The organism is Rickettsia endosymbiont of Pantilius tunicatus (assembly GCF_964291875.1).
Classification (GTDB): domain Bacteria; phylum Pseudomonadota; class Alphaproteobacteria; order Rickettsiales; family Rickettsiaceae; genus Rickettsia.
In genome coordinates this window covers 172,279-402,964 of the sequence record NZ_OZ198175.1, presented here as the reverse complement: position 1 = coordinate 402,964, position 230,686 = coordinate 172,279, and the positions used below count along the sequence as shown (strand labels likewise).

Here is a 230,686-nt window from a genome sequence, read left to right as displayed (position 1 = left end):
TCAACCACGTTTTAATATATTACTTAGACGAGATAACTCAGCCAGCTATATAAAACTACGATTAGAACATGACTTCCCTACATTAGAAAAATGCTATCTTAACAGTTCAATAAAAGATAATAGATTACTAGGACCTTTTACTTCTGGGTATCAACTAGATTCAATAATTGCAGAGTTACAAAAAATTTTTAAGCTACGAACTTGCATCGATAGCGATTTTGCCCTTAGAAAGCGTCCATGTTTAGAATATGAAATTGGCAAATGCTTTGCTCCTTGCACAGGTAATATTTCTAAAGAAGATTATGCCGAGTTGATAGAGCAGATTAACGATTTTTTATCAAGTAATATAGAAAAATTACTAGGAAAATTAGTGCTCAAAATGAAAGCTCTAAGCGATGATTCTCATTTTGAAAAAGCAGCTTTGATTAGAGATAGAATTAATCTTATAAAATTATCTAAATTACGTATCGGAAAACAGTATGAAAGGGTAATAGATGCGGATGTAATTGTGATTAGAGAGGATAGTCGATTCCAGATTAAAGTTATACTCTATAGAGGAGGACAAAAATGGGGGGGAGCAAACCTATGCTCCTATTTGTAATCAAACAAGCACTAAGTCAGCAGTTCTAGAATCATTTATTGGTCAATTTTATCAAACAAGAAAACCAGCTAAAGAAATAATAATTAACGTGCCAATACAAAATTCTGAAGTAATTATTAATTCTCTTAAAAAACTATATGATATAAAAACTAAATTTGTAATTCCAAAAAGAGGAAGTAAAGCCCAGATATTAAGGGATTTACTTCCTACCGAATGAAGAAACAATTTTATTAATTAAAGATTCGATATTAATAGCCGATTGAGTATATTTTATTTCCTCATTAGGCGTTAAATCATCGTTATCATTTCCTGGTACGATTGCAATATATTTACCTCCGAGTAGACCACTAGTAACTACTTGAGCTTTTGAGTCTTTAGGTATTTTAACATTCTCATTGACATTTAAATATACAGTAGCAAAATAGCTGGTTGGATCTAAAAAAATCTTTTTAACATTTCCGATTTTTATACCTGAAATCATCACATCACTTCCGACTGATATCCCTTCAGCACTTTGAAAGCTGGCAGTGAGCTGATAGCCTTTGGCGTTAGTCATAGAACTGCCAGTTTTATAAGCAAAAATTAAGAATAGGAAAACAATAATTAATACTGCAAAACCGATAATTGTTTCAATAATATTTTGTTTCATTGTTTTTTATACTAAATAGTTAATTTATGGTTGCCATCTGCTATATCTAGCATTTGACGATTTAGACGATTTTTGGCTTATTTTATTACTTTCTTGCCAAGAAAAAAGCTTAATATTTCTTGGTACTTCATTTACTAAATGATGCAACCATGCATGCCAACTTGGTGAAATTTTTGTTGGTTCGTCAGCATTTTTATAAATAACAGATCTTTTAGGACGCCCTAAATAGTCAAGCTTCTTACTTTCGTAATATTGGTTTAGTAACTCATCTTCTCCTACTTTTTTATGAAAAAAAGTAATAAAAAACTTATTTATCCATGACATTTTAAAATTTCTATAGCAGTTTGTCTTCCTTGTACTGCAAGTTTATCAGCAGCAATATTACCGCTATTACTTGCATGTCCTTTCACCCATTTCCAAATGATAGTATGTTTGCTTAATTCTTCGTACAAATTTTGCCATAAATCAGCATTTTTAACGGGTTCATTGTTGCTTTTACACCAGTTGTTTTTTATCCAATTATGGATCCAAACGGTAATACCTTGCTGCAAATACTTACTATCAGTATAAATTTCCACATGATAAGGTTTTTTTAGAATTTTTAGTGCTTCAAGAGCTGCTGTAATTTCCATACGGTTATTAGTAGTCTCAAGCTCATGCCCAAATATTTCCTTATTCACCTCATTAAATTGAAGTAATGCTCCCCATCCTCCTGGACCTGGATTGCCAGAACAGGCACCATCAGTATATATAACTACTTTCGATATATCTTCTTTCAATATTTTAACTAGGTTTAATAGGTTTAGATTTGGGAGAGTTACGGAATTTATCTAGCATAATAACATTTTTTGACAGTAAAGCTTCATCAATTTTATCATTATTTTCTTTTTCCAGAATTTGCTTTTCTATTTTCAATATTTCAGCTGTATTATTATTTTGAATATTTAATTGCTGATTAAAAGTAAAACTATAGCTATTGCTTGAATCAACAAAACTAATAAGGGCATCAAATGGTATATAGATTGTTTCCTTAATACCGCTAAAACTCAACATTACAGAAAATCCGGTATCTTTTACTATTATATTCTCAAATTGATTCTGAAGTACTATTGTTATTTCTTTCGGATATGCTTGTCTAACTTTTAAAGGCAAAATGACAGCTGGATGATCGGTCTTATATGATATATATATCAATTGATCCCAATATAAATTTTCATGCTGAATCCTTGCCAAAACCTTTTTTATAAATTCCAGCATAGATTCATTTAAAAATTTTTTATATTCGATATTCATATATAGAAGAAATAAATAATATAAGTAAGTAGACGAAGTTTTATTTGGAAAAGAGCCAGGCGTTTTGAAGCTTTTACTAGCTACATATACTTAATACGTGAGATTAAAAGCAAAAAACAACATTCAGCGTATTTCAAATAAAACGAGTATATTTGAGGGTTTTTCTGTTGCCCGGCAAACCCCCAAGCCGCGTAAGGTTATGCTACAGCTAAAGCTGGAGCTCTTACAAAACGATTATCGTTTGCGTTTCTTTGTTTTGACCCGTAAGGCAAAAGCCTGCGGCGGAATCATCCCGAGTAAAAGCAATTTTTTTTAGGCACGTCGATCCTATTTCGCCCCCTCAAAATACTACTTGTGTTTTAAAAATTGCTCTTTCATTTTATCAGGGATTCGTGATGCTCACGTATTAAGTATACGCTCCGCTCACTCACCCATCAAAATAAAATTCAATTTTTAAAATACAAGCAGTATTTGCATCATATTATTATACGAAGATCAATTTCAAAAAGAGCAAGGCGTCCACAAGATGAGGAACGGAGCGTATACTTAATACGTGAGTACCGGAGTACTTGTAGGACAACGTAGCCAATTTTTGAAATTCATCGAGTATGAGTATTGGTGGAGGCGTCGGGTACTGCCCCCGAGTCCGCAACCTCTATTCTAAATTACGTTTATTACTATAGCTATATTAGCACTTACTATTATCGCTTAATTTGATTAATTTGTAAAGGTTTTTAGATTTATGTTTTAAATATATTCAATAATAAATATTATTTATATACTTGTATACTTATAATAAATATTACTTAAATTAAAAAATCTTCTATGCTACCAAATCTTGGAATTATTGCCGGTAAAGGTTCATTGCCTTCTTTAATAGCAGGTAACTATAGAAAACAGGGTGGTAATTGTTATATAGCTGCGATAGAGGGCGAAGCTGATATAGAATTAATTAAGGACTTCGAGTATCAACCTCTTAAAATCGGTATGGTTGGAGCAGCTATTAAGTATTTTACACAACACAACGTAAAAAATATTATTTTTATAGGCGGAGTCGATAGACCAAATTTTAAAAACTTAGCTGTAGATTCAATAGGCGGTTTATTACTTCTGAAAATGATCAGCCAGAAAATTCGTGGGGATGATAATTTATTAAGAATAGTAGCTAGGTTTTTTGAGAGTTATGGCTTTAAGGTAATTTCAAGTAGTGAGATATACCAAAATCAACAATGTGATTCTAATATTATAACTGATACTATCCCTACAAGTTCTGATAAAAAAGATATTGAATTTGGAGTAAAATTACTGAATCATTTAAGTAAATTTGATATTGGTCAGTCGGTTATAGTTGAAGATGGTTATGTACTTGGCATAGAAGCGGCCGAGGGAACAGATAATTTAATAGCTAGATGTACAGACTTACGTAAAAAATCTCATGGGGGAGTGCTTATTAAGCTTTCAAAAATAGGACAGGATAATAGGCTAGATTTGCCTACTATCGGCATTAATACTATAAAAAATCTTGCTAAATATAATTACAAAGGCGTCGCAATTCAAAAAAACCAAGTAATTATAGCTGAAGAAGAGAAAACTATAAAACTCGCTAATGAACATAAAATTTTTATAACAAAATGTTAGCAATAGGCATTACCGGTAGCTATGCATCGGGCAAAACTTTTATTTTGGATTATTTAGCAGAAAAAGGATATAAAACTTTTTGTGCCGATAGATGTATAAAAGAATTATATCAGGACTTAAAAATACAAGCTGTTATTTTAAAATTATTGCCGGAGCTTGAAACTTTTAACATTGGAAAGATTAGTACTTTAATCTATAACAATGATCTTGCACGTGAGAAATTACAAAATTTTATCTATCCACTGCTAATAGATAAGCTAATTCAATTTAAACAGGAAAATGCAAACTCCAAATTTGGGTTTGCTGAAATACCGCTATTATACGAAGCTAAATTTGATAAATATTTCGATTTTGTCGTGACAGTACATTGCTCTGAAGAAATAAGAATACAAAGGGCAACAACTAGATCTTCTTTTGATATGGAAATCTATAATAAGATTAAAGAAATTCAGCTTTCGCAAGAGAGCAAAATAGCAAAAGCAGATTTTGCTATAAATAGTGGCGTTGATATGTTAGACTTGAACAAACAAATAAATAACCTAATAACAAATTTAGAATGTCGAGTTTAAGAGAAATAATTTTGGATACGGAAACTACAGGTCTTGATCCAAAAGGTGGTCACCGAATTGTTGAGATCGGTGCTATTGAAATGGTAAATAAGGTACTAACCGGCAGACATTTTCATTTCTATCTTAATCCAGAGCGAGACATGCCGTTTGAGGCTTATAGAATTCACGGCATTTCCGGTGAGTTTTTAAAAGATAAGCCACTATTTCATACTATTGCAGATGATTTTTTAGAGTTCATTGCCGATAGTAAACTTGTTATTCATAATGCACCTTTCGATGTTAAATTTTTAAATCATGAATTATTATTATTAAAAAGAGCTGAAATTAAACTTCTAGAGCTTGAACATGCTATTGATACCTTAGTGATGGCTAGGAGTATGTTTCCTGGATCAAAATATAGCCTTGATGCTTTATGTAAAAGATTTAAGGTAGATAATTCCGGTAGGCAACTTCATGGTGCTCTTAAAGATGCAGCTTTACTTGCTGAGGTATATGTAGAACTAACCGGCGGTAGGCAGTCAGCTTTTAAGATACTTGATAAAGCTGCTAAAATAAATAACTTATGCTATAATCGCTTAGATTCTCAAGCACATAAGAATATTCCCGTTATTAAACCAACAAAAGAAGAATTACAAAAACATAAGGAATTCTTGAGCAAGATTTTAAAACCGGCTTCGTAAAGCGTCATTGCGAGACGATGCATAGCATCGACGTGGCAATCTCAGGAATTTTATACTATTGCATGAGATTGCGTACGTACAAGTTACTACGTAATTTCCTCGCAATGACGATTATTAACATTCCTAAAACCCAATTATGAAAACAAACATCACTGTACTAATAACCTTTATAATACTTGTCTCTTTAGGTTTTTGGCAGCTTAACCGCTTAAAAGAAAAGAAAATATTTTTAGCATCGATGCAAGAAAATCTTACCTCCCCTGCAATTGATTTTGCTGAAATTCATGACAACTTACCTTATCAAAAAATAAAACTTCATGGGCATTTTTTACCTGATAAAGATATATATTTATATGGTAGGCGTTCAATGTCGAGCGAGAAAGATGGTTATTATTTAGTAACACCATTTGAAACTAATGATAATAAGGTTATTTTAGTAGCACGAGGTTGGTTTAGCAACCGCAATAAAAATATTATTACACAAGCAACCAATGACCAACCCCATGAGCTTATCGGCGTTACTATGCCGTCCGAAAAAACCCGCAGCTACTTGCCGGCTAACGACATTAAAAACAACGTTTGGTTAACCCTAGACTTACAAGAAGCATCTAAAGTTTTAGGATTAAATCTTGAGAATTTTTATCTTATTGAAGAAAGCAAGGACATAAGTAATTTAGATATTTTACTACCACTTTCAATAAATCATCTAGCAGCCATTAGAAACGATCATTTAGAATATGCTCTTACTTGGTTTGGACTTGCTGCATCTTTAATTGTAATTTATAGGATTTATAGGCGCTCTCTGTCATTCACACGCAAAAACAAATGAACAACCTACAACAACAAGCATCTGATCCTGATTATTCTGTGTGGGTGTCGGCGTCTGCCGGCACAGGTAAAACCAAAATCTTAACTGATAGGTTTTTGCGGTTATTAATTAAAGGAGTAAATTTTCAAAACATTTTGTGCCTTACTTTTACTAATGCAGCCAGCGTAGAGATGCAGCTAAGAATTAGCAACAAACTCAAAACTTTTTCTCTTTGCGATTCTCAAAAACTAGAAGAAGAACTTTTCTCAATGAGCGGTCAGAAGCCACTTGCCTTAGAACTGGAAAATGCAAAAAATCTATATAGTAAATTACTCAACAATAATGAACCTCTAAATATCTACACCATTCATGCATTTTGTCAAAAAATCCTTAAAACTTTCCCTGTAGAAGCTGGTATAACACCAGAATTTCAGATTCTTGAAGAGACGAAATTACATGATATTTTTCTACAAATACGAAATGAAATTTATTTAAGTGATGAGCATAATGATTTAATTAAAATTTTATTAAATCGTTTTCATGAAATAACTTTGCAGGATATTTTTAGTGAGATTATTGACCAAAAAATTAAATTTAAAAAATTATTCTCTTATAAAACTATTCCGGCAGAAATAAATAATAAGCGACTAGCACTATCCGAGCTAAATAATATCTATGATAAGGTAAAAAATTTATTTGCAGATTACGATTTAGAAATAGAGCCAAAAGAACTATTTTTTACTAAAGATGGAAAAAAACGTAAAAGCCTTTTATCAAAAGAGCTAACCCAGAAACATCCTAAATTGCTGTTAGAGCTAGAGAAGCTAACATCTCAAATTTATAAATTAGACGAAGAATATCGCATAGAAGAGCTAGAATATCATACTAATTTACTTTCTAAACTTGCTTATATTTTACTAGAAAAATATGAAAAATTTAAAGAAGAAAATAACTTGCTTGATTATGATGATTTAATTTACCATACTGAAAAATTATTCCAGAATAAGGCTATACATGAGTGGTTATTGCATAAGCTTGAAAGCGAGATTGATCATATACTTGTCGACGAAGCACAAGATACGAGCCGTGAACAATGGAATATAATCACCACTCTAATAACCGAGTTTAATAGACCTGATAGTAGTATTTTTATCGTTGGGGATGACAAGCAATCTATATATAGCTTTCAAGGTGCTAATCTTACGAATTTTAATTTAGTGAATGAAAAATTACAAACGAATCTCGCTAAAGCAAATAAAAAATTTAAGAATATTACGCTTGAATATTCTTATAGATCAAGCGGCGAAATTTTACAATTTACTCATCAAGTTTTTAAATATATAAAAGCTCATTACCCTACTTTTTTTTTGTCCGATAATCCGGTAATTTCTGCATTTCGTACACATACTGGTTCTGTAACGATTTGGTCTTTGATGACAAGCGAAAAACAAGAAGAACTTTTTTGGGCATTGCCACAAGATTATGCCAATGCTCTTTCGTCAGCTAATTTACTTGTAGAAAAAATTGTTAGCTTTATAAAGGAAAAAATAGCTAGCAAAGAAATTCTGCCCTCGACCGGTAACCCTATATCTGAAAAAGATTTTATGATTTTGGTAAGAAAGCGAGATGAATTTAGCAATAATTTGATAAAAGAGCTTAACAAAGCTGAACTTAAAGTTGAGGCAAGCGATAAAGTAAATCTTAAAGAGCATTTGCCGATAATGGATTTAATTTCGGTAGCTAAATTTGTACTTTTACCTTACGATGACTTAAATCTTGCAGCATTACTTAAATCACCGATTATCGGCATTAGCGAACGACAATTATATGAACTTTTGATGAATAAAAACGATGAAAGTTTGTGGGAAAATCTATCCTCGCATTTGGATATATATAATAGGCTTACTTCTTTTATTGAGCTTTATCAAAATTCCACTCTCGATAATTTTTTTAATTTAATCGTGAATACTCTAGATTTACATATTGATGATATGGTAAATGAGCTGCTAACACTAAGCAGTAATTACGCAAATGATATGGATAATTCGCTGCAAAGCTTTGTAGCCTGGTTTGAGAATAACGATATTTGGATTAAACGTGATATGGAGCATTCTGATAAAATAGGAGTGATGACAGTACATGGCTCTAAAGGCTTGGAAGCCCCAATTGTTATATTATGCGACTCCACTACCCTACCTATAAGCAGTAGTAAATTTATTTGGCATGATAATGGGGGAATAGAGCATTTGGAAAACGCAGCTAATAAAGAGGAATTTATAGGAAACACGGAACGCAGCACCGCAGCGTACACTTTAGTACGTGAGGATGTGAGTACCGGATTGACGCATAAATTACCTTTAGAAGCAAGTTATACAAGTGGTCGAATGTTCTTTTCTGCTAATACTGCTGACACTCCTGAATTTTTACAAAAAATGAAAGACGCAGAAAAGTTAAAGGATTTACAAGAATATATAAGACTGCTCTACGTTGCAATGACTAGGGCTAAAGATCATTTAATTATATGTGGTTTTAGTAACAAATCAAATATTCCTGAAAACTGCTGGTATAACATAACTAAAAATTTATTCAATTAATAGTTGCTTTATTAACATGATATGCTATAAGACGTGCATACAACTTATAGTAGTATACTATGTGGAAATTTTTTGAGAATAAAGCAAGAATTAAGATAGATGAATTTAAACAATTACCGCCGCTACATAAAGCAGTTTTGGAAAGTAATATCTCAAATTTAAGGATATATTTACATAGGAAATGCGACATAAACGAGCAAGATATTTACGGCAAAACAGCACTGCATTATGCTTATGCAAAAAGAAATCTGGATATAATAAAGATATTGCTAAAATGTCCAGAAATAAAAATATGTATAAAAGATAATGATGGTTATACTCCAGTGGATTTAATTTGTTCAACCATAAGTTCATACGTTGTATCATTATTGGAAAATAAAATAGATGAGGTAGCTAAACTTGGTGAAACACCTCATTGCGAGAATGGTTAATATGCTATATAAGAGGTGATTGCTGCATTGATTAACTTTTTTCGTTATGGCAAAAAGGCATTGTTGCATGGCTTCGATGTCATTCCCACGTAGATCGCTTTTTCCGTCATTGCAAAGAGCGAAGTGACACGACAATCTTAGAAATGTTATATTGCTTTATGATATTGCTACGCAGTCTTCGACTGTCCGTAAGGTATTGTTGCGTAGACTTATTAATAGTAATTAAAGCATTAATATTTTAAATTATTACTAATATTTTAAATAGGGGAATTAAATAAGTCAAATATGAAGTCTAAAAAGACTTAGAGCCTGTCTTGAAAAGATATAAGAAATAATTTATATTGTCAAAAAATAATAAAGTAGGAATATGTATCCCAGTGATATAGTGGAAGAAGAAAGGATACATTTAGCTCCATTTGTTAGTCCTTGCAAGATAGGACGGTCACGTAAACATAATATAAGAGATATAATTAATGGCATTCGTTACGTAATGAGGAGTGGTTGTCAGTGACGATTATTACCTAAAGATTTTCCCCCATGGCAAACAGTATATGACTATTATTTACGTTGGCGTAAGAATGGTAGATGGCAAGAAATACATGATAGATTAGTCCAAAAAGTAAGGGAGAAAGAAAGTAAGAAATCCACTCCTACTGTAGGGATTATAGATAGTCAGTCTGTTAAGACTACCCAAAAAGGGGAGCTAGAGGATATGATGCAGGCAAGAAGATTAAGGGTAGGAAACGCCATATAGTTACAGATACACTTGGTTTAGTATTATCATGTGAAGTACATTCAGCAGGTATACAAGACAGAGATGGTACTAAAAATGTAATAATCAAGGCAAAAGCAAAATATCCTAGTATTATCAAATTTTTTGCAGATAGTGGTTATGCTGGAGCATTACAAATTTGGTGTTTTTTAACTGTAAGAGCATTACTGACAATTTCTCGTAAAATTGTTGATCAAGTGGGGTTTAAAGTGATTCCCAAGCGTTGGATAGTTGAACGTACTTTTGGCTGACTCAATAATTTTCGTCGTATGAGTAAAGACTATGAGCATAACTATAAAACTTCTGAACATATTATTTATATCAATATGATTACACTTATGCTTAAAACATTGACTAAACCTTAATTTCAAGACAGGCTCTAAGCTTGCTAAATTATTCCTACTCGGCTGTGCTAACGCCGCAATCCTTACTGCTATGCCACAAAATGCGATAGCTCAAGACGTAAAATTAAAAGTTCCACTTAAAAATTTTATAGAACAAAAAGGGGATTTTAATAAATTAACCGATGCCGAAAGATTACACCATACCCGAGAGTACTTAAAACATGAAAGCTTAAATGTGCAACAAATAAGGAAATTAAAGGAAATTGAGGTAAAATTAGAAAAAGACCCCCAAAATATACCTAATTCTGGAACTAAACAGCAAGTTAGTTTAATCACAGAACGTGCAGATAATATTATTAGAATAGGTATTATGAATGACGAAGATATTTCTAATGCATTATCTAAAACTAAAAATACAAAATTATCAAAGTTAAAAGAAGCAGATCAGGAATCTAGGCATCAAGAAATATTACAAAACATTAAGAATCCTATTGAGAAGTTAGGTTATATTCATACAGCTCAGCAAAATATGTCTGATGATTGTAAGAAAAAAATTATTACTGATTTTTTTTGATGATGTTTTCAAAGAAGAAAGTGTCAATAAAAAAATTAAATGGAACACTTACTTTTTGGAAGTAATATTACTAATCCAAATATTAGAAAAGAAGAATATAAAGCTGATTTTTCAAAAGCTGGTAACAGTGATTTATTAGCAGTTATAAAATTGAGTGCAACTTCAGAACAGAAAAATATCTTACTTACAGGTTTTGAAGATTATGTTAAAAAGAATTTTGTAGATGTAAATTTAAAGGACTCTACAGATTCATTAAAAACTGTAACACCTTTAGCAAATTCCTTAATATTAGAAGCATATGCTCAAGCAATGACTGATATTAAAACTAAAAATATGAGTCTTGAAGAAGCAAATACTTTATTAAAAAGCAAAGAGTTAATTGATAGAAATTTAGAGGAAAAAGAATTTCGAACATTAGTAAAAGGCTTTAATGTTAAAGTCTACAATGAACTTATGGGCATTATTATTGATAAAACAAAAGATGCAAAATTAAGGCAAGACATAAAAGATAATCAAAAACTAGTAGGCTTGGGTGAACAAAAAAAGAATGATGAGAAAAAAAATGAGGATATAACAGGGGTAAATGAAAATGTTCAAGTACCACAAAATGGTAATGGAGCACCACCACCGCCTCCGCTTCCTAATACTGCTGAAAAAACTGTAAATACTGTCAAACATACAAATATTGAAGCGTTAAAAGGTAGCTTAAGAAACTTTTTATACGAAAAAGGGCAAGAACTAATAAAATTTGAAGAAAGTAATAAAAAGTCAGTAATACCAAAAGAAAATAATCCAGTGGTGGAAAAAAATAATGTTGTTGGGGTTAAAAATAACTTAACAGCAGAAGGAAAAATTTACCAAGCTTATCATAGCTTAAAAAATCCTAATAAACAAACTGACAAACAGAATAAATTGATATCTGCAGAAGAAGATTTGAAATCTGCAATAAGAATTGCTGCTACTGAAATTTTTGCAGAGAATAATCAAGATTCAACTCCTAAACAGATTGTTGAATTATTTACTAATAACTCGGTTAATAAGGATGTAGTAAAAGATAATGCACAAAATGTTTATGATAAACTCAAAGAAGATTCACACATAAAAGACATACTAGCAAATGCTAAAAACAAAAATATAGGTAGTGAAGCGTTTTTTGATAATCTTTTTATAGAAAGAAAAGAAGAAGCGTTAGAGCGTATGGGATTTTTTAATAAAACTCATACAACACAAGATCCTTTAAATGCAGGTTCAGAAATAAATGTTAAAGTACAAATAGGAGATGAGATATTTGCTAAAAATTTAACAAACTATGTAACATCTGAGAAAAATAATGATCTTAGAAAAGCTGAATTAAAAGGTAAAAAACAAACTGTAGACAGAATTAATTTTGTATCTACCCATGCCACAATTTTTGATGAAAGAGATACACAAGGGAAGATAGTAGAAAATGCAGTAAATAAAGAAGTAAAAAAGATAATTAACGATTTTGAAAAAATTCCAACAACAGATAAAATAGATCTATTACTTAATAGGAATAATGTAAATGAAAGTATTTCAAAAGCAACTGAGCATACTCGCAATGCTTTACAGACAAAATTAACAGGGTGGATTAATGATAATGCCATTCAATTACAAATACAAAGTAATTTTAATCAACATGTGAACAGAAATGATCTAGATAAATCAACTGCTGCAGCTGATGATGAATTAACAATAAATTACTTTGAAGAACTATCGCAGCAAAAAAGCAGATACTTAAAACACAGAAAATAACAGGTAACATTACTTCAAGAATTCAAGAAAAAGATGTCACTAACGATATACTCAAGGCAATAAATGATTTGATGTTAGAGAAGAAGAATTAACTTTCTGATTATTATAATTCTGCATAAAATGATGATTGCCATTGTGTGTATATTTAGGAAGCAAATTATGTGAACTATGACTAATAGAACTAGTGTTCTTGTGATGGTAATTTGTAGATAGAGTATGATTAAAATGCGTAGTAGTTGAGTTTACAATAGCAGAACCATTATTATGTATTCTTGTATTATTTGTATTAGTTTTGATATTGCTTAGTGCAGCCGTAACCGTCACCATGCCAGTTGTTGTATTAAACATGATGTATCCTTTTTGTTAACCTTAATAAATGATGTTAATAGACTCAGAATCTAAAAATAAGTAGTACTCAAAGATTAGGTAAGACAAAAAATAGAGGATAAAAATAGCAGGTTATTTTAGCTATCCCTTTTTTGGAGAAAAATTAATATATTCGTAAGTAAGTATTTATGAATTACACTATGGCACTGTTAACAAAATAGCTTTAATTGATAATGAAAGATGGTTCTAATCGATTAGATAAGAGTATTAAATTGAATATTGAAGAAGTAAGTTAGTCTGATATTAAGAGCGGGATGTATAAGGTTAATTCAGAATTGACGGACACCACTGGTGAGAATTTTTTCTAAGCTATTCATAATACGTTTCTCGCAATATACCATAATATCTGCATGTCTTTTGATATATTCGCTACTGCTCCAGTATATTTAAATACTTTATCTCTTGTTTTCTTGATCGTGCCATAACTGTTACCTTGATAATTTAACATATCTTGCTCCTCCTCTCTCTTGAACACCGCTATAATATAGCTCTGCTAAATATTTTTCATAAAATGTAAAAATTATTTCTCCTCTTTTTTTTAATGCTCTGTTATAATTATTCCAGTTGTAAACTCTTTATAGCTTTGACATATAGTAAAACACGTTGAATTATGTACACTTGTGGTTAAGTGCTTTGTCAATTCAATACTTTATCGAGTTCGTAGCTAATTTTTTTTCTTATCCACAAAACAATACCTCCCGTGGCTTGGAAACTAGAGCAGTTTTTTTTATTGTCATCCCATAACTTGATCACGGAGTTTTGTGTTGCAGACCATATCCTGAGATACCGCAATCAAGTTGCGGTATGACAAAATATTGGATCATGTGGTCAAGCCACGAGATGACACATAAATAGCACCAATAATATAACAATAAATTTAAATGATAAATTCTATCAGGATAGGGACTAGAAAAAGTAAGCTTGCTTTAACACAAACTAAACTAGTTATTGAGCAAATCAAACAGCATTTTCCTAATATTAATTGTGAGATAGTAGAAATCACTACTAGCAGTGATTTGATCCAAAATAAACCTTTATATGATATAGGCGGTAAGGCTTTATTCTTGAAAGAAATAGAGCAGGCTTTGCTTGATAAAAAAATTGATTTAGCTGTTCATTCTTTGAAAGATGTTCCAGGAATAATACCTGAAGATTTGAGCATTGAAGCTGTTTTAGAGCGGGAAGATTCAAGAGATGTGTTTGTTTGTCTAACACATAAATCCATAGAAGAGCTGCCAAAAAATGCCGTAATAGGGACTTCATCAGTACGCCGAAAATTATGTGTACAAAGAATAAGACCGGATTTAGAAATAGTAATGTTTAGAGGCAATGTTGACTCGAGAATCAACAAGCTAATTAATAAGGAAGTTGACGCAACAATCCTTGCATATGCCGGCTTAAAAAGGCTTAATGCATTTAATCCGGAATATTGTCATTTGATAGAGCATTCACAGATGTTGCCATGTATAGGACAAGGAGTTATTGCGATTGAAATACGAAAAGACAATCATGCTATGATTGAGATATGCAAACAAATTAACCACCTACCGACTTTTGAACTAATAAAACCGGAAAGAGCACTTTTAGAATATTTAGATGCAAATTGTCGCACGCCTATAGGTGCTTATTCGAAATATTTAGATAATGGTGATATACAAACCGATTTTATGCTCGGTAACCTTGATGGTAGTAAAATAGCTTTCCATACCGAAATATCTAACACAAGAATCTCAAAAGAAGCAGGTATAAAAGCTGCTAAAGTGATGTTGTTCTCATTATCTCAATAATCCTCATTATATGAATGTTTAATGGAAGATTCTTCGCCGGCTAAGTTATATTCTTGGTGTTCAGCTTCATTTATAAAACTTGGGGTTAAATCATGCGATGAAATATCTACAGTATTATAATAAACTATATGTTCATTTATTTTTTGTATAGTTTCATTACTTACTAGTTCCGGTTTAGTTTCTAGAAAACCTTTAAAATTATCTAACTCACTTAAATGTTTATCAAAAAACCTAGAATTTTCAGGTGTTATCGATAATTGCCAATCTAAAAACTCTTGGATATCTTTAGCATTAATATTGTGAATAAATTTCATGTAAAATTTATTTTTTTACATGCTGTTACAAGTTGTAATAGAGCTTTTAATTCAGGCTTATTGTCAGGTACTGAATCTATTAAACTCTTTCCGTTGTATATTACAGCCTTTGGAAATAAAGGACCTTTTGCACTAATATCTGCATCACCATGCTGTATTAGTACTTTCACCATTTCTATATGACCTCGCTCAGTAGCTACGTGGATAGGAGTATAACCCATAAAATTTTTTGACTCTACCAACGCTCCATATTGTAGGAGAAGCTTCACTTTATCAATATCTATTTTATCAATAGAGTGTTCATATAGTATTAAATGTAATACAGTATTTTTACTAATTTTATCTGAAATATTAGGGTCAGCACCATTTTTAAGTAGAAGCTCTATTATTTCATAAGAAAGCATATAATAAAACCTTAATAAAAGAGTTTTACCATACCTATCTTCAATGTTAATATTAATACCTTGTTCAAAAGCTTTTTCCAAAATAAGCTTCAATTTATCTTGTTCATTTTCTTTATATCTTTTAACTGCTTTAAATAAAATTTCTAGTGTAATAGGTGAAGTTGAATTTAAAATATCCTCTAAATCGTCAATGGGGTGTAGTGGCTTAAGTGGAGTAAGATGATATATTATTATCTTCTATACAGTTTACTAACATTCCATTTTTTGACATACAACACCTATATTTATTACATAAGCTATTGATACATTATCAACTATTAATTATCAAGTTAATACTTTAAAGTTTTTTTAAGAAAGATAATAAAACTTAATTGTTAATTGACTTTTTTAGGGAGTTAAGTATAAATTTTAACTGAAGCAGTTAGAAACTGCTTTGGGGTGTCGAAACTTCTTGTTACATGGTGGGTATCTACCATTAAATGATACCATCCTCGGCTTTATTAAGGTCGGGGGGTCAATAGTTATGTCCAGGGTTTAAGGTGCATACCTTAAACCTAAAGGCTATTGTAAACTGTTGTAACGGTTTTCTTACCTCCCGATGATTGTGTTCGAGAAGTCAAGAGAATATTTTATATTGGTTTTGCCAAGGTCGTTTGTTTTTAACAATGTTATTGACAATTATTACTATTTTTCTCATTACTGCAGTAAGAGCTAATTTTTTAGCTTTTCCCTTTTCTACAAGTCTTTTATAAAAAGGTTTAACTGCGGGATTACATCTTACAGATGTAACAGCAGCCATATATAATGCCGCCCGTACCGTTTTCCTACCACCTTTAGTTTTTGCTTTAGAGCCTGTCTTGAAATTAAGGTTTATAGTAAATTAAGTTGAGGTTTGAGTATAGGGATGATATATATAAAGGAAAATGCCAAGATCATATAGTCAAGATTTTAGAAAAAGAGTTATAGGATATGTAGAAAGAGGTAATAGCTGCAATAGCACTGCGATAAGATTTGAAATAGCAGCAAACACAGTAAGGAATTGGTATAAGAGATATAAGTCCGAAGGACATTATTTAGCAAGAAGAATAGGAGGCAAAAAAGGACGGGTAACAAGTCAAGATGTTGAGTTGTACGTGAGTTCTAATCCTAATTTCACATTATTAGAAATGGGTACGTATTTTAATATGAGTTCTGTGGGTGCGTATTATTGGTTAAAGCAACTAGGTTTTAGCTATAAAAAAAAGACTTTTCCTACTTGGAAGCAAGTCAAGAAAAGCGAGATAAGTACCAAGAGGTCATAAAAGATACACCAATAGAACATCTTGTATATATTGATGAAAGTGGTATTGAGATAAATATCTGCAAAGATAGAGGATGGGGCAAAAAAAGCGAAAAACTTATTGGTAAAAAAAGCGGTAAATATTACAACAGAACAAATATCATAGCTGGTTATGTTAATAAAGAGTGTATAGCACCGATGATATTTAATGGAACATGTAATAGACAATTATTTGAAAGTTGGGTTGGAGAATTTTTAATAAAAGAGCTAAAACCTGGACAAGTTGTAGTGATGGATAACGCTGCTTTCCATAAGTCTCAAAGGACCAAAGAACTAATAGAATCAGTAGGTTGTAGGATAATATTCTTACCACCTTACTCCCCTGATCTAAATCCAATAGAGAAATTTTGGGTCAATATGAAGCGATGGATTAAAGCTACAATTACTCAATTTGATCAATTATATAATGCTTTAATTCAATTCTTTAATACGCAAACTTCAACTTAATTTACCATAGTCAATGTTTTAAGCATAAGTGTAATCATATTGATATAAATAATATGTTCAGAAGTTTTATAGTTATGCTCATAGTCTTTACTCATACGACGAAAATTATTGAGTCAGCCAAAAGTACGTTCAACTATCCAACGCTTGGGAATCACTTTAAACCCCACTTGATCAACAATTTTACGAGAAATTGTCAGTAATGCTCTTACAGTTAAAAAACACCAAATTTGTAATGCTCCAGCATAACCACTATCTGCAAAAAATTTGATAATACTAGGATATTTTGCTTTTGCCTTGATTATTACATTTTTAGTACCATCTCTGTCTTGTATACCTGCTGAATGTACTTCACATGATAATACTAAACCAAGTGTATCTGTAACTATATGGCGTTTCCTACCCTTAATCTTCTTGCCTGCATCATATCCTCTAGCTCCCCTTTTTGGGTAGTCTTAACAGACTGACTATCTATAATCCCTACAGTAGGAGTGGATTTCTTACTTTCTTTCTCCCTTACTTTTTGGACTAATCTATCATGTATTTCTTGCCATCTACCATTCTTACGCCAACGTAAATAATAGTCATATACTGTTTGCCATGGGGGAAAATCTTTAGGTAATAATCGTCACTGACAACCACTCCTCATTACGTAACGAATGCCATTAATTATATCTCTTATATTATGTTTACGTGACCGTCCTATCTTGCAAGGACTAACAAATGGAGCTAAATGTATCCTTTCTTCTTCCACTATATCACTGGGATACATATTCCTACTTTATTATTTTTTGACAATATAAATTATTTCTTATATCTTTTCAAGACAGGCTCTTAAATCTTGTTTTACCGCTTTCCTTACAGTGAGGTGCTACTCCTACTAAAGAAGCAATTTGTTTACAATTTAAATTACCAAGCTCTGGCAACTCTGTAATTAAGGTTATTGCTATAATCGAGCCAATATCCGGGATAGTAATAAGTAAATTATATATTTCTTTATAACTTTCTATATTTAAAATATGATATAATATAAGCTTTTCCACTTCTTCTTTTTGATCATTAAGTAAATTAATAACACTATTTATACTATTAATTATTTTTTGATTAGTAACTCTACGTAAGCGATTGCGTTCAGATACTATCATAGTAATTAGTTGGTTACGTCTAGCTGTAAGCTCTTTTAATTCTTTTTCTATTTCATTCGCCACTTTTCTAGATTCAGGATTCATTTTTTCTGCAAATAATGCTAACATTTGTGCATCAATAGTATCGGTTTTGGTAAACTTACCTCTCATAGTTCTAAACGCTGATGTAAAATAAGGATTAACTACTGAGACTAAATATCCAGCTTTTTGTAAAGTATTTGCTGCTTCATATTCAAGTCTTCCGGTAGCTTCAATTACAATTTTAGCAATATTATAATCCGCTATATATTCGACTAGCTCATTAATTCCTTTTTGGTTGTTATCAAAAACTTTATATTTATTCAACGGGTGTAACCATATATCTAAAGTATCCTCAGATACATCTATACCTATAAAAATATTCTTTGTCATATTTTCTCTCCTGTTCTATGTACGAGCTAAGGGGTTATTCACGATCAACCATTAAGATCAAGTGAATAACCCCTTGCTCTATTGATTGTTCGGAACCAAAGGAAGTAAGGAGTAACATATCGGGGCACGGTTCATTAATTATAATTATATTAATAACCTGACCACCATCGTTACCTCCTTACAATATCTAAAACTATGCATCATTTTAGATACTTATTAAATACATAAACCACCATAAAATATTTTATGGTGGTTAAGCTTAATTTAATAAGTTTAAATTTAGGGCAAGTCCATGACTAACCAAGATCAATTAATAAAAAATTCCGTTCTTTTACTAGAACCTCCTTATAATTCCAGAAGCGAAAAACTTAAAACAAGAATTGTAGCTTATTGCAAAAAATATAATTTAGGCATACCTGAAACTATTGAATTGCAAAATCCTTATGATCATAAAAGTTTAAATAAGCTAGTAGTGCAGGTAAGAGATAGTTCTATTAAGCCGGTTATAGTCATAATTCAAAAGCTTTCAATAATTCGTCTATAAATAAAATACTTTGAGCTGTGCTAGGTACGCTTAGTACTTTAAAGCTTATTAAAGTTAAAGCTTATTATGAAATAAATAAGAAAATAGTATTAGAGACTATAAAAGAAGATAATAATTTTATACATAAAGCTACAATTTTTGCTAAGAAATATGGATATAATGAATGGCAACCACTGGAATATCTAACTGAAAATCTTGAAGAGTAAAAAAGATTTAAAATAAAGACTGATGACAAGGTAAAAGTGAAATAATTGCTTAATCAATAGCAAATTACTTTTGTAATTTGCTATTAGAGATAATTTAATATATTTCACTAAATTCCGTTGATCGAATGCTACTGATGCGATGATAACTATAAACCCTTACTCTTTCTCCGCATTCTTTCTAGCAGATGGGGATAGCATGACATTTAGCTCCTTTAATGCCTTATCCTCAACGTAATTCGGGGCATTCATTAGTAAATCTTCAGCTTGCTGATTTAATGGGAAAGCAATTATCTCTCTTATATTAGTAGCTTCTGCAAGTAACATAACGATTCGGTCGATGCCTGGAGCTATACCACCGTGCGGTGGTGCACCAAATTTAAACGCTCTAATCATGCCACCAAATCTTTTATCTACTTCCTCTTCACTATAACCGGCTATGGCAAATGCCTTATACATTATTTCCGGTTTATGATTTCTAACAGCACCACTAGAAAGTTCTATACCATTACAAACAATATCATACTGATACGCAGTAAGCTCAAGTAGTTCTTCCGTTGTTTTTGCATTCTCAAGAGCTTCTATCCCCCCTTGCGGCATAGAAAACGGATTATGACTAAAATCAATTTTACCGGTTTCCCCGTTTAATTCATAGAATGGGAAATCAGTAATCCAGCAAAATTTAAAGCAATTTTTTTCAAGTAAATCTAACTCGTCGGCAAGCTTAATTCTCACCTTACCGGCAAGTTTTGCTGCTTTATCTTTTTTGTCGCTTGCGAAAAATACTGCATCACCATTGCTAATACTAGCAGCAGCTTTTAAATTTTCTAACTGCTCTTTAGTTAAAAACTTTGCTACCGGTCCTTTTGCTTCACCGCTTTCGCTAAATTGAATATAACCAAGCCCACCAGCTCCTTCTGATATTGCAAATTCTATCATTTTATCAAAAAAACTACGAGGTTGACCGGCAGCACTTGGAGCAGGGATTGCTCGCACAATACTACCTTTTTTGATATTTTCTCTAAAAATAGTAAAATCGGAATCTTTAAATATTTCTGTTACATCGGCAATAATAATAGGATTACGCAAATCAGGCTTATCAGAGCCATATTTTAACATAGACTCATTATATGGAATACGGATAAAAGGTGCTTCTGATACTTTCTTATCTGTAAATTTAGTAAATAACTCATACATGACTGGCTCGATTGTGCAGAATATATCTTCTTGTGTGACAAACGACATCTCAATATCTAGCTGGTAAAACTCGCCTGGTGATCTATCGGCTCTTGCATCTTCATCACGAAAACATGGGGCGATTTGGAAATAGCGGTCAAACCCTGATACCATCAACAGCTGTTTGAATTGTTGCGGTGCTTGCGGTAATGCATAGAACTTGCCTGGATGCATCCTACTAGGTACTAAGAAATCTCTAGCCCCTTCGGGCGAGTTAGCAGTTAGAATAGGCGTTTGGAACTCGGTAAATCCTCTTGCGGTCATTAAATGACGAATGTAAGAAATAATTTGAGAACGAAACATAATATTATTATGCAGCTTTTCACGTCTTAAATCTAAAAAGCGATGCTTAAGTCTTGAATCTTCTGGTGCATCTTTTTCCGTATTAATCACAAATGGCAGAGTATCAGCAGCTGATTCAATAATAAACTCACCAGCTAAAACTTCTATATGACCAGTTGGAAGCGTATTATTAATAGTCTCTTCTGATCTTGCTACTACTTTTCCAATTACTGTAACAACTGACTCATAACGTAAACGGCTAGCATCTTCCATAAGCTGTGGATTTTGATCAGTAAAGACTATTTGCGTTATACCATAATGATCACGTAAATCTATAAAAACTAGATTGCCATGATCTCTTCTTCTATGTACCCAACCAGATAGTTTTACTTCAGCTCCAACATCGGAAATTTTTAATTCGTTACAATTATGAGTTCTATATTTATGCATCTTAATTTTTCTTTTTAAATCAACTCACTATAATCAAAATAGCTAAATCCTGCAATAAAATTATCTAGGATGCAAAAGTAATATTTAGGAATTTTAAGAAGTTTTTTAGTTCTTGACGAGCAACTATATGTGAACTATTAAATGCTCGGTCATAATTTGCGACTTTTAAATCAAGTAGAGTTAAGCCTTGTAGAAATAACTCCCTATATATCACACGCTCACTAAAACCTTCAGTAAGTTTAAAATTGATTCTTTTAGCAAGCTTATTTAAGACATTACTAACACGTCTCTTATTTAGAGCATCAAGGTTACTTAAACGATTCCGCAAAATTATCCAATCTATACTTCCTCTATCACGGCTAGCACGCTGTATTTTCTGTTCCCACACCATTTGACTATAAATTGACGGGCTAATAATTTCATCTTTATTATCAACTTTTGCTATTACGTCTAAATCTAAAAAGCTATCATTTATCGGTGTAATAATTGTATCAGCATAAGAATGAGCAAGCCTTGATAAGGCAGTATGGTTACCTGGCGTATCGATTACTATATAATCAGCATCCATATTGTCTTTTAATATCTGCTCAAAACTATTTGCCTGTTCTTCTTCAGAACTTTCTTTGACATGGAAATGCCTTGGTACTAATATTGGTTTGTCAGGATTTTGCTCATTATATAAATCTCGATTTTTTAGGTAATTAGTTAAAGAACTTTGGCGAGAATCAGTATCTATACTTACTACTGAATATTTTTGATAAAGTAGTGCCACTATTAAATGGATAGAGCAGGTTGTTTTACCTGCCCCTCCTTTTTCATTACCTATAACAAATATATAAGGCTTACTGTTCATAATTTTCCTTTATAAATTTCTCAAGTAGCCTTACACCATAACCTACAGCACCTTTCGGACCGAGCGATGAAGATTTGTTGCTATTTGCAACACCTGCTATATCTAAATGTGCCCATTCTACTCCCTCTTGAATGAAGCGTTTAATAAAATGAGCAGCGGTAGAACTTCCGGCAGCTCCTGGCACATTACCGATATTTGCCATATCAGCTATGTCGGAGTTAATCATTGCGTCATAATCCTCATGAAGCGGCATTCTCCATAATTTTTCATTTACTTCCTCACCAGCTTTTATTAGTTTATCAGCAAGCTCATCATTATTGGAAAAACAACCAGCATATGTAGGACCTAAAGACACGACTATAGCACCAGTTAAAGTAGCAACGTCAATCACGCATTTAGGTTTGAATTTCTCTTGTGCATACCAAACGGCATCAGCAAGAACTAAACGCCCCTCTGCATCGGTATTTAAAACTTCGGCAGTTTGCCCTGACATAGTAGTTACAACATCACCAGGACGTTGTGCATTACCTGACGGCATATTTTCAACAAGTCCTACAACACCTACGATATTTACCGGCAATTCTTGACTAGCAACCGCAATCATAGCACCAACTACTGCGGCAGAACCACACATGTCATATCTCATTAAATGCATATTACTCGATGGCTTTAGAGATATGCCGCCAGTATCAAAAATCACTCCTTTGCCAACCAAAGCAATATAAGGAGCATCTTTATTTGCACCTTGATATTCCATTACCACTAGTTTTGATTCATTTTGTGAACCTTGACCAACTCCAAGAAGAGCACCCATGCCAAGATTTTTCATTTCTCTTTCACCAAGAATAGAAACATCAACATTTAATTCTTCAAGTGTATCTGCTATTCTTTCAGCATACATTTGCGGAGTTTTAATATTTGATGGCTCGTTACTAACATCTCTTGTGAAAAAGACTCCTTCAGCAATTAATTTTTTAACTTCAAACAACTTTGCTGCTTCTACGTTATTATCTGTAGAAATTTCAAATGACTCTACAACAAACTTATCTGCTTCCTTTAAAGTTGTTCTATATTTATCGAATCTGTAGGAAGCAAGTAATGCACCGCTAGCAATTAAAGATGCAACAAGAGATGATGTAAAACTGCTTATCCTATTCTTAACTTTTAAGCCAATAGTAGTGATTTTAGCATTAGTAACATTCTGTAATATTTTACCGCCTAACTCTTCAATCTTAACTTCGGTTAGTTTTTCTTCGCTTCCAAGTCCTGCTAATATTAAATATTTTACTTCCCCTGATTTGACAACGGAGGGAATAATTTTGATTTGTCCATATTTACCAGTAAATTGTAATTTATTGGCAATGGTTTTGGATATCAAACCATGATGTTGTTGGTCAAGGTTTATTAGGTCACTATCAAGTTTTAATTTGTCATCAATAAACACTATTAATGAGTGAGTGTTTAATGATTCTTCGTCAGTAAAATTTACATTTAACATATTTGTTTTTCCTTATTAACATTTTCCTAGATAATTCTATTTATCTTATGAAACTTTGGCAAGTATTATAATTATCATTGTTAAATTTGTGGCAAAAACTGATTGAAATAATTTAACGTTTTTTATATTTTTTTGCCTCGTAATAATTAAAACTAAGTAATTTAATGCTGAATCTAGAAGCTAAAACCTTTTTACACATTAAAAATAGATATAAAGAAATAAAAGAATTTGAAGAAAAAGTTGAGTTAGTTAATACTGAAACAGTCAAAATAAAAGATAACAACCCTGTATCTTTACCATGTAGTCAACCACCTATTATCCTAGAACCTGAAGAAGTTAAAGTTACTACCGGTTCCTGATGATATTATAAAAATTTCGATAGAAACAGCGGTTGCAAGTCCTAATAATACTATAAACCCACTAGTAAATCTAATGATGCTGAAAGCGTTACATGATGGAATATATCGAGTACAGCAAGAAATGGCTGAATTTTAGGCTATAGAAAAAGATATAGAAATTCAAAAAACAATACCTCCACAGTATGACTCCATGGGACAACCTATATAGTAAAACACGTTGAATTATATCATTTCAAAAGGGCTAGAGAAACTTAAGTAATTACCGCTTATAACTACTTCGTAATTCATAATAACCGGTTGGTTTATTTTTCCATGCCCTATCCCTTCAGCTCTATAAGTCTCAATATTTGGAATATGATTTAAACAGAAACTTTTTATAGCCAATTCTATATTTTCATCTCCCTCAGTAAAATCACCAAAAATTATCGCTTCTATTCCATCAGATATGCCAGCATTCTTTAGCTGCACCAAATTACGATGAATTGCATAACCTTTTTCGTTAATGTCTTCAAGTAACAATATATTGTTTGTTTTTAAATTAATAGAAGTACCTATTAACTTACTAAAAACTGTTAAATTGCCACCTAATATTTTTCCCTCTATAGGATTATCACTAATTTTATTTATTGGCGAAAGAGCGATCTTACTATCTTCACCTTTCAGAACGTTTAGTATAGAATTAATATCTTGATTTACAGGATATAGAAACGAAGTTAAGACCGAACCGTGAATAGTTGGAATATCATAATGACCATTTAAAAGTAGATGCAATACTGTAATATCACTGTAACCTATCAGGATTTTATCACCTTTTTTCTGTATATTAAAGCAATCTTCTACAATCTCACTACAGCCATATCCACCACGAAAAGCCCAAATTATCTTAACTCGCTCATTTTCCATAGCCTCTTTAAACATTCTAAGTCTTTCAGCTTTCGGAGCAACAAAAAATGGTAGCTCATCCCCTACCAATATCTTATCATCTACTAAGGTTTTAAAACCTTGCAAATTTAGCATTTTAATTGATTTAGCTAATCTATCTTGTGCATCAGGACAACCTGACGCCGGTGCTATAATTGATATAAAATCTTGTTGTTTATTAAAAATAATTTTTTCATGTTTTTTATACCGTTCCTAGCTCTGATGTATGTCCTATAATTTTTAAACCTCTATCTTCATATAAACATTCCTCTTCATTAAAAAAATGATTTTCTTCTTCAAACTCCTTTGCAACTATTTCAGCATCACTATAAACTTCATCAGTAATAACATTAATAATTAAATCAACTTCATCATCATTTAATAATTTAGCTCCTTTATTAGTTTCCAGTATTCTATTTACTTGCTTTTCATGAACATCATTCATAGCAGTATTTTTCTTAATATATAACCTACCAGGTACTAAGTCTAAAGCTTGTGTAATTTGGCTTGAAGATTCCCCGCCAATAACTACTATGCTTTTTCATTTCTATGGCTGCACCTAAATATCCTTTAAATACACTTGGCTTTCCAAATACAAAATTCTCAAATTTTACTTTTTCCTCTGCTTCATTACCTAATATGCTTTTTACTCCTTTTAAAAAAGCTTTACTAACTAAATCAATATCACTATTTTTTTCATGTACTGGAAATTTTACTTTATCAGAAACAGCCTTAGGATCATATTGACCGGTTCTAGGTCCATTTGTCACTAAAAGCATCATACTTTTTAATTTTACAATTTGAGCTAATTGCTCACCAAATTTATAAGCTTCTTCTTGGGTATAAAATTTTATCTTCCCATTTGAATCAGGAGCATCACCTGATAAACAGGTGAATATATAGCCATTAGAAGAATCAGGAACTAACTTTTTATCAGCTAAATCTTTATACTCCTTTATACAATCCTCTTTTGTAAGAGTATAAGGTATGCCTGTAGTTTCTATTAACTTAACTTTTGCTTCTTGAATTTGTTTGATTTGCTCTTGATTTAAAGCATAAGATGGTAACACTATATTATCTAGAATCTTTAAATTTTCTGTTACTTCATTTATTAATTGATGACCACTCCAAATAAATTTATTAGTGCCTTTGTTAGAGTTTAAAATAGTAAATGCTTTAATACCATCAAGCCCTGCACCTACAACAATTACCTGATTTGGATATTTTTCTATCTGATTAGAATCTAGCTTATCGATTTCCAAATTAACTGTATCAATCTGTAAGTTTTCCTTTTGATATTGTTGTTTTAAAGCCTCAGTAATTGCTAAAACATTATCGTTATCACCTTTATATTGAGTGCTAAGTAATGCTATAAGTAAAATTGTTTTCATATTTGTTTGTTTTTTATTGTTTCATTTTCGTCCCGTGGCGGCATTGTTGCATGGATACTAAATCGTCTGAGCTACGCAACTGCAAGGAGCGTGGCAATCCAGAAAAAACAATAAAAAATGCTATAAGTTAGCATTGATGACATTGTACAATGATATCACAGCATAAAAACAAAAGTCGTCTTTCCTTGCTCATCATTTTCTGCCCAGATTTTTCCGCCATGCAGCTCTATTACCTTTTTACATAAGGCAAGCCCCATTCCTCTACCGCCTGCAGGTGAGCGGGTTTTTGAGCTTACAACGAACACGCCGAATATAGTTTGTAGTTCCTCTTTTGGAACGCCTATTCCATCATCTTTAATAGTAAATAAAATATTATTTTCCTGCTTTTGTAAATCAATTTTTATTATACCATCATTACAATAGCTAATAGCGTTAATTATCAAATTATCGAATGTATGGCTAATATAATGAAGATCACATTTAAATATTATATTTTCTTCAATCTCAGATATAAATTCTAACTTCTTATTATTTAAGTATAGTTTTTTACATATTTTAATTCGCTCATGCAATAGCTCACTTAAATTTATGTTGTCTTTATTTAATTCATAACCAAGACTAGATAATTTTGAAAAATCTAAAATATTACTTATCAGACTATTTAATCTAATAGAACTTTTAGCTATTATCTCTACTGCATTACGGCGTTGATCATCGCTAAATCTATCGTAATTAGCCCATAAAGTTTCACCAAGGCTAATAATACCGGTTAACGGCGTATTTATTTCATGGTTTATATTACGTAAAAACTCATGTTTTAGATCAAGCAATTTTTCAAGCTCTTGCTCTCTAAAACTAACCCTATCCCCTAAATGAGTATTTTTTAGGTTAACTAATCTTTCTTGTTCTTGCCTCGGTCTTAAGAAAACAATTAACAAACCACTAAATAAAGTAATGAAATATATCACTTTGAACTGAAAACAATCTATACTAACTAAAAGCTTCTCATCCATAAAATATTTATAAAACTCTATGCTGGCAAATACTCCAATAATAGTCATAAGCAAGGTGGTATGCCATCTAAATAATGTCGCAATTATTAGCAGGTTAATTATTGAACTCATTAATTGTAATTGATAGAAGTTGCTTGATAAAACAAGCAAACTACTAAAAAATATCAATATCCCGAAATTAGCAACAAACCAGAATAATGATATGATATATTTCTTCTGGAATTTCAAAGGCCATAACGGATAGGTGATGAGTATTGCAGAAGTTACAAGCGTGCAGTGATAAATGATATTATATATATTTAGATGGTTCATTATCCTGCTGTTAGGCGTAAGATATAAGGATGAAAAAATAGAGATTAAAATAAATATCCCAACATAGCTATAAGTGATTTCCTGGCGTGGTAATGTATTATTCCAATATATTAAAGGATTAAAATTCTTGATTAAGCGGAATAAACCCAAGAATCTTCTTCTTCGCTCTTGCTTTATCAGTCTTACGCTTAGAGGCTCTTTTAACGAACCAAAGCCGCCTGGCTGTTTTAAAATATAATGACTACCAAGGAAAAAGATTAAGTTTATGATTGCAGCCGGTAAGATCGGATAAATCCCTATAATCTGCCTTAAAGAAAATAATTGCCATGCTATGATTGTTAATAATGCTGCTACCGCACCGATAAAAAAGGTTTTAGCAGTTGATTTAAAGCCATATATTAAGAGAATCAACGGCAAGGTAATTATAGGTAAATAGATGCTGGTAAGTAATAAAAATATATTAATTAGGTCTTTCGTATAAAGTGAGATAACGAACCCTATTAAACCTATGATGATTGCAGTTATGTAGCTATATCGCAGTGAGGTTTTTTTATAAATATCATACGTCAAGTTTACTGTCGCAGCGTTAATATAAGAGTTAGTACTTGAGATTATCATTGCCATAATAACGCCGACTATTAAGCCTTTAAATCCTATGTAGCTTTTAGTAATCTGAAAAAATAATTGACTAATATCGACAGTATTTTGGGAAAACAATAATATCGCAATCCAAATGAATAAAACAGATAAACAAAGGCAAATAATCGCTGAAATAAAAAAGGTTCTTGATATCTGGTGTATGTCCTTTGCCATCAATATTCTTTGAAAAATCGAAGGACCAAGTGACGGAATGGCAAAATATATAAAGATATTTAAGGATATCCAAAATTTAGGGTTCGTATAATTAAATACCATACCTAAATCGGTAAGACGATGCTGCACATTTGAGTCGATAGAAATAGTAGGATCACTAAAAACATTCCACACTATAATCCCTATTACCGGAATAACGGCACTATAGGTAAAAAACTGTACGGCTTCGGTAAAAGTAACCGATTTAACGCCACCGAAAGCCGAATAGCTTATTACGAAAGTTGCTAAACACAAATCCACATAAAAATTTGAAATGCCAAAAAATAACTCTAGCACTAAACTAGCTATATGAAACTGAATAGCAATCCTGCCTATAGCCATTAATATGCTAACAATAGAGGTAAGATTCCGAACTTTATTGCCGTAAGCCTCTCCCATTATTTCGGCTACTGACCTACTGCCTAAAAAACGCTCGAAACGAGGAGCAAGGAAATAGGCAATTAATAACCAACTAACAACACTACCAAGTATGCTAGGAAGCAGGTAAAACAACCCGTCAGTATATATTCGTGAATTATTGATTAGGAAAGTACTAGTACCGATCCAAGTAGCAATTAAGGTTGCGACTATTGTACCGGTTGAGAAATTTCTTTTTCCGATCGCATATTCCCGAATATTTTTTATATTTTTAATATCCAAAAATCCAACGATTAAGTTAATCGCTAAAAAACTGGCAAAAATAAGAATGTCTATATTTGGCATAGAATTAAGTTAATTTTCTATGCGATAATAATCACAAAAAGTAAAACAAACAATAACTTTGTGCTATTAAAGAATAAAGTAAATATTGGAGGTAGTTTTATTAGTTATAAAGTCGGTATCACTCCGGTATAAGCGTTGTTGCATAGATTGAAAAGAACCATGCGGTAGTAACCATGGCTTGAGAACTACATCATGAAAAACAACTAAAAATATCAATAATATTGATATTTTTAAGTAGACCTCGTGAATAAATCATGAGATAACAGGGAAAAATTGATTCATGCAGGCGAAGCCTTACTCATACAAGTTAATATTATTAACTCCCAAACTACTCATCATTTCTCTTTCAAATTGTTGTATAACAATTAAACAGGAAGCAAAATCTAATGTTTGATCTGCATAAGTCGTAGGTTCATCATTTTTAGCATTTACTGATTTCTGAAGCATTTTATTGCAAATAGCCTGTTTTGTACCATTAAGATTATTATCAAATAAAGGTGGTCTATGCTCTAATAATTCTTTAAAAAAAGGTGCTATTTTGCTTTGTGTCATTTACCCTATTATTATGTACCAAACTTATCAGTATCTTTTCATTTTCTTGTTTTTTAGATGGATTTAAATAAGACTTGAAAATTTTATTTTGTAAAATATCAAATCTGTAATTAGCCAACCATTCTAATGCACTGCTGCCAGCTCCCTTACCACTCCAATCTTTTATATAAAAATCAAACTTTCTATTTTTATCATAATTTTGCAAAAGAGAAGTTAAATTATTATTGCCCAGTTCTAATAACCAATGTAAAAATGGAGAAACATAAGTATTTGAAGTACTTAAATCCTTTTCTAATATATCTTTAATATTTATTTTATCTTCATGCTTAAATATTTGTTCAATTATTTCATAACATTTTGTTATAGCATTTTTAACAATAGAATTATCTATTTTTTGGATTCTAGAATTACTAATTAAACAACCTATTTTGCTAATTACATTATCTACATATTCACTGAATATTTCTGAAGATGAATTACTAGCAACTTCTATAATATTTTTAAAAGCTACTAAATGATTTTCACTTTTTAATATAATATTATATGTATTTAAGTGATTTATTTGTATGCCTAAGGGAATTAAAATTTTAGCTAATTCTGTTTTTTGTTCTATATTTAAATGCCCCACTTCCATTGCCACATCAAAAACATTACGTGGAAGTTTTTTCTCTTCCTCTATCAGTTCAGGATATTTATTTAATAAATCTTTAAGCTCCTCTGAAGCACCACCCCAAGCAAGCCATATTGCTGTGCTATTATTGTTATCATCTCTTCCATCCCAAATTGAATTATTATAATTCTGCATTTTACTATATACAGCTTTAATACAATTTTTTAATATATTTACTCTATCTTTCAATTGTTGTTGAGAAGCGGAAGTTAAAGATAATATAAAATTCATAAAACATAACGCTTCTAAAACGTTAACATTATTTGCTCTACAAGGAGTTTGGTTACCATTAAAATTTAATGTAAAAATCATATTTTCTCTGTCATTTACATTATCTTTTGTTAATTCTCTAACTACTTCAACAAATTTAAACTCTCGTATAAGTTGAAAAATTGCGGTCATAAAAACTCCAAGATTTATATTAATAAAATACAGAGAGATATAACAAACTGTCAATATATTCTTGAAAAATCCTCTATAGTTTCATCGCATAATAACCCTAGCGTCTTAGCCATATCGATACTTTCTTTTATCTGTATTTGAAACTCTCCAGCATCCTCTTTATTTTTATATAAATTTAAAATATTACACAAAGACTCTTTGAACTCATCAGATAAACTTTTATTTATTTCAGATGTAGAAGTCAAGATTTGATCTTACAGACACTATAAAAATTATATCTGAATATCTGATAAATTATGACTGTCAGATGAGTATTCAAGATATAAGATTTCATTGTTCTTTTCAATAGCTAATTTCTTACTATCCTTAAAAGTTTGCATAGGCGTTTTACCATAACAATATTTTCCTGAATGTGGTCGCTCATTATTGAAATGCTCTAACCAAATATCAAGATCTAATTGTAAATCATCAAGATCAGTATAAATCTTTTTCCGCATAGCTGTATCAAAGAATTCTTGTGTCATAGTTTTATTAAAACGTTCACACATACCATTTGTTTGAGGAGAATATGCTTTAGTAATAGTATGTTCTATACCTTCGATACTTAGAAATAATTCAAAAGCATGATGCTCTATATTTCCCTTATATTCTGACCCGCGATCTGTCAGAATACGAAGTATTGTATGCCTTGAGTTTCATACCATGGTAACACGCGGTCATTAAGCATATCAGCAGCAGTTAAAGCTGTTTTATCAGTATATAGTTTAGCATCAGCTACTCTGCTATAGCTATCAATAAATACCTGAGAATAAACCTTACCTATACCCTTAAAATTTCCTACATAATATGTATCTTGGCATCCTAGATAACCTGGATGCTGTGTCTCAATCTCGCCATGGGCTTCTTTTTCGCTACGTCGTTTCTCTAGTACTTGTAACTGAGATTCAGTAAGTACAATACCATCCTGAGCCATCCTTGCTTCTAATGCTTTAAGCCTTTTATTGATATTGTTTAAATCATTACGTAACCAAATTGATCTCACTCCTCCAGGTGATACAAGTATACCGCTCTTCTTAAGCTCATTTGATACTCTTAGCTGACCATATGCTGGATATTCTATTGCCATATCCATTACTGCCTTCTCTATCGCTGGATCAACTCTATTGGCTATTATTGGCTTTCTTCGACTAATTTCATACAACGCTTCTTCACCACCAGTTTCATACAGTTCTTTAAATCTGTAATAACTATCTCTGCTATAGCCCATCGCTTTACATGCTGATGATATGCTACCAAGACTCTTAGCGAGTTCTAGTAATCCTAATTTTGGCTTTATTATTTTTTGATTTAAGTTCATTTCTTATCTCCATTTAATAATTAATTTATTTTACTAAATGTAAGATAAAATCTCAACTATTGCAGATTATAATAGTCGGCTCAATGAAATTATTATTAGTCTTACCACCACAAATTAACTTAGCTCCTCTATTTTTAGCATCAGCAAGCAATTTTTGGATTTCTCTATAGCAGCTGCATTAATTAGTGGACCTACGCCAGAATTTTTATCAAATCCATCACCTGCTTTAAGCTTGATAAATTTAGGTATAAGAATTTCAATAAATTTATCGTATATAGATTCTTCGATAAATATTCTATTAGGGGAAGTACAAGACTGTCCGCTATTTCTGGTTTTAGAAATAACCAAATCATCCGCAACTTTTTCTAAATCATTATCAGCTGTTATAATGAAAGGAGCATTACCACCAAGCTCTAGAGATAAACGCTTTACAGTATTTGCAGAATTTTGATATAGGATTTTGCCAATATTCGTAGAACCGGTAAATGATAATTTACGCAGCCTAAAATCCTCACAAAAAGCCTTACCGATAACATTAGAATCACCAGTAATAACATTAAATACTCCTCCAGGTAATCCGGCATCTGTAGCTAATTTTGCAAGCACTAATGCCGAAAGCGGCGTAAGGCTTGATGGCTTTAATATAACGCTGCAACCGGCTGCTATTGCAGGAACTACCTTGCGAGTAATCATAGCATTTGGAAAATTCCACGGTGTTATAGCAGCAGCTGGACCAACAGGCTCATAATGCGTAACTATTTTATGATTTTTATTATTACCAGGCTTTACGATAGAATGAATATTATGAATAGCATATGTATACCAATCAATAAAAGATACACCATAGAGGATCTCTTTTTTTGACTCAGCAAGTATTTTTCCTTGCTCTAACGTTAATATTTGACTTAGCTCATCAATATTTTCAATCACTAAAGCATGCCATTTTCGAAGAGTCGCTATCCTTTCTTCAAAAGAACTTTGTGACCATACAGGAAAAGTTTGCACAGTATTATCTATTGCAGAATTAATTTCTGATAATTCCAAATTCGGCACTGTCGCAATTTCTTTTAAAGTTGAAGGATTAATAACCGAGATTTGCTTTGAAGCAGTGATAAACTTTCCGTTTACATAATTCTTGCCGGTAATATTTTTAAGTAAATTTAATATCCCTCACTAATATTAATATTTAATCTTAAAATTATCTAATAATACTAGCAAGGGAAATGTTAACAATTAAGCAACGTATTATGATGCTCCAATAACCTCTACCTCATGATCTTCCGTTCCAATATTAAAAGGTTGTCCATTCATATGAAATTCATTTTTTTCACTAATACTAACTTCACTTCCAATAAATACATCACCAGCTTTTACTCGTGTTATCAATTTTAGCTCCTCCGTAATTACTTCAAAAGTAATTACTTTTTGCTCAATATTATCTATATATTGCTGAAGTTGGTACATCCCTTTAGGATCATTTAGGCTAACATGAGTAAATCCTCCATGCGTAGCGACTTGTTCAAAAAACTCTTGGTTATAACACTGACCGAAGCCTACAGTATACATATTGAATTGAGGATTTTTTATTACTTCACTTGTAACATCTATAACATCCTTTTCAGTAATATTACTGCTAGTTCCCTCATCCTTTCCGTCAGTAAATACTATAAGGGTAGAAGACTCATCAATTTTTTCTTTAAGATTCTAAAGCTTCTTTAATAGTACCATACAATTTTGTACAACCATTTGCCTTTAAATTATTGATATAAACTTTAATATCTTCAATATTATTTTCCTGATTTGAAAATGATCGTACTGTACTTTCATCATTAAAAACTACTATATTAATTTGCCAATTAGGAATTTCAGCTAATTTATCTAATATTTTTAATATATTATTTTTGTAAACGCTAAAATCTTTTTCCATACTACCCCTAATATCAATTAACAAACTAATATTATGAGCATAATCATTTTCTTTATCTAAAACTTTTGAATTTTTTGGGGCAAATAAAATAGGGAATTTTCCTTCTTCATTCCAAATAAAACCATTAAATATCGGTAATAAATATTTCAACAAATACTGTTTATCAATAATAAATCCATCCCTTAAGTCAAAAGCAATAATAGGAGCTTTACCGTCAGAAATATAAGCTTGCACGCTTTGTGCTATTGCACCATTATTCATAACAAAATTTAAAGAATTTTCTTCATTAGAACTAATTTGCGTTATTAACTGAGAAAAATCAGTAGGAGGATATATAGCTTTTTGAAAAGGAGTTGTATCTTCTTCATTTACTAAAATTTTTGATAAAGATTTTTCATCCGTTATAGTAGCTTGTAATAATTTAAGTGTTGCTTGCTTTATATCTTTTTTTTATCGGATTTTTAAAACTGAGCTTCCCTTTACTTACTAATAATTTTTCATCAAATTCAATTATTAATTTATCTAAAATATTATCAATATTATTTTTTTGTATAAATTTAGGAGATACGAGCTTATTTAATAATTTACTTATATCTTTATCTAATATATCAGTATCATACGTGTATTCTTCCAATTTCTCTATATCATTTTTTTCGCTATTAAATAAAGCATGTACAACATTTTTCTTTAATACTTCCTTATCATCCAATAAATTACGTAGATGTTCTAAATTTTCAGTACTAACTTTAAAAATAACTTTGCTATCAGTTACTGTTTCTATTTCTATTCCTTTTGCTCCTAAAGCTCTTAAAAAAATCTGCCATTTTTGTTCTGGCATCTTATGTTGTATAGGTATAATTCCTCTTAATATAATGGAATAAAACTTATAATTTTATCCAAAAAATAAAGCAAGAAGAATTATTAAAATTAACTATTTCTTATTAAATTTCTTGACTATTTTGTAATTTTCAATATGTTCTAGCACTAATTAGTAAAATGAATAAATTCGGATAAAAATTAACTGAAGTAACAGATTTTATTTCAGAAAGAAAAGTAGAGAAGATAATCGAAGTACCATTGCAAAGATTAATATATGTAATAAATATTACCTCATGTAAAAACTTAGAAAAAATCATCACTACTATTTCAAATCATGATTTACCACAAGTGATACAAAATATTTCTATTGAAAAAAAATACCCGGATACTTAATTTATTTCACAATACGGGTTATATTGAAGATTATATGCCTCGTGTTGAAATGTTAGGTATTGATGATGTGTATTGTTCTAAAGCAATACTGGTTTAGTTAATATAAATAGCGAATTACTTCTGTAATTTGCTATTTATGGTGCTTATTTTAGCATCAGGTGGGCGGATATAAAGCGGTTCTATAGCACTGTTTAACTCCGCACTGTTTGCAAGCAAACTTGCTACATATCTACAAATAATAAAAGCTTTGACTCTGGCAAAACGTGGCAGAATTATTATATTTGGCAGATTTTTAACTTGAGTATATATAAATTCAAGACCACTACCGCAACAAACTATATTCCCTTTCTCATTCTTAAGCAGCTCTATAGCATAATCAAAATCTATTAACAGCGGCTCATTTGCTTTACCTGATTTATCAAAAATTTTTAGATAAAGCTGACTACGATAGGCATTTAAAAATACATATATTTTATCGTAATCTTTAACCTGCCCTATAGCTCTAAAATAAGCATGCTCAAAATTACTAACCGCTATACCTTTAATATTTTCTTTGGCAAATAATATACCCTTAGCACAAGCAAGCCCTATTCTAATACCAGTAAAACTACCAGGACCATTTGTTACCGCTAGATAATCCAGCTCATCATACGAACAGTGAGAAGCTTTCATTACTTGTTCTATCATCGGCATTAGATTTTCTGCCTGCATAGACGGATGTAATTCTTCAGCATATGCTAGGATATTATCGTTATATGAAAGTGCGACCGATGCCGTATTATTTGCCGTATCAAATGCTAAAATTTTCATGAATTATAATGACTGAATCTATAACCCAGTAGAACCGAAACCGCCACTACCTCTTGCAGTCTTTTCAAGAGTTTCGCTTTCTTTCCATGATATACGCTCATATTTTGATATTATCATTTGAGCAATTCTCATACCTTTTTCTATAACAAAATCATCTTTGCCTAAATTAATAAGAATAACTTTTATCTCACCACGATAATCAGCATCAATAGTACCAGGGGAATTAGCAACTGTAATACCATTTTTTGCAGCAAGACCCGAACGTGGTCTTATCTGTGCTTCAAATAATTCCGGTAGTGCAATAGCGATACCAGTTGGAACTAGCTGTATCTCACCTGTTTTTATAGTTATAGGTTGCTCGTTTGCTGCCGTTAAATCCATACCTGCACTGTGATCTGTAGCGTATTCGGGCAATTTACCGAAAAAATTATCTAATTTCTTAATTTTAACTTGTGTTATAGTCATGTTACTTTATATCAAATTTATCGTTAATAATCTTATTTTCAACTGCATTAATTAAGGAGTCAGCAAAATTATCAGTTAATATTTTACTTGCCATACCAAGCTTCTTTTTAATCCATGGTTGTTTAGCACAAAGATATTGAAATTTGATATTATCACCAAATTTAGCTTCCATAGTACTATACATATCGCCAAGGTCATCAATTAAACCATAATCAAGAGCTGTTCGCCCTGCCCAAAATTCGCCATTAAATAAAATATCGTCTTGCTGAGTTAATTTACCGACTCTTCTTGTTTTTACATAATCAACAAAATGTTCATAAACTTGCTTTTGTAGATCTTTAATGATTTTTACATCCTCTTTATTAATAGGTTTGAAAGGATCTAAAACTGCTTTATTTTTCCCCTCTGTATAAACTCTTCTTTCTATTCCAAGCTTATTAATTGCTTCATGGAAGCCAAAACTACTTGAGACTACACCGATACTACCTATAATCGAACTATGCAAGGCATATATTTGATCACCAGCACAAGCCAGCCAATAGCCGCCCGATGCTGCCATATCTTCTATAAAGCTATAAATTTTGATTTTGTGCTCTTTAGCAAGCGTGCGAATACGTTTTGCAATAAGTTCCGATTGTACAGGTGACCCGCCTGGGGAGTTGATAATAAGGCACAAGGCTTTTAACTTTTTTATTTTAAAAGCTTTTTCTATTAGCTCATTTAGTGACTCTAAAGTAAGCCCTGACTGCACAGTACTAACTTTACCTATAACGCCGTTTAAACGTAAAACGGCAACTACTTCTTTAGAATCACCAAAGATCGAAGCAAATAATTGCTCTAATTTACTTATCTGAGGTTTAGCTATTATTGGTTCAAACTCTGCATTTGCAATAGTTGATTTATTTACTTCGTTCATTATCTTGCTCATTATTATCTTTTGGTGCTTCTTCAGCAGGTGCTTCTAAAGGATTTATTAGATCTTTTACTGTTCCTTTTTTTATAGGCTGCAAAGGCTTTGCTGGTTTATTCAGAGATTGTCCATTATAGCTATTTTTAGGTTCTGGATGATTTCCTGGTATAGCAGATAAAATAGTTTCTCTAATTTTTTCATCATACCAATTAGTATTACCTATAAAACTAGTTACTATTTTACCATTTGGATCTATTAATATGCTTGTAGGTAAACTAATTACTCCTAAAGCCTTAAATAGCTGATTTCTATAATCTTGATAAATTGGTAAATATCTTATCTGGTAACTTTTATAATACTCCATAATAACTTTTACATCTTGATAATCTTCTGAAACCGGAATCACTGAGAAAGGCAGCTTCCTAAAATCTTTCTGTAATGTATCAAGATCTGGCATCTCTTTTACACAATTAGCACTCCAAGTAGCCCAAAATACTAATAATATAGTTTTTCCCTCGAACTGATCAAGAGAATATTGATTTTTTTCTTCATCAAAAAAAATTATATCATCAGGAACATTTGAGCCATTCTTAGGATTTGCATAAATTTTAGGAGTAAAGACTGTTATTAATAATAAAAATACTGTAATGGTAAAAAAATATTTATTATAATTACTTAAACCCATAAAATAATTTATTATTGTAATGAAAAAATTTGATTTTGTTGTACTTTTACTTTTATACACTATGTTATGTAGCTGCGGCATAAAAAAACCTTTAGAACCACCGGTGAATGTCATTCCCGCAAAAGCAGGAATCCAGGAAAAAGCGGGATAAACTAAATTTTTTAGTTTTAAAAACTTATTATATACTGGATTCCCGCCTATGCGAGAATAACACTAATACCTCTTCAATGTCGTACCTTGTAATACTAAGTCAAAACAAAATGATTTCAGATGTTGTTGAGACTCAACCAAAGCAGGATTAATCTCACCACATTCATTGCTACATATATTTTTATTAGATAAGTCTAAACGTGTATCTAATGTTTTAAGATCTGCATGCTCTACCCTTATATTGACACTTTTTAAATTACCAGCAGATTTATAAGGTAACATGCTGACAAAGTAATATTCCCCTTTATTATTAGTAGTAGCAGTGCCGCTACCAGTGAAGCTAGAATCCTTTTTACCGGTAAATCTCCTTTTATCAACACGTGTTTTTAAAGGTTCATAAGGATATTTACCACCGCTACCTGCTTGCCATAAATAAACTTTAGCATCTGCAACTGGCACACAATTTTGATCCAGTACTATTCCTTTAATTATGATTTTTTCACCATAAAACCTAGATATCTGTCCTGTTTTACGTAATAAATTATTGGTAGGCTCAAAAACTTTTGGTTCATAATCATTAAATATATTTCTTGTAATTTTACAACGATTAAGCTTATTAGGATAGCCTTTGGAAGCTGCAAATATATTTAATGTCCAGAAACATAAAAAACAAAATATAAACTTTTTCACTTTTCACCACTTTATTTTTTGTTATCTTTCGTCATTACGAGATGATGCGTAGCATCGATGCGGCAATCTTAGGAATTTTATATTTCTTTCATGAGATTGCTTCGTCGCTACTCTCCTCGCAAGGCATTGCCCGCGTGGATCGGAAAACGCCCTAAGGTAGTCATACCGTGGCTTGGGAACTAGATCCAGAAAATAATAAAAAATACTGATTTTATTATTTTTAACTGGTTCTAGTTCATAAATCACGGGATGACAGGGGAGAATGATCCACGTAGGCAATGCCACCTCGCAATGACGACTTCCGATTTATACTATAATCAAATTAAAACAATTATTCATATTAATCAAATTATTTTTATTCTCATTTGATTATTAAATAATTGATTGTTATAGTAAATTTAATTGTAATAATAATATTATTAGTATGCAAAAACTTCTATCTTTAATAATTGTAGCTTTAGTACTTTATAACATAGCAAAGTTAAAACTCTCTTCTGATGATAATGCTACGATTGTAGAACAAGCAAGCGTAAATAACTCTACTAATGACGAAAATCAAGTTAGTATTAATAACGACCCTCCTGTCTCTTTAAATGGCAATTTATTTGAACGAACAATTTCCAAAATAGTAATTAATGCTCTTAAAACTGAGGAAGGTAAAGCGTTTTTTGAAAATATTTTGCAGCCGCTAAATAAACCTATAGATACTAAAGATTATACCATTCCTGTACATAAAGACTTAATAACTTCTCTATTTAAAATTAATACTATCGGTACTGGTAATGTTGGACCTGCTTCTTGTGGTCATGTAGTTACAGTATTTTACCAAATATCGGATATGAGTAATAATTTAATATCAGAAGATACTAAAACTTTTACCATAGGTTCAGGTGCTGTAATGCCTGGTCTTGATAACGTAATAGTAGGGATGAATGTAGGGCAAGCAAGAGAAGCTATTATTCCTGCTAAATACGCTGCTAGTGTCGGTGCTAATAATGATAATGCCGACAGTGCATATAGAGTTAATGTCATGCTTAAATCTATATTGCCACAAAATTTTATTAAAAGTAATGAAGTTAAAATTTATGATAATGAAATAGCTTATCGTATTCCTTTATTATGCGGTGAAAAAATAGCTTTTAATGCTAAGATTACTCGCCTTGCAAATGGCGAAGTGTTATATGACTCAAAAACTAAGGGGCAAAAAGTTGATATGAAAATTGGTGATATTACCTATCCTCTAATTTTTTCTTATGCTTTGCAAGGTAAAGTACCAGTAGGTACTCGAACTGTTATTGCTAAAGGACAGACTTTTAAGGCATTAGGTTCTAATATAAATAAGATAATTTCACAGGAATCATTACCTTTAAATGAATATCTAATGCTTGAAATTAATGATTTTAAATAATAAATATGAAACAACGTAAAATATCTGATATTAAAAAACAAAAAAATTATATTTTATTATCTGTGCTTGTCATTATGATAATAATTGTATATCTTGTAGCTTTAATAAAATTTGCAGGGTGAATTTTATAATTATTAAAGATACAAAATTTAATTGATATGTGAGAACGTTAAAAATTTTATAAACAAAAATTTGTTTTAAACTTTATTTAAGCTGGGAGTTTAATATGCAAACGAATCAAAAGAATAAAAATATTATTATATTGGCAAGTTTAATATTTTTATTAATAGCAGGAATAGTTTTTTTTATTTCAGCAAATAAAAATTCTAACAATAATGATGAGATATTAGAAATAAAAATAGTTATAAAGGATCATAAATTTGTTCCAGACATAGTAGAAGTGCCAAAATCTACTAAAATAAAGCTAGTTATTCATAATGAAGATGATACTGTAGAAGAATTTGAAAGTCATGATTTACATCGGGAAAAAATCGTGATGCCACATGATTCTATAAAAATTATACTTGCTCCTTTAAAGCCGGGAAAATATGATTTTTTTGGAGATTTTCACCAAGATACAGCACAAGGGTTTTTAATTGTTAAGGATTAAGTAAAAATATGTTTAAAATTGCTTTAATAGTATTTCGTGAATGTTTAGAAATATCTTTGTTAGTTGGTATAATACTTGCAGTAACAAAGCATATAGAAAAATCACGTATTTATATTATTGCTGGTGGAATGCTTGGGGTAGTATCCGCTTCAATTTTTGCCTTTTTTACTCGTAAGTTATCTTTATCTTTCGGCGGTATGGGGGATGAATTATTCGACTCCGGAATTATGATATTAATCACTATTTTACTTAGCTGGACAATAATATGGATGCAAGGCTATGGAACAAAAGTAAAGCAGCATATAAACAATATCTCAACAAAAATTCATGAAGGTAATTCCAGCTATTTAATGTTAGTTTTTTTAGTTGCTAGCACTATATTACGAGAAGGTGCAGAAATTATTATTTTAGTATATAGTATTTCATCAGTAGAAACGATAACAAGTAGTCATTATATACAAGGCTTAATCATAGGTGCTACAAGCGGCTTTCTACTCGGTCTAATAATATATTTCGGTTTAATTAAAATAGCTAATCAAAAATATATTTTTAAAATCTCTACTATATTATTAATGTTGATCGCAGGTGGTTTTGCAGCGAGTGCGGCAGGAATTTTAACCTCATCTGGTTTAGTTATGTTCTTATCTGATCAAGTTTGGGATAGCTCTTGGTTAGTAGCAGATAGAAGTATGATAGGTAAAATTTTACATATTGTTACTGGTTATATTGCAAGACCTAATGGTTTACAAGTACTTGCTTACTTTACCACTATATTATTAATAAATATTTTTATACAAGTGCGACTAAGGTACTCTAAAAATACCTTAGCACCATTACCAAAAGAAAATACACAACAAATAAGTTAAGAAATATCAAAATATGTTTAAACTTTTATCAGAAATTGGTCCAGTAGTAGCATTCTTTGCAGGATTTTTTTATGGTGGCGGTATACAAAGTGCTACCCTTTATATGCTTATTACTTCTGTTATTTGTATTACCCTTTGTTATATTATAGACAAAAAAGTGTCGAAGCTTTCCATTATTTCTACAGCTGTATTACTTGTTTCGGGTATTATAACTTTAATTAGTGGTGATTCAATGTATATAAAAATCAAGCCAACTATATTATATGTTATTTTTGGAATAATTTTCCTTACAAGCGGTATAAAGAAAAATCCTTTTATTAAATACGCTTTAGAAAGCATAATCCGCCTTAAAGAAGAAAGCTGGATAACTTTAAGCTATAGAACAGCAACTTTTTTCTTTGTCATGGCTATAGTTAACGAAATAGTTTGGCGTAATTTCTCAGATGAAACATGGGTTAAGTTTAAAGTATTCGGCGTAGTGCCGATTACTTTTGTATTCATTTTACTTCAACTGCCTCTGCTATTGAAAAATAAGTTGCCCGATAGTAAAATATAGTTATATATACCGCAAATACGAATTCCGAAATTTGGCTTGCCAAATCTTGAAGTATTAAAGGTATACTTGTCCACCAACTTTTCATTTATTAGTAATACTATGTTAAGAATTTTAGTTTTCATAGCTCTAGCCTTTAATCTTTCAGGCTGTCTGCCTGCTATCTTTACCGCAGCAACTACTACTGGTATTGTTGCTTCAAAAGATCAGCCAATATCTGGAACATTAAATGATTCAAGAATTTCAGCTGGTATTAAAGCTGGTCTAGTAAAAAATAATTTTAAAGAGTTAGGTGCTAAAATCAAAGTTGAAGTGTCTGAAGGTAGAGTACTGTTAACAGGAAATATTCAGAAAGAGGAAGATGCGTTAAAGGCATTAGAGATTGCTTGGAATCAAAAAGGCGTAACTGAAGTAATTAATGAGTTAAAGGTAAGTAAAAATAGTAATCACTTCGATTTAGCACAATATACTAGAGATAGTATGATAACAGCACAGATTAAAGCTAAAAATCTAGTCAGAAAAGATATTAAATTTGCTAATTATACTGTTTTAACAGTAGATAACGTGGTTTATTTATTTGGAGTTGCAAGGTCAGAAGAAGAGCTAGAAAACTTTGCTGATCTTGCCTCAAAAATAAAAGGTGTTGAAAAAGTTGTGTGTTATGCTAAAATAGCAGATAATTTAAATAGTAATACTGATAGTGATGATGAATCGTAAGTATAGTTTACTAATTTTATTAATATTTTATTGTTTTTTCTTAAGTGGTTGTAATAATTCAAAAAAGCTACCATGTTCTCGTAAGCATTCACATAAAGAACTCTCAAAAGACGATCCTCATAATTTAGTATATAAGGGATATTATAAGGTTGGTAACCAATATAAAATAAAGGGTAAAACTTATAAACCTAATGCTCCAAAAAGCTTTACTGAAACAGGCTACGCTTCTTGGTACGGTGGAGGTGGTGACAAATTCCATGGTAAAAAAACTGCTAATGGGGATATGTTTAATAAAAATTTATTAACAGCTGCTCATAAAACTCTTCCTCTTCCATGTTTAGTTAAAGTCACTAACAAAGCTAACAATAAATCAGTAATTTTAATGGTTAATGATCGTGGACCTTTTAAGCCAAATCGTATAATAGATGTATCCGCAAAAGCAGCAGAAGTTTTATCCTTTAAAAAGCAAGGTTTAGCTAAAGTAAAAATAGAATATTTACATGCTGAAACAGAAAAGTTTTTGAAAAATGTAAATAAACCTTCTAATAAAACCTTGGCTAAAAGCTCTAAAAAACCTTCTTCCACTAAGGAAGCAAACAATAAATGTAGTATTAACTGTCATATAAAACTGGTTAATTTAAAATATAAGCTAGCCGTAAATTAGATTATTTGTTGCGTGGCAGCAAAATCATGAGCCAAACTAAATTCAGCATAAAAAAATAATAAAGTGCAAAGGTTAGCCAAATTAATTAGTAATGCAGGAGTTTGTTCTAGGCGAGATGCCGAAAAACTAATTCTTGACGGACAAGTAAAAGTAGACGGCATTACAGTTACGTCGCCCGCTACAAATGTTAATATTGACAATCAAATTGAGGTATCAGGTTCATTAATTACCTCTTCTCAAAAATCAAGGCTATGGATTTACTACAAGCCTGTTGGTTTAATTACTACTCATAAAGATCCACTATCTCGTAAAACTGTATTCGAACAATTAACTGGGTTACCGCGTGTCATTTCGATAGGTAGGTTAGATCTAAATAGCGAGGGTTTATTATTACTAACAATAATGGCGATTTAGCTCGGCAGTTTGAGTTACCCTCAAGCAAGTTAAAACGAGTATATCATGTTAGAGCTTATGGAAATCCTGATCCTCTATTAAAAAGTAATTATAAAAACTTAGAAATTGACGGAATATTTTATAATCCGCAATCAATAAAGTTGATTAAAAAGAGCTCTAGAGCTCTTTCTAAATTCGCTTATAGAGAGAAATTTGCAGGAAACACGGAACGCAGCACCGCAGCGTACAAAAAAGTACGTGAGGATGCGAGTACCGGATTGACGCACAAATTACCTTTAGAAGTAGAGTTTAGGAAGAGCTCTAGTAATGCTTGGTTTGAGGTGGTCTTATTTGAGGGCAAAAATCGGGAAATTAGAAGAATATTCGAGCATTTTGGATTAAAAGTTAATAAGCTAATTAGAACTGAGTATGGTGATTTTAAACTAGATAATCTTAAGCCGAGTGAATATCGAGAAGTAACTAAAAAATTATACAAGTGTTAAAAATAATAACAGGTAAATTTCAAAACCAAAAAATACCTATTGCTAAAAATATAAAATACCGTCCCTCTACCGGTAAACTCAGGGAAGCAATATTTAGTATATTAACTTCCGGTGAGTTTATAGGTAATAAATTATTTAATGAAAATATTAAGGTGCTGGATTTATTTGCCGGTAGCGGTAGCCTTGCTTTTGAGAGTCTATCAAGGGGAGCAGGTTTTGCTACTTTAATTGATATTGATGCATTTTCATTAAAAATAGCAGAAGAATTTGCCAAAACCTTAAATATTCATGACAAAGTTAATTTCGTCAATATTAACGCCTTAAATCTGCCAAAAGCAAATACAGCTTTTGATCTCATCTTCGTTGATCCCCCTTATCATAATAAGATAGTACAGAAAGTAATGAAGCTGCTTATAAAAAATAACTGGCTCAATACAGGTGCTATAATAGTCGTTGAAATGGCTAAAACAGATGATTATAACTTAAACGAAAATATTGAAATATTGCGTGAAAAACTATATGGAAATACTAAATTATTGGTTTTGAAATATATCCATCATCTAGTTTCTTGATTAATATTATTACCTCTCTTATATCGCTCCTAAAAATAATATTAAATTAAGTTTCAAATTCAACTTAAAAATTAACTCACCTTATATTTAACTTAACACAAATAGTTAATAGAATATTGATAAATTAATAATTATTTATTAAAATACATCAAAAATTTTAATAAAGTATTAACATGAAAGCAAAAGTTAACTTATTACCAGCTAAAGAACTATATTCTATAATTGAAGGAAATTTAGAATCAATAATACAAGATATATATCCACTAGAATATGATAAACAAAAAGAGGCTATTAAACATATTGCAGAGCAAATATCAAGCAACGACTCAATTCAAACAAAAGACAATTACCCAGAAATAGATGAAGAAATTACAGAAATTAATCAATTACTAGCAGAACAAAAGAAAAGGCAAGTTTTTAACCAAGAAGAGCAAAAAAAAATAAGTAAACAAACTACAGAATTGATAGAAAGTGAAATTCTAGAAAATATAGGTTCAAGTACTGAATTAGAGAAAAAGTATTTTAATAGATTAAATCAAATTACTTCTATTGAAGAAAAAAAAGCTTTAATTAATGAGTATAAAACCTCTCTTCAAGATCTTAACAAACAAAACTTTCAAAACTTACAAAAGCAGCAAAGTAATTTAAGAGGAAGAAAAGAGGTAACTATAGTAAATTAAGTTGAGGTTTGAGTATAGGGATGATATATATAAAGGAAAATGCCAAGATCATATAGTCAAGATTTTAGAAAAAGAGTTATAGGATATGTAGAAAGAGGTAATAGCTGCAATAGCACTGCGATAAGATTTGAAATAGCAGCAAACACAGTAAGGAATTGGTATAAGAGATATAAGTCCGAAGGACATTATTTAGCAAGAAGAATAGGAGGCAAAAAAGGACGGGTAACAAGTCAAGATGTTGAGTTGTACGTGAGTTCTAATCCTAATTTCACATTATTAGAAATGGGTACGTATTTTAATATGAGTTCTGTGGGTGCGTATTATTGGTTAAAGCAACTAGGTTTTAGCTATAAAAAAAAGACTTTTCCTACTTGGAAGCAAGTCAAGAAAAGCGAGATAAGTACCAAGAGGTCATAAAAGATACACCAATAGAACATCTTGTATATATTGATGAAAGTGGTATTGAGATAAATATCTGCAAAGATAGAGGATGGGGCAAAAAAAGCGAAAAACTTATTGGTAAAAAAAGCGGTAAATATTACAACAGAACAAATATCATAGCTGGTTATGTTAATAAAGAGTGTATAGCACCGATGATATTTAATGGAACATGTAATAGACAATTATTTGAAAGTTGGGTTGGAGAATTTTTAATAAAAGAGCTAAAACCTGGACAAGTTGTAGTGATGGATAACGCTGCTTTCCATAAGTCTCAAAGGACCAAAGAACTAATAGAATCAGTAGGTTGTAGGATAATATTCTTACCACCTTACTCCCCTGATCTAAATCCAATAGAGAAATTTTGGACCAATATGAAGCGATGGATTAAAGCTACAATTACTCAATTTGATCAATTATATAATGCTTTAATTCAATTCTTTAATACGCAAACTTCAACTTAATTTACCATAGTGACAAAAGAAGAAATAGAACCTTATTTAAGTAATTATGACTTACTATGTACCTTAGCAGAGCATAGTCATATGACTGATGATGATGGAGTTTCTTTGGTAAAAAAGCTATTTGAAGCAGCTCGTAATTTTTATCCTGATAAGCCTTTACAAGGATTGAAAGATTTAATGGATATACCAGACGAAAAATCAGTGGATTTATTAAAAGATAATATTTTAAAACTGCTTAGTGACAAACAAATTAGCTTTATTGATATAAATTACATAGAAAGCAGAGAATTATATAAAATAAATGAGATAGATATAAAATCTAATTTTAAACTTATAGAATGCGTTATTGCAGGTATCTGTCCTTTAACTTTAAGAAAGCTTATTGAGCTTGGCAAAATAGATAATTTTGATAAAAAAGAGTTAGAACTAATAGCTGCATTCTTTGAAAGAGATACCAAAAATTTAAGTAACTATCAAGGAATTAAAATATCTAATGAATTAAGTAAGATATTATTGGGATTGTATGAAAGTCAAGATAATACAATATATGAACTCATAGAATTTATATTAGATGATCTTATACAATTTATAAACGTTACAGAGTTAGGAAAAGAGATTTTTCCTATAGCTACATTTTTTGATAAAAATGATATCATACGAACATTAATGGAAGAAAAAATAGATTTCTATTCTAGATCTGTAGATAATAAAGTAATAGTTAATTTTGATGAAGACATATTCAGATATCTAATAAATCTTGAAGAGTTTGATATTAACGCAGAAGATGAAAATGGTAATACACTTTTACATGCAGCTATTGATCAGGGAAAAACTGAGGTAGTTAAATTCCTAACTTCTTATAATAATCTTGAAGTTAATACAAAAGATTTAGGAGGAAATTCTCCCTTACATCAAGCTATTAAGAGTAATAACCCTGAGATAGTTAAAATGTTACTTTCCTGTGAAAATATTAATGTCAATGAAAAAGATAAATATGGAGATACTACTTTACGTAAAGCTATACGTAGTTACAACCATAAGATAATTGAAATGCTACTTCTTCATGAAAAGATTGATGTAAATGAAAAAGATAAGCAGGGAGATACTCCTTTACATGGAGCGGTTAAGAGTAATAGACCTGAGATAGTTAAAATGCTACTTCTTCGTAAAGAAACTGATGTAAATGAAAAAGATAACCAAGGAAAGACTCCTTTACATAAAGCCGTTGATAACGATAAGCCTGAGATAGTTAAAGTGCTACTTTCTCGTGAAGATATTAAAATTAATGAATTAAACAAAGGTAAAGAAACCGCTTTATCGATAGCTTTTTCTAATGAAAAAACTAATATAGTTAAAATGCTACTTTCTCATAAAAACATGGATACTAAGCAAAAAGAAATATTTAGTTTTCTAGAAATTTCTAGAGAAGATGAAGTTAAAACTCCTATAAATGATGAAGTATCAATTTTAGGAGCATCAGAAGCAGAAAGTTACGGTGAATCACTATGGTAAATTAAGTTGAAGTTTGCGTATTAAAGAATTGAATTAAAGCATTATATAATTGATCAAATTGAGTAATTGTAGCTTTAATCCATCGCTTCATATTGACCCAAAATTTCTCTATTGGATTTAGATCAGGGGAGTAAGGTGGTAAGAATATTATCCTACAACCTACTGATTCTATTAGTTCTTTGGTCCTTTGAGACTTATGGAAAGCAGCGTTATCCATCACTACAACTTGTCCAGGTTTTAGCTCTTTTATTAAAAATTCTCCAACCCAACTTTCAAATAATTGTCTATTACATGTTCCATTAAATATCATCGGTGCTATACACTCTTTATTAACATAACCAGCTATGATATTTGTTCTGTTGTAATATTTACCGCTTTTTTTACCAATAAGTTTTTCGCTTTTTTTGCCCCATCCTCTATCTTTGCAGATATTTATCTCAATACCACTTTCATCAATATATACAAGATGTTCTATTGGTGTATCTTTTATGACCTCTTGGTACTTATCTCGCTTTTCTTGACTTGCTTCCAAGTAGGAAAAGTCTTTTTTTTATAGCTAAAACCTAGTTGCTTTAACCAATAATACGCACCCACAGAACTCATATTAAAATACGTACCCATTTCTAATAATGTGAAATTAGGATTAGAACTCACGTACAACTCAACATCTTGACTTGTTACCCGTCCTTTTTTGCCTCCTATTCTTCTTGCTAAATAATGTCCTTCGGACTTATATCTCTTATACCAATTCCTTACTGTGTTTGCTGCTATTTCAAATCTTATCGCAGTGCTATTGCAGCTATTACCTCTTTCTACATATCCTATAACTCTTTTTCTAAAATCTTGACTATATGATCTTGGCATTTTCCTTTATATATATCATCCCTATACTCAAACCTCAACTTAATTTACTATATATAATAAGGATGCTTCTTCTTACAGCTTATAATTAAATTCAACTGCATTAACCCCAATCTTTATAATACGAGTGAATACAGGATAAGGTTTTTTAAAATCTTATCCTATACTAGCGTTTATAAATTCTTAAATTGAAATTATTTTCTTAATTGACTATATTATTTTTACTTGATGAGAAATAATATGACCAAAGAGAAAAAGCATTATATTTGTTCTAATTGTGGGAACACTAGTCCCAAATGGTCGGGGCAATGCTTTGATTGTGGGGTATGGGGTAGTATTGTTGAAGAGAAAGTAATTTCAAATAAGAATATTGCCAAAATAGGAAGTAAGCAAGATTTTGAAAAATTATCTAATAATGTAACTGACCAGGTACGTATTTCTACGCCAATAGGTGAGTTAGATAGGGTACTAGGTGGTGGGCTTGTGCTTGGTTCTGCAATATTAATAGGTGGCGATCCTGGTATTGGGAAATCCACTTTATTATTACAGCTGGTTGCTGGCAGTTTTGCTTCAAAAATAAAATGTTTATATATAACAGGTGAAGAATCGCTTGATCAGATAAAGCTAAGAGCTTTGAGGTTAGATTTAGTTAATGATAAAACAAATATTTTAGCTGCTAATAATTTAGAAGATATTATAGCAAGCCTTGAGGCTAATAAAGGCAATATCGATTTAGTGGTTATCGACTCTATTCAAACAATTGCAACACGGGAATTATCTTTCCCCCCTGGTACTGTTTCCCAAATTCGTACATGTGCTCATGAGCTTGTTAATTATGCTAAACAAAATAACATAATTATTTTACTTAGCTGTCATGTAACCAAAGATGGGCAGCTAGCTGGTCCTAAATTACTAGAGCATTTAGTTGATACTGTGCTATATTTCGAAGGTGATCATAATAACCATTTCCGTATTTTACGCTCTTATAAAAATCGTTTTGGCGGAGTAGGAGAAATAGGAGTGTTTGAGATGAGCAGTAGCGGGCTTATTGAGGTAACAAACCCATCTGAATTATTTTTGATGAAGCGAGAGCAGAATGTTATAGGTACTGCAATTTTTGCTGGAATTGAAGGTTCAAGACCGCTACTTATGGAAGTGCAGGCTTTAATAGTGCCATCAAATATGGTAACGCCTAGACGCTCTGCTGTCGGCTGGGATGTTAACAGGCTATCAATGATACTTGCAGTATTAAGTAGCAGAATAGGACTAAATCTTGCCAGTTACGAAGTATATTTAAGTATCGCAGGCGGTCTTAAAATAAATGAACCTGCATCAGATTTAGCGGTAGCAGCTAGCCTTATTTCCGCAGCCACAAATAAGCCTCTACCAGAACATAGCGTATTTTTCGGTGAAATAAGCCTATCAGGTGAAATAAGAAAAACTGCCAAAGCAGAAGCACGAATAAAAGAAGCCAAAAAACTTGGGTTTAATAAAATTATTTGTTCTAAATCAGAAAATTTAAGTTACGATTTTATATCTTCAGTAGCTCACTTGAAAGACTTAAAAGAGATAATAAAATGAGTGTAGTTTATAAGGTGGAAAATTTGGAAGATGCACGAGATTTTTTATCTTCTGCACAAGGTGAGTATATATTAACAAACCCAAAAAGCAGTGTAAAATATTATGGTATGTTAGTAGTTGATCATATGCTTAAAACTTTACAAAAAGAATTTCCTGAAAAAGTCATAGATCTTATTGCCGATATTGATGATGACCATGCGGCTTTATTTACTGCAATCAAACTAAATTATAAAAATATAGTATATACTGGTAACTCGGACGAGGCGAAGAAACAGCTGTATCTGTCATCCCGCGAGCTTGTAGCGGGATCTTATAACCTGTAATAAAAGACCCCGTGGCAAGCTACGGGGTGACATTAAGTAATAAAAAAACTATGAATATAAAAGATATAGGAGTAATAATTGCCAAAAAACCATTAAAGGAAAATACGTTTATCATTACAGTTTTTACTAAAAATCATGGTTTATACTCAGGTGTGGCAAAAGAATCTTCTAAGTGTCATTGTCAATTAGAAAGGGACCAGTAAATTACGTCAAAAAGGGACCACTATATTTAAAAATTTTTATGCCATATTACCTCCAGATTTATAGTTATTAATACGATAACTTTTACCTTTTATGTTTAGTATATGAGCATGATGTACCACTCGATCAATAATTGCATGAGTTAATACTTCATCAGCAAATATTTCATTCCATTTTTCAAAATCCTTGTTTGTGGTAATAATGGTAGATTTATTTTCATATCGTTTAGCAATAATATTAAAAAAGTCTTCTACTGAATGTTTTGGCAATTGCTTAAACCCGAGCTCATCAAGAATTAATAAATCAAACGATAGGAGTAATTTAACCTTTTTGTGATAACTATTATCTGCTCTTGCAATATGTAAATTATAAAGCATATCCGATACCGTAGTAAAATATACAGAGTATTCTCGTGTTAAAGCTTTTAATGCTAGCCCAATGGCAAGATGAGTTTTCCCAGTTCCTGAATCACCTATGAATATTACATTTCCCTTAGTATTAATATAATCACAAGTTGATAAATCACTTATTACTTTGGCATCAACACTTGGTTGGAAATTAAAATCAAAGTCTTCTAAATTTTTAGTTACCGGTAATTTAGCAGCACTTTTACGGCGACGGTAATTATTATCCTTACGGTTAGATTTTTCATCTTCACATAATAGTGATAGAAATTCTTTAAATCCTAGTTTATTATTTTGAGCATAAATAATCCTTTCATTTAAACTATTGACTATACCTGATAATCTAAAGCTTCGTAGGTCATTAAATAAGTTCTGCATTATTACCTCCAAACTCTGGTAATGGTAAGTTTACTGCATTACTATTTAAAATATTCTTAATTTTAGAGTAAGAACTTATACCATAATGTAGTGCTCTATGACAGGCTTTATCTATTAAGTCATCATTGTAAACCTTACGTAAAGAAATGATGCCTCTGGCACAACGTTGCCAATCATTCACTCTTGTTTGTTGTAATGATTCTAATAATAAACTGCAATTATTCCCTATCTGCTGCATTTGTTGTTGATAATGTTCACTATATTCTATAAAACCTGGGCATAGACGTTTGTGTTTGGCATAATGAGACGGATTAGTGGTAAATATCCCCTTGCCCTCTGTTCTAACATGTCTTGCTATTAAATCATTTTGTATAGAAAATATTTGAACAAGTTTTGGGGACAATTGTACCATTACATCACTGTATATATATTTTGCTGGTACAGAGTAATAATTATTATCTATGGTAATATGACAATCTTTTGCTACTTTTCGATTATGCCAAGATGACAAATCAAAAGTTTCTAATGGTAAAGGAATTAAACTACTTCTTTCCTCTTGCTCAAACAGTTCTCTAGGTATTCTCTTAGTAGTACCATGTATTCGGCTATTGACCTTATTTAACCAATTTGCAAGACCATGTGTTAATTCTTCATATCTATCAAATTTACGACCAGCAAAAAAATTATTTTTAACGTATTTTATTCCCGACTCAACTTTGCCTTTTTCTTGCGGTTGATAAACTCGACAAGGAGAAAGTAAAATTCCATAATGATCGGCTAAGCACTTATATTCCTTCTGATATACTGGCTCATAAAAATTGGCATCTACCACTCCAGCTTTAAGATTATCAAGTTTTATTACTTTTGGACTACCAGCAAAATAATTAAATGCATTGATATGACATTGAATCCATGTTTGACAACTTTGATCAAACACTACTTCATAATAATCAAGGCGACTATAGCTTAAACGCATATTAAATACATATGCTTTAACTCTACGCCCCTTAGAATTATACTGTAAGCCTATGTCACCAAAATCTACTTGTGCTTCCTCTCCTGCTAAAGTATGAAAACGAATGCAACTGTTATCCTTAATTTTATATTTTTTGATATAACGGGTCAAAGAAGTATAACTGCTTGTATAACCTTGATTTTTTAACTCCTCAAAAATTCTTATGTAACTTAGATTTTTTTCTAATAACTCAATTATTTTTTCGTGCCAAAAATCCAAAACTGAAGATCGTTCATAGATTGCTGGGGATTCTGTACCAGCCTCTACATAGCGGTTTATTATTTTTCGTACTGTTTTGCGGTCTGTTCTTGTTAGTTTGGCAATATTCCTTTGACTATTGCCTTGTTTATAAAGGGTGATAATTGTTGTATACATATTTATTCTTATCATTGTATCACTAGATATTTACTTGCTTAATTATCTAGTGAATATTGCACATTAACCTTATTAGGTCACACCAACTTCTCTGGTCCCTTTTTCGTGCAATTTACTGGTCCCTTTTATTTTAGCAATGACATAAGAAAAGCAAGTTTATATATCAAGGAGGTAATGTAGTAGATTTTTTATGGCAAGCAAGACTTCATGAGCATATCGGAATTGCCAAATGTGAACTGGTCAAATCTTACACTGGTCATTTTATTATAAACAAAGCTAAGCTGTATGCTTTTAATTCTGTTATATCGTTAATTAAAGAGTTATTTCATGAAAGAGAAGAACATTATAATTTTTTCTCACTGCTAATAAACTATCTGGATAATCTAGCAAAGCATTTTTGTTTTCGTGATTATATTAATTTTGAGCTGGCACTGCTTGCTGAAATGGGTTATGAACTTGATTTCACTAAATGCGGCGTTAGCAATACTACACAAGATTTAGCTTATCTATCACCTAAATCAGGCAGAGCTGTATCATATGATGTAGGAGCACCTTATAAAGAGAAATTATTACCTTTGCCAAAATTTTTGCTATCTGACAATGACAAAATTAACTCAGAAGAAAAAAGGCAAGCTTTAAGTTTAACAAGTTACTTCTTTAATAGATACTTGTTCCATAATCATAGACAGCCTGAGATAAGACAAATGTTTGTAGAATATATACTTGAAAAAGATGCTATTACTGCTTAGGAGTTACTTGCGTGGATCAAAAAACGTTCTCGGTGTCATCCCGTGGCTTGACCACGGGATCCAGAAAAAAGTAAAAAGTACTAATAATTTTAGTATTTTAAGTTGGATCCCGCGATCAAGTCGCGGGATGACAACTGGAAAACCGATCCACGCGGGCAATACCATCACAGGGTGACAGCAAATAAATTAACGTACTCTACCAGTTGCTGGGCTTTTTTGAAGTGAATCACTAACTACTGCTCCAAAATCCTTTACACTTGTAGCAAGCTTACCATTGGCTATGGCAGAATTTATAACTGCACTAACAGTAACCTTTATTACTTCACATACAGCAAGTACAACTCCCCACGCAGCTTTCAGAACCTTATTTTCACCTATAGAACCGTGTAACTTTTCTTGTGCTCTTTCTGCTTGATCAGTTACAAATTTTTGTAACTTACCAATAGGGGTATTTTTTTCTAAATGTTCAGCTAAATTTTTTATAGGTGACGAGATAATTTCATCAATATTATTTTTAACATTTTCAGTATGATTTTTGAATTCTTCACTAATAATATTGAAATCTTTCATAGCATTTAAAAGAGCTTTATTTGTTGGATCTTTACTTATTGCTTTCTTTAAGCTCTCTATTATTTTATCAAAATTATTATTAACCTCCGTTAATTTTATTCCGATATTGTTAAATTTTATTTCTTCTTTATTTTGTTTTTCGGGTTCTTGTCCCCCTATAGTAATTTCTTTTGCCATTTTTTTACTCCAAAATTATTTACTTAAAGATAATTAAGATTTCAGAAATGTCAATAATACTCTTTATAAACTTTTTGACTTTAATAACAAAATATTTGTACTAAGTAGCGGGGCAAATACATTTTTGACTTCATTTAATAATGCTTTATTGCTTATATCTTTATTTAACTCCTTACGCACTATATCAAATATCTCTCCTAAGCTTTTTTCCTCTGCCATATATTTAAATATGTATTTAGTATTAGCTAATATCGACATTGAGATATTAACATTATTTAATACGCCATTATTAATAGTAAAATTAATAACATTACTTATTGTTGAAGCATTAGATTCTAGATACTCATAAATTTGTTTAGCAAAATTAGTGATATTATAGAAATAAGGCACATTATCAAGATTATCAAGTGATGCTACACTGTCTTTTTGATTTGATACATAAAAGGAGTGTTTATTAATATTACCAGTAAGTATTTCACAAATTGTTTCTTGAGTTACTTTATCCATTTTCTTAATTTTTTGCAGAAGAGACGAATCTTTTACGTAATTTTCTGGTTTTAATAAAACTTTCTCTATCGGATCAAGATAATCAACAAAATTTAAATTGGCATTTTCTACAAATTTATATAATTCAGGAATAGAATAAGTTTTATCTTGTTTATGCAAAAACGTGTCATAAACTTCAGCTTCACTCAAATTTTTATAATTTGGAAATAACTCCCAACCTCTTTTATGCCAATTAGTAGCAGGCAAATTACCTAAAATTAGTTTTCCGTTTATTACCTCTTCAGCACGGCTTCTAGCCTCTTTATTCACCATTTTCATTAAATCTTGAATCTGATAAACACCGGTACGACCATATTTTGCTTATACCATCAAGCCCATACCACCTTCTGGCTTTAAAGAATCCTTTAAATTTTTTAATCCTATATCGGGATTTGCTAAATGATTAAGTGCATCAGTACAATTTATATAATCAAATTTTCCAAGCTCTAAATTAGGTATATTTAATATAGAGTCATTAACCCATTTGATACTTTTAAGACCACGTATTTCAGCACGTTTTTGTACTACTTCCATACTAGATCTGTTTAAATCCAAATATATTATCTCAGCATTTTTATTTTTCAGCTGATCTGCAAGATAAATAGCCGAATCACCTGCATTACCACCCACTATTAGACATCTAAAACCATTATCAAAATTTTCTTTACCTTTATATAAAAAATGATTTAACTCTCCTAGAAACTCACCGCAAACAGTAAGCAAACGTTCTTTTTCTTGATTTGGATCTCTAAATGGATGGGGATAATTTTGATGATGCTCTTCGACTTTGGCTAAATTTTTTGAAATTTTTGTAGAAGCATCTTTTATTTTTTTAAAATTGCTTATAAACATCATTTTTAAGTTATTATTACATCTTTTATAATTAACTGAATAGTATAATTATTTTGCCAATTATTTGTCTTTAATGTTCCTAATACTGAAATATTATGTGCTTTAGGACTAAGTAATACCTCTTCAAATGAAGTACCTAACGAATTAAAAGCAATAGCTTGTAATGCTTTACTACTAGAACTTTTCTTATTCGGAGCAAACAAGCATCTGATATGCTTACTTCCTACTATATCCGCTTTTAATACAAATAAATTATCAAATTTAAATATAGGTTCATAATTACCCTGACCAAAAGGCTCTAAAGCACTTAATTCTTCCATTAAAGGTAAATGGACGCTACTAAGACTTAAGTCAAGATCATATTCTGCTTGCTTATAGTTTTCTAATTTATTTAGACTAATTCTAAAAGCGTTATTTAAAAATTCTTGTAATTCTTGTATTTTTTCGGCAGCTACTGTAAAACCTGCTGCCATGGCGTGCCCCCCGCCTGCAACTAGTAAATCTTTGACCTTAGCATTGATAATCTCAGCACCAAAATCAATACCTAAAATAGAACGACATGATGCTTTACCGATTCCGTCATTTAAGGCTATAACTGCTACCGGCTTATCAAACTTCTCTTTAAGTCTCCCTGCAACAATACCTATAACACCAGGATGCCACCCTTCTTTAACAATAAATAATAAACTATCATCTTGCTGCGTCTTAGCCATTTCCATTGCTTCTTCTATCATCAACATTTCAATGACTTTACGCTCATTATTATGCTTCTCAAGCTCTTCAGCTAATTTAAAAGCTTCATTAGAGCAATCGGTAGATAATAGATTAGCACCTAAACTTGATTTTCCCACCCTACCGCCAGCATTAATACGCGGACCTAAAATAAAACCTAAATGATAATACTTTGGGACTTCATTAAGCCCTGCCATATCATATAATGTTTTAATACCGATATTTTGCCTTTGATGCATTATTTTTAAACCGCTCGATACAAAAGCACGATTTAATCCAATAAGCTTTACCATATCGCACACAGTACCAAGAGCCACTAAATCCAAATACTTCATCAAATTAGGCGGAAGAATCTTTTCAAAATAATTCTGCTTCTTTAAATCTGATAATATCCCAGTTGCAAATAAAAAAGCAACCCCTACAGCTGCAAGATGTTTACATTCACTTGTCTCATCAACACGATTCGGATTTACTATAGCTACCGCTTCAGGTAATATTTCAGTAGCTATATGATGATCAATAACGATTACGTCAAGCCCTGCATCCTTTGCATATTTTAAAGCTTCATGAGCCATCGCACCGCAATCAACTGTTATTAATAATTCAGTGCCATTATCTTTAATTTTTTGCATAGCAGAAGGAGTAGGACCATACCCCTCAGCTATACGATCAGGGACATAAATATCACAAATAATATTTAAATCTTTGAAAACATTTTTAAGTAATGCTGACGAAGTAGCACCATCAACATCATAATCAGCAAATATACATATTTTTTGCTTACTTAAGATAGCTTTAATAGCTCTATCCACTGCCTTTTGCATATCAAGTAAATGGAAAGGATCAGGAAGCAAGTTTTTGATTTTTGGCATTAAAAAATCTTCTGCTTTAGCTATATCATCAATCCTTAAAGATATCATTCTAGCAAGCAAATCACTGATTTTAAAACTACGGCATAATTTTACAACTATCTCCTCGTTAACGCTTCTCCGCTGCCATATTTTACCATTTATAGATGCTTGCGATTTCATTAATTACCTAAATTGTTTAAACATTTTCATATGATGCATTTTTAGGTAATTACACAACAAAAATCATCATTTTTACCCATACAATCAAACGTGCCACAATCACTTTTCTTTTCTGAATCTAAAATTTTTGTTTGACTATTATTATCACTATCCTTGCTCTCTTTTAATGAATCTGTATTAGTAGAGATACTAATTATTTCTAAATCTATATTATTGTGGTTGTCTTTTTTCTCTTCTATTTCATTTAACAGAATTGATTCACTACTATCTAAACTATTATTAGAATGCGTTTTTTCTATTTTTACCTTTCCAATTAACACGTTAGACATTCTACCTTGACAATCATATGTATATATTGTTATATTATCTTTATCCATACTTTACCTTTTGTAGATTTGATTTGTTCCATTTTTACATACTTTTAGAACTAAAATTTTGACTCATTCCAGCTAAAATTAAATAGCTTTCTTCTTCTATGTCTAAATAATACGATTTATTTATATTTGGATAATTATCTACTTACTATAAGCTTTGACATTTACTTTACCGTCTTCATCTATAAATCCAGCATTTTTGCAGCCTGTTTTTTCTTCTATAATTTGAACAAACTACTGATAACTGTTTTATCGTACTATTATCTAATTCAAAGCCAAGCTTTTCAGCTTTAAATTTTAGTTTTGCAATTTACTCTTTGCTTATCTTATTCTGAGAGTCTTCCAATATTTTACGTTTCCCCATATGAAACCCCTATATATCTGAAAGTTTTTTAGCCTCATCATTTGCAATTAAAGCCTCGATAAATTCGTCTAACTGTCCGTTAATTACTTCATCTATTTTATAAAGAGTAAGATTTATTCGATGATCCGATACACGTCCTTGTGGGAAATTATAAGTACGTATACGCTCCGAACGATCCCCAGATCCTATTTGCTCACGTCTATTATCTGCTCTTTCTTGATCTTTTTTCCTACGTTCTTCTTCATATATTCTAGCACGTAAGATCTTTAATGCTTTAGCTTTATTTTTATGTTGGGATTTTTCATCTTGCAGTGCTACAGTAATACCGGTAGGTATATGTGTTATTCGAACAGCAGAATCAGTTGTATTAACGTGCTGTCCTCCTGCTCCTGAAGCTCTATAAGTATCAATTCTTAAATCTTTTTCCTCAAGCTTAATATCAACATCTTCTACTTCAGGAAGTACAGCAACAGTAGCAGCCGAAGTATGAATACGCCCCTGTGATTCAGTTTCCGGAACACGTTGTACTCTATGGACTCCTGATTCAAATTTAAGCTTAGAGAATACATCTTTACCTCTTATAGATGCCGAAACCCCTTTATATCCACCTATGCCTGTCTCATCAATAGATAATATTTCAAAACGCCACCCTTTTAACTCTGCATATCTCTGATACATATTAAACAGCTTAGCCGCAAAAAGCGCTGCCTCTTCACCACCTGTTCCTGCTCTAATTTCAATAATAGCACTTTTACTATCCGCTTCATCTTTTGGCAATAATGCTATTTTTACCGAACGCTCAAGACCTGGTAATGAATCTTCAAGATTGCGTATTTCTTCCTCAATCATTTCTAGAGTTGCTTTATCTAAACTAGGATCTTGCTTAAAATTATTAGCCTCTTCAAGTTCAGCTTTAGCTTTATTATACTCTCTAATTTTTTGAACAATATCTTCAAGGTCAGCATATTCCTTGGAAGCTTTAACAAATTCTTCCCCTCCTATTCCTGAAGATAGTTTTTCACTTAAATCCTCATACTTACTTAAAATTTTTGTCAGATTATCCGAAAAACTTGAAATATTCATATTATTTAATTTGTGATTTATTGTGAGATTGCTTATTATTTAATAAAGCATAGGTAGACGAAGATCAACTTCAAAAAGAGCAAAGAGTCCATAAGACGAGGAGCGGAGCGTACGCTTGGTACGTGAGCTACCTGCGTGCTTATAGGACGACGTAGCCAATTTTTGAAGTTTATCGAGTATACAACAACATTAGAGCAGGGCTTTCTATAAACCTCTTAAACGCAGCTAAGAATTCTGCTCCAACTGCTCCATCTACTACTCTGTGGTCAGCAGAAAGAGTTACGTCCATAATTGTTGCTATACTTATTTGATCATTTTTGACTAAAGCACGTTTTGAGCTACTGCCAACACCCATTATACAACTTTGTGGCGGGTTAATTATAGCATTGAAATTTTTAATACCATACATACCAAGATTTGAAATAGTAAACCCTCCGCCTTGGAATTCTTCAGGAGTTAATTTATTTTCTCTAGCTTTCTTGATTAGCCCTTTCATTTCACTAGATAGCTCTATAATATTTTTCTGGTTAGCATTTCTAATTATCGGAGTAACAAGTCCATTTTCAATTGCTACCGCTACTGAAATATCAACATTATTGTAATATCTAATAGCATCATCCCCCCACGATGCATTAGCACTCGGCACTTCCTGCAAAGCCTTAGCAACAGCTAGGATAATAAAGTCATTAACTGATATTTTTGCGGATTTATCATCACCAAAAGACCTATTAATATCTTCTCTTATATCTATTAACTTATCAACGTTACATTCTATTGATAAATAAAAATGTGGAACTGTTTGTTTTGACTCAAGAAGACGCTTAGCTATAATTTTACGTATATTATTATTAGGCACTAAACGATATTCTTCAGGATTTCTACTGACTATTTTATTGCTTAAGGCTTTTGATCCACCTTTATACGATAACACATCTTGTTTGATTATTCTGCCATGCGGTCCACTACCTTTGATATCTTCAAGTCTTACATTTTGAATTTTTGCGAGTCTCTTAGCTAACGGCGAAACAAACACCTTGAGATTGTTTTGATCTAAAGCGATCGGTACATTTTCTTCTTTAACAGTTTGAGAAGTTGTAGTTTCAACAGATTTTGATATTTCTTCTTTTTTAGATGAGTTAATGCTATTTTTCGCTATAAATTCTTTAATTCCGGATAATTCTTCTCCCTCTTCGGTTAATACTGCAATTAACGAATTCACAGGGACGTTTTGGCTACCTTGAGGAATGATTATTTTAGCAAGAGTGCCTTCATCTACCGCCTCCACCTCCATAGTTGCTTTATCAGTTTCGATTTCAGCGATTACTTCCCCGGGATTGATTTTATCCCCTTCTTTTTTTAACCACCTTGCTAAATTCCCTTCCGTCATAGTTGGAGATAAAGCAGGCATTAAAAGTTTGATTGGCATAATTTATTATAGTTTGATTTTTTTATTGTTGTCTTCTTTGCTTAGTATTTGTCATACCGCAACTTGATTGCGGTATCTTGTATCACAATCCGTGTCTTAAGATCCCGTGGACAAGCCACAGGATGACAGTATTACACCCCCATCACACTTTATTGTCAGGACTAACTATCATTATCATTTGTTTGCCTTCCATTTTAGCTTGCTGATCGATCTTAGCAAGCCCCTCTAATCCTACTTCTATACGTTTAAATAATTCCTCACCAACATCCTTATGAAGAATTTCTCTACCTTTAAACCATAAAGAGATTTTTACTTTATCACCATCTTTTAGAAATTCTTTTATTTTCCTTAGTTTAGTTTCAAAGTCACCTATACTAATATTAGGTTTGAATTTCATTTCTTTAAGTACGACTATTTTTTGCTTTTTACGTGCTTCATGCAAACGCTTTTTGCTTTCGTACTTAAATTTACCGAAATCTAAAATTTTACATACAGGAGGCTCAGCATTAGGCGATATCTCAACCAAATCAAGACCGACTCTTTCAGCCATGTCAAGTGCTTGCCTAATATTTACGATGCCATACATTTCACCATTTTCGCCTACTAAACGAACCTCTCTAGCTCTGATTTCTCTATTAGCTTTAGGAAAATTATTTTTAGAAATAAAACTACTCCGTCTTATGTTGTTTTATATTGCATTTAACTTATTTTACTCTAAATTACAAGTAAATAAAATATTTTATCTTTATTTTTATATATTCTATTAAAAAAATGGGAAAGATATAATTAAGCAAATACCAAATACTAATACAGCGACAATACCAAATATTGTTAGACAAACTCTAGTTAATTTTGCAACTTTTTCCTTTATTTTTAAATTTTGTAATTCTATCTCATGCTTATGAGCTTGCTCTTTTTGTGCCATATTTACTAATTTTTCCAAAGTACCTGGATAAATATTTTCATATTCGGTAACTGTATCAATTGGCGGCAATATATGCTCAAACTTTTTACGATAAAAATTTTTATCTATTTCATTAGAATTAAAATTCTTAGCATAGCCTTTGTTTAATCTATTATTTTTTGTAAAAAAACTTTTAGTCTCTTTCATATTCTCTTATTATTTTTTGAAACGTACATGCTAAATTATCTCTTACTACCTCAAAATAGTCAAACAATGCTACTTCTTTCTTTTGCTCTATATTGTTGCTTGTTTTGAATATAGTCTTTAATTCATTAAAAATCACTTTTATAAAGCTTTGTTTCATTATTATATTAAATGTGAATTTATAAAATCTTTCTCAGGTATTAGCGGTTCGCCTCTAAAATTTATAGCATTATTGAATTTATTGCAACAAGTTATAAAATTTTTATCACATCCTGATATAATTTTTACTTCTCTAGCATCCTTAGCATAATCAGGTATAACATCTTCTAATATAAACAAATTACCGAAGTTGCTTAAAACTTTACTACTAAAATTATTATCACAAAATATAATTTGACCATCGTTATAATAGCCATTTTCTTTATCTTAATTTTCTATTCTTAAACTTTCTTTTAGAATTTCTTTAATCTTGTATACTCCGCTATATAAGCTCTTATTTATTTTGCATTTACTATCACCAAAACTCACTCTACATGTTTTGCTATATCTATTAATTATAGTTTGGTTATATTTTATTGTTTCAGGCTTTAAATGCATTTTAAAGTTCAAATCGTATTTTATATATAAAGTGCAATAATATCTAATAAAATGCTCAAAAACACCATTATTATATATTGTTATTTTAACAACAGCATTATTTAAATTCATTTCTGCCGTAATGCCTTTTTCTTCAAAAACACCCTCAATAATTACTTGATTTTGTGCTGAATCATTGAATTCTGCTTCTTTTAAATCTAAACCAGAATTAGGTAAAAAAATTATCTCTTCATTTTTTATAATGTGATCGCTGTTTGTTAAGTTTAGCTCTTCACCGCTAGCTAACTCGATTTGAAAACAATAAACAAAATTCTCTAGATTCGTAATTAACTCTTTAATTAAAATACTCATAATGCTACCTATGTTATAAATTTTAGTGCATCTTTAAATATCAATTTTGGATTTGAGAAGGGTTAGTATATAAGTAAATAGTTTTTGGTATATCTTGGTTATATTCAGTACTATAATAAGAATATTCTTTAATTAGCCTAATATTTTTATTAAAATTGAAAGGTTCTTTTGTAATATTTATCGCCCTAAAATTCCCTAATTGTATATCTCTAGTAAATTCTTCTTTTAGTGAATCGTTAGTTATTAAAGCGTATTTAAAATTTGGTAAAACTGTGTCTAAAAATTTTTGAATTTTAGCATTTGGCCAATGTATAAAAACGTCTTTAACTATTAATAAATCCCCTGATAGTAAATTTAGGTCTTCAATTTTATCAAAATCATCTATTTTATAAAACCTTACATTATCCTTAGCAAATAACTTTTTGTTATTCTCTATAACACTTTTTACTACATCAAGACCTATATAAACTTTATCGTTTGGAATATCTATTAATTCCATTATTTGGAAGTCCCCACAACCGTAATCAACAATAGTATGAAATTTTGGATCATAGAAATATTCTTGTAAAATTTTTCTATATTCCTCTGTATATTCTTTATAAGAACCAGTTCCAGAACCTTTTTGCCATATTTGATTATCATATATATGCGTAAAAATTTTTTCATCATTTCTATCTAGGACTAAATCTGCTCCTTGTACTTCTTCTGGATTTTGTAAAATAACTAACATAATAAAATATACAAATAATATTGAATTTAAAAAACTTACTCATAACAACATACTATTAACTATAAAATGCTATCATACAAAATGTGAACTAAAACTCAAATATTATATACTAATTACCTCTCTTATTTCTATGTCGTATAGTTTTATAGAACCATCTTTGCAATAAGAATACTCAAAGCTATCTACACTAAATCTAACTGCTACATCGAAAACAAAATCTGCTGTAAAAACTTCATCCTGATTTAGGGGGTTTGGTAAAGTTATAGCTCCATCATTATAATCTATTATTCCCATAGTTCTGACATTATTAATATACAACATAACGCTATTACTAACAGGCTTAGTAATTACTCTTTCATATGGTAAAATAGGATCAGCATATATTTTCTTTAGCTGAAATTTATTTAAGTTACCATTCCCTTTGGCAATAATGCCATCCGTTACTTTATAATCAGCAAAATCCCTAAATCTAAAAGCAAAATTACTACCACGTCTTGCTTTGAAGAAACTATTAAATTGCTCAAATTCAGCCGTACTTAGTTTAGCATCTTTAATTAAATATTTCTGACAAACATTTTTGTGATCTAAACGCCTTACTTCCCTACCGGATTTAGTGGTAACGCAAGAGGTAGCAAATTCAGGCTTTCCAATTGCAAAACTCTCGATAAATTCCGGTATACGGATATCATGAAAATTCATAAAACACCTAAATTACTATTCAAAAAGCACTAAATCATTTTTTATCAAAGAACGAAAATCTTCGTTCATATCTATATTCCATCTTTTTATATCTATATGTATTGACATATCAGACTCGTCTAGTGCTTCCTTAATTTCAAACAACACTTCATAATTAATATTATCCATAATACAAAGGTCAAGATCGGAAAATTTTTTTGCCTTACCCTTAACTCTTGAACCGTAAACATAAAATTTATAAGGATATTTCTTAAGTATAGAACGTAATATTAATAAATCCTGCTTTTCAATCTGAATCACTATATTTCTCCAAATTATTTATAAGCTCACTTAAAGCATTAGAAAAATTATCAAAATTATTAATTACTAACTCTAGATTCTTTTCATTATAAGTATGCACAGTAATATTACGAATCTCTATAAACTTAAACCATCTTGTTGGATCAGAGATTAAACCCGCAACTGCTGCTTCACGAACTATTTCCCTTAAGGTATAAGGGCTTTTTCCAGCTTTTTTACAAAAGCGTTTCTTTGTTTTCAAAGCTAGTTCATAACAAAATTCAAAAGCTTTTATACTTCCTGCTTTATTTGCTCAGTATCTAAATGTTTACGAAATTCTTCAAATTTATTTCTAGCCTTTAATAAGTTACTTATATCTAATCCTGCAACTAAACAACCCTCAGCTATAAGCTGAGGGGTTATAAAGTGGAATCGATTAGAAATCGATCATCATTCACAGGTTCACCTTCCTGTTCATCAATATAGTGCTGTATCATTTCATCAGTTATATTACCTGAACTGACTGCCATATAGCCCCTAGCCCACAAATGATTGCCCCAAAATTGTTTTCGTAAATGAGTAAATTCTTGCAATAAAATTCTTGAGCTAATGCCTTTTAAATACTGTACTAACTTGCTAAGAGATATTTGCGGCTTATATGAGATAAACATATGTACGTGATCACATGATATTTTCCCTGAAATTATATGTACTTCATGTTCCATACAAATCTGCCTCAGTAAATCTCTAGTCCTTTCCGATACTTTGCCTATCAATATTCTCTTCCTATATTTTGGTATCCATATAAGATACACTTTTAAATCATACTGACTATGACTATTCTTTCTATAACTTCTCATATTTCTTGATATAAATTCATTGCTAAAGCAATTTCATTATATCTTCCCTTCGCCTAAAGGCGAGGGATTTTTGATCCCCGAAGGGGGACATTAAATGCATTTTATCCTCCTAATTAGTTAATTCAATTGGATTTGGTGACAGGCACAAGGAGCGACGCCTATAATAATAGGCGAAAAGGTGAGTAACGAAGCACCAATTGCAATTCAATTGACTATTATTTTTTGTTTTAATAATGTTTGATAATTCATTACTAATTTGTTACTCACTAAATCTTTACTGGTTTGAAATTCAATTTTATTTGCTTTTATTCCTGCAACATTTTCAAATGAATAATGCTTTATTTTATCTTCTATTGCACTTGCGAGCTTTAATGCCATATTACGATTCTTATCATTAGTAAAAATACATATTTCAAACTCCAACTGCACTATATTTTGTACTTTAGTTGATATATCATTAACATTTAATATATTAATAAGTAAAAATGGATATTTTGCATCCTGAACTATTGAAAAATATATTTTATTAACTTTAGTTTTTATATCATTATCGTTTATAAGTAATTTATACAAACTTAATTGAAAATTATAGATAAAATCATGATACATATATTTCCAGTGCTATAATATTTAAAAATTTGCTTTTTTCTTCAACATTAATAATTCGTTTAATCTCAAATTCTCGTTCTTTAAATAAAATACGCATTTTGGTTGTGATATTTTTGATAAATCTTATTTTAAATAAAAAATATCCTTCCGTTATTACATGCCCAAAGCTCACATTCTCTAATGCCAAAAATTTATTATCACATAAAGGTATAATTTCAGCATAAACGACAAGCTTTTCTATCCATCTATCTTCTTCCATAGGCTCTAGCGTAATATTTTCCAAGAACTTAATCTGATGCCTAAAATTTCTTATAACTGTTTTTTGCATGTTCCAACCCCTTACATTCTTATATTTCTGTATGGCAGATATAAATTTTTCACCTCTTTAGAAAGACCTATGCAATTTTGTGCTTGCCGGTCATACATCTCAGCAATATGCAGCATAATCCCGTGCTTTATGGCATGCGGAATATTATCTTTATCGTAACCGCTTATATATTCAACAGTAAGATCTTCATTATTTAAGGATTTAGTCAAAGCTAAAATATTCTGATCTATTATATGGTCATCTAGAGTTAGTTCATTTTCCTGATCTTTGAATTTTTTTGTTACTTTTAATATCCTAAATACAGGATTATATTTTAATAAAAACTCTCTTTTGCCATAAATATTGCAAACAAATTTTATTTGTTTAGATATGAAATTCAGCTTAGTAAAATTTTCAGCTGCTGTTATCGCTGCGTCAATCAAACCTAAAATCAAATCATCATCATAGTTTGCTTCCACCCGCATGTAATTTTTGACCTGCTCTAAACCCCATACTTCTTGCGGAAATATTTCTATAATCTGAAAATTGTTTTTTTGAACATAATGTATTTACCTGTGCATACTTTCTTAATTGAATATGTAGTTTTAATTAGATAGACGAAGTTTTATTTGGAAAAGAGCAAGGCGTCTTGAAGCTGATAACCGCAGCGTATATTTAATACGTGAGGATTATCAGCAAAAGACAACGTAGCCAATTTTTCAAATAAAACGAGTATATTTAATTAAAAACTCCTATCTTTATAGCCTCAGGGTTAACTACATCTCCACCCACTCTTTTTACAGCGTAAAACTTAACAAAAGGCTTTTCGGTGTAGGGATCACGCATGATATTAATACCTCTTCTATCTACTATTTTGTAACCTGATTTAAAGTCACCTATTGCAATAGCTGCTGTATCTTTATCAACTGGTTTCATGTTGGAGCTACAAACCACAGTAATACCGAATATAGTTTGCTTAAAGGACTCGGAAAGAGATTGCTGCCAGATAAAACGCCCTTGATTATCTTTAAGTTTCTGCACTTCTGATAGGGTAGCCCTGTTCATTAGCAGCGTGGCATTGGCTAAATATTCCTCTTTGAGAGAATTTATAAAATCTAATAAGTTATCTGCTGTAATTTTATTACCCATTTTAACTTTTTCGATTTTATCATGATCAGGTGACAAGATACCTCTCGGTTTTTTTACTCCATCACCATTTATAAAAGCATCATTTTCCGCTTTAACAAAGCTATCACGTAATCTTTCACTTAGCCAAGTCTCTATTTTAATAGTTGCATCATCAAGTAAAGATTGGCTAGCTTTCGGCTGAGCATATAACTCATGAACAAATATTCGCTGTTGCTTTAATTTTGCTGCATTTGTTTCGTCTCTTGCTTCTACTTCACCAATCCAGCCACTATTAAATTTGTCGTCTTCACTTATTATATCAAGGGCATTTGTAGAGATTGTTTCAATTGAAGCGAGTTGCCTCATAGGTGATCTAGCATTTACTTCCGTAATGATACTATTATACAAGGTTTGTAATATTAAAAATCCACCTGTTTCAGCACCGCTATTTAAAGATGATTTTTGGGTAAAGCTATTTTCTTCACCTTTACGTACATAATTAATAAAAGCTGTTTTTTGTTCTTGATCTTCAATGTTTATGTTACTAGGTCTTTCTAAGATATTTTGGATATTATGGACTTTTTCTTGTAATTCACTAATTTGGTTCGAATACTCCGTATTATTCTCGACTTCTTGCCCTTTAGTGATATATAAAATCTTAGCACTTTGATTAGCAGGAAAAGTAACAATACTTATTTCTAACAGATCAGCTTCGGTAATTACTCTTTGTTTTGCATCATTAAAAACCGAGTTTTTTATATAAAATCCGATAGATAAACCATCTATTGCACCCTGCTTTATTAACTCTATCGCTTCACGACCAGCTTTAACCTTATTATTTATTACTGCCTCCATTTTTAAACCGTGATCATCTTCCATAAGATGACTAATAATGCCGATTGGTTTTTTACTATCATGCTGCCAAAGAAATTTTATATTCTGGTGAATGACATTTGCAAAAGCCCCTTTAACTATTAAATCATTATGATGATCAGCGATATTATAGACACTTGCATAGCCATTAATTACTACTTCACTATTAGTTGAGGATTTTATTTCTATGTTGTCAAAAGTTTGATTGCTGTAGATTATTTTTTCATATGTTTTTTACCTATTCTTCGTTGTCACTCTGCGGCTTGTATCTGCTAGGTCTACTAAAAGTTGCAGTTCTGAAGCTAAAAATACTATAACTGAAAAAATGCTAGCACTAAGAGAGGATATAAAATTTGACTAACAGATAAAGCTCCTCTATTATCTTGATCAATATATAATCACAAATAGAATTCTAGTTATGAACAAAAATATAAAACTATTTTTTGCAGCAATTTTTATTGTATTCAGTATAGGAAATAACATTATCTTGGCTGAAGATTATCCCAAAAGTGAACAAGAACAGAAATGGGATGAAGTAGGTTCAATAGCTGGAGAAGAAGGGCTAGTTTTTAGACCAGGCAGAGTTAAAAATGAATCTACTAAAGCAGCTGGTTGTTCAATTAATAAATATCTATGGCAAGCATCAATAAATACTGTAAGTTTTATTCCTCTTGCATCAGCTGACTCAAATGGTGGCGTTATAATTACAGAATGGTATAGCCCTCCCGCCACCCCCAATTTTCGTTTTAAAATAAACATATTTATTAAGGAGGATGTGATACATCCTGATGCAATTGAAGTAAAAGTATTTGAAGAAGTGCTGAAGAATAAACAATGGGTAATGAATGAAAATACTTCGAATCTTGCTATCACACTTGAAGACAAAATTTTAAGAAGAGCAAGGGAAATATATATTAGTAGTACGAAATAATTGAAAAACATGAGTATTGAACAAAAATGGCAACAGATTTGGCAAGAAGAAAAAGCCTTTGAAGTATCAAACGAAAGCAGCAAACTTAAATATTACGTTTTAGAGATGCTACCTTACCCATCCGGTAAAATTCACGTAGGTCACGTACGTAATTATTCTATAGGTGACGTGGTTGCCAGATTTATGACAATGCAAGGCTTTAACGTACTTCATCCTATGGGCTGGGACTCTTTCGGCTTGCCGGCAGAAAATGCAGCAATAAAAAATAATTCTCATCCAAAAGAATGGACTTATTCGAATATCGAAAATATGAAAAAGCAGCTGAAATCGATGGGCTTTTCCTATGATTGGTCTAGAGAGATAAATAGTTGCGACCCTGATTATTATAAACATGAGCAAAAATTCTTCTTAGAGCTTTATGAAAGAAATCTTGCTTATCAAAAAGAATCGCTTGTTAATTGGGATCCGGTTGATAATACTGTACTTGCAAACGAGCAGGTTGTTGACGGACGTGGTTGGCGTTCAGGTGCAATAGTTGAAAAACGTTATTTAAAGCAATGGTTTTTAAAAATCACGAATTATGCTGAAGAGTTACTAAATGAGATTCCTAGCTTAACCGAATGGTCTGAAGCAGTCCGCTCTATGCAAGAAAAATGGATCGGTAAATCTATAGGTGCTAACTTTCATTTCAAAATTAAGGATAATGAAGATGCCATAGAGGTATTTTCGACTAAACCGGAAACTATATTTGGAGCTAGCTTTGTAGGCATTGCTTTTAATCATCCAATAATAGAGGAGTTAGTTTCCAAAACTCCTGCAATAGAAAATTTTATCGCTAAATGCTCTAATATAACCGGCTCTGCTGAGCTTGATAAAGCTGAGAAAGAGGGAATATTTACCGGTCTTTACGTCATTCATCCTTTTGACTCAAATATAACTTTACCTGTTGTTATTACTAATTTCGTGTTGATGGATTACGGCACAGGAGCAGTTTTTGGTTGCCCTGCTCATGATCAACGTGACCATGAATTAGCTGTTAAAATGAATTTACCTATAAAGCAGGTAATTGAAACAGACACTGATGTGCAGGAAGCTGCATATACTGAAGATGGTATTTTAGTTAACTCAGGTTTTTTAGACGGCTTAACTAATAATGAAGCTAAGCAAAGAATTATAGAAGAATTTGAGAAATTAGGCATAGGCAAACGCACAATAAATTATCGCCTGAAGGATTGGGGGATCTCAAGGCAACGTTTTTGGGGCTGTCCTATCCCTATAATTCATTGTGATTCTTGTGGTTTAGTACCTGTACCTGATTCGGATTTACCAGTTACTCTACCTGATGACGTGAAATTTGATGGTCACGGCAACCCTTTAGACAATCACCCAACTTGGAAACATGTTAACTGCCTGAAATGTAGCAAGCCTGCTATTCGTGAAACTGATACTTTTGATACGTTTTTCGAATCTTCTTGGTATTTCACAAGATATTGTAATAGCCAGGCTCTAGAAATGACCGATAAAAAAGCTTGCGATTATTGGTTGCCAGTTGATAAATATATTGGCGGCATTGAACACGCCGTAATGCATTTACTATATGCAAGATTTTTTACTAAGGTAATGAACGAGCAGGATTATGTTAGTGTCCGTGAACCTTTTAAAGGGTTATTCACGCAAGGCATGGTATTGCATGCTACTTATAAAGACGAGCATAATAATTGGCTATATCCTGAAGAAGTAATTAAAAAAGGTAATGAATTTTTCCATAAAGACAATGGTGGTTTAGTTACACAAGGTCGCATCGAGAAAATGAGTAAATCCAAAAAGAACCTCATTGATCTTGAAACTATGCAACAACAATATGGTGCAGATGCGATAAGATTTTTTGTATTATCTGACAGTCCACCGGAAAAAGATTTAGAATGGTCAGCAAGCAGTATTGAGGGGTGTGCACGTTTTATCAATAAACTTGAGCAAATGCAAGAAGCGATAATAAAGCTTTCAGATAATAATAATACTAATAAAGAGTTAAAGAGGTTGATTCATTTTACCATCAAACATGTTGCTGAGGATATAAAACATTTTGCTTTAAATAGAGCAATAGCACGTATGCGTGAGCTTTTTAATGCTATATCGAGTGAGATTAATAAAGAAGAAGTTGACGTGCAAAACGCAAAGCATGGCTTTAATGTATTAATTCAGCTGTTAAATCCTTTCATCCCACATATTACAGAAGAAATTTGGCAAAAGCTTGGTCACAAAACATTTCTATACAATGCAGTATTTCCTACTTTTGATGAATCGATGTTAGAGCTAGACACATATGTTATGGCAGTTCAGGTTAATGGTAAGCTTCGTGATACTTATGAGTTCAATACATCCGCAAATGAAGATGAAATAAAGCAAATTACTATTGCTTTACCGAAAATCCAAAAATTTTTAGAAAACAAAGAACCTAAAAAAATTATCCTTGTTCCTAAAAAGATCATAAATATCATTTGTTGAAGATTCTCATCACGCAATTTATCATCCCGTGACTTGATCACGGGATCTTGTCTCACAATCTGTGTTCTAAGATCCCGTGGACAAACCACCATGGAATGACATCTTATAATAACCTAACAAATTGTCATATTTTACCTAAATATTAAACTATCCATAAACATTGTGACAAAAATGTTATAAAAAAATGTTGCTTTCTTTTAAATTCGGCATTAACGTATATATTTATGTCAACATTTTAGGGTAAGTCACAATGTCATCAATCGATGTTTTAATAGTAGACGATGAAGAAGATATACGGGATCTCTGTGCGGCAATTTTGAAAGACGAAGGTTTTAGTCCTAAAGTTGCAGCTAATAGTACACAAGCTCTTAAAATACTTGCTGAAAAGCCGGTATCTGCGGTAGTACTTGATATTTGGCTTCAAGGAAGCGAAATGGATGGTCTTGGTATCCTAGAAGTGATTAAAAAACGCTATCCTTTAATGCCAGTAATAATTATTAGTGGTCATGGTACAATAGAGACAGCAGTAAATGCTATAAAAATGGGTGCTTACGACTATTTAGAAAAACCTTTTAATAATGATAAATTAGTTATTTTGCTTAAAAGAGCTTGTGAAGTCACGAAACTAAAGCGTGAGAATATAGATTTAAAATCAAAAGTTATAGATAAGACTGAGCTAGTAGGTAACTCCACTGTTACTTTAAAATATAAAGCAGAAATAGATAAAGCGGCAAGCTCCAGCAGCCGTATTATGATTCATGGTAAAGTAGGCAGTGGTAAAGAGTTAACAGCAAGGTTAATTCATAAAAAATCAAAGAGATTTAATAATCCATTCATTATTTTCAGCCCTACCTGCATGACTTTAGAAAAAATTAATCAAGAGTTATTCGGTGAAGCAGAAAAGCAAGAAAGTAATAATAACAGTAACAAACGACCTACTATTTTAGAGTTTGCTAATAACGGCACTTTATATATAGATGAAGTTAGCAATATCCCAGTTCCAATTCAAATAAAATTATTAAAGTTTTTAAAAGATCATACTATTAAAAAACCTTGTGGGAAAGTTGTCAAAGTTGACATAAAAATCATCACCGGCACTTCTAAAAATATTCAAGAAGAAGTTAATAATGGTAGGTTTTTAGAAGATTTATATTATCGCCTAAATGTATCGTCATTAAAAGTACCATCATTATTTGACAGAAAAGAAGATATACCGCTGTTAGTTAAATATTTTGTTAAACAACTTTCAAAATTTTCAGGTTTAAAAGAACGTGTTTTTGCTGATGAAACTATAGCTGCATTACAATCTTACGAGTGGCCAGGTAATATTAGACAGTTACGCAATGTTGTTGAGTGGACTTTAATTATGAATCCTATCACCTCAGGAAATAATGAAATCATTAAACCCTATATGATACCCTCAGAGATTCTAGCAAACAGCGTTAATTTAACTAAACTTGAAGATAGCTTTGATATGCTATCTATGCCCCTTAGAGAAGCTAGAGAAGTTTTTGAACGCCAATATCTATCAGCACAAATGAGCAGGTTTAACAATAATATCTCAAAAACATCTTCATTTGTCGGTATGGAGCGATCAGCTTTGCATCGTAAATTAAAATTATTAAGCTTGCATATACCTCCAACTGGAAGAATCAATGAGGAGGAATATGAAGAAGCAAACGTTTAAAACTATAATTATTTTTACTATTTCTTTATCCTTGACTAATTGCTCTGAACCTACACGTGATACGAATGGTTTACTAACTGATAACCAAAGTACTGTAATTAGGAATTACATAATGTCACAAAATGCTAAAAACCTTAAAGTTAACCTTAAAGGACAATTTGGCTCAAATCTAAGAGGATTAAAACTAATTGGAGTAAAGTTAATAGATGAAGATTTGTCAGAGGTAGATTTAACTTCATGCGAAATATTACGTGCTGATTTTACTGGAGCTAATTTACAAAAAGCTATCTTAACAAATGCTATCATACAAGAAAGTAATTTTGCAAATGGGACAATACAAAATGTTTCAGGATATAACTCTGATTTCCAAGGCTCAATTTTTAATAATATTACTCTGCAAGATATAAATTTTGTTCAGGCAAATTTTAGTAATACTGCTTTTAGCAAGACTAATATTAAAAATGTAAATTTTGAAAATGCTAGGCTTGAAAATGTATTATGGAATAATGATACTATTGATGGAGTTAATTTTCAAAAAGCCATTCTTAAAAACAATAGTTTAAAAAATACTAATATAGAAAATTCAATATTTTATGGTGCAGATTTAGAAGGAAGCATCATAAATAGTACTAATTTTACTAATAATTATTTTGAATCTAGCGACTTAAGTAGAGCGAAATTAACTGCCGTAATAATTAAGGATTCTAATTTTACACAAAGTATATTTAATGAGATAAATTTTAATAATGTGCAGGCTAATAACTCTATTTTTTCTTATACTACTTTTCAAGGTTCAACCCTGCAAAATATCAGTATAGTTAAATGCGATTTACAAAGTAGTGTAATTAGCGGCTCTACTTTAGCTCAGTTTAAAGTAGATACTAGCTTATTAAATAATGTAAGCCTAAATGATATTAAATTTAACAATTTATCGATAAAAAATAGTAATGCTAATTTTGCAAGACTTAATAAAATGGCTGGAGTAAATATTACTTTTAATAACTTAAGCTGGACTAATAACGTCTTTAGCAATAACGATGTCAAGCAGTTCACAGTAATTAATACCGATTTAAATAATAGTGAATTATCAAACTCGAATATAAGCAATAGTCAGTTCAACAATGTAAATTTTTCTAAAACATTAATGCAAAACGTAAATTTTTCGGATGTGAAAATTACTTCAGGAAATTTAAATCAGATAGCTTTAATAGGGTCTAATTTAACAAATATTACATTTAACAATTCTTCTTTTTATAATTCACAAATAAATAATACTCACTATACGAATTCGACTTTTGTTAATACTAACTTTGCAAGCAACATCATTTTAAATAGTGAAGACTTCAGTAAATTTCCCTCAAACACAGTAATTACTTCTGTAAAAGATTTGCAAAAAACTACTAATCTAGCAAATATGAATTTAGCAAATTTTGATTTAAGTAATTTAATATTTAATACAGTTAATTTTTCTGGTGCTATTTTCAAAAACGCTAATTTAACAAATACAGCAATTCAAAACTCTAATATAGAGAAAGCCGATTTTTCTAATGCAATAGTTAGTAAAACAGATTTTTCAAACTCTATATTAACGGATAGCATATTCAAGTCGGCTAAAATTGATCAAGCTAATTTCACTGGTAGCAACTTAACTAATGCCGACTTTACCGAGGCAGAAATTAAAAATGTTAACTTTAATAAAGTTACAACTACTGGAGTAAAGGGGATAGATAATTCTAATTGATAGAATCAAAAAATCAGAATTTTATCCAAAGAGTTAACAATATCGATAGAAAGAAGTATTTAACTATTAAAAAACTTTTTAATTTTCAACTTATCTTCTCTAGATAAATCAGGTTTAAACCTATATATGTCTTTTTTATTTGGGCTTTCGGGTTTGTATTTAAATTCACCTTTAGTGGTTTTAACTTTAACTATTTGATCTAAATAATTTTGAAACCTTTAGGCAAGCTAATCTCAATGAGTTTATCGCCATTTCTAAGCCCTACTTACTATATTTCTCCTATATTTTGCACTTCATATTTTAAATCATTATCTGAGCTATTAGAAGAATCTAAATCACTAGAACAATCTGATTCAATAAAATCATTAAGCTTATCTCTTAATTCCATATCCAAATATTTATTATCAGTTAATTCATCGATAATTTTTTCTAGATTTGAATTATTTCTTATTATTTCTTTTAAACGTTGTTTTTCAGGATTCTCAATCATACTCTTTAGATAATTTTGAAAATCATAATTGCTATCTTCAAAAAGATTTTTTGTAAATTCTATAGTAGAATGTTTTGCTTTATTCATAAATTGAAATTCTACTTCTGTAATAACTTTTAGTAATTCCTCTGCTAAAGATTCTTCAAATTTATTTTGATAAATATTTTTTATGCTATCATAGTATGCAGATAAATTATTACTTAGTTTTAAACTACCAGTACCTGGTATATATTTCGAATGAGATACATCATTTTTGAAAGTAGTTATTAATATTTCTTTTAAATAAAGATCATTTTTAACTATTTCTAAATTTTGTATATCATTAATGTCCAAATCCTCTAAGCTAAAAATTTTATGTGCTAATTCAGATGATTTAATCATCTTTTCAAAATAGTTACCATACTTATTTTCTGGAAAATTACATCTTTCTCCATATTCCAATAATAATTTAGCAATATCTAAATTATTATTTTTACCAGCTAAATCTAATGGTGCTTGAGCAGAAAGAATCTCTTGACTTGTACTTCCGACTAAATCATTTTCTTTTGCTGCTAATAGAAACTTCACCATTTTCAAATGTCCTTTAAGTGCAGCAATACCGATAGCAGTACAATTTGTTTCTGGATCAACCCAATCTATATCAATTAAAATTTCAGGTTTAATAGCAATTAGATTATTCACAGCTTCTATATCCCCTTTACTTGCCGCAACAAATAATGGTCTTGATAGCTCAGTACTCATTACAGTTGTATTTCCCATAATTTTAGTTCTATATAGTTAATATAATAATATCTTTATTATAAATTTTACTAATTGCAAGTATAAATTAGTTTTTTAATCTAAATTATTATCTGCTGCCATCAATTTATAAGCTTCCGTATCCTCAAGCCATTGAGCATTTTCTATTAAATATTGTTCTTGAAATTCGGCAAGTTTTGGATCAGATTCACCTGATAAATTCTTGAGCCCATCAAACAAATACCTAAAAAGCCGATTTTATTCTTTTCGCAATATTCCTTAACATCTTTTAAATGATCTTTTCGATCATCAACAAATACAATAAAGTTAGCTTGTAAATCTTTAGAAAATTTTGCTAAAGTACCACTTTTTGAATGGTTACCGGTTATAAATATTCCCTTATAAAAAACAGCGTCATCTTTTTTAGTTGAACCAGAATTTGTTAGTTTTTCATTACCAGAAAATTCTATACCTAAACTTTTCAATTCTTTATATCGCCAATCTTCTACAGAATCAATATTACCAGACTGCCCTGTATTAATCTGGGTAATAGCATAAACAGAATAATCATTTTTTAAAGTATTTAAAACCTGCACCCATTCTTCATCAATCAGCATCACTTTCCGCTGCAAACGCCAATTACTGATAATCTCTTCAAAATTATCATAATTATTTTTGTTTGCCTTGATCCTATCAATCATTTGATTATATGGCGGTTTTCTAAAAGTAACTGATTGCGGCGTTATAATAGTATCGTCCACATCTAAAAATATTGATGCTTCAGCGGGTGTGGTTTTTAATAATTCAAGTATTTCTAAAGCTGAGCTAGCAGTTGGAAATTTGGGGGTATGATTGGGCATATAATATTCAGAAATAAAATAAATAGTTTTGTAATACGAAGATCAACTTCAAAAAGAGCAAGGCGTCCACAAGACGAGGAACGGAGCGTACACTTAGTACGTGAGTACCGGAGTACTTGTAGGACAACGTAGCCAATTTTTGAAGTTCATCGAGTATTACTCCCCTTGAGCCAAACTATAACCAGCCACACCATCAAACTCAAAAAGATTTTCTACTTTAATAAAATCGATATTTGCTTTGCTTAATGTCTCAAGTAATTTTGTTATATCTAAATGTTTAAGCTCTGACTCATCTTTAGCCATAAAACGACAACACCAATGATCGGATATGGTCTCAAATCTTGTATCACGAGACCATAATTTTAGTCCTTTGGAAGAGATTGTTTTCAGCTCAAAATTAGCGATATCAAGCTTGTTTATCTTATCTGCTATATCATGAGCAGAAGCGACATTCATGTTTACAAATACATCCGTGCCGACTAATTTTTTTACCTCTTTAGTGTCAATTTCATAATTAGTATTACTTTCTTGTTTTTTAGTAACCAACGGATAATCTGCTTTAGGTAATTTTTCTGGCTTCTGACCTAATCTTTTTACTACTTCCTCGGCAAATTCTTTTGTGCCGACCTTTTTAGTAGAATGGTCTTTGTTATATATATCTGCCGTATGTATGCCATCTTCTATAGTCTTCTTCCAAGCATTCTCGATTATAGTTGCGATATCACCCTGCCCTATATGCACCAGCATCATTATAGCGGAATTTAACAACCCTGACGGATTAGCAATATTCTTACCTGCGATATCGGGAGCACTGCCGTGTACTGCTTCAAACATTGCATAATGCTGACCGATGTTCGCAGAACTGGCAAGCCCTACAGAACCGGAAGTTTCGGCAACAACGTCGGAAATAATATCACCGTAGAGATTAGATGTTACTATTACGTCAAATATTTCCGGCTTAGTTGCTAGCCTTGCCGTACCGATATCAACAATATAATGCTCATTTTTAATTTGCGGATATTCTTTAGCAATTTCGTTAAATACTTTATGAAAAATCCCGTCAGAAAATTTCATGATGTTATCCTTACTTAAGCAAGTAACTTTTTTACGATTATTTTTTACTGCATATTCAAAGGCGTATCTAATAATTTTCTCACAACCCGTACGGCTAATAAGCTTAACCGACTCATACATATTATGCGTCTGACGGTATTCTATACCAGCATATAAATCTTCCTCATTCTCACGTATGATAGTTAGGTTTAGATTTGGATGCTGAGTTTTAGTAAAAGGATGAAACGAAACAGACGGACGAATATTGGCAAAAAGCTGTAATGTTTTACGAATCGTAACATTTAGGCTTTTATATCCTCCTCCTTGCGGGGTAGTAATCGGAGCTTTAAGTATAATTCCCGTACGTTCTATCGATGCCCAGCTTTCTTCGCTTATACCTGAACTATAGTGCTTTACATAGAGTTTTTCCCCTACTTCTATAGTCTCTAAGCGGACTCGTGCTTCAGCTTTACGTAATATATAAAGCACAGCTTCCATTATTTCAGGACCTATCCCGTCCCCGTATGCAATTGTAATCGGTATGAATTCTGCCATATTGATACTTATTAATAGTTATAGTTGATTTGGACTTCTTTTAATCTCTCATTCAATATAAAAGTTACTTCAGAAGTTATATTTAAATTATCTTTTGCATATAAAATTTGAGCACTTGGAATGACTAAATTAACGCTATATTTTTCTGCAAGCTCACTAATTATTGTAATCGTTAATTCATGAATTTTACTCATAGCTTCGGCATGAGCTTGTTCAAGTCTTGCTTTTTTACTCTGAATTTCTTTTTTTACTTCAGTAACCTTTTCATAAAATTCGCTTACTTTCTTTTCAAATTCATCTTCGCTTAAAGAAGAACGTTCTTTCATCACGTTTTCTTCCATAGGCTTAAATTCTGCTTCTTTTGCGTTAATATCTTCTTGAATTTTTTGATTAATTTTTTCAACTTTATTACGCAAATTTTTTATAGCCATTGATCCTTCTAAAATCGATTGAACATCAACAATAGCCACTCTAACTTTAAAATTATCTTCTTTATTTGGCAACTCTGCTTGAGCAAAATATGAAAAACTTATTATTAAAAGCAACCCTAATAATCTATACTGCACGATATAACTCTGTTTATTTGTTGGTTAGAAGATTGTGCACATGCCATCCCGTGGCTTGTCCACGTGATGACACTACTGTACATAAAAGCTCTATTAATCAAGAATAAATAACATACTATGATTTGTCTAGTCTGAATGTTCCCCTAACATTGGTACATCCTGCTGCCATCCTGTATATTCTTCATCAAATTTATAATCTTCTTGATCATCACCCATACTAACATCCTCATCACTATCACTACTCTCAAGTTTTGGTTCTGTCAAAGGTTCTTCCAAATCAACATCAACCCCATGAATTTTATTAAGCTCAATTAAAGCGTCAAAAGCAATCTTAAAACTCGTATCTTGTGGCTCTATTAATACAGCTTTCATTCCAGCTTTTTTTGCAGCTTCCACGTTGTGTGGTGTATCTTCAATTAATAATACATTTGCCGGATCTGTTACTCCTGCTTTTTGCATAGCTTCTTCTATATGCTTCTGTTTGTCACAAACGGGATGAACCATATAATATTTCTTCAAAGCTGCCGGTAAATAAGACACTATATGTAGCTTTTCCACATCTTCTTTAAGTATTTTTGTCATAGCATATTTCACGGCTTGCGGATAATCGTTAAATGATACTAGTACCACTTCATATTCAGATGACCAAGCTTTTTTTATTAAAGTAACTAATCTTTCTTTATTCCTCCAACCTAAAGACGGATTTCTTAAAAATTCATCTGTATATTGTATTATTAGCTCATCGGTGATAGACATCCCCAATTTATGGGCTATCATTAATTTCTCACCAAGGTAATTATGCAAACTCTTTAAAAATATTGTTCCGTCAACATCAAGACATAATATTTTTTTTCTTCATAAATGGAATTGTAAAAGTTAATATATATTGTTCTTTAAATTGAATTCACGAGTTTTACAAGAAGTTTATTCCATTTTTTGCTATTTTGGTATATAATGCAGAAAACTATTGTAAACTTGTGAGAATTTTTAAAGATGACATCTATTCGTAATATAGCAATTATTGCCCACGTTGATCATGGGAAAACCACGCTTGTTGATAATATGCTTAAACAAAGCGGCACTTTTAGAGCTAACCAACAAGTAGCAGAGCGTGCTATGGACTCTAACGACCTTGAGCGTGAACGTGGGATTACCATACTTGCCAAATGTACCGCCCTTATGTGGGGTGATGTACGTATCAATATAGTAGACACACCAGGACACGCTGACTTTGGCGGTGAAGTAGAACGCATACTTAGTATGGTTGACGGCGTTGTATTACTTGTTGATGCATCAGAAGGACCAATGCCACAAACAAAATTTGTGCTATCTAAAGCTCTAAAGCTTGGTTTAAAACCTATCGTTGTTATTAATAAGATTGATAGAGATGATCAAAGGATCAACAAAGTTATTGATGAAGTATATGAGCTATTTGTAGCATTAGAAGCAAATGATGATCAGCTTAATTTCATAGATAAAATAGTTTATGCTTCAGGTAGAGCAGGAAGAGCTTCCTTAAATTTTGACGAGAGTATAAATCCTTTAGACAATCTAGCAGATGATTTAGCACCGCTATTTGACCTAATAGTAAAGCATGTACATGCTCCTATAGCTGATGCTAAAGCACCTTTTTCTATGCTTGTTACTACTAGAGAATTTAATCCTTTCTTCGGTAGAATTTTAACTGGTAGAGTACAAAGCGGTAGCGTTAAGGTTAACCAAAATATTAAAGTACTAAACCGTGAAAATAAAGTACTTGAAAATGGACGAATCACTAAAATATTAGCCTTTAGAGGACTCGAGAGAATTGCTATAGATGAGGCTACAGCTGGTGATATTATCGCTATTGCTGGTGCTGAAAATGCTAACGTTGCCGATACAATATGTGCACCTGAAGTAACTGAAGCCCTGCCATCACTACCAATTGATCCACCAACTCTATCTATGACCTTTAGCGTTAATGACTCACCACTTGCAGGTAAAGAGGGCACAAAAGTCACATCGAGTTTAATCGGTAGCAGATTAATGCGTGAACTTGAAAGTAACGTAGCACTTAAAGTGACCGAAGCAGCCGGATCAAATGCTTTCCAAGTTGCAGGACGTGGGGAATTACAACTTGGTATCTTAATCGAGACTATGCGACGTGAGGGTTTTGAATTATCAATTAGTAGACCGGAAGTATTATTCCAAACAGGCGAAAACGGCAATAAACAAGAACCTATGGAAGAAATTCAAGTTGACGTTGATGACGATTATGTTGGTGTGGTCGTAAGCTCCTTATCACTTAGAAAATGCGAAATGACTGATATGAGACCATCAGGCGGCGGCAAAAGCCGCGTTACTTTTATCGGTCCATCAAGAGGTTTGATCGGTTATCACAGCCAATTTTTAACTGAAACTCGTGGTACCGGTATCATGAACCGTATTTTCCATGGTTATACTGATTATAAAGGCACTATTGAAGGAAGAACTAAGGGCGTGCTTATCTCTAACGGCGATGGTGAGGCAGTTGCTTACGCTCTATGGAATCTGGAAGATAGGGGAAAAATGTTTATCAATCCAAGCGACAAAGTATATAGAGGGATGATTATTGGTGAACATAGCCGTGATAACGATTTAGAGGTGAACCCGCTTAAGGCTAAACAGCTAAGTAACGTTAGAGCATCCGGTAAAGATGAGGCTATTAAATTAACCCCACCAATGCTTTTAACCTTAGAGCAAGCAATCAGCTATATACAGGACGATGAGCGAGTTGAAGTAACACCGAAATCTATCCGATTACGTAAAGCTCTACTTGATCCTAATGATCGTAAGAGAGCTGGAAAGTAAGGAATTATTTTTGCATAAGCTGCTTCATTGCAAGGAGATTCGTAGAAGAGGGCAGAGGCAATCTCAGGATTTTTAAGATTGCCACGCTCCTTGCATTCGTTCACAATGAGAATTTGACATGCATACAGCAACTCTACGCCTTATCAGGTAGAAAACCGCCTATTTGAGAATTCCATAAAGTCTTATATAATCCGTTATGATCAAGTAGCTCATCATGGTTGCCGTCTTCAATAATTCTACCTTTATCGAAAACTATAATCCTATCCATATGCAAAAGCGTTGGTGAACACTCCACGGGGCAAGCCCCGTGGTATCTGTGTCGACCTATAGGTCGAGTACAAGCTGTGCTTGCCCCATATCCTCCTGCCCCTGATGCTCTATATATCGTTTTATTATATGCTCATTAATTCCAACAGTTGACACGAAATATCCATCTGACCAGACTCCATCAATACCCCAATAAGCCTTCCTTATATATTCAAATTTCTTTTTTAATAATCTACCAGTTATAGATTTTATTGTCCTCACCACATCACTAACTCTCACCTTTGGTGGTATAGATAGATGCATGTGAATATGATCTATATCATGATTTATCGTCAATAGTTTTATCTCAGGTATATTTCCCCACACCTGCTTAAGTATTGCTTCAAAATACCCAAAACTCCCAGCATTGAATATTTTCCGCCTATATTTACTCACTAACACCAAATGATACTCACATTGGTAAGCACAGTGACCTTGTTTTCTAATCTGCATACATCACCATAGCAGAAAGATATGGGGAGCACTACATCCACGGGGCAAGCCCCGTGGTTTTTATGTGCGTATAAACGATGGGCAATTACTATCGTTGTTTTTCCTTGCATTAAATTCCATAGGCTTCTCTGAATATATTCTTCCGTAACAGAATCTAATTGCGAAGTGGCTTCATCTAAAATCAAAATCGGAGCATTTTTTAATATTGCTCTTGCGATTGCTATTCTCTGTCTCTGTCCGCCTGATAGCTTAATACCTCTCTCTCCCACTAACGACTCATAGCCAAGCGGTAATTTTTCAATAAACTCATGTGCATAAGCTTTTTTAGCAGCTATTATTACTTCTTCATCTGAAGCATCAGGCTTGCCATACCTAATATTTTCCATTAAGCTGCGGTGGAATAAAGAAGTATCTTGCGGTATCACTGCTATACTACCACGTAGCGACTCTTGTGTTACCTCTTTAATATCTTGGTCATCAATATAAATATTTCCATCTTTTATGTTGTACATTCTAAGAATTAAATTAACAAAAGTTGTTTTACCGCTTCCGGAATAACCGACCAACCCCACTTTTTCACCTGACTTAATCATTACCGATTTATTTTGAAATAAAGGAGTAGTGTTTTTATAATGAAAATGTACTTTGTCAAAAACTACCTTTCCTTCCTTAATTATTAAATCTTTAGCATTAGGTTTGTCAGTTATTTCAAGCGGGGTTAAAGCAATATCAAGTCCTTGCCTCGTTTCGCCTACTGCCCTAGAAAATTTTAAAATATCACGAGATAAAGACCATAACATATCTATAATAGAAATATTAAGAGTTATAAGTAGAGCAAAGTCGCCGGTAGTAACAATTCCCTGCTTAAAGCCTGATATTAAAAGAATGAAACCAATTATCTGATAGACAACAAATAATACTCCTTGAAAAGCAAACATATATAAAAACCACCAATCACGTTTTTGGCTAGCCTCTACATATTCATTAAGTTGACCATTTAATCTTTTTGACACTATCTTTTTTGAAGCAAATAAATGTACACTGATAATATTACTCAGTATATCAACAATATAACCCACTAATTTTGAACGTATTTGGGAGGATTCTGCCGATAATTCTTTAGCACGCTTAGCAAAACAAACAGCACTGATTGTAAAAATCACTACCCAAATGCCTAATAAAATCCCAAATTTATAACTTATTGTAGAGACCGTAAAAACAGCTATTACTATTGCTATAAAATTGCAAAAAAATTGATTTATTATTGCATATAGTAAATCAGGTATATTACCCATTACGTCTTTTACTTTATTAGCAAGATTACCGGCAAAATGATTCTGAAATAAATTTTGCGAATGTTGCATCATTTTCTCCATCAGAATATCAGCTATATAACGCTGCATAGGCGAATATAATTTAATGCCGATATAATCTAGAAACCGCCACATAATAATTATAACTAAAGACATGCCAAGATAAAAAATCATCAATCCCGATAACTCACTTACTATATTTTCAGCATTTAGTAATGGGATTTTATCAAGCATCAGTTTTAATATATATGGGCGAAGGCTCATATCAATCGCCCAAATAATAGCAACAGTAAACTGCCCGAATATCCACCATTTAAAGGGCTTACAGGCTTCAAAGATAAATTTGAATATAATATTGTTTTTCATATTGTTTTAATAAGGGCAGGATAGGTAAATAGTAATAAGTGAGATAGGTTTAGAGCGAAGTGAACTATCATAGAGCATAATATTTTATTGGTTTTATAGTATGCATAGCCATAGAAAAATCCGCAAGTGCTACTTAGAATTACATATGTCAAACCACCTTGAAAATGTGCAGTTCCAAATATTAAAGATGCTATAACTAATGCTAACATTTGTTGTTTCGGTAAAAGATTTTGCAGCGTTCTTTGCAAAAAACCTCTAAAAAATACTTCTTCACTAAAACAGATAAAAAACAAATTATTAATCATCCATATCAGTAATATATCAGGGAGTTTAGGCTCAAATAAAACATAACCGCTTATTAATACTAGAGTTATAATTATTGCTATACATGACAATAGCGAAAATAATGTATATCTAACTGCCCCATCACTTTTTGACCTCTCTAAAATAGGTAAATCACTCATAGCAAAAATTATTAATGCCGGCATTACCTTATCAAAATTTAAATACATAGACCACCATCGTTACCTCCTTACAATATCTAAAACTATGCATCATTTTAGATACTTATTAAATACATAGAAAATGGTATGGAAGATTTAGACAATTGTAAATTACTAATCGCAATTACATTAAAAATCCAGGAACTTTATGAAGGGCAAACGCCGCAAAACAAACTGAGATAGATATAAATAATAATGTTCTTATTACTTTATTTAACTGTGGAAAATGAAAATAGACGTAAGTGATAGCGGTAAAGACAGCTAACGCACCAACTCCTATAATGTTTATTATACCATGATAAAAGGCTGATAAGATCGTAACGCCTATAACCGAATATGTGACTCGTTTACTAGAGTAGAATAAGGAAATTATTATTGCTGTGATAAGTAAAATATAAGTTGTATTTAGAGCTTGCATGATAATATATTTAATGAATTAAAAATTGTATTTTACTGTTACGTAGATCAAAAAACACTTTCGGTGTCATGCCCGCTTAAGGCTTGCTTGCGTGGATCGAAAAACATCCTATATGTCATTATTTGATTTTCAACAACCTAACACTATGCCTACCGCCTTCGAATTTAGTGACTAAAAATTTATCTATAATATTAAATACCTCTCCTTGATCTAAGGTTTTTGCACCTAATACCAAAATATTGGCATCGTTATGAGCTTTAGCACTCTCAGCACTTGACACATTACCACATAAAGCTGCTCTTATTTCTGAACTACGATTAGCAGCAATCGACATACCAATACCTGTATCACCGATTAAAATACCAATGCGAGCGAGCTTTTCAATAATATTATTCACTACTTTTTTAGCATAATCGGGATAGTCAACGGATTGTGTATTATGAGTTCCGCAATCATAAACACTCAAAGATTTTTTTTGTAGATAATCGATAATTTTGGATTTAAGTTCATAACCGGAGTGATCACTTGCTATAACAATATCGTAAGTTTTCATAATTAATTTTTTTAATGGAAAATGAATGATAAGAATTATATAATAAGTATAGTTTATTGACTAACACAATATAATAATCTTATTAAATATATGAAATACCCTGTTGCACTAAGTAGTCTAATATTCTTTTGTTTAGCTGCTTGCGTTGATCAACCTCCTGCCCCAATCGAGTATAAAGAAAGAGGAATTACCCTTAGTAATTCTGGTAATGTTATTGATAATGATGAGGGGATAATAACTAGTAGTACTATAGAAGAAGCTCCTAAATCAGAAGCAAGCGGCTCTTTAGAAGAGCCTGCAATAGAAACTACCGAAGATGATAATGATGTTGTTGAGATCCCGACCACAAAACATGATGAGGAAATAACAAAGTCAATTTTTGAGAAACCTCTGAACGGCGAAATTGTCACCGAATTTAAAGCTGGTAAGAATAAAGGCATAGATATTGCTGTTTTAGAAAAAAGTAGTGTTAATTCTATAGGCTCAGGAACTGTTATATTCTCAGGAAATAATGCACAATTTGGTAATTTAGTAATCGTTAAATTAGACAAAGAAGATCTAGAAGTAGCTTATGCAGGCTTAAAAGATTTATCAGTTAAAAAAGGTGATAAGGTTACTAAAACTAGTATAATCGGGCATGTAGAAGATAAGCTGTATCTTGCTATGCGTAAAGGTAAAGTAGCAGTCGATCCTACTAAGTACATTGAATTTTAATATGGAACTTATTACCTTAACTAAATATGGTGAACCGCAGAATGTAGCAATTAGGAGAAGCGTACAAGCCAAAAATATAAGTATTCGAATTACGCATAAAGGAGCTGAGCTTGTATTACCTCTTAAGGTAAAAGCTAAAAAGGGTTATAATTTTTTGCTAAGTAAAGAACATTGGGTTAGACAAAAATTACGCCGTAATGTAACTAAATCTGTCAATGAAGAAAATAAGATTTCTATTTTAGGAAAAGATTATCAAATAATTCATACTGATTCACCTGAAAATCAGGTAAAATTACAAAATGATGCATTAGAAGTATATTGCAGCAGGGTACTTAAGAAAATCAGCATTGAAGTATTTTTGAAAAAGAAATTATTATCAGAGATAAAAGCTATAGTAGAAACCATTTCCAAAAAGCATAATTTAATTTATTCTAATATTAGAATAATGGAAAATGTAACTACAAAATGGGGCAGCTGTTGCAGTCGAGGCAACCTTTCTTTCAACTGGCGAATAGTCTTTGCTCCTTACGAAGTTCTAAAATATTTAGTAGCTCACGAGATGGCACATTTAAAAGAAATGAACCATAGCAAAAATTTTTGGCAGCTAGTTGAGGATATTTATCCCGAGTACCAACCGGCTAAATTATGGCTCAAAAGAAACGGCAGAAATTTATATAGTTATTTGTCATAACTTGTCATCCCGTGATGGCATTGTTGCATGGATCATTTTTCTCTGTCATCCCGTGATTTATACACAGAATCCAGTTAAAAATACTAATAATATTAGTATTTTTTATTATTTTTTGGATATCGTGGACAAGCAACTAGATGACACCAAGGGTGCTTTCCGATCCACGCAGGCAATGCCACCACAGAGTGACAACTATACACTTATAAAACAAAAAACACAGAGGAATAAATGAATAACGCAACAAAAAGAGTAGTAGTTCCGGTACTTGAAGAGATTTTATATGAGCCTATAAAGGTATTAGATCACGGTTTTATTAGAGTGATAGACTATATGGGTGATGATAGTGCCATAGTACAAGCTGCTAGAGTGTCATATGGCAAAGGTACAAAACAGTTAAACCAAGATAAAGGGTTGATTAATTATTTGCTACGTCACTATCATACTACGCCTTTTGAGATGTGTGATATTAAGTTTCATATTAAATTACCGATCTTTATTGCAAGACAATGGATTAGGCATAGAACAGCAAGTGTTAATGAATATTCAGCTAGATACTCCATTCTAGGCAATGAGTTTTATTTACCTGAGCCGCAAAATATCGCCCCACAATCTAGTACTAACAAACAATGTCGAGAGAGCGATAGCCTACCAAAAGAAGTAGCTGAAAAAGTCCTTAACATATTAGAAGAAGATGCCCGTAACTGCTATAAGCACTATACGGAGCTAATGAATACAGATGAAGAAGGTAACGTTATAGATGAGAATAATACCGGTATAGCTAGAGAGCTTGCCCGTATGAATTTGACCTTAAATTATTACACTGAGTGGTATTGGAAAATCAATTTACATAATTTGCTTCACTTCTTAAGGCTACGTGCTGATCCGCACGCTCAATATGAAATTAGAGTTTATGCCGAAAAGATGCTTGATATAGTCAAAGCTTGGGTACCCTTTACTTATGAGGCTTTTGAAGAATATCGTATGCAGGGAGCAAATATTTCTCGCAAAGGTTTGGAAGTAATTAAGAAGATGATAAACGGCGAAAAAGTTATTCATGAAACTAGCGGAATGACTAAAAGGGAATGGGAAGAGCTAATGAAAGTTCTCAAATAGTAAATATTTATTAACTATTTCTTGATAAATAATTAATTTTTCTTTATAATACCTCTTTTATTAATTAGGAGAGGTTTATGATGAGAAAAAAAAATTAATTTTAACTTTAAGCATTTGTTCTATTATTTCTTTTAATAGCTATGCTTTTAATGAGTCGTCTACTGTGGATAAGGTTCAAAGTACAAAAACACAATAAACAAATAAAATCTCTCCTATTAACATGCAAAATCTTCACAAGCTAGCAATATCATTAAAAGACGAGAATTTCTCCAATAAAATATTAGCATATTCTGACTATTTCATAGGTAAACCTTATGATACAGAAATAGGCACAAATTTAATTATTTGGGATAAGAATAGAGATAAGAATGAGCTAATTAATCTAGAAACTTTTGACTGCTTTAGCTATATAGAAATGGTTATAGCATTAGCAGAAATAAAAGAACCAAATGCGGATTCTGAAAAATTTAAAGAACAGTTAGCAGAAGCTTTAGCAAAAATTATGTTTCTTTCTGACGACATATCATATGTTAATAGAAATCATTTCATGGATGAATGGTTAAAGAATAATAGTAAATATTTTACAATGGAAAATGTATTTACAAAGCTTCCATATGCTAAAGTTAAAACTGCGATGATTAATAAAGCAGGTTTACTTGAAACACAACTTAATAATTACATTAAAGATAATGTATCTAAAGACGAATGTTTTTCATTTGGTGAAAAATATAATCAGATAAAATCCATCAAACCTTTTAAATCTGATATTAGTTATATAAGCTTTACAGATTTCTTAGATCATAAGCAGAAACTGACAAAGCAATTTGCAGGAAAAATATATCTTATGGTTATGACAATGGATAACCCCAAATTACTTGAATTAACAAAATCAGAACATAATATAGCTCACGTTGGATTTGTATTTACCAAAAATGACAAGCTTTATTTCAGACATGCAACTCCAGTAGGTTCTAAAGAAATTGTTGAAGTTACATTAGAAGAATATGCAACCGATAAAAAAGAAAGCAAAATCTTTACAGGCTTCACTTTATTTAGTTTAGAGCAAAAAGATAAACCTTCTAATAAGTAAAAATCAACTTGGATAAAGAGCAAGAAGCATCCAGATTTTTAACCACAGCGTATGTTTTAGTACGTGAGAATCAAAAATGAGAAGCATTATTGCCATTTTAAAAAAAATGAGTATATATATGCTCAATGAAATATTTTATAGCCAATCTATATAACTTTAAAAGAGGTTAACATTATGAAAATTTTAAGAATAATTTTATTAGGTTACTTATTAACTGTTGTAAGTACATCATACGGTTCATTACCAACTACTCGTACCATTTATATAACATCCGATGATGGACCACTACCAGGCACAAAAAATCTAATTAATTTTATGCTAAAAACTAAAACTCCTATTACGCTGTTTATGGTGGGATTACATTATGATAATGCAAAACAAGATGTAAGGAATTTTATAAATCATGCTAGAAAATCTCCTCTTATTGATGTAGGAAATCATAGCTATACTCATGCACACAATCATTACAGATACTTTTATCATCATTGCTCGGATGTAATTCAAGATTTAAAGAAAAATAATATTACTCTAGGTCTAAAGGGTGACCATATTATTACGAGATTACCTGGGAGAGATGTATAGCTTAATGCGATAAGATAGTGACTTAGAGTATGAGTTAGATTATACTAAATGAAAAACTTATGGCAAAGGCATATTCATACGATTTAAGAATACGAGTAATAAAAAGTTTAACAGATGGTAAAACAATAAAAGAGACTTCTGAGATATACTCTATTAGTAGGAAGACTATAATAGAATGGAAAAAATTAAAGAAACAAACCGGCGATATCAAAGCAAAAAGTGGTTATCATACAGGACATCGTAGAATAATAAGAGACATAGAAGGATTTAAAAAATTTATAGAATTAAATTTTGATAAAACCACCATGGAACTAGCTAACAACTGGAGTCAAAAAGTATCTGCAAGTACGATATCAAGATTGCTTAATAAATTAGGTTATAGTTATAAAAAAAACTTTTCTTCATCCCAAAAGAGATGTTGGTCTAAGGAATGAGTTTATATTGAAACTAAAAACTATAGACAAACAAGATTTAGTATTTATCGATGAATCTGGGATAGAAGATAATAGCTGTAGAGAACACGGGTGGAGCATTATCGGTCAAAGATGTTATGGTGAAAGGGTCTATCAACATAAATCACGGATTAGTATGATTGCTGGGGTGTCTGCCAAAGATATTATTGTCCCAATAATATTTGATGGGACATGTAATAAGGACATTTTTGAAACTTATGTACAAGAGATATTGATCAAAGAGTTAAAGCCTGGTCAGATAGTAGTAATGGATAATATTAATTTTCATAAAAGTACAAAAGTGAAAACGTTAATTGAATCTGTTGGTTGCAGTATTTTATTTTTACCAACTTACTCTCCTGATTTAAATCCTATTGAGCATTACTGGTTTAAAATCAAGAACGAAATAAGAAAAACTGTTTCTAATTTTGAGCACTTTTTTGATGCGGTTTACTATGCTCTTAAAAAAGTCACTACCTTATCGCATTAAGCTATATCTAAATCATTAACTGATGCTCCATCTAAAGCAAAATTTGTCTGATTAACTACATATTTAGAACCATAATGCTCAGTGATTAAAGCTGCCCAACTATCAGCTGGCGTAGAAAAACTATCGCCAAAAGTAAAAACATTTGAAAATGTTTGAGGAGGAGTAGCTAATGCATTACCGCTAGTAATTAATGTGCTGCTTGCGACAAGTGTCATTAACAGCTTTTTAACTTTATTTTTCATAAAAAATTAACCTTAAATTGTTAAAACTGGCACAGTTTAACACAAATATAATATAAAGTAAATTAATTAATTACTAATTTACTTTTGATATATTAACGAAATTAATTTTTTATTTTAAATTCTGGAATTGTTACTTAAGATGGTGATAAAATGCTTATAAATTAGCATTTTTTATTTGAATTACTTTGCAATCCTTAGGCTCAGCTAAAAAATTATTTTAATCAATTTAGTAAATTTGACCATTCAGGATCAGATGCATCACCAGGGGTTTTAATTTCTCGCTCGTTATGACCGGTTAAGTCAATTGCATAAATTCTATTTTTGCCGGAAGATTTTCCGTTTGATGACCAACCTTTAGCAAACATAATAACCCGTCCATTAGGTGACCAACAAGGGCTTTCAACTAAATAACCACTTGCTATTATTCTCTCGCCATTTTCATCATCTTGTAAATCAGGTTTAATAACTCCAATAGTAAATCCTGCACCCCTGGTAATTTTGGTAAATGCTATATAATCACCTCTTGGTGACCAACTAGGTGCGGCATAAGCACCTCCACCAAAGCTAATACGTCGAACATCACTACCATCAGAATTCATTATATATAATTGACGGGTACCATTTCTATCAGAATTAAAAACAATTCTGCGTCCGTCCGGTGAATAGCTTGGAGAGGTATTAATTCCAAGACCATCAGTTAGTTTATGAAGCCTTTTAGTTGCAAGATCAATTTCATAAATATGGGTTGAACCATTCTTAGCTATAGACATTACGGCTTTTCTGCCATCAGGGGCAAATCTTGGAGCAAAAGATATTCCAGCAAAATCGCCAACTATACTTTCTTTGCCTGTTTTTAAATCCTTTTCATAAACAAGAGTTCGTCTTTTAGTAGCATAGGAAACATAAAAAATCTTATCTACTGAACCAGAAAATCTTGGAGTTAGAACTAGCGATTTACCATCGGTAATATATCGGTTATTAGCCCCATCATAATCCATTAAAGCAATTCTTTTTACCTTTTTTAAATCAGGACCACTTTCAGCTACATATATTATTTTACTATCAAAATAACCAGTATCACCTGTGATTTTTTCATAGATTTTATCAGCAATTTTATGGGCTGCTCTTCGCCATAAATTTTCAGGTAGTTCAAGTACTTCACCACCAAGCTGTTTTTCAAGCAATGTATCCCATAATATAAAACTAATTCTAAGCTTACCATTTTCAAGCTTTTTTACTGCCCCATTAACTAATAAACTAGCATTAATTTGACGCCATGCAGCAAAAAGCGGTTTATACCCAATGCCAGTTTTTTCTTCTATAAAAGAAGCAGAAGAAATAGGATGAAACAACCCACAAAGTTTTAAATCGTTAGATATAACTTTCACTATTTCATGACCTACTGTATTATCCGAAGCAGAATCAGCCTCAAAATTGTTCACTGCTATAGGAGTAGGATCAGCCTTTCCATGCTCGATATTTATTGTCTCAAGAGCATAGCTATTGAAATGAAATAATAGTATTATAAAAGATATAATGTTTTTCACTAAATTACTCCGTATGATTTTTTTGTGGCATACACTATTGTCATCCCGCAGCTCGACCGCGGTATCTTAGGATACAATCGTGACACAAGATCCCGCTACAAGAACGGGAGATGACAGGTTATAAGCGACTAGGGTCGAAGTTAAAATTAATTTCTTTCCAATGATTAAATCTTGCAGGGTCAAGATTTTCGATAGGGCTTGCTTTCCATACTGCCCTAACTGCACTATCTGCTAGTGCTTCACAAACACTTGCTGAAATATTAGGGCAAATTTTTTCTTTAACTTTTGCTTGCTCTACATTGCCTGCTTTATCTAATGTAATACTGAGAATTATTTTTACCTTGTTATTACCTCTAGCACCTGCCGGAATATTATTCCAGTGTCTTTCAATCTGACGCTTTATTAGTGAGCTTTCGCTATCAGAAAGGGGTAATCCTTCCGTATAAACTCCTTTAGCTTCTTTCTTATTATCAACCTGCTCTGACCTTTTGTGCTTATTTGATTTAACATTATCACCTTCTGAAGATTGTTCCAAGTTCTTTAATAAAGAATCAAGCTCACCTGTTTTAGGTTCTTGCTTTTTTTTCTCTTTAGGTTTCTCTATCGGTTTTTTTTCTTCTTTCTTTTCTTCAATTTTTTTTGCTTCTGCTACTTGTTTTTTTTTCTCTTCTTTAGGCTTTTCTTCTTTAATTTCTTCTTTTTTGTCAGGTAAATTTTCTTCTGGCTTTGGTCCGATGATAGGTTTATTTTCTTCTATTTTAGGCTTTTCCTCTACCTGCTTAGTCTCAGGTTCTTTTGCTTTTTCCTCTTTAGGTAAATCTTTAGGCTTCTCTTCTTTAGGTTTAGTCTGCTCTGATTTTTTAGCATCTTCATTCTCTACTGGAGCTTCTTTTTGCTTTGTTTGCGTTATGATATTAGGTTTGTCACTAACAGGTAGCATTTCAAAAGTTATTGTTTGCTCTTCAGGTAATTTTTCAAAAAGAGATGGCATACCAAATAGAAAAAAATATAAAAGAAGTAAGTGTAGTGCAATAGAGCAGCTAAGGAAAACTGTGAAATTATCCTTATTGTTTGTATCGTTACTTTTCATTATTTTTAATATTTGAAATAAGAGCTACACGAGAAAATCCAGCTGCATGAATTTCTGATACTATTTCTACCACTTCACCATAAGAAACGTTTTTATCACCTCTTACAAAAATTCTAGCGTCCTTTTTCTCTTTAGTGATATTTACAAGCTTATCAGTTAAATGCTTTCTTTCAATTGGCGTTTCAAGCAGGAAAACTTCACCTTTATTGTTGATGGTAACGACTAGAGGCTCATCCTGCCCTAAAATTGGGCTTAAATTTGTTTCAGGTAAATCGACATTTACGCCTGAAACTAACATCGGGGAAGTAATCATAAAAATAATTAGTAACACAAGCATCACATCAACAAGCGGCGTAACGTTGATTTCACTAACTACAGCTCTTTTACTTTTTCTATTACTTCCGGCAAGCTTAATAGCCATTACATCTTCTCCTGGTCGATTGCCTTAGAAAGTATAGAGTTCAACTCGCTAATAAAATCCTCAATTTTATTATTGATCAGAGTAATACGGGAAATAAGATAATTGTAGAAAATCACCGCAGGGATAGCTGCAAATAAGCCTATTGCAGTTGCAAGTAACGCTTCAGCAATACCAGGGGCTACTACTGCAAGCGAGGTATTTTTAGAAGTAGCGATCGACTGAAAACTATGCATAATTCCCCAAACAGTACCAAATAGCCCGATAAAAGGACTACTAGAGCCGACAGTTGCTAGAAAGCTTAAGTTTTTCTCAAGTTTTTCGATTTCTCTGTTTTGAGCAAGATACATAGAATTTGTAATACGCTCTTTATGATTATTTTTTAATAACTCAGGAAGACCTTTAGTATTTATGCTTTTGCACTCATCCATAGCTGAGACGAATATTAAAGCTAACGGATTATTAACTGATCTTTTTATGCTATCATATAGCTGCTCTAAAACACCACCTGACCAAAAAGTATTTTCAAATGCTCGCATTTTTCTTTGCACTTGCATTAGCTTAAATACTTTATCCAAAATAATAGCCCACGACCAAATAGAAGCAATAAGCAGCATTAGCATAACTGACTTACCAATAATATCAGATGAACTTATTAAAGAAAAAATCGATAAATGATCTTGCACAGCGACTTCTAAACCATCGCTAATATTAGTATCTGCACTCATTGAATATATATTATTTAATTATCCTGAACTTAAAATAATATATCGTTATTTTAATTTTGTCATTAGGTTAAATAAAAATTTTTGAGTTTCCGCAGGACTAAGATACAAAAATATTGTATAAATTAGAAATTGGATTTATAATTTGTACAATAATTAATATTAGCAAATTTATATTATGTTTGATCGTGATATAACCGATTATATAAAATATTCGGCAAAATATTATCCAGTAGTTACTGTTACAGGTCCTCGTCAATCCGGTAAAACTACTTTAGTAAAAATGATTTTTTCAGATAAACCCTATGTCTCACTTGAGGATATAGATATAAGAGAGTTTGCCCAAAATGATCCTAGAGGTTTTTTATCTACTTATAGTCAAGGTGCAATTATTGATGAAGTACAATATTGCCCTAATTTATTTTCATATATACAAACAAAAGTGGATAATGACCAAATTGCCGGACAATTTATTTTAACGGGTTCACAGAATTTTTTATTACTTGAAAGCATCTCACAATCCTTAGCAGGTAGAGCAGCTATAGTTTATTTACTTCCTCTTAGCTATAATGAAATAAGTAAAAAACTACCTGTTATAGGCAATCCTATAAATTTTGTATTCAAAGGCTTTTACCCTAAGCTTTATACCAAAGATTTATCACCTACAATATGGTATAGAAACTATATCAGAACCTATATAGAAAGGGATGTAAGACAAATTAAAAATATCAGTGATATTTCAACATTCCAAACTTTTTTAAAAATCTGTGCCACTCGTATAGGACAATTAGTAAACTTCTCATCTATAGCTACTGAATGCAGCGTTAGCTATAATACTGTAAAGTCGTGGCTTTCTTTATTACAAACAAGCTTTATAATATATTTAGTTAAACCACATCATAAAAATTATAATAAACGCTTAGTTAAGCAAGAAAAGTTATATTTTTACGATACGGTCTTGCTTGTACTTTGCTTGGACTAGAATCAATAGAGCAGCTAGAAAAATATTATGCTAAAGGAGGTCTATTTGGAAATATGATAGTAGTTGAACTACTTAAAAATCGTCTTAATAAAGGCAAAGAAGAAGGAATATATTTTTGGCGAGATAGTCATGGTCATGAACTCGATATATTAATTGAAAGTGATAAGCTAACTCCAATTGAAGTTAAGGCAAGTAAAACTATCATTCAAGAATTTTTCAAGGGAATTAACTATTGGAGCAGCTTAGCAAATCAAGAAAAAGGTTATTTAGTATATGCAGGTGATACGGAGCAAATAAGAGGAAATATAGAAGTTTTACCTTGGAATAAAATTAACAAAATCATCTCTTAAACTTTATATCAAATTTATTACCCAGAACAATAATTGTACAAATTAGAAATTGGATTTATAATTTGTACAATAACTTTCAACTAGTCTTACTTAAAATCATATCAACCTTATTATCCAAAATACCAATTTTACTATACAAGATAGCAGTAAAGTTGATAACAATCCCGTAAGCCATAGGACAATAAACCACTGCCATCTATTCAAACGGGAAGTCATTTTGAGATATAAATTTTTAATATATTGGATGATGTGAAGATTTGCCACGGAATATATAATAACAATAAAAAGTGTAACCAAGTATAACGGGCAAGAATATTCCAGCCCCGACTAATAACAAAGATTGTGACTGCGATACTGCCGCTGCATTTGCAAGCGTCACTTTATAAGGCACTATAAACGGCCATATACTTATAGCAAGTCCTAAATATCCTAATAAAAACAAAGAAATAGTATATATAAATGGAGCTACTTCTTTTTTATCTCTTACAGCTTTAATTAACCTAATAAATATTATAGCTGTTAAAATAGGAACAACAGACAAGTAGTAAATATTTGGTATACTAAACCAACGATAACGTATTTGATCATTTAAGAAAGGCACCCAGAGACTTACTAACCCCATAAAAAGAGCTACATAAAACAAAATATATACAGTAGATTTATATGCCCAATCTTGCGTTTCTTTTTCGGTTTTCATGATAAGCCACGTACCACCTAAAAGAGCATAACCGAATATCAACGCTATTCCCGTCATCACTGAAAAAGGAGTAAGAAAATCAAAAGCACTCCCTGCAAATTTTCGTCCCTCTACTTCTATACCTTGCACAAACGTGCCAAGCATTAAACCTTGACAAAAAGCAGCAAGCATAGAACCAAAATGAAAAGCATAATCCCAAATATAACGATGACCTATATGAGCTTTAAACCGAAATTCAAAAGCCACACCTCGAAATATTAGCCCAAGCAACATTAAAATAATGGGAATATATAAAGCTGGCATTAATAAGGAATATGCAAGAGGGAAAGCAGCAAACAAACCACCACCGCCAAGCACTAACCAAGTTTCATTACCATCCCAAAAAGGAGCAATGGAATTGATCATCTTATGACGACAATCATCAGTTGGAGCAAACGGGAATAATATACCAATTCCTAAATCGAAACCGTCTAACAAGACATATAAACAAATAGCAGTCGCTATAAGCCCGCCCCAAACAAGCGGTAAATCTATATAAGCAGAGAAATCAAACATAAGATTTTTATTTTTATAATATGTTATTTATTTAGATATATCAATATAATGATGAGTTTTAGTAAAATTAATAAATAAAAATTTACTATTTTTTTATAAAAAACTCTTTTACTTTTTCAATTTTTTATTAATATCTAAGCATTAATATACTTAGGAATAAAAATGCCAAAAAAATGTTCACAAATATTTGACGAATTCTTGCAAATAATACATAACAATATAATTGGAGAAGATAGAGCTATAGTAGATCTATTAAATATTTTAGATACAGAGCTAGCTAATGACCTTATTAGTGCTGCTTTTTTAAAACATTTTGAATTTATGCAGCCAGAACAGTGGCAGAGATACCCATTAAATATAGTTAGTACTGATATTATTGATGAACTTGAAGAAAATATTATTCATAAATGTGTTAGATACGATAAAATTGATTTTCTAAAGCATATTCCATCTATTGGCTTTAATCTTGTAATACAAAACAAGAATGGAGATACTCCCCTTCATCTTGCCTATAAAAAACTAATATATGCCCAAAGTTATCCAGCTTTTACAAAGGCTAAAAATACTCTTTTAAATATAGTTAATTTTAAAAATAAAGATGAAATATCATCGCAATTTATGGAAGTGTTTATTAATTTAGAACATATTTTTAAGCCTATTATAGATTTTAACTATAATGTTGCAACTTTTAATCATTTTATGCATCATAAGCATTCATTACCAATTTTACCTGATATAAATATACCTATTAATAACTTCAAGCCTTTACTACCTCGTATAACTTTACCTAGAGATGTAAATGAAACTGCTTCAGTTATATCTCTAGCACCTCTTGGACGCAAGCGTAAAACAAGCACAGAACCGGAAGATAATGCAAAAAAACACAAAACTATGATTTCAAAAAATTCTGAGGATAGTACTGATATTTTATATTCATCTATTGCAAATAATAGATTAGATAAAAACCTAAACCCTATACACAACAAAATAACTACTGATTTAGAGAAGTTATCTTTTATAATTTCTAATGCAAATAACGATGCTATAAATACAGATGAAGTAGAATTAATTGGGAATAAATTTACTTAATGTAGCAAACTTTTTTAATTGCTTCTATTACGTCCTTTTCGCTTGGTAGAGCTAGCTTTTCTAGATTCACGGCATAAGGAAGCGGTACGTCTTTACCGCTTACGATCTCCACTGGTGCATCTAAATAATCAAATGCTTCTTTCATAATAATAGCTGCAATGCTTGCACCGATACCGGCAAAAAACCACCCCTCTTCAACCACAACTAAACGACCGGTTTTTTTTACCGACTCTATTATTGTATCCGTATCAAGCGGTTTGATAGTGCGTAAATCTATAACTTCACAATTAATATTATCGTTTTGTAAGATATTTGCAGCATCTAATGCAGGTTTCACCTGAATCGAGAATGTCACTATAGTAACGCTATCACCCTCTTTTAAGATTTTTGCCTTACCAAAAGGAATAGGCTCAACATTTTCAGAAATGTCAAAACTGTGACCATATAAAATCTCATTTTCTAAGAAAATAACAGGATTATCGTCTCTAATAGCTGTAATCATCAGCCCTTTATGATCTTCAGCACTATAAGGAGCTATTACTTTTAGTCCCGGGATATGAGCATAACAAGCTGCGTAATTTTGACTGTGTTGAGCAGCTACTCTACTTGCTGCTCCGTTTGGACCTCTAAATACTATCGGACATCTGACTTGTCCGCCTGACATGTAGTGCGTTTTAGCAGCCGAGTTAACTATGTGATCCATCGCTTGCATAGCAAAGTTAAAGGTCATAAACTCAACGATCGGACGAAGCCCTGCAAATGCTGCTCCAACACCAAGACCAGCAAAACCATATTCCGTTATTGGTGTATCGATTACCCTTTTAGGACCAAACTGCTCAAGTAATCCTTGCGTTACTTTATAAGCTCCTTGATACTCAGCGACTTCTTCACCCATGACGAAAACTTTATCGTCTCTTATCATCTCTTCTTGCATTGCATCACGCAATGCTTCTCGTACAGTAGTTATTTGCATCTTTCTTTTTAGTTAATTAATATCAAAAATAAGATAGAACACACGACGATCAACTTCAAAAAGAGCAAGGTGTTCACAAGACGAGGAACGCAGCGTATACTTAATACGTGAGTACCGCAGTACTTGTAGAACAACGTAGCCAATTTTTGAAGTTCATCGAGTGTATATATTAGTATACAACTCTTCCTCATCAGGTAGTGGGGAATTTTCTGAAAACTCTACCGCTTCTTTAATAATCTCTTTAACTGATTGCTCTATTTCTTTTAAATCAGCTTCACTTGCATAATTATTTTCTAATATTATCTTGCGTATCTCAGTAATAGGATCACGCTCTTTATACGTCTCTACTTCTTCTTTACTGCGGTATTTTGCGGGATCAGACATTGAATGCCCACGATAACGGTAGGTTTTCACCTCTAATATCAAAGGCATACTATTTTCTCTAACATATTCCGCTGCCTGCTTAACACCGTTATACATTTCTTCAAAATCCATGCCGTTTAATTGAAATCCTTTAATCCCGAACGATTCGCCCTTTTTATAAAGATCACGCATAAAGGTTGAACGAGCAACCGAAGTACCCATAGAATATTCATTATTTTCAATAATATAAACTATCGGTAAGACCCATAAAGCAGCCATATTAAAAGCTTCATACACCTGTCCTTGATTAACCGCACCATCACCTAAGAAAGTAAAGCAAATATTGTTCGTGCCATTATATTTCTCAGCAAAAGCAAGCCCTGTACCTATCGGCACTTGAGCTCCTACTATACCGTGTCCGCCGTAAAACTTATTCGGCACGTCAAATAAATGCATCGACCCGCCTTTGCCTTTTGAGCAACCTGTAGCACGCCCCATAAGCTCAGCTAACACATATTTTGGCTCGGTGCCTGCTAGAATAATATGAGCATGATCACGATAGCTAGTAATAGTACTGTCTTCTTTCTGCTTAATCATATCTACGGCAGAAATTACTGCCTCCTGTCCGATATATAAATGGCAAAAACCACCTATTTCACCCATACCATATAACTGACCGCATTTTTCTTCAAAACGCCTAAGTAACAGCATATCTTTGAAAGCTTTTAAACTTTCTTCTTTGTTCGGTTTATATTTTTGGGATTTAATTTCCACTAATTTCTCCTTATAATCTTAAACGTCATTGCGAGGAGGCGAAGCCGACGCGGCAATCTCATGAAACATCCTGAGATTGCTTCGTCGAAACTGATAGTTTCTCCTCGCAATGACTACACACTACAATTTTTTCAAGTTCACAAAATATGGCACATGATCAGAAGGTGGTGTCCAGTCTCTTGCTTCTGACAATAAATGTATGGAAAATAATTCATCTTTTAAATTATTACTAACCCAAATATGATCAAGCCGCCTACCTCTGTTAGATTTTTTCCAATCTACGTTTCTATAGCTCCACCAAGTATAAAACTTTTCATCAAGTGGCACAAAATGCCTACTACTATCAATAAACTCTAACGAATTTTGCAATTCTACTAATAAAGAACGCTCAATATCAGTATGACTAATAACATTTTGCAGCTGCTTGCTAGACCATACATCATGCGGGTGTGGGGCAATATTTAAATCACCTGCAATTATAATCTTATCATTTTTACTACGGTTATTAGTTAACCAATCTTGCATTAACCTTATATATTCTAACTTATGCTTAAACTTTGAATTTAGCTCTATGTCAGGTATATCACCCCCAGCAGGAACATAAAAATTATGTATCTCAATATCATTAACAGTAGCTGCTATATGCCTTTTATCGCCGTTATATAGCTCAAGTGAAAAAACATTTTGCAGTGGAAGTTTTGAGATAATAGCAACGCCGTTATATGATTTCTGCCCCGAATATATTACATATTCATAACCTATATTTTTGATTACTTCAAGAGGAAATAACGGATCATCTACTTTTGTCTCTTGCAATAAAATAATATCAGGTTGATGTTCATATGCCAATCTTTTTAATAAATCAATACGCAAACGCAACGAATTAATGTTCCACGTAACTATCTTCATTTAGTTTTTGTCATCTCTTATAGCTGCATTTACTATTGCATCTCTGAAATAAATTATTCCAATTTGATTTAAAGGATTTTTCATATCAATTTTATCTTGCATGTCTTCAGGAATTTTTACCATAGTGTTACTGAGTATAGCAAAATAAAGATTATTGGGCAAAATATATCCCATTTCGCTTTGCACTCCTAAAGCTTTACCAGAAAAATGAATCATTGTATGTTTAGAATCAAGATCAGTAATATAGATACCATACCCCATGTAAGTCTTACGTCCGTCTATTTCTTTTGCAGGAAAATACTTAGTAGTCATAAGCTTATATGACTTTGTAGAAAGAATTTTGCCGCTATTTAATGCTCTATACCACTTAATAAGGTCACTTGGAGTTGATATAATCCCACCATCAGCACAAGGAAGTGCTACAAAATCAGCAGTTACAGGGTTAAATATAGGTTTATTACTATTATTTGAGGTTATAAAATATCTTACCGGATAATTAGAACTAATAACATTTCTTTGAATTCTAGCCGCTTCACTATATGAAGCAAAACTGGTAGATTTCATATTTAATGGTCTAAAAAATTCATCTTGAAAAAAGTTGCACAAATCTTTTTTAGTTATTTTCTCAATAATCATATCAAGTATAACAAAATTAGTATTACTATATTTAAACTTTTTTCCTATAGGTACTTCTAAAGGCTTAGACGCAACATATTGTAATATTTTTTTACGTGCATCTTTTCTAGTCATATTTAAATCTAGTTTTACAAAACCAAAATATTCAGTAATACCACTACTATGGGTTAATAAATTATGAATCCGATATTTTATATGCCCAATCAGGTACTTTACCTTGCCACATTTCCAAATCAATATATTTATATATCTTGTCATTGACGTTTAATAATTTTTGCTCTTGTAACCTTAAGATTCCTGCGGCAGTTATGGGTTTCGTAGCAGAAGCAATAGGCATCATTTCATTTGCTTTTAACTGCTCACCATTTAAAGCGAAAATGCCTTTAGCTCCTGTTAGGAGTTGTTTATAATCATCGGCAAACATAAAAACAGCATTTACAAACCTATTGCTTATATATTCTTTTTCTGCTTCACTAATTCTTTGCTGAATATCTGCAAAACTATCAGCACAATTAACTATTAAAATAACCAATAATAAAATATACCTACGAAACATAATAACTTTAACTCTATACAAACTGAAACTTAAATTCTCTTAAAATAAGAAGGCAACTTTGCTTCTAAATTAATTTCTTTGCCAAAAATTTTTTCAGATAATACTATATTACTAGCATGCAAAAACATATATTTACTATACGGCATTAATTTTTCATTTCCATATTTATTATCACCAAATATTGGACAACCTAATAATTTAGCATGCAACCTTAATTGATGCATTCTACCCGTAATCGGATTAAATTCAACCAAAAATAAGTTATTGGCAAATGATTTAAGTAATTTATAATAAGTAATGGCAAGTTTACCATTATTGTCCTCTATATCAGTAATTTTTGATATACTGCCCTTACTTTTTTCTATCTTAGTTTTAACTTCTCCTGTATTTTTAGTTGGCTTTCCGTAGGTTACAGCGAGATAGGTCTTTTTAACCAATTTTTCTTTAAAAGCATCATGAAGCTTTACACTACTTACATAATTTTTAGCAATTAAAAGCAAGCCGCTCGTTTCTTTATCTAATCTATGTACTAACTTAAAATCAGCTCCTTGACTGTTTAAATATTTTAACGCAGAATCAACCGATAAATTAATTTTACTACCACCTTGCGTTGCAAGCCCTGCTGGCTTATTAATCGCTATTATATTATCATCCTCATATATTAAATATTCAGTGGTAATTTTCTTTGCTAATGTAATTTCAGCATCAGTAAAAACTAGTTTAGTTGGTTGAGCTATAGGTAAATTAAACTTATCATGGATAAAAATTTCATCACCCTCCACTACTCTTAAACTCGCTTCTGCTTTTTTAGAATTAACAATTATTTGCTTTTGACGCAATGCTTTCTCTATCACTCCTTGAGTCAAAAGAGGATATAGACGTCTTAAATATTTATCTAACCTTGAGGCGATAGGGCTGTTTACAGTAATGATCATTAAGAATTTTTTATTAGAGAATAACACCAAATCAGCATAGATAAAAGCACTATAGCAAAAAATTGATGCATAGAAGCTGCTATTATAGGAACGTAATATAAAAGTGTAATTACACCAGTGGATAATTGTAACAATAAAGCGATAGTCAAATAGAATGCTACTTTATTTAATTTCGGATGTTTAACTTTTAATAAACAAATAATTAAGGTTACGATGATTACAGACAGACTATAAGCACCTAGACGGTGCACAAATTGGACAAAAACCGGATCATACCAATTTTTGAAACTTAAAAAATTGTCCTTTATTTCTATAGGAATAAAATTGCCACCCATCAATGGAAAGCTATTATATATTAGCCCTGCATCAAGCCCTGCAACTAAAGCACCTAAAAAAATCTGCACATATATTATAGCAAGACTGGCAAGACAGAATATAAGGGGTAATTTTAAATTTGTTTGTGATGGAATTAATAAAATATCGCAGTAATTTTTGACTAATTTGTAAAAAAGCAAATAATAAATAATTACGGCAATAATTAGATGAAAAGCAAGACGAAAATGGCTAACAGACGGATGATTAACTAAACCGCTTTTAACCATATACCATCCCATAAAACCTTGCATGCAGAATAACAGCAAGACAATTATATAAGGTAATATATCACGATTTTTTATGACCCCTTTAAAATAAAAATACATTAAAGGTAATACATATATTAAACCTGTAGCCCTACCAAGCAGGCGATGCACAAACTCTAATAGATAGATGAATTTAAACTCTGATAAAGTCATCCCGTAATTAACTGCATTATACTCAGGGAATAGCTGATATTTAGCAAACTCGGCTTGCCAAGCACCAAGACTAAAAGGTGGTAATATACCTGTTACCGGACGCCACTCAACTATCGATAAACCAGAACCAGTAAGCCTTGTTATCCCCCCTACAATAATCATCGCCACGACCATTATACAGCAAGTTAATAGCCATTTTGTGACTCTATTGATGTCATTCCTGCGTAGGTAAGAGTCTAGAAACAAATTTGAGAACATAGATTATAGAGATTTTTGAATTAAATATAAAGCTGTTGCTGTGTGAATCAGCTCTGTCATCCCGTGGCTTCCACGGGATTCAGCTCTTTGTCATTCCCGCGTGGATAGAAAAACGCCCTAAGGTAGTCATACCGTGGCTTGTCCACGGTATCCAGAAAATAATAAAAAATACTAATTTTATTAGTATTTTTAACTAGATCCCGTGAATAAATCACGGGATGACAGGGGAGAATGATCCACGCGGGCAATGCCCCCGTGGCTTATCAACGGGATGACACACTACCTACTAATCCTTGCTATACAATCCTTTCAGTGATTTCTTTTAATTTTTCTATTCACTCAATAAGATAAAGCAACTGCTCTTTGCTAATCTTATAATTTTTGTCATATCTTGCTTTAACATATGCTTCTTTTAGTAGCTCAAAACATTTTTTTTGCCCAGGAGTTGCTATAGGAAAAACTTGTAATAACTCACTGCTATAATTTTCTGCTTTGCTTCCTAACTTTTTTATATCATGTAATTTTGGTTTATAATTAGAAAAAACTAATAAAATAGTATTATAAAAACTTTCAGTAGCTTGATGAAGATAAAAAGCACTTTTGTTCAATTCTCCTCTTTCAAATGGATATTTACAATCTATCAGAAACCCGCACCCTTCTCTAAACCACTGTTCAAAATAATCTTGAGCTATTTCTTTCATCTCGCTCCAAGGTAAATCTTTAGCCTCACTTAAAATATATTCACCACTATCATACAAAAGAATGCCTTCTTTTTTAATATCGGTATAGAAATAACGTCCTTTTTCTAACTGTCTATTTATTTCTTCTATTGATTCAAGAATTATAGATATCCGTGAATCATACGGAATAATTTGTTTAGGGTTTATTACTCCTGTCTTTATTAATCTTTTATATATATTATCTTCTAAATTTAAAGTAGCATGACCTTTATACTTACCTTTTTTCAAAATAATCAAAATATCTGTATCGCTATGATAGCCATTAGGTAGATCACGTACCCAATCACCTCGTGCAAAAGAGCCATACAAGATAATCATAGCGATTTTATCTTGTGCGAGTTTTAAAATTTGCTGCACTATAAAATTTAGCCTGCCCCTAATATGTAAAGAGCGTTCAGGTAGTTCGGTTTTCATTGAAATATTTATTTTCTATAGCCAAGGTGGTGTTACCTGCTTCTTATGTAATTCCTGCATAGGCATATATGTATCAACTTAAGGATCGGTGTCATCCCGTGGCGGCATTGCCCGCGTGGATCAGTTTTCCAGTTGTCATCCCATTTTTTATAATATTTGAAGTTTCTCCAATATATAAGGTTCCATTATGCTGGCTTGCTAATATATATATAATATTGTTTCATTATATTATTAAAGTTAAAAGCTCGATTTCTCTCGCTTTATGCTGGATACCGTGGACAAGCCACGGTATGACAGAGAAAAAACTGATCCACGCGGGCAATGCCCCACAGGCTTACTACCTTAGGATGATACACATCTCCTCGCAATGACGTATATTACCCCTCACCGCCCCCACTATTCTCTACAACAGAATTCTCTTTACTAGCCGCAGGGCGGTTCTTATTCGATTTTCTATTACGATATCTGCGTTTTGTCTTTTTTGGTAGCGGTTTCTCTTCTACTACTACACCATCATCCGTAATCTCTACTTCTTCTTTTACAACACTTATTACCTGATCTTTTGCTTCTTTTACTTCAGGCGTTTTCTTCTTTTCTTCACTGACAACATTATTATTGGCAGTTTTCCATTTATGCTTATTTTTACGTAGCTGCTGTTCTTTTTTAGGCTCTTCTTCAGTATAATCAGCACTATGATTTTGAATTACCGGCTTACCAGCATTAAGGTTATTATTATTTCTTTTCAACAATTTTACTTTCTCGATTGAATAACTATCAGAAGTAGCATTAGGATCAGAATAAAAATTAAGCCTTATATTATATTTCTCTTCAATAGATTTTATTTCCTGACGTTTATTATTAAGTAGGTAAATGACTGAAGAAACGTTAGCAAAAACATTTATTACGTCAATTTTATCTTCAAAAATTTCATTTTCGATAGTACGTAAGATTAGCATAGCATTAGATTCATCAGCTCTAACAACACCTTTACCATTACAATGAGAACAAATTGAAGAATTAGTTTCTAGGAAAGAAGAACGTAATCTCTGCCTTGACAATTCAAGCAATCCAAACTGACTTATATTACCGGTTTGTATACGCGCACGATCACGACTTAAGAATTCTTTAAAAGATCTTTCAATAATTTTACGATTTTTTGTTTCATCCATATCAATGAAATCAACAACTATTAAACCTGATAAATCTCTAAGCTTAACTTGCCTTGCTATTTCTTTTGCTGCTTCTAAATTAGTTTTTAGTGCTGTTTCTTCAATATTTTTCTCAGAAGTTGATCTACCTGAGTTTACATCTATAGAAATAAGAGCTTCAGTTGGATTAATAACAATATATCCTCCTGAAGGCAAAGTTACCACAGGCTGGTATAGCTTAATTAACTGTTCCTCTACTTGAAACTTAGTAAATATAGGGGTTTTACTTTTATGCTCTTTAAGCTTTGATGCTTCTGACGGCAATAAGTCCTGCATAAATTTTGCAGCATCTTCATATGCTTCTTGCCCCTGAATTATGACCTCTTTAACATTATGATCACACATATCACGTATAGTTTTACGTATTATGCTGTCTTCTTCATGAATAAAGCATGGAGCTGGAAATTTAACAGTACTCTTACGGATTTTATTCCATAACCTTGATAAATAGCTATAATCTTTTTTCAGGTCTAAAGTACTGCAACCTCTACCTGCTGTCCTAATAATTACGCTATAAGGACTCTTGTCACCATTTACTACCTTGTTTAAAATATTCTTAAGCCTTTTTCTTTCATCACCATTTGATATTTTACGAGATATACCATTTTGTGCTGCTTTATTAGGCATTAAAACACAATATTTACCCGCTAAAGATACATAAGTAGTAAAAGCTGCACATTTATTTCCACGTTCCTCTTTAGTAACCTGAACTAATAATATTTGGTTTTTTCTTATTACGTCCTGTACTTTATATTGCTTATATTGCGGAACATTTTCTTCCTTATCGCTTTGGATAATTTCAATATCATCAGCTGCTTCTAAATTAAGCTCTGACTGAAATTTACTCTCTACTAACTCCTCTATTGCTTTTAGATCGATTTCCTCACCATCAATTAATGGGTCATATGAAGTAGCTACTGGTGTTTCATCTTCATCATCAATGACAATATTAGGTGGCACTATCTCAGGAAATACGTTAATTGGAAAATTTTTCTCTGACGCAGGTAAATTGTAATAATTAGGATGTATTTCGCCAAAAGGCAAAAAGCCGCTTTTATCCATACCATATTCTATGAACACAGCTTGTAAAGATGGCTCTATTCTTGTTACTTTTGCTAAATAAATATTACCTTTATTTTGTTGTTTTCTTGTTGTTTGAAATTCAATATCTTCTATATTATTGCTTTGTCCCAATAAAACTACTCTTGTTTCATTTGAGAAATTAGCATCAATTATTATTTTTTTATTCATTAATCTCGCTCACTAACTCGAAGAATAAATAATTAATATAACACCTTAAGCATATCTTGTATTAATCTATTTAAATAAGTACCTATCTTTCTTTGGATTCTGTGCATAACCATAGGTAAATTAAGTAGCGAATTATATTATTATTTTTCTTACATTAAATTATTTATCATATATAAAAACTACATTAGATATTTATTTTATATATCTAATGCTATATAAGCTCATCATACTAAAATATTAACTATAAATATCTTAATGAAATTACAAATCTCTTTAATTATTTAGAATAACTATCTATACTAAATTTTGTGTATCTAAAATAGTTTTAACCTTTGTATCGTATCTTGATACAGTAAACTTATTAACTATGAGTTATATACCATGTATGTATGTTTAGCAAACACTTAATTTATGACTTTAAAAAACGATTATAGGACAATATTATTTTCACTTTTGGGAATATTTATTTTTTTTTGTATTAACGCTACAAATTTTTACACTTCTAAGATTTTCTTACTTATAAATAAAGGTTTAGGTGGGGAAGAGATAAATAACATCAATCAAACTAAATTTCTAGGCTCAATAATTGCTGCTTTTGCTTTAACCCAGCTAATTAATAAATTAAGTAATAAAGTAATTATTATTACTAGCTTAATATTACTCATTCTTTGTACCATTAACTTAGTTTTGCTAGATGATTTTACTTTCATTAAAATTAACTTTATTATAATCAACGCAGGAATATTTGCATATTTCACCTCAACAGTACTAGAGATTATTGAAACTTCCGGTGAGAAGAAATATCTTTTCTTAGCTTGTGTAATATTATTATGGGCATGTGGAAATTTAATAATAAACCTAATAAGTCAATTCATCAACCCAACAAATAATACTATAATAATTGGTGCTTTATTATACTGTATTAATATTTTAACTGAGTTTCTACATTCTAATCCCACTATCCACACTTTGAAATTGGACTCAAAATTTTCATCTTTGATAAAAAATGTGGAGTTACAGATATTAACAGGATTTGTAGTATCTTATGTTACCTTAGATATATTTTGGTATTATGAAGCATTTGCTTTAAAAAAAGAATTAGCATTAATTAACCTATCACTAATATTGAAATATATTTTTATGGGAATATTATTTTCTATAATACCTATTTGTTATATAATAAATAAAGTAAATAAATATTTAGCTAATTTCGTATTAACTTTAATCCTACTTATATGCTTTATTTTACTATCACTACATGGTGGGAATAAAAACTTAAACATATTATATATTATATTGATTGGAAGTTGTTTAGGATCGATTTTTATCTGCAATATTTTAATATTGATTGATAAATTTAAAGGATATGAATTTAGAACAGCATTATTTTCATATTTTTCTATGTGTAGTGTAGGTATTTACGCCGGTGCTTTATCTTCTAGCGTTCCGTATGGCACAGTTAATGGCAGTGATTTCCTATTTTCTATTTCTGCCGTAGTTGGTAGCTTCGTCGTTTATCATGCTTGGTATCTTATTAGCTACAGATTATATAATATGCCTACAAAATGAAAAACTCCTTAAATAAAAGAGACATCTCAATATTAATCGGTAATGCACTCGATCATTTTGATACCGCACTTTACGGATTTCTTGCTCCACTTCTTGCCGGCATTTTCTTTCCGAATCACGATAAAATAGTAGCGTTAATTTTAACTTATAGCGTTCTTGCTACTTCCTTATTTACTCGCCCTATAGGTTCTTACTTCTTTGGAGCTATTGCTAAAAAATACGGCGGGGTTTTTGCATTATCTCACTCTTTAATCGGCGTTGCTTTAACCACTGCTTTAATAGGATTGATACCCTCACATGCTCAAATAGGGTGGCTTGCACCGCTGTTATTAGTCATAATCAGGACTATGCAGGGTATATATTCTGAAGGAGAATGTGCGATTGCTAAGCTATTTATTTTAGAGAATAAGGGAGAAAAAAAGGCATTTAAAGCTTCTTATCTTTATAATACCTCTACCATATTTGGGATTATCTTTGCATCCTTTATCAGTACTATAGTTTTAAATGCAGATTATAACAAATACTGGCGAATATGCTTTATATTTGGCGGACTTACTGCACTTGCCGGTTATTTTTTAAGGAAGAGCGAGGCGGTTATTCTGTCATCCCGTGGCTTGGGAACTAGATCCAGTAAATCAACAGATAATAATGCAGTAGCTGGTTTTATGGATCTAGTTCCCAAGCCACGGGATGACACTAGGATAACACCTATTTTTCCTCGCAATGACGTAATAAATGACCTACTCACAATATGGAATAATAAACTAAATATCATACGAATCAGCTTTGCCGTAGGCTTTTCATACATGACCTACATAGTACCTTTTGTCTTTATGAATAGCTTTATTCCTCTAATTACTGATATTTCACTAGAAACAATAATGAGGTTTAATACGGAATTTCTGATTTTTGACATGGTTATGATTCCGATAATTGGGGGTCTGACCAAAAAATTCCATTACCTTAAAATATTAAGAGGTACTCTTATATTAATGATTTTAAGTTTAATCCCTCTATGGTGGTTTTTAAACAACTCATCAATATGGTATGTTAATTTTGTCCGTATATTTATTATATTAGTCGGAGTTAGCTTTCTTGCACCATTAAATTGCTGGCTAAATGATCTGCTTAAAACTACCGATAAATATATGCTAGTTGGTATCGGCAGTAGTATAGGCTCTTCGCTGATTGGGCGGCTTGCCCCATCTACCTGCTTAATGCTTTGGCATATCACAAATAGCAGTATATCGATTGCGATTTATATAACCGTGATATCGCTTATAGCTTTGTGGTGTGTTAAGCCAAAAGTGAACTAAGATATTCGTCAGGCGTCATACCTATAATTTTCGTTAGCTCATCATAACAATCATTATGGACAAGATTGCTAAATTTAGTTTTGTCGTGATCGACCAACGGAGCATATAAGTGAGCATTTTCTTTTATAAAAGAAATACCTTTTTTAAACTCATTTTTATTGTTAATACGATATTTTTTTGCTATTTCATCAAATATAAAACTATTTATGTCTTGCATTCTATAGTTAGAAATACCAAAACTACCCGCAAGTAAACCATAAGTAATATCATTCTTTTTATATTCGATAATTTCTTTAATGTCATGTAACAACAAATCCCTAATATTCGTATTTAAGTTTTGTTTATATGTGTCATTCTTTAACATAATTAATATCCTTTTTATATTTTGTATACAATATAAGTACTATTAAAAATATAAAAAGTAAATTAGTTTTCTACTATGAATAAAAATATTTATAGAGCTTTCACAAAATAATAATAATTTTAATCTACGAGTTAATTGCAACTTTTTTATTACAAAAATAACGCTTTTTAAACTAATGTTTATTAATTACTTATATTTTTTAATAAAATATGTTCTGATTAATTAATGAGAATTAAAATATTATTTAAAATATGTCTAAAGCTGTAATTAGTGAAAAAGCTGAACCTAGAGAGCTAAAAGCACTTTTTATAGTAGGGCTTGATATGAGACCTAATCCTAAAATTTTAGAGATATATGATCAAGAAAATTGTTTGGTTATAGGAAGATGGAAAGAGCCCTATTAAAATAACAGATGTAGAGGAGTTACTAGATAAACATAATTTACGAATAAGCCCCAATACCAGAATCGATATTTGTGCACATGGTCGTAGAGTAGAAGAAGAGCATACTCTAAATTTAGAAAATAATAAGATTAAAACAAAAGATTTTTTACAGCAATTACAAAACCTTTCCCCTCAAAATCCTTTGTATATTCATATTTGGGCATGCCATGGAGGAACAGCAAATAAAGATGTCGAAATTTTAAATCCAGGAAGTATAATAGTAACCCATATAGAATCTAAATATATTGCTCTTAATATAACTGAAGATTTTTCCCTTTTAACTTCTATTACAAGATATATGAGAGAAGATAATTTATCTCCTCACTTACAATATCTTTATGATCAACTTGAAAATTATCAAGCTACTACCTTTAACCAGATAGAAGATAATGGTCACATTATGAAATTTAAATCTATTCGTAATTTAGAACCTGATTCTAGTGCCAATATAATTTTAAATTCTTTGCAACAAAAAAACATAAGCGAAGAATTAATAAAAAAGTTACAAAATTATCAAGCCTTAGAAGCAAAGCGTTTTCATGAGGTGTTGAAGGATTATGTATCTTTCACAGATATAGAACAATTCCAGAATCATATTAGTAATATTTCAGAGCCTGTCTTGAAAAGATATAAGAAATAATTTATATTGTCAAAAAATAATAAAGTAGGAATATGTATCCCAGTGATATAGTGGAAGAAGAAAGGATACATTTAGCTCCATTTGTTGGTCCTTGCAAGATAGGACGGTCACGTAAACATAATATAAGAGATATAATTAATGGCATTCGTTACGTAATGAGGAGTGGTTGTCAGTGGCGATTATTACCTAAAGATTTTCCCCCATGGCAAACAGTATATGACTATTATTTACGTTGGCGTAAGAATGGTAGATGGCAAGAAATACATGATAGATTAGTCCAAAAAGTAAGGGAGAAAGAAAGTAAGAAATCCACTCCTACTGTAGGGATTATAGATAGTCAGTCTGTTAAGACTACCCAAAAAGGGGAGCTAGAGGATATGATGCAGGCAAGAAGATTAAGGGTAGGAAACGCCATATATGGTAAATTAAGTTGAAGTTTGCGTATTAAAGAATTGAATTAAAGCATTATATAATTGATCAAATTGAGTAATTTTAGCTTTAATCCATCGCTTCATATTGGCCCAAAATTTCTCTATTGGATTTAGATCAGAGGAGTAAGGTGGTAAGAATATTATCCTACAACCTACTGATTCTATTAGTTCTTTGGTCCTTTGAGACTTATGGAAAGCAGCGTTATCCATCACTACAACTTGTCCAGGTTTTAGCTCTTTTATTAAAAATTCTCCAACCCAACTTTCAAATAATTGTCTATTACATGTTCCATTAAATATCATCGGTGCTATACACTCTTTATTAACATAACCAGCTATGATATTTGTTCTGTTGTAATATTTACCGCTTTTTTTACCAATAAGTTTTTCGCTTTTTTTGCCCCATCCTCTATCTTTGCAGATATTTATCTCAATACCACTTTCATCAATATATACAAGATGTTCTATTGGTGTATCTTTTATGACCTCTTGGTACTTATCTCGCTTTTCTTGACTTGCTTCCAAGTAGGAAAAGTCTTTTTTTTATAGCTAAAACCTAGTTGCTTTAACCAATAATACGCACCCACAGAACTCATATTAAAATACGTACCCATTTCTAATAATGTGAAATTAGGATTAGAACTCACGTACAACTCAACATCTTGACTTGTTACCCGTCCTTTTTTGCCTCCTATTCTTCTTGCTAAATAATGTCCTTCGGACTTATATCTCTTATACCAATTCCTTACTGTGTTTGCTGCTATTTCAAATCTTATCGCAGTGCTATTGCAGCTATTACCTCTTTCTACATATCCTATAACTCTTTTTCTAAAATCTTGACTATATGATCTTGGCATTTTCCTTTATATATATCATCCCTATACTCAAACCTCAACTTAATTTACTATAGTATTATCATGTGAAGTACATTCAGCAGGTATACAAGACAGAGATGGTACTAAAAATGTAATAATCAAGGCAAAAGCAAAATATCCTAGTATTATCAAATTTTTTGCAGATAGTGGTTATGCTGGAGCATCACAAATTTGGTGTTTTTTAACTGTAAGAGCATTACTGACAATTTCTCGTAAAATTGTTGATCAAGTGGGGTTTAAAGTGATTCCCAAGCGTTGGATAGTTGAACGTACTTTTGGCTGACTCAATAATTTTCGTCGTATGAGTAAAGACTATGAGCATAACTATAAAACTTCTGAACATATTATTTATATCAATATGATTACACTTATGCTTAAAAAATTGACTAAACCTTAATTTCAAGACAGGCTCTAAGACTTAGATGTAAAAAATTATATTACCGGTACAGTAATGAACTTAATTACTGTGACTACTTACAAAGATATGAAAGTTAACGATGAAGTGGCAGATATTCGAGATAATATATTAAATAATTTAAATCCTGAACTAGTAAATCATAGTATTTTAAATATTACGCCTTTATATGTTGCCGTTCATAATAATAAATTAGAAATAACTGAAGCTTTACTTGCTAAAAGGAGCAAATCCTAATGAAGTTGATAAGAATGGCTGTTCTCTTTTATATATCGCATGTGATAAAAATTTTCCAGAAATAGCCAATTTATTATTAGAGAAAGGAGTTAATCCTAACATCTCAGATAACTCTAATCGTACGCCCTTAATGGAGGCATGCTTTAATAACTCTTTAGACTTAGTAGACGCATTACTTACCAAAGGAGCAAATCCTAATACTGTGAGTAAAGATAAACTGACACCATTAGTTATAGCTTGTTCTAAAAATTTTGAAAGAATAGTGTTGCATTTATTAAAAAACAATGCTGATCCTAATGTAGTAGATCATAACAGAATTATACCTTTGCTTGCTGCTTATAAGAACCGTTCTACAAGAATAATGGAATTTTTGTTAGAAAAAGAATAAATGGTAGCGAGGGAGGGATTTGAACCCCCGACACACGGATTATGATTCCGTCGCTCTAACCAACTGAGCTACCCCGCCAAGGATGTGTTTTTTTGTGAATTTTGTTGTAAGCGTAATGTTTACTATTTTGAGTTGATCGGAAAGCTTGTTCGGTATCGTCTAGTTAGCTTGTACATTGTATGGCCCAGAGAATGCCCTACATGTCATGCCTGCGTAAGCAGGAATCTAGTCAACTATATACTACCCCTAGTTGCTCGCACTTGCGAGATCTTATATTATAAACTGCGTCCTAAGATACCGCAATTAAGTTAGCTAGTATGACAAATACTGGATTCCCGCTTACGCGGGAATGACAATCAAATAACAAATTAACGTTTAGAGAACTGTGTTTTCTTACGTGCTTTATGTTGCCCGTATTTCTTACGCTCTACTACTCTAGAATCACGTGTTAAGAAGCCACCTTTACGTAAAACAGCATGAAAGTCTGGAGCTGACTGTGCTAGTGCTTTAGATATACCATGCAATATAGCACCTTTCTGTCCTGAAATACCACCGCCCCTAACTGTACAAACTATATCATACTGATTATTAGTTTTCGTTAAAGTAAAAGGTTGCAATATAGTTTTGACTTGCGTTTCAGAAGCAAAATATTGATCTAAACTTTTTTTATTAACAATTACTTGCCCTTTTCCTGGTTTAAGCCAAACTCGTGCTATAGCGTTTTTTCTTTTACCAGTAGCATAGAATCTACCTGAATTATCCATTTTCTCTTTAGGAGTTTTGACTGTTTGTTTGTCAGCAATTAAAGCTTCCTTATTTAGCGACTTTTCTACTTTGTCTGTTTTAATCTTTAACGTTGTCATAGTTGATTACTTCTTATTTTTTGGATTTTGGCTTGCAAAATCATAAACTACAGGCTGCTGCCCTGCGTGCGGATGTTCACTATTTGCATAAATATATAGATTGCTCATTTGCTTAGCACCTAAAGCATTTCTTGTAATCATTCTTTTAACTGCCATTTTAATGACTCGCTCTGGGTGTTTACCACTTAAGATTTTACCTGCAGTAGTATCCTTAATACCGCCTGGAAATCCGGTATGTCTATAATATATCTTTCCGTCTTTAGGATTTGCTTTTTTACCGGTTAATGTTACATGCTCTGCATTGATTATGATTATATTATCACCACAATCCATATGAGGAGTAAAACTAGGTTTATGTTTACCACGAAGCATATTAGCAACTCTACTTGCGAGTCTCCCAAGTACAACATTTTTTGCGTCTATAACCCACCATTTTTTTTCAATTTCCGATGGTTTTGCAGAATAAGTTTTCACAACAATATCTTTTTAATTAAAATTTTTGAAATAAAGATCTAAAGCCATATTTAATAGCATTAATACCAGTAGTTTGTCAAGTTATATTTAGTACTATTTACTTCCGAATATTATTTTTCTATCAGTAGAAAAATATAATTTTTTATTAACAGTTAAACCATAATAATGGATATTATTAATGATTTTAGTAATATTTGGCACTGCACTTAAGTGATCATTATTATCTAAATCAAAGCTATACAAAACACCACTCATAGAAATAATATCTAAGCTGCGGCTGCCGTTATTCTCTGCTATAAAAGGTACTAAGAAAGTAGCAGCTTTTAGTTTTTTGGAATCTTTTCCATCATTTAAATCAGCTACAAATTTTACTAAGCCTGTTTCAGGATTAAAAGAAGCTACCTGCCTTGCATTATTTGTGACAAATAAACTATTACCAATTAAGGATGTTGATTGGATATCCTCAGCATTTACTTGCCAAATAGCTGTTCCTGTATCGAGATTTAATTTTATAAGCTTACCAAGCCCTGTTGCTATATATAAATTATTATTGTCATAAATAGGAGCACATAAAATACTAGCTTCTTCAAAATTTGGTATAGCTACATGATCGAAACTTGCAAATTCAAAATTCCATTTTACTTCACCATTTTTTGTATTTAATGCAAGTATTTGTCCAGAATTATAAGTTATTATTACACTATCTTTATGTACTATCGGTGTCATGAAATAGCTTGCTGATAGAACTTCAGCTAAACTTTCATGCTCCCAAATATTTTTTAAAGTTTCAGCGTTTAAAGCAGTTGTTTGATTGCTGATTGTTTGGACTAAAACCGTGCTATCATTTAGCATAACCGGTTTTGTTCGGATAATATCAGGAAGCTGCTTTCTAATTATTTCATAACCTGTTTTTGCATCCAGTACTACTAATACTCTTGAGCCATATGTTACATATAACTTATCGTTAAAATGTAGAATGCCACCACCAATATAATTATCTTTTTTATTTCGACTTAAATTATAAGACCAAATAATTTTATTTTTCTCTATAGAGAATGCTGAAACATTTGACCTAATATCTAATGCATAAATCATATCACCTACAAAAACAGGCTCTGTAATAGTTTTATTTTTAACAAAATTATATTGTCTGTTTTTTAACATATTTGGATTAAATGCATATATGTTTGCACTGTTTCCTAAATATATTGGTTCATTAGATTGCAGAGATAATTTAGGAGTTAATTCAACTATATTTTTTACTCTTTTTGGACCAAGTGCATTACATGCACTCAAAATAATGAGCGGTAATAATAAACTTACTATTTTTTTGATCATATTTCTCCTTTAATTCTATTATTTAGCTCTATCTAAGCCTGCAAGCAAAGCTTTTGCCTGATCTTTTATTAAATCTGAAGTGCTGTTTGATGCTACTAAAATTGTTAAATTCTTTTCTGCTTCTGCCAACATATTGCTCTTAATATCCCAAATAGCTTTCATAATATTTGCTGTAGCCCAAAAAGACTTATTTTCATTATCAAAATAATTTAAATATTTCACTAATTTTTCTTTGTCAGCAATATCTAGCTTTTCATCATCAATAACAAGACTACACCATGCAATACGAGCATATGAAGTAACGATTTCTGAATATTCCTTATTTTCAATAATCTTACTGAGTAAATCTTTGACCTCTGAATTTTGTTGCCCTGAAAGTTTTATAGCAACTTGCTCCAGTAAAGCAATCTCTTTTATCTTAGTATCACTAATGTTAACTAAATTTTCTAAGGTACTAATAGCAAGCTCCTTATTACCTTGCAGAGCTTCTAAACTAACTGCTTTAACAAAAATATCACCATTTTTTTGGTTATTTTCAATTTGCTTATTTTTATTGTTATTATTAATGACCATTATAGTAATAGCTATTAAGGCAATAATTATTACTATAGGTAAAAGTCTTTTAAAAAAAATTAGCCTTTTTTCTTCGTTTTGATCATTTAATACTTCGTCTAAAATATCGGTCATATTATTTAATTTGATTTATTTTTACAGCCAAATTTAAGCTTAGCATCTTCTGCCATTTTTTTAGATGCAGCTGTTCTATTACTTGGAAATTCCTTATTCAGCTTATCAAGCATATTGCAAGCTTCTGTAGTCTTCTTTAATTCACCAAGTGAAAGTGCTAGCTTTAATAGACCATCAGAGGATTTTGCTCCTTTTGGCGACTCTTTATAACCTTTTAAATAATTAACAGCAGCATTGTTATAATCTTTTTGTTTAAAAAAGCATTCTCCATACCAAAAATAAGCATTACTAATCATTGCACTTTTAGGATATTTTTGAATAAAGTTTTTGAATTTATTTTTAGCATCATCAATCTTATTATCTTTGTAAGAAGCAAGAGCTAAATCATAAGCTTGTTTATCAGGTGCAACATCTTTATTAGGTGCAGGAGCAATTTTTACTTCCTCTACATCATTAGGCATATCTTTAAGCAGGCTTACGTCAAAGACATCAGGAATATTTTGATGTTCTGTTTCTGAGGCTTCAGCATTTTCGCTTAGTTGTGGAATATTAGAATTTTTACTTAATATATCAACTTTATGCTGTAAAACTTCAATTTTACCAATTAATCTTCTAATTTCTTGCTCTTGCTCATCTAATCTACTTTCAAAATCATTACTTGCTGCATATTTTAAAGGTTGTCCCTTTATAGTGCCACTTTCTGCAAACGTTAATAATGAAAATAAAAGAGTAAATATTAAAATAACTAGCTTCATATTATTTTTTTATTTTTACAATAATGTTTCTTATAATACTGAAAATTTTCCAACATTCCACATATTTTTAAAAATCTTATAATAAACTATCATATACCGCAGATACTTCAAGAGTTGAAAATCAAATAAGTGGTGAGGCAGCTAGGCATACAATAGTACGTGAGCACAGGCGAATCCCGAAATTTGGCTTATCAAATCTTGAAATATCTGCGATATATTTTATATTTGGATGCTGCCGTCATAAGCAAAAGTCAGGGTAATAGTAGTTCCTTCATTTATTTTACTTTGCAGATCAAATTTACCATTCATAAGCTCAACTAACTTTTTGGTAAGCGGCAGCCCAAGCCCCGTACCTTCATATTTGCGGCTAAGTTCACTATCAATCTGCCCAAATGTTGACAAAGTTTTTGGGATATCTTTTTCTTCAATACCAATACCAGTATCTATAACTTTTATATATACTAATTTAGCTAGCTCATCTTTTTCTATTGTAATAGTAACGCTCCCACCGGCGTTTGTAAATTTTACAGCATTTGATAAAAGATTTAAAAATACTTGCTTAAGTCTCTTTGGATCTGCCTTTATAACAATATGCTCTTTCGGTGACTTATTAACTAATTCTACTCCAGCTTGATCAGCACGAGGCTTAACAAGTATAAGTGATGAGCTAACTAATTTATTTAAATCGAGATCAATACTATCTACTTTTAGCTTATCGGCAGAAGCTTTAGAAAGATCCAAAATATCGTTAATCATGCTAAGTAGATGCTTACCGGCATCATTAATATCTTTAATGTAATTTCTACTTTTTTCCGGATCTTTTTCTGACATTAAAATTTCAGAAAAGCCTATTATAGCGTTAAGAGGAGTTCGTAACTCATGACTAATATTGGCAAAGAATTTTGTATTTGAGGAACTAGTCTTTTCTACCTTTATTATTTCAGCTTTTAAATTTCTATTTGTTACTAACTGCTCTTCGATAATATGCCTAGCATAATTAGTATTACTAACAATTATAGTACAAAATATTATAAAAATAATAATAAAAGTTATGAAAACTTTTTGCTCAAGAGATATTATATTTTGCCATTGATTAGTAATATCAGTATTAATCTCAAGTATTGCATCTACTGGAAAATTATTTAAATCACTACCTATAATAGGTATATAGCTAGTAATAAAAGAGGCTTTTTTTTCTGTTAAATCATTTTCATTCTGAATTATAACTTTAGGAAATAATATATGACTTGTAATACCTTCAAGAGCACCTAACAAAGGTGCTTTTGCAGAAAAAGATCTAAAAAAATATTTATCAATTTTTGCGGTGAATATTTTAACTAAACTGTCATCTGGATAATTATCCACACTATACATATTTAGCATATTACTGGTAATAAATTTATTACCGTTAAGATCATATAGAGATATGTTAATATCAAGATTAGTAAACCAATCAGCAGTAATAGTAACAAAATTAATAAATTCTTGATCTTGTAATAATTTTAAATAGCCAAATTTATGTAATTTATTGATTACATTTTCATGAGGATTCCAAATATTATGAGTATAAAGACAAGCAATTTTAGTATTTTGTAAAGCTACCTGTTTTACTACCATCTCTTTTATCATAAAATAACGATAGAACATCATATTTATGACAATATTAAGAAATAATGCAACAAATGATAATCTGACTATATATTTATTATGGTTCATTATCACCTTATTTTTCTGTATACTCGTTTTATTTGAAAAATTGGCGTCGTTGTTTTTTGCTTTTAATCCTCACCTATGTTAAATACGCTGCGGTTAAAAGCTTCAAAACTCCTACTCTTTTCCGAAAAAACTTCATCTACTCAACTCTTCATTTTGTAGTAGTGTAATATCTCACTTCATTGCGAGGATATTCATAGAATCGATGCAGCAACCTCAAAAATCCTGTACTATTTCATAAGATTGTCACGTCGCTTTGCTCCTTGCAATGGCGGTTTAAGTATCCCTTATTTAACTTCACCTTTTGTCTCTAAATTCTTATTAATAATCAACCCTGTAATTACATCATAAGCACGAGCAAATTGGTAATCTTTTTTGTATAATTCAGATAATTCGTTATCTTCTTGTTTGTTATTTTTCTCTTTTGTTTCTTTTTTACTATCTTTATTTTTAGATGAATTATCTTTTTCGACATCATTCTTTAAATAATTTTTTAAAGAACTTTCAGAAAAACGTTTATCTATTTTTTTAACCTCTGGATATTCTACTTTCGCCGGCTCAATTATAATATCAGGCTCTATACCTTCCGCTTGGATAGAACGACCACTTGGTGTATAATATCTAGCGATAGTAAGTTTTACAGCGGCTCTTTGATTAATTTGAGTTAAAGATTGCACTGAACCTTTACCAAAAGATTTAGTTCCAAGTATTATCGCCCTTTTATGATCTTGCAACGCTCCTGCTACTATTTCCGATGCTGAAGCAGAATTACCGTTTATCAAAATTATCATAGGAACTTTTGGAGCTTTTAGTGAAAACTTGTTTGCTTTAGTCTCACTCTCACTTGTTGCAGTTCTACCTTTTGTACTTACTATTATACCAGAATCAATAAAATAATCACTAACAGCAATTGCTTGATCAAGAATACCACCTGCGTTATTACGTAAATCAAGAATAATACCTTTAATATCATCTTTACTATCGGTTTTTAATTTTTTTATTGCTGTTTTTAATTCAGAAATTGTTGATTCATTAAAAGTAATTATACGTATATACGCAATATTACCTTTTTCTAAATGAGCTTTTATTGGTTTTATTTTTACTGTCTCACGAACTAGTTCTATTTCTTGCGGCTTTGACTCTTCCTCTTTTATTACTAATAATTTTACTTTAGTGCCAGGCGTCCCCCGCATTTCCTTTACAGCTTTGTTAGGACCAAGTGTAGATACCAACTCGTCATTTACTCCAACTATGTAATCCCCTCCTTTTAGACCTGCTTTAAAAGCAGGTAAATCATCAATAGGCGATATTATTTTTATGGCCCCGCTATCATACATTATTTCAACACCGATTCCGCCAAACTCACCTTTAGTAAAAGTAAAGATATCTTCTAAATCTGCATCAGTATAATAACTTGAGTGAGGATCAAGCGAATTTAACATGCCGTTAATTGCTTCATCTATCATTTTTTGTTTGTTAGGAATTTGTACATAATCCTTTTCAATACGCTCAAATACTTCTTGAAATTGCTTATAAGCTTCTTCGTTTGTTATTTTATTTTCAGGCTCTTTTGTTTCTTCTTTAGTAGCGGCAAATACAGAAACAAAATTTATAGTAAAAAATAATGCTATAATTAAACGTAAATACATAATACTCCGTATGTGTTTATTAGTTTTTAGTGTCATCCCGTCATTGCAAAGGGATGCGACGCATCGACAAAACAATCTTAGGGAACTTTTACTGCTGCTTCGTGAGATTGGTTTGTCGTTTCGCTCCTCGCAATGACGCTTATTTTAAATATCCAGCTCGTTAATAATCTTATCCATTTTAACTAAAGCCTGTTCATAAATAAATTGAAATCTTTTTTCCGGCTTTTTACCCATTAAATCATCTACTATTTTATCAACATTCTGAAAATCTTCTAAAGTAACTTTTAGAAGTGATCTTTTTTCTGGATGCATGGTAGTTTCTTTTAACTGCATAGGCATCATTTCACCGAGTCCTTTAAATCTACCAACTTCAATCTTAGCTTTACTACTCTTGGATAATTTATCTGTTAGCTTGGCTTTTTCCTCTTCATCATTTGCATAATAAGTTTTATTAGACTGCGTTAAGCGATAAAGTGGTGGTTTTGCTAAATATAAATGTCCATCTTCTACTAATTTTGGCATTCTTAAAAAGAAGAAAGTCATTAATAATGAAGCTATGTGAGCACCATCAACGTCGGCGTCAGTCATAATAATTATTTTCTCATAACGCAAGTTTTCTTTTTTATAATTCTTCAAACTACCGCAAGCAAGAGCTATTTCTAAATCTTGTATAACTTGATTATTAACTATCTTTTCAAGCGTAGAGCTTGCGACATTTAAAACTTTTCCCCATAACGGCAATACTGCTTGCGTTTCTCTATTACGTGCTTGTTTAGCCGAACCACCTGCCGAATCACCTTCTACGATAAACAATTCTGTACCTTCTGGTGAAGTTCTCGTGCAGTCAGCAAGCTTACCAGGCAAACGTAATTTTTGCGTAGCATTTTTACGAGAAATAGTTTTTTCATTTTTCCTATTTACTCTAAACTCAGCAATAGCTATGAAATGCTCAAGCAAGTTATTAGCTATAGTTTTGTCACTACTAAGAAAATGGTCAAAATGATCTTTTATAATATTTTCAGTAGGTTTGCTTACACCTTGAGATACTAATTTTTCTTTAGTTTGTCCTTGAAAAGTAGGCTCAGCTATAAAAATAGATAGTACAACACTTGCAGTTTCTAAAATATCTTCAATAGTTAAATTAGCAGTTTTTTTATTCCCAACCATTTCACCATATGCTTTAAGTCCACGTAGTAAAGCAGACTTAAGACCTTGTTCATGCGTTCCACCTAGAGGCGTTGGGACTGTATTACAATAAGATTGAATAAATGCTGAGTTATCATTATTTTGCCAACAAATTGCCCATTCAAGCTTTATGCCATCTTGTTCCGATTCAACATTCCCAGAAAAGATTTCCGGTGTAATTAAATCATCTGGGGTTATCTTTGAGCTTAAATAATCTTTTAGACCATTTGGGAAGTTTATTAATGCTTTCTTAGGTACATCGCTAGATACTTCAATTTCACACTCCCATTCTATAGTAACACCTCGATACAAATAAGCTTTCGATCTTGCCAGCTCATAAACTTTTTTAGGATTAAAATGTAGCTTTTCGCCAAAAATTTCTGGATCAGGGATGAAATTTATTGATGTACCTTTTAGCCTTTTAGGTGCTTCTTCACATATTAATTCAGTTAATTTTTCACCTTTTGCATAGCTTTGCTTATATAATTTCCCCTGCTTATATACCTTAATTTCTAGATGCTCTGCTAAGGCGTTAACTACTGATACCCCAACCCCATGCAATCCCCCAGCAGTTTGATAAACATTACTTGAAAATTTACCGCCAGAGTGAAGCGTAGTTAAAATAACTTCTAATGCTGATTTGTTAGGGAATTTTGGATGATTATCAATAGGAATTCCACGACCATTATCCGATATGGTTATACTGTGATCCTGATGCATTTTTATTGTGATAATACTTGCAAAACCAGCGACAGCCTCATCCATAGAATTATCAAGTACTTCAGAGACTAAATGATGCATAGCATTTAAGTCTGTACCACCAATATACATACCAGGTCTTTTACGGACAGGTTCAAGCCCCTCTAATACTTCAATATCTTTTGCACTATATGTATTGTTAACTATCTTAGGTTTTTTTTCTTTGTTGAAGCTAAATAGATCGCTCATAAGTTAGAATTACGATTAAAAAAGAATTTTTTATACTTCTTTAAATTAAACTATTTAGTATAGAAAAGCAATTATGGTTTGAAGAAAATATATAATTAATAATAATGTAAGACGAGAATTAGTAACCCTTAGCTTTGGTCAGCATACAAGCTATATTAGTGTTTCCACGTGCTAGGGCGATATCTAAGGGATATTGACATTCAGAGTTTAAAGTAGAAATTTCGATACCGCGTATTACTAAAAACTTTGCTAAATAGTAGTTATCCTTATAAACGGCAGCGGTAAGTAATGTATCACCTTTATTATTTTTTTCTTGAAGTATAGGGTAAACGTCAAGTAAAACACGTAATTTTGAGAGGTTATTTTTGTCGATAGCTCTAAAAGAATTATCTATCGCACTACAATAAGATAAGGTAGCGGTAATATCTTTTTTCTTATTTAGGTCGTTGTCATATTTAACCAAACTTTCTACAGCCTTTCTTCTATCTGCATTTGCTATCCATTCTTCTTTTTTCTGGAATAGCTTAATATATGAATATATATCCATCTGATCTAAAGTAGCCTGCTCGGTTAACTTACCAAGTACAATATCATCATTAGGCAATAATAACATTTGGCTTTCATCTTTAGCAAATTTCGTTACTGATTCCGTTAGCTCTGTATTAACGATATTATCTTGCTTCTTAACAACTACATTTGAAGAACTTACGGGAGCACTTGTATTTTGTTGTTGTATTTGCTTTTGATTAGCTGGAGGCGAATTGTTAGTAGTATTATTAGGACCTTGATTTTGATTTGCCGATAACACTTCAACAGGCTTTAATGGAGTATTCCAATCTTGCTTTTTTGGCGAATTTACATCGGCAGTAAATGTTTCTTTCGAATTATCAGTTTTGGGTGAAGAATCGGTTGTATTTGGTATTGTTGCAGGCGGAACTACAGGCTGTACCGCCGGTATAGGCGTATTACTAGGTGCAGTTGGTGCTGTCGGTTGATTAACTGTAGGTACAGGCGTATTAGGCGTAGATGGTGTTGCCGGTACAGGTGCAGGAGTCGTTACTGGCGGTGTTACTATATCATTTGCTGTAGGCGTAGGCTGATTAACTACAGGAACAGGAGTAGCTGGCATTACTGTTGGTGTAGGAGCTACCACTTGAGGAGGGGGCGGTGCAGTTACATTATCCTGCTGTTCATTCGCCTCTGGCGGAGGAGTAAGCTTTATATATTGATTCGTAGGCGGTAGACTAATAGGTTGATATACTTGTGTACGTGGTGCAGGTGGTACTACATAACTACCTGGACGAAGAGGTGGATTAGATATAAGAGATCCAGCCACTTTAAGCTCCGGCTGTGTTTCTTCATTATTTGCAGCATTAGGCAAAGGCGTACTATTTGCTTCTTTGTTATTAGAAGATGCCACATCTTTCGTATCATCATGAGAAGCTAAATTCGTATTAGCTTGATGGCTCTGATTGCTTGCACTAGGTAATGTTGCACTACCCATATCTATAAAAGGCTCAGATGCTTCTTTTTCACTATTCGTATCACTATGTGAAGCTAAATTCGTATTAGTTTGATGGTTCTGATTGCTTGCACTAGGTAATGTTGCACTACCCATATCTATAAAAGGTTCAGATGCTTCTTTCTCGCTAGAAGATACTGCATCTTTCGTATCATCATGAGAAGCTAAATTCGTATTAGCTTGATGGCTCTGATTACTTGCACTAGGTAATGTTGCACTACCCATGTCTATAAAAGGCTCAGATGCTTCTTTCTCGTTAGAAGATGCCACATCTTTCGTATCATCATGAGAAGCTAAATTCGTATTAGCTTGATGGCTCTGATTGCTTGCACTAGGTAATGAGATGTCATTTTTGTTAGGTTCTTGTGACTTATCTTGTTGTGCTTCCGGTTTAGACAATGGAGCTTTTTTTGGTGATTTATGGAAAAACTGTTTAATCTTGTCGAAAAAAGACATAGATGATCCAGAGTCAGAAGTAGACTGCTCATCTTTGCTTTTTATATCAGAATTTTGTGATGGCATAGGTAATGGCGGTGGTGCAGCAGCATAGCTTTGCAACGTGACTAGGGATAGACTTATAAAAAATAATATCCTGCATAATTTATTTAACATATATTTCCCTATTAAATAGTTATTTGAGTTTATCATCTTGTAGCAGCTTTGACCTTGCGTGGATCAATTTTCCCGTCATTGCGAGGAAAAACTGTAAGTTTTGACACGAAACAATCTCAAGATGTTTAACAAGATTGCCGCGTCGAAACTATGTTTCTCCTCGCAATGACACTTAACCCAACACTCTCTACTTCCTACTATTCTGCACTAATTTTTTTATTTCACTCTCTACTAATTCTTTTACAAGCGAAGGTAGGTTTTTATCAAGCCATGTTTTAAGCTCCGGCTTTAACATTTCGATTACTAATTCTTCAAGAGCATTTTTAGATGAAACATTATTATCTAAATTTTTATCTTTAATAGTTGAGGTAAAATTTTTTAAAATATCATTTACTTTTTCGGCAGACTTAGTCGATATTAGCTCTTCTTCATCTTGGTCTATAATTTCTGTTAACTCAAGTATATCTTCGTCTTCATTGCTTAAATTTTTACGCTCGTTAATTACTCCTTTAACAGATTTTAGAATGTCTTCTATCGACATATCCTGGCTTTTCTTGCTTTCCTTACCCACTTAGAAACCTATAAACATTTTCTTTTTAATAGTCTTAAATTCCTCTTCAGGACTAAAATATTTTACTTTAAGTTTTAAACTTTGAGCAGTTAACTCACCAGTTAATGATTTCATCTGATATGCACTAAGTATAGAAGCTTTATAAGCATCAACACGTGTTATTTTTGCATCATAGAGCTTTTCTTCAGCACTTAAAACGTCTAACATTGTTTTAGAACCTACTATTTCCTCTTGTACTGTACCATCATAAGATATCTGAGCTGCCGCTACTCCTTGATCTGCTGCAATAATACGAGATTTTGCTGCTTCAAAACCCTCCCATATACTTATAACATAAGCCTGTACTTGTCTTATTGCACCATCAAGCTGTATTGCACTACTTCTTGTTTGATTTTTAGCCGATCTAATTTTTGAATATTGAGCTCCTCCATTTGGATAAATAGGAACATTAACAGATAAGATAGTAGTAACATTTTTGGTATTTATCTGCGGAGTTTCTAAATTTTGTGGATTATAGTTAGTTCTACCGGATTGTAACTGCACATTTACTTGCGGCAATAATTTTCCTTTTTCTACTAACTCTTGTGCTTTTGCAGAAGTTACACTATGTCTTGCCGAATCAATATCAGGATTTAAATTAACAGCTCTTTTTGTTAGTTCATCTAATGAATTTGGTAATCCTTGAGGTAAAATAGGCATAGCTATGTCAGTAGGTTCTATACCGAATACTCTAATAAAATTTGCTTTTTTTGCTTGGAAATCAGCATAAGCGGTTAGCTTATTCGTCTCTGCTGCTGCAAGCCCTGCTCTTGCAGTTGCTATATCTATTTCTGTTGCTTCACCAAGCCTTAATTTTTCTTCTACAGTATTTACTTGTTGAATATTAGTACGAACTCTACTTTCTGAAATATCATATTTCTTTTTACTTTCAAAATAATCAAGATAAGCAGTGATTAAGTCTAATAACACTTTTTGCTCACTAGAATAATATTGACCACGTGATGCTCTAAAAGCTGCTTGTGCAGATTTAAGAGCAGCAACATCTGAACCACCATTAAATAAAGATTGTTGAATTGTTAATGTTCCTTGATTATTGTCTATTTCCGGTGGGTTACCAGCTAATTGAGCAAATCTTTTATTAGTATATTTAGTCTTGTTGTTTTGCCTGTTAACTTGCAAACTCGCACTAGGCATAAATCCTGAAAAAGCTTGGGGAAATTGCTCAATAGCATTAACAAATTTAACTCTTGCAGTCTTCAAATCATTGTTATTTTTGTACCCTTCTGTTAAAGCTTCTTGCAAATCTATTGCAATAGCAGGAGAAGTTAGTAATAATGAGAAAATAAATATAGTTAACTTACGCATAAATTTTTTAAATGAGTTGGTAATATGGTAGTAAGATTAGTTTAATCTTTCAAGAATATAGCTATTCTTGAGTTAGATAATATAACATTATGTAACAATGTTAGCACGTAATATAACAAAAATTAATCCTAAGGGCAATGATAACTATTTTATATTTCATTTTTCTACACAAAGCGTTACAATTAATTAACAATTGATAATAAATAACATATATGCCTAAAACTCTAATAGATTTTTCTCAGTTTGTTGGTTTAAGTAAAGAACAAGAAACAGAGTTATTAAACCTTTTAAAAAGACTAAATAGTTTTTCTGGTTCTTTAAAAACTAATACAAAAGACTTAGAAGCTAATACTCTTATTATTTTAAAAAGCTCCTTAAAAGAATTAGCACAAACTGAAAATTTAGATTTGGAGAAGATAGAAAAACTTTTTGACAAAACAGTAAAAACATCTCTTAGTGAATTATCAAAAGCTTTAGATAAAACTTATCAAGACCAGCTAAAGACAAAAGATATATTTTTATTTGATGGAATTATCGTAGAAAAATGCTTAAGTGTTTTAAAGCAGATTCTAGAATTTCAAAAAGAATTAGATGAAGTTTATCCTGGTGCTTCTAAGAAAATTATAACATCGTTGGAGAATATATTAGTTGCTGTAATTGCAACTCAACTACCTATTCTTTCAACATTTATAAAAGCAAGCGGTATACTTGAAAAAGTCAATAATCTTATCGATCATGAAAAACTATTGCCAAAAATAACAAAATGGCATAACGATATTAAAAATATGAGGCAAGAAATAAAGGATAATAAAAACCTTAAGGATGTTTATAAAAAAGCTGAACAAGTTGCCGAAATTTCAGAAATATCCAACGAACCTATTAAGAAAATTACTGAGGTAGCAAAAAACCCTAATAATCAATCCTCGTTAGATTATGTGATAGAAGCTAACAAAGCCATACCAAAATTGAAAAAGCACCTCCTGAAGAGATAAAAACTGACAAACTACATTCTATCAAAAATACTATTAATGATAGATTGAATAGCACAAAAACAGAATTACTAAAAGCAGCAAATCCTGAAACTTCTTTTGCTGATAAAATAACTTCTTTATTTAAAGCAGCAGAAGCAGCTACCAAAATTGCAAGAGATGTGAAAAAATAGCAGGACTAATACCAGGGGGACAAAAATTAGAAAGCGTTATAAGCGGGATAATAACAACTAACCTAATACCTAAGCCGATTTTAGCAATAGCTAAATTAGCTCCTGAGGTAGCAGAGTTAGTTAAAGTAGGTAAGGCAATAGTTACAGTGCTTTCCAAATCACAAAACTTAAATCAAACACAAGGCAGGTCAAAAAGTGCTTAATACTCATATTTTAATTGCTATAGGATGTTTAGTAGTATTAGTACTATACTTAATATATAAAACAGCAGCACGTAAAAAAAATATTACGGCTTCTGGAGAAAATAATTCTGAGGAAACTTTTGCTCTTAATAACAAAAATCAGGATAATAAAAAACTCACCTTACAAGAACGAATAGAATTATCTTGGAAATTTCTTTATGATATTACAGAGACTATTCTCAATAAATTTACTAAAGACGATATAACTTTAGTGAATAAATGCGGTCGTGTTTTACTTGAAAATGGAGCACGTTATGAACATATAGTTGATCTGGCAATCCCTCGTGCCAAATCCCATACTCAATCTGTAGAGCAAGAGCAAACTAAAGGCAAAAAAACTTTAGGAGTGTAATTTTTCTACCTTGAAAAAAGCAGATACTCGATATATAAACTACCTCTAGAAACAAAGCTTCCGAAGAGATCTATTCTATCTACTCTTCATTTATTAGCGATATACAATCCTTGTAAATATTTTTTTAAAAGATATTATTAGAAAGTTATAGTTAAAAATAATTGCAATTAATGAGCAAATTGAAACAAGGAACATTTATCACTTTTGAAGGAGGGGAAGGAATTGGCAAATCCACCCAATGCCAAATGTTATACGAATATCTAAAATCTCAAAATATTCCCGTAATTCTGACCCGTGAAGTTGGTGGAACTAACGTAGCAGAAAAGATGCGTGAGATCCTAGTACATACCGATTTACTGCCGATGTCTGAACTTTTGCAAGCTATGGCAGCACGTTATGACCATATGGTAAAAAAAATTATACCTGCTTTGCAGGCAGGAAATATAGTAATATGCGACCGGTTTATTGACTCAACAGCCTGCTATCAAGGATTAGAGCTAGAAAACGGTATAGAACTCGTATATAATCTGCACAAAGATTTAATGCCGCCTCTTATGCCAGACATTACCTTTTTTATTGATGTAGAATCTTCTATTGCAATTGAGCGGGTAAATTCACGGAATATGAGCAATAAATTTGACGTAAGGGGGCTAGATTTTTACAATAAAATTTATGATTGCTTCAAGGAGTTAAGTAAAAAATTTCCTGAGAGGATAGTAACAATTAAGGCTTCTGATCTTGATCCTGAACAAGTACACGAATTAATAAAAAAACACTTAAATTTAATATGAATAATACCTACTATATTACCACTCCCATATATTATGTTAATGATGTCCCGCATATTGGGCATGCTTATACTAGCGTTGCAAGTGACGTAATCGCTCGCTTTATGCGTCTTAGCGGTCATGAAGTCATGTTTTTAACAGGTACTGATGAACATGGGCAGAAAGTAGAAAAAGCGGCTATCAATAAAAATATCGATCCGCAAAAATTTACTGATCAGACGTCCCAAAGCTTCCGTCATCTTATGACTGCTATGCATATTTCAAATGATGATTTTATCAGAACAACAGAAGAAAGACATAAAGAAGCAGTAGCTATATTTTGGCAAAAATTACTAGATAACGGCTCTATTTATGAGGGTTTTTATGAGGGATGGTATGCTGTACGTGATGAAGCTTTTTATGATGAATCCGAGCTAACACCAGATAAATTAGCACCAACCGATGCACCTGTAGAATGGGTTAAAGAGCCTAGCTATTTCTTTAACCTCTCAAAATGGCAAGATAAATTGCTTGAGTTTTACGAAGCAAACCCTGATTTTATCAGACCTATATCAAGACGTAACGAGGTCATTAGCTTTGTTAAGTCAGGTCTAAAAGATTTATCAGTGTCACGCACCACTTTTAACTGGGGTATCAAAGTCCCAAATGACGATAAGCATGTGATTTATGTTTGGCTTGATGCACTTGCTAATTATATCTCAGCCCTTGGCTATCCTGATCAAAATAGCAATTACGGCAAGTTTTGGCCAGCAAATTTACAGGTAGTCGGCAAAGATATTCTACGTTTCCATGCAGTTTATTGGCCAGCTTTCTTAATGGTTGCTGAAATTTCGCTGCCTAAAACGATTATGGCACATGGTTGGTGGACTAATGAGGGGCAAAAAATTTCTAAATCACTTGGAAATACTATTGATCCGATTAAGCTGATAGAAGAATTTGGCATTGATCAGGTTAGATATTTTTTAATGCGTGAGGTAACATTTGGAGCGGATGGTAATTTTTCTCGCAGTAATTTAATTACCCGTATTAATAGCGAACTATCGAATAAGATTGGTAATTTATTGCAACGTACTACTTCTTTTGTTTATAAAAATAATGATGGCAAAGTGCCGGCAATCATGCAAGATGCAATCAATAAAATGTACGAATTACCACTCTTAAAAACAGCGATTAAATTTGCTGAGCAAAATATTTTATTGATGGGAAAAACCGAAATTAACAAGATTCTTGATAATATTATTAATTTAGCCGAAGAAGCAAATATTTATATTGATAGCGAAGCTCCTTGGAATTTGAAAAAAACCGATCCCGAGAAAATGCTAGAGGTATTATATGCTCTGCTAGAAACTCTGCGTTATATCGCTATAATGCTTCAACCTTTTATGCCAAGCTCCGCCAGTAAAATGCTTGATCAGCTAGGGGTAAACAAGGAAGAGCGTTTATTTAAGCATTTATCAGTTAAGTTTGCTTTGACACCAGATAGCAATATTTTAGAACCGGTTATAGTATTTCCAAAAATCATCGATGTCATCCTCGCGTAAGGCTTGCTTGCGTGGATCGGAAAATGTCCTATATGTCATTCTTAGCTAAAAGCAGGAATCCAGGAAAAAAAGCATAAATACAGCAAATTTTTAAAATTAAAAACGTAGGTTATTTTGCTTTATACTAGATTCCTGCTTTTAGCTAAGAATGACATCGGAATCACGCAACAATGCCTCCCGTGGTGACAAGTTTGGAGGTGATCCACGCAACAATACCTACGCGGGAATGACATATACCTATCTTTCACTTATTAAAAACACATATGCTAATAGATTCACATTGCCACCTTAATTTACTAAAAGATGTAGAAATAGACAACATAATCAAACAAGCTATAGAAAATAATGTGCAGTACCTACAAACTATTTGCACTAAACTTGATGACTTACCGGTTATTTTAGAAATAGCTGAAAAATATGAAAATGTTTTTGCATCTGTCGGTGTACATCCTTGTGAGGTGAATAGTCATTGCGAAGCACTACAAGTGCTGAAGCAATCTCAAGAAATTTTAATGAGATTGCCACGTCAAGGCTTCGCCTTTCCTCGCAATGACGCTGCCACAATTATAGAACTTACTAATCACCCCAAAATCATTGGAATAGGTGAAACTGGACTTGATTACTATCACGAGCCTTATGATAAAAAACTACAAAAAGATTCCTTATTACATCATATAGAAGCCGCTGCTACAACAAAGTTACCGCTTATTGTTCATACAAGAGAAGCAGACAATGACACTATAGATATTTTAACCTCGGAAATGCGTAATAATAAATTTCCTGGGTTAATACATTGCTTTACTTCCTCAAAAAAGCTAGCGGAAAAAATGCTAGATATCGGTTTATATATTTCAATGTCAGGTATTATAACTTTTAAAAATGCAACAGATTTACAGGAAATAGTCAAATATGTGCCACTTGACAGGTTACTGATTGAAACCGATGCACCTTATCTAGCCCCTACCCCTATGCGTGGCAAACAAAACGAACCGGCTTTTGTTAGATATGTTGCCGAGAAAGTAGCCGAACTTAAAAATATCACCTCCAAAGAAGTAGCAAATGTTACTACTAATAACTTCAAAACATTATTTTCTAAATTTACAAATTACCTAAATTCTAGTGATTAATAATTAGAAGTTGAAAATTTTTATTAACTAATATATTATTTTTAGTAGTATATTAATATAATTAATTTCAGTAATTATTATGGAATTTAATCGTAAAAATGCAATTATCAGTTTTTAGAAGAACGTGCGGAACAAAAATTCACTCCTTATGACATAGCTAAATGGCTTGTAGCAAATTACCCTGAAGAAGCTGAACGCAAAGCTACTACAAGTAAGAATAAGCAAATAATAAAAGCAAGAACTTTAGAAGAAAAAATTAAGGAAGTTACAAAGGCTTATGCAGCTGAAATTAGTAGAGGTAGGTTTGATGAGTGGATATCGAAACCTAACATCAAAATAGATTCAGAGCCTCGAGTAAGTTTGTATTACACTAAAAACCCTAGTCACCTAATTAATGACGAAGAAGTAACAAACCTTAAGAATAAAGTAAATAAAGACAATAGAATCACTGAAGAAAAAGCGTATGAGATACTTAAGTCATATCTTGATGTATTAGGTATCCATAATATACGTATTAATCATACTTTCTCTTCAAATAAGCATGGAGTCGGAGGAAATATATGGTTACATCCTGACTGGGTAGGGATGGAAGTTCTTAACAAAAACTGGAGTACATTAATTAAAAAGATTGTGCTAAATATTATGCAGGAAAACAAGCAAGATTATGGTCTTTTGAAGTTAAAAGGGAAATAAACCGTAGTAACGTAAGAGAGTCTTTTTTTTTAGGCTTTATCAAACTCCTCATGGGCTCATTACGGTTATTTGGTTGCACCTATACTAGACGAAACTAAAGCTGACACTAAGAATGAGCTAGAAATGTTATGCACTAGACACGGGATAGGTTTTATTTTATTAAATGTAGACTTCCCTGAAGATAGTAAAAAATTAATTCCTGCCAGAGAAAGATCTGAAATAGATTGGAATATGGCTAATAGGTTGGCAGAAGAAAATAAGAATTTTGAAAATTATTTAAATAAAGTAGATATATTTTGTCAAAAACCTACAAAAGAAGTTCTAGAAAGAATATGGTATAATATTAATAAACTTAAAGAAATCCCAACAAAAACTAAAAAGAAAAAATAACTAAAATACTTTCTTATTAGTAGTGGATAATTATTAAAAAAGAATTCATCATTGCCAGGATATGCATAGCTAAGGCGTGGCAATCTAGAAAAAATAATAAAAAATACTGTAATTTAGTATTTTTTATACTTCCTTGCTTCATCAATTATTTCATAATTTCCTCACAATGACAGATAAAACTATAGTCAATTCTATTGAATTTTGTGATAGGCTTGAGGGTAGATCCTATAATAATAGGCAAGATGAAGAGCTACATGCGTTCAAATCAGTTTACTATACATTGTACTTAAAAGCTTATAAAATCAGATTGACTTATTTAAAGTTTTGCCTAGAATCATTTTGGAGCAGCTAAAGGCTGTTCTTGGGTGTCGAAACCTTACGCCAATATGGTTGTATCTACCATAAACGATACGTCCTCAACTTTATTATGGTTGGGGGGATAATAGCGTATGTCCAGGGTTTAAGGTTTAGACCTTAAACCTAAAGGCTATTATAGACTGTTATTGGCGGTTTTTCGAACTCCCCGATGATTGTGTTCGAGAAGTCAAGAGAATATTTTATATTGGTTTTGCCAAGGTCGTTTGTTTTTAACAATGTTATTGACAATTATTACTATTTTTCTCATTACTGCAGTAAGAGCTAATTTTTTAGCTTTTCCCTTTTCTACAAGTCTTTTATAAAAAGGTTTAACTGCGGGATTACTGACTAACGAATATTAGAATTCCCTATGACGAATATTAAAATTACCTATTTTTGAGTAAAAAATATTGTCTAGTGTATTATATTATTATCCTCCAATTTTATAGTTAATTTTTTTTCTTTTGCTGTAGCGATTCTATAACTTTCAGTATTCAGTTCAAGAATTGAAGAATGGTGAACCAATCTGTCAATGGCTGCTGATGTAGTCATTTCGTCTTTAAAAATGGAATTCCATTTTGCAAAAACTAAATTGCTAGTAATTAATACACTACGCATCTCATAACGTTCAGCTAATAAGGTAAATAAAACATCAGTTTCCTCACGATTATATGGTACATATGATATATCATCAATTATCAATATTTCAAAATAATCGAATTTTTTAATAATTTGCTTAAGTTTTAAACTAAGCTTTGCTTCTAGTAATTGTTGAACCAAATTAGCTGCTGTTGTATATAATACACGCCTACCGGCAAGACACCACTCACGTGCTAAACCTATACTAAGATGACTTTTGCCAGTACCAGGATTACCAAAAATAAGTATATTTTCATAGCGATCCATAAATTCTCCTTGTGCAAGATATTGGATCTTAGTTGACGATAATCCTGGGATACGCTTAATATCAAAGTTGCTTAATAACTTATCTCGAGAGAGTTTTGCTTGCTTTAGCAATCTGGCGATACGTTGCTGATGTCTATGTTCTAACTCACGTATGGCTAACTCTTGTAGATAATCTATATATGTTTTCTTTTCTTGCTCAAAGCTTTCTGCAACTGATTTATAGCATGATGCAAAAGTAGGTAAACAAAGGTTCTTGAGTAAATTATTTAGCGGTTGCGGAGTTATTATCTTTTTACTCATGCGACCTCCATTGTTTTAAAGCAATGTAATTGATCATATTCGGACAGTACTGGTTGATTAATTTTTACTGAACAAACAGTTTTAGTCTGACTATTTAGTAAATCTGTAATATGATCAATTATTGGTTCAATCTTCTCTTCTACTAGCATTTCTAATGCAGCAACTACATTCAATTCTCCATACATTTTTGCTAATTGTAATATTTTAAGATATATTTTATGCCCCTTATATGGATATATAGATATCAGCTGGTCATATACCTGACGAAATATAGCACGTGGAAATAAAGCTTCATAATATTGATATTGGGCAAATGCTCCAGGTTTACGTACTAAACTATCAATGATATGTCTATAATCAATAACATAGCCATTGCTGATTCTAAACATTTTTTGTAAACATTTGTTACCATAGTAAAGCTCTATTTCTTCAGAATAAATATAAGCTTTTAAAGTATAACCTATTAAGCGACTAGGCACAGAATAAGCTACAGATAAAATACTAACTGTACTGCTTGGGTTAACACGTACTGATAATATTGTAGGTGCATTCCATTTCCTGATTGGTAACTCTTTTAAATAAACTAATTCTTCAGCTAATTTTTCTTTTCTACAGCTATTGCGCTTTTCTTTAATTTGTGTAAGGAATAATTCATAAGCTTTTAAATCAACAAAATTACGTGATCCACGTAATAGCAAATGTTGATTCACTGCTTGCTTAAATGTATCATGACTTTTTTCAACAGAACCATTTTCATGACTGACACCGGGATTATTTCGCGATGGTGCAACATCGTAATAACCAAGCAATTCTTGCCATTTTTCTGTAAATTGTCTACTATTACCACATTGCTTGGTAGCTGCACTTAAATTATCTGTACGATGCTCTGGTAAAACTCCACCTAACTCCCATACAGCTTTTTCAAACCCTGATGCTAATGTATCAAAACTTTCACTATGGCATATGCTGAAAGTTTCCCAACATGAATAAGGCAATATAAAATGAAATAGTAAATGAGAATATGGTTTCCCATCAATACAAATACCTAATTGATTCATATTGGTCCAATCAGACTGGCTTTGTTTGCCAGGAAGAATATTTTGTAAAAAGATGACTGGCTTATCCTTACCATGTTCAGCTCTCCATTGTTTCAACCTTTTCTGCAAACAGCGTAATTGCTTTCCATTATAATTTCCATGATACTTTTCTGTCAAATATGCTAATATGGTAGTTGCTTGCAACTCCGGTGCTGATCCTAGCATTGATTCTATTTCATCCCAGTGCTTAACAAATGGATCCTTACGTGTCCTATATTTACGTACTGTTCGTAATTCGCTTGGATACTTATTAACACCTAAATATTTACGTGCTGTTTTTACACTCATACCTGCTTTTGCAGCAGAAATTATCTGATTATATTTTTTGATCTTTTGCATTAAAATACCTACTTGTTTATTTGTACATGTCATCAGTAATTCTCGAATAATAAATAAATCTTAAAAAGAAATTTTTATTCGATATTACTGTCCATAGTTACTTCTTTTTTATAGGTAATTTTAATGTTCGTTGAGGGTATTTCTAATATTCGTTAGTCAATTACATCTTACAGATGTAACAGCAGCCATATATAATGCCGCCCGTACCGTTTTCCTACCACCTTTAGTTTTTGCTTTAAATCTTGTTTTACCGCTTTCCTTACAGTGAGGTGCTACTCCTACTAAAGAAGCAATTTGTTTACAATTTAAATTACCAAGCTCTGGCAACTCTGTAATTAAGGTTATTGCTATAATCGAGCCAATATCCGGGATAGTAATAAGTAAATTATATATTTCTTTATAACTTTCTATATTTAAAATATGATATAATATAAGCTTTTCCACTTCTTCTTTTTGATCATTAAGTAAATTAATAACACTATTTATACTATTAATTATTTTTTGATTAGTAACTCTACGTAAGCGATTGCGTTCAGATACTATCATAGTAATTAGTTGGTTACGTCTAGCTGTAAGCTCTTTTAATTCTTTTTCTATTTCATTCGCCACTTTTCTAGATTCAGGATTCATTTTTTCTGCAAATAATGCTAACATTTGTGCATCAATAGTATCGGTTTTGGTAAACTTACCTCTCATAGTTCTAAACGCTGATGTAAAATAAGGATTAACTACTGAGACTAAATATCCAACTTTTTGTAAAGTATTTGCTGCTTCATATTCAAGTCTTCCGGTAGCTTCAATTACAATTTTAGCAATATTATAATCCGCTATATATTCGACTAGCTCATTAATTCCTTTTTGGTTGTTATCAAAAACTTTATATTTATTCAACGGGTGTAACCATATATCTAAAGTATCCTCAGATACATCTATACCTATAAAAATATTCTTTGTCATGTTTTCTCTCCTGTTCTATGTACGAGCTAAGGGGTTATTCACGATCAACCATTAAGATCAAGTGAATAACCCCTTGCTCTATTGATTGTTCGGAACCAAAGGAAGTAAGGAGTAACATATCGGGGCACGGTTCATTAATTATAATTATATTAATAACCTGACCACCATCGTTACCTCCTTACAATATCTAAAACTATGCATCATTTTAGATACTTATTAAATACATAAACCACCATAAAATATTTTGTGGTGGTTAATTACTTGAATAATTTAAGTTTAAAGGAGATTAAACCGTTATGAACAATATTGTAGAAAAAAGAATAGCTCTTATTGAACCATATTTAGATTTTATTATTAAAAGCGAAGAATTATTGCGGGGAATCTATCCCAATGGCATAGATAGGGATTTAATGATAGAGTTTATCTTAGCTAAGAAACCCTATAAATCTTATGCTTATTATACTCTAATTCGTAGTTTATTCAAATCGCCATGCAATAAAATTATACTTATAATTGATAAGCAACCTTTAAAATCTTTCCTGGGTTTATTCCGCTCTATTATCCTTGGTGCTTTATCATATCTCAAGCTAATTAAAATTTTTATCTATGATGAAAATGATTTCGCTTTAGATATAAAAGTCTTAAAAAGAGATGAGAATTACTTTTGGTCTTATAAAATCAATTACTTTAAAAAGCTGATTAATTGGGAGTGACTAGTTTTGCCCACGTGGATCGAAAAATACCCTGTATGTCATTCCCGCTTAAGGCTTGCCCGCGTGGCTTCGATGCCATTCCGTTGATCGCAGGAATCTAGTATAAATCGAGCTTTTAATTTTAAAAATTTGCTACTTTTATGTTTATTTTTCTGGATTCCTGCTTTTAGCTAAGAATGACATTAAGGGTATTTTTCGATCTACGCAACAATGCCTATGCGGGAATGACAAGGAGCTAAATCCCGTGAACAGATGGACAGGGAAAAACTAATCCACGCAACAAAGCCCACTCGCAATGACAATTTGGTATTCACACAAGCAATGCCTTCTCGCTTTTGCGGGAATTACATTAAACCTTATTTAGTCTCTTTTATCTTTTGAGTTTCAACTTGCTGAGCTTCTTGCTCTTGCTGTTTTTTATATTCTTCTGCTTTTTCTTCAATATAATTAAAAAAGAAATAAGTAAACGTTAAAAAACTAGTTAAAATAATTGCAAGAGTTATTAATATTGCTTTGAGTTGTTTGCGTGAATCTTCTGCTCTTAGTCGTTTCTCTTCTTCATCAATTTCAGATTCAGATAATAATATTTGTTCTTCTGTTGTATTTTCCATGTTATAACTCACAATATGATTTAGTTTCTTTAGTAACATAGAAATCAATTCTGTGATTTAAATTAACTCCGCTGCTACTTAACGTATAAATAGATTTATGTTAATGACGGAGCTTAAACATCATTATTTTAAATAAATTAAGGTACATAATCCTTTTCTTTTAAAAGTAGTATTATAAAAGAAAATTTTAATTTTTTATACTCTTCATTTATTAGGGATATATAGGGAATACATAAACAAGTCAATAATTAAACTATTAAATTATAAATATTTTATTAGTAAATTGATTATTTTACACTATAGTAAATTAAGTTGAGGTTTGAGTATAGGGATGATATATATAAAGGAAAATGCCAAGATCATATAGTCAAGATTTTAGAAAAAGAGTTATAGGATATGTAGAAAGAGGTAATAGCTGCAATAGCACTGCGATAAGATTTGAAATAGCAGCAAACACAGTAAGGAATTGGTATAAGAGATATAAGTCCGAAGGACATTATTTAGCAAGAAGAATAGGAGGCAAAAAAGGACGGGTAACAAGTCAAGATGTTGAGTTGTACGTGAGTTCTAATCCTAATTTCACATTATTAGAAATGGGTACGTATTTTAATATGAGTTCTGTGGGTGCGTATTATTGGTTAAAGCAACTAGGTTTTAGCTATAAAAAAAAGACTTTTCCTACTTGGAAGCAAGTCAAGAAAAGCGAGATAAGTACCAAGAGGTCATAAAAGATACACCAATAGAACATCTTGTATATATTGATGAAAGTGGTATTGAGATAAATATCTGCAAAGATAGAGGATGGGGCAAAAAAAGCGAAAAACTTATTGGTAAAAAAAGCGGTAAATATTACAACAGAACAAATATCATAGCTGGTTATGTTAATAAAGAGTGTATAGCACCGATGATATTTAATGGAACATGTAATAGACAATTATTTGAAAGTTGGGTTGGAGAATTTTTAATAAAAGAGCTAAAACCTGGACAAGTTGTAGTGATGGATAACGCTGCTTTCCATAAGTCTCAAAGGACCAAAGAACTAATAGAATCAGTAGGTTGTAGGATAATATTCTTACCACCTTACTCCCCTGATCTAAATCCAATAGAGAAATTTTGGACCAATATGAAGCGATGGATTAAAGCTAAAATTACTCAATTTGATCAATTATATAATGCTTTAATTCAATTCTTTAATACGCAAACTTCAACTTAATTTACCATATTCAATATTGATTTCCTAACAATTCTGGAATATCAGAAATATAAGCAGAATGATTAAAATAGTTTTCATTTCCACTTACGTCACTATTACTAATATTTTCACAATGTGAAAGAGGCGAAGCAGCTAATAATACTGCATCATCAAAACAAGTAGGCAAATTTTTTCCTAAATAATTCTCAATAAAATTATTAGCTGTATATTCTAATATTGAATATTTTTCTGGTTCAGATTCAATAATTTTTTTACACTCTCTACTTCCCAGTTTATAACCTATCAATGTCAATAATATAGAACTATATTCATCTTTTTGCTGATTAAAAAAGCCTATCTCATAAACCTTAGCAAGAACATAATAAGCTTCAACATCTTTGCTCATAATATCAGTCTTAAGACTTTCTAATATTTTATTAACCCCTCCTTCAAAAGATAAAATATTTACTATAAAGCTATTTGCAAAATTTTCATAATTTATCATAGACGAATCTAAAGTGGCATAAGAAGAGCTTTAAACAAGATTTTAGCTTGCTGTATGTTGTTGTGAGGCTTTAATTTATACGATTTATGCATTAAATTATTAAGTACTTCTAAATTACTACATCTAGTCATTTCAAGTTTCTCCCATCTTTATTACTAATTCTTTTATTTCAGTCATCCTTGATTTATTGGCGACTAAAAGACCATGTATAGTATTGATAACCATGACATTATCAAGCCCTATTACTGTTGTTACTTTACTATTAGAACTAATGAAAGAATTAGTAGTACTACTAATTCTTTCATTTCCCTCGCAGTAATTATCTTTTATATTTTGTTGTTTTAATTGCAATAAAGAAGCCCAGCTGCCAAGGTCATTCCAAGTAAAATTTGCCTTGACCATAGCCATTTGCGAAATATATTCCATTATAGCATAATCTATTGAAATAGATTCAGCTTCGTTATATATAGGCGAGTTTATTACTATATTATTTTCGGTTTTTATAGCACTATCATATGCTTCAGCTGCAATTTTAAATAATTGAGGTTGCAAACTCATTGATAAACTTAAGAAAAAACTAATATCATATATAGAAATTCCTGAATTCCAAAAATATTCATTACTATCACAATATCTTTCTGCTTCCTTAAATTCAGGTTTTTCAATAAAATTGTCAACTTGGTAAATATTTTCTGCAATCGAAAGTCCTGATTTTATATAGCCATATTCGGTATTTACGTTATTTATTGGAATACCGATAATACAAATCCCATATTGCTCAACATAACATAAAGCTTTATTTATGGTGTTAAAATAATTCTCCTCATCCTCTATATGATGATCTGCCGGTAGCAATACTAACCTATCAAACCCTTGTGCCTTAGCTGACAGAGCCGTAATAATTGCACAAATTGCTGTATTTTTCTGTTCCGGTTCGGTAATGAGTTCAAATTCTATTCCTATATCTGCTACTTGCTTTTTAGTAATTTCTTCATATTGGTTCAAGGTAATTATTGTAGGTTTCCCTAAAGATTTATTTCTGATTAAAGTTTGCTGTAATAAAGTTAAATCACCTAATATTTTCTTAAATTGCTTTGGTTTATCACTAGCAGATAAAGGCCATAATCTTTTACCACTACCACCTGCCATAATAACCGGCTTTATTTTCATATGATTTCAACTATTAATTGAGTAAATAATGAGAGGCTTTATAGATGGCCTTAAATAATAAGTCAAGTTTTTTGACAGATTTTGCAATAAAAAGTGCTTCTTCCTGAGTGTTTTGTCTTAATTATGCTACTAGAGCAGCCTAGGCACTCTTGCCCCTCTCTTGCATAAACCATAAGTTGTTGAGTAAAATAACCTGGTTTATTATCACCATTAACAAAATCTTTAAGAGTAGTTCCGCCAGCAATTATAGCTTTAGATAGAACATTCTTAACTGCTGCGATTAAATTCTTTATCTCATTATCATTTAAATCTTTACCTAATTTATCAGGATGAATTTTAGCTAAATGAAGACTTTCAGAAGCATAAATATTGCCAACCCCAACGACAATTCTATTATCCATGAGTAAATTTTTTATTGGTACTTTTTTATTCACCAGCTTACTCTTTAAATATTGAAGCTCAAATGAATCAGATAAAGGCTCTAATGCTAGATTAACAAAAAAATCTTTTTCCAAAAGCTCAGTATGCAAGCTATAAATCATCCCAAATCTTCTAGTATCGTTAAAAATCAGTTTTTCATTATTACTTAAGTTAAAAACTACATGATCATGTTTTTTGACTTCATAATTATTTTGTTGCAAAGTAAACCTACCACTCATACCTAAATGAATTATCAAAGAATGATTATTATCAAAGTCGATTATTAAATATTTAGCACGACGCCTTACATTTACTATATTTGTATTTGTGATTTGGTCAGCTAAATCAGCAGATAATTTATAACGCAAGTTATCTCTTTTAAACTCCACTTTCTTTATAACAAGCCCTATTAATTTACTTTCTAGGGAGTTTTTTAAAGTTTCTACTTCTGGAAGTTCCGGCATTTTTACTATTATTTTAATAATTTTATGTTTATACTATATCAGATAATTATAAATTATACATATGGAAACTACTTATTCTACTGATGATACCGAAAGCAGAAAAGGTTTTGAATCTGCTTTTGGTATATGGAAAGATATGAAATTAGATAGTTTAGAATATCAAGCTAAATTACGGGATGAATAGATACTCGATGAACTTGAAAATAACATATATATTACTAATAAATAAAGAGTTGGATAGACGAAGTTTTATTTGGAAAAGAGCAAGGCGGCTTGAAGCTGATAACCGCAGCGTATTATCAGCAAAAGACAGCATATTAGTCAATTCAGCCTCATTTTGTGACAGGCATAAGGAGCGAAGCTTATAATAATAAGCGAGTCGACGAACAACGAAGCACAAGATGAGGATCAATTGACTAGAGCCAATTTTTCAAATAAAACGAGTATAATCATGAACCAAACAAATTTTGGATTTAAGAAAATAGAAGCAAACGAAAAACAATCGCTTGTAAATAGCGTTTTTTCTAACGTTGCTGATAAATATGACTTAATGAATGACCTTATGAGCTTTGGAATGCATCGCTTATGGAAAGATCAGTTTATTAGACAAATTCCTAATCTTAACTCTAATGTGTTAGATGTCGCTAGCGGTAGCGGCGATATTGCTTTAAAGCTTGCTAAAAAATCGAAAGACCGAGGTAATAATATCTCTTTAACTTTAAGTGATATTAATGAAGAGATGCTAAGGCAGGCTAAGAAAAAATCAATTGATCTAAACCTATTTCAGAACCTTAAATTTACTGTAGCAAGTGCCGAAGAATTGCCATTTCCTGATAATAGCTTTGACTATTATACCATTGCATTTGGGATTCGAAACGTTCCTGATATTAATAAAGCTCTAAAAGAAGCTTATAGGGTTTTAAAACCGATGGGTAAGTTTGTCTGCCTTGAATTTTCTAAAGTAAAAGAAAGTTTGTTACACGATTTCTACAAATTTTATTCATTTAATGTTATTCCTAAAATCGGTCAAGTAATTACTGGTAACAAAGAAGCTTATGATTATTTAGTTGAGAGTATAGACTTATTCCCATCACAAGATGAGTTTAGAATAATGATTAAAGAAGCAGGCTTTGAAGAGGTTAATTACAAAAATTTAAGTGGAGGCATTGTTGCTATCCACAGTGCATATAAGTTATGATTTGTAATTTTTTTAATTTACTACGTATTTTCTATATCATTAGCAAAAAGCAAATTTTGACTAATACACACGATGTGAAAATTCCAAGCAATTTTAAATTTATTGGTTATGTATTAGCATTATTTTTTGCTCCATTCTCATTATTAAAAAAATCAAAAGAAGATTACGGCAAACGTTTAATAGACTCTTTAAATAGCCTTGGACCGATTTATATAAAATTCGGGCAGACGCTTTCCACTAGAGCCGATTTAGTAGGAACGCAAATAGCATATTACTTAAGATTGTTGCAGGATAAATTACCACCATTTGATAGTAAGGTGGCAAGAGGGATAGTAACGTCATTGCGAGAAGACATTTATGTCGACGAAGCAATCTCAGCAAATAAACAAAAGATTGCCACGCAGTCTACGACTGCTCACAATGACGCTATCCCTTTCTTACACTTCAACGACACACCCATAGCTGCTGCGTCAATCTCGCAGGTACATAAGGCACAACTTGCAACAGGTGAGTATGTAGCAGTTAAAATATTGCGTCCTGATATTCATAAAAAATATAACAGGGATATTAAGCTATTATATTTCCTTGCAAAGATTGCCTCAAAATTCTCTAAAGCCAAAAGGCTAAAACCGATTAAAGTAGTTGATAAATTTCATGAAACTATGAAATTTGAGCTTGATTTACGCCTCGAGGCTGCTGCTGCTTCAGAGCTTGCTGATAATATGCGTAAAGATCATAACGTAATAATTCCTAAAATATATTGGGATTTAACATCAGAAAATATACTAACTACACAGTGGTTAGATGGCACTTCTATATATGATACTTCGATATTGAAAGAAATGGGTTTAGAGCCAGCAAAAATAGCTCAAGACTTTGCCGTAATGTTCTTTAACCAAGCTTATAGAGACGGCTTTTTCCATGCTGATTTACACCCAGGAAATATCTTGGTAGATAAGCAAGGTAAGCTAATTTTGCTTGATTTTGGTATTATGGGCAGACTTAAGGAAAAAGATCGCTTAGCTGTTGCCGAAAGCTTATTCGGCTTTTTAAATCGCAATTATAAATTAGTTGCTAAAGTACATTTAAGAGCCGATTACGTCCCCACAGATACCAATTTAGATTTATTTGCCCAAAGTTGTAGAGCTGTTACCGAACCAGTCGTGGGTGCACCTACTAAAAATATTTCCGTTGGTAAGTTACTTGCTCATCTATTTAAAATTACTGAGGATTTTGGTATGGAAGTGCAGCCGAATTTATTACTATTGCAAAAAACTTTAATAATGGTCGAAGGTATAGGCAGACAATTAGATGAGAATGTTAATATGTGGCAACTTGCTGAACCTTGGATTAAAAAATGGGCTGTCAAAAACTTAAGCCCTGAAGCAAAACTGCTAAGATTAATAAAGCATTATCTAGAAGAATTATATGATAAAATGGAAAAATTATAATAAAAAACTATTGTAATATAACCATACCCTTAAAGATTAACAGAAATTAAAAAGTAAAATTTTGTAAACCTTTAGATAATTATAGTAAACTAATATTAACTAAATTATATAAAGGTTTTAATATGTCTAAGAGCCAGGATCAGGAATCCATTGATAAAATAAAACAGCAGCTTGATGAAGAATATCAGAATCTTACTTATTTAGAAGCAGGTTGGGCAGCTCTTGGAATCGAAACCGGTAATAAAACATATGATGAATTAAATAAACAATATTTAGACCTTAATAAAGGTAATTTAGGTATAATGCAAACAGTTACTCAGGCGGTTAGCGATGGTGCTAGTGCCTTACAATTCACGTGGGAAGCTGCTCAAGTTTTGCCTGATCTTATAACAGAATTTAATAACTTAAAAGCTGCCAAGAATGCTGCTGATAGTGCCAGTTCTATTGAAGCGGGTAGCAAAATGGTACAAGATGCAGAATCGCTTGTAAAAAAATGTGCTAATATTTTACATTCAGAAACAATATCAAATAATTCTAAAGAAGCTATTTTGGAATCTACTATTATTCCCTATGTTCTTACGCCTATTTTAAATAAACGACTTGGTAAAATTACTAAGAATTTTCAAACTTCCGAAACAGAAAAAATAAATGTACTGGATGGCATAAGTCCTAAATTTATCAGAGAGTTATCTACAGTTGGAGTAGATATAATATCTAAAGCTTTAGAAAATGACCTAAATCCAAAAGTGCAAGAAATATATAAAAATATTAAACAAAAAAATGAATCATCTCAAGCTAATATACTACAAAATATACGTGAGATTATTACTTCAAATCAAGTAAGCACTGTTCTTAAAAAAGATTTAGTAAATTTCTTAAAAAACCCTGATAATCAAAAAGAAATAGCTCAGTTTGCCGAAAACATCCTAAATAACAAAGTACAAAAAATTGCTAAACCTGAATTAATTACAAATACAGTAGCATTATTTGCAAATTCTAGTGAAGCATTGGTACAAAATGCTCCGTTAGCTATAGATGCTTTAAATAAATTCAAGGAAAATAAACGCTGGTCTGACATTAATCTAAATATGGAAGGACTGAGCGTAGAAGATAAAAAAATGTTATTGGAAGCACACAAGCCTGAAGTAGCGAAATTAGTTAAAAATGCTAAATCTATTTTAGATAATTTATCCTCTGTTTTAGAAAAAGAATTGCCAAAATATTTAGAGAATAATCAAGAAAATATATTAGATGTTTTAAAGCATCCTATAGTGACGAAAAAATAGCATCATCAGGACAAGATCCAGAATTTATACATAAAGTAGCAAAGGCTTCAATGCCTTTTTTACAAGATGCTATGCCATCAATTACTAAACTTGCTAATCTTACTCTTTCCGATAGTGATAAAGTTGCCGATATAATGCAAAAAGCCGCATTAATTAAGTCACTTCCAAAAGAAGAAAAAAAAGCAGAAGTACAAGCATTACTTAGCACCTTAATACAAATTAAAAATGATAACCCAGAAATAAATAAGATAATTGAGAAAGATATTCCTAAACTATTAACAGATTATGCAGATAAATTAGGACCTGTTGTACAAGAATTTTTAGATAAAAAACCAATAGGACAAAAATTAAAACTAGAAGGTAAAAAATTAGTAGAACTAGCCGGTAAACATGCACCTGAATTAATTAAAATTGCTGATAAGATCAATAAACGTGAATATGGCGGAGTTATAGTACCGGCATTTAAGTTGTTAGCAGACCCAAAAGTTCTAGGATTAGCAGCAAAAAGTATAGTTAATTTAGGAACAAGTACGCTTAGTAAAAAACCAGTAGGACGACATACAAATAAAGTGTTAGAAGAAAGACAACAAGTATCTGAAAAAAATATCAGACGATAAGTAATTATTACACTATTAAAGTAAAAATACTCATAAAAATAAGAAAGTTCTTGTTATAATTTCACTAAAATTATATTGTAAATTCAAAGTCTCATTATGAAATTGCAAGGATGATAGACAGAGATTATTATTTAGAACATATCAAAGACTCCTTTGAAATATTCCCTATTTGTGCCATTCTTGGTCCAAGGCAATGCGGCAAAACTACTTTAGCTCATTCTTATATCAAGCAGCTTGATAGTGATATAAAGAGTTACTTTTTTGACTTAGAAGATCCATCCCATCTAGATCAGCTTAAAAACCCTAAAGCAACTCTAGATGCACTAGATGGATTAATAGTTATTGATGAGATTCAAAGGCAACCGGAACTTTTCCCTTATTTACGTGTTCTTGCTGACTATTCGAACAAAAAATTCTTAATTTTAGGCAGTGCATCAGGTGAATTACTTAGACAATCCTCAGAATCATTAGCAGGTCGCATTGAATATACAGAACTTACACCTTTTAATTTAACAGAAATAGATAGCGTCAAAGAATTATGGCTAAGAGGCGGATTTCCAAAATCATATTTAGCAAAAAATCATGATTTAAGCCTTAGATGGCGTAACAGCTACATTACTAGCTTTATTGAGCGTGACTTACCTGCTCTTGGAATATCCCTTAATCCGCATCTAATGAGGCAATTATGGATGATGCTTGCCCATAATCATGGACAGTTACTAAATTATAGCGAACTTGGAAGATCGCTTGGATTAACTGATATGACTATCAGACGTTATACTGAAATATTAGAGCAAACTTTCATGATTAGATTATTAAAACCTTGGCATGAAAATATTTCAAAACGTCAAGTTAAAGCACCGAAAGTTTATATACGAGATAGTGGGATATTACATGCGTTACTAGGAGTTAACGAAAATGATTGGTATGTTCACCCTAAACGAGGCTTATCATTTGAAGGATTTGTAATAGAGGAATTAATACGTAAATTTAAAATAGATGCAGAATATTTCTTTTGGCGAACTCAAACAGGAGCAGAATTGGATTTATTAGTTATTAAGAATGGTAAAAAATACGGCTTTGAAGTAAAAAATTCTGACGCTCCCAACATTACAAAATCAATACACACTGTTCTTGCTGACTTACAATTAGAACATTTATATATCATAACTAGTGGCAATAACACCTATAAAAAAGCCGAAAAAATAACTATATTTGGAATAGAGAACTTATCTGATTTGCAGCTTGTTTAAGCTCGTTTTTTTCAAACTCTTGAATTAAAATATCAGCTGGTATATGTAATTCTTTGTGTAACTTTCTAATCATAGGTAGAGTTAATGTTCTTTTTTTGTTAAGAATTTCTGATACTCTACTTCTAGAACCTATGCTTTTTTCTAAATCCTTACGAGAAAGCCCTAACTGCTCTAATCTAGAGTTTATAGCTTCAATAGGATCAGGAATGTCTATTTTATGATGCTTATTCTCATAATCTTCTATTAGCAAAGATAATATTTCTAACTTCTCTGCTTCTGCTGAGTTTACAGGTGCAAATAATAGCTTGTCAATTTCTCTCAAAATTTCATTATATTCTTCTTCTGTTTTTATGATATGTAATTCCACTTAAACCTCTTTAGCATTGATTCTATCGTATAGCAAAAAGCAATAAGGTTTAGACATTAATTTATAGCTTAATGCGATAAGGTAGTGACTTTTTCAAGAGCATAGTAAACCGCATCAAAAAAGTGCTCAAAATTATAAACAGTTTTTCTTATTTCGTTCTTGATTTTAAACCAGTAATGCTCAATAGGATTTAAATCAGGAGAGTAAGTTGGTAAAAATAAAATACTACAACCAACAGATTTAATTAACGTTTTCACTTTTGTACTTTTATGAAAATTAATATTATCCATTACTACTATCTGACCAGGCTTTAACTCTTTGATCAATATCTCTTGTACATAAGTTTCAAAAATGTCCTTATTACATGTCCCATCAAATATTATTGGGGCAATAATATCTTTGGCAGACACCCCAGCAATCATACTAATCCGTGATTTATATTGATAGACCCTTTCACCATAACATCTTTGACCGATAATGCTCCACCCGTGTTCTCTACAGCTATTATCTTCTATCCCAGATTCATCGATAAATACTAAATCTTGTTTGTCTATAGTTTTTAGTTTCAATATAAACTCATTCCTTAGACCAACATCTCTTTTGGGATGAAGAAAAGTTTTTTTTATAACTATAACCTAATTTATTAAGCAATCTTGATATCGTACTTGCAGATACTTTTTGACTCCAGTTGTTAGCTAGTTCCATGGTGGTTTTATCAAAATTTAATTCTATAAATTTTTTAAATCCTTCTATGTCTCTTATTATTCTACGATGTCCTGTATGATAACCACTTTTTGCTTTGATATCGCCGGTTTGTTTCTTTAATTTTTTCCATTCTATTATAGTCTTCCTACTAATAGAGTATATCTCAGAAGTCTCTTTTATTGTTTTACCATCTGTTAAACTTTTTATTACTCGTATTCTTAAATCGTATGAATATGCCTTTGCCATAAGTTTTTCATTTAGTATAATCTAACTCATACTCTAAGTCACTATCTTATCGCATTAAGCTATACTAAAAGCGGAATGGAAGTAGATTTTATTATCGGGAAAGGCGAGGCAGCTATAGAAGTTAAAATTAGCTCTTCTGTGCATAAAAAAGAATTAAATATGGTAAATTAAGTTGAAGTTTGCGTATTAAAGAATTGAATTAAAGCATTATATAATTGATCAAATTGAGTAATTTTAGCTTTAATCCATCGCTTCATATTGGCCCAAAATTTCTCTATTGGATTTAGATCAGGGGAGTAAGGTGGTAAGAATATTATCCTACAACCTACTGATTCTATTAGTTCTTTGGTCCTTTGAGACTTATGGAAAGCAGCGTTATCCATCACTACAACTTGTCCAGGTTTTAGCTCTTTTATTAAAAATTCTCCAACCCAACTTTCAAATAATTGTCTATTACATGTTCCATTAAATATCATCGGTGCTATACACTCTTTATTAACATAACCAGCTATGATATTTGTTCTGTTGTAATATTTACCGCTTTTTTTACCAATAAGTTTTTCGCTTTTTTTGCCCCATCCTCTATCTTTGCAGATATTTATCTCAATACCACTTTCATCAATATATACAAGATGTTCTATTGGTGTATCTTTTATGACCTCTTGGTACTTATCTCGCTTTTCTTGACTTGCTTCCAAGTAGGAAAAGTCTTTTTTTTATAGCTAAAACCTAGTTGCTTTAACCAATAATACGCACCCACAGAACTCATATTAAAATACGTACCCATTTCTAATAATGTGAAATTAGGATTAGAACTCACGTACAACTCAACATCTTGACTTGTTACCCGTCCTTTTTTGCCTCCTATTCTTCTTGCTAAATAATGTCCTTCGGACTTATATCTCTTATACCAATTCCTTACTGTGTTTGCTGCTATTTCAAATCTTATCGCAGTGCTATTGCAGCTATTACCTCTTTCTACATATCCTATAACTCTTTTTCTAAAATCTTGACTATATGATCTTGGCATTTTCCTTTATATATATCATCCCTATACTCAAACCTCAACTTAATTTACTATAGTATTATAGAATTTACAAAAGAATATAATCCTAAACACTCTATTGTAGTTAGCCTTGAAGAAAATAAACGTGTTATAAAATTCGATGATCAAAAAGTCATAATATATCCTGTAGAGGAATTTTTATCAGATTTATGGAACGGTTTATTGTTTTAAGAAATTAGCGTCATTGCGAGGATAGGCAAAACCCAGGGCGGAGGCAATCTCTTGAAGCAAGGCTCCAGAGATTGCTTCGTCGAAACTTACAGTTTCTCCTCGCAATGACGTTATACGTAAGGGTTCTTAGTTTTTATGTAGATGAATCTAATAGGAACACCAGGCATATCGAAAGCTTCACGCATATTATTTACTAAATATCTTGTGTAACTATCGGTAATTTTTTCTGGATTATTAGAAAATAATTTGAATGTAGGCGGTCTAGTTTTTGTTTGCGTCATATATTTTACACGCACTCGCTTACCACCTTTTTGCAAAGGCAATGGATGTGCTTCGGTAGTAAAATTAAGCCACTCATTTAATTTGCTGGTAGTGATTTTTTTATTCCAAGTTTTATAAATCTTAATACAGCTATCCAGTACATCGGCTATATTTTGTTTATTTTTTGCTGAGATAAATAAGGCAGGAACGCCTTTAATCTGCGGCAGGTGATTATTTATCTGATAATAAAACTCTTCTTTAAATGCTTCTTTCTCGGATTCTTTAACTAAATCCCATTTATTGACCACTATACCAATGCTTCGCCCTTCGTTTGCTACATGGCTTGCAATATTTAAATCCTGCTGCTTCAAAGGCGATAAGGCATCAATCATTAAAATCACAGTATTAGCAAATTTGATGCTATTAATAGCGTCTGATGCTGATAATTTTTCTAAAGATTCTGTAATAGTAGCTTTTTTACGAAGTCCTGCCGTATCAATCAGTTTGATATGATTACCTTTATATTGCCAATCAATTTCAATTGATTCACGAGTAATTCCTACTTCCGGTCCGGTTAGTAACCTTTCATCATTAATTAAAGCATTTATAAAAGTAGATTTTCCGGCGTTAGGTCTACCGCTTACTACTATTTGCAGACAATCCCCTTTAATTGGGTCATGTATTTCTGCCTCTTCTGAATTTTCTTCGGGTAGTTTGGCAATAATTTCATCATATAAATCAATCATTCCTGTGCCATGTTCGGCAGAGATAGCAACCATACTATCAAACCCAAGCTTGTAATATTCCTTATCAAAATCAAAAGCCTTTTCGCATTTGTTAATTACTAATACCGCCGGCTTATTATATTTTCTAACAAAATCGCTAAGTAATTTATCATCAGGCAATATTCCGCTTCTACCGTCCACCATAAAACAAATTAAATCTGCTTCATTTATCGCTTTAGTAGTTTGCTCCATTAGTCTTTTACCAAAACTATCAGGATTTTCTTCAAGCCCTGGCGTGTCAATAAGCGAAAACTCAAACGAACCGATTCTACCATCCGTATATTTCCTATCTCTAGTAACACCTGGCAGATCATGAACAATAGCTTTTTTACGTGTGCTTAAGCGATTAAAGAGCGTTGATTTACCAACATTTGGACGCCCTACTAAGGCAATAATCTTTTTGGCAATAATTTTTTTAGTCATTATGTTTATACAATATAAATATGAAAAGCAGACGAAGATCAATTTCAAAAAGAGCAAGGAGTCTAAAGCCCTCGGAGCGAAGCGTACATGCAAGTAACGTGAGCACCGGAGAACTTATAAGACGACGTAGCCAATTTTTTCATCGAGTAGACGGTAACATTATTTTTATATATGCTTTCTTGTGCATATCTTCGAAAAACTTCTGAGCTTTTTGAGAAATCTTTTTATTTGTTAGAAAATTTACCACGTAATTATTTTCATCTTCGCTAATATTTAAGATTTTCTTAGTACATACCTGTACTATCTCAAACTCATTATATTTTTCAAAAACATTACTTGCTTGATTAGGACTCAAATCTTTTACTATAGTTTGCTTGGTTTCTTCTATTTTACTAAGCTTATCAGTAACCACTGTCATTGTTGCGAAATTATCATAAAGAGATTTTTTAACATCTGAACAGTTCTTTAACTTACTTTTTAAATTATTCATCTGTGCAAAAGTTTTATCACTTTTATCTTTAGAGGTAAAAACCTGCATTGAAACTTCTACTTCTTTTTGATCGCTAGATAAAATTGCTACATCTATTTCTTTATTACTTACTTGTACTGATCTTGATAAACCTGATAAAACATTCATCTTAATTAGTTCAGACTTAATTTGGGAAATAAAGCTATTAGTATTAACTGATCTACTTTTTAAATATTGAAGAAGAGAGCCATGAGGCATTTTGTTACGATCTTCAATAGATTTTATAGCATTATCTATTTCTTCTTGTGAAATTTCTTTATCACCATAATATTGGAAAAGTAAAGATTCATCAATCAAGCTTTTTATAGCTATATCACTTAACTGCTTATCCTGAGCAGGCGTTACCTCCTCAACATTATTTAATGCCATGATCATTTTTTTTCTAGCACGAAACTCATTAAGAGTAATCGGTTCATTATTTACAAGTGCCACTATATTTGATGTGTCAGCACATGCTGTATTAGAAATAAAAAAAATAGTAATTATTAATAATAATTTTTTCATATTTAACTCTGTAATATTAATACAATTTAGTAGACGAAGTTTTATTTGGAAAAGAGGAATCGGTCTTGAAGCTGATAACCGGAGCGTACATATAGTACGTGAGGATTATCAGCAAAAGACTTTGTCGCCAATTTTTCAAATAAAACGAGTATACTACATATTTAGGACTCTTAAACCAATGGAAATATTAAGCGAGGATTTAGTTTTTTTAATTCCTCTACTTTCATCAGATAAATAATCAGAATAAATCTTAGTTGCGATTCTAACACAATCTTTAGCATATGTCACTCTAATAGTTCTAGTCAATAAATCTGCTGAACCTTTTGAAAGATCAATACGTCCACCAATTCCAATAGACCAATTATCTGTCAATTGGTAATTAACATTTCCATAAAATTGTCTTGCTCGATTATTTGAAAGTTGCATCTCTTCTGCTCTATAATACTTTTTAAGATTTGTAAGCTGAATAAGACTACCAGTCAAACTTATCCTACCATAATATAAATTAGCTCCTACCTCATCACGTATAGGCTTAAAATATCTATTTTTTCGAAAATCATAAAATAATTCTAAATTATTAGAAATATTTCCTGAAATTTTACCAACATTTTCAGTATCACTTGCTTTTTGATATACACTATATCTAGTATTAAGAGACTGACCTAAAAACAATCTTAAATAATTTTGTTCTTTAGCAAAACTAGCGTTTAAACCATAATTTAATCTATTACCGAAGTCATGGCAATCAATACCGCTATAACGATTGGATAAGAAGAGATTTTTTCCTGATAGCTCATATTTCATAGGGTCAATTATAACAAACTTCATATCTTTACTGGTTAATTTACGCCCTATAGTAAAAGAAACTATCGGCTCAATAAGTACATTTATTGTTTTTGTTATAGCACCTGCGAATGGATAACGCCATAAAGTTTGAAATTCCGGTATATTACGTTGAAGCGATTTAGCTGCTCTTGTTCTTTCAAAATAAGCCTGTCTTGTTATATAAAAATCTCCTCTATCCCGAGCAACAAACTCAAAAATTTGTCCCGAAGAAGTTATAAGATTATGAATATAGGATAATTGTAAAGAAGTTCTAGTAAGCTGCTTTCCTATCCTTTCTTTATACATTAAAGTGTTATTTTCGATAACGATATGCCTACTTTCGTCATCATTTAAACTTATTACATTTTTTGTAGTGATTTTTGGTAATACTAGTGGATAGTTAGATCTGCTATCATTACTACCTAACCCTTGCGAAGTTAAAGCTTCTATCTGAAAATAATCCGCCTTGTGAATCTTATTTAAAAATACTCTAGAAGTTAGGTATGAAGCATAGTTATTATAATAATTTTTTAAATAAGCTTTATCAGACGTACGCTCTGCTTTAAAACCATAATTATAAACTTGATCACTACTGAAAAAATTGCCATTTACAATATAATGATAGGAAGAGATTTTTTTATCCTTTATTTTATCTCCGTTTTTTTCCAAAAGGTAAGGCAGTCTACCATAACTACCATCAAAACTTATATTATCGGTATTATTTAGTCTATAACGCCCTTCTAGCTCAAAAATTGGGTCTTTATTAAAAACTCTTGGAGTTAATGTAAAATCCATGTTAGGCTTTGCCCGTAAATATAGAGGCACTCCAAATCTTCCATTCTTCACATCTGGCACTAGTAGCCCTGAGGAAGCAGGAGCTGACGGAGTTGGATGGAAAAAATATGGTAAGTAAAAAACTGGTATACCATATACCTCGAAAAATACATTTTTATAAACTATTTTATGCTCTGCAGAATGAATATCAGTATTTTTAGCAGAAATCTGCCAGAGAGGATTTCCACTACAAGCAACTTCGCAGGGAGTAAACTTGGCATAATGAAGACGTATATTATTTTCATCTATTCTTTCAGCAAGCTTAGCAACTAAAAGACTATTATTATTAAAAAGCATAATAAACTTAGACACTACACCTTGTTTAAATTCATTTTTTAAGATTGCTTTATCACCTAATGTAATTCTATTGTCTTTATCTTTAACTCTTACATTACCCTCTACCCACAAAATATCATTATTTACATCATAAAGTAAATTATCTGCTGTTAATAAATGCTCATCCGTAAGAATTTTTAAATTACTTTTAGCATAAATTAATCCCTCATTTTCATTATATTCTACAAAATCAGCAATTAAATTATTAATTTTAACGCCACTGCTTTTTGTCAAGCTACTCGCAAAACTAAAAAAAGAAGATATTACGATAATAAATAGAAATATTACCCGTAGCATTTATCATTAACCAAATATTTAAATAGTAGGAAATAATAGCAAGCTATTATTAATATAGCAAATAATAAAAATTTTGCTTGCTCTTTTGATTATTGGAGGGTTATTCTATTGGGATGATAAACGTCATTGCGAGGAGCGAAGCTTTGCTGCAATCTCGTATAAACCTCCCGAGATGGCTTCGTCGAAACTTGCAGTTTCTTCTCGCAATGACGGGTAGCACCCACCTTTAGCCAAAAACCAAATATTAATAAAATGCTAGATAATTTTACTTCCAGTCAAACTACTAAAGAATTTTCCGTTAGTGAGCTTTCTAACAAAATTAAAGAATTATTAGAAAATAATTTTGGTTATATTAAAGTAAAAGGCGAGATTTCTGGCTTAAAAATAGCAAGCTCAGGGCATGCTTACTTTAATCTAAAAGAAAATACTGCTATTTTAGCTTGTACTTGTTGGCGTCCTATTCTTGCTAAAATTAAGTTTCCATTAAATGACGGGATGGAAGTAGTAATTAGTGGCAAGCTTTCGAGCTATGCAGGCAATTCACGTTATCAACTATCAGTCGAGAATTTACAGCCCGCAGGAATCGGAGCTATGATACAAATTCTAAACGAACGTAAAGCACGTTTAGAAAAAGAGGGATTATTTAATAAAATACGTAAACCTATACCATTTTTACCTAATAAAATAGGCGTTATAACTTCAATAACTGGTGCTGTTATACAAGATATAATTCACCGAATTCGTGAACGTTTTCCAACTCATGTAATAATATGGTCCGTTAGTGTACAAGGCGAAAATTCCGGTAATGAGATTGCTGAAGCCATAGAGGGTTTTAACAAGCTAGAAGAAACAAATAAGCCAGATGTTATAATAGTTGCAAGAGGCGGCGGTTCTATCGAAGATCTTTGGTCGTTTAATGATGAAGTACTAGTGCGTGCTACTTACAACTCCAAAATTCCTATTATCTCAGCTGTAGGTCATGAGGTGGATTATACTTTAATAGATTTAGCAGCCGATAAAAGAGCCCCTACCCCAACTGCTGCCGCTGAATTTGCTGTACCTGTGCGGTCTATTTTAAATAGTACTCTGCAATCTTATGAAAAAGTATTAGTAACTAATACCAAACAATTAGTTAAAAATCATGAACAAGCTATTACAAATTATGATAAAATAAATAGGTATCTTGTCCATTATATGAATCATAAACAACAATTACTAGATGAAACGGGATTTAATCTATTAGACTCCTTACCATGCCTAATTAGTTTAAAAGAAACAAAGCTTAAATTATTTTCAAAAGAAAGAATCCATCCTCATAAAATCATTACTTATAAGACACTCGAATTAACACATAAAGCCGCTTATATCGTAAAATCGGCAAATAATACTTTGAAAAACTTTGAGTATAAATTAGAATTAAATAGTCTGTTACTATTAAGCTTAGACTATCATAATGTACTAAAACGTGGCTTTGCTATAGTTAAAGGGGAATCAGGTAATTTTGTATCTTCTAAAACTACTACTGAAAAAGTTTTAAATATACAATTTTTTGATGGGAATATTAAAGCAGTTCGTGATTAATTTTATTTTAAGGTGTGTGCAGAAATGAAAATTTTCAAACTTTTTATTTTTATACTAATTATTTTAAAAAGTTTTTATTCCTTAAGCAATTCAATATCTAAACAAGAAGCAGCTTTAGAATGCGAGAACTTACCTGATAAAAAAACTTTAATCACTGCTTGGTATATAAATGAGCCTTACCAATACTGGATGGTTACTTCAAACGGTACTGCTAATGTTTCTGGTATGGATATTGAATTAATTAATGCTCTTGCTGCAAAAATAGGAATTAATATCGAGTACCACCAAGATAATTGGTATCAAGATCAGTTAGATATTCAAAGTGGTAATGCTGACATGACTTCAGGTGCTACTTATACTGATGAGAGAAGCAATTACGCTTATTTTTCGAAGCCATATCGTATGGAAAAGTTCTCTTTATTTATCATTGAGCCATTAGCTAAAAAACTAAATTTTCAAAATAGCGATGAATTAATGGCACAAATACGCTTATTTAATCTTCAGCTTGGAATAGTAAAAGGTACGATATATGGGGAACAAAAATTCACAAATTTTTTATTTGACTATAAAAACCAAGATATAATTAAAATATATCAAAATAATATAGAACTAATAAATGGGATGGTAAAAAAAGAAATCGATGGTTTTATTAGTGATAAGATAGTCGGTTCAGTTAATATTTTAAGCAAACCTACAGATAGAAAAATAGTAGAAGTTCCTTTAAATATTAAAACCCCGTTACATTTTATGTTCAGTAAAAAAACCGTATCTTTAAATGTAGTTGAACAATTTAATTTTGCTATAGATGATTTTCTCGCAAGTAACGAATACAAAAAAATTGTTAAAACTTACATTTATCATATTTTACTGCCAAGATCTATCGACTCACATTGGTGTCATATAATAGGATTACTTGGCAGCCTTGCTTTTGCTTTTTCTGGGATTATTATAGGTATAAAAAATAATAGCACCTTATTTGGTACATTTTTATTGGCAATATTGCCATCTGTTAGCAGCTGTATAATGCTTGATTTAATAATAAATCACGATACAGGGCATTTAAATCTATATTTTACCCCATCTTATTTTTACTATATATTTACAGTGGTGCTACTTGGTTTTATCGCTGTTAAATTATTTAGTTACTATAATAAACAAATTACTGAAGATAGTTATTTAGAAAATTCTTTAAACAACACGATCGCAGTTTGTGATGCATTTGGACAAGCAGCTTTTATAATCATTGGTGTTGCAATGGTTATTATTCAGAAGATTGAACCTCTAAATTTTTGGGGTCCATTATTTGCATTTCTTACTTCTAACGGCGGAATTATAATTAGAGATTTTATTATTGGGGAAAATTCTGTAAAAAGAGTACCGAAAGGTCTTAGTATTGAAATAACGCTAATATGGGCTTTAGTCTTTAGTATATTGCTAGATATGTATGGTGCTAATCCAAACTATGATACGATAAAATATTCTATGATTATAATAATTGTCAGTGCATTTATTACCCATCTTTTACTTTATCATTTTGGTTTCCGTGAGTGGCGATTTCGCAATAAGGAAGTAACAACTAACGAAGCAGAAAGTGGTACAGAAAAATAAAGTATACTTCTTACATAACTTATTTTATAAAGAAAAACTAAGTTTTGCACGAGAGGTTTAATGAAAATTGCTACTTGGAATATTAATTCCATAAAAATGCGGATTAATATATTGCGTGATTTTTTAGCAAACGAAAATCCAGATATTTTATTATTACAAGAACTAAAATGCAAAAGTGATAAATTTCCTTTCGAGGAGTTATCTGATCTACCTTATAATTTTTATGTTCATGGGCAGAAATCATACAATGGTGTTGCTATTCTTTCAAAATTTCCTGCTGATGAAATAGTTAAAGATTTTCCAAATAATCACTGTTCTGATCAAGCAAGATTTATAGAAGCAAGAATCTCATTACCTATCGGATTTTGTAATATAATTTCTTTATATGCTCCTAATGGTTCAATGGTGGGTAGCGATAAATTTACGGCAAAACTAGCATTCTATGATAGTCTTCTTAATTATTTATCAAGTAAAAAATCTTTTGACGAAAAAACCATTATAGGTGGTGATTTTAATATTGCACCATTTGATATTGATGTATATTCACCAGTAGCACTTGCAAATACTACCTGCTTTACGGAAATTGAACAAAAGAAAATGCGAACTATTTTAAATTCTGGATTTGAAGATTGTTACAGATTCCTGCACCCAAAGAAACAAGAATTCTCATGGTGGGATTATAGAGCCGGATGTTTTGAACAAAACAAAGGTATGAGAATAGATATGATCCTTTGTAGCAATAATAGCATTGACTATCTGGAAAATTGCTATATGGATTATAATTTGAGGACCAAGGAAAAGCCCTCAGATCACATACCGGTAATTGCTAATTTTAAAATTTAACAAATGCTTCCATCAATTGCTAAACATGCAGCGAGTCATCAAATCCATCCTTTGAAAAAGCATGGGCAGAATTTTATTTTTGATAGTAGCTTATGCGATAAGATTGTGCGAGCTAGTGGACTTGAAGAAAATAGTAATGTTCTAGAAATAGGACCAGGCACAGGCGGGCTTACTAGGTCAATATTACATAAAAATCCAAAATTTTTAACTGTTATTGAAACAGATGAAAGATGCATCCCATTACTTAACGAGATTAAGGCACATCGCCCTAATCTAAATATCATTAAACAGGATGCTCTTAAACTTAATTTAAATGATTTAAACCTTGGTAAACTTACTATCATTTCTAACCTACCATATCATATAGGAACTGAACTAGTAATCAGATGGTTAAAAGAAGCAAGCCTTGTTACTAGCATGACATTGATGTTACAAAAAGAAGTGGTAGAGAGGATTTGTGCTAAGCCTTCCACTAAAGTATACGGGAGATTATCGGTAATATGTAGCTTAATTGCGAAAGCGGATAAATGCTTTGACGTAGCACCTACCGCCTTTTATCCACCTCCTAAAGTATATTCAGCATTAGTTAAAATAACTCCTTTAGAAAATATACCTTCTAGCGATTTAATAAGTAAAGTTGAATTGATAACTAAAATGGCTTTTGCAGGACGCCGAAAAATGATTAAATCATCGCTAAAAAATCTTGCCCCTAACATATCTGAATTTTTAGCTAAATTATATATAAGTGATAATTGCCGAGCAGAAAACCTTACTCCTAACGATTATTTATCCTTAGCTAGCTTGATATAATTGAGGCTTGTACGTCATTCCCGTGTGAGGCTTGCTTGCGTAGTTTCGATGTCATTCTTAGCTAAAAGCAGAACTCCAGTATAAAGCGAGATAACCTAAGCTTTTATTTTTAAAAACTTATTGTATTTAGGCTTTTTAATTACTGAATCATGGGGACGAGCCACAGGATTACAGGATAATATATTTGTAACAATCTAAATTTGCTTGTATAAAAAAATTCAAAGGTTTAGTGTAATTTAGCTTGAAAGCTGTTATAGCTTTGTTATAATCATAATTACAAAACAAAAAAGGTTTATAAAAATGAAAAATTTATTGAAAATTATATTAATTCTAGCTTTTTCAGTACCAGTATTTGCTTCTTCAACAACAACTCAACAATGGTCTGATCCTGCTTCTGTTACAGCAGATACTATTAAAGGAATGACACCTGACGCCGTAAATGGTTGGTTAGCAAGCTTAACAGCTGATCAATATGGTAAGTTATCATCAGATGTACAAAACTGGATGAATACCGGCTTAACAATGGATCAATATAATATGCTAAAACCTGAAGTTCAAGCATTAGTAACAAAGCCTGCTTCTATGTAATTAATAATTCTTTTAGATTTATTAAAGTTAAATTTTAGATAGGTTTAGAGTGGTTTTATATTTACTCTAAACCTATTTTTATACTTTCTTCTCCAAAAACTTCCGCAAACAAAAATACAAAAAATAATAAAAAATTCTTATATTTTACTGTAAAAAGAAGTAATATCATCTATTTTGATATTTTTAGATCCTATGATAATTGTATGAGACTATTTATTACCGTAATAATCATGGAAATTTTAGCTGGAGCAGAAGTAGATTTATTTGTTCCAAGTTTTCCGGATATACAAGATACATTTAATCTTTCACCTTTTATGACAGAGTTACTACTTGGCGTGAATCTAATCGCTTATTGTATTACCTCGCTTATAGTTGGTAATTTAGGAGACAGATACGGACGAAAACCAATAATCATACTTGGATTAATAATTTTTAATCTTGGTAGTTTATTTTGTGTATTTTCCAATAATTACGAAAGAATATTATTTGGCAGGTTTTTGCAAGGTACTGGAATATCAGCTGTTGCGGTTTTAGTATATGTAGTACTTGCTGATATTTATTCCGTGCAGGAACAACAAAGATTAATGGGGATTCTAAATGGTACTATTTCGCTTTCTATGGCAACCGCCCCTGTTATAGGTAGTTATGTTAATTTATTTTGGGGATGGCATGCTAATTTTATTTTATTATTTATTTTAGGGCTTATTAGCTTAGGTTTGGGAATAGTTTTTATTCCAAAAGGACAAGCTAATAGTAAAGTACAAATTTCCTTAAAAGAATATTATCCTATTTTCAAATCACCAAAAGCCATATATTATATACTTACCCTGGTGTTTCTTGCACAAGGATATTGGATATTTATTGGAATTGCCCCTATTCTATATATGCAAGATTTAGGAGTTAGTTTAGAATATTTTGGGTTATATCAAGGATCAATTGCAGCTTTATTTTCAATTATGAGCTTTACTAGCGGTTATTGCTTTAAAAAATTTGGTGTTAAACATTGCTTTTACTTTGGCATTATATGTGTAGTATTGTTTTTACTTGGAAGTATTACATTAGCTACATTTAATTTAAATGATCCACTAATAATAACAGCTGTGACGCTTTTATTATCACTTGGCATAATATATCCTATCAATATATTATGGTCAATGATGCTAGAAGCAATCCCAGATGGCAAAGCCCGTATGACTGCTATTTTTACCTCGGCAAGATTAATTCTAACTGCTCTAGGATTACAATTAGTAGGCTGGTTATATAATGGTACTTTTGCACCTCTTGGAATCACCATATGTGTTATTACGGCATTTGGTTTAATAACGTTACCTAAATTATTTAAATATGATAAGGTTTTTGAGATTTCTGATAGTAGGTAGTTCTGTCATACCTTGGTTTGACCATGGTATCCAGAAATACAAACTGCAATACTAATAATTTTATGGATACCATGGTCAAACCAAGGTATGACAACAAAGAAAAATGACCAATAATAACTTTATCTTTACAGTGGCTTTTAGATATTTTAAAGCCAAAAAAAATGAAAAATTTGTTTCTATAATTTCAGGATTTTCTTTGCTTGGAGTAATGATCGGCGTTGCGGCATTAATAGTCGTTATGTCGGTTATGAATGGCTTTCATACAGAACTAACTAGAAATATTATCGGTTTAAACGGCGATATAGTCATAAGTCCTCAAACTAGTAGTATTGATAATTACGAAGAAATCAAAGCTAAATTACTACAGCAAGATTACATAAAACATGTGGATATTATTGCTAATGGTCAAGCTTTAGCACTAGGCAAAAATAATAATAGTGGTACCTTTATTAAAGGTATTGATTTAAACGATTTAAAATTAAAAAATGAAATTTTTAAAAATATTAATTTTGGTAGTTTTGATAATTTCCACGGTAAGAATGTAATAGCACTTGGACAAGGTTTAGCTGCTAATTTAGGTGTGACAGTTAACGATAAAGTTAAACTAATCTCACCAAATTCTATTTCCACTGCTTTTGGCAGCGTACCTAGATCAAAAGAGTTTAAAGTTATAGCAGTTTTTAATAGCGGTATGTATGATTATGATTCAGCAACCATATTAATGCCGCTTGAAGCAGCACAAAATTTTCTATCTCTTGGTAATAACATAAACTTAATTGAAGTTAATACCCTACACCCTGATAAAGCTCTTGCATATTCATATAAAGTGCAACAACTATTACTAGAAAAAAATTTACAAATATTTAGCTGGCAAACTTTGAACTCAAAATTTTTAAGTGCTTTAGCTGTTGAGCGTACAGCTATGTTTACTATCCTTTCTTTAATAATTACAGTTGCTGCCTTTAACATTATCTCAAGCTTATTTATGCTAGTGAAAGATAAAACTTCCGATATAGCAATTTTAAGAACAATGGGAGCAAGCACAAATCAGATAATGCTAATTTTTATCTATAATGGCATGTTTATTGGTTTGCTTGGTACTATACTTGGTTTAATTCTTGGTATTACTTTTTCTTATAATATCGGAACTATTAAAAACTTTTTAGAAAATATAACCGGTACTAAGATTTTTGAAGCAGCAGTTTATTATCTTTATAGTCTACCATCAGAAGTAAGAAGTCAGGATATTATCTTAATCGCTTCTTTATCTATAATATTATGCTTCTTAGCAACAATTTATCCCTCTTATAAAGCTTCAAAATTAAATCCTGTGGATGCCTTAAGATATGAGTAATAAAATCCTAACTTTAAAAAATGTCTCTAAACATTATAGGCAAGGCAACTCTATTATTAGAGTATTAGATGACCTTAATTTAAATATCAATGAGGGCGAGCTAATTGCTGTAATTGGCTCTTCTGGTAGTGGTAAATCGACTTTACTACATATTGCTGGTTTGCTTGATAAACCAACTAACGGCGAAGTTATTATTGCAAATAACCAGTATAAAACAAACCATCTAATTCGTCTTAATTATTTGGGTTTCATTTATCAGCAACATCATTTATTAAAAGATTTTACTGCAATTGAAAACGTTACTATGCCTCGTCTTATTAATGGCTCTAACCAAAAAGAAGCAATAGAGGCAGCAAAAAGTATATTAGATAGTTTGGGTCTTGGCAAAAAGCTATATAATATGCCAGGTGAGTTATCAGGCGGGGAGCAACAACGTGTTGCAATAGCACGCAGCTTAATTAATAAGCCAAAAATTATCTTAGCAGACGAGCCTACAGGTAACTTAGATCCTAAAACTACCAATGAAGTATTTAACTTATTTTTAAAAGTAGCCAAGGAACAAAATACAGCTGTTGTAATGGTAACGCATAATCATGAATTAGCACATAGAATGGATAAATTATACAGGTTAAAGCATGGAGCATTAAATATGTCTTGATTTAATTTCTTAAAATAAGGATAATAATAATTAACTCTTTTATTAATAAAGGTTAATGATGGCTGAACCTATCATATTTACTCTTTTACTTGGTAGTAATGACCAAATATTAGAAAAAATACGTAAAGAACCAGTTTTAGACTCGCCAACAATTGTCTCACTTCAGACTAGTAAAGAATCACGCATATCAGATAAAGAGCGTATTTTTGCCGAAATACTGAAAGAATCCAGGGAACAAAATAAAAACCCTATTTTTAATGTCCAGCTTAATAACAATAACGTAAAACCCATTTTCAAATCACAAGATTTAATTAATCTACAAAATTTAAATATTAAGAGTACTATTACTTTTGAACATTATACTTCATTAGCAGGAAACCCTGAGTTAGCTGCTTATTGGAAAGAGATTCTTGCAAAAACTAATCATGTATTTTTTGCAAATGAACAAGATAGAGAACTTGCTATAAATGAAAATGCACTAAATAGAGATAAAGCTACTACTATAACAGATACAAATTCAGTGTTATCGGTTTTTAATAATCTTGCTGATGATAAAAAAGTTAATAAATTACTTTCCGGTGCTATACCTGACAAAGCAGAATTAGATAAGCTAATAAAAACAACTAAAAATCAAAGAGGAAGAGTAACTGTAAAAACTTGGCCCTTATCCTTAGATCAGGCAACAAATCTTATAATAGCTAAATTTGGTATTACTTCTGATGATCAAATTTATGGTCTTAAACTTGAAATTACCGAAATTTTAAAAGATCCAAATAATGCTGCTGAAAATCTAAAAAAATACGTATCTCAAATATCACGGCAATTTCAAAAAGATTTAGGAAAACCTGAAGTAAATCCTATAGATTTTAATTTCGATAGAGAGCAAGTTATGAAAAATATTCCTGATGGTACACAAAAAGAACCAACTATATCATATGAGCCTAAAGAATCAGAACAACCAGGATTTTTTAGAAGAGTCTTTAACTATTTTAAAAGTGTTATAACTAGTTACCTTGGTAAAAAAGAGGAAACTCAAACTTTTCAACCACAACCTACAACAAAAACAGAACCAGAGTTAATTGAATTACCAAAGGAGCAAAAACAACAACCGGCTTTAGCAGCAATAAAGCAACAAACTACACAACAAATTAATACTAATTCTTCACAAAAAGATTGGGAAAAAATTGGAATGACAGATCAAGCTTATAAAGCCATGATGTTAAATAACATCCCTGCTGTTACTTCTAATACTACCCAATATGATCCTTTTCGTATTCCTCTCGAAGTTAGAGATATTAACGATGTAAAAAAACCTAACCACTGGTATGAAAATCATCAAATCCAGTATATTTTGGAGGCATCTTTGGATAAAAATAATTTTTCTGTCCATGCTCCCATATCTTTAAATCAAAATATTGATCCAAGCTTATTGCCTACTGACCAAATTCCTGAAAATGTTTTGAAAAATGCCATTTCTCAAGTAACGGATGGAAAGAAGAAAGCCGCTGTTATTCCTATTGAAATGGGTTATGGTCATTGGACAGGACTAGTAGCTACATATGATGAAAAAGATAAGCAAGTAATACTAACCTTTAATGACTCACTTGGCAACTCAATTGATTATGATGGTAAAAAATTACCGAAATTAATAGATAAAGCCTTAGACAACCTCCCTAATAAACCAATTATAATTGATGAAAAAATTAAGCAGCAGGATAATAATTTTGATTGTGGAGTTTTTACTGTAGATAATCTTATCAAAATCGCCAAGGGACAACAGATTCTTAAAACAAATGCACAAGAACTTCGAAATCAACATGCAGAGATTTTAACTCAAGCTATGACCAAACAACAAGCTCAGGGGATTGGACAACAAATGCAAAAGGATCCTAAGGTACCGAATAATAAATACCAAAACATGATTAAAAGCCAAAATACGAGTAAGAATAAAGAAAGAACTCTTTAATTATAACTTTTAAAACTAAAAGCTTGATTTTTACCCTGTTTCTGCTTATGCAGGAGCGAAATATAATACTAATATATGCGACTCGGACAAACACGAAGTTTAATTTGAAAAAGGCTAATCTCTGTGGATATTTCAAAGGAAATTAACTAATTTATCAAAATGAGGAACAGTTATGGCAAACCCAGATCAAAAATCACAAGAGCATACACAAAAAACTAATTCTAATCCTTTACAAGAACCTTGGAAAAAAAATTGGAATGACTGAACAAGATTATAAAGCTATGATGGCAGATAGTAATCCTAGAACACAAACTGCTCCTGCACATCAAAATCAACCTACACAACATAATACTGCTCAAATAAGCAATGATATAGCAAATATAACAAAGCCCAATTATTTATATAATGAAGATGATATAAAAAAATATTAGATGCAAATATAGATAAGAATAAGTTCTCAATATTTCATCATGCTTCTTTAGAAGAACCAGAAATATTAAAAGATACTCTACGTGCTGCAACAGAAAATTTAATTATAGATAACAAACCAGCAATTATACCTCTTAATACAGGACACGAACATTGGTTAATTTTAGTTGCTAAACAAGATGAAAAAGGTAATGTGAAATTTATTTATAATGACCCTAACGGTAATCCGATAGGAGATCGTCCAAAAGTAACGCAATACATTAATGAAGTTTATCCTAATGCAAAAATAGAAGATCTAAAAACTCGCCAACAAACAAATGCTTATGATTGTGGAGTTTTCATATGCGACAGTGCTATTAAATTGGCTAATAATAAGCCAATTCTTACAACTAAAGAAGCCGAAAATAAAGGGCAAGAACTTCGAAATCAACATGCAAATATGTTAATGAATAAACAACCTAATAAATTTCAAAATCTTGTTGCTAGTCAAAAAACAAGTAATATTCGTACATATGGACGTTAATTACAAACGTAACCAATTTTTGAAATTTCACCATATTTTAATTTTAATGGATTTTTAATTTGATAGTTATATTTTATTAATGTACATAATTAATAATTGACATTATATATATGATATTTAGTACATTAAAATTTTTTATTATATAATAATGAAAGCTTTACATAGTAACCTCGATAAAAAGGGCAGATTATTAATTCCATATCAAATTAGAAACTCCATGAAACTAAAGCCAGGTGATGCTTTTATTGTTAATAGCCTTAATGATGAATTACATCTTGTTAGTTTGAATAAAACAGTAAAAAAAGCTCAAGTAATTTTTAAACAACATGGTTCAGGTTCAAAGTCATTTGTTGACGAATTTTTAGAACAAAAGTACCAAGATGCAAATAAAGAAAACTCTAAATTTTAATTTACAACACAAGAAACAAGCTATAAATTGATTAATGTAAGTGACCTACACGCCTGTAAAATGGCGTAACCAAAATTTCAAATAAAATGAGCATGCAAAAAAGATTAGGCAAAATGCTTAATTCCTAATATAATTACTTATAGTTAATTTTATAATTTAACATCAAATGACCACTATATTTGTGATTATTATTATAATAATGATCGCCTTATCTGCATTATTTGCTGCTACCGAAACTGCTATTACTGCTTCTTCCCCCGGGAAGATTCATAAACTTAAGGTTGCTGGCGACAAACGTGCTAAGACTGTTTTACAGGTTTTGAAGAAAAAAGAAAAAGTAATTGGAACCTTACTAATCGGTAATAGTTTAATTAATACTGTTTGTACTACTATTGCGACTACTTTATTTATTAGCTTTCTTGGTGATAATGGTCCTTTAGTTGCTTCTGCCGTTATGGCTTTTATAATTATTGTTTTTGCTGAAGTAGTTCCTAAAGCTATAGCTGTTGCCAAAGCTGAGCAATTAGCCCTTAAAATGGCTTCAACAATTGTAGTTTTTCTAAAGCTTTTTAAACCTATTAATATTGCTCTTGATTACATCACAAAAATATTCTGCTTTATATTTCGTATTAACTTAAATCCTCAAATATCCGGTACTGAAGAAGTTAGAGGCGTGATTGAGCATTACCATCAAGAGGGCGACGTATATAAAACCGATCGTAATATGCTTGGCGGAATTTTAGATATACGTAATATGACGGTATCGGAAATTATGACTCATAGGAGTAATATTATAGCTATTAATATTGATCTACCTAGCGAAGTAATAATTAAAACTTTATTATCAAGCTCGCATACACGCATACCTTTATGGAAAGATAATCGAGATAATATAATCGGTATTTTGAATTTAAAAGATTTACTAAAATCACTTTATGAGCACAATAACGATCAAAAGAAGATTAATATTAATGAGCTTCTGACGCCTCCATGGTTTATTCCTGAAAATGCACTTGTTGTAGATCAGCTAAATGCTTTCAGAGAGCGTAATAACCATTTTGCTTGTGTTGTCGATGAATATGGGGATTTGCAAGGCATCATTACTCTTGAAGATGTTATAGAGGAAATAGTTGGACCTATTACCGATGAACATGATAGGCATAGTGATGAAATTATTAAAAAATCTGATACTGAATATGTTATAAAAGGTACCACGACTATTAGAGATGTTAATCGAGAACTTGATTGGAACTTACCGGATAATGATGCAAATACTATAGCAGGGTTAATAATCCATAAAATTGCTAGAATTCCAAATCGAGGGGAAGTAATTGAACTATTTAACTTTAAAATAATAATTTTAAAGAAAATCGCTAATAAAATCGATAGCCTAAGAATTATCATATTACCTACCATAGAGGAAATATCAGACAGTGAGTGAAATTGGTAATTTTTTCCTCATTGCTATTATGTGCTTAAGTGGTTTGTCCTGTGTCATCCCGTGGCTTGTCCACGGGATCCAGAAAAACAACTTAAAACCTAACAATATTTTTAAATGGATCCTGCGGTCAAGCCGCAGGATGACAATTAAAAAACTAGATTCCCGCTTTTGCGGGAATGACATACTCACTTTCTACACCACCATCCTCTGCACTTTGCTTGCTTTTCTTACTTTAGTTTATGCCTTTATTACTTCAGATTTTTCACTACAAAATGTTTTCTTAAACTCCAGCACATTAAAGCCGTTAATATATAAAATAGCCGGTAGTTGGTCGAGCCATGAGGGTTCAATATTATTATGGTTTACTTTATTACAAATCGTTAGTTGCTGTTATATCTTCCTAATTAAAAACCAAGAAGATAAAAAATTACCTATTATTATTTTGTCAGTTATCCAACTACTTTTTAGCAGCTTTATTTATTTTACTTCTAATCCATTTAATACATTTTCCTTTATTCCTAAAGAAGGGTTAGGGTTAAATCCGATGCTACAAGATATCGCTTTAAGCATCCACCCTCCTCTACTTTATTTAGGCTATGTCAGCTATGTCGTACCTTTTACTATTGTTTGTGCAATGTTAGTGTCATCCCGCTCCTCTATGTCATTCCCGCAAAAGCGGGAATCTAGTTCTTTTGCAAATTATTTACTGGATTCCCGCTTTTGCGGGAATGACATAAGCCTCCTTAAAACATTCTCCAATATCGGTATTTTATTTACTACAATCGGTATAGCTCTTGGTTCGTGGTGGGCGTATAGAGAACTCGGTTGGGGAGGATTTTGGTTCTTCGATCCTGTTGAAAATATTTCGCTATTTCCATGGCTATCCGGCATAATACTGCACCATTCTATAGTAGTCACAACAAAAACTGGACGTATGCAAAACTGGACAATTATTTTATCGATTGTAACTTTTTTATTAGTAGTATTCAGTACTTTTTTAGTCCGATCCGGCTTTATTACTTCAATTCACTCCTTTGCATTCTCACCTGAGAGAGGTGTATATTTACTGGCAATATTTTTGATTATGGGTATTAGTGCTTTGGGGGTGTATATCCGTACTATGTCATTCCCGCAAAAGCGGGAATCCAGTTCTTCTTTGGTAGATTATTTTCTAAATTCCTACTTTTGCGGGAATGACATACGAGAGCAAGCTATAACCATAGGTAACATCCTTTTCACCTTAAGCCTTATTGTATTAATATCCGCCACGCTTTATCCTTTAGCTTATTCTTTATTTGACGTTAAACCTATTATTATCGATGAGAGATTCTTTATTAATAATTTTCTTATTTTCGTTATACCTATTCTTTTCACTATCGGGTTATTTACTACTAAAAGCTCAATTAAGAAACATATTATTATCTTAATATTATCTTTGATAATAACATATTTAATATCGCTCAAGGTAAACTTTAAGGTCATATCTGTTTTAACCACAACTGCATCTATCTTCTTAATGCTGCATAATATTTTATATTTTTTAGTCAAAACCAATTATTTCAGACAATCTTTAAAAGCAAGCACCGCTAGCATGATCCTTGGGCATTTCGGCTTTGCACTTATCGCTTTTAGTATTACTATGAATGCATTATTGCAAAGTGAAATGGACTTTACCGGAAGCGTTGGCACAAGTACAAAATTTAATGAGTTTAAAGTAACTTTGCAAAATGTTAAGTTCGCTCAAGGTAAAAATTATTATAGACAAATCGCTGAATTTTGGCTTGAGGATAATAACCATAATATAACCATACTAAAACCGGAAAATAGGCTTTATATAGTTGAGAAAGGCTTGTCACAAGAAAGCGATATATATTCTTATTTACTATACGATCTTTACGCAGTATTAAGTAATATAGACGGCGATATAATTCACGCTAAGATATATTATAAACCGATGATGAGCTTTATTTGGTTTGGGGTATTCATTACTGTTAGCGGTTTCTTAATTGGATTAATTAGAAAAATATAGTATAATAATTTTAGTAAAATAAAGTAATAATTATGTATAAAGTTAACCCTAGAGTAGATTTAGCGTTTAAAAAAATCTTTGGAGTGGAAGAGAATAAGGATTTGTTGATATCGCTTATTAATTCAATAGTTAGTGAAAAAGATCAAATTGTAGAAGTAACGCTACTTAATCCATATAATCCAAAGAATTTTGCAGCAGATAAGTTATCTATTCTTGATGTCAAAGCTAAAAGTGAAAGCGGTAAAATGTTTAATATCGAAATACAGGTGACCGACGAAGCTGACTATGATAAAAGAGCCTTATATTATTGGTCTAAATTATATGCAGAACAATTAAAAGCCGGTGATGACTATTCGAAGCTAAATAAAACAATAGGTATTCATATACTAAATTTTACTAGTATTCCGAATACTGAAAACTATCATAGTGCCTTTGAGTTAAGAGATAGAGTACCCGGTTTAGTATATTTTGAAGATATAGAGTTGCATACAATAGAGCTAAATAAATTTACTAATGCTTCTGAAGAGTTAGCAGATATAGTAAAAAAAGTAAAAGACTCTCTTGATATATGGCTAGCTTTTTTAACTCGCCATGATTTATTAAACAAAGATAAGCTACCAAAAAAACTAGATAATAAAGTTTTAAAGAAAGCCTTAATGGTACTTGAGGTTATGAATTTTAATGAGGGGAAGAGCAAAAAGCTTATGAGGATAGCTTAAAATGGCTTATGATCGAAGCTAATACTATTAAAAAAGCTAAAGAGGAAAGTAAGGCTGAAAGAAGTATAGAAATAGCAAAGAAAATGCTTATTAGAGGAAAACCATTAGACGAAATTATTGAATTTACTGACTTAACGAAAGAAGAAATAGAAAAACTGAAAAGAGAAATAACAGACTCTAATAAATAAATTGTATTTCATATGAATTTTACTGTTAAAATGGCTTAAAATTGAAGATAGTACCATAAAAAGAGCTCAAGAAAAAGGTGAGTATGATAAAGCAGCAAGTATATATAAAAAATTTATCTATCAAAGAAATTGCTGAATTTACTGACTTAAAAAAAACTTAAAAATCACTAATGCAAAATATAGAAAAAATAAATAAAGAAGAAGCAAAAAAATTATTAATAGAATTAGCTGATAAAATAGCACAATATAACCATGCTTATTACATAGAAGATAAGCCACTAGTTTCAGATGCCGAATATGATCAGCTATTTAACATCAATCTAAAATTAGAGCAAAAATTTCCTCACCTAATCCTAAAAAACAGTCCTAGCAAAAAAGTAGGTGCTAAAGTCGAAAATAAATTTGCTAAGATTACTCATAATACGCCGATGCTATCGCTTAGTAATGTATTTGATGAAGAGGATGTTAAGGATTTTGTAGATCGTATTAAAAACTTTTTACGGCTTAATGATTTTTCTCCTATATTTTGTGAGCCTAAAATAGATGGACTATCATTTGCTGCTACTTATAAAAATGGTATTCTAGTAACTGCCGCTACTAGAGGCGATGGCTATATAGGTGAGGATATAACAGCAAATATTAAAACAATCAAAAACTTTCCTCACAAAATTAACAATGCTCCGGAACTTTTAGAAGTACGGGGGGAAATTTACATTGAAAAAAACGACTTTATAAGTTTAAACCAAGAACAGGAACAGCAAGGCAAAGATAAGTTTGCTAATCCTCGTAATGCTGCTGCCGGCTCACTTCGTCAGCTTGATCCTACTATTACCGCTAAAAGACCGCTCAAATATTTTGTTTATGCTATAGGCTCTGCAAAAGAGGAACTAGCAAACTCTCAAGATCAGCTACTTGTGAAATTAAAAGAATTCGGCTTTAACGTTAATGAAATAGGTAAACTTGCAAGCTCCGAAGAAGAGATATTTGACTTTTATGAATATTTAAAAATAAACAGAGAAAATTTACCCTATGAAATTGACGGGGTAGTATATAAGTTAAATGATTTTGCTTTGCAAGATAGAATGGGTTTCATTGCTAGATCTCCAAGGTTCGCTACCGCTCACAAATTCCCCGCTATAATAGGACAAACTAAACTACTTTCGATCACAGTACAAGTAGGCAGAACCGGCACTTTAACGCCGGTAGCAGAGCTTGAGCCTATAGAAATCGGCGGAGTCATAGTTAGTAGAGCAACGTTACATAATTACCAAGAGATAGCACGAAAAGACGTTCGGGTCAGTGATTATGTATTTTTGCAGCGTGCAGGCGATGTAATTCCACAAATTACCGGAGTTGATCTTGCTAAACGTTCTGCTGATGCCACAACATTCGATCCCCCTTTATTTTGCCCTTCTTGCAATTCTAAATTACATTATGTTCCTGAAGATATTATAATACGTTGCGATAATGGACTTAATTGTCCTGCTCAGAATTATGAGCGTATACGTCATTTCGTATCAAAAAACGCTATGGATATTGAAGGACTTGGGCGTAAGCAAGTTGAATTTTTAATTGATAAAGGCTTAATTAGTAACCCTTATGACATATTCTTTTTGAAAGAAAAAAACGAAGCTAACTTAACTAAGCTAGAGAACATGGATGGATGGGGTAAAAAATCCGTAGAAAATCTTTTCAACAATATTGAAAAATCAAAAAATGTTAGTCTGCCGAGATTTATATATGCCTTAGGTATTAGGCATATTGGCGAGCAAAACGCTAAACTACTTGCTAGAGAATTTAGCAGCTATGATAATTTTATAACTCAAATGGAGTTATTAAAAGAAAATGATTCTGAAATTTATCAAAAATTAAACAATCTTGATGGTATCGGCGACAAAATGTTAGTAGATATTATTGATTTTTTTGATGTTAAGGAAAATATTGAGCTTATCAAAAATCTAAGTGAAGTATTAAATATTGAAGATTATAAAGAGACTAGGGAACAAAGTAGCTTAACAGGAAAAATAGTGGTATTTACCGGCAGCCTGCCAACTTTATCACGGGCTGAAGCAAAAGCAACTGCCGAAAAGCTTGGAGCTAAAGTTGCAGCTAGCGTATCCTCAAATACGGATTTAGTAATAGCAGGTGAAGACGCTGGCAGTAAACTCAAAAAAGCCAAAGAGCTTGGTATTAAAATTATTGATGAAGCAGAATGGCTTACACTCGTAAAAGATACTTAGGTTGTATAAAGATTTATACTTAAAAAAGTTTTTTAAAACAGGGATTGTTATTATTTCAAAAAAATTTGATAATTTGCCACAAACTAGATACAATTATATCAGTAGGATATAGGATAAATTCCAAGAAAGGTATAGCTTTTATAAAATAGGCTACTAACCTACTTAAAGAATATATTATTAAAGGCTATAATATTAATTATAATAAAATCACTCAAAAAAGATTAGATCAACTTCATCAAACAATAGAACTCAATCATTATTATAGTTGAATAAAATTCATATACTGTATATAGTACTCCATTTTCCATAAATGGTTTGCAAAATGCCTATATTCAGAAGTAATAGTACATTAAACAAAAATTATAAAAATATAACAAAAGGAGATTTTTCATCAATTAATAAAAGTGATATACATAAACTTGATCAATATGGTAATAGCATATTACATATCGCTGCAAAAAAAAGGTAATGTTCAGTTAGTTGATTACCTAATTAAATTAGGTGCTAATATCCAGCTTACGAATTATGAATCTCAGACTGCTTTAGATATTGTGAATAGCAAAATTCTAAAAAATAACAAAATGCAAAATGAATATGCTGAAATTGCTCAGTTATTAATTGATCATACCAATGATAATAATACCTTATTGCATACACCCCAAGAGAATCCACCTATAATAGAAATTATAGCTATAGACCATAGAACAAACACACATTATACTGTTTCTACAAACCAAGATGTAATGAAGATAAAGTATGCTCAAGAATATAAAAAGACTCACAATATGACATCCTCTGTCAATAAAGCAAATAATACTCCCAAAATCAAACCACAAGTACCACCAAAACCTACAAAATTATTACAAAAAACTTTCAACGATAGTACAACCTCACCTAAAAGTAAAAAGCACTTTAATTATAAAGCAGAATGGAATGAGATTGAGGAATTGCTAAAATCTTGTACAACGTTTTTAAATGATAATAATATGTAGAAGTCAAGATTTGATCTTACAGACACTATAAAAATTATATCTGAATATCTGATAAATTATGACTGTCAGATGAGTATTCAAGATATAAGATTTCATTGTTCTTTTCAATAGCTAATTTCTTACTATCCTTAAAAGTTTGCATAGGCGTTTTACCATAACAATATTTTCCTGAATGTGGTCGCTCATTATTGAAATGCTCTAACCAAATATCAAGATCTAATTGTAAATCATCAAGATCAGTGTAGATCCTTTTCCGCATAGCTGTATCAAAGAATTCTTGTGTCATAGTTTTATTAAAACGTTCACACATACCATTTGTTTGAGGAGAATATGCTTTAGTAATAGTATGTTCTATACCTTCGATACTTAGAAATAATTCAAAAGCATGATTCTCTATATTTCCCTTATATTCTGACCCGCGATCTGTCAGAATACGAAGTATTGTATGCCTTGAGTTTCATACCATGGTAACACGCGGTCATTAAGCATATCAGCAGCAGTTAAAGCTGTTTTATCAGTATATATGGTAAATTAAGTTGAAGTTTGCGTATTAAAGAATTGAATTAAAGCATTATATAATTGATCAAATTGAGTAATTGTAGCTTTAATCCATCGCTTCATATTGGCCCAAAATTTCTCTATTGGATTTAGATCAGGGGAGTAAGGTGGTAAGAATATTATCCTACAACCTACTGATTCTATTAGTTCTTTGGTCCTTTGAGACTTATGGAAAGCAGCGTTATCCATCACTACAACTTGTCCAGGTTTTAGCTCTTTTATTAAAAATTCTCCAACCCAACTTTCAAATAATTGTCTATTACATGTTCCATTAAATATCATCGGTGCTATACACTCTTTATTAACATAACCAGCTATGATATTTGTTCTGTTGTAATATTTACCGCTTTTTTTACCAATAAGTTTTTCGCTTTTTTTGCCCCATCCTCTATCTTTGCAGATATTTATCTCAATACCACTTTCATCAATATATACAAGATGTTCTATTGGTGTATCTTTTATGACCTCTTGGTACTTATCTCGCTTTTCTTGACTTGCTTCCAAGTAGGAAAAGTCTTTTTTTTATAGCTAAAACCTAGTTGCTTTAACCAATAATACGCACCCACAGAACTCATATTAAAATACGTACCCATTTCTAATAATGTGAAATTAGGATTAGAACTCACGTACAACTCAACATCTTGACTTGTTACCCGTCCTTTTTTGCCTCCTATTCTTCTTGCTAAATAATGTCCTTCGGACTTATATCTCTTATACCAATTCCTTACTGTGTTTGCTGCTATTTCAAATCTTATCGCAGTGCTATTGCAGCTATTACCTCTTTCTACATATCCTATAACTCTTTTTCTAAAATCTTGACTATATGATCTTGGCATTTTCCTTTATATATATCATCCCTATACTCAAACCTCAACTTAATTTACTATAGTTTAGCATCAGCTACTCTGCTATAGCTATCAATAAATACCTGAGAATAAACCTTACCTATACCCTTAAAATTTCCTACATAATATGTATCTTGGCATCCTAGATAACCTGGATGCTGTGTCTCAATCTCGCCATGGGCTTCTTTTTCGCTACGTCGTTTCTCTAGTACTTGTAACTGAGATTCAGTAAGTATAGCTTAATGCGATAAGATAGTGACTTAGAGTATGAGTTAGATTATACTAAATGAAAAACTTATGGCAAAGGCATATTCATACGATTTAAGAATACGAGTAATAAAAAGTTTAACAGATGGTAAAACAATAAAAGAGACTTCTGAGATATACTCTATTAGTAGGAAGACTATAATAGAATGGAAAAAATTAAAGAAACAAACCGGCGATATCAAAGCAAAAAGTGGTTATCATACAGGACATCGTAGAATAATAAGAGACATAGAGGGATTTAAAAAATTTATAGAATTAAATTTTGATAAAACCACCATGGAACTAGCTAACAACTGGAGTCAAAAAGTATCTGCAAGTACGATATCAAGATTGCTTAATAAATTAGGTTATAGTTATAAAAAAAACTTTTCTTCATCCCAAAAGAGATGTTGGTCTAAGGAATGAGTTTATATTGAAACTAAAAACTATAGACAAACAAGATTTAGTATTTATCGATGAATCTGGGATAGAAGATAATAGCTGTAGAGAACACGGGTGGAGCATTATCGGTCAAAGATGTTATGGTGAAAGGGTCTATCAATATAAATCACGGATTAGTATGATTGCTGGGGTGTCTGCCAAAGATATTATTGCCCCAATAATATTTGATGGGACATGTAATAAGGACATTTTTGAAACTTATGTACAAGAGATATTGATCAAAGAGTTAAAGCCTGGTCAGATAGTAGTAATGGATAATATTAATTTTCATAAAAGTACAAAAGTGAAAACGTTAATTGAATCTGTTGGTTGCAGTATTTTATTTTTACCAACTTACTCTCCTGATTTAAATCCTATTGAGCATTACTGGTTTAAAATCAAGAACGAAATAAGAAAAACTGTTTCTAATTTTGAGCACTTTTTTGATGCGGTTTACTATGCTCTTGAAAAAGTCACTACCTTATCGCATTAAGCTATACAATACCATCCTGAGCCATCCTTGCTTCTAATGCTTTAAGCCTTTTATTGATATTGTTTAAATCATTACGTAACCAAATTGATCTCACTCCTCCAGGTGATACAAGTATACCGCTCTTCTTAAGCTCATTTGATACTCTTAGCTGACCATATGCTGGATATTCTATTGCCATATCCATTACTGCCTTCTCTATCTATCGCTGGATCAACTCTATTGGCTATTATTGGCTTTCTTCGACTAATTTCATACAACGCTTCTTCACCACCAGTTTCATACAGTTCTTTAAATCTGTAATAACTATCTCTGCTATAGCCCATCGCTTTACATGCTGATGATATGCTACCAAGACTCTTAGCGAGTTCTAGTAATCCTAATTTTGGCTTTATTATTTTTTGATTTAAGTTCATTTCTTATCTCCATTTAATAATTAATTTATTTTACTAAATGTAAGATAAAATCTCAACTATTGCAATTAATAGGATTAGAAGCTGCAAACGGAGAAGCGTTATAGCCTAAGTTTATAATAAGCAAGACGATAAACGAGCTAAGTTATCCTAGAGTTTAATTGAATATATTTATTTCGTTTTTTGTCTTGCCCACACACATTTAGCTTCTTCTTACTCCTTAGAGCCTGTCTTGAAATTAAGGTTTAGTCAATTTTTTAAGCATAAGTGTAATCATATTGATATAAATAATATGTTCAGAAGTTTTATAGTTATGCTCATAGTCTTTACTCATACGACGAAAATTATTAAGCCAGCCAAAAGTACGTTCAACTATCCAACGCTTGGGAATCACTTTAAACCCCACTTGATCAACAATTTTACGAGAAATTGTCAGTAATGCTCTTACAGTTAAAAAACACCAAATTTGTAATGCTCCAGCATAACCACTATCTGCAAAAAATTTGATAATACTAGGATATTTTGCTTTTGCCTTGATTATTACATTTTTAGCACCATCTCTGTCTTGTATACCTGCTGAATGCACTTCACATGATAATACTAAACCAAGTGTATCTGTAACTATATGGCGTTTCCTACCCTTAATCTTCTTGCCTGCATCATATCCTCTAGCTCCCCTTTTTGGGTAGTCTTAACAGACTGACTATCTATAATCCCTACAGTAGGAGTGGATTTCTTACTTTCTTTCTCCCTTACTTTTTGGACTAATCTATCATGTATTTCTTGCCATCTACCATTCTTACGCCAACGTAAATAATAGTCATATACTGTTTGCCATGGGGGAAAATCTTTAGGTAATAATCGCCACTGACAACCACTCCTCATTACGTAACGAATGCCATTAATTATATCTCTTATATTATGTTTACGTGACCGTCCTATCTTGCAAGGACCAACAAATGGAGCTAAATGTATCCTTTCTTCTTCCACTATATCACTGGGATACATATTCCTACTTTATTATTTTTTGACAATATAAATTATTTCTTATATCTTTTCAAGACAGGCTCTAAGTAATTAAACGTAACTGTTCTAATTATGGTTTGAATTTTAAACATCTTCTCCTACAAGTTTAACTACTTCAATCGATTCTTCTTTTGGTACTAAAATACCAGTAACAAATAAATCAAGCAGCTTATCTCCTATACACATTTTTAATTCTGGTATACCAAATAAAGTAGTACTATCAAAATCCTTACAAATTAGCATGGTTTTTTCCCAATTTTCTAAAAAATATTTTTTAATTTTAAATATAGAATCATCTATTTCATTCTTTTTTTGACTTATAATTTCTTTTCCGTATTTTTCTTGTGCTTTCTTGAAATTATTAGAACATTCTTTCGAACAATTTATTTTTATATTTGAAAATTTTTGAAAAGCATTAAATAAACTTTTAATAGAATGTATATTCCCATCATTAAACCATTTATCAAAATCATCGCTCAAGCTAGCGTTAAAATTATTTTTCCACATTATAACATCATATAAATCACTTAACCTTAAAGATATTTGATTACCCAAATTTACATTGTAGGAATCCATATCGGGGTGTTTTATTAATTTATTACTAGATACTAATGCATCGAAGAAGAGTATACCTTCGTGATAAGCCATCATATATAACTTTCCTGCATTATCTTCGAAATTTACATCTGCTCCATTATTAGCTAAATGCTGTACTAATTCTAAACGATTATACTGGGTAGCAACCACTAGTAATGAATATTCCTCATTCTGAAATGTTTGACCTTGTTCATAGCTAACTTTTCTAATTAAAGGTTTATTGATATCTGAAATATTTATGCCACTAATTAAAAGCTGATCCGAAACATTACGATTCCACAAAAATGACCTTATTTCATCAAGATACATCTTTGCTCCTTTATCAACTAAATATTGCGCTAATTCAAAACGCTCATTCCTTAAAACTTCTGATAGTAGTGAATACTCCTCATCATGGATATTTTTATTCTGAACATATTGAACTTCTCTAATTAAAGGTTAATTGATATCTAATCCCTCAATACTATCAATTAAAATTTGATCTGAAATTTCAGTATTATGTATAGCATACGGAACTTCATCAGGTAGTATTTTTGCTCCTTTATTAAGTAAGTGCTGCAATAGCTTCGAACGCTTAGAAAGTGCAACTTGATTAAGTAATGAGAGCTCTCCATAAAATGTCTGACCTTTGTCATCACTACTTTCTCTAAGAGCCTGTCTTGAAAAGATATAAGAAATAATTTATATTGTCAAAAAAAATAAAGTAGGAATATGTATCCCAGTGATATAGTGGAAGAAGAAAGGATACATTTAGCTCCATTTGTTGGTCCTTGCAAGATAGGACGGTCACGTAAACATAATATAAGAGATATAATTAATGGCATTCGTTACGTAATGAGGAGTGGTTGTCAGTGGCGATTATTACCTAAAGATTTTCCCCCATGGCAAACAGTATATGACTATTATTTACGTTGGCGTAAGAATGGTAGATGGCAAGAAATACATGATAGATTAGTCCAAAAAGTAAGGGAGAAAGAAAGTAAGAAATCCACTCCTACTGTAGGGATTATAGATAGTCAGTCTGTTAAGACTACCCAAAAAGGGGAGCTAGAGGATATGATGCAGGCAAGAAGATTAAGGGTAGGAAACGCCATATAGTTACAGATACACTTGGTTTAGTATTATCATGTGAAGTACATTCAGCAGGTATACAAGACAGAGATGGTGCTAAAAATGTAATAATCAAGGCAAAAGCAAAATATCCTAGTATTATCAAATTTTTTGCAGATAGTGGTTATGCTGGAGCATCACAAATTTGGTGTTTTTTAACTGTAAGAGCATTACTGACAATTTCTCGTAAAATTGTTGATCAAGTGGGGTTTAAAGTGATTCCCAAGCGTTGGATAGTTGAACGTACTTTTGGCTGGCTCAATAATTTTCGTCGTATGAGTAAAGACTATGAGCATAACTATAAAACTTCTGAACATATTATTTATATCAATATGATTACACTTATGCTTAAAAAATTGACTAAACCTTAATTTCAAGACAGGCTCTAATCAAAGGTTTATTTATATCTGCAATATTTTCAAAGCTTTTAATAAACAATTCATCCGGAATATTGTAGTTCCATAAAAAATAACCTAGTTCTTTCCTAAATATTGATTCATTATCTATGCTTAACAATTCAATAATTTCTTCATTTAATTCTGATTTATCATTAATATCTAAGAAATCCGGAATTATCGTTGCTTTTAAAGTAGGGTATTGAGATATTTCAGTTTCCGTAAGCAGAAATTTAATAACTTTATTATTACGAATTATTGAATTTAATAATAATGAAGTGATTAAAATTTCTGCATATTCCTTACCATCAATATTATTTTCTAATTCATTTATTTTAGTTAGGTTAATATCATTAATAGCCATCCAAAGATGTTTAGTATTTTCTTCCTTAGCTATTTCTTTATTTACTATAAATTCAACTACTTTCTGTTCTTGGTCTTTAGATAAATCTATTTCTTCTTCAGAATCTTTTTCAGTATTGCTAAATCCTAATTCTGCTATTGCTTCTTTAAATAATTCTTCTATTTTACTTTCAGTAAAAAAATTACTGTACTTAATTTTCATAAAATTCTATTCTAAATATTCAATTAAAAAATTAATTTTAATATATATAAACTTAAGAAATTTGCAATATAATATTGTAATTCTAAGTATAATTTTCTATATTTAATTCAATTTTAGATATTTAAAATTATGTAATTAGAATATAGGGTTAATATTTAAGAAAATGAGTATGAGGAAGTTAACAAATTATTACTTTTATCTATTATGTCTAGCTGAAGTATTAGCAGAATTAGAGAAGAAGTTGAATATATCTCATATTCAAAGTAAAGAGATAATATCAGCTTCAATAAATAAATTATAGCTGTAGACTTTGACCAAACAATAAAAATAGGATGTTAAAAAGAAAGAAACAGAACGATTTTTGCTTGTTTCTTATAGATAAAGCTCATATTAAATATCGTTGCCAATTTTTTAATAAGTATATTTTGTAATAAAAAAATATACTTATATTAATGTATACTTCTTTCAATTTATTTTACAGGATCAGAATGTTTCAATAATAAATTTCTTTTAATATAAAGTGCATCACCCCATCCACATGTTGCAGAAACAGTATCAATTCTTAAAAACCCTTGATCAGCAAGAAATTTATCTAAATCCCATATATTTGTTCCATTTGTATACAACTCAGCATAATTAACTTCCGCTATTATACAATCAATCGTTTTTAAAGTGTCTACTGCTCCCTGCAAAGCTGATAATTCAGCTCCTTGAACATCTATTAAAATAGCATTATATTTTTTTACATCATATTGCGATTCTTGAAAATATGTATCTAATCGCTTTTGAGTTACCTCTATAGTTTCCTTAAACAAAACATCTGGATGAATAACTTTATGTAAATTTAACTCAAGTAAGGAGCTAGACTGCCCATTATCAGTTCTATAAAATTTAGCAATTCCATTTTTATTTGCAACGGCAAAGTTTTCTGCTATGCATGTAGTACCATTGGGTTTAACATTTTCTAATAATTTTTTATATGTATCTGGATCAGCCTCAATCCATAATACATTTTCTATATTTAGTGCCTATAAAAGTCTTTTTCACCACCATCAAATGCTCCAATATGAATTATACCATGTAAGTTAATACCAAACATATATTGAGCTGTTTTAAAAAGATTATTAGGATTGTTAGCATAAACACTACTACTTAGTATTATACTTAATAATACTATATATAATTTTTTCATAATTTAGATTTAATAATTTATTATTTTAGCAAAAATAACAATGTAACTTATCAAGTAAAGAAATAATTCTAAAAAAATTATATTATATCATACAAACAGTTTTTATGATTAATTATAATATGATATAATTTATTAAATCTTGCCAGAAGAAGCAGAAAAGTTACTAAAACAAAAATATAGTCTATAACTTTGAACTACCGTCATATTTATCATGCAGGCAATTTTGCCGATATAGTCAAGCATCTAGTTTTAATTACGATTTTAGAACAGCTGAAAAATAAAGAAAAACCTTTTGCCGTTTTAGATGCTTTTGCAGGGCTTGGGCTTTATGATTTAACTTCAGAAGCCGCTTCCAAAACTTTAGAACATAACAACGGAATCGGTAAATTATTACAAGCCCTAGATCATACTCCTAAATCATTAAAAATATTTCTGTCTGTAATAAATTCCATAGGTCAGAATTTTTATCCAGGTTCCCCCTTTATTATTCAACAATTATTACGACTTCAAGATCGTTTAATTGCTTGTGAACTTCATCCGGCTGATTATTTAGAATTAAAAAAGTTATTACCGAACAATACCCATCATATAGATGCTTATAATGCTATAAAAGCTTTCCTACCATTTAAAGAAAATAGAGGGTTAATATTTCTTGATCCACCATTTGAAGTAAAAAATGAGTTCCAAAAATTAATTACTGCACTAAAAAAAATCAGAGTTTCAGCTTTAAATAATTCTACTTTGATTTGGTATCCTATAAAGGATTTATTACTAGTAAGTGATTTTTACCACAATTATAAAACTATTGGATTTAAAGAAACATTAATTATTGAATATGAACTTTTATCTAGCGATAAGAATATGATAAAATGTGGATTGATGTTGATTAACCCACCTAATATTAGACAAGAACTAGAAGAGTTAACAAAATATCTAAGCTATGCTTTAAATCTGAAATTTACTTATATTGACTTTTAATGTTTACCCGAAGAAATATTTTTTTACTGTTTGCTCTTTTTTTTCTTCAAAGCTGTAGTACCCTTGAACTTTCTAGGGATAAAACACTACTTTCTACTACCTCTTCTAAATTAGAAAAAAATATAATATAAATCATGCAGAATTAGTAGTTTTATATAATCTTACAAATAAAAACAATAAATGTTTATATGCTAAAAATTTAGGTGTCGTAATTAATGATCCTAAACAAAATAAAATTTTCTTACAGAAATTCCATAACAAAAATCCTAATGAACTTGATAATACTGCTGGTTTAAAAATATCTGCTATAAAAGAATTGGTTACGAAATTAAATTCAAAATATAAATTCCTTTCTAACGCAGAAACTAGTTATTTTGCTAAAAAAACTACTCATAGAAATAATATTTCTGAGTTAGCAAAACTTGATAGAATAATTTCTAAAATACCTCTTATGCTGCCGGAATATGAACCTAAAATCACTAGCCATTATGGCACTAGAATAAGCCCGCATAAAAAGAAACGGAAGAAAAAATGCTTTCATAATGGCATTGATTTACAAGCAAAAAAAGAAGCACCGATATATGCATCAGCAAGCGGAATAGTAATTAAAACCGCTAGAGTACGTGATTACGGAAATTTTGTTGAGATCAAACACTCCCATAAATTTGTTACTAAATATGCTCATTTAAAAGAAATACATGTTAAAAAGGGAACAAAAGTTACACGTGGTCAATTTATAGGCACTCAAGGAAAAACCGGTAACGCTACAGGGAAACATTTACATTTTGAGATTATATTAGATAATAAACCAATAAATCCATTTGATTTTATATTTAACTGCCGTAAATCCTAATTTAAAATATCTTATCTTTTTTTTATTTTTATCTCATAACAAAATTCTATTGACTTTTGATCGAAAAAATCCTAAACCTTTACATCTAAGGATTTATAATCAGTGAAAATACTATGAAAAAATATATATCAATAATCATTATATTGTTAATGAGCAATAATATATTTGCCACAGAACAAATATCTAATCTTGTTACACCTGTCAGTTATTTCATAAATCATCTATCACAACTAGAAAAGATTAAAAATAACTTAAAAAAATACAAACAATCTAGTTTAGTAGGTGTCAGCGGTATGGGGAAAACTCAGATTGCTAGAATGTATGCTTATGAAAATAAAGCAGATTATGATCTTATCTGGTTTATAGATTGTAATTTAGATATTGACGGGCAATTAGCAAAACTTGCTAAAGCTATTAATACTCAAGCAAATTCTACTGTTGTTTCAGACAATATTAATATAGTAAGAAAGGAATTAATGACTTATCTAACTAGTAAAGATAAATGGTTATTGGTATTTGACAATTTAAAAATAGGTCAAAATAAAAAAGTAGCAGATTTTATTAATTGGGAAAATAACGGCAATATTCTTTTTTGTTCTCAAGATAGTGAATCATTGCTGAATATAGTACAAATTAGTGCTTTTGCTGAAAATGAATCTAAAATGCTTGTAAAAAATATCCTAGAGAATAATAATCCGGAATCGATAGAATTTTTGGCACAAGAATTTAAGGGGTATCCGATTCTTATGGTTCAAGGATCACAAATATTGAATCAAGTACAGGGTTTAAGTTTAAATGAATATAAGAAACAAATACAAGGAGCTAATGATAAAATTGAGCTAAATTGCAATAGTTAAGATTTGATCTTACATTTAGTAAAATAAATTAATTATTAAATGGAGATAAGAAATGAACTTAAATCAAAAAATAATAAAGCCAAAATTAGGATTACTAGAACTCGCTAAGAGTCTTGGTAGCATATCATCAGCATGTAAAGCGATGGGCTATAGCAGAGATAGTTATTACAGATTTAAAGAACTGTATGAAACTGGTGGTGAAGAAGCATTGTATGAAATTAGTCGAAGAAAGCCAATAATAGCCAATAGAGTTGATCCAGTGATAGAGAAGGCAGTAATGGATATGGCAATAGAATATCCAGCATATGGTCAGCTAAGAGTATCAAATGAGCTTAAGAAGAGCGGTATACTTGTATCACCTGGAGGAGTGAGATCAATTTGGTTACGTAATGATTTAAACAATATCAATAAAAGGCTTAAAGCATTAGAAGCAAGGATGGCTCAGGATGGTATTGTACTTACTGAATCTCAGTTACAAGTACTAGAGAAACGACGTAGCGAAAAAGAAGCCCATGGCGAGATTGAGACACAGCATCCAGGTTATCTAGGATGCCAAGATACATATTATGTAGGAAATTTTAAGGGTATAGGTAAGGTTTATTCTCAGGTATTTATTGATAGCTATAGCAGAGTAGCTGATGCTAAACTATATACTGATAAAACAGCTTTAACTGCTGCTGATATGCTTAATGACCGCGTGTTACCATGGTATGAAACTCAAGGCATACAATACTTCGTATTCTGACAGATCGCGGGTCAGAATATAAGGGAAATATAGAGCATCATGCTTTTGAATTATTTCTAAGTATCGAAGGTATAGAACATACTATTACTAAAGCATATTCTCCTCAAACAAATGGTATGTGTGAACGTTTTAATAAAACTATGACACAAGAATTCTTTGATACAGCTATGCGGAAAAGGATCTACACTGATCTTGATGATTTACAATTAGATCTTGATATTTGGTTAGAGCATTTCAATAATGAGCGACCACATTCAGGAAAATATTGTTATGGTAAAACGCCTATGCAAACTTTTAAGGATAGTAAGAAATTAGCTATTGAAAAGAACAATGAAATCTTATATCTTGAATACTCATCTGACAGTCATAATTTATCAGATATTCAGATATAATTTTTATAGTGTCTGTAAGATCAAATCTTGACTTCTACAGCTAAATATTAGACTTGCTATTAGTGAGTTAAGCCCTTCTGCCCAAAAATTACTAAATGAAATAGCTTTAATTAATAATCAAAGTTTTTCAAAAGAATTTCTAAGTTCTATCACCTCGGATAAAGATCATTTAGATGATGATATTTATAATATTTCCAAATTTGCTTTAATCACTAATATTGAGCCAAATGAAAATAATCCAACATTTGAAATGCATGATGTTATAGTTGAAAAAATATTACAGATTAATGAAAATGATAATAAAGAAAATCTCAATCAACTTATCATCAATCTTTTAAATACTATCCCTAAAAGTTTAATAAAAGGAAATGTTTTTAGAAAAAATAAAACTGTGTTGGACAATATTGAAATAATTACCCAAAATGCAGAAAATTATAATATCTCAATATATAAAATTTTAGAGTTAAAACTAAATCTGTTAATACAATATGTTACTGCATGCGATATAACCAAAGCAAAAATATTAGTTGACTGGTTTGATAAAAACGAAAAAGAAAATAATTTTAAATTATTGATGATGGATAATGACGAGAAAGGAGCTTATACTACTTATCTAGGACGCATAGGGTGGTATTATTTAAACCGATCAGAAGCTAGAGAAGCAATTGAATATGATGTAAAAGCTAGAAAAATATTTGAAGATGTTAAAGGATATGAAACCTCAAAAAGTAATATAATTTTTGGTTTAGCTATATCTAATATTCAACTAGGGAATCTAAAGGAAGCAGAAGAAAATATCCAAATAATGCAAAATATGTTTAATCAAAAGCTAATAGATAAAACAGATGCTGCAACGTTAAATTATGCAAAAGCTAGATTATTTGATACTCAGGGTAAATATGATGAAGCATTAGAACAAATTGATACTACGATAAATGCTTGTATTAGTAATGGTATGAAGCCTCAAGATTCGTTTCTTACTGGCTTATACTTAATTAAAGTGGGTATATTAAACAGCCTTAAAAAGTATAAAGATGCTCTTCCTCTACTAGAGGAAGTATATAATATGAAAAAACCTAAAGAAAAAGAAGAATATCAAATATTTGGACGTATTTATACCCAAATGTCTATAATAAAGCTAGGACTTGGAAATACTAACGAAGCTTTAGAATATGCTAAAAAAGCTGTGGAAGCTTTCCTCAAAGATCCAAATAGATCCAATAAAGATGTTGCTGCTTCACCTGATATATTTTTAGCCTTGGCATTTGTTGCCGAAGCGGATGCATTAACTAGCCTCAATAAGTATCAGGAAGCAGTTACGACTTATACTACTGCAGAAAATATATATTGGAATAACTACCGAGAAAATATGAAAAATATAGAGAAAATAAGTATTATGTACTTAAACGCAGCTAAAGCAAGCTGTCATATACCTCTCAAATCTTTTTATAAAAATTTCCGTGATCATCATATAGAAAAATTTGGAGAACAGCATCCAAGAAGTATAGCTTAATGCGATAAGGTAGTGACTTTTTCAAGAGCATAGTAAACCGCATCAAAAAAGTGCTCAAAATTATAAACAGTTTTTCTTATTTCGTTCTTGATTTTAAACCAGTAATGCTCAATAGGATTTAAATCAGGAGAGTAAGTTGGTAAAAATAAAATACTGCAACCAACAGATTCAATTAACGTTTTCACTTTTGTACTTTTATGAAAATTAATATTATCCATTACTACTATCTGACCAGGCTTTAACTCTTTGATCAATATCTCTTGTACATAAGTTTCAAAAATGTCTGACTAACGAATATTAGAAATACCCTCAACGAACATTAAAATTACCTATAAAAAAGAAGTAACTATGGACAGTAATATCGAATAAAAATTTCTTTTTAAGATTTATTTATTATTCGAGAATTACTGATGACATGTACAAATAAACAAGTAGGTATTTTAATGCAAAAGATCAAAAAATATAATCAGATAATTTCTGCTGCAAAAGCAGGTATGAGTGTAAAAACAGCACGTAAATATTTAGGTGTTAATAAGTATCCAAGCGAATTACGAACAGTACGTAAATATAGGACACGTAAGGATCCATTTGTTAAGCACTGGGATGAAATAGAATCAATGCTAGGATCAGCACCGGAGTTGCAAGCAACTACCATATTAGCATATTTGACAGAAAAGTATCATGGAAATTATAATGGAAAGCAATTACGCTGTTTGCAGAAAAGGTTGAAACAATGGAGAGCTGAACATGGTAAGGATAAGCCAGTCATCTTTTTACAAAATATTCTTCCTGGCAAACAAAGCCAGTCTGATTGGACCAATATGAATCAATTAGGTATTTGTATTGATGGGAAACCATATTCTCATTTACTATTTCATTTTATATTGCCTTATTCATGTTGGGAAACTTTCAGCATATGCCATAGTGAAAGTTTTGATACATTAGCATCAGGGTTTGAAAAAGCTGTATGGGAGTTAGGTGGAGTTTTACCAGAGCATCGTACAGATAATTTAAGTGCAGCTACCAAGCAATGTGGTAATAGTAGACAATTTACAGAAAAATGGCAAGAATTGCTTGGTTATTACGATGTTGCACCATCGCGAAATAATCCCGGTGTCAGTCATGAAAATGGTTCTGTTGAAAAAAGTCATGATACATTTAAGCAAGCAGTGAATCAACATTTGCTATTACGTGGATCACGTAATTTTGTTGATTTAAAAGCTTATGAATTATTCCTTACACAAATTAAAGAAAAGCGCAATAGCTGTAGAAAAGAAAAATTAGCTGAAGAATTAGTTTATTTAAAAGAGTTACCAATCAGGAAATGGAATGCACCTACAATATTATCAGTACGTGTTAACCCAAGCAGTACAGTTAGTATTTTATCTGTAGCTTATTCTGTGCCTAGTCGCTTAATAGGTTATACTTTAAAAGCTTATATTTATTCTGAAGAAATAGAGCTTTACTATGGTAACAAATGTTTACAAAAAATGTTTAGAATCAGCAATGGCTATGTTATTGATTATAGACATATCATTGATAGTTTAGTACGTAAACCTGGAGCATTTGCCCAATATCAATATTATGAAGCTTTATTTCCACGTGCTATATTTCGTCAGGTATATGACCAGCTGATATCTATATATCCATATAAGGGGCATAAAATATATCTTAAAATATTACAATTAGCAAAAATGTATGGAGAATTGAATGTAGTTGCTGCATTAGAAATGCTAGTAGAAGAGAAGATTGAACCAATAATTGATCATATTACAGATTTACTAAATAGTCAGACTAAAACTGTTTGTTCAGTAAAAATTAATCAACCAGTACTGTCCGAATATGATCAATTACATTGCTTTAAAACAATGGAGGTCGCATGAGTAAAAAGATAATAACTCCGCAACCGCTAAATAATTTACTCAAGAACCTTTGTTTACCTACTTTTGCATCATGCTATAAATCAGTTGCAGAAAGCTTTGAGCAAGAAAAGAAAACATATATAGATTATCTACAAGAGTTAGCCATACGTGAGTTAGAACATAGACATCAGCAACGTATCGCCAGATTGCTAAAGCAAGCAAAACTCTCTCGAGATAAGTTATTAAGCAACTTTGATATTAAGCGTATCCCAGGATTATCGTCAACTAAGATCCAATATCTTGCACAAGGAGAATTTATGGATCGCTATGAAAATATACTTATTTTTGGTAATCCTGGTACTGGCAAAAGTCATCTTAGTATAGGTTTAGCACGTGAGTGGTGTCTTGCCGGTAGGCGTGTATTATATACAACAGCAGCTAATTTGGTTCAACAATTACTAGAAGCAAAGCTTAGTTTAAAACTTAAGCAAATTATTAAAAAATTCGATTATTTTGAAATATTGATAATTGATGATATATCATATGTACCATATAATCGTGAGGAAACTGATGTTTTATTTACCTTATTAGCTGAACGTTATGAGATGCGTAGTGTATTAATTACTAGCAATTTAGTTTTTGCAAAATGGAATTCCATTTTTAAAGACGAAATGACTACATCAGCAGCCATTGACAGATTGGTTCACCATTCTTCAATTCTTGAACTGAATACTGAAAGTTATAGAATCGCTACAGCAAAAGAAAAAAAATTAACTATAAAATTGGAGGATAATAATATAATACACTAGACAATATTTTTTACTCAAAAATAGGTAATTTTAATATTCGTCATAGGGAATTCTAATATTCGTTAGTCAAATGTCCTTATTACATGTCCCATCAAATATTATTGGGGCAATAATATCTTTGGCAGACACCCCAGCAATCATACTAATCCGTGATTTATGTTGATAGACCCTTTCACCATAACATCTTTGACCGATAATGCTCCACCCGTGTTCTCTACAGCTATTATCTTCTATCCCAGATTCATCGATAAATACTAAATCTTGTTTGTCTATAGTTTTTAGTTTCAATATAAACTCATTCCTTAGACCAACATCTCTTTTGGGATGAAGAAAAGTTTTTTTTATAACTATAACCTAATTTATTAAGCAATCTTGATATCGTACTTGCAGATACTTTTTGACTCCAGTTGTTAGCTAGTTCCATGGTGGTTTTATCAAAATTTAATTCTATAAATTTTTTAAATCCCTCTATGTCTCTTATTATTCTACGATGTCCTGTATGATAACCACTTTTTGCTTTGATATCGCCGGTTTGTTTCTTTAATTTTTTCCATTCTATTATAGTCTTCCTACTAATAGAGTATATCTCAGAAGTCTCTTTTATTGTTTTACCATCTGTTAAACTTTTTATTACTCGTATTCTTAAATCGTATGAATATGCCTTTGCCATAAGTTTTTCATTTAGTATAATCTAACTCATACTCTAAGTCACTATCTTATCGCATTAAGCTATATAGAAATATTAAAGCTAAATTGCCATTAATTTATAACGTTAAACTGGCTTTATCCGTGTCTCCTGTCACCACCACCCCATGAACGGCATTGTTGCGTGGCTTCGATGTCATTCCTGCGGAGACATTGTTGCATGGATCAGTTTTTCCTGTGTCATTCCGTGGCGGCATTGTTGCGTGATTCCGATGTCATTCTTAGCTAAAAGCAGGAATCTAGTATAAAGCAAAATAAATCGAGCTTTTAATTTTAAAAATTTGCTGTATTTATGCTTTTTTTCCTGGATTCCTGCTTTTAGCTAAGAATGACATATAGGACATTTTCCGATCCACGCAACAATGCCTCCCGTGGCTTGACCACGGGATCTAGAAAAAAGCGAGATGAATCGAGCTTTTATAGTAAATTAAGTTGAGGTTTGAGTATAGGGATGATATATATAAAGGAAAATGCCAAGATCATATAGTCAAGATTTTAGAAAAAGAGTTATAGGATATGTAGAAAGAGGTAATAGCTGCAATAGCACTGCGATAAGATTTGAAATAGCAGCAAACACAGTAAGGAATTGGTATAAGAGATATAAGTCCGAAGGACATTATTTAGCAAGAAGAATAGGAGGCAAAAAAGGACGGGTAACAAGTCAAGATGTTGAGTTGTACGTGAGTTCTAATCCTAATTTCACATTATTAGAAATGGGTACGTATTTTAATATGAGTTCTGTGGGTGCGTATTATTGGTTAAAGCAACTAGGTTTTAGCTATAAAAAAAAGACTTTTCCTACTTGGAAGCAAGTCAAGAAAAGCGAGATAAGTACCAAGAGGTCATAAAAGATACACCAATAGAACATCTTGTATATATTGATGAAAGTGGTATTGAGATAAATATCTGCAAAGATAGAGGATGGGGCAAAAAAAGCGAAAAACTTATTGGTAAAAAAAGCGGTAAATATTACAACAGAACAAATATCATAGCTGGTTATGTTAATAAAGAGTGTATAGCACCGATGATATTTAATGGAACATGTAATAGACAATTATTTGAAAGTTGGGTTGGAGAATTTTTAATAAAAGAGCTAAAACCTGGACAAGTTGTAGTGATGGATAACGCTGCTTTCCATAAGTCTCAAAGGACCAAAGAACTAATAGAATCAGTAGGTTGTAGGATAATATTCTTACCACCTTACTCCCCTGATCTAAATCCAATAGAGAAATTTTGGGCCAATATGAAGCGATGGATTAAAGCTACAATTACTCAATTTGATCAATTATATAATGCTTTAATTCAATTCTTTAATACGCAAACTTCAACTTAATTTACCATAGTGCTAGAGGTTTAACGTATTTAAGTTTTTTTATTCCTAGATTCCTGCCTACGCGGGAAAGCATTGCCCGCGTGGATTAGTTTTTCCGTCTGAGCTAAGGAAATTACGAAGTAATTGTACGTACGCAATCCAGTATAAAAATGCTAGTTTATAGCATTTTTACTATTTTTTCTGGATTGCCACGCTCCTTACATTCACTCGCAATGACGTCTCTTAATTCACTATATTTTTTTCCATCTATTATGAAACCAAAACCATTGGCTAGGATTTTGCTTAACCCAATCCCCTAAAATCTGGTTGATATTAAGCATGATATTATAGCAATCTGTTTTACTATCGCCTGTTTGCTCCCAGGTTAAATTTGGATGGATTATTAACTTAAAATAACTACCTTTAGTCCTAACAATTTGACATGGCACAATCGGATATCCATACTGTAAAGCTATTTTAGCAATAGCTTTAGCAGTCATGGCAGGATAACCTAAAAACGGCACTTCGATGCCGTCATTCATTTTCTGATCAACAAGCATAGCAATAGATTCACGCTCTTTAATTGCTCTAACTAAAGCTCTGCTACCATCTGGTCCTTTAGGAATAAGTCTTAGCTTAGAACTAGCACGACTCTCATTAATCAGCTTATTAACATAAGGATTATTAGCTTTACGATAAATTACAGCAAATTTAGGATAAATTTTATGAATAATTTTAACAGCAATATCCCAATTAGCAAAATGACCAGTAAAGAACAAAAAAGGTTGTCCTTTTAGCTTTTTAATATTATCCAAACCTATTATCTCAATTCGGCGTTCTAGTTCTAACTCATCCATTTCATTAATATAAGCAAACTCACCTACAAACCTGCCGAAATTATCCCAAGTCTGATCTATAGTTTTTTCTACATCAAATGCATCGCCGAAAACAGCTTTAATATTTCGTCTGGCAATTTTATTAACAGCAAATAATATACCAATTTTGCGAGCTATAAAACTACAAATATCTGCTGCTTTATCTATACCAAATATGCCAATTATCTTCAAAAAAATTACAACAACAGCATACTCAATTAGATATCTAATCTTTTTTAAAAATTTTTTCATAAAGTAAATCAGGATTATTAATAGATAGTTCTACATCTAAGCATATAATAATATCACTTGAATCGCCAATCTTAACGTAATCTTTTCTTGTAGTAACAAGAGTAGCATTATTTGTTTCAGCAAGTAGAGATAAATTTTCTAAATCTGCTTGTAAATAATTATGATGATCTGGAAAGATTTTGTAACCTACTATATTCAAGCCGTAATTTTTTAGAGTAAGAAAAAAACGCTCAGGATTACCTATACCACTAAAAGCAAAATAATTTTTATTTTTGTCTATATCGCTTGAAACTATTATTTGTGCCTGTATTAATTTATTCGCATAAGAAGCTAAACTAGGCAGTATTTCATCAGAATTATTACCCACTAAAAAAATTAAATCAGCAACACTTAAAGCGTTATTAGGATATTCTCGTAATGGACCTGCAGGAATTAAAAATCCATTCCCGAAAAGCCTTTGTCTATCTACAGAAACTATAGTGATATCTTTATGAAAATAAGGATTTTGTAGAAAGTCATCAACTATTATTATGCTTGGCTTAAGTTCACGAATTAGGGGTAAAATTTGCTTAATATTTTTAGTGGCAATAACCGTGCCATACTTTGCAAGTATTATAGACTCATCCCCTACTTCTAGAGTACTATGCTCTGCTTTTACAATAGTTGCTTCTTTAAGGTTACTACCATAAGCTTTAGTAACTATAACAAAATCTATATTTTGGGTCTTCAGTAAATTAGCCAGATACATAACTATCTGCGTTTTACCGGTACCGCCTACGCTGCAATTACCGACACAAATAACTTTAGCAGGTAATATAACGGGACGTGCAAAAACATGCCGCAAAAAACCTAGAAATTGGTACATTAAACTTATAGGAAATAATATATAAGCTATAATATTTCGCTTTTGCCAAAATTTAGGATATAGAAGTTTAATCATACTAAAAAATTATGTTTCTTCGTATCATTATACACTTCTTTTAAAATTATTTTAAATAAAAAAGCCCCCTTTTTTTAAAGAGGACTTTACTTTATAGACAATTTTTAAAATTAACTGAGTATACCGCAGATACTTTAAGAGTTGGAAGTCAAATAAGTGGTGAGCCTGCGGAGCGTACAAATAGTACGTGAGCACAGGCGAGTCCCGAAATTTGTCTTTCAAATCTTGAAGTATCAAAGGTATACTAGAAGTTTAGGCGGACTTTAACAGTACCTTGGTACGAAATAAACTTTTTTGCAATGTTTAAATCATAACCGATTCCATATTCCATTTTAGTATCTGGTCTTATTGTTCCACTTAAACCTAGATTGTAAGTTGTTCTGGCTGTTTTATCTGATGGAGTAATATATGGATTTACTTGTCCTTCTAACTGATACTGTGTTTTAGATAATCTACCACCTATTTTCTGAATCACAAAAGCGTGAGCTTCTGGATATATTATAAGATCGGCTAGATTCATGGTGTAACCCATTAATTTAGCACCGCCTATGAAATCAGTTCTATCGCTAAACTTACTATAAACTTGTCTGTTTGCAAATGTTGTCCACTTTCTTTATTTATAACTTTCATCAGATGATTTTAAGTAACTAAGACCTGCCATTGGAGTGACTAATAAACCATCCATTAAACTAGCATCATACCCAACCATAAAATTACCACCAAATGTCATATTGCTATAATTAGCAGAAGCAATTTGGGTACTTCTATTTCCGTTATTATCGAATACATAACGCTGGCTTCTATTCTTTATGTGGTTCCCACGCTGAATATTGCATTACCATGGACAAAGAAGTTAGAAACAAGTTGCTGTGCACCATATAGAGAGAATGATAAGCTATCAATAGTGGTTTTGTCACCTCTTTTATAATTTTGGTGTTTTACATCAGTTTTAGCAAGACCAATAGCAGCACCGATCATTAAATTATCATTAGCTAGAGTATTTAAACCGATTACAGTACCAACAGTTCTAGCTTTGTAACCTGCTACACCAGCTTTCTCGCTTTGATGTGCATCTACATATAAAGGTTTAGCCCATATACCGTAAGCTACGTTATCGATCGCTTCATCACCCGCGGCAACACCACCTTCACTTGATGCCATTTTATCGCTTTCAGGAGTACAAAGATATCTAAGCTCATCTAATCTATAACTAATTAAACCCTGCTCTTCTTTCGCTACATTTGTTTATATTATTAATAGATGTACTTGTATCGGTAAGAGTAGCAGCAAACGACGTAGCTGCATCATTAGTATTCTGTGCTAAAAGGATATTGTTATATGCTTGTTCAGCATTACCGGTATTATTTGGATTTAAGAATGTTACAAGGTTATGACGTATAACTTGGATTACCATTACCGCTAATATCATTATTAAGTATATTTTTTATATTATCGATATCAATGGTACGTGTCACTAATGCTTTAGTATCAACTCTTAAACCATAAATCACATAACGATTAGTTCCAACTACGTTAGGATCAATTTCATTATCGGCACTAATCTCACCTTGGACTAAAGTATAGGCTCTTGTACCGATAAAGTCTATACTCGCATTATCTTGTACCTTAATGGTTTTTAATCCTGCAACCTTAACTTCTGCTGCACCACTGATAACTATATTACCCATAACTTCGTCTGATGTCAAAGTAGTAGAAATAGTCGTATTATTCCCCATGTTGAAATACCATCAGTAAATCCTAAAACATTTGCACCAAGATTGATTTCACCGTTAACATTTACGATACCATCTATAGCTACATCAGCACTACCTGAAACTTGTAATGCTGCTAAAGCGTTATCAGGATTAGGATTACCTTTTAACGTTACAAGAATATCATTAGTATTAACAAATTGTAATGTACCTGTATCAGCCGCAGCATTACCTTGGATAGAATCTGCAATATAATCATTGGCAATTTGCAAGGTAGAATTACCACCAATTGTAGTAGCACCATTAGAAATAACATCATCTGTGAATTTAACAGTGGTATTATTAGTTAATGTTATATTGTTAAATTTATTAGTATCTGTACCAACAGTACCGCTTACTATACTTGTTCCGCCACCATTAAAGTTAAAAGAACCAGTGTTAACACCTGCTGTGGTAATTTTAGTAGCGTATAAGTTAACGCCTTGACCAACATTCAAAGTAGTGTCTGTATTAGTACCAGCTGGAGCAGCAAAATTAATTTCTGCAAGCGGGTTGTCTGCACTACCCAAATTTGTACCAGCTATAAGATTTGTATTGTCAGCAACTACAGGTCTGAATATTATTGTGCCTTGACCGCTAGCATTTGTGGTTTTGGTTATTAAATAGTTATTGTGAGCGAATAATGCTATTCCATCATTTCCAAAGATTAAGTTACCAATAGCAGCATTAAAATCAGTTGCAGATGAACCAATATTGAACTGTCCAAGTCTTACAGATGTTGAATAATTACCGATATCACCCTTAATAACTAAACCTTGTCCACTTGTTAAACCACTCGCATCTACAGAACCTTGCTGGTCATTAGTTACAACTATATTACTATTAATCTCTATATCACTTGCACTAGTTAGAGTTAATTGCTCATTAGCTCTAAAAGTTATAGCACTGCCAGTAGCTAATAATTGAATATTATTACCACCAAATGATAAGTTATTACTATTTAAATCAATAGCTTTAAGATTCGTAATATTATCATTAAGAGTTACCCCTTTTGCATTAAGGGTAATAGTACCATTAACACCTCCACTACTAATAAAAGTAACATCTGAAGTAAAGCCATCCGTCTCAATTGAAACATTAGAATTGTATTAGAAAAATTTATATTTAATAAACCGACATAACTACCAACTTCACCAGCAACAGCAAAATTTCCAGCAGCAATACCATTAGGTCCTAAAATAAGATTAGAGGCTTCATTCATCATCATGATAGTTAATTGCTTACTACCTACAACCCCTGCAACTCCAACAGTATTACCAGCAGTAGCAGTACCTATTTGTAAAATGGGATTGATGCCATTATTATTGATAGTTACAGTATTATTAACATTACCTATTATCGTATTGCCTGCTGCACTATATAAAAGGGAATCACCGTTCCCAACAGCAACAGCAGGAAGCCAATCTGTTCCAGTACCAAAACTTGCTGTTGGAACATTAACAGTTTTTTGAACACCAGCACCCATAGCGGAACTTGAGGCAGCTGCGATAAAAGCTGCAGTAGAAATTGTTTTTATCAACCTTTTTGAAATTAATCTTTTTAGAAAATTTGGTTTTTGAGCCATGATTTTTCCCATTTCTTAAGTTAAAATTTAGTATTTGGAATTAAAAAAAAGCTTATTTTCTAACGCAGAAAAAACTAAAAATTGTTAGGAAACTCCTCTAAACTACCTGATTAACTATATTATAGGTAATAATCAATTACAAAGAAGCGTTATATTTTATTAATAAAGTTTTAATCAATGTAAAATTTTTATCACGAAATTTAACTTAATAAATTATTAAACTTTATTGTTGTTAATAAAGCCTTCAGGGGTAAAATTTATGATATTTTTTGTGGTTTTGGAGATGGGAAAAATTTATTGCGAGAAAAATGATAATGATATATACCGCTAATGAATGCTATGCATTTTATTGGATTGCTTCGTTGGTTATTATATAACTTTCTTGCAATGACAAATCCTTTTTTAAAACTGCATGGTACTATTGATTGCCATATGGTAGACGAAGTTTAATTTGGAAAAGAGCAAGGAGTTCACAAGACGAGGAGCGAAGCGTATACTTAATACGTGAGCACCACAGTACTTGTAGAACGACGTAGCCAATTTTTCAAATTAAACGAGTATACATTTATTCTTGGCTAAATATTAATAACTTAGCACCACTTTCCCATTTTAGCATTTCATCATATCTAGTATGTCAAACACGCATAATTTCTTTTTCATATTCTATAATTTGCTCTTCTAGACCTTTAAAGTTTTCTACCATTTGTCTAGCTCTATATAATATAGTATCATTAGCAATATCAAAAACTTTTTTCAAATGCTTATCTTGTTCTGCTTTATAATTTAGATGGGCTGCTCTACCAAGTTCGGCATCTCTATCCATTTCTTCGCTTCTTATTTGTATTTCAAAATTACGTTTAGAGTATTCAAGCTGCATTATGCTATGAATAGATTGGTAACCATTATTTTTGGGTCTACAAATATAATCTTTGGTATGCAATAATGATAGATGCGGGGACTCTTTTATTATATCAAGAGTATTATAGCATTGATCCTTAGACTTAACAATAATTCTGCATGCAATTAAATCTTTCAATTCATGAACCGCCACCTCTTTTCTTTTCATTTTTTTAAGAACAGAGTAAGGTTCTTTAAGACGCATAAATACTTTGTTCTCTATGTCAGCTTTATGCAAGTCCTCTTTAATTATATTAATTATATCGCAAATCAAGCACTTTTCTCCTATTTACTAAATAAATATACAAAGGAATTTCTTAATTTCAATTCTTAGTAAATAGCTTATAATGCTTTCAAAACTAAAGTTATAAGGCTATCATACCTGAATATTAAGAAAACTAGTAAAATTAACTCTTTAACTAAAAATTAAAAACAAGTTTTTTCAATATATTGTTTAATTAAATTTAACTTAAATTAATAAAATAGTTTCCTTAAAGCAACTTATACGTGTTAGTTTATAGTAAATCAGTAAATTTATCTATCAATACTTCTTGTACATTTCCTAAAACTTCTAGCATATTTTCATACTTCCCAGTACATTCTAGTACTATATCCACCCCTGCGTTCAATACATTTGTAGTAATATCTGCCATACTACCGCTTAAAGCTTTCATATCTATTGCATCAGAAATAATAAGACCTTTATAGCCGATTTTATCTCTAATATAATCAATAACCTTTGTTGATAATGTAGCAGGATTATTAGGGTCAATACACTCATAAACTATATGTGCTGTCATAGCAAGCTTCACTTGATCAAAAGAGCTAAGTTCTCTAAACACCTTAAAGTCAGTTTTCTTTAGCTCTTCTAAACTAGTACTTACTTTCGGCAATTCTTTATGGCTGTCAGCTTTAGCTCTACCATGCCCTGGCAAATGTTTTATACAACCTTGTACATTTTCTTGCTGCAAACCTTCCAAAGCTGCTATACATAAAGGCACAACTATTTCAGGTTCTACACCGAAACTTCTATTACCTATAACATCATGAGCTCCTTTATGGCTTATATCGCCTACCGGTGCAAAATCTAAATTAATACCAAGAGCTTTTAGTTCTTTACCTATATTACTGTAATTTTGTTTACATTTTTCTATTGCAATTTCTAACCCTTGATCTTTTGCTAAGTCACCGAAATCTTTAGCAGGAGGAGCGTCATAAAAAGTTGGTTTTGTAAGCCTTTGTACTCTACCACCCTCTTGATCTATAGCAATAATAGAGTTTTTCCCTAATATTTCTTTTATATCAGTGATAAGCTGAGCAAGAACTTCTTTATTTTGCTCACCTTTATCATTCTTCTCAATATTTCTTGCAAACAAAATTATTCCCAAAGGAGAATGGTCTTTTAATAACTTTCTTTCGTCATCAGTTAATCTAATATTTGAGATACCTATAATTACAGGTTTTACAGCTTTTCTTAAAGTCATAATTACTCCAATATAATATTAAATTTGTAATACAATACACACGATCTAAAATTATCAGCAAGGATTTTTTTATTTGGAGGGATAAATCATTGAAATTAATAAGCAATATATCTATATTATCATCAATATTAATATTTGGAAAGAAGTTAGACATATTTTTATCGATGTTTAAGTGCTTTTGAAATAATTCAAAATCATTCGCAGTGTAATATTTTCTATTTTTTATTTTGTAATTAGATAAGCCTAGAATTTTTGTTTCTAAATACCTTAATTGGTATAAAGCAATGTTTAAAAGCTTTGTTATTTCATTAGCTGAATAATATTTTTTTTAGTTATTTTCATTAATCAAAGCTTTTAACTTAGAAGATGGGACAAAGCGTAATATATTTTTCGGCTCTATAGTGATTTGAGATTTTGTATGAAAGTTTATTCCAGGACGAGAATTTTTATGCTTAACTTCAAAGCTACCAAAGTTTTTTAAAGTTAATTTCTGCTCTTTTGCAAGCTCTAAAATATTAGAAAAAACTGCATTAACTATCTCTTCGCATAAGCTTTTCGAAAAACCTAATTCAGCATTTAACATAAAGACAATTTTTTCTTTAGTAATAGTCATAGAATACAAATTAATTATATGAGTGTAGTTTAACTTATAGCATGCTTAACTTATTAAAGTCAAATATATGTAATTAGCTGATTTTGTGGGTGTGGATCGTTTTTCCGTCATTGCGAGGAAAAACAACATTGTTTCATGGTTCGAAAAGCCCATCGGTGTCATCCCGTGGCTTGTCCACAGGATTCAATTAAAAATACATTAGTTACGACTTTGCTTTTTCTTCGTTGTGTTCGTTAATATTTTTATTTAATACATCTAATTTATCAATAATAGCTTGATGCATTTGTTCTTGTTGTTTAGTGCCAGCTTTTTTATATTCTTCAATCTTTTCATTAGCATCATCTAAAGCTTTTTGTAGCTCTTTACCTTTTTCGTCTTTTATTTCTGCAATAGTTTGTGACATTTGATTATAAGTATCACTTAAAGTTTGATTAAATTTTTCGCTACCATTTTTTGCTAAATCTTTAAAATTTTCTTTTAACTCTTCTAATTTTTGAGCAATTGTTTTTGTTTGTTGCTCCGCTACTTCCTGTGCTTGTGTTTCATTTTTTGTAGCATCATCAGCAAAAGCATTAGGGGTTAATAATAATGTAGCAGCAGTTGCAAATGTTACTAAAATTCTTTTCATGATATTCTCCGATCATTAATGTTATTGTTTATATTATATCATTCAAATTTCTTACTATTTTTTTAAAATAGTTAACAAGAATTAAACTTAGATATTTTGTATTTACATAATAAATAATCCGATAAAAAAAGCAATATGATAAAAAATAATTTTAAAAATATATATTTTAATATAAGATGATTAGCTATGTTAAGTCCTTTGAACTTAATAATTAAATATGGAAATATTATGACATTAGAAATAGGAAAAAAAGCTCATGATTTCTCTTTACATATAGGCAAAGAGAAAGTAATTAAATTATCTGATTTAAAAGGCAAATTTGTGGTACTATATTTTTACCCAAAAGATGACACACCAGGATGTACTTTAGAAGCACAAGATTTCAATAAATTAAAACCAGAATTCGATAAGCTTAATGCAGTCATTATCGGGGTTTCAAAAGATAAGCTCGACTCTCATGATAAGTTTAAAGAAAAATATTGCTTAGAATTCGATTTAGCTTCAGATGCAAATTCAAATCTATGTGAACAATATGGGGTATGGGTAGAGAAATCAATGTTTGGTAAAAAATATATGGGCATAGATAGAGCAACTTTCTTACTTGATAAGGAAAGTGTGGTTAGGCATATTTGGCGTTCTGTTAATGCTAAAGGACATGCTCAGGAAGTATTAGATAAACTAAAATCACTGCAATAAACTAGGATTAGTTAGCGAGATCCCGTGAATAAATCATGGGGTGACATTATAATTAATCAATTTCATCTACTTATCTCTGTGGTTCATCTAAATGATTTTTTTCATAATTTTCATACCGCGTTTGTGCTTCAATACATAATGTAGCTATTGGTCGTGCTTCTAACCTTTTTATACCTATCGGATTGCCTGTTTCTTCACAATAACCATATTCACCCTCTTCAATACGCTTTAATGCTTGCTCTATTTTTTCACATAACTTACGATATCTATCTCTAGTACGAAGTTCGAAAGCAGTTTCTATTTCAGTAGTAGCACGATCATTAGGGTCTGATTCATTCCAATTTTCTTCTTTTAGATGATTTAAAGTTTCTTGAGATTCACTGAGTAAAGAATTTTTCCACTCTAAAAGCTTCTGTCTAAAATATTCCAAGTGATTTTTACACATATATTCTTCGTCTTTAGACGGCTTATATTCTTCAGGCAATGTAGTAATTTTAAACATATTCATAATCTCAATATTATCTATTTAGTACCTATACTTATAAGGTTTTAAATTAATATAATATATAACTTAAAATTAACGCAAGAAGATTGTTAATATAAAATAATATTTTATTTTTTGATTGGATGTGCGGTAACATATGCCATTTCTAAATGCTTTATGCTTGTTTTTGTATAGCTTTGTGTAGTTGATAAACTTTTATGTCCTAATAGCTCTTGAATAGAGCGTAAATCTGCCCCATTTTCTAGTAAATGCGAGGCAAAACTATGTCTAAATGAATGAGCACTTAAATGTTCAGGTAACCCATAAAAGCGTTTCAACTTAATTAACTCACGGTTAAATACAGGAGGTTGCAGTTTCTTACCTTGCTTCCCCCTGAATATCGGTTCATCATCTTTCAATTCATATGGTAATTTTTCTAAATATTCTGTGATCAAATTTCTAGCAATAGTGAGCCAAGGAATTACTCTTTCTTTACTTCCTTTACCCATTATTTTTATAAATTCTAAATTTTGTAAATGAAGCTTTGTAATCGATAATGCTTCAGATATCCTTAAACCTGAAGCATATATGAGAACAAGTAATGCTTTATTTCTAACTTCTATCCACTGACTATTTCCATATTCTTCAATATGATCAAGTGATATATTCACCTCTTCTTCAGATAGGGTCTTTGGCAGTAATTTACTTTTTTTGGGAGATTTAATAGAAAAAACCACATGGTTATGTATATCAGAGGTTTTTTCTAAAAATTTATAAAAATTCTTTATGGCAGATAAACCACGAGCAATTGATGAAGTAACAAAATTATCACATTTTCTTTTAGCAAGCCAACTTCGCATCAATCTTATATCTGCAACCTTAATATAATCCATTGTGACGATATCCGAATTATAATAATTCATGAACTCAAGGAAATGTTTAAGATCATTATTATAGGAAATCATAGTATGATTAGAGTAATTTTTTTGCAAGCCGAGGTATTTTTGCCACTTAATTATTAATTCTTGCGTTTGTGTATCTAACATTTATAAAACTTAATTAATTTTAATACTAACTTACCATCTAACAATTATTGACTCATAATTTTATAAATGTTAGCATGAATTAATGGGTTAAGGGTTCTTAACAAATCCACAAAATACGCAGTCACTTATATTTTACAAAGTTTAATTTATTTTTAGGAGAAAAATAATGTTAAATAATACACAATTTTTAGATTTTATGAAATCTTATATGAATCCTGAACTTTATATGAGTTCTATAAAAAACATGCCTAATATAGATTTTTCATCTACCACCGGAACAATGCAAAGAGCTTTGAATATTTTAGTAACAACAAATCAGATAGCTACTGAAAGCATGCAAAACTTGCTTAAGAAAAACTCTGAAATGGTACAACATAATGTTAACACCATTTTGAATTCTACTAAAGAAGCAATGGGTTCCAATGATTTCAAGCAAGCAAGCGATTGTCATCAGAAATGTTTTAAATCTATTTATGAAACATCTATGAGTAATGCTAAAGAGATTGCAAATATTGCTTATGAAACTTCAGCAAAAATATTAGAAGCAGTAAACAAGAACATTTCTGAAAATGTTCATCAAGCTTCTTCTAATATGCAGAATATGGCTGAGCAAGCACAAAAAAATGTATTCAATAAAAAGCCTGCTTAAGGGTTGTGTCATACCGCAATCAAGTTGCGGCATGACAATCCTATCCATTCCTCGCTTTTCTACTGAGCCAGTTTTGTAGATAAGAATCTGCAAGCTCAGTATCTTCTATAACGATTACATTTTCTGCATTACGTTTATCAGCAGCGGCAGTAAAATTAAATGAGCCGGTTATAACTTTCTTTCTATCAATAATTATAACTTTATTGTGAGCAATGCCTGGAACTTTATCTATTCCTACCTCAATTTTTGCTCGTTGTAATTCGTGTAATTTAGAAAATTTTTGCTTTAAATTACTACGATCAAGTAAGATTTTCACTTGTACACCACGTGCTTGAGCATCAATTAGAGCGGCAGTAATTAACGAATCACTCATACCATATGCATGCGCATATAGATAGACTCTCTAGCTGTATCAATTTGATCTGCTATAAACTTGGTGCAGCCTGATGGGGGAGTAAAACATGTACTAACTTTACTTCTAGAAAGTTGCGAAATATTGTAATGCTTTATTTTTGGAGGCGGTGTATGCGATACTTTGAACTGATTTATTAAATCAGTTCCATAATCTGAATATCCTAGAACACCTATTGCTATGCCTAAAATAAAGGCAATAAATATTTTCGTAAATTTTTTATTTTTTCTCTTCACAAACTTTTTTATTTTTTAACGTAACTTCCTGGTGCTTCTTCAATTGCTATTAAATTTTTATACTCTAAAGATTTTACTAGTTCAGTATTACTTTTGATAAGCCAATAAAGCCAGCAATCCCACCATGAGCCTTTATGTTCTGTAGCTTTCAAAAGCCATTCTTTACTATTTAAACTTAAATCCTCATTAAGTCTATAATTATATTTAGTAGTTTTTGGAGGATTAACAACCCCTGCTACATGCCCTGAATCAGTTAGGCAAAAAACCTTATCACCATTTATCAATTTCATTCCATCATATATTGAACGCCAAGGTGCAATATGATCTTCCTTAGCTGCCACAAAGAAAGAATTGCAATCAACTTTACCAAGATCTATCTTAGTTCCTAATATTTCTAAAGTATTAGGCTCTTTTAGTAAATTATTATAATAGGTATTTTGTAAATATTCTTGATACATTCTTGCCGGTAAATTTGTAGAATCAGCATTCCAATATAACAAATCAAACGGCATAGGATTTTTACCAAGTAAATAATTATTTACAAAAAATGTCCAAATTAAATCATTAGCTCTTAATAGACTAAAGGTATTTGATAAATATTTTCCATCAAAATATCCTTTCAAATCCATATCCTCTTTAATATACTTCATTGTATTTTCATTAAAAAATACTCCAAGCTCACCAGGACTAGTATAATCAAGCAAGGTGGTAAAGAACGTAGCACTATTAGCATAATCTAGTTTTTTTACTTTTAAATAGGCAAGAATAATGGCAAGAAATGTTCCACCCATGCAATATCCAGCGAAATCAATTTTTTTAAAGCCAAGCTTTCTAATATATTCAATAGGTGCTAAAATCCCGTCTTGTAAATAATCATCAAAACCTTTTCCTGCTAAAGGCGAATCTGGATTAACCCACGAAATAAGAAAAACTTGAAAATTATTTTCTACTAAAAAAGATATTAATGAATTATGTGAAGATAAATCGAGAATATAATATTTATTTATGCAAGGGGGAATAATTAATATCGGAATCTTATGTACTTTTGCTTTCGGCTCATAGCATATTAGTTGCATCAAATCATTTTGAAATATGACTTTTCCCTTTGTTGTCGCAATATTCTCACCAAGTTTAAAAGCTGATTTATCGGTAGTTCTAATATTTAATATATCACCTGAATTTTTTATATCTCTTAGGAAATTTTCAAGCCCTTGTACTAAATTCTGTCCACCGCTTTCCAGAGTTTCACGCAAAACTTTTGGATTACAAAAAGCAAAATTTGATGGCGAAAAAGCATCAATAAAATGCCTGGTTAAAAAATCTAAATGTTGTTTAAGATCGTCTGATAATTCATATTGATCGATATTTTTCTTAAGCCATTCAGCGGATAGTAGATAATATTGTTTAACAAAATCAAAATAAGCATTATCTTCCCACAAAGAATCTTTAAATCTTTTATCACGATTATCTAGGAAAAATATAGCTTTTGCCGGACTACCAACAAATTTCGCAAAAGCATTCGTAGTAAGCTCTCTTAGCTTTTCAATATACTGGGTATTAATACTACAAAATTTTTCAGGATTTGCCCAAAATTGTTCCACCATCAAGATAGCGATAATTCTATTCTTATCGCTATTAATTAAATTTTGCGGTATTATACTACCCTTACCCTGCATTAAATGCATGATCAGTTCTTGATATTTATCGGCTATTTCTTTGAAATTATTAATAATCGTTTCATGTGGTATGTTGTACATAGTCTAGTTCCAATATACCTTTGATACTTCAAGATTTGGCAAGCCAAATTTCGGGATTCGCCTGTGCTCACGTACTATAGCTGTGCAGGCTCACCGCTTATTTGACTTCCAACTTTTGAAGTATCTGCGGTATATACTTTTAATAAATTAGTAAGTAGCTATAAACGGTAGACGAATGTACCAAAGCCTATATCTCTAGACTATCCCACATATCATTTATCTTGTCGATAACTTCCTGATCCATTTCGATTTTTTTACCCCATTTTCTGTTTGTCTCAGGGTATATTTTATCTGTTGCATCTATTCCCATTTTGCTGCCAAGTCCTGACTCTGGTGATGCAAAATCTAAATAATCTATTGGGGAGTTTTCTATGAAAGTTGTATCACGCTTTGGATCAACTCTTGTTGAGATTGCCCAAATTACTTCCTGCCAGTTACGAATATCAATATCATCATCCACCACAATAATAAATTTGCTATACATGAATTGCCGTAAATAAGACCAAACACCAAGCATTATTCTTTTAGCATGACCAGGATAAGATTTTTTAATCGACACTACTGCAACCCTATATGAACAACCTTCAGGTGGCAGCCAAAAATCAACGATTTCCGGAAATTGTTGCTGAATAAGAGGGATAAAAATCTCATTTAATGCTTCACCAAGTATTGATGGCTCATCTGGCGGTTTACCTGTATAAGTACTTAAATATACAGGATTTTTTTTCATCGTTATTGCTGTTACAGTAAATACTGGAAATTCTTCGACATCATTGTAATATCCGGTATGGTCGCCAAAAGGACCTTCAGGCAAATACTCATCTAAACTAACATACCCCTCGAGCACTATTTCACTATGTGCTGGAACTTTGAGATCAACGGTTTTACACTTTACTAGCTCTACTTTTTCATTACCAAGTAACCCAGCAAAATTATACTCTGAAATATTTTCTGGTATAGGCATTACTGCTGACATAGTTACCGCCGGATTTGCTCCAATAACGATAGCAGCTGGAAAAGGTTCTTTTTTTGATTCTTTCCAACGTTTATGATGCTCTGCACCACCTCGCAGTTTAAGCCATCGCATCAATAATTTATTTTCTGAAATAACCTGCATTCTATATATGCCGAGATTATAATTATCAACCTTTTCATCGGTTGGTCCTTTAGTTACAACTATAGACCAGGTAATTAAAGGTGATACATCAAGAGACCAACATTTTTGGGTCGGTAATATACTAAGGTCAGGCTTGTTTATAATAATTTCATGACAAGCAGCTTTTGAGACATCTTTAGGTAACATAGCGAAGATACGCTTTGCTAGCGGTAACATCGATAATGTTTCTTTAAAAGATGATGGTGGTTGCGGTTGTTTAAGAAATGCGAGTAAAACTCCAAGCTCTCTTAATTCCTGAATGTTTTGAAGCTTAAGCCCCATACAAATACGATTTATACTAGCATAAAGGTTAGTCAGAACAGGTATGGTAGATTTATTGCCGTCAGCTTTTATAACATTTTCAAATAGCAAAGCAGGACCACCTTGCTCCAATGCTCTTCTGCTGATTTCGGTAATTTCTAAATCAGTTTTAACTTCGGCAGAAATACGCTTTAATTCACCGTTTTTTTCTAACAATTTTAAAAACTCTGGTAAATCTTTAAAGTTCATATTTTATTCATAAGTAAATAAGGGGCTATTACATAACGAAGCTAATAAAGAGGAATTTATAGGAAACACGGAAGTGCTTGCACCGCAGTGTAACAAAAAGTACGCAAGGATACGACCAAATTAACTTTAGAAGCGAGTTATGTTTTCACTTTCATATCATTTTGCTTGATTGTATAGTTAATCAATTCATCAATTATAGAATTTTTAATAGTGTTTACTATATTTTTTTCAGAGTTAGCTTTAATATTTTTAGCTACTTGCTCATCTATATTTGTTGATTTAATATGGGCAAAATATAGCTCATCACCTACTTGAAATACAGGAGTATTAGCACCTATTTTAGTGTTGAAAATGGATAATAATATTTCAGGAGTTAACATCTGATCATTTTCCATTTCTGATCTTATATAAGTTTTTGTACGTATTTTAGCATTTGATGTTTTATCTTCTGTATCAAAATTATTTTCTTTTGCTAAATCTTTCATAATTTTTATATTCAGATCGGCAAGATATTGCTTCATCCAAGTGCTATTTATTTGTTCCTTAATACTATCAAATTCAGGTATTTTTGCTGGATTTATAGATTTTAATTCAACAAGTACTAAATAGCTTTTATCTTCTGCCTTAATCGGATAAGATAACTCCCCCTCACTAAGCTCAAAAATACTATCGGCATTTTCGGCGATTATTTTGTCTTCGATCAAATCGGCATAGCTTATATTATTGATATTGTTAATAGGTAGCTCATATTTTTCTGCGATTTCAACTAAGCTAGAGCCAGCTGCAACATCATCTTCTAAATTTTTAGTAAGTTCCATATTTAGAACATCAATTTTTTGAGATTCTACTTGTTCACGTAACTGTTTTTGTACATCCTCAAAACTTTGTTCTCCAAATTCCTCTTTATTCTCATTATAAAATTCTAATAATTCTTCTTTAGTAACTTGGATTTTCTTTTGTAAGTTTTCAGTAGTAACTTTAATATATGAAAAGCTACGCTTTTCTGGCACTTCAAATGAAGATTTGTTATTCTGATAAAAATCCTTTAATTCTTGGTCGGAAGGAACTGAAATTTGTAAATCTTTTGGCTTGTTTTGTAGATTCATTTGTACTAATTCCACTTCTCTTTTTTCAGCCATATAATTCACTATATTATCAGTCATGGCTTTCGGAACATAAAAGCTATCTAAAAAAGTACCAGCAAAAATATTTTTTAAGGCTTTTTCTTTAAAATTTAACAAATATTTTTCTTCATCTATATAAGAATTTCTAAAATAAGTTTTAAAGAGCTTTATATCAAAAACTCCTTGATCATTTTTAAAAACTGGCGATTCTTTTACTAAATTTTTTACAGTATCGTCGCTTATATCAAAATCATAATAGCTAACTAGATAATCTAAGATATTCTCAAAAACAAGTCTTTTTAAGATTCTATTATCTATATTTAATTGTGCTATTTCTTCTTCTGTTAGGCTTACTCCTACTTGTTTAGATATAGCATTAATTTCTAAAGATTTTGCCCGCAGAAAATCTTCTTGCGATATATTTTTTGCATGAGAAAAAGTTACGATATTACCACCGCTTCTTCCATGTAATACATCTTTAATGCCAAAACCAACAAAGGCAAAAACGATCATTGCGAATAAAACTCGCATTATAAAACTATCGGCAGTTTTTCTAATATTATTTAACATAATTTTTTATTTAAGATTCTTAATATCATCCAGTACATTATAAAGCAAGAAAACCTATATAGTCAAACTATATAGGTTTTTTATTACGTATGTGTCATTCCGTGGCTTATCCACGGGATCCAGAAAAAAGTAAAAAGTACTAATAATTCTAGTATTTTAAGTTGGATCCCGCGATCAAGTCGCGGGATGACAACTGGAAAACCGATCTACGCAAGCAAGCCTCCACGCAGGAATGACATCGAAACCAGTTAAAAATACTAATAACGTTGATATTTTAAGTTGTTTTCTGGAACTAGTTCCCAAGCAACTAGATGACACCGAGGATGCTTTTCGATCTACGCAGGCAATACTTTTTCACAATGACGACTCTTGAGTCGCACAATAATATTTTTAGTAAGGAATAATCGAGAAATAAGGATGGTGACCCCTACGGGACTCGAACCCGTGTTCCCACCGTGAAAGGGTGGTGTCCTAACCGCTAGACGAAGGGGTCTTTAAGAAATATTATTATAATTATTACTTCCGCAGGGCGTTGCCCAAGTAGAGGAAAAAGCACCCTCAATGTCAAGCCACACTATATATGGTGTGGTAATGCACTTTAATTACAAAAACCTTCAAAGGTTTTATACAATATCTTTTTAAGTATTGCAAGCAAAATTATAGATTTACTTTAAGTTTAATACTACCTTGATGGCTATGATAATTTTCATTCAAATAATAGTTTTATAGCCAGATAATTATTGACCCTGCTGATATAGAAGCAAGTAGAGAATATTTTAAAAGTTTTAGTTTTTTTGTAGAATTATTTATGGTCATTTTACTCATACTTTAAATACCTAAAATTTGTTTATGCTTACCAAAATTGCGTATAATAATATGGTTTAGAAGAATCAATGATATAATTAATTTATTTTAATAATTTAATCTTGCTATTGAAAAAGAATTACTGGGCTAATATAATGCATTTTTAACCTATGATTGAAAATGCTAAATTATTTAAAAGTAACTTTTGAAGCCGAATATAATAATCTTAATTTATGGTATTTCGTTAGTTTTATCTGTGGAATTATAGTTTATTTTACTTTAAATTTTGATTTTTCATTTTTAACTATTGGGATTATTTTACTTTCTCTTTTAATATTATCTACTAGCAAAAGATATGGCATCGTCATCAAGTTTATTTATGGTCTTATTATTGCTTTTGCAATTGGTTTATTAGTCGCAAAATACCGTACGACAAGTTTGCATGGTCAAACTATTCATAAGCCTATAATTACTGTAGTAAGAGGTAAAATAGAATCTATCAAACCAACTATTATCGGAGGACAAGTAGTATTAAGTGAAATAAAAATCGAGAAAATTAATCGTGATTTACAGAAAGTAAAAATTAGTATACCAAAAAAATATTTACAAGAAATTAGAGTTAATGATTACATTTCTCTACTTGCTAAGCTTTATAAACCTCAAAATAGTATATTACCTGGCGGCTATGATTTTGGGTTTTATGCATATCTTGCTGATATAGGAGCAAATGGCTATGCGATGTCAGAACCTAAAATTTTAGCACGCAATCAAACGACTATTGATAGCTTTATTTATAAAATACGTATTTTCATTTATAATAACTTAATAAACAAGCTTGGTAGTGATAAAGGAAATTTTGCGGCGGCAATATTACTTGGTGAAACGAAAGGCTTAAACAGGCAAATCATGCAAGATATGCGGCAAAGCGGCATATCTCACGTATTATGCGTTTCAGGGCTACATTTGTCATTAGTGATGATAATTATTTTTACTACTACAAGGTTTTTACTAAATCTCTCAAACTATTTAGCGTATAATTACAAAATAAAACTAGTTTCTGCTTACTGTGCATTAATCGGCAGCTTTGGATATTTAGAGCTAAGCGGGATGCAGATCGCAGCAACCAGAGCTTTTATTACGGCAGCGATTTTTATTTATGGGATTATTATAGGAAGATCCGGTTTTCCTATTCGTTCTCTCGCTATTGCTGCATTTATAATATTATCGCTAAATCCCGAATATATTTTTCATCCGAGTTTTTAGCTATCTTTTATTGCCGTATTGTCACTTGTGGCAGGCTATGAGTTTTATCTTAAAAATTCGTGGTTACTTGGAGAGAAAAAAGGCATTTTTGGAGCAATAAAATTTTATACTATATCAAATGTCTATTCTAGTTTTTTAGCAAGCATTATTACTGCCCCTGTAGTAATAAATCAGTTTTTTATATTTTCCACTTATTCAGTACCAACAAATCTTATTGCCGTGCCTATAATGTCTTTTTTTCTGATGCCACTTGCTTTACTATCTCTGCCTTTTACTATTATTGGATTTGATAGTTATATTTTAAAAATTATAGGGTTTTTTATTGAAATAATAATTAGATCAGCCCACTATTTTAATAATTTGCCTGGCTCAGTTTGGTATTTCGGCTACATTACAAATTTTAGTATCTTACTCTTTTTATTTGGATTTTTCTGGATTTGTATATGGAAAACTACGTGGCGACTATTTGGACTAGTAATTATGGCAATATCCTTTATATTTATGCTTTATTCACCAAAACCTGAATTAATATTCGATGTGGGTAATATGGCAATTGGTATTAAGAATAAGCAAGGTAAGCTTGAAATTTATGCTGATAAGATGGCGATATTTAATAGGGTTTATTGGGCTAATTGGTTTGGACAAAAAGACAGCATGCTACTACCTCTAAAAGATAATATTTTTGCTACTAATTACGGGCAAAGAATCATATTTAATAAAAATAATTATTGCAAAGAAGCCGAAATTCATATCAATCTTAATCATAGAGCAAAATGCACGGGAAATCTGATGACTATCGATAGAGATTTTTTAAACAAAAATCCGGTTATACTTATATTTTGCAATTCTAAAAAATGTAGAATAAAATCTAGTCATGCAAACTATCAATAAAACATTAAAAATTCCTTCAAAAGGGTATAAAAAAATTTTGAGTCTTCTTAACAAAAAAGGAGAAGCAAGATTAATTGGTGGCTCAGTTCGAGATGCCTTGCTTGGTAAAGATAGTTATGATATTGATATAGCGACGAACTTACTACCAAATGAAGTAATAAGCATTTTGTCCCAAGCTAGGATAAAAACTATCCCAACCGGCTTAAAATTTGGCACAATTACAGCTATCTTAGAAAAGGAACAATTTCAAATTACAACTCTTCGGAAAGATATTGAATGTAATGGCAGGCACGCTAAAGTAGTCTTTACAAATGATTTTGCTGAAGATGCAGAAAGAAGAGACTTCACTATTAACGCTTTAAGCTATTGCCCTTTTAAAGGTAAAATATATGATTATTTTAACGGATTTGAAGATTTAGAACAGCGAAAAGTAATATTTATAGGAGCTGCTCATCAAAGAATCAAAGAAGATTATTTAAGAATTTTACGATTCTTTCGTTTTTCTAGCTATTATGCAAATAGGCTTGATCCAAAAAGTCTTAAAGCATGTGATGAACTAAAAAGCGGTTTAATGAGCTTATCACGAGAACGGATAAAAAATGAGTTTGATAGAATTATAGTCTCAAACAATAGCCCTGAAATTTTAAAAGCGATGTTTGAAATAGAGATTCTGAGTTTGATATTCTCCATCCAAAATTATGAAATAAAAATTGCAGAGCAAGCTAAAAACTTTAATCTAGATCTAGTTTATAGATACGCATTATTACTATATCATCAAAAAGATTTAGACTTAAAAATCTTTTTAAACTGGAAATTTTCAAAACACAAAACTATCCGAATATTATCAATATTAGATTTTATTCACAAGAATATAATCACTGAATTTGATATAAAAAAAATCTGGCTAGAACATAAAAATTATAAAGAATATCTATTAACAGCAAATGTATTAGGTAAGATAGAATATTCACAAATAACAAAATTTATAAATATATATGATTCATTAGAACGACCTAAATTTCCAATAAATGGCACTGATTTACTGAATATGAATATAGAGCAAAAAGAAATAGGCGAAAAACTAAATTACTTAAAAAAGATTTGGATAGATCAGGATTTTAAGCTTAGTAAGTTGGAACTATTATCATTCCTGCGAAAGCAGGAATCTAGTAATAAACAAGGAATCTAAATATATGAAGAGTAAAAATTTCTTTTTTCTGGATTCCCGCCGTTGCTGGAATGACATCGAAGCCATGCAACAACGTTGGATAAGCCATGGGATGAAAGTAACACTACTTTACATCATATTCTTTAGCTTTGCTAGTTACGCTAAACCCAAAATAGTGACAAGCATTACCCCAATTGCAAGCATAGCTACAATGCTTGTTAAAGATAAAGCAGAAGTAGAAAGTTTAGCCGTAAATAGTGGTTGCCCACATCATTATAATTTAAAACCAAGTGATCTAAACAAGGTAAAAAATGCCGATATTGCTATTTATATAGATAAAGAATTTGACGGATTTGCTGACAAGCTAATTAATAATCATGCTAACACCATTATAAAAATTAGTGATATTAAAGATTTATACATTATTAAGAATACAGTCAATTCAGTTGGACTTGGATACAGGGAGCGAGGAGCGAAGCCTATAAATAATAGGAGAGCGACGAGGGACGATGTAGACGAGTCTAAATCAATTGACTGTAACTGGCATATTTGGCTTGATCTTGATAACGTAAAAGTTTTACTACAGGAGTTTACTAAAATATTTAGTAAAAAATTTCCTGAATTACAACAAGATATTAATAATAATCTTGAGCTAGCAATGAAAGAATTGCAAGATTTGCAAGAAGCTAAAAATAATGAACTTGCTAATTTGAAAGATGTGATTTTATTAAGCGATAGTGGCGAGTATTTTTTTGTTGATACAAATATCCATACGACAAAATTATATAGCGACAGTCAAAAAAGCTTGAGATATTTGAGTAAATTAGACTCTTTAATTAAAGAGTCTAATAATAAATGTCTTATTTTAAGTACTGAGCAAAATCCAAACTTATATAATAAATTAAATGTTAAAACAGTAATACTAAATAGTGAAAACTGGGATATCAAAAATATTGATTCCGGAAGCTACCGGAACCAATATTTACATATGATTAACCAGGTTAAAAGGTGCTTGTAATATCAAGAAATGACAGTGTTAAAATTTATATAATTTTTATTTGAGTTATTTTAACTTCTCAATCTCTTCCCTTTTTAATCCAGTTGAGTAATTATTAAATAAGGTATGCAAAAAATAAAATAGAAAGTTTTTAAGAGATGTCATTTTAAATATGACAATAATAATATGGGCAGTAAGATGGTATTGTAAATATGGTATCAGCTATCGGGATTTAGAAGAGATATACCTTGTATAAATGAAGAGTTAGTAGACGAAGTTTTATTTGGAAAAGAGCAAGGAGTCTATAAGGCGAGGAGCGGAGCGTATAATAATACGTGATTACCGCAGATCTTATAAGACGACATAGCCAATTTTTCAAATAAAACAAGTATATATAACGAAAAGATGAGTAAATTAGACATAAAGGTTTTTTGAATTTTTAGAGTCTTCCCAATTAAGTGCCTAATCAAAACTATAACAAACAAAATATTATTTTAACTGCCTTTGCGTACTATATCATTTTAAATACTGCTTTAGATACCTACCGGTATGGCTTTCAGGACAAGCAGCAATATCGGCAGGGGTGCCATGTACTACTATCTTACCACCTTTATCACCACCCTCAGGACCAACATCAATAATGTAATCAGCCGTTTTTATAACATCTAGATTATGCTCAATAACTAAAACAGTGTTTCCCATATCAACAAGCTTATGTAGCACTTTTAGCAATTTATTGATATCGTCAATGTGCAATCCTGTAGTCGGCTCATCTAGTATATAAAGAGTTTTACCGGTTGAGCGTCTTGATAACTCTTTAGCAAGCTTAACACGCTGTGCCTCCCCTCCTGAAAGAGTAGTTGCCGATTGACCAATTTTAATATAGCCAAGCCCTACTTCATTTAAGGTAATAAGCTTTTCGTAAATTAATGGGATTTTTTCAAAGAACTGCATTGCATCTTCAACAGTCATCATTAATATATCTGCAATAGATTTACCTTTATATTTTATTTCTAAAGTTTCTCTATTATATCTATGACCATTACAAATGTCGCATTTTACATATACATCAGGTAAGAAATGCATTTCTATCTTAATTAGCCCGTCACCTTGACATGCCTCACATCTACCACCCTTAACGTTGAATGAAAACCTACCGACTTTATAACCTCTGGCTTTTGATTCCGGCAGTTCTACAAACCAGTCCCTAATATGAGTAAACGCACCGGTATAAGTCGCAGGATTAGAACGTGGAGTTCTGCCGATTGGCAACTGATTAATATCAATAATTTTATCTATATATTCAAGCCCTTTTAATTTTTGGTATTTTCCTGGAAATACTTTTGCTGTAGGCTCTAGATGTTTTAAAGCAGCTTTATATAAAGTATGAATCATTAAACTTGATTTTCCGCTTCCTGATACCCCTGTTATAGCAGTGAATGTACCGAGCGGGATTTTTATATCGACATTATCTAAATTATTAGAAACAGCTCCAATAAGCTCTATTGCTCTATTATCATGCCCTGTTCGTGTTTGCGTTGGCACTTTAATTGTTTGACGACCGCTTAAATATCTTCCTGTAATACTTTCTTCAAAATTCTTTATTTCTTCGGCATTACCTTCAGCAATAACACGACCGCCGTGAATACCAGCACCTGGACCTATATCAATGATATGATCAGCCTCATACATTGTTTCCTCGTCATGTTCTACTACTAAAACAGTATTACCAAGATCCCTTAACCTTTTTAGCGTTTCAATTAATCTAGTATTGTCACGTTGATGCAAGCCAATGGATGGCTCATCAAGTACGTATAAAACACCACTAAGACCTGAACCTATTTGCGAAGCAAGACGAATACGCTGACTTTCACCTCCTGATAAAGTACCAGATTCTCTTGACAATGTTAGGTAATCAAGCCCAACATTCATCAAAAATTTTAGTCTTTCATTAATTTCTTTAAGGATACGTTCAGCAATAAATAGCTGTTTTTTATTTAATTTTTGTTCTAGGTGAGAAAACCATTGTTGCAGTGTTGCAATACTCATACCTGCTACTTCACCTATATGAATATTTACTATTTTAACACATAAAGCTTCGTCTTTTAGCCTATAGCCATTACAAGCCGTACATTTATGCTCGGACTTAAATTTAGCGAGTTCCTCCTTGATTAAAACCGATTCTATGGTACGATCTTTTTCTTGCAAACTCGGTATTATTCCGGCAAATGGCTGATGAATTACTTGTGTTTTAGAACCATCATGAAACTCAAATCTTATCGCTTCTTCTCCGGAACCTTCAAACAAAATTGTTTTAATATTATCAGATAAAGCTGAAAAAGGTGACTCTATAGAAAATTTATAATGCTCAGCAAGTGCTTTTAATGTTTCTAAAATAAACTTTGAGGACGTGCTACCCCACGGCACTATTGCACCATCTTTAATGGATATTCTGTGATCTGGTACGATTAAATCACGATCGAAGAAAAACTCTTTACCAATTCCCTCACATTTTGGACATGCACCAAAGGGACTATTAAAGGAAAATATTCTTGGTTCAATTTCTGTAAGCTGAAATCCTGATACTGGACAAGAATATTTTTCGGAAAAAGTTATACGCTGATTTTTTTCGTATTCAGTATTAGCTACAGTTGGTAATTCTACGATTTCTAAATAAGTGATACCATCAGCAAGATTTAATGAGCTCTCTAAACTATCGGCTAGCCTATTGCCTAAATTCTCATCTAGAACTATTCTGTCAACAATTACTTCAATATTATGTTTTTTATTTTTATCAAGTTTTGGCAAATCATCTATTTCACAAGTTTCCCCGTTAACAATTAATTTCTGAAATCCTTGCTTTTTCAGATTCATAATCTCACGTTTGAATTCTCCTTTATGCCCTCTGACAATCGGAGCTAGCAAATATATTTTCGTTCCCGTAGGCAATTCATTTATTATATCTACCATTTCAGAAACAGTTTGACTATGTATAGGAAGACCCGTTGCTGGAGAATAAGGAATTCCGACCCGTGCATATAATAGCCTGAGATAGTCGTAAATTTCTGTTATAGTTCCAACTGTAGAACGTGGATTCTTAGAAGTAGTTTTTTGATCAATTGCAATAGCTGGCGATAATCCAGAAATAGACTCGACATTCGGTTTATTTTGCAAATGCAGAAATTGCCTTGCATATGAAGATAAGCTCTCAACATATCTTCTTTGACCCTCTGCATAAATCGTATCAAACGCTAAGGAAGATTTACCCGAACCACTAAGACCAGTTATAACGACAAATTTATTCCTTGGAATATCAACATTTATATTCTTTAGATTATGCTCTTTAGCACCACGTACCTTGATATATTCTTGGTTCATATCACTCTTACTGAAAAATTTTAGGATATTTTAAAAAACCTGTAGTATTATAGGCTCTTTTATTTTATTATTGCAATAATAATATTTTTAAAATAGGTAATCTATGGCAGGTAGCTTAAATAAAGTGACATTACTAGGCAATTTAGGACGTGATCCTGAAATTAGAACTACGGGAGAAGGAAAGGAAATAGCAAATCTTTCTTTAGCCACCACCGACATTTGGAAAGATCGTGTTACCGGTGAAAAAAAAGAAAAGACCGAATGGCATAGAGTAGTAATATTTAATGAAGGATTAGTGTCTGTTGTAAAAAGCTACGTTAAAAAAGGTAGTAAGTTATACATTGAAGGGTCATTACAAACCCGTAAATGGAACGATAATTCAGGGCAAGAAAAATATACTACAGAAATTGTATTGCAAAATTTTAATTCACAATTGATATTGCTGGATAGCAAGAATTCTACTAATTCTAGTCTTCAAGATTCAGGTCAGAGTGAATATAAGCATTCCAAGCCTTCTTTTGATCACAGTGATTTAGATGACGAAATCCCGTTCTAATTATCGTAACGTCATTGCGAGGAAAAACTGGCTTTGTTGTATGGCTCTGATGTCATTCCTGCAAAAGCAGGAATCCAATAATTAAAAATTACAATATAGTAAATTTTTAAAATTAAAAGCTTAGTTTATCTCAATTTTTCCTGGATTCCGTGGTCAAGCCACGGGATGACAATATAAAGCGTCTACCAATAAATATTAAATACATTATGAAAAATTTTATTTGGATAATATTTTTAGTTTCTGTTCTACTTTCCGGTTGTTCTACTACCCATGATGTGGCAAGTAGAGTAAGACACTCGCAAGATATAGCTAAACAAAATAATTTTCAGCAACAACTTGTAAAAGGTGGTGATTTTATTCTTACGACTTATCAGCGTGTTACTGATCATAATCAGCCTTTTGTATTTTATATTGAAGGGGATGGGCATCTTGCAGAGGGAGGCGTTAATTCTGACAATCCTACCCCTGTTAATCCGATGTTGTTAAGACTTGCTACAATCGATAAGCGACCAAATGTTGTTTATATAGCAAGACCTTGTCAATATACTCCTTTAGAAATGAACGCAAAATGCATTCATGATTATTGGTTAGATAAAAGAATGAATCATGAAGTAGTAAATTCAATTAATGATGTCATAAATACTATTAACAATGGGCAGAAATTTAGCTTAGTTGGCTTTTCAGGTGGCGGCGGGCTTACAATATTAATCGCTAGCCAAAATAGTAATGTGAAAGATATTATAACAATTGCCGGTAATTTAGATACTGAGAAATTTGACAAGCACCATAATTATTGTGGTTATCTAACTAAATCATTAAATCCAATAAATTACGCAAAGCAAATTAGCTACATCCCTCAACTACATCTCTCCGGAGCAGATGACAAAAGAGTTCCGACTTTTATCACAGAACTTTATATAAAAGCTAGCTCATCTAACTGCGTTAAGTATAAGGTTTTCCCTAATATTACTCATGCAAAAGGCTGGGATACAGTTTGGACTAGTATATTAAATATTCCGCTAAACTGTAATTAATACGGTGTCATGCCGTGATGCCACTATTTTTGCTTATAGACAGTCACTCGCATCTGGTGTATTGCCTTAAAGCCTAAATAAACTGCGATGCGTTCTAATATAATCTCTTGGTAAAAGGATATTTCTAAAGCTGTTGCATGATCTTCTGCTTGTACGAACAACGTATTAGTCTTTTGCTTTTTGTTAGTATCGGTAATTATTTTTAAAGGTAAAGCCTTATCACTAAATTTAAATCCGACTATTTTACTCCAATTAATCATTATTTCAGGAAGCAAAGGATGCTGCCTTGCAAATATATGCCTAACTATTTTATGAACATCATCTTTAATTAGCTTCATCTTAATAAACTTTGGACAGTTAAAGTAATTACTCCTAAAGCAAGCATCACAGATATTATAGGGAAATATAACGACAATACAGATAATGACATCAGGAATACATTACAAATCGCTATAATTGATACTACTCGTTTATGAGTTTTACCTTTTTTTACAGCTTTTTGAAAAAAGTGTTTTAAGTGGGGTTGCCAAATTTTTTCTCTATTTACTAACCTAATTAATATAGTAAGTACTGCATCAGTAACATAGTATAAACTAGCTATAACACAAGCAATAAATAAGTTAATATTCGTAGTAGCAAGCAGTAATAAACAAAGACCTAACAAAAAACCAAGGCTTATGCTACCAACATCTCCTAAGAATATTTTTGCCGGCTGCCAATTAAATATTAAAAATCCAATAGAACAACTAAGTATAATGGTATTTATGCTGAATATAAAATATGGATTAGCGAGTACCTGGAATTGTAATAAACATAATATAAGCATAGTGCTTGATAGATGAATAGATTCTATACAACTCATGCCGTCTATACCATCCATAAAATTATATATATTAACGAAACCACTTAAAGCTATAATTAGTATAATAAAAATAAGATATATTGGAATAGGAATAACAGCAAAATCCAAAGGAATAAAAAGAGAAATAGCAAAAGCAGAACAAATTAAATGAGTTATCAAACGGATTAGTACCGGCACGGGTTTTAAGTCGTCTAGAAAAGAGACTGTCGCAATTACAAATAATGGCGGTAATATTTTTGCTGAGTTAATAAGCAAACCACTTGTTATATATTCAAAAGCACTTAAAGCAGTTATTACAACAATTACAATAGCAAGACCACCACCACGTGGGGTAATCTTATTATGAGAGCGACGCTGACTAGGTATATCAACTAAACCAATTGTCTTAAAATATTTGGTTAATATATATGTTAATATAGTGGTTGCTATAAAAGAAAAAATAAATAATACAATATAGCTATTTATATTCATAGTAACATGTTAGATTTAAAGCTAAAATATTTATTATTACTGATAATTACATGATCATGCACTACAATATTTATTGTTTTACACATATCTACTATTATATTTGTCATATCAATATCAGCTTTTGAGGGATCAGGACTTCCACTTGGATGATTGTGAACAAGTATAATATTACTCGCTTCATTAAACAACGCTCTTTTAACTATTTCTCGTGGATACACAGCCGCTTGATCTATAGTTCCTTGGCTTAAAACTTCATCAGCAATCAAAATATTTTTTTTGTTCAAAAATAATACACGAAATTGTTCAAGCCGCATATTACCCATATTAACTTTTAAATAATCAATCAAAGAGCCCCATGAGGCAATAATATTTTTATTTATTATTTTTTGTTTTAATGCTCTATTTATTAATTCACGTACTATCGCAAAATTAATATATAAATTCTCATTAGTACCGCTAATACTAAGCAATCTTTCTTTATCAATATTGATTAAATCAGTAATGCTACTAAAATTTTCCAGTAATTTTTTTGCTAGAGGTTTTACATCTTTACGAGGAATAGAAGAAAATAACATTAGCTCTAGCAGTTCATAATCGGAAAAATTTGCTGCTCCTGAAGTCACAAAGCGTTCTTTTACCCTTTTACGATGACCTATATAATGAGGCGTTACCTCTTCTTTTATAGCTATCTCGGGAACTATTTCAGGTTCGTCGTCAAAGAATTCCATTAGCTTATAGTTTAACATATGGAAGATAATTAAATTTTTTAGGGGATAATGTAAATATTTCAAAGCCGTCTTTAGTAACGCCTATAGTATGCTCAAACTGTGCCGATAATGATTTATCACGTGTAGTAACAGTCCAGCCATCAAGGCTACTTAATATAGTATCATATCCGCCAGCATTCACCATTGGCTCAACAGTAAAAAACATACCTTCTTCTAGAACAAGTCCTGTTCCGCTGCGACCATAATTTAATATTGATGGTTCATCATGAAAAACACGACCAATCCCATGACCGGTATAATCTCTTACCACCGAATAATTATGCTTCTCAGCATAGCTTTGAATAGCATGCCCTATGTCACCGAGTCTTGCTCCTGGCTTGACTGCCTCGATTCCTTTCATCATTGCGTCATAAGTTACCTGAATAAGGCGTTTCGGCTTTATTGCTACATCGCCAACATAATACATACGGCTAGTATCACCATACCAACCATCTAAAATTACTGTAACATCAATATTTATAATATCACCATTTCGCAACGGCTTATCGTTTGGAATGCCGTGACAAACTACGTGATTTATTGAGGTGCAAATAGATTTTGGGAAACCTTTATAATTTAAAGGGGCAGGAATGGCATTATTTGAAATAATAAAATTATGACAAAGATCGTTTAAACTATTTGTAGTAACGCCTGGCTTTACATGCGGCTCTATAAAATCAAGTGTTTCGGCGGCAAGCCTGCCAGCTGCCCGCATTTTTTCAAAATCTTTCTCAGAATGAATTTTTATGGTCATGTTATACTATGTGTTCTCTATAGAACTATATTATAACATAGTTTTTTAAAAGGTGTAAATTCTATTTACCTTATATTATCTAGGTGGGCTTTTAAGAATTCAGGAGCAAAATCTGCTCCGTTAGACCAAACAATGGTCTGCAATTCTTCGTCAAGGGTTACTCTAGCAAATAAATTTTTGTCCTTAAGAGGTTCAAATACTGAACCAACCAAATGCTTATATAAGTTTATATTTCCTCTAGTACCATCATCAAAAGACAATTGTAAATAATAATCATCAATATATTTTACAGATATTACATGTAACATTTTTTTACTCTAATGGTGCGATAGATTTTAATGGCTCTCCGTTTTGAGTTTTTTGCCAATTATCTAATAACTCTTTTTTATGTAAATTAAGCCACTCTATAACTAATTGTAAAGCTCTTTTAGGAAACTTACCTTCAAGCACTTTACCTTCTATTGAAACGATTATTTCATAATCTCCATATTTAGCATGAAAATGAGGTGGATTATGATCTCGGTAATACATCATAATTACAATACCAAGAAAACGACTAATTACAGGCACAATAGAATTCTTTTTGTTTATATTATATATTTTAAATTTTAATATATTTTTTATATTATTTCAAGCTTTCCTAAAATTATCAGATAAGTTATTTAGCTATATATTTTCTTGTATTAATAGCTTTAAAACATTATATTGTATAAAATATTTTACAAAAAATTTTTAATGCTATACTACGTAAACAAATTTCTTTCAAATAATAAAGTACAGGCTGTTATTCTAGGAATAATCGGTCTTGCTACTATTTCGATGCTTATATCATATAAGCTTGATGATCCGTCTTTTAATTCAGTAACAACTGGATATCCTAGTAATTTATTAGGAGTTTTTGGCTCTTATTTATCAGATTTCCTATATCAGTTTTTTGGGGTAGCAGCTTTTATAATACCGCTTTCTTGTTTTATTTGGGGAAAAAATTGCTGGCAACAGAAATATCGTAAATTTTTTATCCGTATATCAGTAATGCTACTTGCTCTTTTCAGCACCGCAGCTTTACTATCTAATTTTGATCTGGAGTTCATACCATCTAATGGTGGTGGAGCAGCTGGTATAATTATTTTCCATTTTCTTAAACAATTTACAAATCAACTTCATTTATTATTAGTATTTTTTACATTTATTATATTTGTTGTTTTATTTGAAATTAAATTCACTTCCTTAAGTAGCTTTGTCATTAAATTAGGTAAATTCTTAGCATATAAAATACAAACTTTTTTCTATAATCTATTTCCACAATTAACTTTGCCAAAATTATTTTCTGGCAAAGCAAATAATAACATAAAGATTACCCCTTCTTATACAAAACCGGTAAGTGAAAAAGTAAAATTTACAGAAGTACCAAAGCCTATTATGGCTAAACCAGCACCTGTAAATCCTATAAAATTCTTTAATAAACCTGCTGCTCCTAAAATATCGCAAAATGAAGCGGCAGCTTTGCCACCTATTTCATTACTTCGTAATCCTGAAAATCATCATATAAAAGGTGCTTCGTCATCAGAGTTGAAGCAAAAAGCTGAAGAGTTGCTAACTGTGCTAAACGACTTTGGTGTAAAAGGACAAATAATCAATATAAGCCAAGGTCCAGTAGTAACTTTATATGAGTTTGAGCCGGCAGCAGGCACTAAAACCTCAAGAGTAGTAGGGTTATCCGACGATATAGCTCGCTCGCTCTCAGCCCTATCAACAAGGATAGCAGTAGTGCCAGGCAAGAATGTGCTTGGTATTGAGCTGCCTAACAGACAGCGAGAATTCTTTTGTTTAAAAGAGTTAATAGAAACACCAGAATATCAAGATACATCAACCTTGCTGCCCTTAGTTCTAGGTAAAGATTTGGCAGGTAAACCGCTTATCGCCGATCTTGCTAAAATGCCGCACTTGCTTGTTGCAGGAACAACTGGTTCAGGTAAATCGGTAGGAATTAATGCTATGATCGTTTCATTGTTATACCGCTATACTCCTGAAGAATGTCGCTTTATCATGATTGACCCAAAAATGCTTGAGCTATCAGCTTATGACGGAATACCGCATTTATTAACGCCCGTGGTAACTGAACCGGCTAAAGCAGTGGTGGCACTAAAATGGGCAGTTAAAGAAATGGAAAACCGCTATAGGATGATGAGCAATATCGGTGTTAAGAATATTGCCGGCTATAATACTAAGATTCAGGAAGCGGTTAAAGAGGGAAGAATAATTGAGAAGTCAATTCAAACAGGCTTTGATCCTGAAACCGGCAGACCTATCTATGAAACTGTGGCAATGAATATGGAAAAACTGCCCTTTATAGTGGTAATCGTTGATGAGATGGCTGATTTAATGCTAGTTGCTGGTAAGGATATTGAGATGCTGATACAACGTTTAGCACAAATGGCAAGAGCTGCCGGCATTCATATTATCATGGCAACCCAAAGACCATCTGTAGACGTTATTACCGGCGTGATTAAGGCTAACTTCCCAAGCCGTATCAGCTTTAAGGTTACCTCTAAAATCGATAGCCGAACTATCTTAGGCGAACAGGGTTCAGAGCAGTTACTTGGTATGGGTGATATGCTATTTATGGGTAATACGTCTAAAATTACTAGGGTGCATGGACCTTTCGTTAATGAATCTGAGATCGAACAAATTACGGAATACCTAAAAGAAACAGGCACGCCGGAATATATATCTGCTGTAACAGAGCAACCTGATGAAGACGATAGCAGCATTGATATCGGTGATGGCACATCAGATGAAGTACTTTATAAAAAAGCTGTGCAGATCGTAAAAGATGAGCGTAAATCTTCCATTAGTTATATTCAAAGATCGCTTAGAATCGGTTATAACAAAGCTGCCAATTTAGTTGAAAAAATGGAAAAAGAAGGGATAGTCTCGCCACCAAATCATACAGGTAAGAGAGAGATATTATTACCGGAAAGGTGATACTAGGTGATTTTTTATCCCACTTGATTACTTACCCACTATATGCTATCCTAAACAGATATCATTTTGAGGTTCAAGAATAAATAACATGGCACAAACATGTATATTAAAACCAGATACAAAAGGAAGAATAACTCTAGGTAAAATAGCTGATGGAATAAGTAGTTTTCACGTTACTGTCAATAATAAAGATGGACAAATTATTTTAGAACCTTATACGGAAATTCCTTTAAAAGAAAGTTGGCTATTTAATAATAAGGTAGCTCTAACAAAATTAAAAAAGGTATTAAAAATTCTGCTAAAGGACAAATTGCACCTAGAGAAGATTTTAGGAAATATTTAAACGATGAATAAGAAATGAATTTTAAACTCCTATTTACCATTCAAGCAAATAAGGATTTAGAGGAACTTGAAAACGACAAAGGACTAGAAAAACGTTTAAAAACTGTAAGCAAAGTCACTAGCATATTTGCAATCAAATCCTAGGCATCCCAGTTTAAACACTCACAAATATCATTCTATTAAAGGAGATAAAGGAGAAGAGATATTTGAAGCTTATGCTGAAAATAATACTCCTGCCGCTTATAGAATATTTTGGCACTATGGACCTAACAAAGATTATATTACAATCACTATGCACCCATAGTTAAAAATAAATTCAAATAAAACCAATGAAATCACTAGCCGCTAAAACTTAC

The 230,686-nt window shown here is 31.5% G+C and carries 234 protein-coding genes, 2 tRNA genes, 1 other RNA gene and 30 pseudogenes (2 of these 267 running past the window's edge); 120 read left to right on the top strand and 147 right to left on the bottom strand.

Annotated elements, in window-relative coordinates; genetic code table 11:
- Positions 1-601, top strand: the 3' portion of a protein-coding gene (locus ACICQC_RS02400; protein ID WP_395477260.1) for a GIY-YIG nuclease family protein. The gene continues 194 nt to the left of window position 1, outside the view; only the last 601 of its 795 coding nucleotides appear in the window; the start codon falls outside the window, past its left edge; it ends in the stop codon at positions 599-601.
- A complete protein-coding gene (locus tag ACICQC_RS02395; protein WP_395477622.1) occupies positions 522-818 on the top strand; it encodes a hypothetical protein in 297 nt (98 codons plus the stop codon). Before ACICQC_RS02400 ends, ACICQC_RS02395 begins: the two co-directional genes overlap by 80 nt.
- On the opposite strand, the gene mlaD is transcribed toward ACICQC_RS02395, so the two are convergent.
- The 5 genes from mlaD to ssrA form a co-directional block, all read right to left on the bottom strand.
- Positions 801-1,250: an outer membrane lipid asymmetry maintenance protein MlaD gene (gene mlaD / locus ACICQC_RS02390; protein ID WP_395477259.1), complete on the bottom strand. Its 450-nt coding sequence runs from the start codon at positions 1,248-1,250 to the stop codon at positions 801-803. The two genes, ACICQC_RS02395 and mlaD, sit on opposite strands and share 18 nt — an antisense overlap.
- A 24-nt stretch (positions 1,251-1,274) precedes the next feature.
- The gene (locus tag ACICQC_RS02385; protein WP_395477258.1) at positions 1,275-1,574 is read right to left on the bottom strand and encodes an NADH-ubiquinone oxidoreductase subunit NDUFA12 family protein; all 300 of its coding nucleotides are present in this window, start codon (positions 1,572-1,574) and stop codon (positions 1,275-1,277) included.
- Positions 1,562-2,029 carry a ribonuclease HI gene (gene rnhA, locus ACICQC_RS02380; RefSeq protein ID WP_395477257.1) on the bottom strand — a complete coding sequence of 156 codons (468 nt, stop codon included), beginning with the start codon at positions 2,027-2,029 and terminating at the stop codon, positions 1,562-1,564. Before rnhA ends, ACICQC_RS02385 begins: the two co-directional genes overlap by 13 nt.
- Before the next feature lie 4 nt (positions 2,030-2,033).
- On the bottom strand, positions 2,034-2,543 hold the full coding sequence (locus ACICQC_RS02375; protein WP_395477256.1) for a ClpXP protease specificity-enhancing factor SspB: 510 nt from the start codon (positions 2,541-2,543) through the stop codon (positions 2,034-2,036).
- Between the two features lie 152 nt (positions 2,544-2,695).
- Positions 2,696-3,276: a transfer-messenger RNA gene (gene ssrA / locus ACICQC_RS02370) on the bottom strand.
- Positions 3,277-3,368: 92 nt separating this feature from the next.
- Here ssrA and ACICQC_RS02365 point away from each other — a divergent pair.
- From ACICQC_RS02365 to hemC, 12 genes and pseudogenes are all read left to right on the top strand, one after another.
- Positions 3,369-4,181: an LpxI family protein gene (locus ACICQC_RS02365; RefSeq protein ID WP_395477255.1), complete on the top strand. Its 813-nt coding sequence runs from the start codon at positions 3,369-3,371 to the stop codon at positions 4,179-4,181.
- The gene (gene coaE / locus ACICQC_RS02360; RefSeq protein WP_395477254.1) at positions 4,175-4,750 is read left to right on the top strand and encodes a dephospho-CoA kinase; all 576 of its coding nucleotides are present in this window, start codon (positions 4,175-4,177) and stop codon (positions 4,748-4,750) included. Before ACICQC_RS02365 ends, coaE begins: the two co-directional genes overlap by 7 nt.
- Positions 4,738-5,430, top strand: a complete 693-nt coding sequence (dnaQ, locus tag ACICQC_RS02355; RefSeq protein ID WP_395477253.1) for a DNA polymerase III subunit epsilon — start codon at positions 4,738-4,740, stop codon at positions 5,428-5,430. Before coaE ends, dnaQ begins: the two co-directional genes overlap by 13 nt.
- A gap of 136 nt (positions 5,431-5,566) precedes the next feature.
- Positions 5,567-6,259 carry an SURF1 family protein gene (locus ACICQC_RS02350; protein ID WP_395477252.1) on the top strand — a complete coding sequence of 231 codons (693 nt, stop codon included), beginning with the start codon at positions 5,567-5,569 and terminating at the stop codon, positions 6,257-6,259.
- Positions 6,256-8,832 carry a UvrD-helicase domain-containing protein gene (locus ACICQC_RS02345; protein ID WP_395477251.1) on the top strand — a complete coding sequence of 859 codons (2,577 nt, stop codon included), beginning with the start codon at positions 6,256-6,258 and terminating at the stop codon, positions 8,830-8,832. Before ACICQC_RS02350 ends, ACICQC_RS02345 begins: the two co-directional genes overlap by 4 nt.
- A gap of 59 nt (positions 8,833-8,891) precedes the next feature.
- Positions 8,892-9,263 (top strand): ankyrin repeat domain-containing protein, encoded by a 372-nt coding sequence (locus ACICQC_RS02340; protein WP_395477250.1) that lies wholly within the window; start codon positions 8,892-8,894, stop codon positions 9,261-9,263.
- Between the two features lie 367 nt (positions 9,264-9,630).
- Positions 9,631-9,774: a transposase gene (locus tag ACICQC_RS02335; protein ID WP_395477246.1), complete on the top strand. Its 144-nt coding sequence runs from the start codon at positions 9,631-9,633 to the stop codon at positions 9,772-9,774.
- Positions 9,775-9,816: 42 nt separating this feature from the next.
- A pseudogene (locus ACICQC_RS02330) lies at positions 9,817-10,017 on the top strand (transposase); the annotation flags it as partial.
- The gene (locus ACICQC_RS02325) at positions 9,993-10,286 is read left to right on the top strand and encodes a transposase (RefSeq protein ID WP_395477695.1); all 294 of its coding nucleotides are present in this window, start codon (positions 9,993-9,995) and stop codon (positions 10,284-10,286) included. The pseudogene ACICQC_RS02330 and the gene ACICQC_RS02325, both read left to right, overlap by 25 nt.
- Before the next feature lie 184 nt (positions 10,287-10,470).
- The gene (locus tag ACICQC_RS02320; protein ID WP_395477249.1) at positions 10,471-10,953 is read left to right on the top strand and encodes a hypothetical protein; all 483 of its coding nucleotides are present in this window, start codon (positions 10,471-10,473) and stop codon (positions 10,951-10,953) included.
- 39 nt (positions 10,954-10,992) lie between these two features.
- The gene (locus ACICQC_RS02315) at positions 10,993-12,726 is read left to right on the top strand and encodes a hypothetical protein (RefSeq protein ID WP_395477248.1); all 1,734 of its coding nucleotides are present in this window, start codon (positions 10,993-10,995) and stop codon (positions 12,724-12,726) included.
- A gap of 1,268 nt (positions 12,727-13,994) precedes the next feature.
- A complete protein-coding gene (gene hemC / locus ACICQC_RS02310; protein ID WP_395477247.1) occupies positions 13,995-14,900 on the top strand; it encodes a hydroxymethylbilane synthase in 906 nt (301 codons plus the stop codon).
- Here the strand turns inward: hemC and ACICQC_RS02305 are convergent.
- Positions 14,894-15,819 (bottom strand): annotated as a pseudogene (locus ACICQC_RS02305) (ankyrin repeat domain-containing protein); the annotation flags it as partial. The gene hemC and the pseudogene ACICQC_RS02305 overlap by 7 nt on opposite strands.
- A 415-nt stretch (positions 15,820-16,234) precedes the next feature.
- Positions 16,235-16,492, bottom strand: coding sequence for a transposase (locus ACICQC_RS02300; RefSeq protein ID WP_395477781.1), 258 nt, complete (start codon positions 16,490-16,492; stop codon positions 16,235-16,237).
- 49 nt (positions 16,493-16,541) lie between these two features.
- Between ACICQC_RS02300 and ACICQC_RS02295 the strand changes: the two genes are divergently transcribed.
- Together ACICQC_RS02295 and ACICQC_RS02290 are read left to right on the top strand one after the other, a co-directional pair.
- Entirely contained in the window at positions 16,542-16,919 is a 378-nt protein-coding gene (locus tag ACICQC_RS02295; RefSeq protein ID WP_395476240.1) for an IS630 transposase-related protein, read from the top strand.
- The gene (locus ACICQC_RS02290) at positions 16,874-17,404 is read left to right on the top strand and encodes an IS630 family transposase (protein WP_395476458.1); all 531 of its coding nucleotides are present in this window, start codon (positions 16,874-16,876) and stop codon (positions 17,402-17,404) included. The genes ACICQC_RS02295 and ACICQC_RS02290 overlap by 46 nt, the downstream gene beginning before the upstream one ends.
- A gap of 113 nt (positions 17,405-17,517) precedes the next feature.
- On the opposite strand, the gene ACICQC_RS02285 is transcribed toward ACICQC_RS02290, so the two are convergent.
- The 4 genes and pseudogenes from ACICQC_RS02285 to ACICQC_RS02270 form a co-directional block, all read right to left on the bottom strand.
- Positions 17,518-17,790, bottom strand: a complete 273-nt coding sequence (locus tag ACICQC_RS02285; RefSeq protein ID WP_395477646.1) for a transposase — start codon at positions 17,788-17,790, stop codon at positions 17,518-17,520.
- Positions 17,787-17,987 (bottom strand): annotated as a pseudogene (locus tag ACICQC_RS02280) (transposase); the annotation flags it as partial. The gene ACICQC_RS02285 and the pseudogene ACICQC_RS02280, both read right to left, overlap by 4 nt.
- A gap of 42 nt (positions 17,988-18,029) precedes the next feature.
- Positions 18,030-18,173 (bottom strand): transposase, encoded by a 144-nt coding sequence (locus tag ACICQC_RS02275; protein ID WP_395477246.1) that lies wholly within the window; start codon positions 18,171-18,173, stop codon positions 18,030-18,032.
- A 49-nt stretch (positions 18,174-18,222) separates the two neighbouring features.
- Positions 18,223-18,957: an IS110 family transposase gene (locus tag ACICQC_RS02270; protein WP_395477245.1), complete on the bottom strand. Its 735-nt coding sequence runs from the start codon at positions 18,955-18,957 to the stop codon at positions 18,223-18,225.
- A gap of 292 nt (positions 18,958-19,249) precedes the next feature.
- Here ACICQC_RS02270 and ACICQC_RS02265 point away from each other — a divergent pair, with 292 nt between their 5' ends.
- Positions 19,250-19,501: a hypothetical protein gene (locus ACICQC_RS02265; RefSeq protein ID WP_395477244.1), complete on the top strand. Its 252-nt coding sequence runs from the start codon at positions 19,250-19,252 to the stop codon at positions 19,499-19,501.
- A gap of 17 nt (positions 19,502-19,518) precedes the next feature.
- On the top strand, positions 19,519-19,707 hold the full coding sequence (locus tag ACICQC_RS02260) for a hypothetical protein (protein WP_395477243.1): 189 nt from the start codon (positions 19,519-19,521) through the stop codon (positions 19,705-19,707).
- Between the two features lie 156 nt (positions 19,708-19,863).
- Here ACICQC_RS02260 and aspS read toward each other — a convergent pair whose 3' ends face one another.
- The 3 genes from aspS to ACICQC_RS02245 form a co-directional block, all read right to left on the bottom strand.
- Positions 19,864-21,672 carry an aspartate--tRNA ligase gene (gene aspS, locus ACICQC_RS02255; protein WP_395477242.1) on the bottom strand — a complete coding sequence of 603 codons (1,809 nt, stop codon included), beginning with the start codon at positions 21,670-21,672 and terminating at the stop codon, positions 19,864-19,866.
- Between the two features lie 64 nt (positions 21,673-21,736).
- Positions 21,737-22,525, bottom strand: a complete 789-nt coding sequence (locus tag ACICQC_RS02250) for a division plane positioning ATPase MipZ (RefSeq protein ID WP_395477241.1) — start codon at positions 22,523-22,525, stop codon at positions 21,737-21,739.
- On the bottom strand, positions 22,515-24,023 hold the full coding sequence (locus ACICQC_RS02245; RefSeq protein ID WP_395477240.1) for a leucyl aminopeptidase: 1,509 nt from the start codon (positions 24,021-24,023) through the stop codon (positions 22,515-22,517). The genes ACICQC_RS02250 and ACICQC_RS02245 overlap by 11 nt, the downstream gene beginning before the upstream one ends.
- Positions 24,024-24,187: 164 nt before the next feature.
- On the opposite strand from ACICQC_RS02245, the gene ACICQC_RS02240 reads away from it, so the two are divergent.
- Complete coding sequence (locus tag ACICQC_RS02240) at positions 24,188-24,382, top strand: hypothetical protein (protein WP_395477239.1); 195 nt, start codon at positions 24,188-24,190, stop codon at positions 24,380-24,382.
- 222 nt (positions 24,383-24,604) lie between these two features.
- Here the strand turns inward: ACICQC_RS02240 and ACICQC_RS02235 are convergent, their stop codons facing one another.
- The 17 genes and pseudogenes from ACICQC_RS02235 to ACICQC_RS02155 form a co-directional block, all read right to left on the bottom strand.
- The gene (locus ACICQC_RS02235; protein ID WP_395477778.1) at positions 24,605-25,492 is read right to left on the bottom strand and encodes an LD-carboxypeptidase; all 888 of its coding nucleotides are present in this window, start codon (positions 25,490-25,492) and stop codon (positions 24,605-24,607) included.
- Between the two features lie 13 nt (positions 25,493-25,505).
- Positions 25,506-25,748 carry a hypothetical protein gene (locus ACICQC_RS02230; RefSeq protein WP_395477238.1) on the bottom strand — a complete coding sequence of 81 codons (243 nt, stop codon included), beginning with the start codon at positions 25,746-25,748 and terminating at the stop codon, positions 25,506-25,508.
- A 25-nt stretch (positions 25,749-25,773) separates the two neighbouring features.
- The gene (locus ACICQC_RS02225; protein WP_395477237.1) at positions 25,774-26,694 is read right to left on the bottom strand and encodes a hypothetical protein; all 921 of its coding nucleotides are present in this window, start codon (positions 26,692-26,694) and stop codon (positions 25,774-25,776) included.
- 155 nt (positions 26,695-26,849) lie between these two features.
- The gene (locus ACICQC_RS02220; RefSeq protein WP_395477236.1) at positions 26,850-29,594 is read right to left on the bottom strand and encodes a sodium:solute symporter family transporter; all 2,745 of its coding nucleotides are present in this window, start codon (positions 29,592-29,594) and stop codon (positions 26,850-26,852) included.
- 294 nt (positions 29,595-29,888) lie between these two features.
- Positions 29,889-30,146 (bottom strand): hypothetical protein, encoded by a 258-nt coding sequence (locus ACICQC_RS02215; protein ID WP_395477235.1) that lies wholly within the window; start codon positions 30,144-30,146, stop codon positions 29,889-29,891.
- A complete protein-coding gene (locus ACICQC_RS02210; RefSeq protein ID WP_395477234.1) occupies positions 30,115-31,218 on the bottom strand; it encodes a hypothetical protein in 1,104 nt (367 codons plus the stop codon). The genes ACICQC_RS02215 and ACICQC_RS02210 overlap by 32 nt, the downstream gene beginning before the upstream one ends.
- Before the next feature lie 50 nt (positions 31,219-31,268).
- The gene (locus ACICQC_RS02205) at positions 31,269-31,463 is read right to left on the bottom strand and encodes a hypothetical protein (RefSeq protein WP_395477233.1); all 195 of its coding nucleotides are present in this window, start codon (positions 31,461-31,463) and stop codon (positions 31,269-31,271) included.
- Positions 31,464-31,490: 27 nt separating this feature from the next.
- Positions 31,491-32,575 (bottom strand): annotated as a pseudogene (locus ACICQC_RS02200) (IS481 family transposase).
- 64 nt (positions 32,576-32,639) lie between these two features.
- Positions 32,640-33,742, bottom strand: a pseudogene (locus ACICQC_RS02195) (aldehyde dehydrogenase family protein); the annotation flags it as partial.
- Positions 33,743-33,820: 78 nt separating this feature from the next.
- Positions 33,821-34,201 carry a hypothetical protein gene (locus tag ACICQC_RS02190; RefSeq protein ID WP_395477776.1) on the bottom strand — a complete coding sequence of 127 codons (381 nt, stop codon included), beginning with the start codon at positions 34,199-34,201 and terminating at the stop codon, positions 33,821-33,823.
- 70 nt (positions 34,202-34,271) lie between these two features.
- On the bottom strand, positions 34,272-34,763 hold the full coding sequence (locus ACICQC_RS02185; RefSeq protein ID WP_395477232.1) for a VWA domain-containing protein: 492 nt from the start codon (positions 34,761-34,763) through the stop codon (positions 34,272-34,274).
- Between the two features lie 160 nt (positions 34,764-34,923).
- A complete protein-coding gene (locus ACICQC_RS02180) occupies positions 34,924-35,340 on the bottom strand; it encodes a hypothetical protein (protein WP_395477231.1) in 417 nt (138 codons plus the stop codon).
- Between the two features lie 488 nt (positions 35,341-35,828).
- Entirely contained in the window at positions 35,829-36,524 is a 696-nt protein-coding gene (tsaB, locus tag ACICQC_RS02175) for a tRNA (adenosine(37)-N6)-threonylcarbamoyltransferase complex dimerization subunit type 1 TsaB (RefSeq protein WP_395477230.1), read from the bottom strand.
- An 18-nt stretch (positions 36,525-36,542) separates the two neighbouring features.
- Positions 36,543-36,989: a dUTP diphosphatase gene (gene dut, locus ACICQC_RS02170; RefSeq protein ID WP_395477229.1), complete on the bottom strand. Its 447-nt coding sequence runs from the start codon at positions 36,987-36,989 to the stop codon at positions 36,543-36,545.
- Between the two features lies 1 nt (position 36,990).
- Positions 36,991-37,905: a S49 family peptidase gene (locus ACICQC_RS02165; RefSeq protein WP_395477228.1), complete on the bottom strand. Its 915-nt coding sequence runs from the start codon at positions 37,903-37,905 to the stop codon at positions 36,991-36,993.
- Entirely contained in the window at positions 37,889-38,584 is a 696-nt protein-coding gene (locus ACICQC_RS02160) for a TlpA disulfide reductase family protein (RefSeq protein ID WP_395477227.1), read from the bottom strand. The genes ACICQC_RS02165 and ACICQC_RS02160 overlap by 17 nt, the downstream gene beginning before the upstream one ends.
- 213 nt (positions 38,585-38,797) lie before the next feature.
- Entirely contained in the window at positions 38,798-39,424 is a 627-nt protein-coding gene (locus ACICQC_RS02155) for a dioxygenase (protein WP_395477226.1), read from the bottom strand.
- A gap of 424 nt (positions 39,425-39,848) precedes the next feature.
- On the opposite strand from ACICQC_RS02155, the gene ACICQC_RS02150 reads away from it, so the two are divergent.
- The 12 genes and pseudogenes from ACICQC_RS02150 to ACICQC_RS02095 all read left to right on the top strand — a co-directional run bounded on the left by ACICQC_RS02150 (position 39,849) and on the right by ACICQC_RS02095 (position 48,804).
- Entirely contained in the window at positions 39,849-40,832 is a 984-nt protein-coding gene (locus ACICQC_RS02150; protein ID WP_395477225.1) for an FKBP-type peptidyl-prolyl cis-trans isomerase, read from the top strand.
- Positions 40,833-41,058: 226 nt separating this feature from the next.
- Positions 41,059-41,442 (top strand): cupredoxin domain-containing protein, encoded by a 384-nt coding sequence (locus ACICQC_RS02145; RefSeq protein ID WP_395477224.1) that lies wholly within the window; start codon positions 41,059-41,061, stop codon positions 41,440-41,442.
- Positions 41,443-41,450: 8 nt separating this feature from the next.
- Entirely contained in the window at positions 41,451-42,308 is an 858-nt protein-coding gene (locus tag ACICQC_RS02140; RefSeq protein ID WP_395477223.1) for an FTR1 family protein, read from the top strand.
- Between the two features lie 13 nt (positions 42,309-42,321).
- On the top strand, positions 42,322-42,864 hold the full coding sequence (locus ACICQC_RS02135; RefSeq protein ID WP_395477222.1) for a septation protein A: 543 nt from the start codon (positions 42,322-42,324) through the stop codon (positions 42,862-42,864).
- Between the two features lie 99 nt (positions 42,865-42,963).
- Positions 42,964-43,578 (top strand): BON domain-containing protein, encoded by a 615-nt coding sequence (locus ACICQC_RS02130; protein WP_395477775.1) that lies wholly within the window; start codon positions 42,964-42,966, stop codon positions 43,576-43,578.
- Entirely contained in the window at positions 43,565-44,242 is a 678-nt protein-coding gene (locus ACICQC_RS02125) for a septal ring lytic transglycosylase RlpA family protein (RefSeq protein ID WP_395477221.1), read from the top strand. Before ACICQC_RS02130 ends, ACICQC_RS02125 begins: the two co-directional genes overlap by 14 nt.
- A gap of 63 nt (positions 44,243-44,305) precedes the next feature.
- A pseudogene (locus tag ACICQC_RS02120) lies at positions 44,306-45,138 on the top strand (pseudouridine synthase).
- Positions 45,132-45,710: a 16S rRNA (guanine(966)-N(2))-methyltransferase RsmD gene (rsmD, locus tag ACICQC_RS02115; protein ID WP_395477220.1), complete on the top strand. Its 579-nt coding sequence runs from the start codon at positions 45,132-45,134 to the stop codon at positions 45,708-45,710. Before ACICQC_RS02120 ends, rsmD begins: the two are co-directional and overlap by 7 nt.
- Before the next feature lie 173 nt (positions 45,711-45,883).
- Positions 45,884-46,390: a hypothetical protein gene (locus ACICQC_RS02110; RefSeq protein ID WP_395477219.1), complete on the top strand. Its 507-nt coding sequence runs from the start codon at positions 45,884-45,886 to the stop codon at positions 46,388-46,390.
- Between the two features lie 39 nt (positions 46,391-46,429).
- Positions 46,430-46,807: an IS630 transposase-related protein gene (locus ACICQC_RS02105; RefSeq protein WP_395476240.1), complete on the top strand. Its 378-nt coding sequence runs from the start codon at positions 46,430-46,432 to the stop codon at positions 46,805-46,807.
- Positions 46,762-47,292: an IS630 family transposase gene (locus ACICQC_RS02100; RefSeq protein WP_395476334.1), complete on the top strand. Its 531-nt coding sequence runs from the start codon at positions 46,762-46,764 to the stop codon at positions 47,290-47,292. The genes ACICQC_RS02105 and ACICQC_RS02100 overlap by 46 nt, the downstream gene beginning before the upstream one ends.
- A gap of 9 nt (positions 47,293-47,301) precedes the next feature.
- The gene (locus tag ACICQC_RS02095) at positions 47,302-48,804 is read left to right on the top strand and encodes an ankyrin repeat domain-containing protein (RefSeq protein ID WP_395477218.1); all 1,503 of its coding nucleotides are present in this window, start codon (positions 47,302-47,304) and stop codon (positions 48,802-48,804) included.
- Position 48,805: 1 nt separating this feature from the next.
- Here the strand turns inward: ACICQC_RS02095 and ACICQC_RS02090 are convergent, their stop codons facing one another.
- Complete coding sequence (locus ACICQC_RS02090; protein WP_395476458.1) at positions 48,806-49,336, bottom strand: IS630 family transposase; 531 nt, start codon at positions 49,334-49,336, stop codon at positions 48,806-48,808.
- Entirely contained in the window at positions 49,291-49,668 is a 378-nt protein-coding gene (locus ACICQC_RS02085) for an IS630 transposase-related protein (RefSeq protein WP_395476240.1), read from the bottom strand. Before ACICQC_RS02085 ends, ACICQC_RS02090 begins: the two co-directional genes overlap by 46 nt.
- 237 nt (positions 49,669-49,905) lie before the next feature.
- Between ACICQC_RS02085 and radA the strand changes: the two genes are divergently transcribed.
- The 3 genes and pseudogenes from radA to ACICQC_RS02070 form a co-directional block, all read left to right on the top strand.
- Positions 49,906-51,246, top strand: coding sequence for a DNA repair protein RadA (gene radA / locus ACICQC_RS02080; RefSeq protein WP_395477217.1), 1,341 nt, complete (start codon positions 49,906-49,908; stop codon positions 51,244-51,246).
- Positions 51,243-51,569 (top strand): hypothetical protein, encoded by a 327-nt coding sequence (locus ACICQC_RS02075; protein ID WP_395477216.1) that lies wholly within the window; start codon positions 51,243-51,245, stop codon positions 51,567-51,569. Before radA ends, ACICQC_RS02075 begins: the two co-directional genes overlap by 4 nt.
- Positions 51,570-51,619: 50 nt before the next feature.
- A pseudogene (locus tag ACICQC_RS02070) lies at positions 51,620-51,742 on the top strand (recombination protein O N-terminal domain-containing protein); the annotation flags it as partial.
- 66 nt (positions 51,743-51,808) lie between these two features.
- Here ACICQC_RS02070 and istB (ACICQC_RS02065) read toward each other — a convergent pair.
- Together istB (ACICQC_RS02065) and istA (ACICQC_RS02060) are read right to left on the bottom strand one after the other, a co-directional pair.
- Positions 51,809-52,552 carry an IS21-like element helper ATPase IstB gene (istB, locus tag ACICQC_RS02065; protein ID WP_341790851.1) on the bottom strand — a complete coding sequence of 248 codons (744 nt, stop codon included), beginning with the start codon at positions 52,550-52,552 and terminating at the stop codon, positions 51,809-51,811.
- Entirely contained in the window at positions 52,536-53,942 is a 1,407-nt protein-coding gene (gene istA / locus ACICQC_RS02060; RefSeq protein ID WP_395476243.1) for an IS21 family transposase, read from the bottom strand. The genes istB (ACICQC_RS02065) and istA (ACICQC_RS02060) overlap by 17 nt, the downstream gene beginning before the upstream one ends.
- A 143-nt stretch (positions 53,943-54,085) precedes the next feature.
- On the opposite strand from istA (ACICQC_RS02060), the pseudogene recO reads away from it, so the two are divergent.
- Positions 54,086-54,691 (top strand): annotated as a pseudogene (gene recO / locus ACICQC_RS02055) (DNA repair protein RecO); the annotation flags it as partial.
- A gap of 186 nt (positions 54,692-54,877) precedes the next feature.
- Here recO and ACICQC_RS02045 read toward each other — a convergent pair.
- The 20 genes and pseudogenes from ACICQC_RS02045 to ACICQC_RS01950 form a co-directional block, all read right to left on the bottom strand.
- On the bottom strand, positions 54,878-55,438 hold the full coding sequence (locus ACICQC_RS02045) for a hypothetical protein (RefSeq protein ID WP_395477215.1): 561 nt from the start codon (positions 55,436-55,438) through the stop codon (positions 54,878-54,880).
- Between the two features lie 63 nt (positions 55,439-55,501).
- Positions 55,502-56,836: pseudogene (locus tag ACICQC_RS02040) on the bottom strand (class I SAM-dependent methyltransferase).
- Positions 56,837-56,841: 5 nt separating this feature from the next.
- Positions 56,842-58,599 (bottom strand): single-stranded-DNA-specific exonuclease RecJ, encoded by a 1,758-nt coding sequence (recJ, locus tag ACICQC_RS02035; RefSeq protein WP_395477214.1) that lies wholly within the window; start codon positions 58,597-58,599, stop codon positions 56,842-56,844.
- A gap of 41 nt (positions 58,600-58,640) precedes the next feature.
- Complete coding sequence (locus tag ACICQC_RS02030) at positions 58,641-58,928, bottom strand: hypothetical protein (RefSeq protein ID WP_395477213.1); 288 nt, start codon at positions 58,926-58,928, stop codon at positions 58,641-58,643.
- A gap of 418 nt (positions 58,929-59,346) precedes the next feature.
- A complete protein-coding gene (gene prfA / locus ACICQC_RS02025; protein WP_395477212.1) occupies positions 59,347-60,420 on the bottom strand; it encodes a peptide chain release factor 1 in 1,074 nt (357 codons plus the stop codon).
- A 169-nt stretch (positions 60,421-60,589) separates the two neighbouring features.
- Complete coding sequence (locus ACICQC_RS02020) at positions 60,590-61,846, bottom strand: pyruvate dehydrogenase complex dihydrolipoamide acetyltransferase (protein WP_395477211.1); 1,257 nt, start codon at positions 61,844-61,846, stop codon at positions 60,590-60,592.
- A gap of 142 nt (positions 61,847-61,988) precedes the next feature.
- A complete protein-coding gene (infC, locus tag ACICQC_RS02015) occupies positions 61,989-62,474 on the bottom strand; it encodes a translation initiation factor IF-3 (RefSeq protein ID WP_395477770.1) in 486 nt (161 codons plus the stop codon).
- Positions 62,475-62,609: 135 nt separating this feature from the next.
- Positions 62,610-62,957, bottom strand: coding sequence for a DUF2335 domain-containing protein (locus ACICQC_RS02010; protein ID WP_395477210.1), 348 nt, complete (start codon positions 62,955-62,957; stop codon positions 62,610-62,612).
- The gene (locus tag ACICQC_RS02005) at positions 62,944-63,114 is read right to left on the bottom strand and encodes a hypothetical protein (RefSeq protein ID WP_196796201.1); all 171 of its coding nucleotides are present in this window, start codon (positions 63,112-63,114) and stop codon (positions 62,944-62,946) included. The genes ACICQC_RS02010 and ACICQC_RS02005 overlap by 14 nt, the downstream gene beginning before the upstream one ends.
- Before the next feature lie 2 nt (positions 63,115-63,116).
- A complete protein-coding gene (locus tag ACICQC_RS02000; protein ID WP_395477768.1) occupies positions 63,117-63,344 on the bottom strand; it encodes a phage BR0599 family protein in 228 nt (75 codons plus the stop codon).
- 36 nt (positions 63,345-63,380) lie between these two features.
- Positions 63,381-63,902, bottom strand: a complete 522-nt coding sequence (locus ACICQC_RS01995; protein WP_395477209.1) for a DUF2163 domain-containing protein — start codon at positions 63,900-63,902, stop codon at positions 63,381-63,383.
- Positions 63,903-63,942: 40 nt separating this feature from the next.
- On the bottom strand, positions 63,943-64,632 hold the full coding sequence (locus ACICQC_RS01990) for a hypothetical protein (protein ID WP_395477208.1): 690 nt from the start codon (positions 64,630-64,632) through the stop codon (positions 63,943-63,945).
- 102 nt (positions 64,633-64,734) lie between these two features.
- Positions 64,735-65,331, bottom strand: coding sequence for a TIGR02217 family protein (locus ACICQC_RS01985; RefSeq protein ID WP_395477207.1), 597 nt, complete (start codon positions 65,329-65,331; stop codon positions 64,735-64,737).
- A gap of 15 nt (positions 65,332-65,346) precedes the next feature.
- A complete protein-coding gene (locus ACICQC_RS01980) occupies positions 65,347-65,631 on the bottom strand; it encodes a nucleotidyltransferase domain-containing protein (RefSeq protein WP_395477206.1) in 285 nt (94 codons plus the stop codon).
- Positions 65,618-65,872 (bottom strand): nucleotidyltransferase substrate binding protein, encoded by a 255-nt coding sequence (locus tag ACICQC_RS01975; protein WP_395477205.1) that lies wholly within the window; start codon positions 65,870-65,872, stop codon positions 65,618-65,620. Before ACICQC_RS01975 ends, ACICQC_RS01980 begins: the two co-directional genes overlap by 14 nt.
- A gap of 157 nt (positions 65,873-66,029) precedes the next feature.
- Positions 66,030-66,470: an IS200/IS605 family transposase gene (gene tnpA, locus ACICQC_RS01970; RefSeq protein WP_395476231.1), complete on the bottom strand. Its 441-nt coding sequence runs from the start codon at positions 66,468-66,470 to the stop codon at positions 66,030-66,032.
- Between the two features lie 204 nt (positions 66,471-66,674).
- Complete coding sequence (locus tag ACICQC_RS01965) at positions 66,675-67,043, bottom strand: hypothetical protein (protein WP_395477204.1); 369 nt, start codon at positions 67,041-67,043, stop codon at positions 66,675-66,677.
- Positions 67,044-67,068: 25 nt separating this feature from the next.
- Positions 67,069-67,407, bottom strand: a complete 339-nt coding sequence (locus tag ACICQC_RS01960; protein WP_395477203.1) for a head-tail adaptor protein — start codon at positions 67,405-67,407, stop codon at positions 67,069-67,071.
- An 11-nt stretch (positions 67,408-67,418) separates the two neighbouring features.
- Complete coding sequence (locus tag ACICQC_RS01955; RefSeq protein WP_395477202.1) at positions 67,419-67,871, bottom strand: head-tail connector protein; 453 nt, start codon at positions 67,869-67,871, stop codon at positions 67,419-67,421.
- A gap of 253 nt (positions 67,872-68,124) precedes the next feature.
- On the bottom strand, positions 68,125-69,570 hold the full coding sequence (locus ACICQC_RS01950; RefSeq protein ID WP_395477767.1) for a phage major capsid protein: 1,446 nt from the start codon (positions 69,568-69,570) through the stop codon (positions 68,125-68,127).
- A gap of 235 nt (positions 69,571-69,805) precedes the next feature.
- On the opposite strand from ACICQC_RS01950, the gene ACICQC_RS01945 reads away from it, so the two are divergent.
- The 4 genes from ACICQC_RS01945 (at position 69,806) to ACICQC_RS01930 (ending at position 76,251) form a co-directional block, all read left to right on the top strand.
- Positions 69,806-70,318: a DUF3576 domain-containing protein gene (locus ACICQC_RS01945; protein WP_395477201.1), complete on the top strand. Its 513-nt coding sequence runs from the start codon at positions 69,806-69,808 to the stop codon at positions 70,316-70,318.
- A gap of 9 nt (positions 70,319-70,327) precedes the next feature.
- Entirely contained in the window at positions 70,328-72,823 is a 2,496-nt protein-coding gene (leuS, locus tag ACICQC_RS01940; RefSeq protein WP_395477200.1) for a leucine--tRNA ligase, read from the top strand.
- A gap of 250 nt (positions 72,824-73,073) precedes the next feature.
- Positions 73,074-74,510, top strand: coding sequence for a sigma-54-dependent transcriptional regulator (locus tag ACICQC_RS01935; RefSeq protein WP_395477199.1), 1,437 nt, complete (start codon positions 73,074-73,076; stop codon positions 74,508-74,510).
- Positions 74,479-76,251 (top strand): pentapeptide repeat-containing protein, encoded by a 1,773-nt coding sequence (locus tag ACICQC_RS01930; protein ID WP_395477198.1) that lies wholly within the window; start codon positions 74,479-74,481, stop codon positions 76,249-76,251. Before ACICQC_RS01935 ends, ACICQC_RS01930 begins: the two co-directional genes overlap by 32 nt.
- Positions 76,252-76,519: 268 nt before the next feature.
- Here ACICQC_RS01930 and ACICQC_RS01925 read toward each other — a convergent pair whose 3' ends face one another.
- The 5 genes from ACICQC_RS01925 to ACICQC_RS01905 all read right to left on the bottom strand — a co-directional run bounded on the left by ACICQC_RS01925 (position 76,520) and on the right by ACICQC_RS01905 (position 81,317).
- Positions 76,520-77,500 carry an ankyrin repeat domain-containing protein gene (locus tag ACICQC_RS01925; protein WP_395477197.1) on the bottom strand — a complete coding sequence of 327 codons (981 nt, stop codon included), beginning with the start codon at positions 77,498-77,500 and terminating at the stop codon, positions 76,520-76,522.
- Positions 77,501-77,646: 146 nt separating this feature from the next.
- Positions 77,647-78,339, bottom strand: coding sequence for a DUF2608 domain-containing protein (locus ACICQC_RS01920; RefSeq protein ID WP_395477196.1), 693 nt, complete (start codon positions 78,337-78,339; stop codon positions 77,647-77,649).
- Positions 78,340-78,495: 156 nt separating this feature from the next.
- Positions 78,496-79,947: an NADP-dependent isocitrate dehydrogenase gene (locus ACICQC_RS01915; protein WP_395477195.1), complete on the bottom strand. Its 1,452-nt coding sequence runs from the start codon at positions 79,945-79,947 to the stop codon at positions 78,496-78,498.
- An 11-nt stretch (positions 79,948-79,958) separates the two neighbouring features.
- The gene (locus tag ACICQC_RS01910; protein ID WP_395477194.1) at positions 79,959-80,513 is read right to left on the bottom strand and encodes an OmpH family outer membrane protein; all 555 of its coding nucleotides are present in this window, start codon (positions 80,511-80,513) and stop codon (positions 79,959-79,961) included.
- Between the two features lie 126 nt (positions 80,514-80,639).
- Complete coding sequence (locus ACICQC_RS01905; protein ID WP_395477193.1) at positions 80,640-81,317, bottom strand: HAD-IA family hydrolase; 678 nt, start codon at positions 81,315-81,317, stop codon at positions 80,640-80,642.
- Between the two features lie 189 nt (positions 81,318-81,506).
- Here ACICQC_RS01905 and typA point away from each other — a divergent pair, with 189 nt between their 5' ends.
- Positions 81,507-83,342 carry a translational GTPase TypA gene (gene typA / locus ACICQC_RS01900; protein WP_395477192.1) on the top strand — a complete coding sequence of 612 codons (1,836 nt, stop codon included), beginning with the start codon at positions 81,507-81,509 and terminating at the stop codon, positions 83,340-83,342.
- A gap of 133 nt (positions 83,343-83,475) precedes the next feature.
- Here the strand turns inward: typA and ACICQC_RS01895 are convergent.
- From ACICQC_RS01895 to rpiB, 5 genes and pseudogenes are all read right to left on the bottom strand, one after another.
- Positions 83,476-83,622, bottom strand: a pseudogene (locus ACICQC_RS01895) (ABC transporter ATP-binding protein); the annotation flags it as partial.
- 44 nt (positions 83,623-83,666) lie between these two features.
- The gene (tnpA, locus tag ACICQC_RS01890) at positions 83,667-84,101 is read right to left on the bottom strand and encodes an IS200/IS605 family transposase (RefSeq protein WP_395476676.1); all 435 of its coding nucleotides are present in this window, start codon (positions 84,099-84,101) and stop codon (positions 83,667-83,669) included.
- Complete coding sequence (locus ACICQC_RS01885) at positions 84,044-85,780, bottom strand: ABC transporter ATP-binding protein (protein WP_395477190.1); 1,737 nt, start codon at positions 85,778-85,780, stop codon at positions 84,044-84,046. The genes tnpA (ACICQC_RS01890) and ACICQC_RS01885 overlap by 58 nt, the downstream gene beginning before the upstream one ends.
- Positions 85,777-86,292: a lysostaphin resistance A-like protein gene (locus ACICQC_RS01880; RefSeq protein WP_395477189.1), complete on the bottom strand. Its 516-nt coding sequence runs from the start codon at positions 86,290-86,292 to the stop codon at positions 85,777-85,779. The genes ACICQC_RS01885 and ACICQC_RS01880 overlap by 4 nt, the downstream gene beginning before the upstream one ends.
- A 527-nt stretch (positions 86,293-86,819) precedes the next feature.
- The gene (gene rpiB, locus ACICQC_RS01875) at positions 86,820-87,254 is read right to left on the bottom strand and encodes a ribose 5-phosphate isomerase B (protein WP_395477188.1); all 435 of its coding nucleotides are present in this window, start codon (positions 87,252-87,254) and stop codon (positions 86,820-86,822) included.
- 90 nt (positions 87,255-87,344) lie between these two features.
- Between rpiB and ACICQC_RS01870 the strand changes: the two genes are divergently transcribed.
- From ACICQC_RS01870 to ACICQC_RS01845, 6 genes are all read left to right on the top strand, one after another.
- The gene (locus tag ACICQC_RS01870) at positions 87,345-87,968 is read left to right on the top strand and encodes a murein hydrolase activator EnvC family protein (protein ID WP_395477187.1); all 624 of its coding nucleotides are present in this window, start codon (positions 87,345-87,347) and stop codon (positions 87,966-87,968) included.
- A 1-nt stretch (position 87,969) separates the two neighbouring features.
- Complete coding sequence (locus ACICQC_RS01865; RefSeq protein WP_395477186.1) at positions 87,970-88,659, top strand: M48 family metallopeptidase; 690 nt, start codon at positions 87,970-87,972, stop codon at positions 88,657-88,659.
- Positions 88,660-88,887: 228 nt separating this feature from the next.
- Positions 88,888-89,772: an FAD-dependent thymidylate synthase gene (thyX, locus tag ACICQC_RS01860; protein WP_395477185.1), complete on the top strand. Its 885-nt coding sequence runs from the start codon at positions 88,888-88,890 to the stop codon at positions 89,770-89,772.
- 220 nt (positions 89,773-89,992) lie between these two features.
- Positions 89,993-90,862: an N-acetylmuramoyl-L-alanine amidase-like domain-containing protein gene (locus ACICQC_RS01855; RefSeq protein ID WP_395477184.1), complete on the top strand. Its 870-nt coding sequence runs from the start codon at positions 89,993-89,995 to the stop codon at positions 90,860-90,862.
- Between the two features lie 174 nt (positions 90,863-91,036).
- A complete protein-coding gene (locus ACICQC_RS01850) occupies positions 91,037-91,444 on the top strand; it encodes a polysaccharide deacetylase family protein (RefSeq protein ID WP_395477183.1) in 408 nt (135 codons plus the stop codon).
- Positions 91,445-91,503: 59 nt separating this feature from the next.
- Positions 91,504-92,386 (top strand): IS630 family transposase gene (locus ACICQC_RS01845; RefSeq protein WP_395477182.1). Its coding sequence is split into 2 segments (ribosomal slippage): positions 91,504-91,830 and positions 91,832-92,386, totalling 882 coding nucleotides; the frame shifts between segments, so codons are not numbered across the junction.
- On the opposite strand, the gene ACICQC_RS01840 is transcribed toward ACICQC_RS01845, so the two are convergent.
- From ACICQC_RS01840 to tolQ, 5 genes are all read right to left on the bottom strand, one after another.
- Positions 92,383-92,628, bottom strand: a complete 246-nt coding sequence (locus tag ACICQC_RS01840; protein ID WP_395477181.1) for a hypothetical protein — start codon at positions 92,626-92,628, stop codon at positions 92,383-92,385. The genes ACICQC_RS01845 and ACICQC_RS01840 overlap by 4 nt on opposite strands.
- A 221-nt stretch (positions 92,629-92,849) precedes the next feature.
- Positions 92,850-94,175, bottom strand: coding sequence for a Tol-Pal system beta propeller repeat protein TolB (gene tolB / locus ACICQC_RS01835; RefSeq protein ID WP_395477180.1), 1,326 nt, complete (start codon positions 94,173-94,175; stop codon positions 92,850-92,852).
- A gap of 118 nt (positions 94,176-94,293) precedes the next feature.
- Positions 94,294-95,265, bottom strand: a complete 972-nt coding sequence (locus tag ACICQC_RS01830) for an energy transducer TonB (RefSeq protein WP_395477179.1) — start codon at positions 95,263-95,265, stop codon at positions 94,294-94,296.
- Complete coding sequence (gene tolR / locus ACICQC_RS01825) at positions 95,255-95,686, bottom strand: protein TolR (protein WP_395477178.1); 432 nt, start codon at positions 95,684-95,686, stop codon at positions 95,255-95,257. The genes ACICQC_RS01830 and tolR overlap by 11 nt, the downstream gene beginning before the upstream one ends.
- Positions 95,686-96,411, bottom strand: coding sequence for a protein TolQ (gene tolQ, locus ACICQC_RS01820; protein WP_011476958.1), 726 nt, complete (start codon positions 96,409-96,411; stop codon positions 95,686-95,688). Before tolQ ends, tolR begins: the two co-directional genes overlap by 1 nt.
- Before the next feature lie 175 nt (positions 96,412-96,586).
- Between tolQ and ACICQC_RS01815 the strand changes: the two are divergent.
- Positions 96,587-97,740, top strand: a pseudogene (locus tag ACICQC_RS01815) (ATP-binding protein).
- 232 nt (positions 97,741-97,972) lie between these two features.
- Here the strand turns inward: ACICQC_RS01815 and cydB are convergent.
- Positions 97,973-98,992: a cytochrome d ubiquinol oxidase subunit II gene (cydB, locus tag ACICQC_RS01810; protein ID WP_395477177.1), complete on the bottom strand. Its 1,020-nt coding sequence runs from the start codon at positions 98,990-98,992 to the stop codon at positions 97,973-97,975.
- 162 nt (positions 98,993-99,154) lie between these two features.
- On the opposite strand from cydB, the gene ACICQC_RS01805 reads away from it, so the two are divergent.
- The gene (locus ACICQC_RS01805; RefSeq protein ID WP_395477176.1) at positions 99,155-100,081 is read left to right on the top strand and encodes an ankyrin repeat domain-containing protein; all 927 of its coding nucleotides are present in this window, start codon (positions 99,155-99,157) and stop codon (positions 100,079-100,081) included.
- Here ACICQC_RS01805 and ACICQC_RS01800 read toward each other — a convergent pair.
- From ACICQC_RS01800 to ACICQC_RS01755, 8 genes and pseudogenes are all read right to left on the bottom strand, one after another.
- Positions 100,074-101,054 (bottom strand): pyruvate dehydrogenase complex E1 component subunit beta, encoded by a 981-nt coding sequence (locus ACICQC_RS01800; protein WP_395477175.1) that lies wholly within the window; start codon positions 101,052-101,054, stop codon positions 100,074-100,076. The genes ACICQC_RS01805 and ACICQC_RS01800 overlap by 8 nt on opposite strands.
- 153 nt (positions 101,055-101,207) lie before the next feature.
- Positions 101,208-102,191 (bottom strand): pyruvate dehydrogenase (acetyl-transferring) E1 component subunit alpha, encoded by a 984-nt coding sequence (gene pdhA / locus ACICQC_RS01795; protein ID WP_395477174.1) that lies wholly within the window; start codon positions 102,189-102,191, stop codon positions 101,208-101,210.
- Positions 102,192-102,311: 120 nt separating this feature from the next.
- On the bottom strand, positions 102,312-103,100 hold the full coding sequence (xth, locus tag ACICQC_RS01790; protein ID WP_395477173.1) for an exodeoxyribonuclease III: 789 nt from the start codon (positions 103,098-103,100) through the stop codon (positions 102,312-102,314).
- A pseudogene (locus ACICQC_RS01785) lies at positions 103,101-104,292 on the bottom strand (serine hydrolase domain-containing protein).
- 29 nt (positions 104,293-104,321) lie between these two features.
- Entirely contained in the window at positions 104,322-105,227 is a 906-nt protein-coding gene (locus tag ACICQC_RS01780; protein ID WP_395477172.1) for an RluA family pseudouridine synthase, read from the bottom strand.
- Entirely contained in the window at positions 105,227-106,279 is a 1,053-nt protein-coding gene (locus ACICQC_RS01775; RefSeq protein WP_395477171.1) for a COX15/CtaA family protein, read from the bottom strand. The genes ACICQC_RS01780 and ACICQC_RS01775 overlap by 1 nt, the downstream gene beginning before the upstream one ends.
- Before the next feature lie 335 nt (positions 106,280-106,614).
- Complete coding sequence (locus tag ACICQC_RS01765) at positions 106,615-107,433, bottom strand: nucleotidyltransferase and HEPN domain-containing protein (protein WP_395477170.1); 819 nt, start codon at positions 107,431-107,433, stop codon at positions 106,615-106,617.
- Positions 107,434-107,810: 377 nt separating this feature from the next.
- Complete coding sequence (locus ACICQC_RS01755; RefSeq protein WP_395477169.1) at positions 107,811-109,892, bottom strand: ribonuclease E/G; 2,082 nt, start codon at positions 109,890-109,892, stop codon at positions 107,811-107,813.
- A gap of 411 nt (positions 109,893-110,303) precedes the next feature.
- Between ACICQC_RS01755 and ACICQC_RS01750 the strand changes: the two genes are divergently transcribed.
- A complete protein-coding gene (locus tag ACICQC_RS01750) occupies positions 110,304-111,461 on the top strand; it encodes a hypothetical protein (RefSeq protein ID WP_395477168.1) in 1,158 nt (385 codons plus the stop codon).
- The gene (locus ACICQC_RS01745; protein WP_395477167.1) at positions 111,458-112,777 is read left to right on the top strand and encodes an MFS transporter; all 1,320 of its coding nucleotides are present in this window, start codon (positions 111,458-111,460) and stop codon (positions 112,775-112,777) included. Before ACICQC_RS01750 ends, ACICQC_RS01745 begins: the two co-directional genes overlap by 4 nt.
- Here the strand turns inward: ACICQC_RS01745 and ACICQC_RS01740 are convergent.
- Positions 112,758-113,141 carry a hypothetical protein gene (locus tag ACICQC_RS01740; RefSeq protein ID WP_395477166.1) on the bottom strand — a complete coding sequence of 128 codons (384 nt, stop codon included), beginning with the start codon at positions 113,139-113,141 and terminating at the stop codon, positions 112,758-112,760. The genes ACICQC_RS01745 and ACICQC_RS01740 overlap by 20 nt on opposite strands.
- A gap of 251 nt (positions 113,142-113,392) precedes the next feature.
- Here ACICQC_RS01740 and ACICQC_RS01735 point away from each other — a divergent pair, with 251 nt between their 5' ends.
- The 3 genes from ACICQC_RS01735 to ACICQC_RS01725 all read left to right on the top strand — a co-directional run bounded on the left by ACICQC_RS01735 (position 113,393) and on the right by ACICQC_RS01725 (position 114,658).
- Positions 113,393-113,545 carry a hypothetical protein gene (locus ACICQC_RS01735; protein WP_395477165.1) on the top strand — a complete coding sequence of 51 codons (153 nt, stop codon included), beginning with the start codon at positions 113,393-113,395 and terminating at the stop codon, positions 113,543-113,545.
- 181 nt (positions 113,546-113,726) lie between these two features.
- Entirely contained in the window at positions 113,727-114,224 is a 498-nt protein-coding gene (locus tag ACICQC_RS01730) for a hypothetical protein (protein WP_395477164.1), read from the top strand.
- 32 nt (positions 114,225-114,256) lie between these two features.
- Positions 114,257-114,658, top strand: coding sequence for a transposase (locus ACICQC_RS01725; RefSeq protein WP_395477163.1), 402 nt, complete (start codon positions 114,257-114,259; stop codon positions 114,656-114,658).
- On the opposite strand, the gene ACICQC_RS01720 is transcribed toward ACICQC_RS01725, so the two are convergent.
- The gene (locus ACICQC_RS01720; RefSeq protein ID WP_395477057.1) at positions 114,650-115,180 is read right to left on the bottom strand and encodes an IS630 family transposase; all 531 of its coding nucleotides are present in this window, start codon (positions 115,178-115,180) and stop codon (positions 114,650-114,652) included. The two genes, ACICQC_RS01725 and ACICQC_RS01720, sit on opposite strands and share 9 nt — an antisense overlap.
- Positions 115,135-115,512, bottom strand: a complete 378-nt coding sequence (locus ACICQC_RS01715) for an IS630 transposase-related protein (RefSeq protein ID WP_395476240.1) — start codon at positions 115,510-115,512, stop codon at positions 115,135-115,137. The genes ACICQC_RS01720 and ACICQC_RS01715 overlap by 46 nt, the downstream gene beginning before the upstream one ends.
- A gap of 49 nt (positions 115,513-115,561) precedes the next feature.
- On the opposite strand from ACICQC_RS01715, the gene ACICQC_RS01710 reads away from it, so the two are divergent.
- The 3 genes from ACICQC_RS01710 to ACICQC_RS01700 all read left to right on the top strand — a co-directional run bounded on the left by ACICQC_RS01710 (position 115,562) and on the right by ACICQC_RS01700 (position 116,570).
- Positions 115,562-115,813 carry a transposase gene (locus ACICQC_RS01710; protein WP_395477761.1) on the top strand — a complete coding sequence of 84 codons (252 nt, stop codon included), beginning with the start codon at positions 115,562-115,564 and terminating at the stop codon, positions 115,811-115,813.
- A gap of 168 nt (positions 115,814-115,981) precedes the next feature.
- Complete coding sequence (locus ACICQC_RS01705; RefSeq protein ID WP_395477162.1) at positions 115,982-116,182, top strand: hypothetical protein; 201 nt, start codon at positions 115,982-115,984, stop codon at positions 116,180-116,182.
- Entirely contained in the window at positions 116,160-116,570 is a 411-nt protein-coding gene (locus ACICQC_RS01700) for an ankyrin repeat domain-containing protein (RefSeq protein ID WP_395477161.1), read from the top strand. Before ACICQC_RS01705 ends, ACICQC_RS01700 begins: the two co-directional genes overlap by 23 nt.
- 1 nt (position 116,571) lies before the next feature.
- Here ACICQC_RS01700 and ACICQC_RS01695 read toward each other — a convergent pair.
- The 6 genes from ACICQC_RS01695 to ybgF all read right to left on the bottom strand — a co-directional run bounded on the left by ACICQC_RS01695 (position 116,572) and on the right by ybgF (position 120,687).
- Positions 116,572-116,648: transfer RNA gene (locus ACICQC_RS01695), tRNA-Met, on the bottom strand.
- 290 nt (positions 116,649-116,938) lie between these two features.
- Positions 116,939-117,433, bottom strand: a complete 495-nt coding sequence (rpsI, locus tag ACICQC_RS01690; RefSeq protein WP_341792160.1) for a 30S ribosomal protein S9 — start codon at positions 117,431-117,433, stop codon at positions 116,939-116,941.
- Positions 117,434-117,439: 6 nt separating this feature from the next.
- Positions 117,440-117,907 (bottom strand): 50S ribosomal protein L13, encoded by a 468-nt coding sequence (rplM, locus tag ACICQC_RS01685; RefSeq protein WP_011476918.1) that lies wholly within the window; start codon positions 117,905-117,907, stop codon positions 117,440-117,442.
- A gap of 93 nt (positions 117,908-118,000) precedes the next feature.
- Entirely contained in the window at positions 118,001-119,245 is a 1,245-nt protein-coding gene (locus ACICQC_RS01680) for a PQQ-binding-like beta-propeller repeat protein (RefSeq protein WP_395477160.1), read from the bottom strand.
- 18 nt (positions 119,246-119,263) lie between these two features.
- Positions 119,264-119,932: a DUF2659 family protein gene (locus tag ACICQC_RS01675; protein ID WP_395477159.1), complete on the bottom strand. Its 669-nt coding sequence runs from the start codon at positions 119,930-119,932 to the stop codon at positions 119,264-119,266.
- A gap of 5 nt (positions 119,933-119,937) precedes the next feature.
- Positions 119,938-120,687: a tol-pal system protein YbgF gene (gene ybgF, locus ACICQC_RS01670; protein WP_395477158.1), complete on the bottom strand. Its 750-nt coding sequence runs from the start codon at positions 120,685-120,687 to the stop codon at positions 119,938-119,940.
- Positions 120,688-120,779: 92 nt separating this feature from the next.
- Here ybgF and ACICQC_RS01665 point away from each other — a divergent pair.
- A pseudogene (locus ACICQC_RS01665) lies at positions 120,780-120,902 on the top strand (palindromic element RPE5 domain-containing protein); the annotation flags it as partial.
- A gap of 4 nt (positions 120,903-120,906) precedes the next feature.
- Here the strand turns inward: ACICQC_RS01665 and ACICQC_RS01660 are convergent.
- The 6 genes from ACICQC_RS01660 to ACICQC_RS01635 all read right to left on the bottom strand — a co-directional run bounded on the left by ACICQC_RS01660 (position 120,907) and on the right by ACICQC_RS01635 (position 130,252).
- Positions 120,907-122,403, bottom strand: coding sequence for a sensor histidine kinase (locus ACICQC_RS01660; protein WP_395477157.1), 1,497 nt, complete (start codon positions 122,401-122,403; stop codon positions 120,907-120,909).
- Positions 122,404-122,687: 284 nt separating this feature from the next.
- Positions 122,688-124,049 carry a S41 family peptidase gene (locus tag ACICQC_RS01655; protein WP_395477156.1) on the bottom strand — a complete coding sequence of 454 codons (1,362 nt, stop codon included), beginning with the start codon at positions 124,047-124,049 and terminating at the stop codon, positions 122,688-122,690.
- A 144-nt stretch (positions 124,050-124,193) separates the two neighbouring features.
- On the bottom strand, positions 124,194-126,182 hold the full coding sequence (parE, locus tag ACICQC_RS01650) for a DNA topoisomerase IV subunit B (protein ID WP_395477155.1): 1,989 nt from the start codon (positions 126,180-126,182) through the stop codon (positions 124,194-124,196).
- A 118-nt stretch (positions 126,183-126,300) separates the two neighbouring features.
- Positions 126,301-128,316 (bottom strand): ankyrin repeat domain-containing protein, encoded by a 2,016-nt coding sequence (locus tag ACICQC_RS01645; protein WP_395477154.1) that lies wholly within the window; start codon positions 128,314-128,316, stop codon positions 126,301-126,303.
- 187 nt (positions 128,317-128,503) lie between these two features.
- Positions 128,504-128,887 carry a DUF2497 domain-containing protein gene (locus ACICQC_RS01640; protein ID WP_395477153.1) on the bottom strand — a complete coding sequence of 128 codons (384 nt, stop codon included), beginning with the start codon at positions 128,885-128,887 and terminating at the stop codon, positions 128,504-128,506.
- The gene (locus tag ACICQC_RS01635; protein ID WP_395477152.1) at positions 128,888-130,252 is read right to left on the bottom strand and encodes a TolC family protein; all 1,365 of its coding nucleotides are present in this window, start codon (positions 130,250-130,252) and stop codon (positions 128,888-128,890) included.
- Between the two features lie 212 nt (positions 130,253-130,464).
- Here ACICQC_RS01635 and ACICQC_RS01630 point away from each other — a divergent pair, with 212 nt between their 5' ends.
- The 8 genes from ACICQC_RS01630 (at position 130,465) to ACICQC_RS01595 (ending at position 136,547) form a co-directional block, all read left to right on the top strand.
- Entirely contained in the window at positions 130,465-131,244 is a 780-nt protein-coding gene (locus ACICQC_RS01630) for a hypothetical protein (RefSeq protein WP_395477151.1), read from the top strand.
- 44 nt (positions 131,245-131,288) lie between these two features.
- On the top strand, positions 131,289-131,414 hold the full coding sequence (locus ACICQC_RS01625; RefSeq protein WP_395477150.1) for a hypothetical protein: 126 nt from the start codon (positions 131,289-131,291) through the stop codon (positions 131,412-131,414).
- Positions 131,415-131,609: 195 nt separating this feature from the next.
- A complete protein-coding gene (locus tag ACICQC_RS01620; protein ID WP_395477149.1) occupies positions 131,610-132,008 on the top strand; it encodes a DUF2660 domain-containing protein in 399 nt (132 codons plus the stop codon).
- Positions 132,009-132,178: 170 nt separating this feature from the next.
- A complete protein-coding gene (gene tmk, locus ACICQC_RS01615) occupies positions 132,179-132,799 on the top strand; it encodes a dTMP kinase (protein ID WP_395477148.1) in 621 nt (206 codons plus the stop codon).
- A complete protein-coding gene (gene metG / locus ACICQC_RS01610; protein ID WP_395477147.1) occupies positions 132,796-134,337 on the top strand; it encodes a methionine--tRNA ligase in 1,542 nt (513 codons plus the stop codon). Before tmk ends, metG begins: the two co-directional genes overlap by 4 nt.
- 263 nt (positions 134,338-134,600) lie before the next feature.
- On the top strand, positions 134,601-135,464 hold the full coding sequence (locus ACICQC_RS01605; RefSeq protein WP_395477146.1) for a TatD family hydrolase: 864 nt from the start codon (positions 134,601-134,603) through the stop codon (positions 135,462-135,464).
- Between the two features lie 360 nt (positions 135,465-135,824).
- Positions 135,825-136,157, top strand: a complete 333-nt coding sequence (locus tag ACICQC_RS01600; RefSeq protein ID WP_395477145.1) for a hypothetical protein — start codon at positions 135,825-135,827, stop codon at positions 136,155-136,157.
- Positions 136,158-136,226: 69 nt separating this feature from the next.
- Complete coding sequence (locus tag ACICQC_RS01595) at positions 136,227-136,547, top strand: hypothetical protein (RefSeq protein ID WP_395477144.1); 321 nt, start codon at positions 136,227-136,229, stop codon at positions 136,545-136,547.
- A 771-nt stretch (positions 136,548-137,318) separates the two neighbouring features.
- On the opposite strand, the gene istB (ACICQC_RS01590) is transcribed toward ACICQC_RS01595, so the two are convergent.
- From istB (ACICQC_RS01590) to ACICQC_RS01580, 3 genes are all read right to left on the bottom strand, one after another.
- Positions 137,319-138,110 (bottom strand): IS21-like element helper ATPase IstB, encoded by a 792-nt coding sequence (gene istB / locus ACICQC_RS01590; RefSeq protein ID WP_395476338.1) that lies wholly within the window; start codon positions 138,108-138,110, stop codon positions 137,319-137,321.
- Positions 138,107-139,579 (bottom strand): IS21 family transposase, encoded by a 1,473-nt coding sequence (istA, locus tag ACICQC_RS01585; RefSeq protein ID WP_395476339.1) that lies wholly within the window; start codon positions 139,577-139,579, stop codon positions 138,107-138,109. The genes istB (ACICQC_RS01590) and istA (ACICQC_RS01585) overlap by 4 nt, the downstream gene beginning before the upstream one ends.
- Before the next feature lie 123 nt (positions 139,580-139,702).
- Positions 139,703-140,503: an IS110 family transposase gene (locus ACICQC_RS01580; protein WP_395477143.1), complete on the bottom strand. Its 801-nt coding sequence runs from the start codon at positions 140,501-140,503 to the stop codon at positions 139,703-139,705.
- A 296-nt stretch (positions 140,504-140,799) separates the two neighbouring features.
- Here ACICQC_RS01580 and ACICQC_RS01575 point away from each other — a divergent pair, with 296 nt between their 5' ends.
- Complete coding sequence (locus tag ACICQC_RS01575) at positions 140,800-141,216, top strand: hypothetical protein (protein ID WP_395477142.1); 417 nt, start codon at positions 140,800-140,802, stop codon at positions 141,214-141,216.
- A gap of 356 nt (positions 141,217-141,572) precedes the next feature.
- Here ACICQC_RS01575 and ACICQC_RS01570 read toward each other — a convergent pair whose 3' ends face one another.
- Positions 141,573-141,827 (bottom strand): hypothetical protein, encoded by a 255-nt coding sequence (locus ACICQC_RS01570; RefSeq protein ID WP_395477141.1) that lies wholly within the window; start codon positions 141,825-141,827, stop codon positions 141,573-141,575.
- Positions 141,828-142,177: 350 nt separating this feature from the next.
- Here ACICQC_RS01570 and ACICQC_RS01565 point away from each other — a divergent pair, with 350 nt between their 5' ends.
- Positions 142,178-142,555, top strand: a complete 378-nt coding sequence (locus ACICQC_RS01565; RefSeq protein WP_395476240.1) for an IS630 transposase-related protein — start codon at positions 142,178-142,180, stop codon at positions 142,553-142,555.
- Positions 142,510-143,040: an IS630 family transposase gene (locus ACICQC_RS01560; protein WP_395476239.1), complete on the top strand. Its 531-nt coding sequence runs from the start codon at positions 142,510-142,512 to the stop codon at positions 143,038-143,040. The genes ACICQC_RS01565 and ACICQC_RS01560 overlap by 46 nt, the downstream gene beginning before the upstream one ends.
- Positions 143,041-143,050: 10 nt before the next feature.
- Here ACICQC_RS01560 and ACICQC_RS01555 read toward each other — a convergent pair whose 3' ends face one another.
- The 4 genes and pseudogenes from ACICQC_RS01555 to mutM form a co-directional block, all read right to left on the bottom strand.
- Positions 143,051-143,524, bottom strand: coding sequence for a hypothetical protein (locus tag ACICQC_RS01555; RefSeq protein ID WP_395477140.1), 474 nt, complete (start codon positions 143,522-143,524; stop codon positions 143,051-143,053).
- Between the two features lie 132 nt (positions 143,525-143,656).
- On the bottom strand, positions 143,657-143,926 hold the full coding sequence (locus ACICQC_RS01550; protein ID WP_395477759.1) for a hypothetical protein: 270 nt from the start codon (positions 143,924-143,926) through the stop codon (positions 143,657-143,659).
- Positions 143,918-144,688 (bottom strand): annotated as a pseudogene (locus tag ACICQC_RS01545) (mannose-1-phosphate guanylyltransferase); the annotation flags it as partial. The pseudogene ACICQC_RS01545 and the gene ACICQC_RS01550, both read right to left, overlap by 9 nt.
- A 68-nt stretch (positions 144,689-144,756) precedes the next feature.
- The gene (gene mutM, locus ACICQC_RS01540; protein ID WP_395477139.1) at positions 144,757-145,578 is read right to left on the bottom strand and encodes a bifunctional DNA-formamidopyrimidine glycosylase/DNA-(apurinic or apyrimidinic site) lyase; all 822 of its coding nucleotides are present in this window, start codon (positions 145,576-145,578) and stop codon (positions 144,757-144,759) included.
- 61 nt (positions 145,579-145,639) lie between these two features.
- On the opposite strand from mutM, the gene ACICQC_RS01535 reads away from it, so the two are divergent.
- From ACICQC_RS01535 to ACICQC_RS01505, 7 genes are all read left to right on the top strand, one after another.
- Positions 145,640-145,762, top strand: coding sequence for a hypothetical protein (locus tag ACICQC_RS01535; protein ID WP_395477138.1), 123 nt, complete (start codon positions 145,640-145,642; stop codon positions 145,760-145,762).
- Positions 145,763-145,769: 7 nt separating this feature from the next.
- Positions 145,770-145,946 carry a hypothetical protein gene (locus ACICQC_RS01530; RefSeq protein WP_395477137.1) on the top strand — a complete coding sequence of 59 codons (177 nt, stop codon included), beginning with the start codon at positions 145,770-145,772 and terminating at the stop codon, positions 145,944-145,946.
- An 83-nt stretch (positions 145,947-146,029) separates the two neighbouring features.
- Positions 146,030-146,776 carry a bifunctional demethylmenaquinone methyltransferase/2-methoxy-6-polyprenyl-1,4-benzoquinol methylase UbiE gene (gene ubiE, locus ACICQC_RS01525; RefSeq protein WP_395477136.1) on the top strand — a complete coding sequence of 249 codons (747 nt, stop codon included), beginning with the start codon at positions 146,030-146,032 and terminating at the stop codon, positions 146,774-146,776.
- Positions 146,773-148,227: a 2-polyprenylphenol 6-hydroxylase gene (ubiB, locus tag ACICQC_RS01520; RefSeq protein WP_395477135.1), complete on the top strand. Its 1,455-nt coding sequence runs from the start codon at positions 146,773-146,775 to the stop codon at positions 148,225-148,227. The genes ubiE and ubiB overlap by 4 nt, the downstream gene beginning before the upstream one ends.
- Before the next feature lie 122 nt (positions 148,228-148,349).
- Entirely contained in the window at positions 148,350-149,513 is a 1,164-nt protein-coding gene (locus ACICQC_RS01515) for a hypothetical protein (RefSeq protein ID WP_395477134.1), read from the top strand.
- Positions 149,514-149,563: 50 nt separating this feature from the next.
- Positions 149,564-150,130: a hypothetical protein gene (locus ACICQC_RS01510; RefSeq protein ID WP_395477133.1), complete on the top strand. Its 567-nt coding sequence runs from the start codon at positions 149,564-149,566 to the stop codon at positions 150,128-150,130.
- A 110-nt stretch (positions 150,131-150,240) separates the two neighbouring features.
- On the top strand, positions 150,241-151,383 hold the full coding sequence (locus ACICQC_RS01505; RefSeq protein ID WP_395477132.1) for an ATP-binding protein: 1,143 nt from the start codon (positions 150,241-150,243) through the stop codon (positions 151,381-151,383).
- Here ACICQC_RS01505 and ACICQC_RS01500 read toward each other — a convergent pair.
- The 7 genes from ACICQC_RS01500 to ACICQC_RS01470 form a co-directional block, all read right to left on the bottom strand.
- A complete protein-coding gene (locus ACICQC_RS01500; protein WP_395477131.1) occupies positions 151,340-151,750 on the bottom strand; it encodes a type II toxin-antitoxin system HigA family antitoxin in 411 nt (136 codons plus the stop codon). The two genes, ACICQC_RS01505 and ACICQC_RS01500, sit on opposite strands and share 44 nt — an antisense overlap.
- 68 nt (positions 151,751-151,818) lie before the next feature.
- Positions 151,819-152,701, bottom strand: a protein-coding gene (locus ACICQC_RS01495; protein ID WP_395477130.1) for an IS630 family transposase whose coding sequence is annotated in 2 segments (ribosomal slippage) — positions 151,819-152,373 and positions 152,375-152,701 — 882 coding nt in all. Because the reading frame shifts where the segments join, the coding sequence is not laid out codon by codon here.
- A gap of 167 nt (positions 152,702-152,868) precedes the next feature.
- Positions 152,869-153,399 (bottom strand): IS630 family transposase, encoded by a 531-nt coding sequence (locus ACICQC_RS01490; protein ID WP_395476845.1) that lies wholly within the window; start codon positions 153,397-153,399, stop codon positions 152,869-152,871.
- Complete coding sequence (locus ACICQC_RS01485; protein WP_395476240.1) at positions 153,354-153,731, bottom strand: IS630 transposase-related protein; 378 nt, start codon at positions 153,729-153,731, stop codon at positions 153,354-153,356. Before ACICQC_RS01485 ends, ACICQC_RS01490 begins: the two co-directional genes overlap by 46 nt.
- Before the next feature lie 317 nt (positions 153,732-154,048).
- Positions 154,049-155,392, bottom strand: a complete 1,344-nt coding sequence (gene der, locus ACICQC_RS01480) for a ribosome biogenesis GTPase Der (RefSeq protein ID WP_395477758.1) — start codon at positions 155,390-155,392, stop codon at positions 154,049-154,051.
- A gap of 154 nt (positions 155,393-155,546) precedes the next feature.
- On the bottom strand, positions 155,547-156,440 hold the full coding sequence (locus ACICQC_RS01475; RefSeq protein WP_395477129.1) for a SurA N-terminal domain-containing protein: 894 nt from the start codon (positions 156,438-156,440) through the stop codon (positions 155,547-155,549).
- Positions 156,441-156,593: 153 nt separating this feature from the next.
- Positions 156,594-158,732, bottom strand: coding sequence for an LPS-assembly protein LptD (locus tag ACICQC_RS01470; protein WP_395477128.1), 2,139 nt, complete (start codon positions 158,730-158,732; stop codon positions 156,594-156,596).
- Positions 158,733-158,984: 252 nt separating this feature from the next.
- Between ACICQC_RS01470 and xseA the strand changes: the two genes are divergently transcribed.
- The 18 genes from xseA (at position 158,985) to ACICQC_RS01370 (ending at position 178,489) form a co-directional block, all read left to right on the top strand.
- Positions 158,985-160,313, top strand: coding sequence for an exodeoxyribonuclease VII large subunit (gene xseA / locus ACICQC_RS01465; RefSeq protein ID WP_395477127.1), 1,329 nt, complete (start codon positions 158,985-158,987; stop codon positions 160,311-160,313).
- A gap of 24 nt (positions 160,314-160,337) precedes the next feature.
- Positions 160,338-161,921 carry a transporter substrate-binding domain-containing protein gene (locus ACICQC_RS01460; RefSeq protein ID WP_395477126.1) on the top strand — a complete coding sequence of 528 codons (1,584 nt, stop codon included), beginning with the start codon at positions 160,338-160,340 and terminating at the stop codon, positions 161,919-161,921.
- 60 nt (positions 161,922-161,981) lie between these two features.
- The gene (gene xth, locus ACICQC_RS01455) at positions 161,982-162,764 is read left to right on the top strand and encodes an exodeoxyribonuclease III (protein WP_395477125.1); all 783 of its coding nucleotides are present in this window, start codon (positions 161,982-161,984) and stop codon (positions 162,762-162,764) included.
- 3 nt (positions 162,765-162,767) lie between these two features.
- On the top strand, positions 162,768-163,574 hold the full coding sequence (gene rsmA / locus ACICQC_RS01450) for a 16S rRNA (adenine(1518)-N(6)/adenine(1519)-N(6))-dimethyltransferase RsmA (RefSeq protein ID WP_395477124.1): 807 nt from the start codon (positions 162,768-162,770) through the stop codon (positions 163,572-163,574).
- Between the two features lie 300 nt (positions 163,575-163,874).
- Positions 163,875-164,162 (top strand): DUF2673 domain-containing protein, encoded by a 288-nt coding sequence (locus tag ACICQC_RS01445; RefSeq protein ID WP_395477123.1) that lies wholly within the window; start codon positions 163,875-163,877, stop codon positions 164,160-164,162.
- A gap of 203 nt (positions 164,163-164,365) precedes the next feature.
- The gene (locus ACICQC_RS01440; protein WP_395477122.1) at positions 164,366-165,541 is read left to right on the top strand and encodes a multidrug effflux MFS transporter; all 1,176 of its coding nucleotides are present in this window, start codon (positions 164,366-164,368) and stop codon (positions 165,539-165,541) included.
- A 103-nt stretch (positions 165,542-165,644) separates the two neighbouring features.
- Positions 165,645-166,895, top strand: coding sequence for a lipoprotein-releasing ABC transporter permease subunit (locus tag ACICQC_RS01425; RefSeq protein WP_395477121.1), 1,251 nt, complete (start codon positions 165,645-165,647; stop codon positions 166,893-166,895).
- Positions 166,888-167,553 (top strand): ABC transporter ATP-binding protein, encoded by a 666-nt coding sequence (locus ACICQC_RS01420; RefSeq protein ID WP_395477120.1) that lies wholly within the window; start codon positions 166,888-166,890, stop codon positions 167,551-167,553. Before ACICQC_RS01425 ends, ACICQC_RS01420 begins: the two co-directional genes overlap by 8 nt.
- A gap of 58 nt (positions 167,554-167,611) precedes the next feature.
- Positions 167,612-169,519: a Ulp1 family isopeptidase gene (locus ACICQC_RS01415; RefSeq protein WP_395477119.1), complete on the top strand. Its 1,908-nt coding sequence runs from the start codon at positions 167,612-167,614 to the stop codon at positions 169,517-169,519.
- Between the two features lie 257 nt (positions 169,520-169,776).
- Positions 169,777-169,950: a hypothetical protein gene (locus ACICQC_RS01410; RefSeq protein WP_395477118.1), complete on the top strand. Its 174-nt coding sequence runs from the start codon at positions 169,777-169,779 to the stop codon at positions 169,948-169,950.
- Positions 169,944-170,471 (top strand): Ulp1 family isopeptidase, encoded by a 528-nt coding sequence (locus ACICQC_RS01405; RefSeq protein WP_395477754.1) that lies wholly within the window; start codon positions 169,944-169,946, stop codon positions 170,469-170,471. Before ACICQC_RS01410 ends, ACICQC_RS01405 begins: the two co-directional genes overlap by 7 nt.
- Positions 170,472-170,688: 217 nt before the next feature.
- Positions 170,689-170,880 (top strand): hypothetical protein, encoded by a 192-nt coding sequence (locus ACICQC_RS01400; protein ID WP_395477117.1) that lies wholly within the window; start codon positions 170,689-170,691, stop codon positions 170,878-170,880.
- Between the two features lie 166 nt (positions 170,881-171,046).
- Positions 171,047-172,321, top strand: coding sequence for an HlyC/CorC family transporter (locus ACICQC_RS01395; protein ID WP_395477116.1), 1,275 nt, complete (start codon positions 171,047-171,049; stop codon positions 172,319-172,321).
- Entirely contained in the window at positions 172,314-174,350 is a 2,037-nt protein-coding gene (locus ACICQC_RS01390; RefSeq protein ID WP_395477115.1) for a heme lyase CcmF/NrfE family subunit, read from the top strand. The genes ACICQC_RS01395 and ACICQC_RS01390 overlap by 8 nt, the downstream gene beginning before the upstream one ends.
- A 32-nt stretch (positions 174,351-174,382) precedes the next feature.
- On the top strand, positions 174,383-175,069 hold the full coding sequence (locus ACICQC_RS01385) for an Rpn family recombination-promoting nuclease/putative transposase (RefSeq protein ID WP_395477114.1): 687 nt from the start codon (positions 174,383-174,385) through the stop codon (positions 175,067-175,069).
- Positions 175,070-175,077: 8 nt separating this feature from the next.
- Complete coding sequence (locus ACICQC_RS01380) at positions 175,078-175,257, top strand: hypothetical protein (RefSeq protein WP_395477113.1); 180 nt, start codon at positions 175,078-175,080, stop codon at positions 175,255-175,257.
- Positions 175,258-175,427: 170 nt separating this feature from the next.
- Entirely contained in the window at positions 175,428-177,497 is a 2,070-nt protein-coding gene (gene ligA, locus ACICQC_RS01375; RefSeq protein WP_395477112.1) for an NAD-dependent DNA ligase LigA, read from the top strand.
- 404 nt (positions 177,498-177,901) lie between these two features.
- Complete coding sequence (locus ACICQC_RS01370; RefSeq protein WP_395477111.1) at positions 177,902-178,489, top strand: hypothetical protein; 588 nt, start codon at positions 177,902-177,904, stop codon at positions 178,487-178,489.
- Positions 178,490-178,523: 34 nt separating this feature from the next.
- On the opposite strand, the pseudogene ACICQC_RS01365 reads toward ACICQC_RS01370, so the two are convergent.
- The 4 genes and pseudogenes from ACICQC_RS01365 to ACICQC_RS01350 form a co-directional block, all read right to left on the bottom strand.
- A pseudogene (locus tag ACICQC_RS01365) lies at positions 178,524-179,014 on the bottom strand (integrase core domain-containing protein); the annotation flags it as partial.
- 6 nt (positions 179,015-179,020) lie between these two features.
- Positions 179,021-179,551 (bottom strand): IS630 family transposase, encoded by a 531-nt coding sequence (locus ACICQC_RS01360; protein WP_395476342.1) that lies wholly within the window; start codon positions 179,549-179,551, stop codon positions 179,021-179,023.
- Entirely contained in the window at positions 179,506-179,883 is a 378-nt protein-coding gene (locus ACICQC_RS01355; RefSeq protein ID WP_395476240.1) for an IS630 transposase-related protein, read from the bottom strand. Before ACICQC_RS01355 ends, ACICQC_RS01360 begins: the two co-directional genes overlap by 46 nt.
- Positions 179,884-179,933: 50 nt before the next feature.
- Positions 179,934-180,128: pseudogene (locus tag ACICQC_RS01350) on the bottom strand (IS481 family transposase); the annotation flags it as partial.
- A 61-nt stretch (positions 180,129-180,189) separates the two neighbouring features.
- On the opposite strand from ACICQC_RS01350, the gene ACICQC_RS01345 reads away from it, so the two are divergent.
- A protein-coding gene (locus tag ACICQC_RS01345) for an IS630 family transposase (RefSeq protein ID WP_395477110.1) occupies positions 180,190-181,072 on the top strand; the annotation gives its coding sequence in 2 pieces (ribosomal slippage) (positions 180,190-180,516 and positions 180,518-181,072; 882 coding nt in all).
- Positions 181,073-181,076: 4 nt separating this feature from the next.
- Here ACICQC_RS01345 and ACICQC_RS01340 read toward each other — a convergent pair.
- The 4 genes and pseudogenes from ACICQC_RS01340 to ACICQC_RS01325 all read right to left on the bottom strand — a co-directional run.
- A pseudogene (locus ACICQC_RS01340) lies at positions 181,077-181,485 on the bottom strand (helix-turn-helix domain-containing protein); the annotation flags it as partial.
- Between the two features lie 235 nt (positions 181,486-181,720).
- Positions 181,721-182,107, bottom strand: a complete 387-nt coding sequence (locus tag ACICQC_RS01335) for a transposase (protein ID WP_395477752.1) — start codon at positions 182,105-182,107, stop codon at positions 181,721-181,723.
- On the bottom strand, positions 182,104-182,490 hold the full coding sequence (locus ACICQC_RS01330; protein ID WP_395476475.1) for a transposase: 387 nt from the start codon (positions 182,488-182,490) through the stop codon (positions 182,104-182,106). The genes ACICQC_RS01335 and ACICQC_RS01330 overlap by 4 nt, the downstream gene beginning before the upstream one ends.
- A gap of 102 nt (positions 182,491-182,592) precedes the next feature.
- A complete protein-coding gene (locus ACICQC_RS01325) occupies positions 182,593-183,414 on the bottom strand; it encodes a hypothetical protein (protein ID WP_395477109.1) in 822 nt (273 codons plus the stop codon).
- A gap of 402 nt (positions 183,415-183,816) precedes the next feature.
- Here ACICQC_RS01325 and ACICQC_RS01320 point away from each other — a divergent pair, with 402 nt between their 5' ends.
- Positions 183,817-184,203, top strand: coding sequence for a transposase (locus ACICQC_RS01320; protein ID WP_395476475.1), 387 nt, complete (start codon positions 183,817-183,819; stop codon positions 184,201-184,203).
- Complete coding sequence (locus ACICQC_RS01315; RefSeq protein WP_395477750.1) at positions 184,179-184,586, top strand: transposase; 408 nt, start codon at positions 184,179-184,181, stop codon at positions 184,584-184,586. Before ACICQC_RS01320 ends, ACICQC_RS01315 begins: the two co-directional genes overlap by 25 nt.
- Here ACICQC_RS01315 and ACICQC_RS01310 read toward each other — a convergent pair.
- The gene (locus ACICQC_RS01310; RefSeq protein WP_395477108.1) at positions 184,576-185,175 is read right to left on the bottom strand and encodes a hypothetical protein; all 600 of its coding nucleotides are present in this window, start codon (positions 185,173-185,175) and stop codon (positions 184,576-184,578) included. The genes ACICQC_RS01315 and ACICQC_RS01310 overlap by 11 nt on opposite strands.
- A gap of 208 nt (positions 185,176-185,383) precedes the next feature.
- Here ACICQC_RS01310 and ACICQC_RS01305 point away from each other — a divergent pair.
- Positions 185,384-185,536: pseudogene (locus tag ACICQC_RS01305) on the top strand (PIN domain-containing protein); the annotation flags it as partial.
- Positions 185,537-185,645: 109 nt separating this feature from the next.
- Here the strand turns inward: ACICQC_RS01305 and ACICQC_RS01300 are convergent.
- Both ACICQC_RS01300 and ACICQC_RS01295 read right to left on the bottom strand, forming a co-directional pair.
- Positions 185,646-186,176, bottom strand: coding sequence for an FkbM family methyltransferase (locus ACICQC_RS01300; protein WP_395477748.1), 531 nt, complete (start codon positions 186,174-186,176; stop codon positions 185,646-185,648).
- A gap of 20 nt (positions 186,177-186,196) precedes the next feature.
- A complete protein-coding gene (locus tag ACICQC_RS01295; RefSeq protein ID WP_395477107.1) occupies positions 186,197-186,367 on the bottom strand; it encodes a hypothetical protein in 171 nt (56 codons plus the stop codon).
- A gap of 189 nt (positions 186,368-186,556) precedes the next feature.
- Here ACICQC_RS01295 and rlmJ point away from each other — a divergent pair, with 189 nt between their 5' ends.
- From rlmJ to ACICQC_RS01270, 5 genes and pseudogenes are all read left to right on the top strand, one after another.
- Positions 186,557-187,345, top strand: a complete 789-nt coding sequence (gene rlmJ / locus ACICQC_RS01290) for a 23S rRNA (adenine(2030)-N(6))-methyltransferase RlmJ (RefSeq protein WP_395477106.1) — start codon at positions 186,557-186,559, stop codon at positions 187,343-187,345.
- A pseudogene (locus ACICQC_RS01285) lies at positions 187,345-188,198 on the top strand (M23 family metallopeptidase). Before rlmJ ends, ACICQC_RS01285 begins: the two are co-directional and overlap by 1 nt.
- A 113-nt stretch (positions 188,199-188,311) precedes the next feature.
- Positions 188,312-189,055 (top strand): hypothetical protein, encoded by a 744-nt coding sequence (locus tag ACICQC_RS01280; RefSeq protein WP_395477105.1) that lies wholly within the window; start codon positions 188,312-188,314, stop codon positions 189,053-189,055.
- 52 nt (positions 189,056-189,107) lie between these two features.
- Positions 189,108-190,192: pseudogene (locus ACICQC_RS01275) on the top strand (IS481 family transposase).
- A 250-nt stretch (positions 190,193-190,442) separates the two neighbouring features.
- Positions 190,443-191,705 (top strand): tetratricopeptide repeat protein, encoded by a 1,263-nt coding sequence (locus ACICQC_RS01270; protein ID WP_395477104.1) that lies wholly within the window; start codon positions 190,443-190,445, stop codon positions 191,703-191,705.
- Here ACICQC_RS01270 and ACICQC_RS01265 read toward each other — a convergent pair.
- Positions 191,702-191,989: pseudogene (locus tag ACICQC_RS01265) on the bottom strand (transposase); the annotation flags it as partial. The gene ACICQC_RS01270 and the pseudogene ACICQC_RS01265 sit on opposite strands and share 4 nt — an antisense overlap.
- Before the next feature lie 126 nt (positions 191,990-192,115).
- On the opposite strand from ACICQC_RS01265, the gene istA (ACICQC_RS01260) reads away from it, so the two are divergent.
- Together istA (ACICQC_RS01260) and istB (ACICQC_RS01255) are read left to right on the top strand one after the other, a co-directional pair.
- Entirely contained in the window at positions 192,116-193,588 is a 1,473-nt protein-coding gene (gene istA, locus ACICQC_RS01260) for an IS21 family transposase (RefSeq protein WP_395476339.1), read from the top strand.
- Positions 193,585-194,376, top strand: a complete 792-nt coding sequence (istB, locus tag ACICQC_RS01255; RefSeq protein ID WP_395476338.1) for an IS21-like element helper ATPase IstB — start codon at positions 193,585-193,587, stop codon at positions 194,374-194,376. Before istA (ACICQC_RS01260) ends, istB (ACICQC_RS01255) begins: the two co-directional genes overlap by 4 nt.
- Before the next feature lie 66 nt (positions 194,377-194,442).
- Here the strand turns inward: istB (ACICQC_RS01255) and ACICQC_RS01250 are convergent, their stop codons facing one another.
- Together ACICQC_RS01250 and ACICQC_RS01245 are read right to left on the bottom strand one after the other, a co-directional pair.
- On the bottom strand, positions 194,443-194,664 hold the full coding sequence (locus ACICQC_RS01250; protein ID WP_395477103.1) for a transposase: 222 nt from the start codon (positions 194,662-194,664) through the stop codon (positions 194,443-194,445).
- A gap of 7 nt (positions 194,665-194,671) precedes the next feature.
- Entirely contained in the window at positions 194,672-195,046 is a 375-nt protein-coding gene (locus ACICQC_RS01245; protein ID WP_395476636.1) for a transposase, read from the bottom strand.
- A 505-nt stretch (positions 195,047-195,551) separates the two neighbouring features.
- Here ACICQC_RS01245 and ACICQC_RS01235 point away from each other — a divergent pair.
- Positions 195,552-195,929, top strand: coding sequence for an IS630 transposase-related protein (locus ACICQC_RS01235; RefSeq protein ID WP_395476240.1), 378 nt, complete (start codon positions 195,552-195,554; stop codon positions 195,927-195,929).
- On the top strand, positions 195,884-196,414 hold the full coding sequence (locus ACICQC_RS01230; RefSeq protein WP_395476342.1) for an IS630 family transposase: 531 nt from the start codon (positions 195,884-195,886) through the stop codon (positions 196,412-196,414). The genes ACICQC_RS01235 and ACICQC_RS01230 overlap by 46 nt, the downstream gene beginning before the upstream one ends.
- A gap of 230 nt (positions 196,415-196,644) precedes the next feature.
- Here the strand turns inward: ACICQC_RS01230 and ACICQC_RS01225 are convergent, their stop codons facing one another.
- Positions 196,645-197,520 carry a lipid A biosynthesis lauroyl acyltransferase gene (locus tag ACICQC_RS01225; protein WP_395477102.1) on the bottom strand — a complete coding sequence of 292 codons (876 nt, stop codon included), beginning with the start codon at positions 197,518-197,520 and terminating at the stop codon, positions 196,645-196,647.
- Positions 197,495-198,460, bottom strand: coding sequence for a tetraacyldisaccharide 4'-kinase (gene lpxK / locus ACICQC_RS01220; RefSeq protein WP_395477101.1), 966 nt, complete (start codon positions 198,458-198,460; stop codon positions 197,495-197,497). The genes ACICQC_RS01225 and lpxK overlap by 26 nt, the downstream gene beginning before the upstream one ends.
- A gap of 152 nt (positions 198,461-198,612) precedes the next feature.
- On the opposite strand from lpxK, the pseudogene ACICQC_RS01215 reads away from it, so the two are divergent.
- A pseudogene (locus ACICQC_RS01215) lies at positions 198,613-198,708 on the top strand (palindromic element RPE5 domain-containing protein).
- Here ACICQC_RS01215 and ACICQC_RS10260 read toward each other — a convergent pair.
- From ACICQC_RS10260 to ACICQC_RS01175, 7 genes and pseudogenes are all read right to left on the bottom strand, one after another.
- Positions 198,705-201,182: pseudogene (locus ACICQC_RS10260) on the bottom strand (autotransporter outer membrane beta-barrel domain-containing protein). The pseudogenes ACICQC_RS01215 and ACICQC_RS10260 overlap by 4 nt on opposite strands.
- A gap of 32 nt (positions 201,183-201,214) precedes the next feature.
- Positions 201,215-201,796, bottom strand: a complete 582-nt coding sequence (locus ACICQC_RS01200) for a hypothetical protein (protein WP_395477100.1) — start codon at positions 201,794-201,796, stop codon at positions 201,215-201,217.
- A gap of 565 nt (positions 201,797-202,361) precedes the next feature.
- A pseudogene (locus ACICQC_RS01195) lies at positions 202,362-202,967 on the bottom strand (bifunctional (p)ppGpp synthetase/guanosine-3',5'-bis(diphosphate) 3'-pyrophosphohydrolase).
- A 241-nt stretch (positions 202,968-203,208) separates the two neighbouring features.
- Entirely contained in the window at positions 203,209-204,177 is a 969-nt protein-coding gene (gene nagZ / locus ACICQC_RS01190) for a beta-N-acetylhexosaminidase (RefSeq protein WP_395477099.1), read from the bottom strand.
- A 52-nt stretch (positions 204,178-204,229) separates the two neighbouring features.
- Positions 204,230-204,481: pseudogene (locus ACICQC_RS01185) on the bottom strand (hypothetical protein); the annotation flags it as partial.
- A gap of 24 nt (positions 204,482-204,505) precedes the next feature.
- Positions 204,506-204,790, bottom strand: a complete 285-nt coding sequence (locus tag ACICQC_RS01180) for an HU family DNA-binding protein (protein WP_395477098.1) — start codon at positions 204,788-204,790, stop codon at positions 204,506-204,508.
- Between the two features lie 202 nt (positions 204,791-204,992).
- Positions 204,993-205,418 carry a hypothetical protein gene (locus ACICQC_RS01175; RefSeq protein ID WP_395477097.1) on the bottom strand — a complete coding sequence of 142 codons (426 nt, stop codon included), beginning with the start codon at positions 205,416-205,418 and terminating at the stop codon, positions 204,993-204,995.
- A 228-nt stretch (positions 205,419-205,646) separates the two neighbouring features.
- Between ACICQC_RS01175 and bcp the strand changes: the two genes are divergently transcribed.
- Entirely contained in the window at positions 205,647-206,114 is a 468-nt protein-coding gene (gene bcp, locus ACICQC_RS01170; protein WP_011476874.1) for a thioredoxin-dependent thiol peroxidase, read from the top strand.
- Positions 206,115-206,184: 70 nt separating this feature from the next.
- Here bcp and dksA read toward each other — a convergent pair whose 3' ends face one another.
- Both dksA and ACICQC_RS01160 read right to left on the bottom strand, forming a co-directional pair.
- Entirely contained in the window at positions 206,185-206,616 is a 432-nt protein-coding gene (gene dksA / locus ACICQC_RS01165) for an RNA polymerase-binding protein DksA (protein WP_395477096.1), read from the bottom strand.
- 110 nt (positions 206,617-206,726) lie between these two features.
- Complete coding sequence (locus ACICQC_RS01160; RefSeq protein ID WP_395477095.1) at positions 206,727-207,644, bottom strand: tyrosine recombinase XerC; 918 nt, start codon at positions 207,642-207,644, stop codon at positions 206,727-206,729.
- Between the two features lie 166 nt (positions 207,645-207,810).
- On the opposite strand from ACICQC_RS01160, the gene ACICQC_RS01155 reads away from it, so the two are divergent.
- The gene (locus ACICQC_RS01155; RefSeq protein ID WP_395477094.1) at positions 207,811-208,293 is read left to right on the top strand and encodes a phasin family protein; all 483 of its coding nucleotides are present in this window, start codon (positions 207,811-207,813) and stop codon (positions 208,291-208,293) included.
- A gap of 40 nt (positions 208,294-208,333) precedes the next feature.
- On the opposite strand, the pseudogene ACICQC_RS01150 reads toward ACICQC_RS01155, so the two are convergent.
- The 6 genes and pseudogenes from ACICQC_RS01150 to ACICQC_RS01120 all read right to left on the bottom strand — a co-directional run bounded on the left by ACICQC_RS01150 (position 208,334) and on the right by ACICQC_RS01120 (position 214,551).
- Positions 208,334-208,941: pseudogene (locus tag ACICQC_RS01150) on the bottom strand (phospholipase D family protein).
- An 8-nt stretch (positions 208,942-208,949) separates the two neighbouring features.
- Positions 208,950-210,698: a PHA/PHB synthase family protein gene (locus ACICQC_RS01145; protein ID WP_395477093.1), complete on the bottom strand. Its 1,749-nt coding sequence runs from the start codon at positions 210,696-210,698 to the stop codon at positions 208,950-208,952.
- 12 nt (positions 210,699-210,710) lie between these two features.
- A pseudogene (locus tag ACICQC_RS01140) lies at positions 210,711-210,832 on the bottom strand (palindromic element RPE5 domain-containing protein); the annotation flags it as partial.
- Between the two features lie 53 nt (positions 210,833-210,885).
- Positions 210,886-212,364 (bottom strand): UbiD family decarboxylase, encoded by a 1,479-nt coding sequence (locus ACICQC_RS01135; RefSeq protein WP_395477092.1) that lies wholly within the window; start codon positions 212,362-212,364, stop codon positions 210,886-210,888.
- 137 nt (positions 212,365-212,501) lie between these two features.
- On the bottom strand, positions 212,502-214,058 hold the full coding sequence (locus ACICQC_RS01130; RefSeq protein WP_395477091.1) for a SurA N-terminal domain-containing protein: 1,557 nt from the start codon (positions 214,056-214,058) through the stop codon (positions 212,502-212,504).
- Between the two features lie 418 nt (positions 214,059-214,476).
- Positions 214,477-214,551, bottom strand: a tRNA-Glu gene (locus tag ACICQC_RS01120).
- Between the two features lie 491 nt (positions 214,552-215,042).
- Here ACICQC_RS01120 and ACICQC_RS01115 point away from each other — a divergent pair.
- The 5 genes and pseudogenes from ACICQC_RS01115 to ACICQC_RS01095 all read left to right on the top strand — a co-directional run.
- Positions 215,043-215,549, top strand: a pseudogene (locus tag ACICQC_RS01115) (hypothetical protein); the annotation flags it as partial.
- Positions 215,550-215,777: 228 nt separating this feature from the next.
- Positions 215,778-217,016, top strand: a pseudogene (locus ACICQC_RS01110) (ComEC/Rec2 family competence protein).
- A complete protein-coding gene (locus tag ACICQC_RS01105) occupies positions 217,000-218,205 on the top strand; it encodes a CCA tRNA nucleotidyltransferase (protein WP_395477090.1) in 1,206 nt (401 codons plus the stop codon). Before ACICQC_RS01110 ends, ACICQC_RS01105 begins: the two are co-directional and overlap by 17 nt.
- A 64-nt stretch (positions 218,206-218,269) precedes the next feature.
- Positions 218,270-219,202 (top strand): metal ABC transporter solute-binding protein, Zn/Mn family, encoded by a 933-nt coding sequence (locus ACICQC_RS01100; RefSeq protein ID WP_395477741.1) that lies wholly within the window; start codon positions 218,270-218,272, stop codon positions 219,200-219,202.
- A 126-nt stretch (positions 219,203-219,328) separates the two neighbouring features.
- Positions 219,329-219,425, top strand: a pseudogene (locus ACICQC_RS01095) (IS6 family transposase); the annotation flags it as partial.
- Positions 219,426-219,697: 272 nt separating this feature from the next.
- Here the strand turns inward: ACICQC_RS01095 and uvrA are convergent.
- Entirely contained in the window at positions 219,698-222,559 is a 2,862-nt protein-coding gene (gene uvrA / locus ACICQC_RS01085) for an excinuclease ABC subunit UvrA (protein WP_395477089.1), read from the bottom strand.
- A gap of 103 nt (positions 222,560-222,662) precedes the next feature.
- Here uvrA and ssb point away from each other — a divergent pair, with 103 nt between their 5' ends.
- Complete coding sequence (ssb, locus tag ACICQC_RS01080) at positions 222,663-223,115, top strand: single-stranded DNA-binding protein (protein WP_395477088.1); 453 nt, start codon at positions 222,663-222,665, stop codon at positions 223,113-223,115.
- A gap of 206 nt (positions 223,116-223,321) precedes the next feature.
- Entirely contained in the window at positions 223,322-224,149 is an 828-nt protein-coding gene (locus tag ACICQC_RS01075) for an alpha/beta hydrolase family protein (RefSeq protein ID WP_395477087.1), read from the top strand.
- A gap of 23 nt (positions 224,150-224,172) precedes the next feature.
- On the opposite strand, the gene ACICQC_RS01070 is transcribed toward ACICQC_RS01075, so the two are convergent.
- The 6 genes from ACICQC_RS01070 to ACICQC_RS01045 form a co-directional block, all read right to left on the bottom strand.
- Complete coding sequence (locus ACICQC_RS01070; RefSeq protein WP_395477086.1) at positions 224,173-224,487, bottom strand: DUF721 domain-containing protein; 315 nt, start codon at positions 224,485-224,487, stop codon at positions 224,173-224,175.
- A complete protein-coding gene (locus ACICQC_RS01065; protein ID WP_395477085.1) occupies positions 224,484-225,482 on the bottom strand; it encodes a glycosyltransferase family 4 protein in 999 nt (332 codons plus the stop codon). The genes ACICQC_RS01070 and ACICQC_RS01065 overlap by 4 nt, the downstream gene beginning before the upstream one ends.
- Positions 225,479-226,228, bottom strand: coding sequence for a RadC family protein (radC, locus tag ACICQC_RS01060; protein ID WP_395477084.1), 750 nt, complete (start codon positions 226,226-226,228; stop codon positions 225,479-225,481). Before radC ends, ACICQC_RS01065 begins: the two co-directional genes overlap by 4 nt.
- Positions 226,215-227,003, bottom strand: a complete 789-nt coding sequence (gene map, locus ACICQC_RS01055) for a type I methionyl aminopeptidase (protein WP_395477083.1) — start codon at positions 227,001-227,003, stop codon at positions 226,215-226,217. Before map ends, radC begins: the two co-directional genes overlap by 14 nt.
- Before the next feature lie 65 nt (positions 227,004-227,068).
- Entirely contained in the window at positions 227,069-227,311 is a 243-nt protein-coding gene (locus ACICQC_RS01050) for a DUF2442 domain-containing protein (RefSeq protein ID WP_395477082.1), read from the bottom strand.
- A gap of 4 nt (positions 227,312-227,315) precedes the next feature.
- On the bottom strand, positions 227,316-227,573 hold the full coding sequence (locus tag ACICQC_RS01045; RefSeq protein WP_395477081.1) for a DUF4160 domain-containing protein: 258 nt from the start codon (positions 227,571-227,573) through the stop codon (positions 227,316-227,318).
- A 165-nt stretch (positions 227,574-227,738) separates the two neighbouring features.
- Between ACICQC_RS01045 and ACICQC_RS01040 the strand changes: the two genes are divergently transcribed.
- From ACICQC_RS01040 to ACICQC_RS01025, 4 genes are all read left to right on the top strand, one after another.
- A complete protein-coding gene (locus tag ACICQC_RS01040; protein ID WP_395477080.1) occupies positions 227,739-229,988 on the top strand; it encodes a DNA translocase FtsK in 2,250 nt (749 codons plus the stop codon).
- Between the two features lie 88 nt (positions 229,989-230,076).
- On the top strand, positions 230,077-230,331 hold the full coding sequence (locus ACICQC_RS01035) for a hypothetical protein (protein ID WP_395477079.1): 255 nt from the start codon (positions 230,077-230,079) through the stop codon (positions 230,329-230,331).
- 14 nt (positions 230,332-230,345) lie between these two features.
- Entirely contained in the window at positions 230,346-230,474 is a 129-nt protein-coding gene (locus ACICQC_RS01030) for a hypothetical protein (protein WP_395477078.1), read from the top strand.
- A gap of 185 nt (positions 230,475-230,659) precedes the next feature.
- Positions 230,660-230,686, top strand: partial view of an LTA synthase family protein gene (locus ACICQC_RS01025; RefSeq protein ID WP_395477077.1) — the 5' portion only. It continues 1,839 nt past the right edge of the window; only the first 27 of its 1,866 coding nucleotides appear in the window; its start codon is at positions 230,660-230,662; the stop codon falls past the right edge of the window.

Coding starts and splice junctions, on each gene's coding strand:
- ACICQC_RS01775 (WP_395477171.1), bottom strand. CDS start 106,279: ATGTTCTCAAATTTGTTTCTAGACTCTTACCTACGCAGGAATGACATC.
- ACICQC_RS01470 (WP_395477128.1), bottom strand. CDS start 158,732: ATGCTACGGGTAATATTTCTATTTATTATCGTAATATCTTCTTTTTTT.
- ACICQC_RS01355 (WP_395476240.1), bottom strand. CDS start 179,883: ATGCCAAGATCATATAGTCAAGATTTTAGAAAAAGAGTTATAGGATAT.
- ACICQC_RS02185 (WP_395477232.1), bottom strand. CDS start 34,763: ATGAATAATGGTGCAATAGCACAAAGCGTGCAAGCTTATATTTCTGAC.
- ACICQC_RS01030 (WP_395477078.1), top strand. CDS start 230,346: ATGAATTTTAAACTCCTATTTACCATTCAAGCAAATAAGGATTTAGAG.
- ACICQC_RS01245 (WP_395476636.1), bottom strand. CDS start 195,046: ATGGCAAAGGCATATTCATACGATTTAAGAATACGAGTAATAAAAAGT.
- ACICQC_RS01460 (WP_395477126.1), top strand. CDS start 160,338: ATGAAAATTTTCAAACTTTTTATTTTTATACTAATTATTTTAAAAAGT.
- uvrA (WP_395477089.1), bottom strand. CDS start 222,559: ATGAACCAAGAATATATCAAGGTACGTGGTGCTAAAGAGCATAATCTA.
- ACICQC_RS01675 (WP_395477159.1), bottom strand. CDS start 119,932: ATGACCGATATTTTAGACGAAGTATTAAATGATCAAAACGAAGAAAAA.
- ACICQC_RS01955 (WP_395477202.1), bottom strand. CDS start 67,871: ATGCGGGTGGAAGCAAACTATGATGATGATTTGATTTTAGGTTTGATT.
- ACICQC_RS01070 (WP_395477086.1), bottom strand. CDS start 224,487: ATGAAGCTAATTAAAGATGATGTTCATAAAATAGTTAGGCATATATTT.
- hemC (WP_395477247.1), top strand. CDS start 13,995: ATGATAAATTCTATCAGGATAGGGACTAGAAAAAGTAAGCTTGCTTTA.
- ACICQC_RS01780 (WP_395477172.1), bottom strand. CDS start 105,227: ATGATCATTACTGTAAACAGCCCTATCGCCTCAAGGTTAGATAAATAT.
- ACICQC_RS01850 (WP_395477183.1), top strand. CDS start 91,037: ATGAAAATTTTAAGAATAATTTTATTAGGTTACTTATTAACTGTTGTA.
- ssb (WP_395477088.1), top strand. CDS start 222,663: ATGGCAGGTAGCTTAAATAAAGTGACATTACTAGGCAATTTAGGACGT.
- ACICQC_RS02140 (WP_395477223.1), top strand. CDS start 41,451: ATGTTTAAAATTGCTTTAATAGTATTTCGTGAATGTTTAGAAATATCT.
- ACICQC_RS01510 (WP_395477133.1), top strand. CDS start 149,564: ATGCCTTTTTTACAAGATGCTATGCCATCAATTACTAAACTTGCTAAT.
- ACICQC_RS01740 (WP_395477166.1), bottom strand. CDS start 113,141: ATGTTAAAGAATGACACATATAAACAAAACTTAAATACGAATATTAGG.
- ACICQC_RS01135 (WP_395477092.1), bottom strand. CDS start 212,364: ATGAACTTTAAAGATTTACCAGAGTTTTTAAAATTGTTAGAAAAAAAC.
- xseA (WP_395477127.1), top strand. CDS start 158,985: ATGCTAGATAATTTTACTTCCAGTCAAACTACTAAAGAATTTTCCGTT.
- ACICQC_RS01995 (WP_395477209.1), bottom strand. CDS start 63,902: ATGAGTATTTTAATTAAAGAGTTAATTACGAATCTAGAGAATTTTGTT.
- ACICQC_RS01280 (WP_395477105.1), top strand. CDS start 188,312: ATGAAAAAATATATATCAATAATCATTATATTGTTAATGAGCAATAAT.
- ACICQC_RS01945 (WP_395477201.1), top strand. CDS start 69,806: ATGAACAAAAATATAAAACTATTTTTTGCAGCAATTTTTATTGTATTC.
- xth (WP_395477125.1), top strand. CDS start 161,982: ATGAAAATTGCTACTTGGAATATTAATTCCATAAAAATGCGGATTAAT.
- ACICQC_RS01990 (WP_395477208.1), bottom strand. CDS start 64,632: ATGTTAGTTATTTTACAAAATCCAGAAGAAGTACAAGGAGCAGATTTA.
- ACICQC_RS01830 (WP_395477179.1), bottom strand. CDS start 95,265: ATGAAAAGTAACGATACAAACAATAAGGATAATTTCACAGTTTTCCTT.
- ACICQC_RS01175 (WP_395477097.1), bottom strand. CDS start 205,418: ATGAAAAGAATTTTAGTAACATTTGCAACTGCTGCTACATTATTATTA.
- ACICQC_RS02240 (WP_395477239.1), top strand. CDS start 24,188: ATGCTGAATCTAGAAGCTAAAACCTTTTTACACATTAAAAATAGATAT.
- ACICQC_RS01550 (WP_395477759.1), bottom strand. CDS start 143,926: ATGGTCAAGGCAAATTTTACTTGGAATGACCTTGGCAGCTGGGCTTCT.
- istB (WP_395476338.1), bottom strand. CDS start 138,110: ATGAGTAAAAAGATAATAACTCCGCAACCGCTAAATAATTTACTCAAG.
- map (WP_395477083.1), bottom strand. CDS start 227,003: ATGACCATAAAAATTCATTCTGAGAAAGATTTTGAAAAAATGCGGGCA.
- ACICQC_RS01400 (WP_395477117.1), top strand. CDS start 170,689: ATGAAACTAAAGCCAGGTGATGCTTTTATTGTTAATAGCCTTAATGAT.
- ACICQC_RS01840 (WP_395477181.1), bottom strand. CDS start 92,628: ATGAAAAATAAAGTTAAAAAGCTGTTAATGACACTTGTCGCAAGCAGC.
- ACICQC_RS02160 (WP_395477227.1), bottom strand. CDS start 38,584: ATGGGTTTAAGTAATTATAATAAATATTTTTTTACCATTACAGTATTT.
- ACICQC_RS01630 (WP_395477151.1), top strand. CDS start 130,465: ATGCCTAAAACTCTAATAGATTTTTCTCAGTTTGTTGGTTTAAGTAAA.
- ACICQC_RS02385 (WP_395477258.1), bottom strand. CDS start 1,574: ATGTCATGGATAAATAAGTTTTTTATTACTTTTTTTCATAAAAAAGTA.
- ACICQC_RS01180 (WP_395477098.1), bottom strand. CDS start 204,790: ATGACTATTACTAAAGAAAAAATTGTCTTTATGTTAAATGCTGAATTA.
- ACICQC_RS02375 (WP_395477256.1), bottom strand. CDS start 2,543: ATGAATATCGAATATAAAAAATTTTTAAATGAATCTATGCTGGAATTT.
- ACICQC_RS02180 (WP_395477231.1), bottom strand. CDS start 35,340: ATGCCAGAACAAAAATGGCAGATTTTTTTAAGAGCTTTAGGAGCAAAA.
- ACICQC_RS01755 (WP_395477169.1), bottom strand. CDS start 109,892: ATGAATAAAAAAATAATAATTGATGCTAATTTCTCAAATGAAACAAGA.
- thyX (WP_395477185.1), top strand. CDS start 88,888: ATGAATAACGCAACAAAAAGAGTAGTAGTTCCGGTACTTGAAGAGATT.
- ACICQC_RS01485 (WP_395476240.1), bottom strand. CDS start 153,731: ATGCCAAGATCATATAGTCAAGATTTTAGAAAAAGAGTTATAGGATAT.
- ACICQC_RS02270 (WP_395477245.1), bottom strand. CDS start 18,957: ATGACAAAGAATATTTTTATAGGTATAGATGTATCTGAGGATACTTTA.
- ACICQC_RS02345 (WP_395477251.1), top strand. CDS start 6,256: ATGAACAACCTACAACAACAAGCATCTGATCCTGATTATTCTGTGTGG.
- leuS (WP_395477200.1), top strand. CDS start 70,328: ATGAGTATTGAACAAAAATGGCAACAGATTTGGCAAGAAGAAAAAGCC.
- ACICQC_RS02365 (WP_395477255.1), top strand. CDS start 3,369: ATGCTACCAAATCTTGGAATTATTGCCGGTAAAGGTTCATTGCCTTCT.
- ACICQC_RS01385 (WP_395477114.1), top strand. CDS start 174,383: ATGTATAAAGTTAACCCTAGAGTAGATTTAGCGTTTAAAAAAATCTTT.
- ACICQC_RS01395 (WP_395477116.1), top strand. CDS start 171,047: ATGACCACTATATTTGTGATTATTATTATAATAATGATCGCCTTATCT.
- parE (WP_395477155.1), bottom strand. CDS start 126,182: ATGAGCGATCTATTTAGCTTCAACAAAGAAAAAAAACCTAAGATAGTT.
- ACICQC_RS01065 (WP_395477085.1), bottom strand. CDS start 225,482: ATGAATATAAATAGCTATATTGTATTATTTATTTTTTCTTTTATAGCA.
- ACICQC_RS02295 (WP_395476240.1), top strand. CDS start 16,542: ATGCCAAGATCATATAGTCAAGATTTTAGAAAAAGAGTTATAGGATAT.
- cydB (WP_395477177.1), bottom strand. CDS start 98,992: ATGTTTGATTTCTCTGCTTATATAGATTTACCGCTTGTTTGGGGCGGG.
- ACICQC_RS01635 (WP_395477152.1), bottom strand. CDS start 130,252: ATGCGTAAGTTAACTATATTTATTTTCTCATTATTACTAACTTCTCCT.
- ACICQC_RS02215 (WP_395477235.1), bottom strand. CDS start 30,146: ATGACACAAAGCAAAATAGCACCTTTTTTTAAAGAATTATTAGAGCAT.
- ACICQC_RS01410 (WP_395477118.1), top strand. CDS start 169,777: ATGACTGAACAAGATTATAAAGCTATGATGGCAGATAGTAATCCTAGA.
- ACICQC_RS01805 (WP_395477176.1), top strand. CDS start 99,155: ATGCCAAAAAAATGTTCACAAATATTTGACGAATTCTTGCAAATAATA.
- ACICQC_RS01715 (WP_395476240.1), bottom strand. CDS start 115,512: ATGCCAAGATCATATAGTCAAGATTTTAGAAAAAGAGTTATAGGATAT.
- ACICQC_RS01505 (WP_395477132.1), top strand. CDS start 150,241: ATGATAGACAGAGATTATTATTTAGAACATATCAAAGACTCCTTTGAA.
- ACICQC_RS02105 (WP_395476240.1), top strand. CDS start 46,430: ATGCCAAGATCATATAGTCAAGATTTTAGAAAAAGAGTTATAGGATAT.
- ubiE (WP_395477136.1), top strand. CDS start 146,030: ATGAACCAAACAAATTTTGGATTTAAGAAAATAGAAGCAAACGAAAAA.
- ACICQC_RS02265 (WP_395477244.1), top strand. CDS start 19,250: ATGACTAACCAAGATCAATTAATAAAAAATTCCGTTCTTTTACTAGAA.
- ACICQC_RS01570 (WP_395477141.1), bottom strand. CDS start 141,827: ATGGAAAATACAACAGAAGAACAAATATTATTATCTGAATCTGAAATT.
- ACICQC_RS01865 (WP_395477186.1), top strand. CDS start 87,970: ATGGAACTTATTACCTTAACTAAATATGGTGAACCGCAGAATGTAGCA.
- ACICQC_RS01225 (WP_395477102.1), bottom strand. CDS start 197,520: ATGAAAAAATTTTTAAAAAAGATTAGATATCTAATTGAGTATGCTGTT.
- xth (WP_395477173.1), bottom strand. CDS start 103,100: ATGAAGATAGTTACGTGGAACATTAATTCGTTGCGTTTGCGTATTGAT.
- ACICQC_RS01580 (WP_395477143.1), bottom strand. CDS start 140,503: ATGACAAAGAATATTTTTATAGGTATAGATGTATCTGAGGATACTTTA.
- dnaQ (WP_395477253.1), top strand. CDS start 4,738: ATGTCGAGTTTAAGAGAAATAATTTTGGATACGGAAACTACAGGTCTT.
- ACICQC_RS02135 (WP_395477222.1), top strand. CDS start 42,322: ATGTTTAAACTTTTATCAGAAATTGGTCCAGTAGTAGCATTCTTTGCA.
- ACICQC_RS01200 (WP_395477100.1), bottom strand. CDS start 201,796: ATGGCTCAAAAACCAAATTTTCTAAAAAGATTAATTTCAAAAAGGTTG.
- recJ (WP_395477214.1), bottom strand. CDS start 58,599: ATGAAATCGCAAGCATCTATAAATGGTAAAATATGGCAGCGGAGAAGC.
- ubiB (WP_395477135.1), top strand. CDS start 146,773: ATGATTTGTAATTTTTTTAATTTACTACGTATTTTCTATATCATTAGC.
- radC (WP_395477084.1), bottom strand. CDS start 226,228: ATGTTAAACTATAAGCTAATGGAATTCTTTGACGACGAACCTGAAATA.
- tolQ (WP_011476958.1), bottom strand. CDS start 96,411: ATGAGTGCAGATACTAATATTAGCGATGGTTTAGAAGTCGCTGTGCAA.
- ACICQC_RS01575 (WP_395477142.1), top strand. CDS start 140,800: ATGAACAATATTGTAGAAAAAAGAATAGCTCTTATTGAACCATATTTA.
- prfA (WP_395477212.1), bottom strand. CDS start 60,420: ATGAATATTTCAAGTTTTTCGGATAATCTGACAAAAATTTTAAGTAAG.
- ACICQC_RS01960 (WP_395477203.1), bottom strand. CDS start 67,407: ATGCAAAAAACAGTTATAAGAAATTTTAGGCATCAGATTAAGTTCTTG.
- ACICQC_RS01985 (WP_395477207.1), bottom strand. CDS start 65,331: ATGAATTTTCATGATATCCGTATACCGGAATTTATCGAGAGTTTTGCA.
- rsmA (WP_395477124.1), top strand. CDS start 162,768: ATGCTTCCATCAATTGCTAAACATGCAGCGAGTCATCAAATCCATCCT.
- ACICQC_RS01130 (WP_395477091.1), bottom strand. CDS start 214,058: ATGTTAAATAATATTAGAAAAACTGCCGATAGTTTTATAATGCGAGTT.
- ACICQC_RS01880 (WP_395477189.1), bottom strand. CDS start 86,292: ATGTATTTAAATTTTGATAAGGTAATGCCGGCATTAATAATTTTTGCT.
- tsaB (WP_395477230.1), bottom strand. CDS start 36,524: ATGAAAATTTTAGCATTTGATACGGCAAATAATACGGCATCGGTCGCA.
- ACICQC_RS02230 (WP_395477238.1), bottom strand. CDS start 25,748: ATGAATGATGTTCATGAAAAGCAAGTAAATAGAATACTGGAAACTAAT.
- ACICQC_RS01765 (WP_395477170.1), bottom strand. CDS start 107,433: ATGAAAACCGAACTACCTGAACGCTCTTTACATATTAGGGGCAGGCTA.
- ACICQC_RS01870 (WP_395477187.1), top strand. CDS start 87,345: ATGAAATACCCTGTTGCACTAAGTAGTCTAATATTCTTTTGTTTAGCT.
- dksA (WP_395477096.1), bottom strand. CDS start 206,616: ATGTTTAAAATTACTACATTGCCTGAAGAATATAAGCCGTCTAAAGAC.
- ACICQC_RS01425 (WP_395477121.1), top strand. CDS start 165,645: ATGACCAATAATAACTTTATCTTTACAGTGGCTTTTAGATATTTTAAA.
- ACICQC_RS01075 (WP_395477087.1), top strand. CDS start 223,322: ATGAAAAATTTTATTTGGATAATATTTTTAGTTTCTGTTCTACTTTCC.
- ACICQC_RS01530 (WP_395477137.1), top strand. CDS start 145,770: ATGAACTTGAAAATAACATATATATTACTAATAAATAAAGAGTTGGAT.
- ACICQC_RS01145 (WP_395477093.1), bottom strand. CDS start 210,698: ATGTACAACATACCACATGAAACGATTATTAATAATTTCAAAGAAATA.
- ACICQC_RS01935 (WP_395477199.1), top strand. CDS start 73,074: ATGTCATCAATCGATGTTTTAATAGTAGACGATGAAGAAGATATACGG.
- ACICQC_RS02165 (WP_395477228.1), bottom strand. CDS start 37,905: ATGAACGAAGTAAATAAATCAACTATTGCAAATGCAGAGTTTGAACCA.
- ACICQC_RS02315 (WP_395477248.1), top strand. CDS start 10,993: ATGGAACACTTACTTTTTGGAAGTAATATTACTAATCCAAATATTAGA.
- ybgF (WP_395477158.1), bottom strand. CDS start 120,687: ATGAAGCTAGTTATTTTAATATTTACTCTTTTATTTTCATTATTAACG.
- ACICQC_RS01660 (WP_395477157.1), bottom strand. CDS start 122,403: ATGAACCATAATAAATATATAGTCAGATTATCATTTGTTGCATTATTT.
- ACICQC_RS02335 (WP_395477246.1), top strand. CDS start 9,631: ATGTATCCCAGTGATATAGTGGAAGAAGAAAGGATACATTTAGCTCCA.
- ACICQC_RS01855 (WP_395477184.1), top strand. CDS start 89,993: ATGCAAAATCTTCACAAGCTAGCAATATCATTAAAAGACGAGAATTTC.
- ACICQC_RS02130 (WP_395477775.1), top strand. CDS start 42,964: ATGTTAAGAATTTTAGTTTTCATAGCTCTAGCCTTTAATCTTTCAGGC.
- ACICQC_RS02340 (WP_395477250.1), top strand. CDS start 8,892: ATGTGGAAATTTTTTGAGAATAAAGCAAGAATTAAGATAGATGAATTT.
- ACICQC_RS01320 (WP_395476475.1), top strand. CDS start 183,817: ATGTATCCCAGTGATATAGTGGAAGAAGAAAGGATACATTTAGCTCCA.
- ACICQC_RS01565 (WP_395476240.1), top strand. CDS start 142,178: ATGCCAAGATCATATAGTCAAGATTTTAGAAAAAGAGTTATAGGATAT.
- ACICQC_RS01555 (WP_395477140.1), bottom strand. CDS start 143,524: ATGATAAATTATGAAAATTTTGCAAATAGCTTTATAGTAAATATTTTA.
- mutM (WP_395477139.1), bottom strand. CDS start 145,578: ATGCCGGAACTTCCAGAAGTAGAAACTTTAAAAAACTCCCTAGAAAGT.
- coaE (WP_395477254.1), top strand. CDS start 4,175: ATGTTAGCAATAGGCATTACCGGTAGCTATGCATCGGGCAAAACTTTT.
- ACICQC_RS01035 (WP_395477079.1), top strand. CDS start 230,077: ATGGCACAAACATGTATATTAAAACCAGATACAAAAGGAAGAATAACT.
- ACICQC_RS02245 (WP_395477240.1), bottom strand. CDS start 24,023: ATGTTAAATGTAAATTTTACTGACGAAGAATCATTAAACACTCACTCA.
- mlaD (WP_395477259.1), bottom strand. CDS start 1,250: ATGAAACAAAATATTATTGAAACAATTATCGGTTTTGCAGTATTAATT.
- ACICQC_RS01735 (WP_395477165.1), top strand. CDS start 113,393: ATGTCTAAAGCTGTAATTAGTGAAAAAGCTGAACCTAGAGAGCTAAAA.
- dut (WP_395477229.1), bottom strand. CDS start 36,989: ATGACTATAACACAAGTTAAAATTAAGAAATTAGATAATTTTTTCGGT.
- istB (WP_341790851.1), bottom strand. CDS start 52,552: ATGCAGAACTTATTTAATGACCTACGAAGCTTTAGATTATCAGGTATA.
- ACICQC_RS02220 (WP_395477236.1), bottom strand. CDS start 29,594: ATGCCAAATATAGACATTCTTATTTTTGCCAGTTTTTTAGCGATTAAC.
- ACICQC_RS01475 (WP_395477129.1), bottom strand. CDS start 156,440: ATGAAAAAATTATTATTAATAATTACTATTTTTTTTATTTCTAATACA.
- ACICQC_RS01040 (WP_395477080.1), top strand. CDS start 227,739: ATGCTATACTACGTAAACAAATTTCTTTCAAATAATAAAGTACAGGCT.
- ACICQC_RS01885 (WP_395477190.1), bottom strand. CDS start 85,780: ATGAAAAACAATATTATATTCAAATTTATCTTTGAAGCCTGTAAGCCC.
- ACICQC_RS02125 (WP_395477221.1), top strand. CDS start 43,565: ATGATGAATCGTAAGTATAGTTTACTAATTTTATTAATATTTTATTGT.
- ACICQC_RS01155 (WP_395477094.1), top strand. CDS start 207,811: ATGTTAAATAATACACAATTTTTAGATTTTATGAAATCTTATATGAAT.
- tmk (WP_395477148.1), top strand. CDS start 132,179: ATGAGCAAATTGAAACAAGGAACATTTATCACTTTTGAAGGAGGGGAA.
- ACICQC_RS02110 (WP_395477219.1), top strand. CDS start 45,884: ATGAAAGCAAAAGTTAACTTATTACCAGCTAAAGAACTATATTCTATA.
- ACICQC_RS01415 (WP_395477119.1), top strand. CDS start 167,612: ATGGCTGAACCTATCATATTTACTCTTTTACTTGGTAGTAATGACCAA.
- ACICQC_RS01295 (WP_395477107.1), bottom strand. CDS start 186,367: ATGAAAAAATTATATATAGTATTATTAAGTATAATACTAAGTAGTAGT.
- tnpA (WP_395476231.1), bottom strand. CDS start 66,470: ATGAGAAGTTATAGAAAGAATAGTCATAGTCAGTATGATTTAAAAGTG.
- ligA (WP_395477112.1), top strand. CDS start 175,428: ATGCAAAATATAGAAAAAATAAATAAAGAAGAAGCAAAAAAATTATTA.
- istA (WP_395476339.1), top strand. CDS start 192,116: ATGACATGTACAAATAAACAAGTAGGTATTTTAATGCAAAAGATCAAA.
- ACICQC_RS02150 (WP_395477225.1), top strand. CDS start 39,849: ATGCAAAAACTTCTATCTTTAATAATTGTAGCTTTAGTACTTTATAAC.
- ACICQC_RS02210 (WP_395477234.1), bottom strand. CDS start 31,218: ATGACCGCAATTTTTCAACTTATACGAGAGTTTAAATTTGTTGAAGTA.
- ACICQC_RS02320 (WP_395477249.1), top strand. CDS start 10,471: ATGCCACAAAATGCGATAGCTCAAGACGTAAAATTAAAAGTTCCACTT.
- radA (WP_395477217.1), top strand. CDS start 49,906: ATGACCAAAGAGAAAAAGCATTATATTTGTTCTAATTGTGGGAACACT.
- ACICQC_RS01050 (WP_395477082.1), bottom strand. CDS start 227,311: ATGTTACATGTAATATCTGTAAAATATATTGATGATTATTATTTACAA.
- ACICQC_RS02350 (WP_395477252.1), top strand. CDS start 5,567: ATGAAAACAAACATCACTGTACTAATAACCTTTATAATACTTGTCTCT.
- tnpA (WP_395476676.1), bottom strand. CDS start 84,101: ATGCAGATTAGAAAACAAGGTCACTGTGCTTACCAATGTGAGTATCAT.
- istA (WP_395476339.1), bottom strand. CDS start 139,579: ATGACATGTACAAATAAACAAGTAGGTATTTTAATGCAAAAGATCAAA.
- ACICQC_RS01605 (WP_395477146.1), top strand. CDS start 134,601: ATGCTAATAGATTCACATTGCCACCTTAATTTACTAAAAGATGTAGAA.
- ACICQC_RS02020 (WP_395477211.1), bottom strand. CDS start 61,846: ATGCCAATCAAACTTTTAATGCCTGCTTTATCTCCAACTATGACGGAA.
- ACICQC_RS01645 (WP_395477154.1), bottom strand. CDS start 128,316: ATGTTAAATAAATTATGCAGGATATTATTTTTTATAAGTCTATCCCTA.
- bcp (WP_011476874.1), top strand. CDS start 205,647: ATGACATTAGAAATAGGAAAAAAAGCTCATGATTTCTCTTTACATATA.
- ACICQC_RS01380 (WP_395477113.1), top strand. CDS start 175,078: ATGATCGAAGCTAATACTATTAAAAAAGCTAAAGAGGAAAGTAAGGCT.
- ACICQC_RS02005 (WP_196796201.1), bottom strand. CDS start 63,114: ATGAAACAAAGCTTTATAAAAGTGATTTTTAATGAATTAAAGACTATA.
- ACICQC_RS01310 (WP_395477108.1), bottom strand. CDS start 185,175: ATGAAAATTAAGTACAGTAATTTTTTTACTGAAAGTAAAATAGAAGAA.
- ACICQC_RS02145 (WP_395477224.1), top strand. CDS start 41,059: ATGCAAACGAATCAAAAGAATAAAAATATTATTATATTGGCAAGTTTA.
- rpsI (WP_341792160.1), bottom strand. CDS start 117,433: ATGACAACGTTAAAGATTAAAACAGACAAAGTAGAAAAGTCGCTAAAT.
- ACICQC_RS02030 (WP_395477213.1), bottom strand. CDS start 58,928: ATGTCTAACGTGTTAATTGGAAAGGTAAAAATAGAAAAAACGCATTCT.
- ACICQC_RS01655 (WP_395477156.1), bottom strand. CDS start 124,049: ATGTATTTACGTTTAATTATAGCATTATTTTTTACTATAAATTTTGTT.
- ACICQC_RS01925 (WP_395477197.1), bottom strand. CDS start 77,500: ATGGGAAATACAACTGTAATGAGTACTGAGCTATCAAGACCATTATTT.
- ACICQC_RS01325 (WP_395477109.1), bottom strand. CDS start 183,414: ATGTATCTTGATGAAATAAGGTCATTTTTGTGGAATCGTAATGTTTCG.
- ACICQC_RS02250 (WP_395477241.1), bottom strand. CDS start 22,525: ATGAACAGTAAGCCTTATATATTTGTTATAGGTAATGAAAAAGGAGGG.
- nagZ (WP_395477099.1), bottom strand. CDS start 204,177: ATGACTTTAAGAAAAGCTGTAAAACCTGTAATTATAGGTATCTCAAAT.
- ACICQC_RS01270 (WP_395477104.1), top strand. CDS start 190,443: ATGCATGATGTTATAGTTGAAAAAATATTACAGATTAATGAAAATGAT.
- ACICQC_RS01680 (WP_395477160.1), bottom strand. CDS start 119,245: ATGATCAAAAAAATAGTAAGTTTATTATTACCGCTCATTATTTTGAGT.
- ACICQC_RS01445 (WP_395477123.1), top strand. CDS start 163,875: ATGAAAAATTTATTGAAAATTATATTAATTCTAGCTTTTTCAGTACCA.
- ACICQC_RS02225 (WP_395477237.1), bottom strand. CDS start 26,694: ATGAAAACAATTTTACTTATAGCATTACTTAGCACTCAATATAAAGGT.
- aspS (WP_395477242.1), bottom strand. CDS start 21,672: ATGCATAAATATAGAACTCATAATTGTAACGAATTAAAAATTTCCGAT.
- ACICQC_RS01800 (WP_395477175.1), bottom strand. CDS start 101,054: ATGCAAATAACTACTGTACGAGAAGCATTGCGTGATGCAATGCAAGAA.
- typA (WP_395477192.1), top strand. CDS start 81,507: ATGACATCTATTCGTAATATAGCAATTATTGCCCACGTTGATCATGGG.
- istB (WP_395476338.1), top strand. CDS start 193,585: ATGAGTAAAAAGATAATAACTCCGCAACCGCTAAATAATTTACTCAAG.
- ACICQC_RS01440 (WP_395477122.1), top strand. CDS start 164,366: ATGAGACTATTTATTACCGTAATAATCATGGAAATTTTAGCTGGAGCA.
- ACICQC_RS01725 (WP_395477163.1), top strand. CDS start 114,257: ATGTATCCCAGTGATATAGTGGAAGAAGAAAGGATACATTTAGCTCCA.
- ACICQC_RS01750 (WP_395477168.1), top strand. CDS start 110,304: ATGACTTTAAAAAACGATTATAGGACAATATTATTTTCACTTTTGGGA.
- ACICQC_RS01915 (WP_395477195.1), bottom strand. CDS start 79,947: ATGGCAGAATTCATACCGATTACAATTGCATACGGGGACGGGATAGGT.
- ACICQC_RS01535 (WP_395477138.1), top strand. CDS start 145,640: ATGGAAACTACTTATTCTACTGATGATACCGAAAGCAGAAAAGGTTTT.
- ACICQC_RS01705 (WP_395477162.1), top strand. CDS start 115,982: ATGAACTTAATTACTGTGACTACTTACAAAGATATGAAAGTTAACGAT.
- ACICQC_RS02085 (WP_395476240.1), bottom strand. CDS start 49,668: ATGCCAAGATCATATAGTCAAGATTTTAGAAAAAGAGTTATAGGATAT.
- ACICQC_RS02275 (WP_395477246.1), bottom strand. CDS start 18,173: ATGTATCCCAGTGATATAGTGGAAGAAGAAAGGATACATTTAGCTCCA.
- metG (WP_395477147.1), top strand. CDS start 132,796: ATGAATAATACCTACTATATTACCACTCCCATATATTATGTTAATGAT.
- ACICQC_RS02010 (WP_395477210.1), bottom strand. CDS start 62,957: ATGAAAGAGACTAAAAGTTTTTTTACAAAAAATAATAGATTAAACAAA.
- ACICQC_RS01930 (WP_395477198.1), top strand. CDS start 74,479: ATGAGGAGGAATATGAAGAAGCAAACGTTTAAAACTATAATTATTTTT.
- lpxK (WP_395477101.1), bottom strand. CDS start 198,460: ATGATTAAACTTCTATATCCTAAATTTTGGCAAAAGCGAAATATTATA.
- ACICQC_RS01420 (WP_395477120.1), top strand. CDS start 166,888: ATGAGTAATAAAATCCTAACTTTAAAAAATGTCTCTAAACATTATAGG.
- tolR (WP_395477178.1), bottom strand. CDS start 95,686: ATGGCTATTAAGCTTGCCGGAAGTAATAGAAAAAGTAAAAGAGCTGTA.
- ACICQC_RS01235 (WP_395476240.1), top strand. CDS start 195,552: ATGCCAAGATCATATAGTCAAGATTTTAGAAAAAGAGTTATAGGATAT.
- ACICQC_RS01920 (WP_395477196.1), bottom strand. CDS start 78,339: ATGCCCAATCATACCCCCAAATTTCCAACTGCTAGCTCAGCTTTAGAA.
- ACICQC_RS01515 (WP_395477134.1), top strand. CDS start 148,350: ATGTCTAAGAGCCAGGATCAGGAATCCATTGATAAAATAAAACAGCAG.
- ACICQC_RS02045 (WP_395477215.1), bottom strand. CDS start 55,438: ATGGCAAAAGAAATTACTATAGGGGGACAAGAACCCGAAAAACAAAAT.
- ACICQC_RS01160 (WP_395477095.1), bottom strand. CDS start 207,644: ATGTTAGATACACAAACGCAAGAATTAATAATTAAGTGGCAAAAATAC.
- ACICQC_RS01745 (WP_395477167.1), top strand. CDS start 111,458: ATGAAAAACTCCTTAAATAAAAGAGACATCTCAATATTAATCGGTAAT.
- ACICQC_RS01100 (WP_395477741.1), top strand. CDS start 218,270: ATGCAACAACGTTGGATAAGCCATGGGATGAAAGTAACACTACTTTAC.
- ACICQC_RS01330 (WP_395476475.1), bottom strand. CDS start 182,490: ATGTATCCCAGTGATATAGTGGAAGAAGAAAGGATACATTTAGCTCCA.
- ACICQC_RS01105 (WP_395477090.1), top strand. CDS start 217,000: ATGCAAACTATCAATAAAACATTAAAAATTCCTTCAAAAGGGTATAAA.
- rpiB (WP_395477188.1), bottom strand. CDS start 87,254: ATGAAAACTTACGATATTGTTATAGCAAGTGATCACTCCGGTTATGAA.
- ACICQC_RS02075 (WP_395477216.1), top strand. CDS start 51,243: ATGAGTGTAGTTTATAAGGTGGAAAATTTGGAAGATGCACGAGATTTT.
- istA (WP_395476243.1), bottom strand. CDS start 53,942: ATGTATACAACAATTATCACCCTTTATAAACAAGGCAATAGTCAAAGG.